The 230,686-nt window shown below is 40.1% G+C and carries 185 protein-coding genes (2 of these 185 running past the window's edge); 132 read left to right on the forward strand and 53 right to left on the reverse strand.

Annotation, left to right across the window (positions count from 1 at the left end):
- Together K2F45_RS00730 and K2F45_RS00735 are read left to right on the forward strand one after the other, a co-directional pair.
- Positions 1-708: the 3' end of a GumC family protein gene (locus tag K2F45_RS00730; protein ID WP_248932796.1), read on the forward strand. Its footprint begins 1,689 nt before the window's first position; only the last 708 of its 2,397 coding nucleotides appear in the window; the start codon falls outside the window, past its left edge; the stop codon is at positions 706-708.
- Between the two features lie 377 nt (positions 709-1,085).
- Positions 1,086-1,481: a hypothetical protein gene (locus tag K2F45_RS00735; RefSeq protein WP_248932797.1), complete on the forward strand. Its 396-nt coding sequence runs from the start codon at positions 1,086-1,088 to the stop codon at positions 1,479-1,481.
- Between the two features lie 10 nt (positions 1,482-1,491).
- On the opposite strand, the gene K2F45_RS00740 is transcribed toward K2F45_RS00735, so the two are convergent.
- From K2F45_RS00740 to K2F45_RS00765, 6 genes are all read right to left on the reverse strand, one after another.
- Positions 1,492-3,120 (reverse strand): ABC transporter ATP-binding protein, encoded by a 1,629-nt coding sequence (locus K2F45_RS00740; protein ID WP_248932798.1) that lies wholly within the window; start codon positions 3,118-3,120, stop codon positions 1,492-1,494.
- 52 nt (positions 3,121-3,172) lie between these two features.
- Positions 3,173-3,442 (reverse strand): PqqD family protein, encoded by a 270-nt coding sequence (locus K2F45_RS00745; protein ID WP_201669881.1) that lies wholly within the window; start codon positions 3,440-3,442, stop codon positions 3,173-3,175.
- Positions 3,443-3,606: 164 nt separating this feature from the next.
- Entirely contained in the window at positions 3,607-4,518 is a 912-nt protein-coding gene (locus tag K2F45_RS00750) for an NAD-dependent epimerase/dehydratase family protein (RefSeq protein ID WP_248932799.1), read from the reverse strand.
- A gap of 512 nt (positions 4,519-5,030) precedes the next feature.
- Entirely contained in the window at positions 5,031-5,504 is a 474-nt protein-coding gene (locus K2F45_RS00755; RefSeq protein WP_248932800.1) for a S24/S26 family peptidase, read from the reverse strand.
- A 3-nt stretch (positions 5,505-5,507) separates the two neighbouring features.
- The gene (locus tag K2F45_RS00760; protein WP_248932801.1) at positions 5,508-6,419 is read right to left on the reverse strand and encodes a DUF5106 domain-containing protein; all 912 of its coding nucleotides are present in this window, start codon (positions 6,417-6,419) and stop codon (positions 5,508-5,510) included.
- 128 nt (positions 6,420-6,547) lie between these two features.
- Entirely contained in the window at positions 6,548-8,026 is a 1,479-nt protein-coding gene (locus tag K2F45_RS00765) for a polysaccharide deacetylase family protein (RefSeq protein ID WP_248932802.1), read from the reverse strand.
- 236 nt (positions 8,027-8,262) lie between these two features.
- On the opposite strand from K2F45_RS00765, the gene K2F45_RS00770 reads away from it, so the two are divergent.
- The 18 genes from K2F45_RS00770 (at position 8,263) to K2F45_RS00855 (ending at position 24,182) form a co-directional block, all read left to right on the forward strand.
- On the forward strand, positions 8,263-10,794 hold the full coding sequence (locus tag K2F45_RS00770; protein ID WP_248932803.1) for an SLBB domain-containing protein: 2,532 nt from the start codon (positions 8,263-8,265) through the stop codon (positions 10,792-10,794).
- 2 nt (positions 10,795-10,796) lie between these two features.
- A complete protein-coding gene (locus tag K2F45_RS00775; protein ID WP_248932804.1) occupies positions 10,797-11,876 on the forward strand; it encodes a GumC domain-containing protein in 1,080 nt (359 codons plus the stop codon).
- Positions 11,869-12,270, forward strand: a complete 402-nt coding sequence (locus tag K2F45_RS00780) for a sugar 3,4-ketoisomerase (RefSeq protein ID WP_248932805.1) — start codon at positions 11,869-11,871, stop codon at positions 12,268-12,270. The genes K2F45_RS00775 and K2F45_RS00780 overlap by 8 nt, the downstream gene beginning before the upstream one ends.
- 1 nt (position 12,271) lies before the next feature.
- On the forward strand, positions 12,272-12,694 hold the full coding sequence (locus K2F45_RS00785) for a sugar 3,4-ketoisomerase (RefSeq protein WP_201669889.1): 423 nt from the start codon (positions 12,272-12,274) through the stop codon (positions 12,692-12,694).
- The gene (locus K2F45_RS00790; RefSeq protein WP_248932806.1) at positions 12,678-13,205 is read left to right on the forward strand and encodes a GNAT family N-acetyltransferase; all 528 of its coding nucleotides are present in this window, start codon (positions 12,678-12,680) and stop codon (positions 13,203-13,205) included. Before K2F45_RS00785 ends, K2F45_RS00790 begins: the two co-directional genes overlap by 17 nt.
- An 8-nt stretch (positions 13,206-13,213) precedes the next feature.
- Positions 13,214-13,444 carry an acyl carrier protein gene (locus K2F45_RS00795; protein WP_248932807.1) on the forward strand — a complete coding sequence of 77 codons (231 nt, stop codon included), beginning with the start codon at positions 13,214-13,216 and terminating at the stop codon, positions 13,442-13,444.
- Positions 13,441-14,406 carry a 3-oxoacyl-ACP synthase III family protein gene (locus tag K2F45_RS00800; protein WP_248932808.1) on the forward strand — a complete coding sequence of 322 codons (966 nt, stop codon included), beginning with the start codon at positions 13,441-13,443 and terminating at the stop codon, positions 14,404-14,406. Before K2F45_RS00795 ends, K2F45_RS00800 begins: the two co-directional genes overlap by 4 nt.
- A gap of 3 nt (positions 14,407-14,409) precedes the next feature.
- Positions 14,410-15,513 (forward strand): DegT/DnrJ/EryC1/StrS family aminotransferase, encoded by a 1,104-nt coding sequence (locus K2F45_RS00805; protein WP_248932809.1) that lies wholly within the window; start codon positions 14,410-14,412, stop codon positions 15,511-15,513.
- A complete protein-coding gene (locus K2F45_RS00810) occupies positions 15,510-16,769 on the forward strand; it encodes an O-antigen translocase (RefSeq protein WP_248932810.1) in 1,260 nt (419 codons plus the stop codon). The genes K2F45_RS00805 and K2F45_RS00810 overlap by 4 nt, the downstream gene beginning before the upstream one ends.
- The gene (locus K2F45_RS00815; protein WP_248932811.1) at positions 16,766-17,734 is read left to right on the forward strand and encodes a glycosyltransferase; all 969 of its coding nucleotides are present in this window, start codon (positions 16,766-16,768) and stop codon (positions 17,732-17,734) included. The genes K2F45_RS00810 and K2F45_RS00815 overlap by 4 nt, the downstream gene beginning before the upstream one ends.
- A complete protein-coding gene (locus K2F45_RS00820; RefSeq protein ID WP_248932812.1) occupies positions 17,731-18,780 on the forward strand; it encodes a glycosyltransferase in 1,050 nt (349 codons plus the stop codon). Before K2F45_RS00815 ends, K2F45_RS00820 begins: the two co-directional genes overlap by 4 nt.
- Positions 18,755-19,828 carry a hypothetical protein gene (locus tag K2F45_RS00825; protein ID WP_248932813.1) on the forward strand — a complete coding sequence of 358 codons (1,074 nt, stop codon included), beginning with the start codon at positions 18,755-18,757 and terminating at the stop codon, positions 19,826-19,828. The genes K2F45_RS00820 and K2F45_RS00825 overlap by 26 nt, the downstream gene beginning before the upstream one ends.
- Positions 19,825-20,862 carry a glycosyltransferase family 4 protein gene (locus K2F45_RS00830; RefSeq protein ID WP_248932814.1) on the forward strand — a complete coding sequence of 346 codons (1,038 nt, stop codon included), beginning with the start codon at positions 19,825-19,827 and terminating at the stop codon, positions 20,860-20,862. The genes K2F45_RS00825 and K2F45_RS00830 overlap by 4 nt, the downstream gene beginning before the upstream one ends.
- Positions 20,863-20,864: 2 nt before the next feature.
- Positions 20,865-21,701, forward strand: a complete 837-nt coding sequence (locus K2F45_RS00835) for a glycosyltransferase family 2 protein (protein ID WP_248932815.1) — start codon at positions 20,865-20,867, stop codon at positions 21,699-21,701.
- A 42-nt stretch (positions 21,702-21,743) separates the two neighbouring features.
- A complete protein-coding gene (locus tag K2F45_RS00840) occupies positions 21,744-22,265 on the forward strand; it encodes a 3'-5' exonuclease (protein ID WP_248932816.1) in 522 nt (173 codons plus the stop codon).
- Positions 22,266-22,381: 116 nt separating this feature from the next.
- On the forward strand, positions 22,382-22,840 hold the full coding sequence (locus K2F45_RS00845; protein ID WP_248932817.1) for an adenylyltransferase/cytidyltransferase family protein: 459 nt from the start codon (positions 22,382-22,384) through the stop codon (positions 22,838-22,840).
- A 129-nt stretch (positions 22,841-22,969) separates the two neighbouring features.
- Positions 22,970-23,383, forward strand: a complete 414-nt coding sequence (locus K2F45_RS00850) for an adenylyltransferase/cytidyltransferase family protein (RefSeq protein WP_075990575.1) — start codon at positions 22,970-22,972, stop codon at positions 23,381-23,383.
- Between the two features lie 310 nt (positions 23,384-23,693).
- Positions 23,694-24,182 (forward strand): hypothetical protein, encoded by a 489-nt coding sequence (locus K2F45_RS00855; protein ID WP_248932818.1) that lies wholly within the window; start codon positions 23,694-23,696, stop codon positions 24,180-24,182.
- A 61-nt stretch (positions 24,183-24,243) separates the two neighbouring features.
- Here the strand turns inward: K2F45_RS00855 and K2F45_RS00860 are convergent, their stop codons facing one another.
- A complete protein-coding gene (locus K2F45_RS00860; RefSeq protein ID WP_248932819.1) occupies positions 24,244-24,855 on the reverse strand; it encodes a response regulator transcription factor in 612 nt (203 codons plus the stop codon).
- Positions 24,852-26,771 carry a 7TM diverse intracellular signaling domain-containing protein gene (locus K2F45_RS00865; protein WP_248932820.1) on the reverse strand — a complete coding sequence of 640 codons (1,920 nt, stop codon included), beginning with the start codon at positions 26,769-26,771 and terminating at the stop codon, positions 24,852-24,854. The genes K2F45_RS00860 and K2F45_RS00865 overlap by 4 nt, the downstream gene beginning before the upstream one ends.
- Positions 26,772-26,951: 180 nt before the next feature.
- Here K2F45_RS00865 and K2F45_RS00870 point away from each other — a divergent pair, with 180 nt between their 5' ends.
- The 29 genes from K2F45_RS00870 to porN all read left to right on the forward strand — a co-directional run bounded on the left by K2F45_RS00870 (position 26,952) and on the right by porN (position 58,190).
- Positions 26,952-27,446, forward strand: coding sequence for a hypothetical protein (locus K2F45_RS00870; protein ID WP_248932821.1), 495 nt, complete (start codon positions 26,952-26,954; stop codon positions 27,444-27,446).
- Between the two features lie 197 nt (positions 27,447-27,643).
- On the forward strand, positions 27,644-28,195 hold the full coding sequence (locus K2F45_RS00875; RefSeq protein WP_248932822.1) for an ArsR family transcriptional regulator: 552 nt from the start codon (positions 27,644-27,646) through the stop codon (positions 28,193-28,195).
- A 17-nt stretch (positions 28,196-28,212) separates the two neighbouring features.
- On the forward strand, positions 28,213-29,595 hold the full coding sequence (locus K2F45_RS00880) for a nucleotide sugar dehydrogenase (protein ID WP_248932823.1): 1,383 nt from the start codon (positions 28,213-28,215) through the stop codon (positions 29,593-29,595).
- Between the two features lie 33 nt (positions 29,596-29,628).
- A complete protein-coding gene (locus K2F45_RS00885) occupies positions 29,629-30,624 on the forward strand; it encodes a mannose-1-phosphate guanylyltransferase (RefSeq protein WP_248932824.1) in 996 nt (331 codons plus the stop codon).
- 17 nt (positions 30,625-30,641) lie between these two features.
- Positions 30,642-31,592, forward strand: a complete 951-nt coding sequence (locus tag K2F45_RS00890; protein ID WP_248932825.1) for a GDP-L-fucose synthase family protein — start codon at positions 30,642-30,644, stop codon at positions 31,590-31,592.
- Positions 31,593-31,637: 45 nt separating this feature from the next.
- Positions 31,638-32,789 carry a GDP-mannose 4,6-dehydratase gene (gene gmd / locus K2F45_RS00895; protein WP_182983058.1) on the forward strand — a complete coding sequence of 384 codons (1,152 nt, stop codon included), beginning with the start codon at positions 31,638-31,640 and terminating at the stop codon, positions 32,787-32,789.
- 15 nt (positions 32,790-32,804) lie between these two features.
- Positions 32,805-34,337, forward strand: coding sequence for an MATE family efflux transporter (locus tag K2F45_RS00900; RefSeq protein WP_248932826.1), 1,533 nt, complete (start codon positions 32,805-32,807; stop codon positions 34,335-34,337).
- On the forward strand, positions 34,330-35,391 hold the full coding sequence (locus K2F45_RS00905) for a polysaccharide pyruvyl transferase family protein (protein WP_248932827.1): 1,062 nt from the start codon (positions 34,330-34,332) through the stop codon (positions 35,389-35,391). The genes K2F45_RS00900 and K2F45_RS00905 overlap by 8 nt, the downstream gene beginning before the upstream one ends.
- Entirely contained in the window at positions 35,384-36,376 is a 993-nt protein-coding gene (locus tag K2F45_RS00910) for a glycosyltransferase family 2 protein (RefSeq protein ID WP_248932828.1), read from the forward strand. Before K2F45_RS00905 ends, K2F45_RS00910 begins: the two co-directional genes overlap by 8 nt.
- Before the next feature lie 9 nt (positions 36,377-36,385).
- The gene (locus K2F45_RS00915) at positions 36,386-37,579 is read left to right on the forward strand and encodes a glycosyltransferase (protein WP_248932829.1); all 1,194 of its coding nucleotides are present in this window, start codon (positions 36,386-36,388) and stop codon (positions 37,577-37,579) included.
- An 11-nt stretch (positions 37,580-37,590) separates the two neighbouring features.
- Positions 37,591-38,460, forward strand: coding sequence for a hypothetical protein (locus tag K2F45_RS00920; RefSeq protein ID WP_248932830.1), 870 nt, complete (start codon positions 37,591-37,593; stop codon positions 38,458-38,460).
- The gene (locus tag K2F45_RS00925; RefSeq protein ID WP_248932831.1) at positions 38,457-39,671 is read left to right on the forward strand and encodes a hypothetical protein; all 1,215 of its coding nucleotides are present in this window, start codon (positions 38,457-38,459) and stop codon (positions 39,669-39,671) included. Before K2F45_RS00920 ends, K2F45_RS00925 begins: the two co-directional genes overlap by 4 nt.
- 26 nt (positions 39,672-39,697) lie before the next feature.
- Positions 39,698-40,630 (forward strand): sugar transferase, encoded by a 933-nt coding sequence (locus K2F45_RS00930; protein WP_248932832.1) that lies wholly within the window; start codon positions 39,698-39,700, stop codon positions 40,628-40,630.
- 356 nt (positions 40,631-40,986) lie between these two features.
- Positions 40,987-41,241 (forward strand): acyltransferase, encoded by a 255-nt coding sequence (locus K2F45_RS27400; protein WP_420833030.1) that lies wholly within the window; start codon positions 40,987-40,989, stop codon positions 41,239-41,241.
- A 236-nt stretch (positions 41,242-41,477) separates the two neighbouring features.
- The gene (locus tag K2F45_RS27405) at positions 41,478-41,864 is read left to right on the forward strand and encodes an acyltransferase (protein ID WP_420833031.1); all 387 of its coding nucleotides are present in this window, start codon (positions 41,478-41,480) and stop codon (positions 41,862-41,864) included.
- A 30-nt stretch (positions 41,865-41,894) separates the two neighbouring features.
- Positions 41,895-42,824, forward strand: a complete 930-nt coding sequence (locus tag K2F45_RS00945; RefSeq protein ID WP_248932834.1) for an NAD-dependent epimerase/dehydratase family protein — start codon at positions 41,895-41,897, stop codon at positions 42,822-42,824.
- Entirely contained in the window at positions 42,814-43,956 is a 1,143-nt protein-coding gene (locus K2F45_RS00950; RefSeq protein ID WP_248932835.1) for a glycosyltransferase family 4 protein, read from the forward strand. Before K2F45_RS00945 ends, K2F45_RS00950 begins: the two co-directional genes overlap by 11 nt.
- A 5-nt stretch (positions 43,957-43,961) precedes the next feature.
- Positions 43,962-44,708, forward strand: coding sequence for a glycosyltransferase family 2 protein (locus K2F45_RS00955; protein ID WP_248932836.1), 747 nt, complete (start codon positions 43,962-43,964; stop codon positions 44,706-44,708).
- A gap of 15 nt (positions 44,709-44,723) precedes the next feature.
- Positions 44,724-45,626, forward strand: coding sequence for an NAD-dependent epimerase/dehydratase family protein (locus K2F45_RS00960; RefSeq protein WP_248932837.1), 903 nt, complete (start codon positions 44,724-44,726; stop codon positions 45,624-45,626).
- Positions 45,627-45,658: 32 nt separating this feature from the next.
- Positions 45,659-47,401 carry a phospho-sugar mutase gene (locus K2F45_RS00965; RefSeq protein ID WP_248933815.1) on the forward strand — a complete coding sequence of 581 codons (1,743 nt, stop codon included), beginning with the start codon at positions 45,659-45,661 and terminating at the stop codon, positions 47,399-47,401.
- Between the two features lie 11 nt (positions 47,402-47,412).
- Positions 47,413-48,264 carry an aldose 1-epimerase family protein gene (locus K2F45_RS00970; protein WP_248932838.1) on the forward strand — a complete coding sequence of 284 codons (852 nt, stop codon included), beginning with the start codon at positions 47,413-47,415 and terminating at the stop codon, positions 48,262-48,264.
- 12 nt (positions 48,265-48,276) lie between these two features.
- Positions 48,277-50,229 carry a polysaccharide biosynthesis protein gene (locus K2F45_RS00975; RefSeq protein WP_248932839.1) on the forward strand — a complete coding sequence of 651 codons (1,953 nt, stop codon included), beginning with the start codon at positions 48,277-48,279 and terminating at the stop codon, positions 50,227-50,229.
- 28 nt (positions 50,230-50,257) lie between these two features.
- The gene (locus K2F45_RS00980; RefSeq protein ID WP_276521438.1) at positions 50,258-51,217 is read left to right on the forward strand and encodes an MraY family glycosyltransferase; all 960 of its coding nucleotides are present in this window, start codon (positions 50,258-50,260) and stop codon (positions 51,215-51,217) included.
- 10 nt (positions 51,218-51,227) lie between these two features.
- Positions 51,228-51,650 carry a cupin domain-containing protein gene (locus K2F45_RS00985; protein ID WP_248932841.1) on the forward strand — a complete coding sequence of 141 codons (423 nt, stop codon included), beginning with the start codon at positions 51,228-51,230 and terminating at the stop codon, positions 51,648-51,650.
- A gap of 145 nt (positions 51,651-51,795) precedes the next feature.
- Entirely contained in the window at positions 51,796-52,581 is a 786-nt protein-coding gene (locus K2F45_RS00990) for a polysaccharide biosynthesis/export family protein (RefSeq protein ID WP_248932842.1), read from the forward strand.
- 8 nt (positions 52,582-52,589) lie between these two features.
- Positions 52,590-54,989: a GumC family protein gene (locus tag K2F45_RS00995; protein WP_248932843.1), complete on the forward strand. Its 2,400-nt coding sequence runs from the start codon at positions 52,590-52,592 to the stop codon at positions 54,987-54,989.
- Positions 54,990-55,182: 193 nt separating this feature from the next.
- A complete protein-coding gene (locus K2F45_RS01000; RefSeq protein ID WP_248932844.1) occupies positions 55,183-55,875 on the forward strand; it encodes an outer membrane beta-barrel protein in 693 nt (230 codons plus the stop codon).
- A gap of 21 nt (positions 55,876-55,896) precedes the next feature.
- On the forward strand, positions 55,897-57,195 hold the full coding sequence (gene porK, locus K2F45_RS01005) for a T9SS ring complex lipoprotein PorK/GldK (protein WP_075990604.1): 1,299 nt from the start codon (positions 55,897-55,899) through the stop codon (positions 57,193-57,195).
- A 29-nt stretch (positions 57,196-57,224) separates the two neighbouring features.
- Complete coding sequence (gene porN / locus K2F45_RS01010) at positions 57,225-58,190, forward strand: type IX secretion system ring subunit PorN/GldN (RefSeq protein WP_075990605.1); 966 nt, start codon at positions 57,225-57,227, stop codon at positions 58,188-58,190.
- A gap of 47 nt (positions 58,191-58,237) precedes the next feature.
- Here the strand turns inward: porN and K2F45_RS01015 are convergent, their stop codons facing one another.
- The 13 genes from K2F45_RS01015 to K2F45_RS01075 all read right to left on the reverse strand — a co-directional run bounded on the left by K2F45_RS01015 (position 58,238) and on the right by K2F45_RS01075 (position 81,910).
- Positions 58,238-59,341 (reverse strand): nucleotidyltransferase family protein, encoded by a 1,104-nt coding sequence (locus K2F45_RS01015; RefSeq protein WP_075990606.1) that lies wholly within the window; start codon positions 59,339-59,341, stop codon positions 58,238-58,240.
- A 261-nt stretch (positions 59,342-59,602) separates the two neighbouring features.
- On the reverse strand, positions 59,603-61,285 hold the full coding sequence (locus tag K2F45_RS01020) for a RagB/SusD family nutrient uptake outer membrane protein (RefSeq protein ID WP_248932845.1): 1,683 nt from the start codon (positions 61,283-61,285) through the stop codon (positions 59,603-59,605).
- Between the two features lie 11 nt (positions 61,286-61,296).
- Positions 61,297-64,275: a SusC/RagA family TonB-linked outer membrane protein gene (locus K2F45_RS01025; RefSeq protein WP_248932846.1), complete on the reverse strand. Its 2,979-nt coding sequence runs from the start codon at positions 64,273-64,275 to the stop codon at positions 61,297-61,299.
- A 345-nt stretch (positions 64,276-64,620) separates the two neighbouring features.
- The gene (locus tag K2F45_RS01030) at positions 64,621-65,163 is read right to left on the reverse strand and encodes a DUF3347 domain-containing protein (protein WP_248932847.1); all 543 of its coding nucleotides are present in this window, start codon (positions 65,161-65,163) and stop codon (positions 64,621-64,623) included.
- Positions 65,164-65,165: 2 nt separating this feature from the next.
- On the reverse strand, positions 65,166-67,616 hold the full coding sequence (locus K2F45_RS01035; RefSeq protein ID WP_248932848.1) for a zinc-dependent metalloprotease: 2,451 nt from the start codon (positions 67,614-67,616) through the stop codon (positions 65,166-65,168).
- A 20-nt stretch (positions 67,617-67,636) separates the two neighbouring features.
- Complete coding sequence (locus K2F45_RS01040) at positions 67,637-69,061, reverse strand: RagB/SusD family nutrient uptake outer membrane protein (protein ID WP_248932849.1); 1,425 nt, start codon at positions 69,059-69,061, stop codon at positions 67,637-67,639.
- Between the two features lie 12 nt (positions 69,062-69,073).
- A complete protein-coding gene (locus tag K2F45_RS01045) occupies positions 69,074-72,679 on the reverse strand; it encodes a SusC/RagA family TonB-linked outer membrane protein (protein ID WP_248932850.1) in 3,606 nt (1,201 codons plus the stop codon).
- Between the two features lie 24 nt (positions 72,680-72,703).
- Positions 72,704-73,858: a FecR family protein gene (locus K2F45_RS01050; protein ID WP_248932851.1), complete on the reverse strand. Its 1,155-nt coding sequence runs from the start codon at positions 73,856-73,858 to the stop codon at positions 72,704-72,706.
- Positions 73,859-73,914: 56 nt separating this feature from the next.
- Positions 73,915-74,499 (reverse strand): RNA polymerase sigma factor, encoded by a 585-nt coding sequence (locus K2F45_RS01055; protein ID WP_248932852.1) that lies wholly within the window; start codon positions 74,497-74,499, stop codon positions 73,915-73,917.
- 259 nt (positions 74,500-74,758) lie between these two features.
- The gene (locus K2F45_RS01060) at positions 74,759-75,682 is read right to left on the reverse strand and encodes a hypothetical protein (RefSeq protein WP_248932853.1); all 924 of its coding nucleotides are present in this window, start codon (positions 75,680-75,682) and stop codon (positions 74,759-74,761) included.
- Between the two features lie 87 nt (positions 75,683-75,769).
- Positions 75,770-77,629, reverse strand: a complete 1,860-nt coding sequence (locus K2F45_RS01065) for a RagB/SusD family nutrient uptake outer membrane protein (RefSeq protein ID WP_248932854.1) — start codon at positions 77,627-77,629, stop codon at positions 75,770-75,772.
- Between the two features lie 11 nt (positions 77,630-77,640).
- Complete coding sequence (locus K2F45_RS01070) at positions 77,641-80,835, reverse strand: SusC/RagA family TonB-linked outer membrane protein (RefSeq protein ID WP_248932855.1); 3,195 nt, start codon at positions 80,833-80,835, stop codon at positions 77,641-77,643.
- A 754-nt stretch (positions 80,836-81,589) separates the two neighbouring features.
- Positions 81,590-81,910 carry a helix-turn-helix domain-containing protein gene (locus K2F45_RS01075; RefSeq protein ID WP_248932856.1) on the reverse strand — a complete coding sequence of 107 codons (321 nt, stop codon included), beginning with the start codon at positions 81,908-81,910 and terminating at the stop codon, positions 81,590-81,592.
- A 140-nt stretch (positions 81,911-82,050) separates the two neighbouring features.
- Here K2F45_RS01075 and K2F45_RS01080 point away from each other — a divergent pair, with 140 nt between their 5' ends.
- Positions 82,051-82,461 carry a hypothetical protein gene (locus K2F45_RS01080; RefSeq protein WP_248932857.1) on the forward strand — a complete coding sequence of 137 codons (411 nt, stop codon included), beginning with the start codon at positions 82,051-82,053 and terminating at the stop codon, positions 82,459-82,461.
- A gap of 193 nt (positions 82,462-82,654) precedes the next feature.
- On the opposite strand, the gene K2F45_RS01085 is transcribed toward K2F45_RS01080, so the two are convergent.
- Together K2F45_RS01085 and K2F45_RS01090 are read right to left on the reverse strand one after the other, a co-directional pair.
- Complete coding sequence (locus K2F45_RS01085; protein ID WP_248932858.1) at positions 82,655-83,386, reverse strand: LytR/AlgR family response regulator transcription factor; 732 nt, start codon at positions 83,384-83,386, stop codon at positions 82,655-82,657.
- A gap of 11 nt (positions 83,387-83,397) precedes the next feature.
- Positions 83,398-86,277, reverse strand: coding sequence for a sensor histidine kinase (locus K2F45_RS01090; protein WP_248932859.1), 2,880 nt, complete (start codon positions 86,275-86,277; stop codon positions 83,398-83,400).
- Between the two features lie 253 nt (positions 86,278-86,530).
- On the opposite strand from K2F45_RS01090, the gene K2F45_RS01095 reads away from it, so the two are divergent.
- Both K2F45_RS01095 and K2F45_RS01100 read left to right on the forward strand, forming a co-directional pair.
- Positions 86,531-86,992 (forward strand): hypothetical protein, encoded by a 462-nt coding sequence (locus K2F45_RS01095; protein ID WP_248932860.1) that lies wholly within the window; start codon positions 86,531-86,533, stop codon positions 86,990-86,992.
- Positions 86,993-87,193: 201 nt separating this feature from the next.
- Positions 87,194-89,527, forward strand: coding sequence for an Ig-like domain-containing protein (locus tag K2F45_RS01100; RefSeq protein WP_248932861.1), 2,334 nt, complete (start codon positions 87,194-87,196; stop codon positions 89,525-89,527).
- A gap of 42 nt (positions 89,528-89,569) precedes the next feature.
- On the opposite strand, the gene K2F45_RS01105 is transcribed toward K2F45_RS01100, so the two are convergent.
- The 3 genes from K2F45_RS01105 to K2F45_RS01115 form a co-directional block, all read right to left on the reverse strand.
- Positions 89,570-90,382, reverse strand: a complete 813-nt coding sequence (locus K2F45_RS01105) for a response regulator transcription factor (protein WP_248932862.1) — start codon at positions 90,380-90,382, stop codon at positions 89,570-89,572.
- Between the two features lie 54 nt (positions 90,383-90,436).
- Positions 90,437-91,204 carry a LuxR C-terminal-related transcriptional regulator gene (locus K2F45_RS01110; protein ID WP_028069327.1) on the reverse strand — a complete coding sequence of 256 codons (768 nt, stop codon included), beginning with the start codon at positions 91,202-91,204 and terminating at the stop codon, positions 90,437-90,439.
- Between the two features lie 224 nt (positions 91,205-91,428).
- Entirely contained in the window at positions 91,429-92,097 is a 669-nt protein-coding gene (locus K2F45_RS01115) for a hypothetical protein (protein WP_248932863.1), read from the reverse strand.
- A gap of 322 nt (positions 92,098-92,419) precedes the next feature.
- On the opposite strand from K2F45_RS01115, the gene K2F45_RS01120 reads away from it, so the two are divergent.
- Entirely contained in the window at positions 92,420-92,737 is a 318-nt protein-coding gene (locus K2F45_RS01120) for a hypothetical protein (protein ID WP_248932864.1), read from the forward strand.
- Between the two features lie 71 nt (positions 92,738-92,808).
- Here K2F45_RS01120 and K2F45_RS01125 read toward each other — a convergent pair whose 3' ends face one another.
- The 4 genes from K2F45_RS01125 to K2F45_RS01140 are packed head-to-tail and all read right to left on the reverse strand — an operon-like array spanning position 92,809 to position 99,296.
- Positions 92,809-93,801 carry a phosphodiester glycosidase family protein gene (locus tag K2F45_RS01125; RefSeq protein WP_248932865.1) on the reverse strand — a complete coding sequence of 331 codons (993 nt, stop codon included), beginning with the start codon at positions 93,799-93,801 and terminating at the stop codon, positions 92,809-92,811.
- Between the two features lie 2 nt (positions 93,802-93,803).
- Positions 93,804-94,616 carry a DUF4397 domain-containing protein gene (locus K2F45_RS01130; RefSeq protein ID WP_051606686.1) on the reverse strand — a complete coding sequence of 271 codons (813 nt, stop codon included), beginning with the start codon at positions 94,614-94,616 and terminating at the stop codon, positions 93,804-93,806.
- An 18-nt stretch (positions 94,617-94,634) separates the two neighbouring features.
- Positions 94,635-96,200: a SusD/RagB family nutrient-binding outer membrane lipoprotein gene (locus tag K2F45_RS01135; protein WP_248932866.1), complete on the reverse strand. Its 1,566-nt coding sequence runs from the start codon at positions 96,198-96,200 to the stop codon at positions 94,635-94,637.
- A gap of 12 nt (positions 96,201-96,212) precedes the next feature.
- Positions 96,213-99,296: a SusC/RagA family TonB-linked outer membrane protein gene (locus K2F45_RS01140; RefSeq protein ID WP_248932867.1), complete on the reverse strand. Its 3,084-nt coding sequence runs from the start codon at positions 99,294-99,296 to the stop codon at positions 96,213-96,215.
- A gap of 347 nt (positions 99,297-99,643) precedes the next feature.
- Here K2F45_RS01140 and K2F45_RS01145 point away from each other — a divergent pair, with 347 nt between their 5' ends.
- On the forward strand, positions 99,644-100,552 hold the full coding sequence (locus K2F45_RS01145) for a DUF4625 domain-containing protein (RefSeq protein ID WP_248932868.1): 909 nt from the start codon (positions 99,644-99,646) through the stop codon (positions 100,550-100,552).
- A 74-nt stretch (positions 100,553-100,626) separates the two neighbouring features.
- Here the strand turns inward: K2F45_RS01145 and K2F45_RS01150 are convergent, their stop codons facing one another.
- The gene (locus tag K2F45_RS01150) at positions 100,627-100,956 is read right to left on the reverse strand and encodes a helix-turn-helix domain-containing protein (protein ID WP_201669939.1); all 330 of its coding nucleotides are present in this window, start codon (positions 100,954-100,956) and stop codon (positions 100,627-100,629) included.
- A gap of 121 nt (positions 100,957-101,077) precedes the next feature.
- Between K2F45_RS01150 and K2F45_RS01155 the strand changes: the two genes are divergently transcribed.
- On the forward strand, positions 101,078-102,166 hold the full coding sequence (locus K2F45_RS01155) for a sensor histidine kinase (protein ID WP_201669940.1): 1,089 nt from the start codon (positions 101,078-101,080) through the stop codon (positions 102,164-102,166).
- Between the two features lie 11 nt (positions 102,167-102,177).
- On the opposite strand, the gene K2F45_RS01160 is transcribed toward K2F45_RS01155, so the two are convergent.
- A complete protein-coding gene (locus K2F45_RS01160) occupies positions 102,178-102,933 on the reverse strand; it encodes a hypothetical protein (protein WP_248932869.1) in 756 nt (251 codons plus the stop codon).
- Positions 102,934-103,202: 269 nt separating this feature from the next.
- On the opposite strand from K2F45_RS01160, the gene K2F45_RS01165 reads away from it, so the two are divergent.
- Entirely contained in the window at positions 103,203-103,901 is a 699-nt protein-coding gene (locus tag K2F45_RS01165) for an RpnC/YadD family protein (RefSeq protein WP_248932870.1), read from the forward strand.
- A 34-nt stretch (positions 103,902-103,935) separates the two neighbouring features.
- A complete protein-coding gene (locus K2F45_RS01170) occupies positions 103,936-104,196 on the forward strand; it encodes an RpnC/YadD family protein (RefSeq protein ID WP_248932871.1) in 261 nt (86 codons plus the stop codon).
- Positions 104,197-104,285: 89 nt separating this feature from the next.
- Here K2F45_RS01170 and K2F45_RS01175 read toward each other — a convergent pair whose 3' ends face one another.
- The 3 genes from K2F45_RS01175 to K2F45_RS01185 all read right to left on the reverse strand — a co-directional run bounded on the left by K2F45_RS01175 (position 104,286) and on the right by K2F45_RS01185 (position 106,691).
- Positions 104,286-104,765: a type II toxin-antitoxin system death-on-curing family toxin gene (locus K2F45_RS01175; RefSeq protein ID WP_248932872.1), complete on the reverse strand. Its 480-nt coding sequence runs from the start codon at positions 104,763-104,765 to the stop codon at positions 104,286-104,288.
- A gap of 2 nt (positions 104,766-104,767) precedes the next feature.
- Positions 104,768-105,793 (reverse strand): hypothetical protein, encoded by a 1,026-nt coding sequence (locus K2F45_RS01180; RefSeq protein ID WP_248932873.1) that lies wholly within the window; start codon positions 105,791-105,793, stop codon positions 104,768-104,770.
- A gap of 412 nt (positions 105,794-106,205) precedes the next feature.
- Positions 106,206-106,691 (reverse strand): hypothetical protein, encoded by a 486-nt coding sequence (locus K2F45_RS01185; RefSeq protein WP_248932874.1) that lies wholly within the window; start codon positions 106,689-106,691, stop codon positions 106,206-106,208.
- An 874-nt stretch (positions 106,692-107,565) separates the two neighbouring features.
- On the opposite strand from K2F45_RS01185, the gene K2F45_RS01190 reads away from it, so the two are divergent.
- Genes K2F45_RS01190 through K2F45_RS01205 form a run of 4 tightly spaced genes read left to right on the forward strand, consistent with a single transcriptional unit; the run spans position 107,566 to position 113,084 of the window.
- The gene (locus K2F45_RS01190; RefSeq protein WP_248932875.1) at positions 107,566-107,943 is read left to right on the forward strand and encodes a hypothetical protein; all 378 of its coding nucleotides are present in this window, start codon (positions 107,566-107,568) and stop codon (positions 107,941-107,943) included.
- A 1-nt stretch (position 107,944) separates the two neighbouring features.
- Complete coding sequence (locus K2F45_RS01195) at positions 107,945-108,550, forward strand: TlpA family protein disulfide reductase (RefSeq protein ID WP_248932876.1); 606 nt, start codon at positions 107,945-107,947, stop codon at positions 108,548-108,550.
- A complete protein-coding gene (locus K2F45_RS01200; protein WP_248932877.1) occupies positions 108,534-111,725 on the forward strand; it encodes a SusC/RagA family TonB-linked outer membrane protein in 3,192 nt (1,063 codons plus the stop codon). Before K2F45_RS01195 ends, K2F45_RS01200 begins: the two co-directional genes overlap by 17 nt.
- A 3-nt stretch (positions 111,726-111,728) precedes the next feature.
- Positions 111,729-113,084: a RagB/SusD family nutrient uptake outer membrane protein gene (locus K2F45_RS01205; protein WP_248932878.1), complete on the forward strand. Its 1,356-nt coding sequence runs from the start codon at positions 111,729-111,731 to the stop codon at positions 113,082-113,084.
- 55 nt (positions 113,085-113,139) lie between these two features.
- Here K2F45_RS01205 and K2F45_RS01210 read toward each other — a convergent pair whose 3' ends face one another.
- Entirely contained in the window at positions 113,140-113,529 is a 390-nt protein-coding gene (locus K2F45_RS01210; protein WP_120335768.1) for a hypothetical protein, read from the reverse strand.
- Between the two features lie 111 nt (positions 113,530-113,640).
- A complete protein-coding gene (locus tag K2F45_RS01215) occupies positions 113,641-114,264 on the reverse strand; it encodes a cyclic nucleotide-binding domain-containing protein (protein ID WP_248932879.1) in 624 nt (207 codons plus the stop codon).
- A 191-nt stretch (positions 114,265-114,455) separates the two neighbouring features.
- Between K2F45_RS01215 and K2F45_RS01220 the strand changes: the two genes are divergently transcribed.
- The 10 genes from K2F45_RS01220 to K2F45_RS01265 all read left to right on the forward strand — a co-directional run bounded on the left by K2F45_RS01220 (position 114,456) and on the right by K2F45_RS01265 (position 121,012).
- Complete coding sequence (locus K2F45_RS01220) at positions 114,456-114,698, forward strand: hypothetical protein (RefSeq protein ID WP_157625858.1); 243 nt, start codon at positions 114,456-114,458, stop codon at positions 114,696-114,698.
- 83 nt (positions 114,699-114,781) lie between these two features.
- On the forward strand, positions 114,782-115,702 hold the full coding sequence (locus tag K2F45_RS01225) for a hypothetical protein (protein WP_075990633.1): 921 nt from the start codon (positions 114,782-114,784) through the stop codon (positions 115,700-115,702).
- Positions 115,703-115,773: 71 nt separating this feature from the next.
- On the forward strand, positions 115,774-116,832 hold the full coding sequence (locus K2F45_RS01230; RefSeq protein ID WP_075990634.1) for a histidine kinase: 1,059 nt from the start codon (positions 115,774-115,776) through the stop codon (positions 116,830-116,832).
- 28 nt (positions 116,833-116,860) lie between these two features.
- Positions 116,861-117,613 (forward strand): LytR/AlgR family response regulator transcription factor, encoded by a 753-nt coding sequence (locus tag K2F45_RS01235; RefSeq protein WP_172840631.1) that lies wholly within the window; start codon positions 116,861-116,863, stop codon positions 117,611-117,613.
- A 30-nt stretch (positions 117,614-117,643) separates the two neighbouring features.
- Entirely contained in the window at positions 117,644-117,949 is a 306-nt protein-coding gene (locus K2F45_RS01240) for a MerR family transcriptional regulator (RefSeq protein ID WP_075990636.1), read from the forward strand.
- A gap of 427 nt (positions 117,950-118,376) precedes the next feature.
- The gene (locus tag K2F45_RS01245; RefSeq protein WP_248932880.1) at positions 118,377-119,021 is read left to right on the forward strand and encodes a DUF6266 family protein; all 645 of its coding nucleotides are present in this window, start codon (positions 118,377-118,379) and stop codon (positions 119,019-119,021) included.
- A gap of 82 nt (positions 119,022-119,103) precedes the next feature.
- Complete coding sequence (locus K2F45_RS01250) at positions 119,104-119,646, forward strand: DUF6266 family protein (protein ID WP_248932881.1); 543 nt, start codon at positions 119,104-119,106, stop codon at positions 119,644-119,646.
- 28 nt (positions 119,647-119,674) lie between these two features.
- The gene (locus K2F45_RS01255; RefSeq protein ID WP_248932882.1) at positions 119,675-120,061 is read left to right on the forward strand and encodes a hypothetical protein; all 387 of its coding nucleotides are present in this window, start codon (positions 119,675-119,677) and stop codon (positions 120,059-120,061) included.
- Positions 119,980-120,540 carry a CHAP domain-containing protein gene (locus tag K2F45_RS01260; RefSeq protein ID WP_248932883.1) on the forward strand — a complete coding sequence of 187 codons (561 nt, stop codon included), beginning with the start codon at positions 119,980-119,982 and terminating at the stop codon, positions 120,538-120,540. The genes K2F45_RS01255 and K2F45_RS01260 overlap by 82 nt, the downstream gene beginning before the upstream one ends.
- The gene (locus K2F45_RS01265) at positions 120,515-121,012 is read left to right on the forward strand and encodes a hypothetical protein (protein WP_248932884.1); all 498 of its coding nucleotides are present in this window, start codon (positions 120,515-120,517) and stop codon (positions 121,010-121,012) included. Before K2F45_RS01260 ends, K2F45_RS01265 begins: the two co-directional genes overlap by 26 nt.
- A 129-nt stretch (positions 121,013-121,141) precedes the next feature.
- On the opposite strand, the gene porM is transcribed toward K2F45_RS01265, so the two are convergent.
- Both porM and porL read right to left on the reverse strand, forming a co-directional pair.
- Positions 121,142-122,677, reverse strand: a complete 1,536-nt coding sequence (gene porM, locus K2F45_RS01270; protein WP_075990641.1) for a type IX secretion system motor protein PorM/GldM — start codon at positions 122,675-122,677, stop codon at positions 121,142-121,144.
- Positions 122,678-122,707: 30 nt separating this feature from the next.
- Complete coding sequence (porL, locus tag K2F45_RS01275) at positions 122,708-123,520, reverse strand: type IX secretion system motor protein PorL/GldL (protein WP_075990642.1); 813 nt, start codon at positions 123,518-123,520, stop codon at positions 122,708-122,710.
- 825 nt (positions 123,521-124,345) lie between these two features.
- On the opposite strand from porL, the gene K2F45_RS01280 reads away from it, so the two are divergent.
- The 4 genes from K2F45_RS01280 to K2F45_RS01295 all read left to right on the forward strand — a co-directional run bounded on the left by K2F45_RS01280 (position 124,346) and on the right by K2F45_RS01295 (position 128,999).
- Positions 124,346-125,431: a mechanosensitive ion channel family protein gene (locus K2F45_RS01280; protein ID WP_237241917.1), complete on the forward strand. Its 1,086-nt coding sequence runs from the start codon at positions 124,346-124,348 to the stop codon at positions 125,429-125,431.
- Positions 125,432-125,516: 85 nt separating this feature from the next.
- Complete coding sequence (locus tag K2F45_RS01285; protein ID WP_248932885.1) at positions 125,517-126,599, forward strand: endonuclease/exonuclease/phosphatase family protein; 1,083 nt, start codon at positions 125,517-125,519, stop codon at positions 126,597-126,599.
- A 106-nt stretch (positions 126,600-126,705) separates the two neighbouring features.
- Positions 126,706-127,836, forward strand: coding sequence for an acyltransferase family protein (locus K2F45_RS01290; protein WP_248932886.1), 1,131 nt, complete (start codon positions 126,706-126,708; stop codon positions 127,834-127,836).
- Entirely contained in the window at positions 127,833-128,999 is a 1,167-nt protein-coding gene (locus tag K2F45_RS01295) for a C1 family peptidase (protein ID WP_075990644.1), read from the forward strand. The genes K2F45_RS01290 and K2F45_RS01295 overlap by 4 nt, the downstream gene beginning before the upstream one ends.
- 3 nt (positions 129,000-129,002) lie before the next feature.
- Here the strand turns inward: K2F45_RS01295 and K2F45_RS01300 are convergent, their stop codons facing one another.
- Positions 129,003-130,256 (reverse strand): tyrosine-type recombinase/integrase, encoded by a 1,254-nt coding sequence (locus K2F45_RS01300; RefSeq protein ID WP_075990645.1) that lies wholly within the window; start codon positions 130,254-130,256, stop codon positions 129,003-129,005.
- Positions 130,257-130,730: 474 nt separating this feature from the next.
- Between K2F45_RS01300 and K2F45_RS01305 the strand changes: the two genes are divergently transcribed.
- Together K2F45_RS01305 and K2F45_RS01310 are read left to right on the forward strand one after the other, a co-directional pair.
- Positions 130,731-131,177 carry a response regulator gene (locus tag K2F45_RS01305; protein ID WP_075990646.1) on the forward strand — a complete coding sequence of 149 codons (447 nt, stop codon included), beginning with the start codon at positions 130,731-130,733 and terminating at the stop codon, positions 131,175-131,177.
- Entirely contained in the window at positions 131,153-131,989 is an 837-nt protein-coding gene (locus K2F45_RS01310; RefSeq protein ID WP_075990647.1) for a helix-turn-helix domain-containing protein, read from the forward strand. Before K2F45_RS01305 ends, K2F45_RS01310 begins: the two co-directional genes overlap by 25 nt.
- 14 nt (positions 131,990-132,003) lie before the next feature.
- On the opposite strand, the gene K2F45_RS01315 is transcribed toward K2F45_RS01310, so the two are convergent.
- Positions 132,004-132,615: a helix-turn-helix domain-containing protein gene (locus K2F45_RS01315; protein ID WP_075990648.1), complete on the reverse strand. Its 612-nt coding sequence runs from the start codon at positions 132,613-132,615 to the stop codon at positions 132,004-132,006.
- A 216-nt stretch (positions 132,616-132,831) separates the two neighbouring features.
- Here K2F45_RS01315 and K2F45_RS01320 point away from each other — a divergent pair, with 216 nt between their 5' ends.
- The 11 genes from K2F45_RS01320 (at position 132,832) to K2F45_RS01370 (ending at position 150,512) form a co-directional block, all read left to right on the forward strand.
- Entirely contained in the window at positions 132,832-133,620 is a 789-nt protein-coding gene (locus K2F45_RS01320; protein WP_083663445.1) for an HAEPLYID family protein, read from the forward strand.
- Between the two features lie 176 nt (positions 133,621-133,796).
- Positions 133,797-136,775, forward strand: coding sequence for a sensor histidine kinase (locus K2F45_RS01325; RefSeq protein ID WP_248932887.1), 2,979 nt, complete (start codon positions 133,797-133,799; stop codon positions 136,773-136,775).
- A gap of 1 nt (position 136,776) precedes the next feature.
- A complete protein-coding gene (locus tag K2F45_RS01330; RefSeq protein ID WP_075990650.1) occupies positions 136,777-137,547 on the forward strand; it encodes a hypothetical protein in 771 nt (256 codons plus the stop codon).
- Positions 137,548-137,569: 22 nt separating this feature from the next.
- Positions 137,570-138,220, forward strand: a complete 651-nt coding sequence (locus K2F45_RS01335) for a response regulator transcription factor (RefSeq protein ID WP_075990651.1) — start codon at positions 137,570-137,572, stop codon at positions 138,218-138,220.
- A 261-nt stretch (positions 138,221-138,481) separates the two neighbouring features.
- Positions 138,482-139,276 (forward strand): response regulator, encoded by a 795-nt coding sequence (locus K2F45_RS01340; protein WP_248932888.1) that lies wholly within the window; start codon positions 138,482-138,484, stop codon positions 139,274-139,276.
- A gap of 26 nt (positions 139,277-139,302) precedes the next feature.
- Complete coding sequence (locus K2F45_RS01345) at positions 139,303-140,319, forward strand: ParM/StbA family protein (protein WP_075990653.1); 1,017 nt, start codon at positions 139,303-139,305, stop codon at positions 140,317-140,319.
- Between the two features lie 3 nt (positions 140,320-140,322).
- Positions 140,323-141,402, forward strand: coding sequence for a HEAT repeat domain-containing protein (locus K2F45_RS01350; protein WP_248932889.1), 1,080 nt, complete (start codon positions 140,323-140,325; stop codon positions 141,400-141,402).
- Positions 141,403-141,412: 10 nt separating this feature from the next.
- Positions 141,413-142,921, forward strand: coding sequence for a glycosyltransferase family 2 protein (locus K2F45_RS01355; RefSeq protein WP_075990655.1), 1,509 nt, complete (start codon positions 141,413-141,415; stop codon positions 142,919-142,921).
- A 6-nt stretch (positions 142,922-142,927) separates the two neighbouring features.
- Complete coding sequence (locus K2F45_RS01360) at positions 142,928-145,798, forward strand: tetratricopeptide repeat protein (protein WP_075990656.1); 2,871 nt, start codon at positions 142,928-142,930, stop codon at positions 145,796-145,798.
- Between the two features lie 20 nt (positions 145,799-145,818).
- Positions 145,819-148,227: an aminotransferase class V-fold PLP-dependent enzyme gene (locus K2F45_RS01365; protein WP_075990657.1), complete on the forward strand. Its 2,409-nt coding sequence runs from the start codon at positions 145,819-145,821 to the stop codon at positions 148,225-148,227.
- 80 nt (positions 148,228-148,307) lie between these two features.
- Positions 148,308-150,512 (forward strand): DUF4838 domain-containing protein, encoded by a 2,205-nt coding sequence (locus tag K2F45_RS01370; protein ID WP_248932890.1) that lies wholly within the window; start codon positions 148,308-148,310, stop codon positions 150,510-150,512.
- 348 nt (positions 150,513-150,860) lie between these two features.
- Here K2F45_RS01370 and K2F45_RS01375 read toward each other — a convergent pair whose 3' ends face one another.
- Both K2F45_RS01375 and K2F45_RS01380 read right to left on the reverse strand, forming a co-directional pair.
- Complete coding sequence (locus tag K2F45_RS01375; RefSeq protein ID WP_075990659.1) at positions 150,861-152,813, reverse strand: fimbrillin family protein; 1,953 nt, start codon at positions 152,811-152,813, stop codon at positions 150,861-150,863.
- Positions 152,814-152,854: 41 nt separating this feature from the next.
- Positions 152,855-153,022: a hypothetical protein gene (locus tag K2F45_RS01380; RefSeq protein ID WP_153848297.1), complete on the reverse strand. Its 168-nt coding sequence runs from the start codon at positions 153,020-153,022 to the stop codon at positions 152,855-152,857.
- A gap of 1,143 nt (positions 153,023-154,165) precedes the next feature.
- Between K2F45_RS01380 and K2F45_RS01385 the strand changes: the two genes are divergently transcribed.
- The 20 genes from K2F45_RS01385 (at position 154,166) to K2F45_RS01485 (ending at position 178,159) form a co-directional block, all read left to right on the forward strand.
- Positions 154,166-154,996 (forward strand): helix-turn-helix domain-containing protein, encoded by an 831-nt coding sequence (locus K2F45_RS01385; RefSeq protein WP_248932891.1) that lies wholly within the window; start codon positions 154,166-154,168, stop codon positions 154,994-154,996.
- A gap of 248 nt (positions 154,997-155,244) precedes the next feature.
- Positions 155,245-157,488 carry an LruC domain-containing protein gene (locus tag K2F45_RS01390; protein WP_075990663.1) on the forward strand — a complete coding sequence of 748 codons (2,244 nt, stop codon included), beginning with the start codon at positions 155,245-155,247 and terminating at the stop codon, positions 157,486-157,488.
- A gap of 19 nt (positions 157,489-157,507) precedes the next feature.
- On the forward strand, positions 157,508-157,972 hold the full coding sequence (locus K2F45_RS01395) for a response regulator (RefSeq protein WP_237241919.1): 465 nt from the start codon (positions 157,508-157,510) through the stop codon (positions 157,970-157,972).
- Positions 157,972-159,168, forward strand: a complete 1,197-nt coding sequence (locus K2F45_RS01400) for a sugar transferase (protein WP_120335800.1) — start codon at positions 157,972-157,974, stop codon at positions 159,166-159,168. The genes K2F45_RS01395 and K2F45_RS01400 overlap by 1 nt, the downstream gene beginning before the upstream one ends.
- Before the next feature lie 20 nt (positions 159,169-159,188).
- Positions 159,189-159,929, forward strand: a complete 741-nt coding sequence (locus K2F45_RS01405) for a TolC family protein (RefSeq protein WP_075990665.1) — start codon at positions 159,189-159,191, stop codon at positions 159,927-159,929.
- Positions 159,930-159,933: 4 nt separating this feature from the next.
- Positions 159,934-162,090 carry a GumC domain-containing protein gene (locus tag K2F45_RS01410; RefSeq protein WP_075990666.1) on the forward strand — a complete coding sequence of 719 codons (2,157 nt, stop codon included), beginning with the start codon at positions 159,934-159,936 and terminating at the stop codon, positions 162,088-162,090.
- A gap of 6 nt (positions 162,091-162,096) precedes the next feature.
- The gene (locus tag K2F45_RS01415) at positions 162,097-163,542 is read left to right on the forward strand and encodes an O-antigen ligase family protein (RefSeq protein ID WP_075990667.1); all 1,446 of its coding nucleotides are present in this window, start codon (positions 162,097-162,099) and stop codon (positions 163,540-163,542) included.
- A complete protein-coding gene (locus tag K2F45_RS01420) occupies positions 163,523-164,437 on the forward strand; it encodes a glycosyltransferase family 2 protein (protein WP_075990668.1) in 915 nt (304 codons plus the stop codon). The genes K2F45_RS01415 and K2F45_RS01420 overlap by 20 nt, the downstream gene beginning before the upstream one ends.
- Positions 164,437-165,618, forward strand: coding sequence for a glycosyltransferase family 2 protein (locus tag K2F45_RS01425; protein WP_075990669.1), 1,182 nt, complete (start codon positions 164,437-164,439; stop codon positions 165,616-165,618). The genes K2F45_RS01420 and K2F45_RS01425 overlap by 1 nt, the downstream gene beginning before the upstream one ends.
- Complete coding sequence (locus K2F45_RS01430) at positions 165,587-166,720, forward strand: glycosyltransferase family 4 protein (protein ID WP_075990670.1); 1,134 nt, start codon at positions 165,587-165,589, stop codon at positions 166,718-166,720. Before K2F45_RS01425 ends, K2F45_RS01430 begins: the two co-directional genes overlap by 32 nt.
- Entirely contained in the window at positions 166,701-167,306 is a 606-nt protein-coding gene (locus K2F45_RS27330) for an acyltransferase (RefSeq protein WP_276521439.1), read from the forward strand. The genes K2F45_RS01430 and K2F45_RS27330 overlap by 20 nt, the downstream gene beginning before the upstream one ends.
- Before the next feature lie 26 nt (positions 167,307-167,332).
- The gene (locus tag K2F45_RS01445; protein WP_276521473.1) at positions 167,333-168,244 is read left to right on the forward strand and encodes a glycosyltransferase; all 912 of its coding nucleotides are present in this window, start codon (positions 167,333-167,335) and stop codon (positions 168,242-168,244) included.
- Positions 168,237-169,682 (forward strand): lipopolysaccharide biosynthesis protein, encoded by a 1,446-nt coding sequence (locus K2F45_RS01450; RefSeq protein WP_075990673.1) that lies wholly within the window; start codon positions 168,237-168,239, stop codon positions 169,680-169,682. Before K2F45_RS01445 ends, K2F45_RS01450 begins: the two co-directional genes overlap by 8 nt.
- A 130-nt stretch (positions 169,683-169,812) precedes the next feature.
- Positions 169,813-170,943 (forward strand): glycosyltransferase family protein, encoded by a 1,131-nt coding sequence (locus K2F45_RS01455; RefSeq protein WP_248932893.1) that lies wholly within the window; start codon positions 169,813-169,815, stop codon positions 170,941-170,943.
- Positions 170,944-170,970: 27 nt separating this feature from the next.
- Positions 170,971-171,822, forward strand: a complete 852-nt coding sequence (locus tag K2F45_RS01460; protein WP_248932894.1) for a glycosyltransferase family 2 protein — start codon at positions 170,971-170,973, stop codon at positions 171,820-171,822.
- A gap of 116 nt (positions 171,823-171,938) precedes the next feature.
- Positions 171,939-173,039: a glycosyltransferase family 2 protein gene (locus K2F45_RS01465; RefSeq protein ID WP_248932895.1), complete on the forward strand. Its 1,101-nt coding sequence runs from the start codon at positions 171,939-171,941 to the stop codon at positions 173,037-173,039.
- Positions 173,040-173,052: 13 nt separating this feature from the next.
- Positions 173,053-174,870, forward strand: a complete 1,818-nt coding sequence (locus K2F45_RS01470) for a PAS domain-containing sensor histidine kinase (protein WP_248932896.1) — start codon at positions 173,053-173,055, stop codon at positions 174,868-174,870.
- Positions 174,871-174,881: 11 nt separating this feature from the next.
- On the forward strand, positions 174,882-175,940 hold the full coding sequence (locus K2F45_RS01475) for an endonuclease/exonuclease/phosphatase family protein (RefSeq protein WP_248932897.1): 1,059 nt from the start codon (positions 174,882-174,884) through the stop codon (positions 175,938-175,940).
- A 118-nt stretch (positions 175,941-176,058) separates the two neighbouring features.
- Entirely contained in the window at positions 176,059-177,189 is a 1,131-nt protein-coding gene (locus tag K2F45_RS01480) for a hybrid sensor histidine kinase/response regulator (protein ID WP_248932898.1), read from the forward strand.
- A 25-nt stretch (positions 177,190-177,214) separates the two neighbouring features.
- A complete protein-coding gene (locus tag K2F45_RS01485; RefSeq protein ID WP_075990680.1) occupies positions 177,215-178,159 on the forward strand; it encodes a UDP-glucuronic acid decarboxylase family protein in 945 nt (314 codons plus the stop codon).
- 25 nt (positions 178,160-178,184) lie between these two features.
- Here the strand turns inward: K2F45_RS01485 and K2F45_RS01490 are convergent, their stop codons facing one another.
- Entirely contained in the window at positions 178,185-178,979 is a 795-nt protein-coding gene (locus K2F45_RS01490; RefSeq protein ID WP_075990681.1) for a tyrosine-protein phosphatase, read from the reverse strand.
- 478 nt (positions 178,980-179,457) lie between these two features.
- Between K2F45_RS01490 and K2F45_RS01495 the strand changes: the two genes are divergently transcribed.
- From K2F45_RS01495 to rfbA, 5 genes are all read left to right on the forward strand, one after another.
- Complete coding sequence (locus K2F45_RS01495) at positions 179,458-181,458, forward strand: polysaccharide biosynthesis protein (protein ID WP_237241925.1); 2,001 nt, start codon at positions 179,458-179,460, stop codon at positions 181,456-181,458.
- Positions 181,459-181,658: 200 nt separating this feature from the next.
- Positions 181,659-182,714, forward strand: a complete 1,056-nt coding sequence (gene rfbB, locus K2F45_RS01500) for a dTDP-glucose 4,6-dehydratase (RefSeq protein WP_075990683.1) — start codon at positions 181,659-181,661, stop codon at positions 182,712-182,714.
- Between the two features lie 2 nt (positions 182,715-182,716).
- Positions 182,717-183,271, forward strand: a complete 555-nt coding sequence (gene rfbC / locus K2F45_RS01505) for a dTDP-4-dehydrorhamnose 3,5-epimerase (RefSeq protein ID WP_248932899.1) — start codon at positions 182,717-182,719, stop codon at positions 183,269-183,271.
- Between the two features lie 6 nt (positions 183,272-183,277).
- On the forward strand, positions 183,278-184,132 hold the full coding sequence (gene rfbD, locus K2F45_RS01510) for a dTDP-4-dehydrorhamnose reductase (protein ID WP_248932900.1): 855 nt from the start codon (positions 183,278-183,280) through the stop codon (positions 184,130-184,132).
- 64 nt (positions 184,133-184,196) lie between these two features.
- On the forward strand, positions 184,197-185,063 hold the full coding sequence (rfbA, locus tag K2F45_RS01515) for a glucose-1-phosphate thymidylyltransferase RfbA (RefSeq protein WP_153848318.1): 867 nt from the start codon (positions 184,197-184,199) through the stop codon (positions 185,061-185,063).
- Between the two features lie 34 nt (positions 185,064-185,097).
- Here the strand turns inward: rfbA and K2F45_RS01520 are convergent, their stop codons facing one another.
- The gene (locus K2F45_RS01520; RefSeq protein WP_248932901.1) at positions 185,098-187,032 is read right to left on the reverse strand and encodes a tetratricopeptide repeat-containing sensor histidine kinase; all 1,935 of its coding nucleotides are present in this window, start codon (positions 187,030-187,032) and stop codon (positions 185,098-185,100) included.
- A gap of 372 nt (positions 187,033-187,404) precedes the next feature.
- Between K2F45_RS01520 and K2F45_RS01525 the strand changes: the two genes are divergently transcribed.
- Positions 187,405-188,016 (forward strand): LuxR C-terminal-related transcriptional regulator, encoded by a 612-nt coding sequence (locus K2F45_RS01525; RefSeq protein WP_248932902.1) that lies wholly within the window; start codon positions 187,405-187,407, stop codon positions 188,014-188,016.
- 85 nt (positions 188,017-188,101) lie between these two features.
- The gene (locus tag K2F45_RS01530; protein ID WP_248932903.1) at positions 188,102-190,936 is read left to right on the forward strand and encodes an MSCRAMM family protein; all 2,835 of its coding nucleotides are present in this window, start codon (positions 188,102-188,104) and stop codon (positions 190,934-190,936) included.
- On the opposite strand, the gene K2F45_RS01535 is transcribed toward K2F45_RS01530, so the two are convergent.
- The 3 genes from K2F45_RS01535 to K2F45_RS01545 are packed head-to-tail and all read right to left on the reverse strand — an operon-like array spanning position 190,933 to position 193,677.
- Positions 190,933-192,354, reverse strand: coding sequence for a hypothetical protein (locus tag K2F45_RS01535; RefSeq protein ID WP_248932904.1), 1,422 nt, complete (start codon positions 192,352-192,354; stop codon positions 190,933-190,935). The two genes, K2F45_RS01530 and K2F45_RS01535, sit on opposite strands and share 4 nt — an antisense overlap.
- Positions 192,329-193,132, reverse strand: coding sequence for a fimbrial biogenesis chaperone (locus tag K2F45_RS01540; RefSeq protein ID WP_248932905.1), 804 nt, complete (start codon positions 193,130-193,132; stop codon positions 192,329-192,331). Before K2F45_RS01540 ends, K2F45_RS01535 begins: the two co-directional genes overlap by 26 nt.
- A gap of 20 nt (positions 193,133-193,152) precedes the next feature.
- Positions 193,153-193,677, reverse strand: a complete 525-nt coding sequence (locus tag K2F45_RS01545; RefSeq protein WP_248932906.1) for a hypothetical protein — start codon at positions 193,675-193,677, stop codon at positions 193,153-193,155.
- Positions 193,678-193,892: 215 nt separating this feature from the next.
- Between K2F45_RS01545 and K2F45_RS01550 the strand changes: the two genes are divergently transcribed.
- A complete protein-coding gene (locus K2F45_RS01550) occupies positions 193,893-194,933 on the forward strand; it encodes an acyltransferase family protein (protein WP_248932907.1) in 1,041 nt (346 codons plus the stop codon).
- 92 nt (positions 194,934-195,025) lie between these two features.
- Here the strand turns inward: K2F45_RS01550 and K2F45_RS01555 are convergent, their stop codons facing one another.
- A complete protein-coding gene (locus K2F45_RS01555; protein WP_248932908.1) occupies positions 195,026-196,375 on the reverse strand; it encodes an amidohydrolase in 1,350 nt (449 codons plus the stop codon).
- Positions 196,376-196,501: 126 nt separating this feature from the next.
- Complete coding sequence (locus K2F45_RS01560) at positions 196,502-197,398, reverse strand: helix-turn-helix domain-containing protein (protein WP_075990694.1); 897 nt, start codon at positions 197,396-197,398, stop codon at positions 196,502-196,504.
- 415 nt (positions 197,399-197,813) lie between these two features.
- Here K2F45_RS01560 and K2F45_RS01565 point away from each other — a divergent pair, with 415 nt between their 5' ends.
- From K2F45_RS01565 to K2F45_RS01580, 4 genes are all read left to right on the forward strand, one after another.
- Entirely contained in the window at positions 197,814-200,870 is a 3,057-nt protein-coding gene (locus K2F45_RS01565) for a beta-L-arabinofuranosidase domain-containing protein (RefSeq protein ID WP_248932909.1), read from the forward strand.
- 137 nt (positions 200,871-201,007) lie between these two features.
- A complete protein-coding gene (locus K2F45_RS01570) occupies positions 201,008-201,685 on the forward strand; it encodes a response regulator transcription factor (protein ID WP_248932910.1) in 678 nt (225 codons plus the stop codon).
- A complete protein-coding gene (locus K2F45_RS01575; RefSeq protein WP_248932911.1) occupies positions 201,682-202,965 on the forward strand; it encodes a sensor histidine kinase in 1,284 nt (427 codons plus the stop codon). The genes K2F45_RS01570 and K2F45_RS01575 overlap by 4 nt, the downstream gene beginning before the upstream one ends.
- 82 nt (positions 202,966-203,047) lie before the next feature.
- Positions 203,048-203,497, forward strand: a complete 450-nt coding sequence (locus K2F45_RS01580) for a PepSY-like domain-containing protein (RefSeq protein WP_075990698.1) — start codon at positions 203,048-203,050, stop codon at positions 203,495-203,497.
- Between the two features lie 104 nt (positions 203,498-203,601).
- On the opposite strand, the gene K2F45_RS01585 is transcribed toward K2F45_RS01580, so the two are convergent.
- The 3 genes from K2F45_RS01585 to K2F45_RS01595 all read right to left on the reverse strand — a co-directional run bounded on the left by K2F45_RS01585 (position 203,602) and on the right by K2F45_RS01595 (position 207,422).
- Positions 203,602-204,621: a DUF4625 domain-containing protein gene (locus tag K2F45_RS01585; RefSeq protein WP_248932912.1), complete on the reverse strand. Its 1,020-nt coding sequence runs from the start codon at positions 204,619-204,621 to the stop codon at positions 203,602-203,604.
- A gap of 44 nt (positions 204,622-204,665) precedes the next feature.
- Entirely contained in the window at positions 204,666-205,142 is a 477-nt protein-coding gene (locus K2F45_RS01590; protein ID WP_075990700.1) for a DUF4625 domain-containing protein, read from the reverse strand.
- Between the two features lie 111 nt (positions 205,143-205,253).
- On the reverse strand, positions 205,254-207,422 hold the full coding sequence (locus K2F45_RS01595) for a TonB-dependent receptor (RefSeq protein WP_248932913.1): 2,169 nt from the start codon (positions 207,420-207,422) through the stop codon (positions 205,254-205,256).
- Positions 207,423-207,650: 228 nt separating this feature from the next.
- Between K2F45_RS01595 and K2F45_RS01600 the strand changes: the two genes are divergently transcribed.
- From K2F45_RS01600 to K2F45_RS01655, 12 genes are all read left to right on the forward strand, one after another.
- On the forward strand, positions 207,651-210,128 hold the full coding sequence (locus K2F45_RS01600; protein WP_248932914.1) for a tetratricopeptide repeat protein: 2,478 nt from the start codon (positions 207,651-207,653) through the stop codon (positions 210,126-210,128).
- 7 nt (positions 210,129-210,135) lie between these two features.
- The gene (locus K2F45_RS01605) at positions 210,136-211,923 is read left to right on the forward strand and encodes an HSP90 family protein (protein ID WP_248932915.1); all 1,788 of its coding nucleotides are present in this window, start codon (positions 210,136-210,138) and stop codon (positions 211,921-211,923) included.
- 97 nt (positions 211,924-212,020) lie between these two features.
- Positions 212,021-213,082, forward strand: a complete 1,062-nt coding sequence (locus K2F45_RS01610; RefSeq protein ID WP_248932916.1) for a hypothetical protein — start codon at positions 212,021-212,023, stop codon at positions 213,080-213,082.
- Positions 213,083-213,195: 113 nt separating this feature from the next.
- On the forward strand, positions 213,196-213,669 hold the full coding sequence (locus tag K2F45_RS01615; protein WP_248932917.1) for an LIC11966 family surface protein: 474 nt from the start codon (positions 213,196-213,198) through the stop codon (positions 213,667-213,669).
- A 333-nt stretch (positions 213,670-214,002) separates the two neighbouring features.
- On the forward strand, positions 214,003-214,734 hold the full coding sequence (locus tag K2F45_RS01620; protein ID WP_075990706.1) for a hypothetical protein: 732 nt from the start codon (positions 214,003-214,005) through the stop codon (positions 214,732-214,734).
- Between the two features lie 9 nt (positions 214,735-214,743).
- Positions 214,744-216,321, forward strand: a complete 1,578-nt coding sequence (gene lepB, locus K2F45_RS01625; RefSeq protein WP_248932918.1) for a signal peptidase I — start codon at positions 214,744-214,746, stop codon at positions 216,319-216,321.
- Between the two features lie 450 nt (positions 216,322-216,771).
- Entirely contained in the window at positions 216,772-219,849 is a 3,078-nt protein-coding gene (locus K2F45_RS01630; RefSeq protein ID WP_248932919.1) for a SusC/RagA family TonB-linked outer membrane protein, read from the forward strand.
- Between the two features lie 14 nt (positions 219,850-219,863).
- The gene (locus K2F45_RS01635) at positions 219,864-221,744 is read left to right on the forward strand and encodes a RagB/SusD family nutrient uptake outer membrane protein (protein ID WP_248932920.1); all 1,881 of its coding nucleotides are present in this window, start codon (positions 219,864-219,866) and stop codon (positions 221,742-221,744) included.
- 162 nt (positions 221,745-221,906) lie between these two features.
- Positions 221,907-223,829: a 7TM diverse intracellular signaling domain-containing protein gene (locus K2F45_RS01640; RefSeq protein WP_248932921.1), complete on the forward strand. Its 1,923-nt coding sequence runs from the start codon at positions 221,907-221,909 to the stop codon at positions 223,827-223,829.
- A 9-nt stretch (positions 223,830-223,838) separates the two neighbouring features.
- The gene (locus K2F45_RS01645; protein WP_248932922.1) at positions 223,839-226,574 is read left to right on the forward strand and encodes a glycoside hydrolase family 2 TIM barrel-domain containing protein; all 2,736 of its coding nucleotides are present in this window, start codon (positions 223,839-223,841) and stop codon (positions 226,572-226,574) included.
- 12 nt (positions 226,575-226,586) lie between these two features.
- The gene (locus K2F45_RS01650; RefSeq protein WP_248932923.1) at positions 226,587-228,803 is read left to right on the forward strand and encodes a coagulation factor 5/8 type domain-containing protein; all 2,217 of its coding nucleotides are present in this window, start codon (positions 226,587-226,589) and stop codon (positions 228,801-228,803) included.
- Positions 228,804-229,051: 248 nt separating this feature from the next.
- A protein-coding gene (locus K2F45_RS01655; protein ID WP_248932924.1) for a SusC/RagA family TonB-linked outer membrane protein crosses the window boundary here: on the forward strand, positions 229,052-230,686 show its 5' portion. 1,539 nt of this gene lie beyond the right edge of the window; 1,635 of the gene's 3,174 nt are visible here — the first part of the coding sequence; its start codon is at positions 229,052-229,054; the stop codon falls past the right edge of the window.

Below are 230,686 nucleotides of genomic sequence, written 5' to 3' on the forward strand. Positions count from 1 at the left end.
TTCCGCATCCTGCGTACCAATATGAGCTTTATGGCGAGGGAGGGTAAACATCCCCAGACTATTACTCTGACCTCTTTTATTCCGGGTGTTGGAAAAACATTCACCTCACTGAATCTATCGAGCACGCTTTCTTTTTTAAATAAAAAAGTTATTGTTGTCGATATGGATCTACGCAAAGGAACATTAAGTGAGCGCATGGGCATTATACACGGTAAGGGATTGAGCCATTATTTATCCGATGTAAACCTCGAACTAGAAGAGATCATTCATTACAACTTGCATGGAAAAAATGTTGACTATATATCCATTGGTATGGAGGCTCCCAATCCGGTCGAGCTACTGCTCAGCAAAAGATTGGACCAGTTGATCAGCGATTTGCGTAACCGATATGATTACATCATTATCGATGGCGTGCCAACAGGTATTGTGGCCGACGCCACTGTGGTAGACCGTGTGTCGGACCTTACTTTATTTGTGATCCGCGCTGGTAAGATGGATAAACGGCAGTTGCCAGAAATCCAAAAAATCTATGCAGAAAAGCGCCTTTCCAATTTGGCAATTATTCTGAATGGGCTCAAATTAGGTCAGTCCGGATATGGTTATGGCTATGGTTACGGCTATGGTTATGGTCGTGAAGAAGGACAAAATAGTTGGAGAAAAATAGCTCGGTCTATTCGAACAATCTTTACCTGTAAAATCAAGCGTTAATGGAAGAGTGCTGTTTTTATGTAGTTTATGAAAATATTTTTTTGATTGGAGAAAACTTTGGGTGTGCCTAGGGGGAATAAATTCCTTGTGCTGAATTTAAAGCGTGTTTTCTTTTTTCGTAATGTTCGGAAACAGAAAGTTTCAGTTAATGGAAATTTGAAATCAGAAAAATTCTGTCAAAATTTGTTCGCTGTCCTTTTGCGTTCTATTCGAATGTCTTACAAGATGATGGACTATTGTAAGCGTTCTTTCAAATATTGACAAAGCAAAGGAATAGGTTTTGATTATTTGATGTCATATTTGGATCATGCAGCCGTGACCGGACCACCCGGTTGGTCGCGGCTTTTTAAAACGTTCTACAGTAAGAATCAATTATAATGAAAGATAGAAAGGCCTTTATGTTACAGGTTGCGCGGGAAGTACTCACCGGGAGGATTTCAGTCCAAGAGGCAATGCGACGCAGTCATGTCAAAGATAAACGTACCATTGTGAGCTGGCTGAAGCGAGCGATAAAAGAAAATAAACCGGATCAATTTGTCGAGTTAACTCTCGATAATTATTGTTATCAGGAAGATTTAAATGTTCATTCGAACGAAGAAAAAATCAGCAAACTGGAATCCGAACTGGAGGGGGCCAAAAAGCGAAATTTAGAGCTATTACATTTTCAAAAGATACTGACCAATAAAATTAACGACCTTGAGGTATTGATACAGTATGCCGAAACAACACATAAGATCGACATTATGAAAGTCAGAAGAAAAAAAACCAGATAGTCAAGCTGTTTTAATCCAGGTAAATACGTTGGTGGCATCTGTCTGCCAAATGAAGGTCGTGTGTTACAAATAAACACAATTTATGTTTGCCATATTCCAGTAGACGTTGTATCAATGTATCAGCTGTGCTGCGGTCCAACGCCGAAGTGACCTCATCGAAGAGCCATATATCCCCATTATGCATTAAGCCTCGGGCTATGGCAATTCGTTGCGCCTGTCCTTCCGATAGGCCAATACCAGACTCACCAATTTGAGTATCTATACCGTCAGGAAGGTCAAATACAAATTCGGCACAGGCGATGCGCAGCGCTTGCTGTATATCCAGAGGGCCATTTTCTTTAACATGTAGCAACATGTTTTCCCGTATTGTGCCGCTGAACAAGGAATTACCCTGCGGTATATAAGCAAAGTTGATGCGATGGCTAGCGGTCAGCGGCCTTACGCCATCTTTGTCGACAAGCGATATCTGTCCCTTTTCAGCTTTCAGCAGCGCCAGCAATAAACGGATCAATGTTGTCTTTCCTTTTCCACTCGGTCCAATGATAGCGGTGGGCTCACCCACCTTTAAGGAAAGGTTTAAATTTTGTAAGACCCATTTGTCTTCATACCTAAAAGAGAGGTCGTTGATGTGTAGCTCCTGCGTTTCATGAAGACGTTGCTGTGTCACTTGAGGTTCGATTTCACCAGCCTGGAGTTCCAATAGGCGGTCTGCAGAGACGCGGAAGCGGACAAAACCGGGGATATAGGCGATCAGCGCAAGGATGGGCGACTGTATCCGGGCAACCAGCTGCAAAAAGGCAGTCATCGTTCCGAAGGAAATTTGTCCGGCCTGCAAGCGATAGATCCCCCAAATAAAAGCGACGAGGTAACCGGCATTCATGGCCACTTTCATAGCACCTTGCGTGTAGGTAGAGAAGTTGAGCTGCCGTATTTTTAGCCTAAAAAGTTGCTCTTGGCTTTCGGTCAATTTTGCTCTTCTTTTAGGAAAAGCACCCATCGCCCGGATGAGCAGGCGAAAGCGCAGGTTCTCTTGCAGCACTTTGGAGAAATTACTTTCTTCCGCTTTCACTTCCTTGCTGAGTTTGCGCATTTTTCGGAAATAGAGTTTCGAAAAAACAAAGAGCGGTGATATCGCCAGAATCATCAGGGCCAGCATGGGGTCCATATACCAGAGGAAGCCGACCGAGGCCAGTAATTGGATTGCGGTCAATATAAATGACAGGAATGTATTGGCGATTGTATTGGCTACTTCCTCGCAGTCCGTCTGAATACGGATCTGAATATCCCCTGTATGCCAGTTTTTGATCAGCTTCCAGATGGACAGCATCTGTGCGTCGAGCATAGTTCGTTGCAACTCGAGTGTAAGCATCAGCTTAATCCGTTCCATCAAACGTCCGGAGTAGCCTTTAATACCGACATTCAGCGCAATAGCGCCAATGATACCTAGTAACAACCATTTTAGCGGAAGTTCACCTGGAGATGTTGCCGTGTCAACGGCTTTTTTGGATAAGTATACAAAAACTAACGAGAGGACAATACAAATCAGTTCCAATATGAAATAAAAGAACAGTTTGCTTCGGTATCCCTTGCTGATCGACCAAGCCCAATACAGGTGTTGTTTCAAACTGTTGCTATTCATGTCATCCAAGTGATTGTCTCATCCATGCGTAGGTTTACTATCCAGGTAGTTTTCATTCTTCCAGCAGTCCCTGTTTTTGGAAATCTTCGAGTAAAATTGCTGCATCGGATTGTGCTTGTTCTTTACTGACCTCATAATTTTCAACGAGTAACTCCACGATGGTATCCGTATCAAAATCTTTGCCCTTGAGTTCTTCCCAGAGCCAGGCTGCCGAGCTGTTGAGCGTATATACTGTTGACAGGTCGACCATATCTTGGCTGGGGTCTACAATCAAATGATCTGAACCGATGGTTCTCAAAATTAAATCCGTTCTTAACTTCATAAGGTTTAAAATATAATAATAAGTGATAGCTTGACACAGGCTATGGTATCAAACATAAATAAATTGTGCCTTAAATACAATATAAAAGGCTCGTATTTAAGGCACAATTTTAAATTTTATTTCAGTGCTTGTCCGTTTTGTTGCTTTGAGGCTCAAATGTGGTTTTACTGCTGCCTTAATGATCTAATGGTGTCACGTAGACCCTCCTTAGCCGTTTTAGGCAAGCGCTCGATTGCCAGAGCAACTTTTATTTTTTTATTTGAAACAACAAGGTTGCTGGTCAATTTTTTCAAGCGCCATGTATTCAGAGGGAAAGCTCTACTATGGTCGCCGATTTTCGATAAAAAGGAAACTATACGCTTTGGCAGTGGAAAACAAGGAATTTTTAAGCCTGTTTCCTGTTTCATGATATTTACGATTTCGTTGGACGATAAAGTTTCATCGTCGGATAAGTGATAGATTCCTGAATTTATCTTTTCATTTTGTAAAAGAATCTGTTCAACGAAGAAACAAAAATTGTCCACGGACAGAAAAGAGCGTTTATTCTTAAATCGAACCAATGGATAAGGAATTCCTTTGCTTACGATGGAATACAACTGTTTTAAATTGCCTTTGTCACCGGCTCCATGCACCATGGGTGGACGCAAGATAACTAGTTTCTTATCTGCAGGTAGTTGTTGCTTCATCAGCCACTCTTCGGCCGCTTGTTTAGATCGGCCATAAGGTGAAACGGAGTTATACGTAGCATTTTCAGAAAGTGATTTTGCAGACTCTACTTCTTCAATGGCCGCGAGGGAGCTTATATGGATCAATAATTTCGCTTGGGAGGAAATAAATAGGTTAAACGCCTTTTTTGCTAACTCAAAGTTGGCAAAAAAGAAATCTTCTTCGGTTGCCTTGCCCGTAAAATCGTGGGCTTTACCTACTAAATTGATGATGAAATCTGTTGGATAATTGTCCTTTGACCAATTCAGATTCCTCATGGAAACAAATTCACATTGAATTGGATCCTTAAGCTTCTTCTTTAAATGACTCCCTAGGAATCCGCTACTTCCCCCTAAAACTAATACTTTCATGCTATTTACCCCTTACATCATTATGCTACTTACAGCTAAATGAAAAAAACACCGTGCTAAAATCGATATGATTTTGTGAAAATTCTTTTCTTACACTTACCAATAAACAATCTGTCAAGATGTTTTTAGATTTTTTTAAATCGGTTTCTATAACGTGTTAAATGTAGATTTAACATGTAACTTCCAAAATTGATAAATAATTTGTGTTAACTAAATTTCCCTCTCATAATTATAGTTAGAATAATTGATGCAAATATACATTTAATTGTTTATAATTATTTACTCAACGTTAAATCTATCCAAATTGCTACACGAATTATTTTTTTTTATAATACGTTGATTATTAATTGTTTTTAATAATTTTCGATAAAAGAGAAAGAACTGTACACCTAAGTTTTTGTGTTTTATATTCTATCCGGAAATATAATTGAATGAGAACGCTCAAAAAGCGTTAAAGTTTGATTAAAATTGTTTTATTCGTGGAATCCGCTTTGGGAGCAATAAATTTAAGCTTAATTCTTTTGTGTAAGTGATTTGAATTTTAATACTATACGACGAAGCAATCGTATATAGTACCAGCCCAAGCCTCGAAGTCTCGCCCAGGGGAGGTGGATTGCTATTGATAACTCTTTGTCCTTCGGATAATGCATATAAGCAATTGCAATAATATCCGTCTCCGCAATGTATTCGCGGAGTACAAGATTACCATCCCCTGCCAAAATGTATTGGCCATTTTTCTTTCCTACGAAGCGGTGGAACACAAATTTATCATTCTCTTTAGCGAGTATATTACTGCCTAAGGGCAGGGGGGGACCGCTGTATGCGCGTAGTAGGACAGTATCCCCATCTTGAATAAATGGACGCATACTATTTCCTTTAACTCTTATGCGTACTTCCTTGCCTTCACGAAGGATGCGTTGTACCTCGGCGAAATAGTCTTCGTTTGAAATAACCCGTATTTCGTTTTCGTGCTTATTTTCAGGCATTGGTTAGGAATTGGTTTTAACAAAATAGGCAATTACCTGCTGTAAGTAGGTATCTTTTAATAGTACCTTTTTATTTTCGTCCAAAAGATAAATCGTTGGCGAAGCTTTGAGGTCATACAAATTGAACGACAAAAGTTTGTTTTCGCTGTCAAAACCATTGATCCATTCATACGATAACTCGGATTGGTAATTTTTCCATTTGCTGCGGTCGCCCCATGGGTCGATGGCCACTACCTGTATCTGCAGCTGATTAAAGAGCTGAACGAGCTGCGGGGTATCACGAAGTTGATGGATGGTTTCTTTACAATGAGAACAGTCTGGATCGTAGAAAATTAAAAGGCTATATTTCGCATTAATTTCGGACAGCTTTTGTTTTTGCCCATTGGCCAGTTCAAAGCTAAAGTCTTCTGCTTTTTGCCCAATTTTATTTTGGCGTACTAATTTATAAATTGGTCTATAAGCTTCTTTTTCAAGATCGGAAAGCAGATTTGTTTTGATCAGATAGCGTAATACGGATTCATAGACAATATCGTTGCGCATGGGCGAATTGCCATCATATAGATAATGCTCATATTGCTTGACGAAATAGTCAAAGCTTGTCCGATTGACTTTTGCCTTGTCCAGCATGAGATCAATCGCTTTATCTCTTGTTACAGAATCTGGATGCTGCGCCAAGAGCTGAAGAAAATCAGCAAGCTGTTGTTCCCCTTTTTCAGGATTTTTTACCTGGGCAGTATCCTGCATATCAAATTTATCCCAGAAATGGAATAATGTGCTATCTGCCGAGCTGATAGGCCTCGTATTTTGGTCCATTGCTTCTTTCTTTTGCTTTTCTTTCGTGGCGCCGGTACAAGACCAAAACAAAAGGGAGAGCGTGCTAATAGGAATGAGTAAAACAAGTGAAATAATTTTCATTTTTAGCATATTTATAAACAATTTAGGGAAATCGTAAAATTAATCCTTTCACTTTATCTTTTTTCAATCCAAACGAGTGAAATACAATATAATCATAAATTTTCAGTACGATACATTTTAAGCTACCTTTACTCTATACCAAGCGTTCTAAGTAGATTTTTTTTCTCTTGTGAATCTTTTAGTGCGTTGACATGATACGTTGCGTCTAACAGGTTTGCGGCGGATTTTTTCGATAGATACCGATTTACATATTGCGTTGCATGATCCTGTATAAATCTACGGCAGTCTATATTGACGCTGATTCCCTTGTCGAAATTGCCGTATGTCAAACCTGTTACAGCTTCATTCGAAGAGATGGATTTAATGCTATTCATGTGCAATTCGTTGATATTGAGCGTGAGTGCAGGGTGGTAGAAATCCGGCTGACTGGGGAATTTGACTTTCACGATTAGTTTATTCCCTTCGATGCGGCTGCTGATTACACTGTTTTGCCTATTATAATTGTATTCATAATATTCTTCTTGTGAAGGAAACCACAGGATGTCCTTTCCGTCCTTTCCGTAGGTATTGTTAAGCCAGAGCAGGAGCTGAGCCCAGTCATGATCTGTTTCGTGTACACCAATATGAACGGCCTCACGGTCAGTGAAATCGTTTGTCATAGCCTCGTCGACCAGTTTTTCTGCCTCAGCGGCATGATTAACAAATACACGAGCTAAGGTCTTTTGGTTGAGGGATGAATTGACCTGGTACGGTATGAGCTTATCCGCGCCATTCTGTGCCGTTATAGTCTGTATAGCTGGAAATCCAAGAGCGGCCTGGAGGTACGATTTATTTCCATTTGGCTCGGCCAAAAACTTGATGTTCCGGCCATTTAATCTTTTATTTGTGATTTGTTGAGCCCGATCAAAATGCTTGATTAGCGAGTCCACATTATTGATAGCGGCGGTATTCAAGTCGTGGAATGCAATCGCATTGCCATCGTTCACCATTTCGACTACATTATTCCAGCGTAGGCCAGATTTCATATAAAAGCGGAAAAAGTTTTCTTTGAAGTTCTTCTTTACTGCTGTCGCGGCGTCCATAAAATCCCATTCGGGTGCTAGGGTAGTTGTAAAGTGAAACCGTACTTCATTCCCAAAACCATCGGTACTACCCAGCGTTTTTCCCAGCAAGTAACTGTTTGGAGGGAGGTCATCTGCTTCGAGGTGTTCAATATCGTAGTAATATTTTCGTTTAATATCAGAGCGATCAACAGGTTTACCATTAATGGCAGCCCAGGTCATGCTGAATGCCGACTGCTTACAATCGTCCTGTGTTAGCATAAACAATAAGCTCTTATTATATTTCAGCGGCGGAATACTCACAGTCGGAGTATTGATTATTCCTTGTCCGGAATGAAATTCGATGATGAGTTCCGCTTCTTGTCCTGTCTTTTCCTCACCAAATGGATAGCTATATCGATTTGTATTTCCGCCGTTATCGGGCGGTGATACTTCTTTTCCATCTTCGTTTTTACTGCCCGAGTAAAGATCTTTTTTTAGGCAAGAAGATAATAGGATACATCCTAACGTAACAAGAATAGCTTTTTTGTAAATAATTTGGCGCATGCGCAAATATAGGCCTTCTTGTTGGATTAACTATTTCGTTAAATAAAAAAATAATTCAATGAATAAACCGCTATCCTGTTGTGTAGCACCATTACTCGTTTTTACGTTCGTTACAATATATTTTGGCAAATGGTCTTTAATAATAAATGAATTATAGTAGAAAAGCCTATTCAAGAAATATTTCAATCATTTAATTAAATAGTTTTACTAATTTTGCGGCAAATACCGCGTTTTCGATGAAAAGAATAATATTATGGTTATGCCTAGCAGGATTTGTTGGTACCGTAGGGGCTCAGACCAATCCCGCCAATATAAAAGTTGATAATCTAAGTGATGCTCAGATTGAGCAATATGTAAAACAGGCTGCTTTAATGGGCTATGATGAAAGCCAACTGGATGGTTTTGCCCGTGCACAGGGAGTGTCTGCCGTGGAGGTCCAAAAGCTTAAGGAACGCTTGGCGAAAATTAAACGCAAAAAACAAGAGCCAAATCAATTACAAGGATCTTCAAATAAATCACGTAATAGTCGTTTAAATGGTCGTCAGGTGGATGGTTACTCCAATGCGGATTCTTTGCAAAATAAGCAGAGGGACACACGTGATTCGATTGATAATGAAGAAGGAAAGCTTAAAATATTTGGCTCCGATCTCTTTAGAAATAATGCGATTACTTTTGAGCCCAATCTGCGTATGGCAACTCCTAGTTCGTATATTATTGGTCCAGACGATGAAATCTTATTAGATATTACAGGCGATAATGAGGCATCTTATCAACTTCCGGTAAGTCCAGATGGAACCATCAAGGTGGAATATGTTGGACAGATCAATGTCGCGGGTTTATCCATAGCTGCAGCGAAAAGCAAAATTGAACAACGTTTGAGTGGCACTTATCCAGCTTTACGTTCGGGAAGAACCCAAGTAAGCGTCAACATTGGTAATATTCGTACTATCCGTGTTACTTTGACAGGGGCGGTTACTAAGCCGGGAACTTACAGCTTGCCTTCCTTGGCGACTGTATTCAATGCATTGTATGCCTCAGGAGGGCCGAATAAAAACGGTACTTATCGTAAAATTCAGGTGATCCGTGGTAATCGTGTGGTGAGCACGATTGATGTATATGACTTTTTGGCGAATGGCATACAGCAAGGTAATATTCGTCTGCAGGATCAGGATATTATTCATATACCCGTTTATGGAGCTAGAGTGCAGTTTGAAGGCGAAGTTAAGCGTCCCGCAATTTTTGAAACGGTGGCAGGCGAGTCACTATCGGATATCTTACGTTATGCCGGAGACTTTACGGAGAACGCCTATAGTGCCAAAATTAAAGTTCTTCAAACAACAGGTCGCGAACGCAGTGTTCAGGATATCTATGCTGATCAGTTTGCAAACTATACACCCAAAGGTGGCGATCAGTATATTGTAGAACCGATATTAGAACGTTTCGCCAATCGTATTAGTGTATTAGGAGCGGTATTCCGTCCCGGTATTTTCGGTCTGGAGCCAGGTATGACGTTAAAACAGGTCTTGGAAATGGCCGATGGCGTGCGTGAAGATGCCTTCTTGGAGCGCGGTATCATTAATCGTCTTAAAGCAGATAATACTTCGGAATTAATCAGTTTTAATGTACGCGATATCCTAGCCAGTACAGCTGGGGATATCCCGCTAAGAAGAGAAGATAAGATTGAGATTTCGTCCATTTTTGATTTAAGGGACGAATATAAATTCACTGTTCAGGGAGAAGTCCGTTTTCCAGGTGATTTTCCGTTTGCGAGCAATGCAACGTTGGGCGATATCATTCAGAAAGCCGGGGGATTGACCGAAGGGGCGAAAAATGCTCGCGTAGAAATCGCTCGCCGTATTAAAAACTTAGATGTTACCGATCATCGCTCCTCGCAAACTGTTTTGGTGGATATTAAAGATGGAGTGCTCATGGATCCTAATATGACCTTGCAACCCTATGATGTTATCTCTATTTTGGGCGATGCTAGTTTCCGTACCCAACGTCAGGTAAAAATCGAAGGGGAGGTGCTATATCCAGGCTATTACACGATATCTCGCGAGGATGAGCGTATTTCGGATATTATCAAGCGCGCAGGCGGTTTGACAACGTATGCCTACACCGAGGGGGCTTCATTAAAACGCACCGGAATGTCTAAACTGAAAGCCGAGGAGAAGAAAGAAAAAGAACGTTTGAAAAGGGAGCTTGAAAAAGACAGCCTTGATGTTGAGGAAAAAGATGGCAAAACGGCAAAATATAAAGATACTGATGAAGAGAATATAGATAATTCGAAAGCAAAAAGTAGCGCTTTAGCAAAAGTATCACAACAAGGAACTTCAGCATCTGATATTGAACCGAGTGATCTTGTGGGTATTGAATTGAATAAAATATTAGAAAAGCCATATGAAAAGGGAGATCTTCTCGTTTTAGATGGCGATATCATAAACGTTCCAAAAGAATTAGAGACAGTGAAAGTTCTAGGTGAGGTTCTGAACCCCAATAACGTAATTTACGTGAAAGGGAAGAACTTAAAATATTACGTTAACCAGGCTGGTGGATTTACTGACAATGCGCTGAAAAAGCGTGTGTTTGTTCAATACGCGAATGGTGCAGTAAAGGGCAAAGATGGTGGGTATCCAGAGGTTAAGCCAGGTGCGGAAATTGTTGTTCCTAAGCGAGCGCCTAGAGAAAAGCTAAGTTCACAGGCTTGGATAGGAATAGGTACCGGGATAGCTTCTACTCTTGCTATTATCATTAGTTTATTTAAATAGATATGGCCGAGACTAAAAATAAACAGGATATTATATTGAAGGATTTTGTAAATAAATTTAGAGAATGGATAAAATTTATCTTATTGAAGTGGTATGTTTTTGCATTAGCTGGATTAATCGGAGGGGTTGGCGGAGCGATATACGCATTTTTAAAGAGACCTGTGTATCTTGCTGAGACTTCCTTTGTTCTTGAAACTGGAGATAAAGGGGGGAGCATGGGACAATATTTAGGAATTGCATCTATGATTGGCATTGATATAGGTGGGGGAGATGGCGGAATTTTTCAAGGTGATAATCTCTTAGAGCTCTATAAATCTCATAAAATGATTGAGGCAACTTTAATGAAATCGTCTAACAGCGCACCAGCAAAACTCCTATTACATCGATATCTAGATGAAAGCAAAGCTAGAGAAAAATGGGTTTCAGAAAATTTATTTTTGAATGATGTAGATTTTAAAAATAGAGTACAGAAAAATCCCAAACTGCAACGAGGAAGGGATAGCGTAGTTAATGAAGCAGTGAAAGATATCAGGGAAAACTACTTAGAGGTAGGGAAACCTGATAAGAAGCTCTCAATTATAAAAGTAATTTTTAAATCGAAAGACGAAAGTTTTTCCAAGGAATTCAATGATGAGCTAGTTTTAAGAGTAAATGAATTTTATATTCAAACGAAAACTAAAAAGTCTTTGGAAAATGTGAAAATTCTTCAACATAAAACAGATTCTGTTAGAGCGGTAATGAATGGTGCGATTTCATCAGTTGCTACTGTAATTGATGTTACTCCAAATCTTAACCCTACTCGGCAGGCTCAGCGACTTGTACCGACTCAGCGGGGGCAGTTTTCTGCTGAAACTAACAAAGCAATTTTAAGCCAATTACTTCAAAATTTGGAATTGGGTAAAATTGCCCTTTTGAAAGAGGCTCCTCTGATTCAAAAAATTGATGAGCCTATTTATCCTCTTAAAGTAGAAAAAGTTGGAAAGGTTAAATCCATAATTTTAGGGGCAATAATCTTCTCATTTTTATCACTCTTTATTATCACGATTTCAAAAATAATAACCTCTATAATTGAAAATGAATAGTCCAAATATTTTATATCTTCCCAAGATCGTTGACTATCGAGGTAACTTGTCTTTCTTTGAAAATTCTTGTCAAATTCCTTTTGATATCAAAAGAGTTTATTGGATCCATGATGTGCCTAGTGGTGAAACAAGGGGCGGACATGCATTTCGGAGTCAGAATGAGTTTATTGTTGCTCTTTCTGGTAGTTTCGATGTCGTCTTAGATAATGGTTCAGAGCCTATTAATTATACATTAAGTAGATCAAACTATGGATTATATATTCCTAAGATGAACTGGAGAGAATTGTCTAACTTTTCAACAAATGCAGTCGTAATGGTAGTTTCAGATAGTGAATTCCTTGAAGAGGATTACATTAGAGATTATGAACTGTACAGAGATTTAATTAAAAAATAAGATGCATAGTGTATTTGACTGTTATATTGTTGATTTACCCTTGATACATAACCAAAAAGGAAATATTACAGTATTAGAAAACGATAAATCAGTACCTTTTGAGATCAAAAGAATTTACTATTTATATGATGTTCCCTATGCTGCAGAAAGGGGGGGGCATGCTCATTATGAACTGCAACAGTTTGTTGTTGCAGCGTGTGGTTCTTTTACATTTATTTTAGATGATGGGGTAAATAAACGAGAAGTATTTTTGAATAGCCCACGTAAGGCCCTGCATATAAAACCTGGTATCTGGAGAGAAATGAAGGACTTTTCCGGAGGTAGTATTTGTTTGGTTTTAGCGTCTTCATTATATAGTGAAAAAGATTATATTAGGGATTATCAGGAGTTTTTAAATTACAGAATGGATGATTTACATAAATAAATATGGGATTTCTTTAAGAACTGCACGTGAAAAAGATGCGGAACTTATCTTATCATTTAGAAATGACGAGAAAAATAAAAGATTTATTTCTAAAACAGATGCTGATGTTGATGAGCAGAGACTTTGGCTGCGAAAATATGAGGAAAAGGAAAACCAGAAAATAGAATTTTATTTTATTGCAACAGATGAGTTCGGTGAAGATTTTGCAACCTACCGTATATATAATATGTCGCCAGATTATGTGGAAATTGGAAGTTGGGTTTCAAAACCAAATTATTTGAATTCACTTAATCCTATAAAACTTGATATTGCGGTAAAAGAATACGTATTTGAAGAGTTGGGGTATAAGGAATTATATTTTGATGTTAGAAGGGAAAATAAGACTGTATTGCGATATCATAGATTGTTTGGTCCAGAAGTTATCAAAGAAAATGAATTGGATATATACTTTAAATTGACAAAGAATATTTTTCAAAAGAATAGAGCTCAAATATTTAAAAGAATTAAATAATTCAAATTATGGAAATGCAAGATTTTATTGAAAAGTTCGCTTTTCAATTAGAGGACCAAAATATCGAAATAAATGCTGAAACAAATTATGTGCAGTCTGAGTTTTGGGATTCTCTGACCGCTATGGTTGTAAAAGTTATGATCGAAGATGAGTATGGATTTGACATTCCTATAGATAAGTTAAATGGATTTATCTCTATCGAGTCTTTGTTCAACTATATTGAAGAGAATAAAAAGTGAAGAGCTACTTAAAACATATTTCAGTTTATTTACCCGATAGAAATGTAACTAACGAGGATATAGCTGAGATGTTCCCTTCGTGGGAAAGTTCAAAAATCTTTGAAAAGGTTGGTATCAAGAATAGGTATGTCGCCGATTCTAAGGAGGGCGTTGCCGATATGGCTGTGGCAGCGATTAGAAACCTACAACTTGAAACTGGTATTGATCTCTCACAAATAGATTATTTTCTGCTCTGCACACAATCTCCAGATTATCAGATCCCAACAACAGCATGTATTGTTCAACATCGAGTTGGTTTAAGTAATAATTGTGGTGCCATTGATATTAATCAAGGATGCTCAGGATACATTTATGGTCTCTCTTTGGCATCAGCATTGGTTTCCTCGGGAATTGCGAATAATGTCCTTTTGGTCACTGCAGATGTATATTCAAAACACATCCACAATTCAGATAAAGGTAATATGAGTCTATTTGGGGATGCAGCAACTGCATCTTTGATATCTTCAGATGGAAAGTATGAAATCGGAAAATTCTCCTTAGGTACAGACGGATCTGGATATGACAAGTTAATAATAAAAAATAGTGGTCTATTTTCTAAATCATTAAATCAAGATGATCCAGAGAATTTTCTTTTCATGGATGGTGCAGGTGTATTCGATTTTACCGCAAAAAGAATTCCTCAATTAATAGAAGAAAATTTAGTTCTTAACGGATTGGCGAAAGATGATATTAATTTATTTGTATTTCATCAAGCAAATACCTTCATGTTAAATTTTTTAAGAAATCGAATAAAAATAGAAAAAAATAGATTTCTGATAAACATGGAAAATTATGGCAATACGGTTTCGTCTTCTATTCCTTTGGCATTTAAAGATTCATTTGATGGTGAAAATAGAAATGTTATGATGGTTGGTTTTGGAGTGGGATTATCATGGGGAGCTGTAGTATTATTAAATAAATAAATCATGGTCAAATTTTTAGATTTACAGGCTCTCAATTTAAAGTATCAGGAGAGTATTGAAAGTAGGATATTGAGCGTATATCGTAAAGGATGGTTTTTATTAGGTGAGGAAGTTGAAGCTTTTGAGGAAAATTTAGCAAACTATATAGGTGTTCCTCACGTAATAGGAGTGGCAAATGGCTTGGATGCTTTAAGACTGATTTTTAGAGCATATATTGAACTTGGTGTGATGGATGAAGGGGATGAAGTAATCGTTCCGGCGCATACTTATATAGCATCAGTTCTTGCTATATCTGAAAATAAATTATTACCTGTGCTATGTGAGCCTAATACAGAGACATTTAACATCGATATATCTCGTATTGAGGAATTGATAACACCGAAGACAAAAGCAATTATGCTAGTGCATTTGTATGGTCGAGCAGTATATTCAGAAGAAATCTTTTCTTTAGCTAAGAAGTATAATTTGAAGATTATTGAAGATAATGCTCAAGCTATCGGTGCAAGATGGGGAGATGCTCGTACTGGATCGCTGGGAGATGCTGCTGGATTCAGCTTCTACCCTGGTAAGAATTTAGGAGCTTTAGGTGATGCAGGTGCTGTCTCTTGCAAGGACTCAGAATTAGCAGAAGTAATTAGGGCCTTAGGAAATTATGGTTCCAGAACGAAATATGTCAACGATTATAAAGGCCTAAATTCGAGGATGGATGAAATTCAGGCGGCGGTTCTCGACGAGAAACTTAAATATCTTGAAGCAGAGAACGAAAGTAGACGAGCTATTTCTTCAAGATATTGTAATGAAATAGCAAACCAAAACATAGTATTACCATCTATTCCCAAGGATCCATTGTCTCACGTTTGGCATTTGTATGTTATTAGAAGTGGTGTTCGCGATGAATTACAGCAATTTTTGACTAAAGAAGGTATTCAGACTCTAATCCATTACCCCACCCCGCCACATAAGCAATTGGCGTATAAGGAATTAAACAATTTGCATTTTCCATTAACGGAATTATTACACAGTGAGGTTCTCAGCCTTCCGATATCTTCTGTTTTAAGTGATAATGAGATAGACAAAGTGATAGAAAAGGTTAATCTATTTAGATGAAATTAGTTCGCACCGCTTTTCTTTCTTCTGTAATCACATTTTTTCGAATCGGCTCGAATTTTATCATTGGCAAGGTAGTGGCTATTCTTACAGGCGCAGCCGGAGTTGCAACTGTGGGTGCATTTATGAATTTTATAACAATAGCTTACACATTGTCCAATGGCGCAATTAGTAATGGTATAGTTAAATATACTGCTGAGTTTAAAGATGATGAAGAGCGGAAGAATGCCCTATTCAGTACTGCGGCCAAAATTTCGTTGTATTGTTCTTTATTTTTAGGTATAGTTATAGTAATACTTGCTAAGTATATTTCGGAATTTCTATTCTATACCGATTCATTTAGTGGTCCCGTAGTAGCTTTTGGGATTACGGTAGGTTTATATTCTTTAAATACACTCTTTCTATCTATTTTAAATGGGCTAGGCAAAATTAATTATTTTACCATTATCAATTCATTAGGTAGTGGATTTATTTTGGTGTTGTCTTGTTTATTAATATATTATTTTAGAATTCAGGGAGCTCTTTTTGCCTTAGCTGTTGGGCAATCGCTTGTATTTTTTGTTACATTATTTTTGATTATTAAACACCGTCTTTTTTATTTTCCTAATTTCTTTGGTACATTTTCAAAAGATTGGGCTATAAAATTTGGCTCGTATAGTTTAATGGCCATTGTTTCTGCCATTACAATGCCAAGCATTCAGATAATTATCCGAAATTATTTGACAAATGCTATAGGGATAGATCAGGCAGGATATTGGCAGGCAATGATGAGAATATCCGATGGTTATTTGCTGGTTATAGTTACTGCTTTGAATACCTATTATCTCCCGAAGCTGTCGGAAATAAAAGAAGACGGCATTATACGTCGAGAAATATTTTACGGATATAAGATCATTTTACCTTTTGTATTGCTTTCTTGTGTCATTATTTATTTTTTGCGCTATTATGTCATTATGTTATTGTTTAGTAGTGAGTTTCTTAAAATCAGCGATATATTGGTCTGGCAACTCATCGGCGACTTTTTTAAAATAGCGGCTTGGGTACTTTCATATGTTTTAATTTCTAAGGCTAAAATTCGGATTTTTATATTTTCAGAGCTATTATTTTCTTTCACTTATTTAAGTTTATGTTACGTATTGGTGAATAGTTATGGTTTAGAAGGTACTTCAATGGCTTTTTGTTTAAATATGATCCTTTATTTTATATTTATGGTGGTTGTTTTAAGAAAATTGTTATTCTATAAAAAGGAAATATGAAGATAGGGTTTGTGTTAATTTGCTATAATCAGAAAAAATTTATTCGGGAATCCCTTGAGGGAATTAGGTTACAGACGGAAGAACCAGATGAAGTTATCATTTCAGATGACTGTTCGAAAGATGGTACACAGCAGGAAATTTTGGATTATATAGATGAGTTTGAACTTGCAGAAAAATGGAAAGTAATTCTCCATAAAGAAAATCAAGGAATAAATAAAAATCTACAAAATGCTATCGATTTGTGTAGTACCGATATTATATTAGGCAACGCGGGTGATGATATATCTCTTCCGAACCGAGTTCAAGTTGCACGAAAACTTGCTGAAAAATATCCGGATTTATATGTCATCACTACTTCTATTGATAAAATTGATGAGAATGGAAATAGGATTGGCGAAATCACTTATAACGATATATTAGATGAGGATATCAAAAAAGTTGTATTATCAGGAATGCCGCATATTTTTCCAGTTGGTCAGTTTTGGCGTAAGTCGTTATTTACAGATTATGGGCCTTTACCAATCAATGTGCCTAATGAAGATGATCAAATAACATTTCGTGCGATTTTGCATGGTGGAATTTTCTGTAGCAAAGAGAAAACGATGTTATATAGAATTCATCAGAATTCGACAAGTTCCTGGCTAAGAAATAGACAGAGCGAGCAGGAGTTTTTTAGGCGATTTATATCCGATATGACAATCCGAATAAATCACATGGAGTTATGGAAAGATTCGGTTTCAAAATCAAATTTTAAGGAGAAAAAGGAGGTATTGGGTATATTGGACAAAAAGATATCTCTATATAACATGTTTAGGGATATTGAAACAGTTCCCATAAATCAGAGGATTGCTTCACTATTTAAGTTTTGGAACTTTACTGTCACTCGAGAAAAAGTTTATTTATTTTTTGGTTCTTTTGGTGTTTTACTATGGAGAAGGATGAAAATTGCCCTTGGTAAAATATGAAAAAAACGTTATTTTTTGTTTCTGGAAACGTTGTTGGAGGACATGAATTCCAATGTAAGGAGCTGATTATATTAGCAGGTAAATATTCTAAAGTTACTGTCGTTTTTAATAATATAGAACAGTATAATGCTTTTCAACTTGATGAGTCCATTTTTTCTGTCAGGATTTCATCGTTTTTTCATGGCTGGAAAGTTCCCTTAGAACTTTTATGGAGCTTAATTAATTTCTTTAAGTATTTTAATCTTATCAGAAAGCACGATCAAGTTGTTGTGAGTGCAGGTACAATTGAGGCTTCGGCAGGTATGTTTCTCATCTCATTGTTTAAAAGGAGCCTTTTATATATTCCCATGTTTGTCGATAGAGTAGTTTTATGGGGTAGTAAATTTGCTGTTATCTATAACTATTTTCTTTATCTTTTTATATTGCCATTTTCCAAAATTATTACAATAACAGATGCTCAGGCACTTTATTTCAAGAAAATAAAGTGCACTGTAGTACTACCAAATAGGATTGTAAAAAAGCTATGTGATGAAACTGCTTACGGAGTAAAAAAAGATCTCAATACACTATATTTTGTTGGTAGATTGGATGATCAACAAAAGCGGTTAGCTGAGTTAATTTCTTGGTTGGACACTACTAAGAATCCATATAAAAGTTTTTACATCGTGGGAGATGGTCCAGATTCAAAATTAATAAGAGCTTCTGCTGAAAAAACAGCTTATATTCAAGTTAATTTTTTAGGTTGGTTAGATAGGAATGAGCAAGATCATTTATTTGGAGAACAAGATGTATTGATTTTAAATAGTTCGTATGAGGGCGACCCTCTTGTCGTTAGAGAGGCAAATGAACGCGGATCTGTGGTTATCGCTCGCGATATCGTTGGGATTCGAGGATGCACGCGCTTAGAGAACCGCTATTCCAACAAAGATGAATTATTAGATCTTTTGAACAAGACTTCTGAAGGTAAGCTAAATCTTTTTAATAATTTATCTCTATTTGAAACGGATAAAATTAGGGACAATGTTGCAAAAAAAATATTCTTTTAATTATTGCATCTTCGCATTAGCGGGGTTCGGCTTTCTCTATTTTATTTTGCCATTAATCTTGCAGAGTTTTGTAGGGCCAGAATTCTATATTTTTTCAAAAGAACAGAACAATGTATATTTCGAGAATATTACATTTTATTTGCTTTTGATTGTTTTCTTGTTTGTGTTGTCTTCTAGTGTGATACATACCCCTTGGGTTGTTAATAGGCCTACTACCACCGTCAATTATTTAATAATTGCTATTACATTTATCTATTTAATATTTGTTTTTGGTAAAGGCTTAATTTTAAGTCGTAATGGTGTTCCTCGAGAAGAATTACTTGAAATTATAAGCTCACAACTAGTTCCGGGATTTGGTTATTTGCTATTGGCCTGCTTTTTTTCCATCATTAGGTTGAGAAAGTCCTACTTATTAGTTGCATTTGGACTGCTAGCATTAAGCTTAGACGTCGTTTATCAAGGGAAAATTTTTGTAACAAATGCGTTGATGTTAACTATGTTTTTTTTAGATAATAATAGAATAAAGCTAACATTTTTTCGGGTCGTAAGTTTTGTTCTAATTGGCTTTGGTTTTTTGGCCTTTATTTTTATACTAAGAAGTTTTAGTGCGGGAGAAAATAATGCTGCAATCGGGGTCTATACTTATTTTTCTGAATTTATGGGCGTCAATGCCACATCTGGTTGGGCTAAAGAATATGCTGCAAATGGCGGAGCACATGGATTTTTTAATTTCGACCCTATTCTTCAAAAATTTTATATCGGGAGTGTGGGGCATGGACTAGCGATCAGCCCTGTGGCCTACTTTATTGGGAATTTTGGAGATTACTTTTATTTAATAATTTTCATTTATTTTTTAGTTCTTTTTTTAATCTTTTATTTTTCCTCTTATATTTTAGGCAGGTTCTGTTTTTTTATATTGGTTTATAATTTTATACATCTTTTAAGGCATGGACCAGATATTTTCTTATATAAATGTTTTCTTCAGTTGATTATTGTGTCTTTGGCTGTTTTATTTATTAATTTTTTTGCTAAAATAAGATTCAAATGATTGTTGGGTTAGATTGTAGACTGGTAAACAAAATTCAGAATACCGGTATTTCCAGATACACAGAGTTTCTCTTAGAGTATTACCAAACTAGAAAGGATATCACTAAAATTGTGCTTATCTTAAACGAAAAGATTTATGACCATGAATATGGTGAAATTTCATTGACAAAATTAAAGCCATATAATATTTTACATTTTGTTTTATTTAAGTCTTACGTCGAGTCATTACAAATTGATGTACTTCATTCTCCATTTTATTCAAGTTTTATTATAAAACCTAAAAATCTGGTGAGCATTTTGACAGTTCATGATTTAATGTACAAAATTGTGCCATCTTTTTTTTCCAAGAATAAATATATTTCTACTTTAAAGAGATGGTATTTCGATTTTATTGTTGAGAATTCTATAAAAAATTCTGATATACTAATATCCGTGTCTGAAACGACAAGGAGGGATATATTGTCTTTTTATAAACGGGATTCACTATGTATTCCGGAAGATTCTGAAATCAATGATGAGATCCCAACGGTTACGTTGGACAGGTTTTTATTGCAAGATAAACCCTACTTTTTTTATTGCGGAAACAATAGGCCACATAAGAATCTGGATTTCGTGCGGGAAGTTTTTGAAAGTTCAGATGATTTACCTCTCCTTGTTTTAGCAGGTAAAGGACATAAATCGGGTAAAAATATTCTTGCAGTTGGTAATGTAACGGATGAGGAATTATCTGTCTTATATAGGGGGGCAGTATCTTTTATTTTTCCATCATTGTATGAGGGTTTTGGTTTACCTATTTTAGAAGCAATTAAACTACGTACAAAGATAGTAGCGTCAAATATTCCGGCCTTTATGGAGTTTAAAAGCAATAATATAATATTTTTTGAGATTAATAATGTTCAGAGTTTTAGAGCTGCTCTAATAGAAGCTCAAGGGCGATCGTTTTTTAATGATGAAGAATTTTTGAATGGATATAGTAAGGAGCATATTTACGAGTTGAATGATAGGATGTTTTCAAAAATTGACAATTTATTATAAGGATGGGAAAAATGATTATTTCTAGCAGTATAGTTTTATATAAAAATAACGAAACAGTATTGAAAGCGGCTATTTCGAGTTTTTTGAAAATAACATTTCCAGATGTGATACTTTATCTCATTGATAACTCACCAACTGATGAACTGAGAGATATCTTTGATGATTCTAGAGTTATCTATATCCACAACCCATCCAATCCCGGTTTTGGGGCTGGGCATAATATTGCATTGAAATCGGCTATTCAACAAGGGTCGAAATATCATCTTATTTTAAATCCTGATGTTTATTACGCTGAAGGTGTGCTGGAAGAATTGACAGATTATCTGGAGAAGAATACTGATATTGGCAATATTATGCCTAAGGTACTCTATCCGAATAATGAGATCCAGCGGCTTTGTAAGCTGCTACCAACGCCCTACGATTGGATAGGAAGAAGGTTTAACCCGTTTAAAAAGATGGTCGAAAAGAGAAATGATCTTTTTGAACTTCGATTCACTGGTTATGATCGTATTATGGATGTGCCCTATTTGTCAGGCTGTTTTATGTATTTGCGAATTTCAGCATTAAATGAGATAGGTCTTTTTGATGAAGGCATATTTATGTATGGTGAAGAGACTGATTTGTGTAGGCGTCTAATAGATGCGGGGTATCGTACGGTTTTCTATCCAAGGGTACATATTTATCATCATTTTGAAAAAGGATCACACAAATCGTGGCGCTTGACCAAAATAGGTATGCAGTCTGCGATCTATTACTTTAATAAATGGGGCTGGTTTTTTGATCGTAAAAGGCGTTTAATCAACAAAGATATTCTCAGGAAAATCAATTCCAAAAAATAAGTAATAAGTTGTTATTTTTGTTAATGTTTAAGAGGAGGGTTAATGCAATCAGAATTAAGTTTTACAGCAATAGATTTTGAAACAGCTACGGCTAATCAAAATTCGGCCTGCGCAGTGGGTTTGGTCGTCGTAGAGCAGGGCGTTATTGTTGAGGAATTCTATTCATTAATACAACCTCCCAACAACCAATATATGTGGCAGACGACACGCGTACATGGTATTCGGCCTAAAGATACTGCGCAGGCCCCCACATTCAAGGAATTGTTTCCGCGAATTTATCCTCTTATTAATAATCGGATTATGGTGGCTCATAATGAATTATTTGACCGTGGTGTGTTACGTAAGACAATGGGGTACTATAATTTGCCTTACGATCATTTGGGACTAATGGAAAAATGGGAGTGCACCTTCAAAATTTATCAAGGTAAAGGTTTTAAACCTGCTCGCTTAAATGCCTGCTGCGAAGTACTGGGTATTGAACTTAACCACCATGAAGCGCTTTCCGACGCACGTGCTTGTGCGCAATTATATTTACGGCACGCCGATATTCCCTCTTTGGCATGATTTTTACGTTAAATCTATTTTAAATCCGGTATATCAAGTACGCTATGTAGGATAATTTTATATCTTTGATTAGCTGTACAGCCGTTTTATTAATAAATTTTACATCCATATTTTTGATGATGATAACAATCCCAGCCAAGGGAATGCGTATAGGTATTACCTTCAGTGCATTCGACCTACTACATGCAGGGCATATTAAAATGCTCGAAGATGCCAAGAGGCAGTGCGATTATTTGATTTGTGGACTTCAGACTGATCCGACCTTGGATCGCCCCGAGAAGAACAAGCCAGTGCAGACTGTTGTAGAACGCTATATTCAGCTCAAAGGTTGCAAGTATGTAGATCAAATAGTTCCCTATGCCACAGAGCAGGACCTCGAAGATATTCTCCGCTCATTTAACATTGATGTACGGATCGTTGGAGATGAATACCGGGAGAAGAATTTCACAGGAAGGGCATATTGTGAGGAAAAAGGAATCGAACTATATTTCAATAGTCGGGATCACCGCTTTTCAAGTTCGGGATTACGCCGGATTGTGGCAGAGGCTAATTCAGAATCCGTAACAGCACCATAAGCTTCTTTTGAGGTGCACATCAGTTGCCTTTTAATGCACTAAATGCCTTAAGAGAAAATGCGCTGATGAATAAAAGATCTACAATGAAACCGAGCTGCTAGCTCTCTTTAACCATTAAAAGATAATTAAATGAAAATTGGAATTACCTTCGGTGTCTTTGATTTATTGCATGCCGGACATATTATGATGCTTGAAGAAGCGAAAAGACATTGTGATTACTTAATTGTCGGTCTCAATACAGATCCTTCAGAGGTATCTCCCGAGAAGGCTAAACCTACGCAGACCATCGTGGAGCGATATATTCAATTAGAGGGTTGTCGCTATGTCGATGAGATTATACCCTACGAAACGGAACAGGATCTGATTGATATGATCAAGGCTTTACCTATCGATATGCGAATTATTGGAGAAGAGTACCGCGATCAGGATTTCACTGGAAGACATTATTGTATCGAAGAAAATGTCGAAATCTATTATAATAAACGTACACACCGCTTTTCCAGTGAAGGGCTCCGTAAAGTTGTTGCTTCGAAGCAAGTTTAAAATAAGATAAAATTCTTACTAGAAGGCAAAGGCCCTTTTTGTCAGCTGTATTCTTAATTTGGGGATACAGCTGATTTAAATATTTATTTTACATCCCCACAAAAATTATTAGCATCTTATTTTGTCGCTTTTATACCCTATTTACTTATTTTAAAATAATGTATAGCGCTGTTTTTCATTGCGATACACAATTGTCCCTTATTTGTCCCCTATAAATTTTAGTTCTGAAAGTTCCATTAAATTAAATTTGATATATAGTTAAATGCAATCCTAAGATTGCATATCACCTAGTCCTATTATCTATTTTATTATGGTACTTATTTTAGCAGTTTCAGTTATCGTTTTATTTATTATTTATTTTATTCTGCAATCAAGGCAACGTGAAAAGCTATTTAACGAAGCTGTTTCGATGCAGGTCAACTACCTGTTTCAGGATAGGCCGGGGCAATACAGTGGCGACTATCGGACAAAAAGTGGTGTCTTCGTTTTTCGTACGGAATCCAGAGACAACGAGCTTAAAAATATGGTGATCAAACTGGTCAAACCAGATCATCCGGCTTTGGTCGTCAATCTGGAACAGATTGTGGTGGTGCCTTTTGAAAGCAAAAAAGGCGATTCAGACGTATCAGTTCGATTTAAATTGCAGCGAAGGAAAGGTGAAATAACAGCATTGGAAGGAAAAGGGATACGCATTGCCGGTGTTTTGAATTATGCCAATCGGAAGCCGAAGACATTTAGCACAGTATTGAAGATAGGAGAGCCCTATCAATCGAATGAAAACTCCAATCAAACGAAATAATTTGCATTAAATCTTGTTTATGAGAAAGGGTTTGTAATGGAACAAACCCTTATTTTTTTACTTAGAATTTCAGTAAATGTTGATGTTCGATAGCCCAGGATAAGAGCGCATTGTTTTCTTCCTGGAGGTCAAGCTTCCGGCAGATGCGGTGCCTGGTGTTTTTAATGGTATAGGGACTGAGGAACAGGCTATCCGCAATATATTTTGTCGTATGGCGGAGGGCTATCAGCTTAAGGATATTTAACTCAGCCGGAGTCAAGGTTTTTAGTTTTTCCACCGTTTGGTTTTTATCCCTTTGTTGTTGTAGGCGCTGGATAACCAAGTGCGTGCCAGCATAGAGCCGATTTTCTCCCAACGGTTTAATAATGTAATTTTCAGGATTTAGTGCTGCTGCGCGGTCAATGCTGCTTTTTGACTGATACGAAGTAATAAAAATAAGACTAAAAAGCTTGGTTGCTGCATATTTCTCCATTAACTCAATGCCATCCAATCGATCATTGAGCTGGATATCACAGAGTACCAAATCTGGTGAGTTTTGCGCCATGTATTGATCTGCCTCGTCAATGGTGAGCGCAATATGCAATTCCAATCCTGTATAAAGGGAATGAAGCTGATATTCAATAAATCGGGCAATAATCATTTCATCTTCTACAATTAAAACTTTTAGGCTCATATCATGTTGTTAAATTCAAATATATACTGAAATCCACGCTCATGCTGGATCGCTACGATCCCTTTGATCTGCCTAGTCAGATCTTTAACCAGGCCAATTCCAAAAGACGTTGATAAAATGGCTTCGGCTGCCCCCACGCCATTATCTTCAAAACGCATGGTTGTCGCAAATTTTTCCTTAATTATACTGAGACTGATGACTGGGGAGCCCGTGCTTCCTTTTGGAAAAGCATATTTATAACTATTTGTCAATAGCTCTGTGATGATCAATGCTAATGGGATCGACGTGTTTGTGGATATCAACCAGTCTTGTTCAATATCTACGTTGACCCAGACCTTTTTTTCTGGATCATGCATCTGTCTGAGGTAATTGACCGTTTCAATAACCAACGTTTTTAACTTCAGCTGGCTGTTCTGATTATATACCAGCAGCTGGTTGACCAGCATCATGGCATGGATCCGGTCTTGCATCGATTGGATGGCCTGATTATATTGAACGCCATGGTTTTCTCCTGTTTTGTGTAGGCTACCTAGGCTATATAAAAGCTGCAGGTTGTTTTTGACCCGATGGTTAACTTCATCAATCAAGGTTTCGATATAGCGATTTTTTTGAAGTAGCTGAATCTGCTGTTCATAAAGTGCATTATTTGCTTTTTTGAGTTCGTTTGTCCTTTCCTGCACAATTGACTCGGTCGATTGATGATAGTCCAATTCATTTTTACGCAATTTTAGGCGTATCCCTATCAATAGCAACATGGTAATGCACAGGGCAAAAAACTGCGTCAACATAGATACATATTGTATGGCCTGCTCTTGTAAAGTGAGGGCACAATAGACCATTGCCGTAATGCCAGTGACAAAAAATACACTTCCATACGCTAAGAAGCGCTGCATCAGGTCGATCTTTTTCCAGAGCGAAATAAAAAGGTTGGAAAAATAGAGCATATGAATAATGCCGAGCGTAATATTTACCCAGTTACTTTGTTTATAATTGACAAAATAGAAATTATTGACAAATGTAAATAGTGCCGTTAGACCGATGGCGGCAATAATATAACAAGCTACTTTATAATAACGGGTGTGTAGCTTCCTTAGTTGAAGAAAATCTATGGTCAGCAGATAGAAACTAATGGCGGCAAATCTACTAAAAAGCGACACCATGCTCCAACCCAGTTGGGGACTATCATAAAAGATAAAATCGACAAAGAAGTTTTGGAGTGCAACGCTATACATACCAATAGATAGCAAGAACAGAAAGATCCAGATATAGGGTCGGTAGCGTGACACCATCCATGCCAATGCCATATACAGCAATAGTACGATAATGGCACCTTCCATAAAAGCGTGGACAATCCGGCTACGCTGTTTCTTTTTAACATAATCCAGTTCTGTCTGCAAATGAAAATTATACAGCGGTGTGTAGCCTTTGCTATGTTTGACGCGGAGTAATATGGTATAAGGTTTTTCAGCTTGCAGGTTTAAAACAAAATGATCACGGCCATCTCGCGGATACAGTTCCTTGCGTTTACGGAACAAGCCTGATTTCTTTTTATATACAATTTCACCTTTTGCATCGATTACGGTGAGATTGACATACGTTAAATTGTCGAAGGATAAGACATAATTACCTGTTGATAAGCTGTCTGATAGATTTATTTCCTTTTTGAGCCAGAAAATCCCTTTTTCTTGATCAACATCTTTTTTAATTTGGCTGAGGGGAACAAATAGGTCAGGGCGATGATAGTAATATATCGGATTGGTATACTCAGTGTATTCCTTTGTAATTCGTATAGGCGAATTTTTGGCGAAGCAAGTCTTTATTGCAACCTGATTATTGGCCATCATAGCGTCTCCTCCGAAGCGGATGGTTGCTATACAGAGCAACATTAAGATGGTGACAATAATATTTGGCTTCATAAGGCAAACAAAAATGCATTATTTTCATTAAATCTAATAAGCTTTTATTTTCCTAATTGTAAATAAGACCCTAGGGTCTCTGTTTCCGTCTACAATTACTTATTACTTTTGTTATACGCATTTAGAGGAATATCTACGAACGCAAGGATATTGACATTCAGATAGAATGATGAGTTGATTATGACGTATTTATATATATTTCTGTTTATTGCAATAGCGTATGCTTTATTTCGGTTTTTTTCTTCTAGAAAGAAAAAACCTACTGATGTCTCAATGTATGTTTACTACCGTTTTCAGGACCATCCTGGACAGTATAGCGGCAGTTTCCGAGCAACCCACGGGGCGCTGGTATTTCGGGGCGAGCGATTTCGGGAGGATGTCAATAATATTGTGGTGAAAGACGTCCGATCAACAGACTCCAAAGTAGAAATAAAGCTGCAGCAGATATTGGTTCTGCCTTTTAAAGAAAATGAAAATACTTCTTTTGAAGTGTCTGTACGCTTTCGGATTGGATCAGATAAGGCCAAAGAAGTCGACCTGACTAATTATAAAGTCAGGATACAAGCTGTAATTAACTACCAAAATGGAAATAAGAGAGTAATTAGTACTGTTCTTCCCATGATGGGGGTATATCATAATCATCCCGAAAAGCCGGGAGATTTTATAAATAAGTAATTTACGTGTTTTTTATTCCATATTACATACCTATTTAACTCGAAGGAACCCTGCTTGCCGGGGTTTCTTTATTTTCTTGTCATGTTCCACGTGGAGTTATGTGTATATTGTTAAGTTATCAGGTAGTTAATAATTATTTAATTTGGAACGAAAATTTGAAATGAGTACTTTTGTTACTCAACTTAAATGCTATTCCAATGTTGGATACCTTAATTACATCCAAGACACGTTTAAAGTTATTGATCAAATTTTTTGTCTCGGCAGGCAACCGTGGCTACCTGCGGGGTTTGGCGGACGAATTCAAAGAATCTACCAATTCGATTCGCAAGGAATTGAATCAGTTGACCGAAGCCGGATATTTACTGCGCGAGGAAAGTGAGCATAAAGTTTTTTACAAGGCCAATATTCAGCATTCTTTATTTTCATCACTTCAGGGGCTTATCCATAGTTTTCTAGGCATTGAAACCTTCGTCGATCAGATATTGGAAAGGGCTGGTGATGTATATGAAGTTGCATTGTTGGGAGAATATGCTAAAGGAATCGATTCCGGCCATATTGAGGTACTTGTTGTTGGTGAACAACTCAATTTAACCTATTTAATGCAAGCTGCTGTCAAAGCTGGCACAATACTTGGTAAGAAGGTGACCGTGTATACAGAGGTACCTAAAAATGTGCAAGGGATTATTGTTCTCTATCAAAAAGTGGACAGTCCTGCTGCATCGACGAAAGACAATGATATCAAAAAATAAGAATTAACTGCAATAAAATGAAAGAAATTAAAAAAATAGCCTGTATTGGTGCAGGTTATGTAGGGGGGCCTACCATGTCGGTAATTGCACAGAAAAATCCGAATGTGCAGGTTACAGTAGTTGATCTCAATCAGGCACGTATCGATGCCTGGAATGATGCCGATCTGGATAATCTTCCCGTTTATGAGCCTGGTCTTGATGCTGTGGTGGCAGAAGCACGAGGACGTAATCTTTTCTTTTCGACCGATGTCAACAAAGCCATCGACGAAGCAGACATGATCTTTATTTCTGTCAATACACCGACCAAAACTTACGGTAAGGGAAAAGGGCAGGCTGCCGATTTAAAATATATCGAATTGTGCGCACGTCAGATTGCTTCTGTGGCGAAAAATGATAAAATAGTTGTCGAAAAGTCGACTTTGCCTGTGCGTACTGCGGCCGCATTAAAAAGTATTTTGGACAATACCGGTAATGGTGTCAATTTTCAGATTCTTTCCAATCCGGAATTTTTAGCGGAAGGTACGGCAGTTACTGATCTGCACAATCCGGATCGTGTTCTTATCGGTGGCGAAGACGCAGAAGCTATACAAGCTTTGGTGGACATATATGCTACTTGGGTTCCACGCGAACGGATCTTGACAACCAACCTATGGTCTTCCGAACTTTCAAAACTCGTTGCCAATGCATTTTTAGCGCAACGTGTTTCCTCGATCAATGCCATTTCGGAATTGTGTGAGGTTACTGGAGCCAATGTGGATGAAGTATCCCGTGCTATTGGTCATGATAGCCGTATAGGGCCTAAATTTCTAAAAGCCTCAGTCGGTTTTGGTGGTTCTTGCTTCCAAAAAGATATTTTAAATCTCGTCTATATTGCACGTACCTATAATTTAACAGCAGTGGCAGATTATTGGGAACAGGTCATTACATTAAATGATCATCAGAAAGCACGTTTTGCACAGCATATCATTAAGACCATGTACAACACCGTCAATGGGAAAAAGATCGCTTTTTTAGGCTGGGCTTTTAAGAAGGATACCAATGACACCAGAGAATCTGCTGCAATTTATGTTGCTGATCATTTGTTGGAAGAAGAGGCCCATATAGTGGTTTATGATCCTAAAGTTTCCGCTGAGCAGATTTATAAAGATCTTGATTATTTGGGCACGCGTTCAGCCGAAGATAACCGTCGCTTGTTAACTGTTGTTAACGATCCTTATGAAGCCGTTTTGGACGCGCATGCCACAGCTATTTTAACCGAATGGGATGAGTTCAAGTCGTATGATTGGGCCAAAATAAAGCAACAGATGAAGAAGCCAGCTTTTGTGTTTGACGGTAGAAAATTGTTAGATCGCAAACAATTAGACGCTTTGGGTTTTGACTATTATGCAATCGGTGAATAATTTATTGAATAACTATTAAAGAAGATTATCCTAATGAACATCGTACACGTTCTTTTGTCAGGGGGGATCGGTAGCCGTTTGTGGCCACTCTCCCGCAAGCATAGCCCAAAGCAATACTTAGGCTTATTTGATGGCAAATCACTATTTGAAATGACCGTGCAACGCAACCAACAGGTTGCTGAACGTGTTATTGTGGTTGGAAACAAAGATAATACGCACTTAAGCCATAAGGCGATGGTGTCCTGTGGACTGCCCTATAAAAATATTGTGGAGGCTACTCCGCGTAATACAGCGGCAGCAATTGCCTTTGCAGCCTTTAGTGTCGATCCGGAAGATATCCTTATTGTAACACCTTCCGATCATATGATTGATGGAGACGAAGCTTACAGAAAGGCTATGGAAGATGGTATAGAAAAGGCCAAGGAGGGTTTTATTGTAACTTTTGGTATACGCCCTACGCGCCCGGAGACTGGCTACGGCTATATTGAATTTGACGGCGATGAGGTAAAGTCTTTCCGGGAGAAACCAAATCAGGATACTGCCGAAGATTTTATTGAAAAAGGTAATTTTCTTTGGAATTCAGGGATGTTTTGTTTCCAAGCCTCTGTTTTTCTGGAAGAATTGAAAAAATATGAGCCGGTGGTTTATGAGCGTGCATTGGCTGTGTGGGAAGCATCTAAAGAAGGATTTTTAGATGAGGATTTGTCATTAGCTATTCCTTCTATATCAGTAGATTATGCCGTAATGGAACGATCGAAAAAAATTCGGGTTGTGCCGACAAGTTTCGACTGGTCCGATTTGGGATCTTTTGAATCGCTGTACGATTATCTTATCGATAGTGGTTACCCGAAAGATGATCAAGGAAATATAGTAATCGGAACGGATATTTTTACTGGATTTGTAGGTCTTAAAAGGGCCATTTTCGTCCATACCAAAGATGCATTTTTAATTATACAAAAAGAAAAATCTCAAGACGTCAAGAAAATTTATAATATGCTTGAAAAGCATCAGTCAAAATTATTGGATTAGCCGAAAAAACATTTTTGATGGAAAAAAATACAAAGATTTACATTGCTGGTCACCGTGGAATGGTGGGTGCAGCTATTTGGAGAATATTAGAATCAAAAGGCTATACAAACCTTATTGGAAAAAGTAGTGCTGAGCTGGATCTACGTGACCAGGTGGCCGTCCAAGCATTTTTTGAGGAGGAGTCGCCGGAAGTTGTTATTGATGCCGCTGCACGTGTGGGGGGTATTTTGGCCAACAATGATTTTCCGTATCAGTTTTTAATGGAAAATATGCAGATCCAAAATAATTTGATTGATACCGCTTTGAAAAGTGACGTTGACAAGTTTATTTTCTTGGGCTCTTCCTGTATCTATCCCAAGTTTGCGCCGCAGCCGTTAAAAGAAGACTACCTTTTAACAGATAGCTTGGAGCCTACCAATGAATGGTATGCGATCGCAAAAATCACCGGAGTGAAAGCTTGTCAAGCCATTCGCAAGCAATTTGGAAAAGACTATGTGAGTTTGATGCCGACCAATTTATACGGTACACATGATAATTTTGATTTAAAATCATCCCATGTGTTACCGGCGATGATCCGTAAATTTCATGAGGCAAAACTTAATGATCATCACCCCGTCACTTTGTGGGGATCAGGTAAGCCTATGCGTGAGTTTTTATTTGTGGATGATATGGCTGCCTCGGTAATTTTTGCCCTTGAAAATAAGTTGCCCGAGCATTTGTATAATGTTGGAACGGGGGAAGACCTCACTATAAAAGATCTTGCTGAGTTGATTCAGAAAGTCGTAGGACATACCGGCGAGATTGTCTGGGATAGCTCTAAGCCAGATGGTACGCCTCGTAAATTGATGGATATTTCCAAAATGCATGAGCTTGGGTGGAAACATCAGGTGGAGCTTAAGGAAGGAATTGAGCGCACATACGCTTGGTTTTTAGCAAACGAAGGACAGTATAAAGAAGTAAAGTTATAACATTATTGATTTAACATATATAAATCAAAACTCACTATTAATAATATGAAAACAGCATTAATTACTGGTATCACTGGTCAAGATGGTTCTTATTTGGCCGAATTACTATTGGAAAAAGGTTATATGGTTCATGGTATCAAGAGAAGATCGTCTTCTTTTAATACGCAGCGGATTGATCACTTATACATTGATCAGCATGAGGCACATGTTAATTTCAAGTTGCATTACGGAGATTTAACAGATTCTACCAATATTATTCGTATTATCCAAGAGGTCCAACCTGATGAAATCTATAATTTAGGTGCCATGTCTCATGTGAAGGTATCGTTTGATTCGCCTGAGTACGTTGCTAACGTTGATGGAATTGGTACATTACGCATCTTAGAAGCTGTAAGGATTTTAGGATTGGAAAAGAAAACAAGAATCTATCAGGCATCGACTTCTGAGCTTTATGGTGGTTTGGAAGAAAACAAAAATGAAAAAGGTTTTTATGATGAAAACTCTCCTTTCTATCCACGCTCACCTTACGGGGTTGCCAAAATCTATGGTTTTTGGATCACCAAAAATTACAGGGAAGCGTATAATATGTATGCATGTAACGGTGTATTGTTTAATCATGAATCACCTCGTCGTGGTGAAACCTTTGTAACACGTAAGATTACGATGGCTACTGCCGCTATTGCTTTAGGTAAACAAGATCGATTATTTTTGGGTAATCTTAATGCTTTACGCGACTGGGGGCATGCGAAAGATTACGTTGAGGCAATGTGGCGCATTTTGCAACAAGAAGTTGCTGAAGATTACGTGATTGCTACGGGAGTAACGACTTCAGTCCGTGACTTTGTACGTCTTGCTTTCGCAGAAGTTGGTATTACTCTTCGTTTTGAGGGAGAAGCTGAGAATGAACAGGCGATAGTTGAGAATGTGGACAAAGAAATTTTTGTTCAGAAAGTGGGAGACAATTCTGAACAACGTATTAATGAATTGATAGGTAAAACGGTTGTATGCATAGATCCTAAATACTATCGTCCGACAGAGGTTGACCTTCTTATCGGTGATCCCACAAAATCTAAAACAAAGCTTGGTTGGGTACCAGAGTATGATTTAGCTGGACTGGTAAAAGATATGGTAAATTCGGATCTTAACGTCGTTAAAAAGGAATCATTTAATGCTCAATGGGAGCACCTTGTAGGTTAATAACATTATAATACTGTGTCATCAAATAGAACAATAGCTAAAAATACACTTTTTTTGTATTTCCGAATGTTTTTCAATATGGGGGTAACACTTTTTACCTCCCGTATTATATTGAAAACACTGGGTGTGCAAGATTTCGGTATTTATAACTTGGTAGGCGGGGTAGTTGTATTGTTTTCATTTTTGAATGGTGCTATGTCTTCAGCTACTCAGCGGTTCTTAAATATAGAGATTGCAAAAGGAATAAAAGATCGTATTAATCATGTTTTTTGCACTAGTATGAATATACACATAGGCATTAGTTTAGTGGTTTTAATATTAGCAGAAACTCTTGGTTTATGGTTTTTGAATTATAAACTAAATATTCCGTCCGATCGCATGTTTGCGGCTAATTTGGTTTTTCAAATGTCAATTTTGACTACTATTATAGATATTACGAGGATACCTTATAGCGCGATTATACTAGCGTATGAAAAGATGTCTTTCTACGCATATTTCGGAATTTTTGAGACCATCATGAAATTATTGATAGTCTACATGCTCTCTCTTTTTACGAATTACGACTATCTGGTTGTTTATGGAGTTCTTTTAATGTTTGTAAATCTGTTGGGAAATGTAATTTATCGTGTGTTTTGTATCAAAAATTTTAAGACAGAAACTCACTTTAGAAAGTATTATGATAAAGTTCTCACCCTTGAAATGACATCATTTTCGGGGTGGAACTTGTTTGGGCAAGTTGCAACAGTTGGCGCAAACCAAGGACTTAGTATGGTGTTAAATATTTTTATAGGTGTGACTGTAAACGCGGCGATGGGAATAGCAAATCAGGTAAATGCGGCTATTTATAACTTTATATCTAATTTTCAAATTGCTTTCAATCCACAAATCATCCAGACGTATGCACTTAATGATTATGAGAAGCATAGAGGATTAGTTATCAATACTTCAAAATATTCATTTTATTTGATGAGCATACTAGCAGCGCCATTTTTGCTTCATACAGAATTTATACTACATTTATGGCTGGGTGATGTTATCCCTCAGTTTGTTATTCCATTTACAAGAGTTATAATATTGTCATCTCTGTTTGATGCATTATGTGGTCCGTTGTGGATGTCAGCTCATGCTACTGGGAAAATTCGTAATTATCAACTAAGCATATCGTTTATTCTATTGTTGAATTTACCGCTGTCATATCTCTTATTAAAATTGGGATATAGTCCAGTTTATGTGTTAATCGGTAAACTAGGTCTGAGTTTCATCGCATTCATCTATCGGTTTTACTTTATCAAAAAAATCATCCATCTAAGTCTTAAAAACATATTGGTTTATGCCTCTAATATAATTCCAATATTTATCTTATTTGGAGGGGTATTTTATCTTATTAAAGAAGGGGTTATGCGTGAAACTACATGGGCATCTTTCTTTCTATATACCTTGATTTTCGAAACTATTATATTTTTTTCAATTTTTATCCTGGGAATAGGTAGATCTGAAAGAAATCTTATTTATTCATTTATCAAATCAAAATTTGGCAAAAATGCTTAAAAGAAGTTTAATTAAAATCATGTCTGCTTACATTAAAATGTTAGATAAGAGAAAAGCAGACAAAATAGCTAGTCTAATAAAGTCTGAAAATAAGCATAAACGTTTCTTCTTATTTCAAACACCTACGCATTCAAATATAGGTGATCATGCAATTGCAGAAGCACAATTAGATTTTTTAAATGCGAATTTTCCAGGCCATACCGTATATGAGCTGAATCAAGATTTGATGGTTTATTTTATCGAAAAATATAGTTCTTTGATCAATAAAAACGATATTATACTTTTACATGGAGGAGGGAATTTTGGTAATGAATATATGAGAGAGGAAAAATTGAGAACTTTTGTTATCCAGAATTTCCCAAATAATAAGATTGTAGTATTTCCACAAACAATTCATTACTCCAATGATATTTCAGGAAAGAAACAATTACAGGCTATTCAGAAGCTTTTTGCAGGCCATCCCAATTTGACTTTAACAGCAAGGGAAAATGTTTCATTTGATTTAATGAAAGAATATTTTCCTTCCAATAAGGTTATTCTCACACCCGATATAGTTTTATCACAATCTCAACTTAAGAATCAACCGCGAAGCTACGGTCTTGAAGTCATCAGAGCTGATCAAGAATCTATTTTGTCGAATTCCGATAAAGAACAGGTACATCAGCTTCTTGTTTCATACTTTGAACAAGTAATTAATTCTGATATGCATGTCGAGGATTCACGTACTGTAAAAACATTAGAAAAGCGAAAGGCGGTGCTAGAATTTAAGTTATCGCAATTTCGATCTGCAAAAATTGTTATAACAGATAGACTTCATGGAATGGTTTTGGCAGCTATAACTGGAACACCATGCATTGTATTTAGTAATTATAACCAAAAAGTTTTGGGAACATATGATTGGATTAAAGATCTAAATTATATTCGATTCGTAAGAGATATAGAGGAAGCACAAAAGGCCTTCGGAGAATTAAATAGTTTGGAAAGTTACAATCCATATGATAGTAAAGTGCTTGAAAGTATGTATAACCCTTTAATTGAATCGTTACATGAATAGTCATGTTCTAGTTTCAGTTGTAGTTCCGATTTATAATGTAGAGGAGTATTTACCTGGCTGCATTGACTCTATACTGTCACAAACATATAGTTCTTTAGAAGTTATATTAGTCGACGACGGATCTCCAGATAGTTGTGGTAAAATATGTGAAGAGTACGCTGTGAAAGACGCGCGTATCAAAGTATTACACAAAGAAAATGGGGGACTATCAGATGCGCGTAATGCTGGGCTTGAAATTGCTAAAGGAGAGTATGTTTGGTTTGTAGATAGCGACGATTCAGTCTCAACAACTGCTTTAAAAGATATTGTTAGTACAGTATCTGAACAAGACCTTGTCGTATTTGATGCAGATTTTATTTATAATACCCACAATAGAAGGACCGTATATAAAGGAATAGAAGAAGGAAAAATTTATAGTGGTTTTGATTTTATGTCAAAAGTTACATTTTACGGTGCTTGGAATATATTGTACAAAAGGAGCTTTCTGAATAAGTATAATTTTAGATTTTATAAGGGGCTTCTTCATGAGGATATGGAATTTTTACCTAGAGTTTTTGCATATGCTGAAAAGGTAACATATAAACCTGTAATTGGCTTAAATTATATAGCAGAACGCCCTGGATCTATCATGCAGTCAATTAGTCTGAAAAGACTTTCGGCTGCTATAGAAATTTTAAATAGTCATATCAAATTTGTAAAAGCAAACCACTATTCTGATGATCAGGTTAAGATTATTATGAAAAAAAGATGGGAGACATTTTTACCATTTTTTGTTAAAGCACAAACTCTTTCAAAAGATGATCGTAGAGCGTATTACAGGCTTCTCAGAGTAAATAGGGAGGCGTTACTATATTGTTTTAATCATACTGATAAATCGGCAAAAAAAATACAAGCTGCATTTCTTAAATTTTCCCCTGTTGGTTTCTTTAAGTTTAGATATTGGGGATACAATATTTTAAGAAAGATTAAGCTATTACCTTTTTAATAATTTGATATGAATATATTGTTTCTATATGGTTCAGCTATCGATCCTGAAAAGGGGGGCATTCAGCGTGTTACAGATGTCCTGACGAATTGTTTTATTGATAGAGGAATTTCTGTTTTCTACCTATCTCTCATTAGAAATTCCAATAGTTTTAATAAGGAAAGACAATTTTTTTTACCCAATCAGGATGAATGCCTTAACATTGATAATATCGATTTTCTGCTGAGAATAATTGATAACTATAAAATTGATGTTGTTATTAATCAGGCAGGTATGCATAGTCAGCTATCTCAATTAGCTTATTATGCAAAGGAGGCAGGTGTTAAGTTGATATCCTGTATACATAATTCATTTTTATCGCCAATTAAACATTTTGATATAACATATTATAATGACGCAAGGAAAAAAGGTTTACATTTTTTGTTGCCGTTGACTAAAATTAAAATAGTTAAGGATACGCTTCTATGGTTTTACAAGAGAAAATATCAAGACCATTATAAATCATTATATAAGAATTCTGACAGAGTAGTGCTTTTATCAAATAGCTTTAAAGGAGAGCTGGAATTTTTCTTGGGTAAAAAAGTAAATGAAAATAAAGTAGTCGCAATTAGTAACCCTACTTCTTTCGCTGTAAGTGATGAGAATAAAAAATATTTAGGCAATAAAAAGAAACAAATTTTACATGTAGGCAGGATCGATATAAGACAAAAGAGAGTGGATCTTTTAATAGAGATTTGGAGCAAAATTTTACCTCATTTTCCAGATTGGATTTTAAAAATTGTTGGTGATGGACCAGATTTAGTCTTTATAAAAAATATAGTACAACAAAAAGGGTTAAATAATGTTGAATTTGAGGGTTTTAAAAACCCTGTGGAATTTTATAAAGATTCACCAATATTTTGTATGACATCTGCATATGAGGGGTTTGGCATTGTTTTGGTTGAGGCTATGACCTTTGGATCGATTCCTCTGGCATTTGATAGTTATGCTTCTGCATCGGATATAATTGATTCTGGAAAGAATGGTTTTTTAATAAAGCCTTTCGATGTCGACGCTTATGCTACGAAGGTTATCGAACTTATTCAAGAAGAGAATAAACGGATAGAAATTGGTCAGAAATGCTTATTAAAAGCTATAGATTTTACAATAGATGAAATTGGCCAAAGGTGGCAAAATTTGTTTATAGACTTATTTAAAAATTAATACATACCGATATGAGAAGCAAATGGTTTTTATTGCTATGGATCTTATTTATAAGCTCTATCGTTTATGGGCAAAAGGGGTTTACTGTATATTACGCAAAAGCACTTCACAACAAAGGATCAAATGATCTAATAGCAGTAGGCGGGAATTTTCAGAATTATCGTTTAATAACACAACATTTTATTGACCCGAAAAATGTCGGGACTGTTGATCTCGATTTGCTAGAGAAAAACATTTTACGTATTTTCCCAAATAAGAGCGCTAACGAGCTTATTTGTTTAGATTTGGAGAACAGCCTTTTTTATGATCTTTCAAAATATAAAAAAACTGATTCTAGGTATAAAAATGCTGAGCAGAAGTTTATCTCAATGATTCGGTTAGTTAGAAAATTGCGGCCGAATCTTAAAATTGGAATTTATGCTCTTCCACAGCGCTATTATTACGATCAATCAAAGGAGACCGATTTAACTAAATACGATAGCATTTTGCAAAACTGTGATGTTATTATGCCTAGTCTCTATTTATTCTATCCCGATAAGCAGGTCGGAAAAAATGCGAATATATCCTATTTGGAGAAGAACCTCCGTCAGGCATTATCTTATGGAAGTAGATTGAATAAACCTGTAGTTCCATTCGTTTGGAGTATGATCCATCCATCGAATAAAAGATATGCATATCAATTGGTTTCCAAGAGCGAGATGAAGAATTATATTCAAACAATACGAAATTTTACTTATAAAAACTCGTCGGTAAGTGGTATTGTATGGTGGGAAGCCGAAGATTCTATATTTGCTAATTGGTATAAAGGGGCCTATAAATCACAACCTGGCAAAGGAATGCAGGATAATATTATTTTGGACTATTTTGATTTAAAAAAGTGAAGAAAAAGATAAATATATCAAATACTTTATATTTAGGTTTTTTCCTGGTATTATGGTCTGTAAATGGTTATTTTGTAGGAGGAAATGCCCTGAAATATCTTATTCTTGCAGTTGGTTTGTTGATGATTTTCTCGTACAATATTAATGGTCATTTAAAGAAGCATAAGGGGTGGGTAGAAATATCGATTTTTGCATCTTTATATTTTCTTCTGATTATTGTTAAAGCATTTTTACAGGAGCAGTATACCACATCTCCGACAATTATCATTTTTGGTGTTATAAACGTATTGCTAATAATAACGGGTGCGCTTATTGCGAAAAATGAATCTCTGATAAAGTTTCCAAATAAAAAGACTATAATTATAATCTTCATATTAACATTTGTTGGTGCAATATTCTTTTTTATTTTTCAAAATAGTTTAGTCGTAACTGTTGGTACGTCGGGTCGTGCCGTAGGTGGTGAAGATGATGGTGTCAATGTTATCGGGATTGCTTACACGAATGCGTTAATATTTATTATCCTTTTTATAATTCATAGATTTTTGGGTAAAAGAAGCAAGTTAATGTCTTATACAGCATTGGCATTAATGTTATTGTCAGTGCTGGTGATAATTCAAACACAGTCTCGTGGTGCAATTATATATCTAGCCATTATTATCATTCTTTTCTCCTTTTCTGGACTGAAATTGCAGAAGGCTATTCCAATGTTAATGCGTACACTTCTTTATCTTTTTTTAGGAGCACTATTAGTTTTTGCCTTTATAAAAATCAATCCCGGAGCGCAACGATCATTTGACGGGTTTATGAATAGAATGGACGACTTGGTTGGATCGGTTCAGGGTACTTCTGTTGACCGATCAAGTGAGGAGAGGGAAGACAAGTATAACGATTTTTTCAATAACTATGATCAATATCTTTTTGTTGGTCAGAGGCATTACACCCCTTATCCACATAATATATTTATTGAAATAATACAAAGGTTTGGGCTGATTTTTGGGATACCTCTTATTTTGGTAATTCTAACCTGTGTAATTCGAGCAACAAAATATATTTATAATAAAGAGCCAGATATGGTGCTTTTATTATTTTCTATGGTTTTTCTATTTTCTTTTTTTCAATCGCTGAGTTCAATGTCGCTTGAAATGAATCGGACATTATGGCTAAGTATGGGTGTTTTATTTGGTAAGAGGAATTTAGTGACTAATTATTAATTTAAAAAAATAAGCAAAATATACACATGGATTTAAATACAGCATTGGCACCAATCGTTTTATTTGTTTATAACCGTCCAGAACACACTAGAAAGACCTTGGAAGCTCTTTCCAATAATACTTTGGCTGCCGAGTCTTCTCTTTTTATATTTTGTGATGGTGTAGCTGACTCAGCGTCAGATGAAAATAGAAAAAATAATGAATTGGTTAAGGAAGTAATCGCTTCTAAAGCATGGTGTGGTAGAGTCGAAATTATTACTTCGACATTAAATAAAGGCTTGGCAAATTCTGTTATCTCTGGTGTAAGCCAAATCATTAAAGAATTTGGAAAGGTGATCGTACTTGAAGATGATTTGATCACTAGTACTACATTTCTTCAGTATATGAATACTGCGCTTACTCTTTACGAAAATGAAAATAAAGTTTTTCAAATTGCTGGTTTTAGTTATAACGTGCCAAGTATAGAGCTTAATCACAAAAGTTTTTTTCTTCCTCTGACCTCTACCTGGGGCTGGGCTACATGGAACAGAGTTTGGGAGAATGTAGATTTTGAATGTAAGGATTATGATATCCTTAAGATGGATAAGGAGTTGGCGGATAAATTTAATTTTGAAGGGAGTTATGATTATAAAAAAATGTTTATTCAGCAAATGGAACAGCAAAAGGTCAGTTCTTGGGGAATTCGATTTTATTGGAATGCATTTAAAAATGATAGTCTAATATTATACCCAGATGTCACTCTGGTAAGAAATATTGGTTGGGACGGGTCAGGAAGACATCAAGATAGCTATGACGTTTTTCCTCTAAAATTTTGGGATAGGGACTATCAGATTACTTCATTTCCAGAAGCAATTGAAATGGATGACTACATCGTAAATGAAACAAGAAGTTACATAAAGAAGAGGACCAGTTTTTCTACAAAATTATTGGCTAGGATGATTCAATATTTAAAAAAATAGCGATGAAGCAAATTATAGGATTAATAGCTTTTTACATTTTGACTTTGAAAAGAAAGATGTCAGATAAGTTAAATGATCTTTCTTGTAAAAGTTTTGTTGCCCATGGTCGTGATTGCAATTTTAGAAGGAAGGCAAGTGTAGAAAATAAAACCGATGATATTAATAATATTACTATTGGAAATAGTGTAATTATCGATGGCAGTTTATTGATTTTTAAACATGGAGGTAAGATTATCCTTGGTGATTATGTATACATAGGAGAGGGTTCAAATATTAGATCAGGAGAATTGATCAGTATTGGTAACAATGTTCTAATTTCTCACAATGTAAATATAATAGATTCGAATTCCCACGAAATGAATTATTTAGAAAGGGCCGAATCTTATAAAAACTTATTAAAATTTGGTCATCCATCAGAGCAGGGGGCTGTTGAAACTGCTAAAATAATTATAGAGGATCATGTTTGGATAAGTTATGGCGTGTCGGTTTTAAAAGGTGTTACAATTGGAAAGGGCGCAATAATAGCTGCGGGGAGCGTAGTAACTAAAGATGTTGCTCCATTTACACTCGTTGCTGGAAATCCAGCTACATTTATCAAACAATTGAATTAGAAGTAATGAATAAAATTATAAACTACATATTAAGTAAGCTGATAGGAGTTAAAAGAAGGTATAAGAGTGTTCTGGATGCTGGAGAAAGTAAATTTTTACCAAATTTTAGTATAATCAAAAACCGAGTTAATGGAATGCAGAAGGAGCGAGTTCAGATAGGCAATCAATGTCTATTAGGCACAACAATAATTCTCGAGAGAGATACTTCAAAGGTCAAAATAGGTGATAGAGTATATATGGGAAATAGTAGCATTATTTGCAAATCATCAGTTTCATTTGGAAATGACATTCTAGTAGCTTGGGGTGTTGTGTTTTATGATCACGATTCTCATTCTTTGGATTATAGATTTAGAGATCAAGATGTTAAGCAGACATATATTGATTATGTGAATGAAAAAGGCAACTATCTGAAAAATAAGAATTGGAATGTTGTTAATTCGTTGCCTATAGTTATTGAAGACCATGCTTGGATAGGCGCCGAATCTATGATATTGAAAGGGGTTACGATTGGAAAAGGAGCGATCGTAGGAGCTAGAAGCGTGGTTACGAAAGATGTTCCTCCCTTTACCGTGGTTGCCGGTAATCCGGCAAAAGTCGTAAAAGTTCTAGATATTCAACAATAAAATCTCAAGAGATTTTGATAAAAATATATTATGAATACAGAAAAATTGAAGATTGTTATAATAGGATCGAAAGGATTTATCGGTTCGAATGCATTAAGCTATTTTGAAAATTTGGGACATGATGTTTATGGATGCGGTGTGTCGGAGTATCCATTGGATGAGAAGTATTTTCAGGTTGATAGATTTGCTCCAGATTATAACAATATTTTCAAGTTAGAAAAATTTGATGTTTGTATAAACGCTTCGGGATCGCCTGGAGTGGGTTTCTCACTAGAATATCCTCAAGAAGACTTTAGGATGAATGTAAGTAACGTTTATTCCTTACTTAATGCAATAAGGGTATATAATAAGGATTGTAAATTTATTAATCTTTCAAGTGCAGCAGTGTATGGTAACCCCAAAAAGCTTCCCATCAAAGAAGACTCCAAGTTAGATCCGCTTTCTCCATATGGTTTCCATAAAATGATTACCGAGCAACTTATTTCTGAGTTTTTTCAGGTATTTGGAATATCAACCGTATCGTTTAGAATTTTTTCTGCATACGGCCCCGGTATAAAAAAGCAATTGTTATGGGATATTTATCAAAAATCTATTTCTGCCAACAACAAAGGTGAGGTGGCTTTATTCGGTAAAGGTAATGAGACAAGAGATTTTATTTATGTAGAAGATCTTATGGAGGCATTGAACATTGCTATTCAAAACAATCTTTTCAAGGGTAAAACTTATAATCTGGGTTCGGGCGTAGAAACCTCTATTGAAGATATTGCTTCAACATTTTTAAATATCATTAATCCTTCATTGCAACTTAATTTTAACGGAATTCAAAAACCTGGAGATCCACTGTTTTGGTGTTCGGATATGAGTGAACTGGAGAAATACGGGTTTAAGGTTAAAATAACCATTCAGGAAGGATTGAAAAATTACCATAATTGGCTTATAAATGAAACAAATGAAAAGTAAAAGAATAGGTATTTTATTTATTTTTAAAAGTAGGTGGTTAGGAGGGCTTTATTATCTCATTAATGTAATAAAAGCCTGCAATTATCTTCCTTCGGATGAACAACCTGAAATAGTAGTGTTTTATAATCAGAGAACGCAAAAATATCTAAAGGAAATAGACTATTCTAAAGTGAAATTTGTTGAAGTGGATCTCGACTTCGATTATAAGCGATATTTTAAGTCTTTTTTTCTGAGAAGGAATTTTTATTTTACAAATGATTTTACCCACCACAATTTGGATGTGTTATTTCCTTTCAATGACTTTATTGGTAAAACTTATTCTGAGAATATTGATTTGGTCTCTTGGATTCCAGATTTTCAACACAAATTTTACCCACAATATTTTAACAAATTGAACCTATTTTTAAGAGAATTAAAGTTCAAAAGTATTGTTAAAAATAGTAATGGGCTGATTCTGTCTAGTCAATCTGCAGTAGATCATTTTAAGCAATTTTATCCGATGAAAGCAGCTTTTGCTCCTAAAATAGTGAGATTTACTTCTATTTTCGATGTCGAAGCTTTACCTAGCAAAGAATACGTCACTCAAAAATACAACACTACGAGAGAATACTTTATTGTTAGCAATCAATTTTATGTTCATAAGAACCATTTAATTGTACTAAAGGCTTTAAAAGAATTAAAAAATCGCGGGATTTTTGCAAATATATTAATGACAGGCCGCCCGAATAAAAGCGATGATGTAACCCTAATAAATGAAATTGAAGATTATATTAAGGCGAACGATCTTTCCGACCAAGTCCAATTAGTTGGGTTATTACCAAGAGAAGATCAACTAGCTTTGATGAAATATGCTATTTGTGTTATTCAACCAAGTAAATTTGAAGGCTGGAGTACGGTTATTGAAGATGCAAAGACATTGAAGAGAAGGGTTATTGCGTCTAACCTTGATGTTCATATAGAGCAATTGGGAGATCAAGGTTATTTTTTCGATCCAGAAAATGCTGTCGAACTCGCAAGTTCTATGGACATATTGATAAATGGACCAGAAAGGTTTGTCAACTGGGGGGAATTACCCGAAAGAACCGAAAGATTTGCTCGTAGCTTTTTGCAAGGGCTTTATTCCAAAATTTGATTAGTATGAAAATCTCAATAATTACTGTTTGCTGGAATTCAGCAGCAACAATAGAAAAGACCATTAGATCGCTGCAAGAGCAGAACTATAATGATATTGAATATATCATTGTAGATGGGAATTCTAAAGACGAGACGCTCAATATCATAAAAAAATATCCACAGGTCATTTCAAAGTGGATTTCGGAGCCGGATAAGGGCTTATATGATGCAATGAATAAAGGGATTAAAATGGCTACAGGAGATTATGTGGGTATAGTCAATGCAGACGATACGCTGGCTAGCCCTAATGTAATTAGTGAGACTGTTGACTTCCTAAAGAACCATGATGTCGGTGCGAGTTTAGGCAATATTGTCCAACATAATAATGATGGAAAAATTTTACGACATTACTCTGCAGCAAAATGGTCACCTGAAAAACTTAAAATTGGTTTTATGCCTGCGCATCCAGGTATATTTTTTAAGAGAGAATTATTTGATAAGCTTGGTTACTATGCACTTGACTTCAAAATAGCGGCAGATTATGAGCTGATTACAAGATTCTTCCTTAAAAATAAAATTTCTTGGGCTTACTCTAATATTGTGACTCATCGTATGCTTGTCGGCGGGGTGAGTTCTTCTGGCTGGGAAAGTTATAAAAAAGTTTCCGAGGAAATTATGAAAGCCCTTAAAATGAATCAAATTTCATATAGTACTTTCAAAATTAAATCTCGTGCCGTATGGAAGATATTCGGCTTTTTAAAACGTAAATAATTCTTTTTTCTACCTATGAATGTTATTATTACTGGAGCTTCGGGGTTTGTTGGTCAAAATCTCACAAAGTATCTTATCGAAAATGAGCACATAGTTCAGAGCCTTTCTTTAAGGAATGATAATTGGATCAACCAGTTTGATAATAAGGCGGATGCAATCATACATCTAGCAGGTAAAGCACACGATACAGCGAATACATCACATGATCAGGAATACTTCGATGTTAATTATTATTTGACTGTAAATCTATTTGAAGAGTTTATAAAATCTGATATTAAGGATTTCTTCTATTTTTCTTCGGTGAAGGCTGTAGCAGATTCTGTTGATACTATCGTCCGAGAAGATATAACCGGCAACCCTCTAACGGCTTATGGTAAATCCAAATACCAAGCCGAGCAATATCTTTTAGGGAATAAATTAGCCGAAGGTAAACGTTTGTTTATTATCAGGCCTTGCATGATTCATGGGCCCGGTAATAAAGGTAATCTAAATCTATTATTCAATGTGGTAAAAAAAGGTATCCCTTGGCCGTTAGCTTCTTTTCATAATGAACGCTCTTTTCTAAGTGTTGATAACTTGTCGTTTTTGATTAAGGCGATGCTCGAGACAAAAGATCTTGATTCTGGTATCTATAATTTCGCTGATGACGAATCTCTATCTACGAATGACCTGGTTACATTGATTTCTGAGACCCTCGGAAAAAAACCAAGATTATCTGCAATTCCTTCTGCTTTTATTAAAGCGCTCGTAAAAGCTGGCGATTTTTTGCCTCTTCCGCTGAATTCGGAGCGTTTGAAAAAGCTAACAGAATCATATGTCGTATCCAATGAAAAAATAAAGCAAGCGCTGTATTTAAGGCAACTGCCAATAAGTGCGAAAGAAGGTTTAAAACATACAATACAATCATTCATAAAATAGTGTTTTACACTACTCAATTAACCTTAGTAATGATGGAACTTTTAGATTTAGATAAAAACTTACAAAAAAAAATCGCAGGTTGGTTAACACCAAGTTATGATGAAGAAACCCGTAATGCGGTTCAGCATTTAATCGATAATAATGAGAACACGGAGCTTACAGACTCTTTTTACAGGGATCTTGTGTTTGGAACCGGAGGCTTAAGGGGCATTATGGGGGTGGGCTCCAATCGGATGAATAAGTATACAATCGGTAAGGCAACCCAAGGTCTGTCTAACTACCTTAAAAAACAGTTCCCTGATCAAGAGATTAAAGTGGCGGTATCCTATGACAGCCGCAACAATTCGCAGGATTTTGGTCATCTAGTTGCCAATGTGTTTGCTGCCAACGGCATCAAGGTACATCTGTTCACCGAATTACGCCCGACCCCAATGCTGTCGTTTGCCATCCGCCATTTCGGCTGTCAGAGCGGTGTTATGCTAACGGCTTCACACAACCCAAAGGAATACAATGGTTATAAGGCTTACTGGAACGATGGTTGCCAGCTAACTGCTCCACATGATAGAAATGTCATTGATGAAGTGAACGCAATCACATCGGTTAGTGACATTAAATTTGAGGGAAATACACACAATATCCTTCCTGTGGGGAATGAAATCGATCAGATTTACATTGATGCCAATAAAACATTGAGTATTCACCCAGAAGCTGTATTGGCACAAAAAGATTTAAAGATCGTTTTTTCTCCGATACATGGTACGGGAATTACAATCGTTCCTAAAATGCTGGCTGCCTGGGGATTTGAAAATGTGTCCGTTGTTGCCGAACAAGCTACTCCCGATGGCAACTTTCCAACGGTAGTCTATCCAAACCCCGAAGAGGAAGATGCAATGGCTTTAGCAAAGAAAAAAGGGGAAGAAATTGATGCCGATCTTGTATTGGCGACAGACCCTGATGCCGATCGCGTTGGTATTGTCGTAAAAGACAATCAAGGACAGTTTCAACTGCTTAATGGCAATCAGATCGGTAGCCTGTTGATATACTATGTTCTTAGCGCAAAAAGTCACCTAAAACAATTGGGAGCCAATCCGTATATCGTAAAAACTATCGTAACAACAAATCTGGAGTCAGAAATAGCAAACCATTTCGGTGTGCCTTGTTATGAAACGCTTACAGGCTTCAAATATATTGGTGAACTGATTACCCGTTTAGACGATTCAGCGCAATATCTCGCCGGTGGAGAAGAAAGTTATGGCTATCTTGTTGGCGATCTTGTTAGAGATAAAGATGCATTAAATGCTTGTGCTTTTATTGCCGAAATGACTGCTTATTTCAAAACAGAAGGCAAAACAGTTTATGAAGTTCTCATGGAGATCTACAAAGAGTTTGGTTGCTATCAGGAAAAACTGATCTCTTTGACAAAAAAAGGGAAAGCTGGTGCCGAGGAAATTCAGGCTATAATGTCGGGACTACGCGATAATTTACCGAAGAGTCTTGGAGGTGTTCAAGTCAAGGAAATTCGTGATTATCAACTTTCCCAAACAACAGATATGTTTACTGGCGAAAAAACTGCGATCTTTTTGCCCAAGTCGGATGTGTTACAATTCATAACAGTAGATGGTGACGTAATTTCCGCACGACCATCTGGGACAGAGCCTAAAATCAAGTTTTACTGTTCAGTGAAAGAAAACTTAAAGGATTCAGCTGATTATCCTGGCTTACAACTTGTTCTTCAGGAGAAAGTGGACAGAATGATGAAAGATATCATAGGTTAATAGTTTGATTGATGCATACAATTGAGAATGAATTTCTTAGGGTTGGGATAAAAGAGAAAGGTGCAGAATTACAGTCTGCCGTGGACAAAGGTGATAATTATGAATGGATATGGCAGGCCGATGAGCGATACTGGGCAAAATCTAGTCCAATCCTTTTTCCTATAGTAGGCGCATTGAAGGAAGGTCGGTTTATATATGGCGGACAATCCTACAGTCTACCTAGGCACGGCTTTGCGCGCGATAACAGTTTCGAGCTTGTGGAAAAGACAGAAACAAGCATTGTTTTTTCTTTTCAAGCCAATGAAGCTACACGATATTGTTTTCCTTTTGAATTTTCTTTGCGAATAAAGTATGAATTGAAGGGAAACAGGCTGGAAGTCAGTTATGCTGTTTTCAACCAAGGGACAGAGGAAATCTATTTTTCGCTAGGCGCCCACCCTGCATTTAATTGTTCATACGATCAGGTTGATACGAGATGTTATATAGAATTCCCAGCAGATGATAGGGTGGAACGGTATTTTCTTCATGATAATTTGCTGTCTAAAACTTATAATAAGATCAAATTAGAAAATCACTGTCTATTTTTCAATAAGGAAACTTTTAAAGAGGATGCATGGATACTTAAAAATTTAAATTCCACTTCGGTCCGCTTAAAATCCGACAATAAACAGCTGATATTTTCCTTTGAAGGGTTCCCATATTTTGGATTATGGTCTGTGCCGGGTAGTTCTTTTATTTGTTTGGAGCCATGGCAGGGTTTACCAGACCATATTAATCACAATTTGCTGTTTTCCGAGAAAGAGGGAATTGTAAAGCTTGACGGAACGAAGTCATGGGAAGCAAAATGGAGTATTGCAATTTAACACAACATAAAGATGGAAATTAGGGATAAGCAAAATGATAGTGGAGATCGTCTTAAGGGATTTCTCCGGAAAGATGGACCGCGCTGGTTGGTGTTTCTAATCGACCTTTTTATTGTTTGGTTCAATTTTGTTTTGAGCTATATTCTGGTTATGAAGCATCGCGGTGAAATTTCGTGGCCTATTATGTTATTGGAGTCTGCGATCATGTCTTCAATTTATGTTCTTGTCTTCATTTGGTTTAAGCCTTATCAAAGTATTGTAAGACGTACGGGGTTGCGCGATCTCAAATTAATTGGAAATTGTATCGCCGTTGCGTTTATTATCGGAGTTTCTTTGTCTTACCTATGGGAAGCTATTGTTTCGAACCCAATTGAGAGCCGTTACTATGTTTCCCAAACCCAGCTGCTGTTTCATGCCCTTTTAACTGGGATTTCCATGGCATCCGTTCGTTTGCTCTATAAAACAGCATATCATAGCTTTTTTTGGAACAGCAGACAGAATGCGATCCCGGTTATTTTATTCGGTGCAGGAAATATGGGTCACAATACGTATAATTTATTGCAATTAGGTTCTCGAAATCGCTATAAAGTAGTCGCTATCATTGACGATAATCCCAATAGAATAGGCCGTTATATTCAAGGGATTCGCGTCAGACCGCTTGAAGAACTGAATGAGAAATTGCTGGAGCGCATTGGAGGGGCGCAGGAATTGGTTATTGCAATTGATAATTCATCGCCAGAACGACTAAAGAATATTTCATCGAAAGCTGAGTTGCTCCCAATTAAAATAAAGATCATTCCTAACTCTGCGGCTTTATTGGAAGGAAATGTTGCTGCCCAGCAAATCAGGGCTTTAAAAGTTTCAGATCTTCTCGGCCGCAAAGCGATACAGCTTGACAATCCTATTATTAAGGAGGCGTTGGCTGATAAAGTAGTTCTTGTTACAGGAGGTGCAGGATCTATCGGTTCAGAATTAGTGCGTCAAATTGCATTAGTTACGAGACATTTAATTGTCCTGGATCAGGCTGAATCTGCATTGTATGATATACAACAAGAACTGCGTTCTAATCCTTTTTTTGAACATTTCAATTTTATAGTTGGGGATGTTCGCGATAAGGATTTCATGGAAAGTGTATTTCAGCACTATCGACCTGAATTGATTTTCCATGCTGCTGCATATAAACATGTGCCGTTGATGGAGGCTAATCCTTATGAAGCTATATGGACTAATATTTTTGGATCCTATAATCTTGCTTTATTAGCAGATAAATATGAAGTCGAAAAATTTGTAATGGTTTCGACGGATAAAGCTGTAAATCCGACCAATGTTATGGGGGCGACAAAGCGTGTTGCGGAAATCGCTGTCAGTGTCGTTAATGAGCATTCAAAAACTAACTTTATTGTAACGCGGTTTGGGAATGTGCTCGGTTCAAATGGATCAGTTATTCCATTGTTCGAAAAGCAGATCGAGAAAGGCGGGCCAATTACGATAACTCATCCAGACATTACACGATATTTTATGACTATTCCAGAAGCCTGTCAGCTTGTGCAGGAAGCGGGCGTAATGGGAAATGGGGGCGAGATATTCGTATTTGATATGGGTGAATCGGTTAAGATAATGGACCTAGCAAAACAGATGATCCGCTTAAAAGGGTTATCTTATCCTGAAGATATCGATATCAAAGTCGTTGGATTGCGACCGGGAGAAAAGATCTACGAGGAATTGTTGGCTAACGGAGAAAATACCGAAAAAACTTATCATGAAAAAATCATGATTGCAAAAGTAAATACCCTAAATTTGGCGGAAAAAAAGGTTATAATTGATAATCTCTGTGATTTAGTTAAGCGGGCTAATCCGATGGATGATAAAATGCAGATGGTTTCTTTGATTAAATCCATTGTGCCGGAGTTTAAATCTCAAAATTCTATTTTTGAAAATCTGGATAATAATTTATTAACAAATTAGTACAGGTTAAACTACAATATTTGAAGTAATGATATATATATTTATTTTAATTGGACTGTTCATTTTGGAGCTTGTATATTTCAAAGTCGCAGACAAATTTAACATAATTGACAAACCGAATGAAAGATCGTCCCACAGTACGATAACATTACGCGGAGGGGGCATAATTTTTTATTTCGCGGCTTTGATCTACTTCGTTCAATCTGGTTTTCAGTATCCTTGGTTTTTTCTTGGATTGTCGTTAATGACAATAATATCATTCCTTGATGATATATTCACGCTTTCAAATAAAATACGGCTGTTGATTCATTTTGCATCGGTGTTGTTAATGACTTACCAGTTAGAGGTATTTTCTATGCCTTGGTATTATCTCCTCCTTACATTTATCATTATTGTAGGTGTTATTAATGCGTATAATTTTATGGATGGGATCAATGGCATTACAGCATGTTATAGCTTATCGGTTGGCATTTTACTCTCGATTGTCAATAATCAGCTGATGTTTATAGACCAAAATTTGTTAACTTATTCCCTATTAGGAGTGATCGTTTTTTCTTTTTTCAACTTTAGGATGAAGGCTAAATGTTTCGCCGGTGACGTTGGGTCCGTAGCTATTGCTTACATTTTACTTTTTGCATTAGGCGCTCTTATAATAAAAACCGGTAATTTGATTTATATCTTATTTTTAGCTGTTTACGGATTAGACGCGGTTTGGACTATTATTAGAAGATTATTACGCAGAGAAAATATTTTTGAAGCACATCGTTCTCATTTATATCAATTCTTGGCTAATGAAGCAAAGGTGAATAAACTTTTAGTCTCTTTTGTCTATGGACTATTACAATTTATTGTTGGATATTTGGTTATCCAATACGCTGATGCTTCAGTCTATTTGCAACTTATATTTGCTATTGTTTTACTCACTGTCTTAAGCGCAGTCTATTTGATATTAAAAGCATATATTGTAAAAAAATACGCAATTTATTAATATGATAAGCATGGAACCAAATATAATCCAAGGTGGGATAGCGCAGGATGAACGAGGGTCAATTCGTTTTGTAAATGAATTTGATATGAGTCTAGTCAAACGGTTTTATATTATAAGGAATGCAGATACAGAGTTGACTCGAGGTTGGCGAGGACATAAAATTGAGCAAAGATGGTTTTATGTACTTTCAGGAGAATTTTCATTAGATTTGGTGAAAATCGACAATTGGGCAAAGCCTGATCAATCATTACCAATTCATAATATCGTATTAAGAGCGGGGGAAATGAAGGTGTTGAATGTGCCAAATGGCTATGCAACAGCCTTTAGGGCGTTGGAACAGGATAGTGAATTGTTGGTTTATGCAGATTATCCTTTATCGCATGCTGTAGAAGATGATTTTACCTGGCCTGTTGAATATTTTAAATCAATTTAGATTATTTGCAGGTGAAATTTTTTCAGGCACAAATTTTGCTTATTGGCTTGCGTTTTGTAAACGTCAACGAATTTCAAGTATTTGCAAAAAAAATATAATTTTGTCAATTAGATAATAGCAATCAATTCAAATTAGAAATAAAAACATGCAATCAATTTTAAAGTATGGCCTATCAATGGGGCTCTTTTGCGCCTTGATAATTATATTATTTAGTTCATGTGGATCAAGGAAAAAAATGGTTTATCTGCAAAATGATTCGACGCAGGTAAATACTTTATATGATCAGTATGTGCCCAAAATTCAGGTGAATGATATCCTGACTGTTGTAGTAACAGCTGCTGATCCTAAAGTGACAGCGCCATTTAACCCTATAAGTTCAATAGCAAACGGAAATATGTCCCAAAATACTGATATGGCTTTGCGGCCAACTTATACTGTTGATAATGATGGGAATATAACTTTGCCGATGTTAGGTAAAACCAAAGTTGTTGGTTTGACACGTATTGAAGCAATCGAGAAGATTCGATCAGAGCTTGAGAAATATATCAAAGATCCTGGAGTTAATATAAATTTTAATAACTTCCGGGTTTCAGTATTAGGCGAAGTCGCTAGGCCGGGATCATTTGTGTTACCATCTGAAAGGGTGACGGTATTGGAAGCTCTTGGTATGGCTGGAGATCTGACTATTCGAGGAGTACGTGAAAATGTCATGGTCATTCGCGAAGTTAACGGTCAGAAGACGATGAATCGCTTAGATCTTACAAAGCAAAGCACGCTAAACTCGCCTTATTATTATTTAGCCCAGAACGATGTTATATATGTTGAGCCTAATCAAGCTCAGATCAATAGTTCGAAATTAGGCGCAAATACAAATATTATAATTTCGATATCAAGTCTTTTAATTACCGTCATATCAATATTGACCAGATAATATTATCTATGGAACAGAAATCTATACATCTTAAAGAAGATAAGGAAGAAGAAGTTAATTTAAGGCAGTTATTTGAGCAATATGCCTTCTATTGGAAATGGTTTGTAATTTCCGTTATTCTTTCTTTGGCAGTCGCAGTAGTTTATTTGCGTTATGCGCAGAAGACTTATAGCACAACTGCAAAGATCTTGCTGAGAGATGAACGAAGCGCATCTGCTGGAGAATTGGCCGGGATTGCAGAGTTAAGCAGTAGCATGGGGTTTGGAGGTTCTAGATCTGCTTTCGTGACTGATCAGATTGAAGTACTGACTTCTAGAAGACTGATGCGAAAAGTAGTGGATCAGCATCACCTCAATATAATTTATGAGAAAAAAGGTAATATAAGGTCTTCTGAACTGTTGGAAAGAGATATGCCTTTTTACATACAACCACAAGGGAATTTGGATAGTGTAAGGTTATCAATTAAGGTAAGTTTGGACGAGAAGTTGAATTTAAAGATTACTAATACGACTACTGACGAGAAAATAACTGCAGGTTTCGATAAGATAGTTAAGATAGGTAAAAATTCAATTATTTTTCGGCGTAACGGCTCTTTTCCATTAAATAGGAATGATGATTTTGAGATTAAAGTTATTCCTAGAGACTGGGCCGTAGATCTTAACTTAAGCTCGATTTTGATTTCTCCAAGTAAAGAAATGCAATCTTACATTGTAAACTTTGCTATGGTTTCCACATTAGGGAAAAAGGCAGAATTAGTGTTGAATAGTCTTATAGAAACATATAATGCCGACCTGACAAATGATAAACTTCGAATGACGCGCGCAACTTCTGATTTTATCAATAAGAGACTGGTATTGATTTCAAAAGATCTTTCAGGTGCTGATGAAGAAGCCGCGGAGTTTAAAACTTCCAATTCGATGGTGGATATGGCAACTGAAGCAGGAGTATTTCTCAATAATGCCTCGGAAAATGATAAGAAAGTTTTGGAATACCGCACGCAATTGCAGCTCGTTGATCATATGAATGATTTTTTGAGAAATCAAAAGCCAGGCAAATTGTTGCCATCAAATATAGGCCTTCAAGATGCATCTATTGTTTCAACAATAGCAGAGTATAATAAACTTGTATTGGAAAGAGATGATTTATTAAAATCTGCATCAGAATTAAATCCCACAGTGGTAGCTTTGAATGAGAATATTGAAGAAAGTGATAAAAATATAAGACAATCTCTCGATAACTATCAGAAAGTAACGAAGCTAGCATTAAATAGTATTGAAAGGAAATCTAATGAAATTAAGGGACGCATAAGTTCTATTCCAAATCAGGAACAAGGGTTTAAAAAAATCTCTAGACAGCAGCAGATTGTAGAGTCTTTGTATTTATTATTATTGCAAAAACGAGAAGAAAGTGAAGTCAAAGCTGCAGCGACTCCAGATAACTTAAAAATCATTGATGCTGCGTACAATAATGGCGTACCTGTCTCTCCGCGTGGAGTCATTATCCTCTTTTCAGCCCTGATTATTGGTTTTCTAATTCCATTCGCACTTATCTACATTAAATTCTTATTGGATAATAAGGTTCATTCTAGAAAAGATATAGAGGATATCGTGAAGGCTCCTGTATTGGGTGAGATTCCGAGTGCAGAGGATACAGTCATTCATTTAAATGACCGCTCTTCTTTGGCTGAAGCATTCCGAATTTTGAGAACCAATATGAACTTTATGTTTGGTGCTGATCAAAAGGAAAGCTCAAAAGTTGTATTTGTTACCTCTACAATTTCGGGGGAGGGAAAATCCTTTGTAACGACAAACCTCGCCCAAATCTTATCGATGTCGGGCAAAAATGTACTATTGATAGGTGCGGATATTCGTAGCCCGAAAGTGTTAGACTATTTGGGTTTATCACACTTACAACATACAAATGTGGGTATTACACAGTTTTTGATCAATCCGGATATGGATGTCGATAACATCATCATTAAAAAACCGGGGAATTATGATTTCGATGTAATTTACTCTGGATATATAGCACCAAATCCTGCTGAACTTTTAATGAACGGACACTTTGATGATGTAATTAAGTATGCACGCGAGCATTATGATTATGTTCTTGTTGATACCGCTCCAGTAAGTTTGGTTACCGATACCTTACTAATTGCTCATAATGCTGACCTTACATTATATGTTTCTAGAGCAAATTATCTGGACAAACGCTTATTACAGGTACCTCGAGAGTTATATGTTGATGGCAAGTTGAAAAACTTGGCTGCAATAGTTAATGATGTTGATTTTGCAAAAGGCTATGGTTACGGCTATGGCTATGGCTACGGTTATGGCGATAAAGGGAAGAAGAAAACAGGGATCGCTAAAATTTGGCAGGATCTTAAAGATCGACTAAATATAAAATAAATTTTAGATCATCGAATTTTTGGCCTTATTGTTGTTTAACCCCAAGTCGATACTTCGACTTGGGGTTTGTTTTTTACAATAAAGGCTGAGCACCGTCGTTTTTAATTATATCGTTTTGATTGCTTAGATTTATATGCGATCTATTTGACCTAACCTTAAGAGTTCTTTTATCAGTGAAAAATAAATTATACAAATGAAAAAACAGTTACTATGCGCTTTTGTAGCCTTACTGTCTTTGATGGCTAAGACTACTTTCGGACAGTTTTCTCGACCTATCAGTGTGGGAGCGGGGGCAGGTGTTGCTTTAAATTTTACAGATTTAGCGAATGTCGAACCTAAATTTGCCTTCTATGGAGAGGCTGATTATTTAATTACGCCCTATCTTTCTGTTGGATTGCGAGGTGAAAAAGGAACTTTAGCCGGTAATGGATATGACAGTGAATTTAAAAACAGATATTTTGCTGGCAATATAAATGGTAAAATCCGTATAGGTCAATTTATGGGCCATCCTGATAACTATAGTTATTATACCTTAGAAGCCAATACTTTGTCGAGAGTGCTATCTAATATCTATGTCGGAGCTGGGGCCGGGTTGGTGAAAAATAGAATAAATAGAACAACGTCAAGTTTCTATAAGGATTATCTTGAGAATAATGGAGGTGAACTTTCTAATGATCTGGGCGAAATCCATTTTGTCATTCCTTTAAATATTGGGCTTGATATTCCATTTGGCCGCACGTTGTATGGACCCCAATGGGCAATCAACGTTAATTACCAACATACTTTGACAACAAATGATAATCTTGACGGCGTCAAAAATAAGAGCAATGACCAATATGGCTTTGTTTCCGTGGGTGTAAAATATGCGCTATTCAATCGTAAGTAAGCTAATTGAAAAAATAAACGTATGAAAAATATATTTAAAGCGAATAATAAGCGTCAGCTGTTTGGGCTATTGGCTTTTGCTATATTAATCGGCTTCGCTGCCTGCAAGTCTAATTCCGCTATGTATAAGGCGCCAAAGGTAAATGCTTTTAAGGGCGGTAAGTTGCCCCCGCCACCGGGAATGGTGTATATCCCTTCCGGAACAATACTTTTTAAAGGCTCATTGGATAGTGGAAATGTGGGTAAGAACGTTAGTGTAAGTGCTTTCTTTATAGACGAAACGGAAGTAACCAATAAACAGTACCGTGAATTTGTCAATTGGGTAGCAGATTCTGTAGCCGTAACGGATTACCTGCAGGATGATAGTTATTTTTTGGATATTGCTGGAGAGGAAGTTGGTCAGAAACGTATTAATTGGGCCAAAGTCAAGAAAATTTCTCCGCTTTGGAAGAGTAACGATCCGACTGTTCAGGAGCGTTTGGCTCCTATGTTGGAGATGCGAGGGAATAGACGGGCACTCAATCCAGAAGTGATCAGGTACAGGTTCTCCTATTTACAGTCGAAAGGAAATATGAAAAAGAAATACGTAACAGATACGGTTTCGGTTATGCCCATAGAGGATATATGGACCAAAGATTTTCCAAATGCGCAGCTTGCATCGCTAGATGCGAATTATTTTACGCATCCTTCGTTTGACTATTATCCCGTTGTAGGGGTCACATGGAGACAAGCTCGTGCTTTCACAGATTGGCGCGCTAATGAAATGGCTGCAACAGTATTAAAAAACTCGTATTTAAATGGTTATCAGCTAAGTCTTAGTCTTCCTACGGAAGCCCAGTGGCAATATGCGGCTTCTGGTAAATTGGACCCTCAGGATACAATAGCAGGTTCCCGTATGACGATTGATGGAACGGAAGGTAAAAAGAAATTAGCAGTAAATTTCAAGCAGGGCGAGGGGACATATTCCCGTGACGGTGCAACCTTTACATTGCCTGTTAAATCCTATATGCCAAATGCCTTTGGTGTATATAATATGGCTGGGAATGTATCGGAATGGACATTGGATGCGTATAGTCCCTCTGCAGTCGTGTTTGTAAATGATTTGAACCCCGCTTTATTATATGATGCGGATGCGAAGGATGGTGATGCGCTCAAACGTAAGGTGGTACGTGGCGGTTCCTGGAAAGATAATGGTGAGCAGCTGAATAGTGAAACCAGAAACTATTCCGTAGATTATGAACCACATTCCTATATCGGTTTCCGTTGTGTGATGTCGGCGTTCGAAATGCCTACCGTACAAAGTAAAACACGGAAGTATTAATTCATTGATCACCATATAAATTAAACGTGATGAACATAAAAATATTGACGACAGTTTTGATGGGGTTAGGCATTGGAACTGCTACAGCACAAGAAAATATAATTCCCGATACACTTAATGTAAACGTTTCTCAGGAGGTCATCCAGGATACTATTCCGACAACAGATGGATTCTATCAGGCAAATAATATGGAAGATGCTGTGCCCTTTGCTTATCCGGAGGTTAATAAAAAGAATATTCGTTTTTATAAACGCGTCTGGCGAGATATTGACCTGAAAGATGAGAAGAACGCTATATTGGCTGTGCCGGGAAATTCTTTAATAGAGGTGATTATGAAAGCCATTGAAAAGGGAAAGCTATCGCTATATAGCCCAGACGATGATTCTTTTAAAGGAAGATTAAGTGCACAGGAGGGTATGGCAAGATTTGCAGACAGCGTGCTTGTGCCCATTTTTGATGGTGAAGGAAACCAGATTGATTCCAAAATGGCGCTGAACGAATTTGATCCAGCTCGTGTGACTAAATTCCGCGTAAAAGAGGATATCTTTTTTGATAAACAGCGTAGTAGGCTTGAAACGCGTATTATTGGCGTGGCTCCCTTGATGAATATAACAACTTCGGCTGAACTGGCAGAATCGGTCGGTGCTACACCAGCGTTTTGGCTTTACTTTCCGCAGTTACGTTATGCTTTGGTTCAGGTCGATATCTCCGATCCGGACAAAGGGCTGTATGAGATGAGCATGGATGATTTTTTCGTACAGAACAAGTTTGCAAGCACAATTGTACGTGAATCCTCTCCAGGAATGTTACAGAATCTAAAAGATACCGAAAATGGTGGGCAGCAGCTTGATGGAAAGAAAGTCGAGGAAAAGCTGGATGCTTATAAGAAAAAATTATGGAGCAATCCAAAAGGTGTAAAGGCCGAAGAGCTTGAAGGTAATCAAATTCAGCTCCAAAAGAAAGAGAGCAGTACTCCTACTGAACAGAAATTATAACTCTAATATAAAAAGACTTCCCGAACAGGGAAGTCTTTTTATATTTTTTAATCACTGTCTTTGCCAATAAATCTGGAATACGAGTGGACAAGTGTGAAGAAAAAAACTTCTTGCGGCGCATATCGCACGTATCTATTAAAGTTTTTCCATAATCTTTTAGGTCCTTCCGGCAGTGAGGATATGGCATTGATGACCTTTCCATCTTCGAACCGCTCATCATGAAAGCCAAAATTGCCCGAATACCAAATTTCAGTCATCATCCAATCTGCATCTAAATTTTCAGGGTAAGGAAAAGGAATTTCATCGATTGATAATCCCAGATACTCAACTAAAATCTTATGTAATAAATGTATCCAATCTATAATGCCGCTTTTGGTATACATTTCCAATAAATCTTCTTTATTTATCGTAGTATGGGATGCATGATATAAACGAGCTGAATCGCATAATTGACGTAAACCGATACCAAAAGAAATCATATGTTTTAATATATGTCCATTCACTTGGAGAAGCTGCAATTCTGGAGCAAGTAAGCGAATAGAAGTATCTTCGATTGTTAGTGTTTGCTTCAGGTCTCTATAACGTTCTTTTAATCTACGTAGATAGTTGAGCTTAAATGGGCTTCTGATATCAAACAATTTCTTATGATGTTCAATGCAGATATTCCTCCATGCATAGTCAAGACTAAATCCTGCAGTGTCACGAAATTTTATTGAATTCTTTTTTAGATAATCTCTAGCTTCAGCATATCCATTGTTATCAAAATACCAGTCTATATCTCCGCATGTCCGGTGATTGGGGATGCGATAGCAGGAAGCTATGCCCTGTCCCTTTAACAAAATAGGTCTGAGGCCCATTGCGTTAAAAAGGGTGAATTGCTCCGCAATTACAGTATTCATCTTTTCATTCTGTCTTTCAATATTATCCATGCGAACAACCCATTTCATTCTAAGGGACTGGGGGGGAAGCTGCTGTTCCTCTAAAAAAGAAAAACTATCGTAAATAATGCCTTCAACTGTATGATTTATTGCATATTTTCGGATTGTATTCCAATCTTCCGAGGTCATGGGCTGTATCATTGATAGTCGACCTTTCCCCCAAAGCCCTATACGCAATAATTGAAAAAAAATATCCTTAAGCTGATTGTTCATTTAGATGTGTAATATCAATTTGTTATGCTAATATAATAAATTTACTATCTAAGAAGCGTTTATGTTCTAAATACAAAGTAGCGAGGTGATTAAGGTGGGCTTAGGTTACAAATTGTCGATGACTGAGAAATTGTAAAATTAAAGGTTGGGAACGAAGTTCCCAACCTTTTTGCACTTACAAAATATACCTAAATATTTTTTAAAGATACATTAAAAATTGTAAAAGGAGCATGTAACTAATTGAAATGCGCCATGTAAACTTTAATATCCCGGATTTTGTTCCAGATTGCTGTTGCCGGCAATAGCTTGGTTGGGTACTGGGAAACGATTTAGATGTGTGGAAGTACTTGGACTATGATCCCACCACTTTTCCGTAGTAAAAGCTTTCCAGCGGATCAGATCTGTACGTCGCCGACCTTCCCCTAAAAACTCAATACTCCATTCATCCAGAATACGGTACTTGTCAATATTGGCGCTGGTCACAGGATTAGGATCGGTTGCATTGGAAAAGTTTCGCTTTCGGACAGCATTGAATAGTTCTGCCGCCTTTTCCTTGTTCCCTAATCTGAAATCACATTCGGCCAGCATATAGTAAACTTCTGCCAGTCGGATAATCGGCATATCGGCTCCCCAGCGTAAGGTATTGTTGGCCAGATTTGGGATCGGTACCTTCACCAGCCGTATGCCGGTGTTTTCCTCTCCTTCAGACATTTTAGAGGGCAACTGATCGATGGAACTGTATTTTTTTCCGGGGCCAACTTCTGAAAAACGACCCACTTGGTCTACAAAGTTCAAAGGCTTGTCCTTGTATTCTTCACCACCAAGAATAGCTTCGCCAGTAGGTGTTTTATGCGGACCTACAATAAACATACCCTCATATTGGTCCGAGCCGTGATAGACGTAAGGTGCTTTGCGTAGGTCGCCTTGGTCGAAGGTTTCAAAGGGTGAACCTAATTTGAAGTCCACACCGTAGCTTGAGCCATTGGGTTTCTTGGAGGGTGTCAGGTGAGCGCCATTATTCCCGCCCATGTCCTGTGCAAAGAACTGCTTCGTGTTGTAGTGATAGAAGTCTGCATAAAACCAATTGTACTCCAGCATCTTGAATTCGGAAGGCATAGACCAGATAATCTCGGGTGATTCATTGTTTTTAAATCCGTGCACTCCGTTCCATTTGGTATCTAAGGCATAATCACCATAGACCTTATTGACAATGTCCTGTGCCAATTTTTGGCTCTCAGCATACATCGCTTTACCAATATAAGCCTCTGCATTGAAGTAGAGTTGTGCCAGCATGGCTGCAGCCGCAGCTTTTCGAATAGCCCCTTCTTCCCTGTCGCCGGCCTTCTTTGAAGGAAGATTTTCAATCGCAGCCTTAAGCAGCTTTTCGATATGTGCAAAAAGTTCCTGATCGCTATTGCGCGGTAAGGACTCTTGGTCTAATGATTCGAAAATTGGCATCCCGCCAAAATAATCTAATCCACGCAGATAAAAATAGGCTATCAATGCATCGAGTTGTGCGAGATCTGCAGCTTTTCGTTCGTCGCTCAGGGCAAATTTGCCGTAATCCAATTTGCTCAGATCACTCTTTGTATCCAGTGCGAGAGCAACCCCCATCAGGGTGCCGCGCCAGCTTCCCCAAATCCAATTGTCATCCGCTGTCCAACGGTGGTAATGATAGCGCTCATTCTCGCCACCGTTATACCAATGCCGACCCTTGGTGGTTATGGCAAAATTGTCTGCCGTATATTCCTGAAGGCGCCAGCGGTCTTCGCCCATATACCATTTAGCATGGGTAAATGGCCTAAATAGGGCGGCCTTGATATCTTTCTCACTTTTGAAAAAGGTGTCCGGCGTGACCGAACTATAAAACTCCTGATCCAATTTGGTACATCCTGATAGCAATAATGCTACGGATAATGTTGCTATGGAAATGTATTTTTTCATGTTTGTTCGCTTTAAAAATTTACTTGTAAACCCATCATAAAAGTCCTGGTCTTTGGATAGACATTGCGCTCTTCAAAGCCCGGTTCAAGGCCATTGATATTGACCTCGGGATCCAGGCCACTGTAATTGGTAAACAAAAAGAGATCACGTGCAGTAGCATAGATGCGCATCGACTTCAATGGTTTGATCCAATTTTGGTTAAAACGATAACCGATATTCAGCGCGTCAACCTTCAAAAAAGTGCCTTTTTCCAACCAGTAATCGCTTAGCTCTTTTTCTCCTTTGATATTTTTATGTTTGTCGTATGCCTCTTCCAGCACATTCTGTCCTTTTACATTGGGTAGGCTGTAGTACATATTGATCATATTGAACACATCGTGGCCGATCCAGCTACGCATATAGATACTAGCATCCCAGTTTTTATAGGTAAATTGGTTGTTCCAGGAGAGTTGTAAAGTTGGAATCGCATTGCCGACAAAAGACTTGTCGCCCACAGTCTTGTTGCGATCTCGCACATCAAAGGCATTTCCATCCTTGTCATAAAGCTTCCAATAGCCATCATCTGTAAAGCCTGCAAATTTCCAGAGGAAAAACTGTCCAATATCCTCGCCTGGGTACAACCTGACCGCAGAGCCTGGTGAACCGGGTGCCGGGAAGTCTTTTCGGTCGGTAAATGTTTGGCTGCCCCATAAGGTATTGAGCCTACTTTTATTATGTGAAGCGACAATGCTGGTGGTATAACTGAAATGATCATTGTCTACGGCTTTAAAGTTCAGCTCAAATTCATATCCGGTATTTTGCATGCTTCCCACATTCATGGTGGTTTTATCGTGGATCGCCGGCGGTTGGGATACGCTGATGTCATAAATCAGATCGTCGATCTTCCGTTTGTAGATATCAAAACGGCCATTTAAACGATTGTTCAGTACCGTGAAATCTAAACCAAGGTTGTATTCTTTTTTGACCTCCCATTTGATATCCGGATTTTGGTTATGCATCACACCATAGGTTCTGAACCATTTTCCATCCTGCAAAAACCAGGTGTCGGCGCTATACATCCGCGTGGCAACTTTGGCATCAAAACCTTCATTGCCCGTTTCGCCGTAGCCCGCACGTAATTTTAGGTCATTGATAAATGTGACATCGCGTAGGAAAGGTTCCTGAGAAACACGCCATCCTGCGGATAGTCCGGGAAAGAATCCCCATCTGTTTTTAGGCGCAAATTTGCTGGATCCTTCGTAACGTGCCGTTGCGGTCAGGATATAGCGGTCTAAATAGGAGTAGTTGACACGGCCGAAAAAGGCGGCTAGTTTGACCCAAGGATTTTTCCAGGATCCAATACCTGCACGTCCGTCAGGTAAATAGGTTCCTGTACCCATATCGTTTTCCCCAATACCATCAACGGGGAAATTAGAGTTTTCGGCCGAAAACCCTTGTCCGTTAAAATCCTGGTAGCTATAGCCCGCCACAGCATTCAAGGAATGTGCCGCCCAGCGGTTCGTATAGTTGGCGGTCCATTCAAAGACGCGGTCATTGAACCGGCTATAATATTGCTTGGCAAATCCGTCCACATTGTTCTCTCGTGAAATGCGATGTTGTGCCGATCGGTAATAATTGCCATGTTCGCTGTTGTTCTTTATCCCGATGGTGGCACTGGTGGTCAGATGCTCTGTGAGGTTTAACTTTAAGGTCGCATTTGCCAACAGGTATTTGAATTGTTTTTCATCACTGCGCAGACGTGCTTCGGCCACGGGATTCCAGGTATCGTAACCACCTTCCAGTACGTTGTAGCCACTGACATCATTGGCATCGTATGGTGTTTCGGTAGGATTCATTACCAAGGCCATATTAAAAATGTCATTGTTGTTGAAGATGTCGCCATTGGAGCCAAATGCTTTCACCTGGTTGTAGCTTACATTGGTATTCAACTCCGCAAAACCATCGAAAAATTTAAAGGCACTATTGATCCGTCCGCCGATTTCATCCCTTTTGGAGGTGATCGCCATTCCTTTGGCATCGCGTTTAGTAAAGGTGTTGTAGACATTGGCATTTTCGGAGCCACCACTGATGTTTGCGACTTGCCGATGGCTAAATGGATTATTGTTGGTGACCTCATCATACCAGTCTGTGCGGTGCCCCAAGTCTTCACCCAGACCATATTCGACAAATTGCTCTGCCGACAGGACCTTTGGACGTTTTCGGATGGTTTCGACGAAATATTCAGACGTAAAATTCACCTGCGCCTTCCCAACCTGTGGTTTTTTTGTGGTGATCAGGATCACACCGCCCGAGGCACGGGTTCCGTAGATCGCGGCAGCAGAGGCATCCCGCAGCACGTTGATGGATTCAATATCTTCTTTCGCCACGGAGTTGATATCACCACCAGGAACACCGTCAATGACCACGAGGGGACCCTGAGAGGCGTTTACCGAATTGACACCGCGCAATTGCAGGGAGATACCCGCATTGGGATCGGTTCCATTGGTGGAGATAACGCTGAGCCCCGGTACTTTACCCTGGATCGCCAGCAGGGGAGAGACAGCCCCGGCGACCATGTCTTTCTGTTTGATGCTCGAAACGGCACTGGTCAATTCTTTTTTATCAAGTGAGCCATAACCGACGACGACAGCTTCTTCGAGCTGCTGCGTGTCAGATACCAGTTGTACGTTTACGTTGGTGCCCCCAGCATAAGTAATTTCCTTGGCGCTAAAGCCAATCATTCGAATGACTAAAACAGCATTTTCCGCCACATTGGCTAGTGTAAACCCACCATTGGCGTCGGTAGAGGTCCGCAAATTGCTGCCTTTCACAGAGACAGTGGCACCAACTAGGGGATTGCCTTGCTCGTCTTTCACACTGCCCTTGACTGTGGTCTGAACCTCCTGCACATAGGGTGCATAAGGTAGTGCATAAGCGGCTCCAGCAAAAAAACTGCTGCTGAATAGCAATAATTTAGTAGCCACTTTAAAACTGTTGATTTTAAAATTCATGTGCTAATGTTTATTAAAGAATATTGGTTGTTTAAAATAAAAGAGCTTGACAGGCCCTTTGTGAGATGGTCGATGTCAGCGGTCGGCCCCAGATAAGATGGATATATTCAAATTCAAGATACTGCATATAATTGGTGTGATATGAACACTAAATGTACAGCATTAACAGTATAGGCTCTATCACTTGAGACAATATGAGGATACTTTGAGACGATTTGTCGGGGAAGCTCTTTACTTTGACCTGTAATTATTGCCGGTCCAAGAAGATTGTATTTAAACTAAAAAGGGCTGCCCATTTTTTTGGACAGCCCTTCGCTGAATGAAGTTACTGCGTTCGCACGCGAATTAATGGCATGCCACGGGCTCCGGATAATCTGCAGTAGCCATTCCCTTGACCAATTGCCCACAATTGCGCATCGATGCTGCGTAAGGATTTTCAATCGCCTTGTCGTAACTTAGCCAATACCCTTTTTCCATCGGGCAATACTGTAGATAGACGGCTTCATCTGTGCATTTCATCGTTTCCATAATAGTAAATAGGGATTGTGTGACGGCAGAGAATGACACCTTCATTGCCTTCATATCGGGGGCAGATTTTAAGCTTGTAGCATCAGTCTTCATCGTTTTGCTTACCTTCTTCAGGCGCATCATATCATCGAGCTGCAAACCTTTTAATCGAAAGTTCTGAACTTCTTTTTCTAATTGAATGGCATGCGCTTTACCACCTTCAAAGTTTTCATCCTTGATATCCATTTTCACTTCCATGTAGGCTTTAAATAAGCGGTCACGTTGTGCCTGTGCAACATCCTGTCCCTGGCTTGATTGACACGAGATCAGCATGAGACAGATCAAACAAGTTGCATAAATTCCTTTTAAGCTATTTTTCATTTTTAGTCTTTGTTTATTTGATTTTGAATACGTTTAATTTCCGACAACATCTGCTCGAGATGTTGTTTGTTTAAGCTGCTAATCTGTTTTTCAGAAAGTTGCCTAATTTGTTGAACTAATGCGGGCAGATAATTCCGAAGATAAAGCTGTACATCGCTACGCTGCGCCTGTGTAATGATATCTGATCCCTGGGCAATTTTTGGGTTGATGATCTGATTTACTTTTTCGAGGAAATAACGTTGCTGTCCACGTTTGAATGCATCTATACGCAAGTCACCACCAGGTAAGGTCCAAATACCAAGGCCAATGTCGTTTAGGTATTCATCGAGTCTATATGCTTTTTCATTGTTCAGGGACTTCATATAGACATTATAAAGTAGCCCCGGGCTCAGCAGCATATTTAACATTTGCTCCTGTTGATCGGTAATCTCCTTGTTGGCATCTTTTCCGATCAGATCCTGGATATCTTTTGGGTATAACCACAAAGGTGGCGCAAATACATTGTCGTTCACATATTGAATGGCATTTTTTACCTTTTCCCGTGGCACCGAAGCATAAACAGCGCCTACTTGACCACGCACCTTATTGGTAATCTCCTGACTGCCGATGTTTTTCAGCACATGATAGAGGTAACGATTAAATTGTCCTCGTACAGCTTTATGCATGTCCTTGAGGTTACTGTAATCATCCCCAGGCTCATCAGTCCATTCAACTAAATGGGAAACAACCCGTTTCAGATTTTTAATACCATAGGTACTTGCCAACATCGAGTCATCACCAAGATCTTCTTTTTGACTACGTGGATCCTCATCGTTTCCTTCACCTCCAAACCATAACTTCGGATTAGCGGTTAGGCTATCAGTCACCTGTTTCGTCAAATAGATTTGTTCGTCTTCGCCATTCGAAAATTGTGGAAGATACTGATAACCCCATTGAATGGCCCATTTGTCGTACATGCCTACACGTGGATATATACCTGCCAAACCAACCTGATCTTCGGGCTGTGCGACATAATTAAATCGTGCATAATCCATGATGGATACGGTATGTCCATTTTTTTCAACCCACTTCTTGTCCCGCAATTTCGCTACTGGAGTTTGACTGCTTGCCCCCATATTATGACGAAGGCCTAAACTATGTCCCAGTTCGTGCGACGAAACAAACCGAATTAACTGCCCCATCACCTCGTCATCCAATTTCATTTTTTGAGCAGCCGGGTTTAATGGCCCCACTTGCACCATAAACCATTGCTGGACGAGTTTCATCACATTATGATACCATCCAACATGCGCTTCGATAATCTCGCCACTTCTTGGGTCTGAAATACGAGGACCATAGGCATTCGCTTTCTCGGAGGCAAAATAACGGATTACAGAGAATCGGGCATCCTCCAAGCTCATCGTTGTATCCTGTTCAGGCCATTCTTTGCCCACAATTGCATTTTTAAATCCAGCTTGTTCAAAAGCTTTATTCCAGTCATTGATTCCCGCAATCAAATAGGGACGCCATTTTTTTGGTGTTGCTGGATCAATATAATAGACAATCTGCTTTTGTGGTTCTACCAGCTCACCCCTTAGGTAGCGTTTTATATCTTTCGCTTTGGGCTCAAGACGATAGCGCTGAATAAAATTTAAGGCTTTGGAACGTTGGTCTTTATCCGTGAATAGAATATACTTATTTGCAAAATAGCCCACTCGCTCATCGAAAATCCGTTTTTTCATCGGCACCTTTGGGAGAAGGACCATGGAGGTGTTGGTGGTGAACGTCATCGCTCCGGTCAAACTTGCTGCTGGTGTACCCGCTGTGGAGGAGTATGTCTTTGTTGTCTTTACTTCCAGATTGATCGGAAATACCTTCATATCTGTAATAAAAGAACGATCGTCTGCCAACGAGGATAGCTTATTTTCGCTTTTTATCTTACTATCAAATGAAATTGCGGCATTGTCCTTCCGAAAAAGATCGGTGACCTCAACCAGATAACTGTTGCTTCCGGTATGCAGTCCTTTGATATCCAGAATAGCGATAATCGGATCTTCTTGCGACTGCATTAATGCCGTACGAATCGCATCGGTCTCCGGCGCATCTTGCCTATAAATTGCTGCCCGCAACTGTATACGGTCCCCTTGGCCTTTTTCAAAATAAAGTGTCTGCTCATTCAACTTTTCCCCTCCATACATCGGAAATCCTTGCGGAGCTGAGACTAAACGTGTAACCGTCAAAAAATAACGGTTCAACAAACTGTCGGGGATCTCCAGGTACCATTTTTTGTCAGACTCCAATACGTTAAATACACCAGAACGTACAACTTTTCGCTTACTAAAGATCTTATTGTAAGCTTCATTTAGATCGTTCTTTGATTTTACGGTATCTGTCTTGCTTGTGCTTTGTTGGGCTTGAACCATACTGCCTGACAAAAGTAAGGCAAGGGTACTATAGATAATTTTATTTTTCATGTGTAATGTTAGAGCATATATTAAAACGGTAGCGTTTCATCTGTATTTAACCGCAGATTTGAATTTAACTTCATGACATCCAATGGAAATGGAATAATGTACATTCTTGAATTCGGAGCCAAAGTATAGGTCTTTTGTTCCACTGTTTTATTGACAATTGGAAATACACGCACAAGCGTTTTGGCGTAGTCGGGCTCGATGTTTAAGCGTTTCAAATCGAAAAACCGATGGAATCCAATAGGCAATTCCCGACGACGTTCGTTAATGACCAGATCCATGACTTCCTTTCGTGTTGTTGGAACAGCTAGGGTCGCTTTTTCTCCTTCGATCCGGGTTTTACGTAAGGTATTCAGCATGTTAATGGCATTTGCATATTGATCCTGACGTGCATAACATTCGGCCAACATGAGATAAATCTCCGGTGTTTTAAGCCCTACTGTAGGAAAGAAAAAGGCGGTATACTTGACGTTGTAGTAGCTTGCTCCGGCGCCAATATCTAGAAAACTCGTATTTGAGGTTGTATAGAATAGACTAAAACGCTTATCTTCTTTGTCAAACATGCTCGTCAATTCGGGGCTCAAAATATAGCTATACCCGTAGTTCATCTCATTATATCCTGTTACATACATAAAACTCAGTACTTCAGGGTTATTTTCGGCAATCATGGGTATCTTGCTTGGTCCGCCTAATTTTTCGTACTGAACCAGATCAATCAATTGCCCATTCAGCTGCAATGCTTTTTCGGCGGCAGCTTGTGCTTCGGCAATTTCTCTTTTGAAAAGATGCACTTTTGCCTTTAATGCATAAGCAAAAGCTAAGGACGGATGGTAAGGATTCGTCGGTTTTTCCTGTAAATAAGGCAAAGCATCTTCAATATCCTTTTGGATAAAATCGTATACCTGCTGTACCGTTGATTTTACGGGCTTAGCTTCCAGATCATATTTGTCCATAATACAGATACCTCCATCCTGAGCTGCTGTACTGGCATCATAAGCTTTTGCATAGACGTTGATCAAATGGAAATAATCAAATGCACGAAACATCTTAGCTTCTGCCTTCGCTAGGGACTTTAACCCATTATCTCCTGTACTTTCGTCAACCAAAGAGATAATCATGTTCCATTGGGCGATGTATTTATAACATTGGCTATAAAAATTGGACGAATTAAGACGGCTCACGCGATCCTCCTGTTCCTGGAACAAAAAATTGATGGTATTTATATTAGGCGTTAATCCGATTACGTTGGATTCTTTCATATATTGGTCATCGACCAGATACTGAAAGTTATTGATAGGATATCCGCGATTGGGATAAGCAACCAAGTCGTAGTAATCTTGTGCAGTACTCACTAACTGTGAGCCTTTAGGTGTTATATCAAGGTATTTATCGCAGGCAGAAAAGACAATTACAGTCGCAAATGCCGCCGCTAAAGTTTTAAAATTCATCTTAAATTCGGATTAAAAAGTGAGTGAAAGCCCCATGAGGAATGATTTAGCCAATGGAAAAGTACGTGTTCCGCTATTGAGCGCATACGCTTCCGGATCGATATCATCACCAGCGGCACTCCAGGTCCACAAATTATTCACCTGCAAGGTTAATTTTACGTTTTGCATACCGGCTTTACCTGCCCATTGTTTTGGCAATTGATAGCCTACTGCGACATTTCTCAGCTTAACGTAATCTGCCGAAACAATCTGCTTATCGCTATACCGCCATAAGGTAGATACGCTACTTGCATAGGTAACTAATTGTTCTGGGTAATCAACCACCAGTCTTGGGTAATCGTTATCGGCACCTGCTGTCCATCGATTGACCAAACCCGCATTTGTCAGCTCATTACTGCCCAAGTCGATGGCATCTTTGCGTAATTTATGCCCGCCAGAGAATACAAACATCGCCGAGAGATCGAATGATTTGTAGCGTAAACGCTGATTGATGGAGCCTGTATACTTAGGAAACAAGGTCCCCATATTGACCAATGCATCCGGCGAGTTAATGTCTTTGATACTCGTTGGCGTACCATTTTCATCAAAGACAACATTTGATTCACCGTTTTGATCGAGAAAATAAGGGTAACCATTCACCATTCCTCCATAACGATAGGCCATAATCGAGTTATAGCTGCTTCCCTCAAAAAAGTAATCACTTGGAGAACCTATGTAAGACTGTGCTGTAGAGGTCAAGCCATTCACTTTCTCGACTTTATTCTTATTGAATGAAAATACCAGCTGGGTGCTCGCTGCAAAATCTTTCTTTTTCAACCAGACACCATTGATATTAAATTCAATACCTTTATTGCGCAAAGCACCATTGTTAATTACCCGCGAACTAGCCCCCACGGTAGGATCCAATACAGAATTGATCAATAAGTCCGAACTATAGCGATTATACGCATCAATACTTCCGGACAAGCGGTTATCCAAAATCGAAAAATCTACCCCGAAGTTTGTCGTACTTGTTTTTTCCCAGCGCAACATCGGGTTGGGCAGTGAACTTTGCTCCAGATACTGGAGGGAAGGGAAAAGCTTATCTGATTTCCAGGTGGCAGTACCATAACTGGAACTTGCTTGATCCACATTACCGGTAATACCGTATGTCGCCCGTAGTTTGAGGGAATTCAACCAGTCTTCTGTTTTCATAAAGTCTTCGTTGCTGACGTTCCAGCCTGCTCCGACCGACCAAAGTGGACGATACTTAAATTTGGCATCCACACCAAATAAATCTGCCTGATCTATCCGGATACTCCCAGTCAGGTTATATCTATTGTTATAGGTATAACCTGCATTGGCATACAAAGAAGTGTACCGATGTAAGGTCTCCTTTTGCGCTCCACTATTCAAGTCAGATAGACGATTATTGCCGCCATAGATATAGCTCGTTATGCCAGACTTGCTTAAGGTTGCCCAATCAATAGTGGTCGAGGTCAGCGTTACAGGATTGTAGCCAACCAGCAATTGTTCAATAGGTCGGGGTACGCGTGACTGGCGCATCTCAAATCCGGCCAATGCCGTCAACTGATGTTCACCGTATTGGCCAAAGGTATTATCGTAGTTAAACTGATTACGGAAGGTGTAACTATAACGTTTGCTCTCGTATTGATAATAACGACCGCCTGCTGGCAAATTTTTTGTATACACGCCTGTTGTGGCATTGTAGCTGACCATTGCATTGGAAGCCATCCGCATCATGTAACTGTCTTCGTCGTAAAAACTCTCACGTGATGTTTGACCTAATTCGTATGAAAACTGTGTTTGAAATGAAAGTCCTTTGTATATATTGGCCCGCAAAGAGGTAAATGCGCGAAGACCTAAACTTTTATTGCTCTCAATACCCTCTCCTAGAGCCTCAATCACATTAAATGAAGTACTTTTTAAATTTCCGTTTGCAGCAATCTGTTCTGCTGTTTCGCCATTAACGGCCGATCCTGGCCCCACTGAACTGGGTAATTTTACATATGGGCTGTAAACCAAATTCCCGTTTTCATCTTTGATCTGCGCATACCGTGGCTGTAAAAACAAATTGTTATAATCACCATCCGTATTTTTGTTTACACCATATGTACCATTCAATCCCACTGTTGCCGACAACCATTTGGTGAGATTGAAAGCCGACTTCAAATAAAGGTTAAATTTCTCATTTTTGTTATTGATCACCTGTCCTTTACCTTTATCATAATTAAAGGAAACAAAGGTATTGCTCCTACTGGAGTTCTGCGAGATACTCGCATTATAACGTTGACGTGTTTCATTCTGCCATACATTGTCGACAAACTCCTTGATGTAATCGTTGCTCCGCCATGAATTGACCGTTTGTTCTAGCTCCTGCGTGCTAATTTCACCGATAGATTCTTTCCGAAATAAATCGTACAGCGGTGAGTAATATTTTAAATTGCCACTTCCCAAATTTCCGTAGTAATTAAATAGCGCCTCACTGTTCGCATAACGTGACAATTCTCGCTTATACACGTCTGTTTCGTAATCGATCAGATCAGATGTGCTTGCATAGTGCATCTTAGCGATATCTGGCTTCTGCGTAATGAACTGATCCACATTAAAGTTTACAGAAACACCTTGCCCCTTACCTTTCTTCGTCGTCACTACGATTACGCCATTGGCCGCACGGGCACCGTAGATCGACGCTGCTGTTGCGTCTTTTAAGACCGTGACTGACTCTACATCGTAGGGATTAATATCATTCAAGGTAAATTCAGTCGGCAAATCATCCACGACAATAAGTGGATTGGTGGTTACCGCACTGGAATAGGTTCCAATACCCCGGAGTACGGGTTTGTCGGCGTCTGAACGTGTTGCACTTTTGATATAGGTCAACCCAGATACCTGGCCCTCTAATGCAGAGGTTAGGTCGACATTAATTTGTTTGTTCAATTGATCGTTGTTAATCATAGCATAGGCCCCAGGACTACGCTCTTTACTGATACGCTGGTATCCCGTTACCATGATCTCATTGAGCATAGACTCTTTGGGACTTAACATGACACGAATAGGCTTCTCGACTTGTCCAGCGTTAAAACGAACGATTTTTTCATTAAAGGACACGTGTCTAAAAGACAATTGGATGTCCGGGCTCGAAACATTCAGCTCAAAATCACCATCACCCGAACTCGTGGTCGGACTATTGTCCTCTAGACTATGAATAGAAACACCAGGAATGGCATTACCCAAACTGTCGATTACTTTTCCGCGTACAAGCTGATGAGCAGTTGATGCGGCTTTACGGTAGAGAATGATCCGTTTATTCTCTAAACGATAACCGAAGGGCTGATCCTTAAACAAAATAGATAAGGCATCTTCAACGCTTAACAGTTTTAGATTAACGCTGATCGGACGTGCCGATTTTAACAAGTTACCGTCAAAGACAAATTCATAGCCGTAGCGATCCGATAAGCTCGTAATCACCTCTTTGACATCGGCATTTTTAAAGTTCAATTGTACCTGTTGCGCATGCAATTCATAGGGGTCGATCATGCTCATCAAGGCAATTCCAGCGACCAAACTCAGGTATTTTCGCAAAAATACCGGTCGCTTTTGGGTTAGGTGTGACATGGTAGATTAAGGTAAATGTAGTATTTAGTTGTTTTTATTTTTTGATCGTTGTATTAATGTGATTTTTTTATTGTCCAACTGAAAATTTAGACCACTCGCTTCATTTAAGAGGTTTAACATCTCCTGTAGTGGAATATTTTTGCGGACTTTCATATAGATCGATTGATCAGAAGGTAGCGTTGTGGTATCAATATCGACGCCGTACCATCTGGACAGATCAGCCAGGATAACACGAAGCGACTGATCTTGGTAATCAAAGTAGCCAGCTTTCCAGGCGACAGCCTGCTTTGGCGTTAAACGTTCGATATGTATGCCTTTTTGGTCGGTTACTGCTGTTTCCCCGGGGCGAAGTACAATTCTTTCTGCTGTTCCCGATTTGCTTAAAGCAATGCGCCCAGACAGGAGGGAAGTCGTAACATGGCCATCGCTTGCATAATTTCTTACGTTAAACACGGTGCCCAACACTTCGACTCTTGCGGCTCCTGCAGTCACAGTGAAAGGTCTTTGCGCATCATGAGCAACCTCAAAGTAGCCTTCTCCTTCCAAGGAAACTTCTCTTTTCGATGGATCAAAAGGAATCTGGAACCTCAAGGTAGATGCAGCATTCATTGTAATCTTGGTACCATCTTCCAGCACAAGCCTGAAATCAGAATTAGGGGTATATATTGTTTGCAAGCTTGGATTTTTCCCTAGTGCGATTACTTTTACAGTTTGGCTGTCGACACGTGAAAATGAAATGTCGCCCATTTCCCATAGCGAATCAGTCTGTGGTAAAATGGCGATTTCTTTGCCATACTTATCCTTTACATATAAAGTGGCTGCTGATGGCGCAGCAACATCGGAACGATGTGCGCGCTGGCCCAAATAAAACCAAGTCGCCAAACCCGCTACAAGTAGAATGGAGGCGGCAGCCCACCATTTCTGATGCAGTCTAAAACGAATAGGTTGCTTCTTAGACTCGTTTAAACTATCGATCAATCGTTCCTTAATTATTTCGATATGCGAAGCAAAGGGTTGTTCGATTTGATCTTCCTCAAAATCATTCGATACTAGAGAAGTAAGAGCTTCCAGCTCCTCGTCGCTTGCTTGATCGAAATAGTGTAGCAACTTATCGAGATCCACCCGGTTGATGCTTCCATCTAAATAGCTCTTGTAAATATTTTCTATTTTTTTTGCCATATCTATAAGTTAATACGCAACTTATTAGCAAAAACACTATCGTAATCTTGATTTTTTTAAAAAAAATAGAATGTAACAAGAATTACCAAAATCTCATCATAATGGTCCTGTACAAATTGGCGAATATGTTGATTGGATTTGACCATCGCATTGCTTACCGTAGATACAGAAATATTCAATTTTTGGGCAACTTCTTCGTAGCTTTTCTGCTCTAATTTACATAAGACAAATATTTCTTTTCTACGCTCGCTTAAGGTATTGAGTGCTCTTTCTAATAATTCGGCTTGTTTTTCATGCATATCGCTTTCTGTTTCCATGATGTAGAGCTGCTCGAAATGTTGGTATAAATTTTCCTGCATTGCGGTTTCTTTTGCTAATTTTCTGTACCAAGAAATAACATCATTTTTAGCTATGGTAAAAATCCAAGACTTAAAGCTTCGGTTTGGATCTATGGTGGATCTTTTTTGCCAGACTTTTAGGAATACATCTTGCACGATCTCTTCGCTGACCTGTCTATCTTTAACCATTCGAAAGATAATGGAAAATAAGGTGTGGCTATACTGGTCATATAAAGCAAAAAAAGCGTGTTCGTCTCCATGGGAAAGCGCAATCAATAGCTTGTTTTTTGCAGTGATGTCCATCGTAAACTTTTCAAAAGGGCAGATAGTATGCTGTTTAAGCACCTAACAAGTGGACAAATTTACAAATTTTCAACTTAATATTGACGCCAATAATTTCAGGCGAACATATTCTATTCATTTTAATGTTTTAGGTACCAAAGGCTTTGCATCCAGTCGGATTGATCGTTGGGGGTGACAGGCGAAGCAGATAGAACATATAAAAAAGGGGTACTAACAGAGCTGTAGTACCCCAAATTATAAAGGGATAAAAGGGACAAATTTAGTTTTGATGTTTGATGCTAATGTTTAAATAGCGGTTATTGTCAAACCCGCTCAGGGCGTTGACGATCACGACGCCATACTTTTCGTCTGCTGTCTTAAAGTAGAACATGCTGCCTGCTTTAAGGTCATTTAAAGAAAGATTGGTCGTTTTGCGCGAAATAGCATTGGTCTGGATCACTGCTCCTGAAGTTAACGTGTTCAGAAATGTTGTGGCCTGATTGGTCTGTATGCCTGAAAAATAAGTGGCCCGGCCTTTTCCGGTTAGATCCGTAAAGTCAAAAGCATTAAAAGGAATCGGACTGGCTTGCAGCGAATAGATATTATAGGAATAGGTAATTGCACCATTGGCCTCTACCTTATAGGTTCGGTACATCCCCAAATCGATTTTTTCAGGATTGGCTTTGGCTTCAGCATAGGTATAGGTTTTCCCTTCCATCAGGTCAATGAAGCAAGCGCTGCTTTGCGCAACACTATCCGGCATATAGAGCACGCGATTGTTCAGATGCACGTAATCCGATACGGTATTGTAGGTGACAGAAGTATACCCATCGCCCATAAATACACCTTCGCTGTCAACGGCCATAATCCGAAAAGTGGAAAGTCCTACCTTATCGGCCTTTATTTTATAGACATAGCGAAAGCTCCTTTTTTCCCCTTCTACCAATGGAATTTTGAGTGCTGCCGCCCCGGCGCCATTGTAGAAGATCCATACTTGATGCATATCTTTGGATGCTGAACTGATTGTAAAATCCACATAGATGGAGTCGCCGACTGCAACATCCTTATAAGTTCCAATATTAAATTCATTTTCCTGGTGTAGTGTTACTTTTACATCCTCAAAAAGGTTGAAAATATTGTCGCCTTCCCGTTTACAGGAAAGTAATAGGCCGAAGAGGAGAAGAAGCAAAAAATATTTTTTCATCTGTATATAATTTGTTTTCAATGGTGATGAAGCTACCAGATTTATGCATCCCACTGTGTGGTTTGAAAAATCGTGGTGGTTTCATAATTAGTCGTTTAATGGATCAAATGTACCCCCTTCATAGCCGATCGTTTGTTCCAGCAATGGCGAAGAGTTCATAAAGGTGTTGGGTAGTGGATAGAAATAGTAGTAATCGCGGAAGGCAAAAGCACCATTAGCACTTTCTGCGCGTAGATTATAGGGATACTTGAAATAATTCAATACCGTATCTCTATTGTTCATGTCTAAGCTCTCCCGGTGCATAATGCCGGCAGCATTCTTTGATTCCAATATTTTCTTTAAGGCATCGGATTTTGTTTCGAATAGATACGTTTGGATCGTTCCCTCCAGGGTATGCATGCGACGCGTCCGGCGGAGATCATGATAGCGCTTCCCCTCAAAGGCAAATTCGATCTGTCTTTCGTTGAGGATCAGGTCGCGCATTTGCTCCTTGTTGGATGCCAGTGTTAATCCGTAGTCATAGGCTCCCTGTTCAATACCGGCGCGCTTGCGGATACTGCGAACAAGCTCCTTGGCTAAAGACAAGTTGCCGGTTTCATTTGCCGATTCGGCATAGTCCATCATGACTTCGGCAAAACGGATTTCAATCCAGTCCATACCATTACCGCCCAAATCGTTCGCCACTGCTACAGCAGATTTCGAGAGGGCGGGGTTGACAAATTTTTTGCAATAGAATGATTTAATGGATGTTTCGTTGATGGCATTGGTATAATTCCATTGTTTACGTCCTTCGATTCCACTTAAAGGCCATACAGCTCCATTGTATACAATAGTATTTGCGAAACGGGGATCTCTATTTTTCCAGAATAAAGCGGCATCATAGTCGGTATTGTTACCATCTGCGAGGGTCCCATCTTTCATCCGGTAGGCATCCAGCAATTTGGTGGTGGCAACATAATAATCCTGCGGGGAACCACCTTCTGAGGCGGGTCTGGAATATTGCTCGACGCGAGTATAGCGTTTTTCTGAAATAGAAGAATAGGATCGCAGCACGACAGCTTCGGTGTTGGCTGTGCCCTCTTTTAGAAAGATTTCGCTATAGTTGGGGATTAATGCACGGCCTGCAGCTTGACAGATATCGTAGGCTTCTTTGCTAGCTTGAAATGCTGTCTGCCAGCGTTGGGCTTCATAAGGATGTGCCGCATTGTCCGTTGGATTAAACTGTGGGCTGGCCCAATACAGCAGAGCTTTGGCTTTTAAGGAGGCCGCGGCGGCTTTGTTGATTTTGCCCCGTCCTGTCGCATCGTCCCAGCTTACACCATCTAAATTAATCATTGCAGAATCAAGGTCGCTAACGATTTGTGTAAAGCAGGCTTTGGCAGATGCCCGTCCGCTTAATTCTAGCTTATCAGGATTTTGAGGTTCAAGCACAAGGGGGACGCCTCCATAGAGTCTGGTGAGCTCAAAATATACCATCGCACGTAGGGCATAAAATTGACCTAAAAATTTCTTTTTTGATTCAGTAGATAGGGTTCCCGATGGAATATAAGCAATGGCATTGTTGCAACGGGCAATGTCGAAATAACGGTTGTCACCGACATTGGTTCCCTGGTATTTGGTGGCGATGTATTTGACGTCGTTGAGGCCGATTTCGCCACTTAAGCCCAATACTTTTTTACTGGGGCTGTTGGTGCCCGAAAAGTAATTTTCGTCACTGGCATAGTGCATTTGCATATCGTTGGTTGTGATCTCATGGGGATGCCCGGGCATAATCATGCTATAGGTGCCGGCCAGATAGTATTCAATGGCACCTTCGTTGTCCCATATACGGGCATCCAGGCCACCATGGTCTACCAGTTCAAAAAAATCGTCTTTACAGCTCTGGGTCATCAGGGCTGTGCTCGATGCCATTAATAAGGCTAGGATATAGGGGAAATGTCTTTTCATGTTCTATGCGATTAGATTCCAAAGTTTAAACCAAAGGAAATGGTACGGATTGTTGGATAATTGTACAAAGAGGACGAATAAGGATCACGGTGTTTAAATGGAGCGACAATTGTCCATAAATTATTGCCAGCTAGCATGAGCTTGAGCGATCGTACATTGATTCGATCGGTAAAGGTTTTGGGCACGCTCCAGTTGAAGACCATATTGTTGATGCGTATGGTGGTACCGTCTTTGGCCCAAAAGGTAGAGTTCCATTTTCTCATCATTGCAGCATCATCATATCGAGGGAATTTCCCGTTCGGATTTTCCAATGACCAATGGTCTTCCCAGAAATCGGGCACGTTGACGGTCTCTGTAGGCGCTGTCATGGCCTGCGACTCGTAGAAAGCTTTGCCGCCGAATACAGCTCTAAAATTGGTGTTTAATGAGAACGATTTATAAGCCAATCCGATCGTGATTCCTGTTGAAAAAACCGGCGAGGTGTTATCAAACATGGTTGTTAGATCCTTTTCGGTGACTTTGCCGTCCCCGTTGGTGTCTTCATAGACGGTCCAGCCGACCTGTGGCACCTTGCCATCGATGGTATAGTTGGGATTCTTGGCGAGGAAATTATCGACATCTTGTTGCGTACGCAACATATCGACATAGATCAGGCCATAATTGCTACTATTGTATTTACGGGAATCCGTTCCCATTTCCACTTTCCAGTCGGGATAGGAGAAGTCATAGAGTTGGAATTTGTTAAAGTACATTTGGGTCGTATAGCTTGCCGAATAGCCAAAGTTCATGTTGGTAGAAAGTTTTAGCCCATTGGAAAAGGTATTTTGGTAACCCAGGGAAAATTCGGTACCCCAGCCTTTTCGCTTCTGATAATTGACCACCGGGGCCTTAAATCCGGCATACATCGGAAAATTTTCGTCGTTGCCTTTGTCAAATACATCGTACGAATCGCGGAAATAATATTCAAATCCAAAGCTGAGCTTATTGTCAAACCAGCGCGATTCTACCCCAAAGTTAAAGGTACGGTGTTTCTCCCAGGAGATGTCCGGGTTGGCAATAATGGTGGGGTTGAGTGAAGCAACAGGAGTCTCGCCGTACAGGTAGCCCGTATTGACCAGGTCGACACTAAAGCGATCTTGCCAAAGACGCGCTGAAACGCGGTCTTCCCCGACAAGACCATAGTTGGCCCGGAGTTTTAGGTAGCTGATATAATTGAGGTCTTTGAAGAAATTTTCATCACTGACGACCCAGCCTGTTGCCACTGTTGGGAATACACCCCAAATATTGCCTTTCGCAAAATTGGAAGAAGCATCGACGCGGGTAATAACTTCCAGGAGATACTTTTTCTTATAATCATAGTTTAAGCGGCTGAAGAAGGAACGTTTTACCGATTCCATGATGCTGCGGCCACCATTGGTAAACGAAGACTGATCAAATGCCCAGTATTCATCGAGGTTCAGCAACTGTTGGTTGGTCCAATAGACAGCTAAGTTCTCAGAATTAGAAGCTGACTGCTCGGCTCCGGCCATCACGTCAAGATTATGCTGACCAAAGGTATTACTGTATTGTAAAACGATGTTCCCCTGATAGCTACTTCCTTTACCTAATGAAGGAGATATCTTGGTATTACTTGCTGACATGCTGGTAAAACTGGCAACTTCATTCGTATAGAGCTTATTATTGTTGCCCCAACGTACAAAGTCATAGACATTGTATGCCGGTTTGTACTCCTGTGCGCTGGAGGAGGTGCCCGAATGCGAGATTTGTAGTCGGGCATTAAATCCTTTTAACGCTTTTGGTGCATAGTTGAGGGAAGCATTGATGCTATAGTTTGCGTTATTTTGTTTTTGATAATAACCCGAATTAATAATCGCCAGGGGATTGGTGCCGCTATTGGCGCTGATATTTGAAAAGTTGACCGGCATACCATCGATTTGAATAGGTATCCACTGCGGTGTTGTGATCAGGGTCTGGTAGAAATTTTGATCACGATCGTCCGATAGGCTATTTTGGCTGTTGGTCTTTGTATTGTTGACATTAAAAGCAACGTCAGCTTTCAGACCTTCTATGATTTCGGTGTTGAAGCCAGATCGAAAAGAATACTTCTGTTGGTTCATGCCAGCATAGTTTCCATCTTCTTTTTGGTAGCTTCCTCCGGCAAAGAAGGTGATTTTTTCACTTCCGCCTGAGATGGAAAGGTTATGACGTTCCATCTTGGAAGATTTCCAGAGTTCATCATACCAGCTTTTATAGGGATTGGTTTTCAGGTAAGCGAGGTCTTCATCAGAAAAGAAAAGATTGGGTTGTGCATTATTGAGGGCAAAGGTTTCGTTCAACAATTTGGCATGTTGATAAGCCGAAAGCATTTTAGGCTTTACGGTGGCGTCCGAGATACCGAGGTAGCCGTTATAACTCAGCTGTGTCTTTCCGATCTGTCCTCTTTTGGTGGTCACCAAGATAACCCCTTTTGCACCTGACGCACCATAGATAGCTGCGGAGGCATCTTTTAGGATCGAAATATTTTCTACCATGGAAGCGTCAAGGTTCTCAAAGACATCAGATGACGAAATAATACCGTCAATGACATAAAGAGGTTCGTTGGTGACCCCCTGCAACTTGGCCTGGTCAGAGGCAAAAGCATTACGGACATTGAGGGTAACCGCAGCGCCGGGCCTGCCCGAAGATTCACTTACACCCAATCCGGCTACGCGGTCACGTAAGGCCGCAGCAATGTTGGCCGCAGGGATATCTTGGATTTCTTTAGGGTCAACAGAGGCTACGGCGCCCAGGACTTCACGTCGTTTTTTTGTGCCGTATCCGACCACAACAACCTCATCGATGCTCGTGTTGGATTCGAGGCGGATGGTGATACTTGTCTTGCCCGTCATGTCGATTTCTTGTACTTTGTAGCCTACATAGCTCACAATAATAACGGGATTGTCGGCTGGGAGATTGATATGGAACACGCCATCTTCTCCCGTCTTAACACCAGCTTTGCTGCCTTTGATCAGGATGGTGGCACCGTGGACAGGCTTGCCATCTTGATCAAGTACGCGGCCCGTGACACCGGCAAATTTGGTGGACAGTAAAAGAGGAGCATTCGTTGCGGGCAAAGCAAAAACAGGCACAGGCGATAGCACAAGCAGCGGGTAAAGAAGCCTGATACTCCGCTTTCGCAAAGATTTTGTAAAAAATTGATAATTCATAAGTTAACTTGTTTATAACAGGTTTTAAAAAGCCGTATTAAGGCAGATTAATTGGTTATTGTATAAACCCAAACATAAAAGCATTATCCTCTTTTTTTGAGCGGATGATATGATTGCAAGAATTGTTATGTAACAGGTTTGTTAGGTAATAATAGGGATAAGCTTTTAATCAACTGTCCTGAACTGTTGGCTGGAGGGGTTAAATTTGGCGCCAACCTTTTTGATGTCTAAGTAACCTAATTTTTTTTCCAGTGTATTCATTTAAAAATTTCTTAAGCCTTAATCTATAAAAGATAAACGAACCTAGCAGTTTTAGGGACGCAGATAGAAGTGAATGATAGGGCGTTTGCTGAAATAAATGATCGCTGTATCTGTTGAAGTCGTATAAGTAGGTTCATTCCCTTTGACAGTCTATTCAAAGCGTGTTCCTGCGGCACGAATATAAAGCCGACTTTTCTTGTCGTGGTAAATATAATTCAGTTGTCGACGGAAAGGAAAATCAAGCAACTGTTCACCGCTATTAGTAATCCTATTATATGCGTGGGTATTTTTTCTAATTCTCATCAGCAAGGCATAAAAAGAAGCTAGACTGAAGGTGAGCAGATATAGCAAAAGGTATAGGACTTTGTATTGAGGAGACAGAAACACTGTAACCAAGTATTTTGGAAGTTTATAGGCAATTAATTTGTTAAAAACATTTCCGCAAAAGGTGACTTTTAGACTTTTTGGTCAGTAAACTTAAACTTTCTGGTTTCTACAATTGATCATATAACTGAATAAGCTTCTTCTGGAGCTGTAAAATTTCGACATCACGTTGCTGTAACTTTTGCTGAATTGCTTTTAACTCATCAATATTCTCTTTAAATCCTTCAACGTCAGGATAAGATAATAGCTGTACGACCTTCAAATCAAATAACGCTGATATTTGCTTCAATCGAGAGAGATTTATATCCGTAATTCCTGTTTCAATTTTAGAAAATGCAGGAACAGATATTGCTAATTGATTTGCGGTATGCTGTTGTGTCCAGCCTTTTTGATGTCTAAGTAATTTTATGGCTTTTCCTACGGTATTCATTTGAAAAATAAATAAGGGTTAAGGTACAAAATTAAAATTAATGGACAAAAATCTTCAGGTAAAAGTGTTTAATTGATTAAAATATTTGCTAATGAGATTAATTAATTGTAATTTATTGGTTCGTTACTAATTCATATTTTATGGACAAGCACGTTGCCGAAAAAACAGCTCGTATTTTAAATGTCTTGCCCTTTCCTTTGTTGATAATCGATCAGTATGCGCAATGTGATTTTGTAAATAAATCATTTAAGCAACTTGTGGAGGAGGACGATGTTTGTGTTATTACAAATAGCTGGTTGGATGCCATTGGTCCGATAAGACAGGATATCATAAAGGGATTATGTTGTGATGAGCCATTAAAGTTGGAATTTCTGTGTGGATCGAATGCATACAGTCTAAAACTGAATCCAGCATCTATCGGTGATGGCTACTATTGCTGCACTGTAGAGCTTTTGAGTCAGGAAAACAAGTGTTGGATGAGGAGATCCGAAAGCCGCAGCGCTTTTTTTCCTAATATAAGGGTTGAATCAGGTTTGCTTGACCAGTATTGAAATGCAGCCTCATTGATCCGATTTATGGTCGATGTATCTTGGGTATAGGCGCTGCTTTTTTGTCTGTTATCAGCATGATTGCAAGATTGAATCAAATAGATAACCATTAGGGAAAACAACAACTTGATTTTTTTCATGATTTGTGCGGATGACCGTAGAAAAATTCGCCACAAAAGTACATTTTTAAAGCATATCATGACCTGAAGTGATCCAAAATAAAGGCAATTTTATCTGCGGAAACGCTGATAGTATGCTGGTCTATTTTTAAATAGCCTCCATCTGATTTGATATAGGCGCTGAGGTAGTTGATATTGATGAGGTAGGATTTGTGGCACCGATAGAAATGCATGTCCTGTGACAGAATCTCCTCGTAATATTTTAAGTTTTTACTTGTTAAAATGCTGTTTTTGCTATTTAAGAAAACATGTGTATAGGATCCTTCGGCTTTAAAAAATAGGATCTCCTCCAGGGGGACAAATAGCATGGAGTGCGCCGTGCTCAGCGCTATTTTGCGAAGCGAACCATGGAGATTATCCTTCAATAGGCTGTAATTGATGCGTCTACGCTGATTTTCGAAGCTGCGGACGGCTTGTATGAGATCGTCGCCATCAATAGGTTTGAGCAAATAATCTATTGCGGATAGTTTAAACGCCTGAATCGCATACTGATCGTAGGCCGTGACAAAAATAATGTCGAAATTAATCTCATTGTCATCGAAAAAATCCAATAGTTCCAAGCCGCTGTGTCTGGGCATTTCAATGTCCAAAAAAATTAGGTCAGGACGTTGTTTCCGAATGGATTTTATGCCGCTGGGCAGGTCACTGCATAGGTCAACAACTTTTATTTCGGGGCAATACTCTTCGATCATGCCCTGCAAAAGCGTTCTCGCCATTTCTTCATCGTCAATTATGATTGCTTTATACATTGTTTTTTGCTTTATATAGGTATAACTAATTCGACTTTTGTGCCACAGTTGTACTCCGCCGCTGTGTCGTAATTGTCTGTAATAGTAACGGTAATTTTGCGCGCGCGCTCCTTATTCAAAATCTCGAGGCGCTTCATGTTGGCTTCGGTTGCAAATGATTTATGACTTTTGTTTTTCAGGGCATTGAGCGCCTTGGACCGTTGTCTGCCTATTCCATTGTCCGCGATAGAGACATACATGAGATCATCCTTTTTTCGGAAAGAAATCAGCAGAGTTTTGTCTCCTTTCTTATGTAATAAACCATGTTTTAGGGCATTTTCAATATAGGGCTGCAACAGCATGGGTGGAAATTCAATTGCGGGCGTATCCATATCATTTTCAAGCAGTATCTCATAGCTGAAATTAGTGGAGAAGCGCATTTTTTCCAGTTCTAAATACAGCTGAATGGCTACTATTTCTTCCTGGAGAGATACCGTTTCCTTTTCGGACATTTCTAGGATAATCCGCGTCAGTTTTGAAAACTTGGACAGATAGTTGTTCGCGCGTTGTTTGTCGTTGGTAAATATATAAGCTTGAATTGTATTTAGCGCATTATAGAAAAAATGGGGATTCATTTGGGATTTGATAGAGGCAAGCATTGATTTCCCGAGCTTTTTTTCGAGGGTTACCTTTTCATTGAGCAGCTTGATTTGCTGTTTCATTAAATTGGATTGCCGTCTGAAATAAAGGAAAACGATTCCCGCAGCCAGAAGGCAGACGGATAAGTAAAACCACCATTTTTTCCAGAAGGGGAGTTTCACCTCAAAGCGTATTTGTTGTTCAGCTAGCTGATCGTGGATTTTAAATTCCAGGAGGTAACTTCCTGCCGCCAGTGATGGAAATGCAAGTGACCGCGCTTGTGTATTGATCAGTATCCATTCTTTACGATTGATACGGTAATATACCTCGACATTTTTGTTGATGAATTCTAAAATGGAGAATGTGATGGTAACCGTATTCTCCTGATGCCGCAGTGTCAGGGGAGTTTTCCAGTCTTTTGGAATGCCATTTGCGAAGAACCTTTCGATGCGAAAAATAGCCTGTTTTTTAGGGGGCTTAGGCTGATTTGAAATCTTGAGCAGATGGCTGTCGGTGAGTAAGGTGAGGGTCTGGTCTCCGATCCAGAAGTCGCGGATATGACTGCTGTTTAGCGGTAGTTTGAACTGTTCAACATCCAGTCCGTTGAAGGCAAAGATGCAGGTGCTGCCGAGTATGAGCAGTTCCTTGCCTGTAGACTTTATCTTGCTTATCGTGCCGGCTGGAATCTTCAGCCTTCCATTCAGATTTTCAATTTTATGATCTGATTTTAGCTGGTGCAGATTGCCTTTACTGTCGAGTAGCAGGATAAGGTTGTCAAGTTTGACGATACTTTTGGCGTAAAAAGGTTCGCCCATGTGCATGATCTCTTTTTCGTCTTGCGGTTGGACCGCGAAGGTTCCGATATTTGTGGCGAAGAATACCCGTTGCTGTTCCGCTTGATAGCAGACAGACTTGGCGCGAATCCCTTTTTTAAGTGCGGCAATCGATGGTGATCTGGGATCCCTATGCAGGTAGAATAGCCTATCCCATATCGAGGGCATATCGTCATGTGCATTTGGATTTAGCAAAAGCCCAAAAAAGCCACTGGCGGCTATGGCATAATATTTTTTGTCGAGGGGAACCAGTTCTTTGACTGCGATGTCAAAATGCTTGGTGGTTCTGTTATGCCGATTAATGATCGAAAAACCATTGTCTGAAATGATGATATTTGGATCCTTCTGATCATGATAAAGGTAATAGATTGGCAGTTGTTCCTTGTTGGAATAGATCAGTTTTCTGTGGTTAAATTGCTGGTCGGCTTCAATCAATTCTCCTTTTTCTGTGCCCATCAGGAAGCCCTTTGATGTCAGGCTAAATGTGCTTGGTAGAAAAGGTTGTACATGGTACATATGGTCGACGAGGTTGGGGACAATCTGAACCCCATTATTGAGCGATGCAAACCAATAGTTGTCCTGATAATCTTTGATGACTTTTGAGCTGCTGTTTTCCGGAAACAAAACAACTTCGGTTTTCTTTTCGTCGTTTGTATCCACCACAAATACACCTTGCGGCGTGTGCAGCCATATTTTATTGTCGACAACATCAGATCCCTGAATATGTACTGGGCCGGGAATAGGGACACTTTTGATGTAGTTGAGCCGATTATCAAAAAAGTAGAGCTGTTTGGTTTCATTGCGTTTTGATGCGACATACAGCGTATTTTTGTACGGATAAATGTATTTGACGTGGAGCTTTTTGTCGGCAAAGAAATGGCTTGATGACAGTTGGAGCTGCTCATCTATCCGAAACATCGTATTGTCAGATATCAGGTAAAATTCTTGATTTAATACCGTTGCGTGTTCTGCTCTTTCGATAGGAATGGCGATCGTCTTGGTGAGGTGTAGCGACCGTAGATCATAGCTGTCAACCCCTTTTTTCTGGACCACAAAAAGATGAGTATCCGTTAGTCCAAAGGTAATAAAGTCGGGAGGTGGGTTTTGGGGTAAAAAACGCAGTTTGTCACCATCAACATAATAGAGAAAGCCGTCAAAATTTTGGTACCAGATGCGTCCATATTTATCCTCCTGAATATTGCTGCCCACGACGGTGGTTTGAATTTCTGCTTTATAGTTTGTGTAAGTAAAGCCATCATAGCTAAACAAGCCTTCTTCAGTGGCCAGCCAGATAAAGCCTTTATGGTCTTGGTAAATACAGTAGACATGCTTGGTCGGAAGATCGGTGAGCTGCTGGAGGTTGAGGGCATAAGGCTGTTGACCAGCTGCCCGGCACAGTAATAATGTCGTAAAAAAAATAAGTAGTCCAATACCTCTCATCAACAGTTAAAAATAGATGGTTTGTGAATAAATGTACATATTCCGGTCTTCTCTTCTCAAGTGGAGTTTAGGAAGATCATTTTTGATTGCACCAAACCTCATTATGGCTTTATAAAAATAGTCATTTTTGGTCCAATCTCGTACGTATTTATCAATTGAAAGGGCTGGTTCATGGCGTGAAAAGCAGGTTTTATCAATTCATAAAAATAAAGAGCAGGCCTGTTGTTCATATTTGTGCCCTTAATCTGTTGTTATGATACCTTTTGATCCGATCACTGTATTGGTTTTATTGAGTACGCCTTGTATTTTAATGGTCGCCCTCGCTTTTGGGCTCGGGGTTTACTGGTTTGGTCTTTGCGCTCCCAATTCGTTGCGGCCCATTCAAATGGCCGAAAGGCTACTGATTTGCTATGTACTCGCTTTTTCATCCATTGCGATGCTGATGGCCAATTTGAATATCTCAACCATAGATCGGGTTATAGCGATGTCAGAAGATCTATTCCTATTGTCTACATTGATCGGGATCTTTGGTTTTATGCTGGCCACCCTTATCGTATTTATCCTCTGTATGATCTTTTGGTCGCAAGCATATTTGCGTGGTAGGAGCCATTGCCATTTGTTTTTGGCTTTTCTTGTTTTTTGGTTTGTTTGTTGTGCATCGCAGACTATTGTGTGTACAATACTGCTTGATAAAAGTAACTTTTTTAAAACCTGAGCTATTTTGTGTACGCTACATTACTTTGTGTTCTATTACGATCTTGACAAGTTTGAATATTTTGTGGTTTAATCATTCTGCTGCGTATTTCTGCGAAGTGTTTCTACGGTAATCACGGTAATTTATATAAAATACCTCAAATGCGGTATTTCCTATTTGCGGATGCGGCTTTAATTTTACGTTTAAACAAGGGGGTGAATTATGAAAAGAATAAGCCTATATTTTCTAATGCTATGCATAGGGTATTTGTTTAGTATTAGTTGTGCAAAGAAAGAACAGGAGCTGGAACAAAAGGACACCGAACAGGTAGAAAAAAGGGAACGGGCGACCTACAATAATAAGCAAATGCCAGGCGTGGGAAATGTGTATGTATCGGTGGGTGCGCAAGCGGGCCGTAAGCAGGAATTATATGCTAAAGCTGATTACGAGAATGGCCATCTGGCCTACTATTTATCGGCGGCGACAACTGATTTAGGAACTGACCACCGTCTCGTTTTTGGTGCAAAAATAGGTGAGCAATGTATTGTTGAAGTGGATGAAGCAAAGCAGACTTTACAGATGTATACGGAGCGGGAAGGAAAACGTTTGCCTGTGATCTTGAAAATTAGGCAACATAGTCTTAAACAGTATGAGTTTCAGCTCTACAGAATAGATTGGGACAAAAAAGTCGAAGAGCTGGTGAGCAGCGTCTTTCTACGGGATGGTAAGCCTGTTGGAACTTACAAAATGGCCGCTCGTGTAGCAAATACGGTAGCGGATTCTGTTGCTAAGGACACCGTCGGGTTTACGGGCTTTAAAAGACCCGTTAAGCAGTCATCTGTAGCTGCCACAACAGCGGCAATGTTGGCTTATGTCAATCGTATATTGGAGCCCTTGGTCGATCTTTCCAACGATGGAATGGGTACACTCTCCAGTAGTTTGGAGCAATCTTCAGCAACTGGCGATGCTTTTGGAGCTTTGTGGTATGATCTAGGAGCAATGAATACTGTACTTGCTCAGGCAGGTAAGGTTTTTGGTTCTTTTCGTACAGATGTCCTTACAAAAGAGGATCCTTTGTCGAATTTCAATTGGTACACTGGACAGGGGGTAGCAGCTGTAAACTTCCGGAATATGCAATTGATACCTATACAAAAAAACTCCGTATTAGTTTACGATGAGACAGCGCTGGCTACTGTGATAAAATTACAGTTGCAGGTAGCAGATAAAAGCAAAAAAGCTTTGATTGGAAATCCCGTGTTTGTCGACTTTAGCGTTGAACTGGAGCAGGATGGCAAGACTCAAGTATTGTCGGAGCAGACATTAAGTTCTGATAAGGAAAATGGGCAGGTTGAGTTTTCGTATAACCCGCATCAGGCTATTGTTAAGCCCAAAGTTGGAAGCAAACTAACTATACTATATAGGTTTAGCGCATATGAGGGGGGGAGTTTTGCCAAGCAGGAGATCAGTATTGCCGATCGTGTGCCTGCTCTAATAAGTATCATTAGTGGTCTTGGGCAGGAAGCAGATTGGGAAGAGACGTTGAAAGCACCCCTCGTTGTGAAAGTGACCAATAAATCTGGGCAGGCTCTGAAAAATGTGCGGGTAAGCTGGACCGTACAATCTGTATCCTGGGGGATTATAGTGGGGACATTGAGCGATACACAGGTTGTGACAGATGATCAGGGATTGGCAAAGACCTTTTATAAAGTAGGAAAACAGCAAGAGAAGCCGGAGACCGTAAAGGTGCAGGTAATTGGAAGTAATGGCGAGCCTGTGGCTAAGGTTGAAGCACTATTTACGTATAAGCAAAAGCGCCGGAATTTTACGCTTGTGGAGATGAAACATGAGACAGATTATACCGATATGAATAAAGTAAGTGTTGTCAAAGAATGGAAAAGCGGGAATGCGGTTACTATTATGGAAAATGAACTGATCACATTTAATATTAAGGAGGATGGGAGATTATTGAAATTTTCGGATGGAACAATAGCACATTTTATTCAATCAACGAAGGGATTAGTGCTGGAATCTAAATACGCCGATCGGACCTTTCAGTCAAAAGACATTGTTTTGAATAATTGGGCGGTGAAATTTTCTGATCCCGTTACTGGGCGTACGGACAGTATAGTTATCGATTTAACCATCAGCAATCAACTCTATCGTACTTTTGTCGGAAAAACGCTTCGAATTGATGGGGGAGGTAGTGCTGTGGATGGAAACAGGGATGAAATACTGAATTTTACATATCGAAGTGATGGTAAAGTGGAGATGAAAAGTGCTAAATATCCCAATAATGGAGTTATAACCACTTTTTCAACATATAGCATGCCTAGTTATGCTCCGGTGTATGGCTGTCCGGATAAAAATAGCATTATTCCATATACGATGAAACGCGTGATTGGACTGATTACTTCACCTGCGCAGCCGCCTATGGTCTATGGGATGAGTTCATCCTTTATATTGTTTGAAGATGGAACGATTAGACCGAATACAATGGGTACGGGTTTTGATGCCTGTACATTCAATCGGTTTTGGAGCAGCGTAAAATTGCAGTAATGGGATGATAGCTGTCAGCATTTCGCTTCGATTAGGCGTAGCCTAAAGAACGGTAATCAGTCCGATATCGATAATTTGGGTATAGAATAGTAGTCCAAGCTCTATACATCGTTTGATTAATGAGCTGCTGTTGCATGTATTGGTTTTGCGTAGTATATTTTTTCGATGCACCCGAACAGTTAATTGGGATAGCTTAAGTTCTTTGGCAATCTCGATACTGGATTTTCCCTGAGCAATATAGGGAAGAAGTTCGATTTCTCGTTTGGTCAAGATGCATTTGCTGTCACTCTTTCCAAGTTTCTCTGCTAGATCAACTTGATAGAAATCATGACGTCCATTGATGCCCATAACCGTGGCGATATAGTTATTCTTCACTGACAAATGGGAGATATCTGTATGAATAATGAGACTGCTCACCATTTTGTTCTCGCTATCCGAAATAAGGGTAATGGCCTGATGATGAAATAGTCTGTAAGATCCATCGGAAACAAGCATGCGGAAACAATAACAAGATTTTAAGGATTTAAGATGCTCTACTCCGATTTCATTGATTTTAGCACAACAGATTTCTTCGGCACTGAGGACAAAAGGAATATCATCGGGATGGATCAGATTGATAATTTCCTGAAGCCCTGTAGGTACGATTTCGAGGCCGTGTATATGGATTATATTGGGATGTTGGTGACTTAGGCTCTGTGTGCAGATATTGATAAGATAGTAATAGTAATCGCCCGTAAGGAATATTTCTGAAATGAGATCGAGTATTGCCGCTGCGTCCATATCAGAATCATCGGAGGAGAAAATATCGGGATATTTTCCCCAAATGGGTGTCAGTTTATTTTCTTGGTTACTCATCAGTACAATAATAATAAAGCAATATTGTGGATCAAATACCCCATTTAGGGTATTTTATAATAGGCCAAACTCAATACTTTTTTTGATCAGGCATCCACTGCTGGAGGTTTTCGTTTTCTTGAGTAGATTTTTTCGATGCACTTGTACGGTGAAAGGGGAAATAAATAATTTCTCGGCTATCTGTATACTTGTAAGTCCCTGAGCGAGTAAATTGAGGACTTCCATTTCACGTTTTGAAAATTTTGGGAGCTTAGCTTCGTTATGCGCTGTTGAGAGCGCCAACTGATGGTAATTCCTCTCGCCTAATGCTTTTACAAGAACAATTTTATTGTTAACGGCTGTTATGTGGTTTATATCTGTATGAATATTAAGGGCCGTGGTAATACGGCCTTCTTGATCTTGACTCAGATGAATACCTTGATGATGGAAAAGGTGGTAGTGGCCAGATGCAATTTTCATGCGGAAGCAGTATGATGTACGGTACAATTTGCCGATGATTCCCAAGCCCATCTCTTCCATTTTTGATAAGGTGGCTTTTTCTGCTTCATAAACAAAATCCTTATCATCGGGATGAATATAATCGATAATCTCCTTTACAGTGGTTGGGTAGCATTGGCTTCCATGTAACTTAAGTAGATTGTCGTGGATATCATGAATAGTATAATCGGAAATATTGATGACATAGTAATAAAACGGGCCTATCGCCAGCGTCTCAGCTAGGTATTTGCCAAAGGGTACGTTTTTAGAAACCAATTGCTGACTGGCAATAGCATTGGGATAGCTTTCCCAGAGCTCGGCAAGGAGATGTTGCTGTTTTTTCATCTTTTCATTTGGTTATATATTTTATTTCCTATATGGGAAATACATTTTTTGGATACTGGCTGGGTATCCCTGATTTTTGGTACGGCTAAGATGACTTAAAAATAAGTAAATTAGTGTAAAAAATCAAGGCAGCCTCAACTGGAGGCTGCCTTGATAAATACGCTGCGTCAATATTGCTTTTTGCGGGAGTAGATGCCAATCTATTTTGATTGTCTGTCGAAGGATTAAAATCGAAATGCTAAAAACACCCGGCTTCCACTAAGTTTTATTTTCTCTTTAACCTGTACCTCCTGTTCTTCAAACTCCTCAATGTCGACATTAAAACTGTGTTTAGAAGAACCCCAGCGCGTTTCAAAACCTAGACCAAAAGCGCCGTAATTAGCACTTAAACCAGCTGTGAAAAAATTACCAAAACCACCTGAGAATTCTTCATCGACATATAACATGGAGTATGAGGGGGCATAGCGCATATGACCTGACAGGGTGAATCCGTCTGTAAGCCCAACATGAACGGAAGGGCCGACTTGCATACCAATTTCACCTTTGTGGGAATTATAATCTTCGGTTTCTATAATCTCTATACCATTTTGATCCTCATAAGAGTACGTTTCAGTTTCTTTATATTGAGCATAATTGAGGTCAAGGTAGGTCCAGTCGATGCCAAAATAAAGCAGTTTGGCAATGGGCTCCTTATTGAGAAAAAACGTGCGACCACTACTGAGCGATGCACCAAAATTGCTTTTAATTTTTGCTTCGCCACCAAGTTCGTCTGCAACTTTAAGATGCTGTGAAACGTAGCCAATATTAAGGTACTTTTTGCCTGGCTTGGATTGCGCATGGGCAGAAGAATACGTGAGGATGAAACAGGTTGCCAGTAAGATTACTTTTTTCATAGTTTTAAGATAATTATGTTGCGTTAAGATATTGTTTCAAAATTAGTGGGATAGACTCCGTGGTAAAATACCGCGTTTGGGGTATTTTGTGAAATTTTGATTTTGAATAATTTTATCCTAAATAATTTAAACTCCAACTTGATAGCTTTTGGAGCTTTTCAGATTAACCTATGAAAAGGAGGAAATGATGGTCTTCGCAACAAGTTTAACTTTGTTTTTAGTGTTTATGCCTAGTTTGGTCAATATATTGCTAAGCTTGAGTGTAAGTTTTTATTGGTTTGGTCGAATGTTTACTAGCGGGTATTCCTTTAGACCATGGTTGATGATGGATAGACTATTGATTTGTTATGTGATGATTTCCACTTCTATCGCAGCATTTGCCATCACCGGTTATGCATGGAATGACGATTTTCAACAATACATTTCCAATGATATGTTTTTGATTTGTACGGGGATTGCAATTTTAGGGTATCTATTTACAACGGTTTTTGTTGCTGTCAATAGTGTATTATTTTGGTCTGAGGCACATGGATCGGGGAAAAGAAAATGTTTCTGGTATTTGACTTTTTTACCTTTGTGGTTGTGTTGTTTCTTGGGTGAAATCATCGTGTTTTGCTTAGCTGCAAGCAAGATGGAATAACAGCGTAAATAAATTTAAAATAAAAAAAATCAGCTACTCAAAATTCGTTGTTGAGTAGCTGATATTCTAATTTATCGCTTCACAAATGCAATGCCGCTGATGCTTGCAGATCCGCCTGCCGTTAATGGCTTGGATACGGTGTTCCAGACCACGGGATTAAATTGGTTTCCTGTATTGGTCTTTTGGACCATCACGCTGGTGGAACCGCCGTTCAATACAAATGCATCGTAACTGCCTAAGGCTCCCATCAAGACAGCAACATCATTTAAACTGATGCCTACTGAAAAATTGGTGTCGCCTCCGTCGACAACCAAGGCATACATCGTTTTTTTATCTGTCGATAGGCCGATGGCTGTAACTGCTTGAACAACCTCCGAGGTTGTTAAAACGCTATATCCTCGATATCGGACCCAATTGGTGCCGGATACCAGCCCGCTAAATTGATTCAGATCATAAGACTCAAAGGTAAACTTTGTGGTATCGACACAATTGCCTATGTAAGGCGTGCCATCCTTGTGTATCGCAAAAAAAGGTCTGGTCTTCTCTTTGGTCTTTATATTGCTCGTGGATACATTGATCTGCCGCCCGTTTTTAATGTAGGAATAAGTGGACGATAAGGCCGCATTTGTTGCTGCGAGGATCTCGCCGCCTGCGCGTGGTTCGTTATACTTGGCCATATCACCTATCGGCTGGCTCACATATAGGTAATCATCAAATGCACTCATGATTGAAGGGAAAACCGCTTTTGATGAAAGATCTACAGTGAGCAGTTGAAGGCTCACGCGTTGATCGAGCTTGTTCTGGTAGCGAATATGGGTTCGTACAAGTCCATTGGTTAGGGTAACGGATGAATCGACCAGAAATGTTTTGATGAGGTCGGTCTGCGCCATGAGCTTCTTGGTGATGGGCTCTATTTCCTTGTCTTCTGGAATAATATCGGTGGGCGGAGTTACTATCTCTTTATCGTCAAAGCTGGGATAATCATCCCTTTGCTTGCAAGAATATAGCATGCTGATGCACGTGATGTACAAAAGGAAAGTTCTTAAAATTGTTTTTCTTTTCATATCTATCGAACTAAGAAAAATGAAACATAAGGCTTCATGATGGTGCTGGTAAATCCATCATAGCCCAAAGCATAAATGACATATGACCTGCGGTCCAAAATGGCTCCGGCATTGCTGTAGGAGGCGATTACAGTGCCATTTGTTACCGGAGATCCCGCCTTTCGGATCTTCCAGGTACGGGTGGCAATGCGGTTGAGCTGGAAATATGGACTTGTTTCCAGGTATTTAATGTCTTTGGCGACAAGTGAGTCTTGCACGGCGATGGCATCTGCGCTCCCAGTGGCCGCAGCACCATAGTACAGGTCTATTGATGGTACATTGGGCATCAGATTGGTAAAGTGATACCTTGCTTGTGTACTGTCGGGCCGTGTGAGGTCTTCTTCATTGAGGATCATTTTTGTGTTCTGCGCCGTATCGGTAATATGAATGGTATAGCGCTTGCCTGCGCTCAGATTGACGGATGATTCGGCCAAGATAATGGAATCGCGTCCATCGTCGGTTTTATGTGGAAGGGCAACTTGTACCTTTACGTTGCCGGCTTTCCATTTTAAAAAATCGGGCCGTGAATCTCCGCGGGTATTATACCCGCCGCCGGGAAAGGGCTCGCGTCCCCGAATGAGTGAAGTAACGCGCTGATCGTCAAATTTGACATACATATAGCGGTCATCGGGATATATCGATGCCATATTGATTTTCACGATGACATCATCGGCACCAAGGAAATCTACTTTTCCAAAGTCCTGAATGGATTTCTCGCATGAATATAGGCCAAAGACACCTAAAGCTAGAAATGCTAAGTTTTTGAATATCTTCATAATGTTTCCTTTAATACGTTAATAAGTTGTTGTAACAAACCAGGTTGGCTTAATCACGTACTCCGGCTCTAATCCGCCCCATCGTTCTAGCTCTGTGGCATTCCATACATACTCCGAATTGTAGCGAGGTCTAACGCGATAGCAATAATCATTATAGGTAAGCTGACTGCCGGCCAATGGAATAAACTGTTTAAATATTTCGGTGTTATAATGATATTTCCTTAAATCACACCATTGTTCAAGACCTCCCCAACCCCATTGCACAATATACTTTTGTCCCATAATGTCAGCTAGGGTTAGATCAGCAGCGGACAGCGGTATTTCTCCTCCCTTGATATAATTATCTATTTCAGTAGAAGTAATGGATTTTTCATTGGTTGTATTGATGTACTTATTGACGAAGTTCATGTGGGCATAGATACCTTTGATATAGGCCTCATAGGCCTTTGCTGCGTCGCCTTTGATAAAGAGGGCCTCAGCTTTGACCAGTTGCAGCTGCGCATAGGTCATCAATGGAAAATCTGCGGCGTCTCTAAAGATGAATTTGCCTACACCGCTACTGACGTCGCCTAGGATATTTGGAACGGTGGTATTGGATACATTGGGCTCACCACCGACGTAAATACTGTCAACAGGATTATTGATCATCAACATACGTGATAGACGAGGGTCTGTCGATATTTTTGGATTTTCAATAGGTTCGCCCCGCAATCCCCCGGTTAGGTAGCGCACAATGGGCTTACCGGCTCTGTTGTAATAGGATGTGGTATAAAGGCCGAATTTTGAGCTTACCACATTGGCTGTTTCGGATTTGTCGCCGTCAAATTTAACGCCTGCATCATCGGATGGTGAATCAAAGGAGCGGTCCACAAAATAGGCAATCGAGTCGGCATACTTTTCCTTAAAATCGGGTTTATTAACCAAGTGAATGTACTGAAGTGCTTTTAAACCGTAGACAAATTTGCGCCACCGGTCCATATTGCCCCGAAAGAGATTATCGCCCTTTTTTGAATTGAGGTTGGCGCTATAATCGACGGGGCTTTTTTGATCTAGATAATATAATGCAGAATCACACCATACGCGTACTTTAGCATACACTTCTGGTTGGTCATTATACTTGAAGGATAACTGTTGCGTACGCAAGGCCTCATCGAGAATAATGGGGCCGTGATAGTCGGTCAGCATCTGATAGCCCCAGGCTTTTACGGCATAGCCGATTGCGGCATATTCATATTTCTGATTGGCTATGGCGTCATTGATCATCAACTGCAGGTTTAGTCCGTGATCAAAATAGACCATACGCCACATCACACCGCCAACATCACTTTGCTGCGGAAATCCATGCCGCTCCCAGATTCGGGAGGACTCATCGGTGCTGGCGCCAAGGATGGTCTGATTGAACTTGTTCATCTGACGTTGGTCATTGGCATAACCATTGGCCATTTGATAGATAATGGGTGCTAAAAGCAATTCGGCTTTTACAAGCTGTGGGTTGGACGGGTTTTCATTGATGTCCAGGTATTTTTTACAACTGCTTAATCCGGTCAGGACTAAGAAAATAAGTATATAAAGCGTTGTTCTCATGGTGTATTCCTCCTAAAATCTCATGTTTAAACCAAAATTGAAACCTCTGGGTTTAGCCATATTCCCGTAATCGATTCCGTATCCGCCGATACCGCCTAGTCCTGCTGTATTGCTATTACTTTCGGGATCTAGCCCTGTGTAATTGGTGAACAGGAAGAGATCGGTGGCCGTAAAAAATACGCTAAGTGCGGCTTGTGACGAGATGCGTTGTGTCAGATGTTTGGGTAGGGCATAGCGAAGAGTTACATCCCGAAGCCTAAATGCATAAATGTTTTTCTCGATAAACATCTGCGGTTCGATATTGGTCATATAGTAGGCGGATGCGGAATATGGTGTTACTGCAATGTGGTTTACTGTTGGATTGGCCGTGTTTTCAAGCCCGTCTTCCAATACGCCCTGAATTACCCGCGGGTCTTCCCGATTTAATGTTTTCACAGACTGCCCATAGGTATAGAGTCTATAATCTAGCCCGTTGAGCACATCACCACCTTTGCGGAGATCCCATAAAAACGTTAGGTAAAAGTTTTTGTAATTGAACTTGTTGACAATTCCAAGTGTATAGTCGGGAATGCGGTCGCCTATCGGATAATACTTATCGGTGCCGGCAATGGGTAAGCCTGTTTGGGGATTGATCAAAATGTCTCCACGCTCGTTTCTTTTAAATTGCGTACCTGTTAGGGTACCGATACTATAGCCGGGCATCACGGAAGACCGTACGCCACTAAGTACCCAGGTGTCTGAATCATAGAGTTCGGGCAATTCTTCAGCAAGCGATAGTACTTTTCCTTTGTATTGGGTAAAATTGAAGGTCATATCCCAGCTGAAATCGTTTTTTTTGATCGGGTTGACATTCACTTGCAATTCGGTACCATAGGTTTTGACTTCGCCGCCGTTCATCATCCGTAGTACAAAGCCTGAGCCATAGCTCAATCTTGGCAGAATGATCTGCCCGGTGCTTAAACGGTTAAAATAGCTGAAATCAAATGTGAGGCGACGCTTAAAAAAGCCAAATTCGAGTCCTGTTTCAAAATCGCGGGTTTTTTCGGCTTTCAGGTCGGGGTTACCGCCGTTTACGCCGTAAGCAAATCCGCCTCCTGTTGAGAGCTTGGGCTCTAGATTGGATAGGGTATAGTAGCTTTTGAAGGGTGCTTTCCCGGTCGTGCCGACAGAGATGCGGTATTTTCCGTCGCTGAGCCATTGTACTTTATTTTTGAAGAAAGACAGGTCTGAAAAATTAAAGGCCAAGGATGCCGATGGGTAGCCAAAATAGGGATTGTTGGGCATCATGCGGGAGGCTGCATCCAATCGACCTGTTAAATTGAGGTACAGGAGGTTGTCAAGATAACCAAATCCGGCCTGTGCCAAAAATCCGACTGTACGAAAGTTATTGGCAACAGATCGCGCCAGGCGCGTGCTCGGAAAGGTGTTGTTGATGCTGTAAAAGTTGGGATCGTAAAAGTCCTCGCCATATTGAGAGTTAGTAAGGGTATTGTAGTCTTTAAATTCTGTTCCCAAGTTTGCCCTAAAACTAATGTCGCGCCCGATTTTTGTATTGGCTGTCGCCATAAATGATCCCGAGAGCACGCGTGCATTGACTTGATACTCATTCATGGAGCCATTGCGTACATTGGTCGAAGACCCTGATCCGGAGTAGGATTGAGGATGGTAAACGCTTTGTCCCCGTGTGTTGGCAAAGTCGATGCCGATGATCCCGTTGAGGCTTAGCCAGTTCGTAGCACGATAGGAAATGTTGGAAGTGGCAAGGAGGCGGTTTACATCATCATTGGCGGTGTTGCGGTATACATCCCAAAAGGGATTATCCAGCTCATTGTAAATATCGGTGCTGTGGAGTACACGATTCCCTTTTTCATCGATCCAGTCCCTCACATCAAACAGCGGGTTGAAGCGCATCAGGGTAATCAGGTAGCCTGTATTGCCTTTACGGACTTTATCGTTTTGTGAATTGATATAGTTGAAAGAGGTGTTAAATTCGAGTTTGTCGTTAAATTTTGCTGTTCCATTGAGGCGGGTCGAAAAGCGCTTATAGCTGGTATTGGGGACGATACCAGTATTGTTGCTGTATTCATTGGACCAGCGGTAAGTCACTTTTTCTGATCCGCCTTCGAAAGAAAGATTATGCTTTTGATTATATCCGGTGCGGAAGAAGTTGTTGACATTGTCTTTGTAGAGCGTGACTCCTTCTGCATATTTTGGTCCCATTGAATAGACCGAATTAGCGGCGTATACACCATTGGTTCCCTGTGCATAAACATATTGCCGCTCGGGATATTTATTGACCGTTTCAACGCGTCCTGAAAGCGAATAGTTGACGGTAAATTTACCGGCTTTTCCTTTCTTGGTTGTTATGAGAATGGCTCCGCCTGCACCTTGGCTGCCGAATTGGGCTGTCGCCTCGGGGCCTTTCAGGATGGTATAGGTTTCGATATCGTCTGGATTGATATCCATGGCACGATTGGAGTAATCTAGATCCCTATTTGCACCATTGCTGGCCAGATCATTTTCGTTTAATGTAGAGTTATTGATGGGTACGCCATCTACTACAATCAATGCATTATTGTCGCCAGAGATAGAGGCAAAGCCACGCAGTACGATTTGTGCCGATGCACCCGGCATACCACTTGTGCTATTGATTGAAAGGCCCGGTACGCGCCCTTGTAGCCCCTGAAAAAACGATTCGCGCTGTGTTTCGGATACATCGGATCCGGCGACAATTGGGGTCGAATATCCCAGCGTTTTTCGATCACGTTTGACTCCGAAAGCGGTGACCACCACTTCATCCAGTGAAGAACTGTTTTCGGATAGGCTGATGTTTAGTACCGACTGGCTCGCGAGTGCTTTTTCGATTTGTTTATAACCGACATGTCTAAAAATTAAGGTGGCGTTTTCTTGTACGGTGATCTTGTACATTCCACTGTTGTTGGTGATGGACTGGGTGTTTTTGCCTTTTTCGAGAACTGTAACACCGCCTAATGCCGACCCATCTGTCGTAGTGACTTTACCGGTAACGATTTTTTGGGCCAGGGCGACACCATACGTACTCAGTAAACTCACTAGTATGAGCATACTTCTTTTCATAATAAAATTGTGTTTGATTAGTTTCGTTTAACTTAGGTTTTGCCGATACACCTGGTGCTTGGGCAACATAAAAATTGTGCTATTTCATAAAAATTTATAGCGGTTAGAAATCGGTTTGTATATGTTTTATATCAAATATAGCATAAAAGTGCAATTTTTAAAATTTTTTTATGGTTTTTTACTTCAAAAGACGAAAATTATTGAACAAAAATGCATGAATATGCTTTCTGTACTTTTTCGGTAGTTACTGCTCAAGGCTTCGTTAAAACATTTCAATGCAACTGTATTGCTTTTAAGGTGCTTTTGTTATATTTGCAACTATATTGCAATAATGAATACTACACCAAATGATCAAACCAATAAAAATTATCCTGGCATTTATGCTCATAGCTGAGCTTTTTGTATCCTGTAAAAAGGAAGGTAAGACAGCGGAGGTTGTTTCACCAAAGGCAGAAAACGTAGAAATTGGCTATGCCAATAATAAGCAAGCAATCCGAGGGCGGGATTTTCATTTTAATGCCGATATTCTGGCCGGCGATAAAATCGAGTCCATTCAAGTCAAAATTTTACCGAAGGCTGGGCTGACGAATTCATCCCCATGGAAAATGGAAATTGCTTGGGAAGAGTTTACAGGATTAAAAAATGCCAATGTGCACAAGCATTTTACCATTCCAGTGGAAGCCCCTGAGGGTAAATTTGATTTTTTCTTTATCGTAAACGATGTTAATGGATCAAAGCTTGAGTTAAAGGAAGACTTTCAGATCATCGATGCGGCTAATATGCCTGTTGACCCGATTGTGGACCGTGATATCTTCTCGCGAAACGATGATATGGTATACTATATGAATACCTATGTAGAGAATCCATTGGTTTTCAAAAAAGGGGATAAGTTTACGGCACGTGCGCAGATCAAGCAAATACAGGGGGATGGTATTTTATATACAGCATTGATAAAGCGAACGCTGAATCATTTTCCTGAAACGGTTGATAAACTTGACTTGACGAAGGCTATCATTATCTCTAAAGTGGAGCATAAAGATCTGGGGCCAGCATCAAAAGTCAATACCTATAAGTTAGTCAATGGTGCGATAAGCGGTGATGATATTCTAATCGGTGCCGAGAAAGATGGTTTGGGCAGTCAGATTTCTGGCGAGAGACAATGGCAATCTGGTCAGTACAATCTCGTTATATTATATAAAAATACCACGTTTAATATGAGTACCTTTAAGTCGATTCCCATTACTATTTCGTATTAAAAATGCGTCATACACCTCTTAACCCCCAAGCTTCCGATCAAGAACTAAGGGAGTTTGGGACTAAGGGAGAAGTTTCAACCTGTGTGCAGCTGGCCATAGAGTTCGATGACTTTTTTCTGAAGTTGGATTATTTCTTCTTCCCGTTCTTTCAGCTTTTGCTGAATTAAAGTTATTCCATCAACATAATCATTTACGTGATCTGTTTCAGAAAAAGATAAAAGCTGTACCGCTGTAAAATTAAATAACTTGGCGATCTGGATTAATCTGGAGAGATTAAGATCGGTAATGCCTGTTTCTATTTTTGAAAATGCGGGAATGGAAATCCCCAATTTTTTGGCCACATCCTGTTGGCTCCAACCTTTTTGGTGCCTAAGTAACCTGATTTTTTTTCCTACTTTATTCATATAAAACTTTCTTAAAGGTTAAGATACAAAAAAGGTTACACAGAATGGCATCATTTCTGTTGCATTAATTTGTTAGAATTCCCTATATCTATACTTTCACGATTGCTAAATTTCTTTCTGTATGCCTTTTGATGAGCACTTTTTGTTGTCTGTTCTGGAGCGGTCTCCTTTAGCCACGGCTATCTATGATAGTGCGGACCTCAATATTGCCTTTGCCAATCAGGCGATGCTGGATACATGGCATGCAAGCAGCTCAATTTTAGGACATACTTTATGTGCCTGTTTTCCCAGCTTTGAAAAAGAGGGGTTTTCATCTATTTTGAAAAATGTGTGGAAGACAGGGATTACCTATCGTGCCAAGGATACTCCGGCAGATATCTTATCTGGTAGAATTATTATTAAAAGGTACTTTGATTTCGAGTATAAAGCATTATTGGACGAAAAGGGAAATATTTATGCTATTTTACATTCCTCATGGGATGTGACGGAAAGAAAACTTGCCTATGATAAAGCTGAAAGCCAAAAAGAGCAAATATCTTTTAATAGAAAGCTGGATCTATTATCCAATACCCTTTCACATGATTTAAAAAACCCATTATCCATTCTAAAGATGGGAAATGATATGCTGCGTAAAAATATAAGTCTACCTGAACATGTTCAACAAAAATGGTTCGACAATATGCAAGCTGCCATAGAAAATATTCAGTCTATTATCAACCAAACCCTGCAGCTAAATAAAATACGTGCTGTCAATCCGGTTAGGGAATGTTTAGATATGGATAAAAAAATTGCAGAATGGATAGATGAGGTAAAGCTTCTTTATCCAGCATCACAGTTGGAGTTTAGATTGGGAAATCTTTACAAGCTTGAGGTAGCCTGTAGTGTCGCTTATCAGATTTTTTTTAATCTGATTTCCAATGCGGTGAAATATGCTAAAGATACCGAGCAGGATTATCTTGCGATCTATAGTGAAAAGACAAGCAAAGGGATTGTATACTATTTGGAAGATAATGGGATCGGTATTCCAGATGAAGACCTGGATGTTGTATTTAAAGCCCATGAGCGCGCAAAAAATGCGCTTGCAGCACAGGGCTCGGGTATAGGGCTATCCTTAGTCAAAGAGTTGGTGGAACGTCTGGACGGGAATGTTAATCTATCCAGCAAGCTGGGTAAGGGAACGATCATTCGCTTGTTTTTTCCGAATAATTAGGTGCTGTCTCGTTATTGTCGGTTAACAGCCAGTTTGCTGATGTAAATGATTGCGGTATCGGTGGACGTCGGATAAGTACGCTCATTCCCTTTGACAGACCACTCAAAACGTGTTCCTTCGGCGCCAATATAAAGCCGGTTTTTCTTGTCGTGGTAAATATAGTTCAGTTGTCGGCGGAAAGGAAAATCAAGCAGCTGTTCGCCTTTATCAGTAACCCTTACTAGTTTGTCGGGCTGCATTAACGGGCGTCCATATTCTTTGTCGATGATTTCTTTCGGTTGCGGGACTATTTTGTAAGATTCCTTTTCACTGATCTTTGTTTCTTTTCGATTGACCCGTACTTTATCATAGATTTCATAGCCGTATTTGCCCTTTGTGCTCCAGCTTTTTCCATGATCCCACGAGAATAAAAATGGACTTGTCGAATGATCCTGGAAGTTGCTTAAAGCCATCAGTTCTCCCTGATATATACTGAAGCTTGGTATGCCAAGTCCGGCATCGCGGACCATCTGCCACGAAGCTCCTTTATCTGTAGTCATATAAATCTTGTACATGGTGGCCACAACCAAGGTGTCGTCAATATTGCCATAAATAGCCGATGTGCCTCTAAGCTGTCCCGGGATACTCAATTTCGTCCATGCAGCATCTCTCGTTTCAATATCGATAAGATCCTTCGGCTCAATAGGGTCGTCCTTTTGGCAAGAACTAAAAAACAGGATTTGGGCACAGACAAAAAGTAGGGGGCGTAGAGTAATTTTAAATAGCATGTTTTTTGCGATTTGAGTAAACAAGCTGTGTGATTATTAAGCTTTATGTAATTTTAAAGATAGTTATAATAACTGAAAGTTATTATATGTATGGGTGTTTATTTTTGTTGTCCACTGCTTATAACCAATATAAGTGCAATTTGAGAAAAAAGGATACTAAAGATGCGACCATCATGGAGAACTCACTCTTTTCTGCAAAATGCTAATTATATTAGCATTTTGTGTTGATAATTCCTATCTTTGTACTGTTAACCAGTTGATAAATAATTATGAGTCCAAGAAGAAGGCGTGTAGATGATCCCTTGTGGAAATCTATTTTGGAGCAAACATTTTCGCATTTTCTAAGATTTATCTTTCCGGATGCAGATGCTATTTTTGATTTGAGCAGACCCTTTGATTATCTCGATAAAGAGTTTGAGACTTTGTTTCCTCCGGAAAACACCGGCAGGGGAGTGCGTTATGTAGACAAGCTTGTGAAGGTATTTTTAAATGATGGCCGTGAACAGTTTGTCCTCTGCCATGTAGAGATCCAGAGCAATAAAGGCAGGGGTGATTTGGCCGAGCGCATGTTTCGCTATTTTTATAGAATATGGGATCGTTACAAAGTTCCAATTACTGCTATTGCAATTTTGGCTGATGAAAGCAAAGGTTATAGACCAGTGGTATATAGCCAGGAGTTTATGGGAACTTCATTGCGTTACGATTTTAACATTTACAAGATCCTCGATCAGGAAGAATCGGAATTACGATCAAATAGAAACCCATTTTCTGTGATTGTCCTTACGGCACTTTTGGCGATAGTAAACAAGAAAGTGACCGATGAGGGACTGAAAGAAATAAAACATGATCTCTATGATGAGATGATGAAAAGAGAAATGGATAAGGGTACACGTCAAGGGCTCTATGATTTTTTAACTTATTACGTAAGTTTTGATAATGAGGAAGTTTTGAGTATATTTCCTCAATAGATTAGCCCTTAATGGCAGAGGAGAGATCGATAAATTGCTTTTTGTAGGCAATTTATCTAAGTTTGAAGAAGAAATTAAAACAAAAATAGGAAGGAGCGATACTATGGGCACTCAAGAATATTTATTAGATAAAGCTGAAAAAAAAGGAATTCAGAAAGGTAAGATTGAAGGTAAAATTGAAGGGAAGCGGGAAGAAGCTATTGCCATTGCACTAGAGTTTAAGAAAATGGGGCTACCTATTGCTGATATCGCTAAAGGCACCGGGCTTTCTATCGAAGAAATCGAAAAATTGTAATCAAATACTTTTAAAGTTTATACATATTTATTGTGAGCCATTTCCGGAAGGGAGTGGCTTTTTCAATGCTCTGATTTATATTGGGGTTTTTAAAATTCATTCCCTTCTAATGAAGATTCATTATCTTCTTGATTAGCAATTGTTTGTAAAGCACTTAAAATTTTAAGTTTCAGGGATTCATTATAATCGTCTTCAAATAAAATTGATTGAATTATTTCTTCCAAAAAATCACGGTCGATTATGTTGTCTGCAACGCAAACCGCTATATTTTCCATTTCCCTTATAAATTTCGTGACTATATGGTCGAAGCCATTTAGTTCTAAAAAACTAGCCCCAACTCCTATAGAAGTTCTTTTATTTCCATCATGGAAAGCATGTAACTTATTGATTGAAAACACCAAGTGGGTAAGTTTGTTCTCAAATTCTGGGTAATATAGATCGTCTTTCACCTTTTCTATTACGCTAGCAATATAGCCTATATTTTTTACTCCAGGTAATCCGCCAGAAATTGATATAATTGTATCATGAATGCCGATGACTTGTTCGATAGTCTCAATGTAAATATACATAGTTAGCGATCTTTTAGTCTCTTAAATACGTCCTGATTTTCTTCTAGTCTTTTTGTCAAAGAAGCACTCTGCTCTCCAAGAAATTTATCGAAATCTTCCTCCGAAACTTCCTTGACGTATTCGATCAACCTTTCGTGTAATGCATCACGAAAGGCAAGATCCCTACTCGCCATTTTGCTCCGGGCTTCACCTATTGAAGCTTCCATCATATCTTCTGCTCTTTCAGCAAAATCATTGAAGAGTTCGTGGGCTTCCGTTAAACTTAATTTTTCGCCTTTTTTATTAAATGCTCTTTCCAATTCTTTTGCAAAGGCATTTTCATAATCTGAAACAATTCTTAAGACTTCTGAATAAAACGTTGATCGGACGCTTTCTTTTGATCTTAAGCGTAAAATTTTTTTATATTCACTGGCATTCTCCTTAAATATGCTCTTATATACTTTATCTGTTAATTGAGAATATTTGAAATTGTTTGGGTGAATATAATGATCTATTGCATCGGTGAATTTTTGCCTGTAGTTAAATTCATCCATTGCAGTTATAATGTATTGTTGCTCTCTTTGATTAATGTATTTTGTATGACCATTAGTTTTTTGATATAGGACATCGATTACAATATCTAGAATCATAGATCTAATTTGACGGGCTTTATCAGAGTCATTTAGCAACATGCCTATATTTAAAAATGCTTTAAAATTAAAGATACCTAATGACGGGGATTTGTTAATTTCGTCTTTATTTTTAACATTTTGGGTACCTAAGTATTGAGCCTTGAATATGCGTAACCGCTCGTTAGTTAATACCTCATAGCCATTTTCTGTGATTTCCCCCTCATTATTTTCCAAGATTCTTTCAATTGTTCGTATATCAACTTCATAAAAATCAGAAACTTGTTGTTTTGTGAATCTATACTTTTTTTCAAACATAATTCCTGGATAATCTATTTGTTGATAGATCTCTTTTATGGCGACGTTGTTATTAAGTATATTTCTTCTTTGAATCAGAGATGTTGTTAAGTCGGATATCATGTGAAATCAATATTAGGATATAAAAATACGGTTAAAATATTGGAAAACAATTTATTGTATCATTTGGTTGGGGGATGTCTCCGACATCTGTGTCGGGGACATCTGTGTTTTTTAGTGTAAGGTGCTTATTGTCAAGTGATTAATTGAAGCGTCGCCACACTTCTATTCTTTTCCTAATATCTCTTCAATTGAGCGTTCTTTAGGAATGCTAAAATACCCATGTCAGGGTGAAAGATAAAAAGCCTATTTCATTGAGATAATGTTGAGCAATTGTTCGACATATGTTTAATTATAAAGCGCTCTAATTGATTAAGGTGCTTCGTTGCATTTTGTAAATTTCAGCCAGCTAAAATGATATAGGAACAGTTTGCTGAAATTGAAAAATTAAAAATATCTTTTGTGAAGAGCTTTCTTAGCCTAACCCAATTATTGGTCGATCACCATCGCCATAGAAGTAGTCGAAGAGTTGACTTGGTTTACAAGCTAGAGCTTTAGAAAGGCCATATATTTCATCTGCATATAGTTCATTGAGTTCTCCTGAGAAAAGTCTATTAAATCTCTTCGCAATAATTTTAGAGCTATCACTAATTTGATTCTGGCTATTTATATAAGGATTGATCAAATCGTGAAATAAGTTTTCATTCTTTTTTAGACTCGCTAAAATATGGCCCTCATGTTTACTAAAATAATTGTTACAGAAAGTATCAATATCTTCTCCTAAAAAAATCAAGGTCTTATGAAAAATTCTGCCATCTAGTTTGGGAGAGCTCTCACTAAGAAGATTTGATATTTCTTTAGACTTATTTTTTAATTCAGATTTATTTTTAATCTTTTTCTTAAGTATGGATAAAATATATTTGGAAAATTCTTCTAGCTTATTTAATTGATATTCAGTCATTTTTATTTGTTTTTTAAAATAAAAAGTCTCAAATGGGACTAATGTTAATTTTTATCTTTATATTTGTTTTATAATCAGTTAATCTGATTTAGTCTCGAATACGGAAACGACGAAATTTCAATGACGCGAGACGTAGGGTTTGCGAACCCCCTGTGCTTTTTGTATTTTCGCAAAAGGAAGGGGCAAGCTCCCCTATTGGAAACTGTGTCATGGGTATTCGTCGTACCTCGTATTCAGTGGAAGATAGTGGGGCTTGCCTCTTTTATATTTAGTCATGCCTTTAATATCTTCTCCCCTTGAGACTCTTTTTGTTAACCAAATTGTAAGATTATGAGATCAAAAGAGCTAAGAACATTTAAAGAACGACGGCAGATCAAGGATCAGCTTAACGAGATTGCAGTAACACTGCTCACCAAGAACAAATACTGCCCACCTGAATAGCTTCTTAAAAGCTTAAAATCAACAGTGGCCGATAGCCCCTGGGTATCGAATGGATATAAAAAAGCCTTAATAGCCTATTTATAGCATACCAATTGTTGATTTTGCCGGCCTATTCTTTATATCTACGCTCTAGATTGAACAGCGCCCATCTCTTTTATCTTCGCACTTTAAAAGTAAGGGTTTCCGATTTCAAAAGCAAAGATTTGAGAAAAATACTATTATAGAAATTCTATAAAAAAGGTCGGTTTTTTATTTTACCAACGGACGCGGTATCGTCTCTATCAAATTACGTGTAACTGTCCTGCACCGCGCCCGATAACCTATTTCTTATTTTTTCACCGCTGTGACCTGAGTTCATTCAGGCTCCTACAAAAACTGATTTCGGTCGGATAGGGAGAGCTATGCGCTATGGTCACAGCTAAAAACGAAACACATGAAAGCCATTTATGAAGATTTACTGCATTTCGACAGGCCATTCTATGAGATCCATGAAGACAGTTACGATCCATTGAAATGTATCGAAAGCTTTTGGGATAATTATCCGCTAGTCACGATACGCGAGTACCTCTATGCATTCGACCTCAAATGCAAAACCCTCGGTGAAGCTACCGAAAGCAAATTAGAGGCTGTACAGCAAACGCTGTTTTTGGCCGATATTCTGCGTGCTCTGATGGCATATTTCCTGACGCATAGCCGTCATTTAGATACAACCCAATTAAAACTGTCAACTCTGGAAGCCAATATGAAGGAACTCCAGCTGACCAAAAAAATCAACGATTTTTTTCAATCCATTAACCAACCAAAACCTTAAGATGATGAAAACAATACTATATAATTTACACAAGGCTTTTAAGAGCAAACGAGCACGAGCGATACTGCTGTGTTTGGTTTCTATGTTTAGTTTATCTGCTCAGACGCCCCGCAAGGACAGCGGGGCCAATGGGCTTCTTGCTATAACTCCAATTGGGGTAGACTATTTTGTCCCCGAAGATTTCTGGAATCAGCAGTTGAAAGTTTATAGTAACGGTAAGACCGCCGTAGTATCCATGGCGCAGTTCAAGGGCAAGCCATTGATACTCGACTTTTGGAGTGTCTCCTGTGCCTCCTGCATCACCAAATTCCCAAAACTCCATGTTTTACAATTGAAGTTTCAGCGCGATTTTAATGTGTTACTGGTCAACAGCGAAGAGAATGATCAGATTCATCGTATGCGAAATGATTTTCTCCGTGATAATATACTCCCGACAGTATATGGCGATCGGTATTTGAATGCCTTATTTCCGCATAGAGGCGTGCCCTATTATGTCTGGATTACACCAATCGGCCGGATATCAGCTATCACAAGCGCGGAGTTTGTAGACGAACAAAAAGTTAAGGCTTTTATTGATTATAGTCTGAAATATGAGATGCCTAATTAGTCTGCTGGTTATACTTTGCTATAGCCTAACAGTATCTGCCCAGGGTAGATATAGTGGTAAGGTGATGGATCAACATGGTAAACCCATTGCCAATGTTAATATTAGGTTGGAGAAAACAAGGCAGAGTTTTAAGACTGATCAAAATGGAGCATTTGTGATACCCAATGTACCTAGGCCTTTGGACGTTGCGGTGTCGATGCTGGGCTTTGAAACGCAGCGCTTATTATGGAACGATTATGCCGATAAGCTTGAGGTAGTCCTGGAAAAAAAAGAACAGCTATTGGATGTTGTAGAAGTTAACACGGGGTATCAGTCATTCGCTAAGGAGCGGTCTACAGCAAGCTTTTCACAGATCGATAGTATAAAACTAACAACACGGATATCTAACAATATTCTGCAGAAACTGGAATATTTGGCTCCTGGGCTGCAGTTTGACAATCGTACGGGTAAATCGGTCATTAATATTCGTGGTATTAATACGTTCTCCGACAACCTGATGCAACCACTGATTATTGTTGATAATTTTCCTTATTCGGGAGATATTGCCAATATCAATCCCAATGATGTGGAGTCTGTAACCCTACTAAAAGATGCCTCAGCTGCGTCTATCTGGGGTGCGCGTGCAGGAAATGGCGTAATTGTGATTAATCTGAAAAAGAATAGCAAAGGGTACAATAAAATGGAGTTTACCCACAATCTGACTTTCGGCGAAAAACAGGATCTGTTTTACTTGCGGAATATTTCTTCAACGGATTTTATCGATGTCGAACGTATGTTGTTTGACAAAGGCTTTTACAAGGCATCATTGAATAGTGTCAATAGCAGACTTCTTGTATTCTCGCCGGTGGTGCAGCTGCTCTATCAACAATCCAAAGGGTTGATCTCCATGGAAGAGGCAGACCGGCAGATCAACTCGTTCAGAAACCACGATTACAGGACGGAGCTAATGGACAACCTATACCGCAATCCGATACGGCAGCAGTACCATCTATCTAATGATCTAGCAAGGGATAAATTTACGAATCGTTTTGCCCTTGGATATGATCGCAATAGCGAACAGCAGCAGGCAAGTAATAACCAGCATCTGACATTGCAGACTTCTAATAGATACGATTTTTCGGATCAGCTACAGTTGCAGATGGGCATGGCTTGGTCCAACCAAAAGTCGACTTCAAGCCCTACTTTTCCTTCTTTTCCGATCAATCCGTTAGGAGGTAAGGCTGCGCTGTATCCTTATGCACAACTGAAAAGTGATGATGCAAGCTCGCTGGCAATCCCGTACAATTATAACCTCTCTTTTGTGCAGAATATCCCTGACCCGCAGTTGGTCGACTGGACGTATAAGCCTCTGGAAGACTATAAGGAAAGTCAGTCAAATAGTAATACAAAGGATATTGTACTAAATGCAACATTGACCTACAAACCGTTTTCGTTTTTGAGTCTTAGTGGTCTGTATAATTATGAGAACCAGTCTGTCGATACAGAAAAGCGAAATGGCGTGAACTCTTTTTACACGCGTGATCTAATTAATCGGTTCAGTCAGGTGGAAAACGGGGTCATTAAACGGATTGTACCATTGGGGGATATTATGCAGAATAATACCAGCCGGATGCTTTCACATAAGGCCCGTTTTCAGGCGAGCTCGGATTTCAGCTTGAAGGAGGATTGGAAGTTTAACCTATTTGCCGGTGCAGAAATTAGTCACTCAAGTACGGATACCAGATTGAATACAGCCTATGGCTACGATGAAAATACAATGACCAGTATCAACGTTGACCCCATTAATACTTATCCCATCTATAGTAATCTTTCTGGAAATTCACGCATTCCATTTTATAATGGATTTGGACGGACGAGTAATCGCTTTGTATCCTTATTTGGAAATGCTGCGGTGACTTATAAAAATAGGTATATCGCCAATTTTTCTGTTCGCCGTGATGCATCAAACTTATTTGGCGTTAAAACCAATGATAGATGGAACCCGCTCTGGTCTGCGGGTCTCGCCTGGGTCATCACAAATGAGAAGTTTATGGATAAACTAAACTGGATAGATCTGTTGAAATTTAGAACCACGGTCGGGCATTCGGGTAACTTAGGCGGGGTATCAACCACATTGCCGATTATCTATTATGACAATCCGAGAAATGACCTGGAGACGGAGCGAAAGGCCAGCGTTGGAGAGCTTCCAAATCCCAACCTGAAATGGGAAGATGTACAGATGAATAACTTTGCCCTAGATTTTGCTTTTCTAAATGGTAGACTGTCGGGAAGTTTTGACTATTACCTTAAAAAGTCAACCGATCTATTGGCGACAGAGAAAATTGACCCGACATTGGGGCTCTATAATATGAGACGTAATGTTGGAGAATTAAAGGGAAGGGGATTCGATCTCAATATCGGCTATCGACAGGCATTGAATAAATCGCTGAAGATAGGGGTAGAGGCGTTGTTTGCTTTCAGTACGGATAAGGTGACAAAATATAAGGGTACGGTATCCAACGCATTGTTTTATGCTTCTGCTGGTGGAAGGGCATTAATGCCTTATGAGGGAAGAGGACTCTACCCTGTCTTTTCATTTCCATTTAAAGGGCTTGATCCCAATACGGGAGATCCCCTTGGCTGGTATCGTGGTGAAGTCAGTAAGGATTATTCGGGCATGCTGTATGACTCTGTCCAGAACCTGAACTATCATGGTAGAGGGCTGCCAACCTATCAGGGAAGCCTGAGGCCAAGTGTCCAATGGAAGGGATTCCAGGCTTCACTCAATTTGGTGTACAAATTTGGTTACTTCTTCCAAAAGGAGACGATCAATTACGCTGCGCTCTTCAAATCATGGAAAGGAAATGCAGACTTTGCAGATAGATGGCAGCAGACTGGCGACGAGGCCAGGACTTCTGTGCCCTCAATGGTTTATCCTGCTAATGCCAGTAGGGATGATTTTTATGCCAATTCGTCGATGAATGTGCTAAAAGGTGACCATATAAGGATCTCGGATATTCGCCTGGGTTATTCGTTTGCTGCCAAGACAGCACATAAACCGATAGCAATAGCTGTGAATGGCTATGTAAACAATGTGGGGATTGTCTGGAGGAAGAACAAATATGGGCTTGATCCGGATAGTTATGGTATTCCCGCTATACGTACTTATGGTTTAAATATCAACGTAAAATATTAAATAATGAAAAACTGTATTGTATTAATTTTAGGCTGCACCTTCTTCACGTTAGTGTCCTGTAAAAAGTATCTTGATCTAAAACCGGACGCATCGATTGCAGTACCCGAAACAATGGAGGATATCAGGGGCTTGCTAAATGATGTCTCTAATCTGAATGTGTTCGCATCTTCGTTATTGGAAAATGGCACCGACGACTATTACCTCGATGATAATACGCTTAGAAATATGAATGAAACCGATCAGGGAATGTACCTATGGAAGAAGAACTATCCTGCTATTGATCTATCAGGAGATTGGTACAATGGCTATCGGGCAGTGATGACGGTAAATGTAGCCTTAGAGGCGATCGATCGAATAAAAACGGGTGCAGAATCAGAGAAGAAGACAATGCGGGGCGAAGCGCTGTTTACTAGGGCGCTTGTTCATTACTGTGAAGCACAGGTATATACGGAAATCGGTCAGGTGGGGGCAGATGCAAAGCCGGGAATACCAATTCGTCTCACCTCAGATTACAGTGTAGTCTCACAACGTGGTACGGTTGCTGAAAATGTTTCCGCCATATTCAAGGATCTCAACGAAGCGCTAGATCTTCTCCCTGAGACCGCTGTATCAAAGGTAAAACCGACAAAAGCTGCAGCTTATGCACTTTTGTCCCGCATTTATCTGTCGTTCAATCAATATGAGCTGGCTGAAAAATACGCTGATGAAGCGCTAAAACTTTATCGTAAAGTAACAGATCTGAATACCCTTAATCTGGTAAGCATGAGTCCCTTTCCGATCAACCATAGTGAGATTATCTATGCCGTTTATGGTGTAACAGGAAATCTGCTTTTACAGAACAGTGCTAATGTAAGTCGCGAACTGTATGAACAATATGCCGATAATGATCTTCGTAAAAGTGCTTATTTCTATGACAAAGGAAATGGACACATTGGCTTGAAAGGGAACTATCCCGGTACATTTTCAACTTTATTCTTTGGGCTTACAACGGACGAAGTGTTGCTGATCTCAGCAGAATGTGCTGCACGAAAAGGAAATCTGAATAAAGCAGCGGAGCAACTAAATAACTTGTTAACCTATAAATGGAGGACTGGAAGCTATAGTCCAATTGCGTTTTCTGATAAAGAGGCGGCTATTGGACAAATCTTAAACGAACGGCGTAAGGAATTGATTTTTCGTGGGCTGAGATGGAGCGATATAAAACGTTTGAATCGTGAGCAGGGGCGGGAAATTGTTCTGCAAAGGAAGGACGATGCTGGAAATGTCATCGCGGAACTACCACCAAATGATAGCCGTTATTACTACCTAGTACCTGATGAAGTGATCAGGCAGACTGGTATGCAGCAAAATATACGTTAGTAGACAAGGGGAACTCAACTGGAGTAACCCCTTGTTAATCTTAGCAGGAAGCAACCTAAAATGAACGTAGACTTTTCACGGTATTGTTAATAGTAGGTGTAGGATTCGATACTGAGTTCTGAATATCTGCTCCTACTGTTGACGATCCCACGGCTGCACTCATATCGGGGTGACCGGGATTTGAGAGGTCTTCTGGCGCTGAAATACGACAGATTGTCTGTGGGGTACCCCCACAAGAAGTCGATCCGGCTGGAGAATAATTGTCGGCATCAAGAGCCTGAGATAGGTTGTTGGACGTCCCTTCGTACTTCCATTCAACAAAATCTGCTTTCCGCTCTACTTTCACTTCTTCCTTTTCCGTAAAACTTTGGGTGCCGTAGGCAAGGCCCAATCCTAATACTGCTAATGCGCCGGCACGTAGCCAGCTGTTTCTTTTTGTAAGCATAAGCTTTAAAATTTAGTTTATAAATATGTTTATTCAAGCCAGCACCTTTCGCTGGCTCTTAATACAAAGTTGCACGCCAAGAGGATCTGATATTTGCTTGGTCTATAGGTGTTATTTTTGAGCATATTTGCCCGTGAGCAGAAAATACTGGGCCTGCTGCACCGTATGGCGCGATATACCCAGCAAATCTGCCTGTTCTACCTGTGTAGTGGCAGTCTTGATTTCGGGCAGCAACCGGGCAAAGTTGAGGTAGCGCTCAAAAGGCGAGTAGCCCAAGGTGGCCTGTCTAAGTAAAATCAGCTGCCTTTTCTTTTTATTTCCCAACACATCGACTAAGGTGTCGATGGATTTCTCCTGTTCCTGAAACTGCCGAAGTACCGGGTGTGGGATCGCAATAATAATCCCCGAACGGAGCGCCACAATATGCCCGCTGTGTAGATTATGTGTATATAGGTGATTGGTCGTCATTAAAGCCATGTTCGGAATAGCCAGGCTCATAATCTTGCGCTTGCCGGTTTCATTGTTTTCTTCGACCCGAGCCAGGAGGCCTTTTGCGACAAAATAGGTCATCTCCGAATGACGGTCAGCTGGACTGAGTTGCTCGCCTCGTTTGACGATCTTGACTTTGAGGTTGTCCTTTGCCCACTGATAGTGAAAATGATCTATTGTGTGATATTTCCCCCAAAAATCAAATAATAGGTTGAATCCCGCCTTGGTGTTATGCTTAATTGACATAATAATTTTTTTTGGTTTATTTGGCTAACTAACAGTGATATATGTTGCTTTAACAAAACTACGACGATTGAAAATCATTGACGAAACTACCCCTATAAAGCCTTTTGCCTCTAGAAAAACCTCTTTTGCCTCCCAAATTATCGACAAAATGGAAAGTTTAGGAACCAAATGGTAGATGAAGGCGATGTCCTTTGGCTCTCCAATTATTAGTTGAATTTTTACTTCCGATCGATCCACAGTCTTCAGTGCCTGAAGCCGTAAAGCTGTTGCGAGAACAGCCTATGGTTTTATTTTTTACGAGAAACAACGTGGAAATAAAAACACTATTGGCCCAATTTGGTCTATACAATCCGCAACCTCTGAGCATCACCGACCTGATGTTAGGTATTGATGAAGAGGACGATGGAGGAAAATGCAATATCGTTTTCCCTTAAGAACATGTTAATAATTGAGTATGCTGTGCCTTATTCCTTAAGGTATGGCATATTCCCAATTTTAAACCTAACGTATTTTTTATATGCAATTTACTTGGAAAGCCGCCATGAACGGGTACAACGAAAAGGACTGGCGGGACTTCGTTTTTTTCTCGGCCAATGTGCAGCATCTTTTGGGTATCCATCAGCTCGATATCCAGCAAAATCTACACCGTGCGGCGATCAATTTCTCAAGGCTACAGGCAGAAACGGACGCCACTAAATTTCAGTTCGAGGGCAAAACCTATTGGATTTCTCCAGAACGCGCTCAATTTATCTTAAGTTTTCATTTTGGCTACTATCGGGCTGTTCCTGCCTTTCTGGTTCAGCGCGGCTATAAACTTTGTATTCCTGTGGCTAAAGAGGTTATGTTGCAGCAGTCACAGCATTACGCAGCTTTGCTCGGTGATCGTTGGCAAAAACAAGTTGTATTTCTAGATGCTGAGGATCCTTATCTTTTCTTTAAGTTACGGCAGCAGATGGATCTTGGCTATCACATATTCTGTTACCTAGATGGTGGCGTGAGTGCTGCAAAAGATTTCCATGCGCAAAAATTAAGCGAAATCCCTTTTCTAAATGGCAGCATTAAGATAAAGCATGGGATTCTAAGTATGGCTTTTTTACTTCAAAAAAATATAACAGTTTTAATTGCCAAAATAGCGGCAGAAAATGAGCCCATTGTTATTTGTGAATTGAGTCATTGGTTTGAAAACTGGTTTCCGAGCGCCAGGCAGTTTACGGACTATTTTAGCCGCATTATTTATGAGGATTTTGAGGAAATTTTATTAGAATATCCGGAGGCCTGGGAGGCCTGGCTTTACCTACACAAAATCATGTCACCAAGCTCGGATGTAGCAACCTGGCCGGCAACTAATCGTATAATTTCATTTAGCATGAAAGAGAAACAGCTGCTGCTTGATAAATTTACTTACCTGAGTTATCTCTTGCCTGGAACTATTTTTTGAAAAACTGATCTAGATACTTGTTTAAACATGATGTTGTAATTATCTTTAGGTTATCAATATAAACCAATAATATGAATAGGTTCTTTAAAGGAAAGTGGTTGTTGCACTGCTACTTCTGGATAGGATATAGTTTTTATTTTTTTGCGGTAAATGCACTGGGCAATTCCAGACTGAATTTGGGAGCTTCCTTCATCACCGTATTTTATTGTGCCGTCATCTTCTATGCGGTATATCTGATCTTGAAGTATGTTTACGATCGGGGGCACATACTGGGAACTATAGTGTTGATGATAGGCTTTTATTTACTCTCCGCCCTGATTGTGTACTATGAATTGTATGGTAGATTTGGACTGGAGATAATAAATAATAGGTATGTCATCACTAAACACGCTTTTAGTTGGGCGAAGTATATCCAGACCTTTCTCGTCATGCATAGTAATTATACGGTGATGGCGGTGGGCTATTATTACTATAAGAGTAAGCTTCGTGAATCAAATGATAAGCTTGAAGCTGTAAACGCACGTCTCGCCGCAGAATCAACGATGAAATCTTTTCAATATACGACCTTATCTGCACAGGTGCATCCGCATATGATGGCGAATATTTTTAGCAATTTAAAAAATAAGGTAGACCCCTATGATGTTGAGTTGGGTATGCAGCTTTCGGAAATTTATCGCTTAATGAAATTCTATATGGAGGCTCATCACGTGGAGGGGGCAACCCATATTTTATTAGCGGATGAAGTGACAGCACTAGAGCAGTACCTGTCCATACAGGAGAAAGTCGAACCAAACCCTTTTTACATAAAACTTTCCTGCTCGGGTAACCTGATGCGATTTAGTATTGCACCTACACTATTGCAGACGCTCGCTGGTAACTTATTCAAGCATGCGGACTTGTGGGATAAAGATCACCCGGCCAAAATCGACATTCTTGTCGGTAATACCGGTTATCGGATTACGGTTCAAAATAAAAAACGAAGTGGCCCTCAGATGATGCCAAGTCACGATGTTGGACTTCGGAATGTACGAACACGCATGGAATACCTCTTTGGAACGGACTTTTCGATGGAAGAAAATCAGGACGATGAGCATTATGAACTCACGTTATGTGTGCAGCGCTACAAATAATTAAGGGAACAAAAAAATGACGGAAAATATGAATAGAATATGGATAGGAATCATCATCGATGACCAAAAGCTGCATATAGACCATCTGCTTGAGATGGTCGAAGAGATTGGCTATGTACAGATTGCCAAAACATTTAATGATCCGCAGGATGCCAAAATTTTTCTGCGTGCCAACAAAGTGGATTTTATGATCCTTGATGTCGAATTAGGGAAGACCAACGCTTTTGATTTTTTAAGAACCTTGCCGAGCTCAAATCTAAAAACAATTCTCTATACAGTACATCGCCAGTACGAGGATCCGGGATATGATTTCGGTGTCGTTGATGTGCTGCTCAAAGACGTGTCTAAGAGTCGTTTCTATGCCGCATTGCGCCGGGTGGATGAAGCGCTCGCTAAATTGATCCCACTCTCTGATCACGATTCACTGGAAAATTATACCTATTATTTTATGATCAAAGGGCCGGTGCGTTATCAGCGTACGGAGGTTCGTATGAAAGAACTCGTGTATGTCGAAAGTACCAATGGCCAGGTTAAATTTCACATGATCGGGGGTAAAACACTCAGCTGCAGCAGTACCATGCGGGAAGTATTGGGGCGATTGCCGGTCAGATGGTTTAAGCAATGCCATCAGAGCATTGTAATTAATATCAATTTTTTTTACAGCTATGGGGTCGGCGGTGTCTTGATGACTGAAGGGACGAAAAAAACACTTCCTGTAGGTGATAAGAAACTGTATGTAGACTTCTTTAGCTTCATTAACTCCAATACGCTTGGTGGATAAGCGTATTTGTCATTATAAACAATTAAAAATATGAGAAAAGATTCGTTTAACAATATAGGCCGTAAGACAGATGCTCATCTCTTGCAGGCTTTATATATACTCTTTACAGAAATACAAGTATTAAAAAGAGCAATACAGGATAGCTTTCAGACAGCGGATACCACTGTCGAACTTCGTGATGCAGCATTTGTCAAAGACACCGTAGGCGTATCGGACCGTACGTTGCTGCGGTATCAAAACTTAGGCCTTATTCAGGTGTACCAGCGCGATAAAGGGGGCAAAAAGTATTTTAAGCTTGACGACGTGCTCCGGCTCAAACGTTATTTAAATAGCTGATGTTAAATTACAGCGAAGTTCTTAGTCATCTGGCCGGGCTTCGCTTCTGCTCATGCGCTCGTTCACCTTTGCCATAGGCTTTGTTCATCCCTGTGATGCCCTTTTTTCGCCAATATTCCTAGCTAACTCCTAGTCGAGACCTTGTGTTTACCTATCGAACTAGGTCTTAACTAGGTTAATCATAGGTATGCAATAGGTTAGTCTCAAAGGCAGGTCATAAGCAGTCCTATAGAAGATTATTATAGAGGTTGAATCATGTTTATTGGCGGTCGTCGGACAATCGATAGGAAACCTTCGGACAAGCGTCGGACAATCTGTTTTTGTTTGCATTTTTCTGTTTATGAATGCCTTATGTTTGTTCTGTCAAGCAAAAATACCGGTATAAAAATCTTGACGATTTATTTTTTAATCTTTAAAATTTTTAAAAATGGGAACAATTGTAAACGGAGCCAATGGTGGCTTCAGTGGCAAGGCCGGTTCAGTGATCGGAGCCAGTTGGAAGAGTATCAACTACATCAGAGGGCTCGCTAAAAAGAGCAACAAGCCCTATACAGAAGCTCAGCTGATCGTGCAGGCACGATTTAAGACGCTGATGCGTTTTCTGCTGCCAGTCAATAACTTTCTAAAAATCGGTTTTGGCCAGAAAAAAGCAGACCGTCTCACACCGCTCAATTATGCTTTTCAGCTAAATCAGGAGCTGGCCATTCAGGGTGTCTATCCTGATCTGAGCTTGGACTATAGCAAGATCAGAATTGCCGATGGGATTTACGGTGGTGGCGGAACGGTAGAAGCTGGTTTTGATGCGGATGCCATTACAGTGGTTTGGTCGACGGGCAATAACGATGTCTACGAAACAAAAGGAGACGATCTCTTTTATGTAATCTGTTACCATCCGGCAAAGGATGAATTCATGACTTCGCCAACTTTGCCGAAAAGGCAAGATGGAGTGGTCACATTTGGAGTGCCCGAGCATTTACTGGGTGACGCTGTGCATATCTGGTATTTTATGTCCGACCGGACAAAGACCAAAATCAGCAGAAGTAGTTATCTCGGTGAAATAATGCTTGCCTAGGTTGGAATAATTGCCAGGGGTAACTGTGCCCCTGGCAGATTTTGGAAAGGAAAAATGTAGGTTATAATAAGTTCAGTTTCAGATGAAAAAAAGAAAAAAAAACAAGACAATAGGCATGCTGCTGACGCAGCAGAAGTTTTATCTGGCGAGCCAGTACCTAAAGCCACTTGCATCGGTCATTAAGGACGGCTTTGCACAATGTGTGCGTCGGGAAAAAGGGAAGTATTTGTCTGCTCGCAACCTGGCAATGGCGCATGCGATCAAATATGCGGTCAAAGGCGAATACCCGGAGCTATATGTTGATCCTGCTTTCATTTTGCTCTCGGATGGCTCCGTACAGGGGATTAGCGTAACAGACGTTATGCAGGAAAATGATGCATTGTGGCTGCATTTTGATGGTGGTGAGATTACGCCCTTGAACCACGATGACGAGCTGCTGTTGGTGGCTTATGATCCGATTGCCGGGGTTGCTATCCGCAATGAGGCCCTGGTTACGCGCTCGAGTTCAGGCTTAAGACTCGAACTGCCTGATTACATGCAAAATGTCCGGCTTGATGTCTTTATCTTGGTGCGCGACCGGAATCGAAACCGTTATTCGCGCAGTCAATATGCGGGAAACGTATAACAATTTTCTATCATTAAATTATATCACTATGAACAGTGTAGAAATGAAAGGACCATGGTATGGTCTAACACAAAAACTGCCAATCGAGCCCATGTACCTGCTCGGTATGGCAAGCATATTATTGGTCATTATTTTCCTTTTTGTTGGAAGTATCTTGCAATTTTTCGACCCGGCATCAGCTGCGCTTGATCTGGGGGTACTGTCCCTGTTGTATTTTGGGCTAATGGCCGGAATGGTCTTTATCTGTTGCTGCACCTGGTTGCTGGAATACCTCTGGAGACCCTTCAAGTATTATAGACAGGATATTTATTATCACTTCAATCAATTAAACTCATGGCAACAATCCATTCTTTATTTCTCGGTTTTCTTTCTATTGCTCTTTGCATTTCTCCTGCTACTGGAAATGCTGTTTTAGATGGAAGGTGTAACAATGTTTATGCTCGTGTGCGTAACACTGATCTGCTGAGGCGGCAGATCGATGAAATTGCAGTGAATGAAATTGGTGTAAGGGAGACAGGGGGTGAAAATAAGGGACCGGAGATTTCCAAATACCTTGCCTATGTAGGCCTAGGTGAGGGTTATGAATGGTGTGCAGCATTTGCCAGCTGGTGTTATGGTCAGGCTGGTCGTTCAATGCCGCGCAGTGCATGGAGCCCCGCGCTCTTTCCCAAAGCGCGTCGTTATAGCAAAGCGCAGCTATTGGAAGGAGATGTGCGGCAAGCCGATTTGTTCGCGATCTATAGCAGCCAATTGAAACGTATCCATCATGTAGGGCTAGTCAAAGCAATTGATGGCCCGATGTTGATCTCGGTAGAAGGAAATAGCTACGACCGGGTGGAATCACGGCGGCGGCCCCTTACAACCATTTATGCCATTGCTAACTGGATCGATTGAGGAGGGCACGGTCATGAATAAATATCTAATTTCGGTCGGTGGAAACCTCCTGTTTTTCCTCTTCATCATCAGTACTGCTGTAGTCATCAGTTGTAGCGTTTTCCGGGGAAAGCAGCAGCTGGAAGAGAAATCCACGTGGCGTTATAGTCAATATGAGCATCGCGATCTGGCCTATCATCAGAAACAGCAGGATAGTTTATTTTCCTATTGGTATTTTAGTACGGATAGTCCATTATGGTTTCATCCAGATAGCGGATTATGGGCTAAGGAGGGGAAACTTGTCGCCCACCAGTCTAATATAAAGCATGCCGAAGAGAATTTGCAGCTTCAGCAGGCCAATAGAAAGGAGGCAAGCGCTTCGGATTTGATTGTGAAGCGAGAAAATAAAGTCGTGTCAACTGAGATCTTTGCTATAGGGGTCGTTATGTTAGCTGGTTTAGGCTATTGGATCTGGTGGCGGCGGAGAAAGTAGGTTATGATTTAAGGTTCAAAACTGAGTTCACCTTAAAAAATGTATGTTATTAAGGTGTGTCGTAGCTAAAAAAAGCCCTGCTCTATCTGGGAGCAGGGCTTTGTATGTAGCAGATATAGGGCGGTTATATTAATTTGCCGTTAAAGCAACTGCATTGAGCTGTCTGGAAGTCCCATCAGGGCCCACGGCAACGATATTGTCGAAGATCACACGCGTGCCTGGTACAATGCCATTAAGGGCTGAAGACATGCTTGAACTCAACTGCCCGCCCGAAGTCGATAACACGATTGCATCCGCACGAGGCTTGGCAATGATCATCGTAAATTTGGTGACCCTAAAAGTAGCATCAAAATCGAAGTTATCCAGTTTCGCAAATAATGCATTTTGTGCTTTAAGTGCCACAGTAGCCATCGAACCGCCTGTTTTACCAGCAAACTTGGCAATCGGATCCGGAATGCGTTTCACACGGAATTCTGTCGAACTCAATGTTTGTGTTTTTCCTGGTGCTACTTCAGCCGAAACCGAAATATGTGCTGTACCCGGAGAACTTACTTTCACATTATACTTACCACCGCCGGCACTAGAAATACTGCCGCCACTCATGCTCACCCGCACTTTATCTGTCGGAGTACCCGGAGCTGATACCGATATCGGATTGTTCACACCGATATAAAGTACATTCATTTTGTCTGGCGATACGACCGCTGAAGGACGCGCAACCTGGTAGGTCTGTACAGGGGTACGATATTCTTTATAAGACCCATCGGTCTGTTTGACTTTAATCACACCGGTCCAGGTATAGATACCTTCGCGACTGGTGTTGATCGAATAAACACCTTTCCCATCCACCACCTGAAGCGATGATCCATTAACTGAAATGGCCGGTTCAGATTTAGAATCGGATGCCGTCAGAAATACTTCGGCTTTATAAGGTTGCCCTTGGACCAAATAGGAGGTAGGAGCAACAGCAACCGCTGCAAATTTGTCTAAGTTCACAACGGCCTGATCCATTTTGCCCAAGATAAGCTTGACCACATCGGACTCTGCATTCTGCGCATCGGTCTGAATTTTGGTTAAAATGGTCATTGCTGCGGTCAAAGGTGTACCACTACCGAAATTAATTTCTTCCCAGGATTTTTTACCGTTTACAGATTTCTCGGGATCTTTCGCCTCTAGAGAGAACGAAACCATCTTTTGTTCTTCAGGTGTGAGTAGGGCTAACAGTTTAGTACGTGTTGTATTGATTTTATCTTTTAAAACAGTTCCTTTTTTCTCGTTGATCATCAGATTCGGTGAAATGTCTTCGTTTTCACGTTGTGCCAGATCGCCCTTTTCTTCATCGTATCCACCACCTTGTTTAACGAACTCTTCTTTTAAGGAACCAATATACTGATTGAGTTCTCCAATGATAGCCTGTGCTTTTTTTGCCTTATCGTAGATTGGTTTGGCACGTGCCGGTTCTTCTTTTAATTTGGTGTTTTCGAATGCGGTGAACAGTTGTTGAACGGCTGTGCTGACATTCGATTTGGATGTTTCGAGACTGTTGTTGATATTTTTGAATGCATCCAAGATGGAATCCGGTACATTGAGCGCCAATAAGGCGAGCAGGACCAGATAGAGGATGCCAATCATCCTTTGTCTTGGAGTTTCTCTTCCTAATGCCATTGTTTTTAATTTAAGTGATACAAGAATTAATTACACACGCGGTTGATTCATCGCGCTCAGCATATTGCCATAAATGGCATTTAAGGCATTGAGGTTTTTCGCTAGCTTGCCCACTTCATCTTTAAATGCTTTGGAATCATCCAGCGATTCGTTGAAATTTTGCATGGTAAAGCTTAGGTTCTCATAAAACTTGTTCATCGATTGTAAATGTGATGCCGAATCGCGTAACTCACGTTCATACATCGCATTTAATTGGCTTAGGTTGGTTGTCAAACTTTTTACCTGTTCGTGGTAATTGGACGTATCGCCAGAGGTATTCGACATGGCGACTAGGTTTTGCGAAGCTTTTTCAAACGCTAGGCTCAAGTTATCAAACTTAGAAGTTGCTGTTCTGAGTTTATTCGTAAACTCTTCTGTTGCTAATGAAACATCCGATAACTTATTGATTGCTGATACTTTTTCACTGAAATCACGTAGGCCACGACCGAGATTTTCAATGCTTGCGGGTTCAATATTGGCATCGGCAAACATTTTATCTAAAGCAGCTGTGGCCGATGGACCTGCAGGTTGGGCAACAACAGTTTTTCCTCTTTGTGGAAGATCACCATTAAAATTGTCGTCCAATTCAGGATAAACCCGGGTCCAGTCTGGTTCCGGTGCTGGCGGATTGAAACCCATTAAAAAGAAAAGGAAGGCTTCTACACCTAAACCGATTCCGATCATATAATTGGCTGTGGTGCCGCCGATATGTAGAATCTTAAATAGTACCCCGATGATGACGATACTCGCTCCCCAGGATATGGCCACATTCAGCCATCTAGAATTGTCTTTTTTCTTGCTCATTGTTATCTCTATGTTTTGGTTTAATTTTTCTTGGAAAGCTTGAAATTCCTACGCTTTAAACTTTATTATAAACGTTAAATACCTTTTTTATAGTATGCTTAAGTAAAGCACGCCATGTAAAGCTAGTTATCTGTTTGTAATTGGCTCTGTAGGCTCAAAAAACATACCAAAAGGCTATTCATCACTTCCAAAATATTAGATACTGAGAATTTAAGTTAAGAGCATGAAGTTGTTGGATATATTTTTGCTAATCTGCTATAGCTTGATTGGATTTCGTTGTAGAAAATTATAAAGAGCACATTTATTGAGGATTAAATATAAAATAAAAAAAGGTTTTCACTCGGGGAGAATGAAAACCTTCAAATAACCAATTATAAACCTATCAAGGTGATGTAAATATATGGTTTTTTTTTGTTTTGTTTGTAATTTTAATCTGTTTTTTATCTAATTTTTTAAATGAAAGGTGGTTTTTGTCGATATTTTAATTATTTATGTGTTTTATTTTGCCTTTTTTTTATTAATATTTTGGTTTTTTTGTGCAATTGTCTGCTTATTTGTGATAAATAGGTGTTTTATTTGGTTTTTTTTACTTCTTCTTTGTTGAATAAGGGTGTTTTTGTGTGGTTTTAATCTTATGGAAGGTGTAAAATTTTGTTTTAAATCCCATTTTTTGGATCGGTAAATGCTCGTCTATGTTTATCAATATGCGTAAAATTATTCTTAGCTATCCTTTCAACTGATTTTTTCAAAATAAAACAAACGTTAGACCTTCATGGCAGTTATACTTTAATGAGATATAAGTTGTAAACATAAAGAAATAACACTATGATGAACGAAACATTAATTCAACTTTCACAGAAGTGGCCCGCCTGGCTCTGGAATATTGCATTAATCCTTTTTTCATTTTTGATCGGTATCCTGATTAAACTCATATTTATTCCTCTACTACGGCGTCAGGCCATCCAACAGGAATCCTACTCCCTTTTCCGTTCCTTTATTAAGCGCTTTAACCGTGTCTTGAGTGTATTTATCCCCTTAATTGTCTTTAACAGTTTGTTGCCTTTCGCACAGTTTAACGAAAGAACCCTTCGCGTGGTGAGCAAAACGAATGAACTTTTATTGGTCAGTTTCTTTGCGGTTGTGCTGATACAGGGCATTAAAGTTTTTGAAGATTATCTCTACCATCGTTTTGATATAAATAAGGAGAATAATCTGCGCGAACGAAAGATTAGGACGCAAATCGTCTTTATCCGAAAAGTGGTGGTCACGCTGATTATTGTGATTTCATTGGCGATTATCCTTTTAAGCTTTGATAGTATGCAAAAGATCGGCGCCGGTTTGCTCACGGGAGTGGGCGTTGGCGGAATTATCATCGGTTTTGCTGCACAGAAGTCCTTGGGGAATCTCCTCGCTGGCTTTCAGATTGCTTTTACACAACCCATTCGTATGGATGACGTATTGGTAGTCGAAGGGGAATGGGGGCGTGTGGAGGAAATCAATCTGACCTACGTGGTCGTCAATATCTGGGACAAACGCCGCTTGGTATTGCCCATCACGTATTTTATTGAAAAACCCTTCCAAAATTGGACGCGCACGACTTCTGAAATATTGGGTACTGTATTTATCTATACAGATTTTACCGTACCTGTCCAGCTACTGCGTGAGAAATTGACAGCCTTACTTACCGGACACCCCCTTTGGGACGGTCAAGTCAATGTGCTTCAGGTAACAGATTTTAAAGAGCGTACCATGGAGGTCCGCTGCCTGATGAGCTGCCGGAATTCGGGGCAAGCTTTTGACCTGCGTTGTTTTATCCGCGAGGAGATGATAGCGTATATCCACACAAACTTCCCGAATGCATTGGCCAGAACACGCGTGGATTATATGGAGAGCGAGCAAAAGGGTATGTAATAGCTGAGGAGCGCTTGATAAATGATGGTCTGTTGAAAATAACCGTAATTTGTTTAAGTTTGTTTAAAATGTTTGCGCGAACGATATGCTGATTTTCTATACTGTTTTCTCAGGGTTATTAATTTTACTGAGTGTATTGCCCTTTGCCCAAAGCCAGCATTGGATTTTTCGGGTAGCTGAATTTGTGAAGCTGCAGCTGCTGGTATTTCAGCTGCCAGCATTGGCAATGGGATTTTATCTCGTGGGGAAAGATTCTTGGATCTGGTGCTTGCAAGGTGTACAGCTGGCGCTGATTGTATACCATGCCTATATATTGATCCGCTATACCAAATTTTGGCGTCGCGAAAAATATGAAAAGGGCAAGGATGCATCGGATAGTATCAAAGTGATCTCTTGTAATGTGCTGCAATTCAATACGGCTTATGACCGCTTTATTGACCTGATTCAAAAAGAACAGCCAAATATCTTTTTGACAATGGAAAGTGACGCCGCATGGGAAAAAGCCTTGCGTGTACTGGAAAAGGATTATCCCAATTTTGAGAAGGTAACGCTGGACAACACTTATGGCATGCACTTTTATACCAATCTGAAGATCAACAAATGTCAGGTGCATTATTTTGTGGCGGATGATATTCCGAGTATTGAAGCTGAAATGGAAACCGCCGATGGACACCGTTTTATTTTTTTTGCTGTTCATCCACCACCACCGAGCCCTACGGAAGAAGAAAATTCCAAGGAAAGGGACGGTGATCTGCTCAGTGTGGCCAAACGGGTGCGCGATTATAAAATGCCCGTAGTTGTCACAGGAGATTTTAATAATGTAGCCTGGGCAAAATCTTCCCTTTTGTTCAAGAAAACCAGCAGATTGATCGATGCACGCATCGGACGTGGCGTTCTTTCTACCTTTCATGCCAACTATTGGTTTTTCAGAGTGCCTCTGGATCTGTTGTTTCATAGTCCAACCGTATTTATCGACAAATTGTTTATTTATCCATCTGTGGGATCTGATCATTTTCCGATGGGCTGTACATTCTTTATCGATCGCTATTCCGAAGAGCAGGCGGAAGATATCGAACATTTGGAAGCTGGCGATATGGCGGATGTCAATGAGATGATTGCTGAGGGTAAAGAGGAAGAAAGTGACAATCGAATTCCGGAAGGGGAATAAGGAAATTAAATTCCGGATTTCCTTTCTTTTTAATGAAAAAAAGGAAGGAAATTTGTTTAAAATGCTTAATTTAACGACACTAAGCAAGATAAACCGAATCCAATCCATGGAAAGAGATCATTCTTCTTCGTTAACTTCGGCAACACTCTTGTCGAAAACCATCGATTTTCTCCGCTTCCCTCTGATCGTAGGGGTCGTATTTATTCATACAGATTTTTCAAATATCATCATTCAGGGTTCAAAACAGGTTAATATGTTCCATTTCCCTGTTTTCGCACAGGTCTTTTTCTTATTTTCGAAGCTCGTCTTCGAAGTCTGTGTGCCGCTTTTCTTTTTTATCTCAGGCTTTCTTTTTTTTTATCGTACGGAGTACTTCACGTTTGAGGTCTATTTCAAAAAATTAAAGAGCAGGCTGCACAGTCTGTTTATTCCTTATATTTTTTGGAACTTCGCAGTACTACTTTTTTTCTTTCTGGCACAGACTTTTTTCGGTGGACTTTTATCAGGTGTCAATAAGCCAATTGTTCAGTATAGTATATCTGATTGGCTTTGGTCTTTTTGGGATACTTCGCATATCCATGTCCAGGCGACAAAAAACTTACCCATCAATTCACCTTTTTGGTTTATTCGTGATCTCATGGTGCTTGTGGTCCTGTCGCCCATCGTTTATATTTTAATTAAAAAGTTACACCTATTCGCAGTGCTGGTACTAGGATTCATCTGGGTCTGTAATCCCTATTTTTACTTGCCCGGATGGAGTACAGTTTCTTTCTTTTTCTTTTCGGCAGGGGCTTACTTTAGTTTGCATAAAAAGAATTTTGTGCTCATCATGAAGTCTTTCTTGCCCTGGCCAACTCCATGTTATATCTTGCTGCTCGTAGGGGCATTTTATAGTTTGGGCGCAGGTTGGTGGAGCTATAGCTATTGTGCCAGTGTATTGGTAGGCTTGATAACCGTGGTTGCAGTGACAGCTTCCTTTATTGAAAAGGGACACTGGCGTCCCAATTACTTTTTGGCCAGCGCCAGTTTTTTTATATTTGCTTATCACCGTTTACCATTGGTTTTTATTATCAAATTCTTATTTAACCAGATTAGACCGCAAACGGATGCAACACTGCTGTTTTTGTATTTTCTTTGCCCAGCTATTATTATACTGTTGGGACTATTGTTTTATTGGGCTATTAAGAAACTGTTGCCCAGCTTTACGGCAGTTATTTGCGGGGGTAGATTATCATGAAAAAAAAGAATTGGATCATTTTAGGAATCATAGTTGCTATGTTGGCAGCCGTAGCCATACTTTATAGGTTTTATTATCCGAAACATATAAAGTTGCTCAAGTCGGAGTTTGTTTTTACGGAGTTGATCCGATTGAAAAGTACAACAGTGAAGAATCAGGGAGCTTCCAATACCTGTTGGTCGTATACCGGGAATTCCTTTCTTGAATCAGAAATGATCCGAATGGGTAAAACTCCTGTGGCGATTTCGCCGCTATATACCGTCAGGATGGCTTATCTTGAACGGGCGAGAAACTACCTACGCCTGCATGGTGGCCTAAAATTAAATGAGGGGGGGCAGCTTCACGATGTCATGCAAATACTGCGTCTTCATGGGGCGATGCCTAGAGCTGCCTACACGGGAATTAAAGCGGGTAAAAGCTCGAGCAACTTCAAGGGCCTGCGCGCTGTATTGAACAGTACACTATCCATTATGGTAAAAAGCAGGGAACTGAAAAGCAGCTGGGAGCAAGATGTAGAGCTGCTAATGGACGACTATCTGGGCAAAGTTCCCGTTAATTTTGACTATCAGGGCAAATCGTATACAGCACGTAGTTTTGCCGATCAGGTGATAGGCATCGATCCAGATCAGTATATTCATATCGCTTCTGTCACCACCGTACCTTATTACAAAGCATTTGTTTTTTTGATTCCCGACAATTGGTCGTTCAGTCAGTTTTTTAACCTGCCGATGGAAGACCTTACAGCTGTTATTGATCAGGCTTTAAAAAAAGGCTTTACGGTAGCATGTACAATCGACATTTCGGAACCTGGTTTTTCCTGGCCTTATGGAATTGCGTATGTTCCCCAAAAGTCGGCGTCAGACATGACAGCGGAAGAAAAAAAGACGCAGTTCGTCAGGCCACAACCCGAAGGCAAAATCGATGCCTTGAAGCGGCAGAGAGCATTCGATGCATGGCAAACAACAGATGATCATGCGTTACATATTATAGGCCTAGTAAAAGATCAAAACGGAAAAGAATACTATGTTGCCAAGAATTCTTGGGGCAGGGGCAATGCCTTCCAGGGCTTTGTCTACCTCACGAAAGAATATTTACGTTATAAAAGTACTGCCTTAATGCTTCACAAAGATGCACTTGAATCATCTTTGAAAAGGAAATTGTAAAAACTAGCTGCTCAGTTGTTGTTGTGGTCTACTTCGATTTTGATATATGTTTTCCAGGTAAGTACCTAGTGATCGTGTGCGTTCAGTGTCCACATTGCTGATATACCGTTGAAACATTTGTTCTGTACTATGTCCTGTCGCGTCCATCAACAATGCCGTAGGAATTTTACCGTAAAAATTTGTGGCAAAACTTCTTCGGCCAATATGGCTGGTAATCGCCTCACATTTTGGAATAAGCTGATCTGAGGAACGGAATCCGTTCCGCTTCCTGACTTTCACCAGTGTGGTAATACCTGCAAGACGCGCCACTTCCTTGATCTGCTCATTATATTTTTGAGCAGTCATTTTATGGGGGAAGCGATGCCCGTTATTTGACATAATAATTAATGCCGTAGGATGAAGTGGAAGTAAAATGCTTTTCTGTGTTTTCTGCTGGGTGAACGACAAACAGGGCTTGCCATCGAGAATCTCCATCATATCCAAATTAAAATTCATAAAATCCGATACGCGTTGACCCGTGTAACAACTGATTACCAGCCAATCTTTGGCGGCTTTCAGATGAACCGGCACGTCTATATTTTTTATCGTGCTAATTTCATCTTCACTGAGGCTGATTGCACGGTTTATTTTTTTGACCTTGGGCAGTTCTAATTCATAGACAAAAGTTCGTACTCCTCTTTTCTCCAAAAAATTAAGCACTGTACGCACAAAATGTACCGTGCGGTATATGGTACTTATACTGTAGTTTTCGGATTCACCATAGGCAATAAATTGCTGTACAAAAAGGCTGTTTACCTGATCTAACATCAGATATTTTTGCTGATACCCCTCAAAGCGTTTTAATAAACGGAAGAAGACGAGGTAGCGTTTGTGTGTGGTTGAAGTAATGAGGTGAATTCGGCTTTTGATAAAATTGTCGACACTTTGTAGCAGTCCGCCTGCTGGAAGTGAAGGCGTCGCCTCCGAGCAGCATTTTTTGACTAAGCGGTTGACTGCTCGAAGTGAAAACTCCTTTTTATTCGACTTTAAGTCAGAAAGATAAGTCGCTATTGCAATCTTCAGTGCATCCAACTTTGTATTTAGCTTTTTAAAATTTTTTAGATAAATATTATTGGGTCGCTGTTTTTCCTCGTCCCATTGAGCCGGAACAATTTTTAAAGGAGTTTTAATAAGAAATTGCTGTTGTTGATCATCAACAAATGCAAGGTAGATGAATGATATTGAAGTAGGATTCAATAAGGTAAAATTAAAAATCATGAGGTAAACTTTTTGCTATTGTCTGAGCATAAAGATACTAGATTATACAGATTAGTCTAATTCAGACTACAATCCTACCTATTCAAATATAACTATTTTTTTTTAATTACTTACAAGATATGCCTTTAAAATAATCATTCGGTTAGTAAATGTTTTTAATTGTACAAAAGACAAGTTAGAAATCAAAAACTTTTCTACTTAACTTATTTGTAATCAGATTGTAATGTTTTTTTTCTAGTCTGAATTAGACTAATAATTTACAATTAAAATAGCTAGTACAAGCTTGTTGAAAAAATATAATAGACCGAAATATGAACAGTAAACAGAGATATGTCGCGCCGAAAATTGAAATGCTTTTAATTGTATTGGAGAATTGCTTTGATAACTTCATCAACATGTACTCCTGCAATAAATCCAAATACAGCCAAACTGAAAAATCCAAGGTTTCAAATTTATAATTTAACAATTACCTTAATGGACAAGAAATTAAAACTTGCATTTGCAGATGATAACGTATTGCACCTGAAAGTAATTGAGCATCTAGCCAGGGAAATGGGGAACTATGAGATGCTGTATTCCTGTCATAGTGGAAAGGAACTTGTGCATCTGCTTGAGACAAATATGGAGCAGCCAGATGTGTGCATTCTGGATTTGCATATGCCGGAGATGGACGGCATGGAAACTGCCCGTGTACTGAAAAGCCGCTACCCCATGATTCGCCTATTTGGGTATTCGGCCAGCGAAAGTGCAGATGAAAAAAAAAGGTTTCTTGATAGTGGTGTTAAGCTTGTTTTCTCAAAACAGTCTCCCCGAAAGATGTTGACGTCTATCTATCATTATACCATGCTCTGTGAAAATCTAGATATCATTGATTTTGAAAAGAATTTATTTAGGAAATGGAATTTTGTAAATCAGCTATAGGAAAAGAAACGATGCAATTTGGTGCACTAAAACTGGCTGAGTATGGTAGCCAGCTAGGTAAAAGGCTACACGATAAATCGGTTTTTTCTATCATTCGAACCTGTTCTCCTGTCAGCATAAAAATTGGCCCAACGTTATACGATTTTGGGACTAGCGAACTCATATTTATTGGGCCACATTTTGAAGTCGAGATCGCCCAACCTATCGTTGCTGAGGGATATTTACTTTGGTTTACGGCAGATTTTTACGAAAGATCAATAGCGGATACCGAAATACTCAATTCGGGATTGTTTTTTGGAAATCATACTTTTCTGTCTATGCGGGATTGCAGAGCTGATCTGGTTTTCAAGAAACTATTCATGGAGCGTTTGACATGCTGCACTGAATACCGTACGATCGATATGATGGTTGCCCACCACTGCTTTGAATCCTTGTTACTCGAAGGGTATCAAACAATGCTATCGCTAGAAACAACACGTGGATCTGCTGACACCGCTGCCGTTCAGTTATTTAACAGATTTTCGGTCTTATTGCATAAGCACTACCGCGAACATACCAGTGTGCAGTATTATGCGGACCGTCTGCACCTTTCTCCACGGAAGTTGACCGAGCTGTGTTCTGCCGTTGCTGGTAAATCGGCTAAATGTGTGATATCCACTGTTGTGGCCCAACAGGCTTTGCGCTATATAAAGCATACAGATCTTTCAATATCTCAGATCTCCTATGAGATGGGCTTCTCGGATGAATCTAATTTTCGCAATTTTTTTAAAAGGCAGACAGGTAGTAATCCGCTTTTCTATCGCCAGATTTAAATTTGGGAACTCGTTTATGCTTTTGTAGATTCTTTTTTAAAGTATAAATAAGGACGCTTACTGGCCGGCATCCGGCTAACCGTCCTCGGCAAAGCTTTTTTGTCGAGTATTCCACTGCCTAAGTATTTCAACAGTAAGGCATATAATCTTTCCGATGTGAAAGCCGCCTGGTAATCCTTCCTAAAGTCGGCTACCATCGCTTCGAGTGTTTTTGGACTGTTGAAATAGTCGGATCGGTGGATAATATAGGCGATGAGCTCGCGCTGTTGGCGATGGTACTCGCTCTGGCTGCTACTTTCATCAAATGGAGATACCCGACTCTTTAATTCTTGATCCGCAAAGTAGCTCTTTTTAAAGTCCTTTAAATCAGGAAGGTGCTCTTCGTCGATCTTTAAATATAAGGCCGCATCAAAAAAATCGGCTAGTCGAATGGCAAATGGCCGACAGATTTTTGAAAGGCTATCCACAGATAATGAACTTGTTTTACGGTAAGCGCTCCGGATAGTGGATGTGGAGACACCCACGAAACTGGCTAGGCTTTCGATCGTCAATCCCGTTAAATCAATGATTTCCAGTATTCTTCTTGAAATTAGTTCTGCTAATTGCTGATCTGATATTTTTCCCATACTTAATCTTTTCTTGTCTGCAATTTTACCATGTGAGCATATTACAACACTATTTAATCCATAAGTTCCAATAGGTACACGAGGGTCTAATGTGGCTTGTTTTCAGAAACTGATCGTCAAAGCTAGTCTAATAAAATGAATAATGACGTGTAAGAAATGTGTATTATCGTGTGTAAATTCCCATTTCTTTCCATATTTCAGCTACAGGTTTGTGTTATGAAATATAATAAGCAAACAATGATACCCTGGCGATTTCTTTGCCTGTGCTGCAGTCTGTTCTTTTCCTGTATTATTCTCGCCCAGGAGAATAGAAACTTACTGGATAAGGTACACCATGCCGAACCTCTCTATAATGACCTTGTACGCGACCTTGGCGCGAGGAAAGGGGAAAAAGAATTTAATCTAGGAGCCGATATCACACGTACGAGTCTAAAGGATGATTTTGGATATCTCATGGAATATGAATTTGCACCAATTGATCGCTTAGGACTCGAGGTCGAAACGGATTTTACCTATGTTAAAAGCCGTATTGCCAATGTACCTTCAACAAATCAATTGGAAAGACTACGTTTGTCCTCGCAATATTCATTCTATGTCTCAAAAAAGAACGCGGCAACCTTGGCTGTTGGATATACACAGATCTTTAACTTTGTCAACGGTGGTACCGCCTTTAATCCTTTTTTTATAGCCGCCAAAAACTGGCACCGTCATTGGCATACGTTAATTTACACCGGGCCTGAGATTGCTTATCAATATGGTACATCCAAAACGGCTATGGATTGGCAGGTCAATACGTCGTTTCATTATACTGTGCCGAATACCGATCATTTTGTCGGTGTTGAGATCAACCAGGAAATTTCGTCCGAAGGCATACATACAGTTTTGCATCCCCAGATCAAACTCGGCCTCAGCAAAAAATTGGCCGTTGGTGTGGCAATTGGCCTACCGATAGGCGGGGCGGAAAATAGGCTAAGTTCCTTTTTGCGCATTATTTATCAGCTTTAGCGGAACCGGTTTTCTGATCGCTAAATGTCGCCTGCTGCGACCGGTATTTAACTTAAAGCAGTTATTTCTCAAGGTTTTAAAATCTCGTTGGAGGAAAATTTTATATCGATTATTAATATATAATTATTTTCAAATAACTATATTTGATCTGTCCATATTATTGAACTTAGTCGATTGTGTTTGAAAAAGCGCTAAAATTTCTATTGCTATTGAGCACTTGTTTTGCTATGCCTGTTTTTAACAGGGTAATGGCTTTAGGCTATTTTGAAATCGAGATTCTTTCGGGAATAGATCCCTTTCACCGTAATATAGAATCTGCGGCCCGCGATAAACAAGGGTTTATCTGGTTTGTTGCTGGAAGCCTTCTTTACCGATATGATGGCGTTGCAATCAAACCTTTTAATGAGCTTTATACAGGGCCGTTAGGTTTTACAGAAGTGAATAAACTCACCACCGATGATACGGGACGGCTATGGTTAGAGACAAGAAATGGGCTGTTCATCTTTGATACACAGCTATGGCGATTTATTGAAAAAGATACGTTTTCAAAAGGGCTCGTGGGCGAGGATGTCATTGCGCTATCTAATCAAGGGAAAAATCTTTTTGTGGCAACCCGATCGGGTATTCTCTGGCAGATCAGCGGTTTTCGGAAGAAAAAGCTGATGCAGTTTCAGCCAGCTTTATCCGAATTGCGGCGGCCGGTAGGTAAAAGTCTTATTGCGGATGAAAGTAGGCTTTGGTTTGCTTACAACAGCTTACTCTTTTTTGTAGATTTAAAATCGGGAAAAACGCAGCAGGTTCAGATGCCAAAAAGGGTTTATCGGGAGCTAGATGATCTATTTTTATTGGAAAATGGTCTGCTACTGCGAAATTATGGTTTAGGCTATATGACCTTTGACGGAAGGGAATTTCACCAATTACATCTGAGGGGCCTCAATACAGGTGATATGCGCGATTGGGCCCATTGGTCCTTTGCTGAAACGGAAAAGATCATTTTCCTTTTCGGTGATGGCCGCTATTTTGAATTTAGAAATAACCTTGAAATGACGCTCTTACGTCAGGATAAACACGATATCCGCAGCAGTCTGTTCAAATCAAGGCTCAACCAGCTCGATTTTAATGGGCACGAAGGACTCTGTGCAACAGAGAATGGCTTGTATAGCCTTGTAAGAAGAACCTTTGAGCTGGATTATTGGAATACGGGTACGGCCAGGGCAATCGTAAAACAGCAGGATAAATACTACGTGGGCGGCTATGCCCCGTTAAAATATTTTATGTCAAATAACCTAGCCATAAAAGAATCGGCCCCGCTCAATAATTATTATGCTTTTCTGCCAATCGACAAAGATACTGCGCTTGTCGGGTTGGAGGGTAACTTTCTGGGGTTACTGGCCAATGGAAAATTTAGATCCTTATCTTATAAAAAGGCAAAGGGAACCCTAGAAGATGTGTCCACCATGGTGTACAGCCTCTGTCACTATCGGGAAAACAGCTATCTGTTAGGGACATCATGTGGGCTATGGATCTATAATCGCGATACGGGATCAGTAAGTCCATTAAGGGATAATATGGGAAAGCTTGTTGGGATGGGTGAACGAGTCAATTCCATTCAAGTGCGACAACAGGTCATCTCATTCACTACCGAAAATGGATATTTTGAATACTTGGCGGGCCAGCTGCGGAAAATTTATCCGCAAAAAAGTGAGAAACTCCAGGTGTACAGCCATTCATTTCGACATAATAAGGTTTTCCTGGCAACAAAAGGAAAGGGGCTGATAGCCATAGACGCCAGTACAGGACATGTTGACACCTATAACACGAATGGTGGGTTAGCACATAATGTGGTTTTTAATATGGCGTGGATAGATGATCTGTTGTTTTTGGGGACATTCCGGGGCCTGTCGGTCTGGGACGGTAAAAATTTTTATAATGCTTATGCGATGCATGGGCTTCCATTTGAAGAATTTAATCAGGCTTCTATACTCGAAGATAAGCCTCAAGGGCAATTGTTTATTGGTGGTGTACTCGGCTGTATTGCCATCCAGCCGCAGCAGTTTTTGTATAATCTGAAGCAGGAAACAGTGCCGCCGCCGGTATTGTCAACAATTTCTATGGGTACCAGCTCCGGGAATATCGTAACTTCCTTTACACCAAAGGATGGTCAGGACACGCTAATTTTCGACAAAAAAATTGAATTTGCAAATCTTAGAATAGCAAAAATAGATGCTTATAAGCAAAATTACAAAATCTACTTTCGCCTCCGGCCCCTCATTAAATCTTTTCAGGAAGTGCCGGCATCGGGAGAAATTAACCTTTCCGATCTGAAAACAGGCGAGTACGAACTTGAATTGAAGACGATAAGCGACAATGGTCTAAGTGTGAAAACCAAGCGGTGGCTGTTTTATAAAAAGCCGAAATTTTATGAGACACAGCTTTTTTATGTGCTGGTTACCCTAGGGCTGGGCGTTGTTCTTTATGTCATTGCTATTCTGCGATCTTCGCAGCTCAAGCGGGATAAAAAGCTCCGGCTGGAACTCGCGCGCGATCTGCATGACGAGGTTGGCGGCCTGCTCACGGGAATTGCGATGCAGACTGATCTTATGGCTATAGGTCAGCAGTCCGCAGGGCGGCATCAGTCGCTGGAAAAAATTGCAGCCTATAGTCGGGAGGCGGTACAAACGATGGATGACGTCATCTGGGCAATAGACTCGCGCAATAATAGCCAGGGAAGCTTAGAAGACCGGATGAGGTTTTTGGTTTCGCAGATCCTGCCGATGCAGGATGTCGATGTCAAATTTGATATAAATCTGCAAAGTGCCGGCCAGCTGCCTCAATATGTACGTCAGAATGTATATCTCATCTTTAAAGAAGCATTGCATAATATCTGCAAGCACAGTCCCAATGCGAAAGTTGATATATTTTTAAAAATAGATCGTCATCAGCTGATTTTAAGGTTGTGTAATACCATACAATTGACGGAAGGAACAATCTCACATACGAAGTATCCGAGACATGGTCAGGGTACGGCCAACATGAAACGTCGGGCAGAGGCGATAGGGGCTAAATTCGAAGCCGAAAGGTCCGCAACACGTTATCAAATTCAATTAGCTGCGAAACTCAACGTGAATAAACTTTTTCTTGACTTTTTTAATTGATATGATGCAGCATAATCCCCAATTTTGGATAAGTTTAAGCTTCGCTATATTGGGGGGAGCTTTTTGCATATCAGGTCTTTTATTCCGCTTTTATCGTTTTTTTAAATACAAAGATATAGGACAGCTACTGATCAGTGTGGGGGTGATGGCCTTAATTTGGCATGTCATGATCTATTGCATGATCTATACGGGGGAAATTCAATATTATCCGCGTATTTATAACAAAGGAATTCCATTTTATTATCTGGTGGGCCCCTGCTTTTATTTTTATGTTTGGCTCAAATTTAATCCCAATTCGACACTGCCTAAATATTGGCTACTACATTTATTGCCCTTTTGTTTTGGATTGATTGATGTCATTCCGTATGCAATAGCCCCGCTAGAAGAACAAAAAAAACTGCTCAGGATGCTGGTGGAAGACATCCCCCTAGGATTTAAGCACCATTATGGTTTTGTGGATCAACAATTACATTATATGCTGCGATTTGGACTCGCTATTGCTTATATTATTGGACAATGGCGGTTATATTATAATGCAGATGTAGATGCGAAAGCCACAAAAAGAGAAGTGCTGATTTTTAACAGCGTTTACAGCATTTATCTTCTGCTGCAATGTAGTATAGTCTTAGCCATTATCCTTAACAGCAGTCAGGAGGCCTATATTCTTAAAAGTCTGGATAAGCTGGTCTGGGTAAGTTTTTGCTTTCTTTTGTTTAGCCTGTGGTTTATGCTGGATGGAAATAAAAAATCAACATTATACTACTTAAAATAAAACATACTTATCTTTATTTTTTATGCCAAACACAAAATTTAGACTTGCAATCATAGAAGACCGTATGCCTGTTCTCGAATCATTAAAATCTTACTTCGAGGATAACACTCAGTTTGATCTGGTGGTTGCTGCACGTGAACTTGATGAGCTGCTAGAAGCGAAGTGGAGTCCTGAATGTTTAGATTTGCTGCTCTGCGATATTGGACTACCGAATAAAAATGGCATTGAAATAACTTGGTATATAAAGCGCAAATTTCCGCATATACAGGTCGTTATGTTTACGGTGTTTGATGATAAAGAACATATATTTCAGGCACTTTGCGCGGGTGCCGCCGGCTACCTGCTTAAAAGTACGCCGTTACCCGAGATGGAGCAGTTGCTCGTGGAAGTCATGAAGGGAGGTTCGGTGATGAGTCCGCAGGTGGCTCGTCTGGTCATATCTCACTTTAACCCAGCACTCGAGCATAAAGTCGATTACCGGCATCGCGAACAGCTTACCCCTCGCGAGATCGAAATTGTTTCCCTTTTGCAACAGGGGTATACCTATAAAAAGGTTGCTGAAACTGCATTTATTAGTGTAGATACCGTGAAATTCCATATTAGGAATATCTATGGAAAATTACAGGTTAACAGCCGTTCGGAGCTTATGCTGAAATATAATAAACCGATTTGACAGAACTTCTTTTCGTGAAAAACAATACCTAAAGAAAACATGCTGCTCGTTTCAATCGATGGATTAACTATGCGGTGTGTACACTATCTGTTTTTGAGATCTTCTTAAGAGCATCTTAAGAAAATTCTATCTTACCGATAAATACCTATTTTAAGTTAAATTTTTTTGTAAAAACCACCCTTATGGGTAGGTAATCACTTTGCTTGTATTTTTAAATTTGTGATGCCATTTTAAAGCAACTTAATCTATTTAATTAAAAGTATGCAAAGTTATGATCTCCCACCTAAGCAATGTAGGGTGTTTTCGGTATTGCATGCAGACAGCGATCTGCTCATGCGAAAAATAATTTCGAATGTTTTCTCCAATGAGGCATTTCAGCTGGATTCTGCTGCCAATGGAAAAGAAGCCTTTGCCCTTTTGGAAGCGAAGGACTATCAGTATGATATCGTCATTACCGAAATGCATATGCAATATGCAAACGGGTATGAAATTATCAATAAGGTGCTGAAAGAATCTCCAAGTACCCGGACAATTATAACATCCAACATGAGTTACCTCCATATTCGTGAGGGACTGGAAATTGTCCGTGAAGACTGTTTTAAAAAGCCGCTGGTCGTGGGAAAACTATTGGAAAGAGTCAAGCTAATCATGGAAGGAGATACGCATGTTGCCGAACAATTACTTCCAGAAGTCGGGTCTAAGGTCGTAAATATCTCCGAGAGCCAGAACAACGAAGCTGAGCCGCATCAAATGCAGTTAGATTCTTTTCTGCAAAATGCTAAAATAGCTCATTCCGAACAACCGCAGGGAATAGTTCCTGTACAGGAACTAATAGCTGTGGAGGAGCTGGTAGATGTGCATGAGATAGAAGAGATAGAGGAAAAGATAGATATGCAGGCGGTGGTACGTGCGCAAGAAGATGCGATGAATGAGCTTTTTGTCGCTGAATATGTGGCCAGGGAAGAAATCTTGGCAATAGATATTGTACCTGAACAACCTGTTTTACTAGCGGCTACACAGAAGTTGCCAGTCATGTCAGGTAAACGATGGTGGTAAATAATTAGTACACACGAAAAATTTTTATGTATACAATACAGTCATTCTCAAGCCTAATGCAGGCAACAAATTCACCCTTGGTAAACACCGCCAACTCACTATTGACCGGCTTGAAAATACAAATGGGACAGCAGTGGTATATCTGTGGTAAATTGGCACTAAATGAAGGGAATAGCCCTAGAAGACCGCTGAATGCATCTCCGGAATCATTGGAATGCCAACTGTTGTTTAAGGCAGCAATTTTAAGCAGTGGTGTTAGCGCCGACACTCCGCTTATGGTAACCATCGGCTTGCCCAATAGTACCTATCGCTTGTATCGGGAAACTGCCGAACAAACGCTTCGTGGTAAACATATCATCCAGTCGGATCCCGCTGTTTATGGTGAGGACGGATCCGGTATATTACCAATTGAGGTCGCGCATATTGACGTTTTGCCGGAGGTGGTGAGTTGTATGGTGGCGTTGCGCAGGGGAGAAAGTTGCGAAAGGGGAGCTTTCTTCGTTTTTAGTTTTGGGTTTGGTACATTGGAAACTGGGCTAAGTACCGATGAAGGCGTAGTAGAAAATGCGATGGGGAGTGCTCCGGGTATGCATTATGCTGTCAATATCCTCCGCGAACAGCTCCAGCAGACGTATGACCTCTCTTTTCAGAGCATTCAGCAGCTCGATGAGGCTTTTCGAAACGGCTACCTCTATATCAACCGTAAAAAAATTGACCTCCAGGGACTGCGCAAAAAGGCGATACAGAACTATTATGCCGAAATTGTGTCACCAGCATTGGGTGATGTGGTCAATGATAGAAATCTGGCTAAATCAAATCGAATCTTTCTATGTGGTGGTGGGGCGCATTATGGCGATCTCATCGATTGTATTCTCGAAGAGTTTGGGGATATTGCCGGTGTTAAAATTGTCGACCAGCCTGAATCCCTCGCTGTAAAAGGCTATTTACTCAATTCCATGCGTTACATTCAGGATCAGTCCAAATTACCGGTCGGAATCGATCTTGGGAATATACAAACGCGTGTTGCCCTTGCTGAAAACTAAGGTATGACGGTAGATCAAACTTTTATTGCGGTGATTCAAGGGATTGTGGCAACATCCTTTATTGGAACTTTTGTCGCTTATGCTGTGATCATGGTACTCCGTTTTCGAACGGCAAAAGCACAGCGTCGGCAAAATAAGCTTGACCAACTGATAGAAGATCGTATACTGCCGCAGTTTATTCAGGAAATGGGTAATGAAAGCGCGCATGTATCCATTGATCAGGCTGTGCTGGATGAGTTGGCGCTGATGGACAAAAGAAACCGCCAGACCCTAATTGATACTTTGATCCGTCTCCGATGGCATGTGGCCGGAACAAATGCACTGATTCTTCATCGTATCTATGTGCTTCTTGGGCTAAATCTGGATTCGTTGCAAAAGATGAAATCGCGCAAATGGTATCGTAATGTTCAGGGATTGCACGAGCTGACGCTAATGGACTACGCGATCTCCGATATTGATATTCTCCGATTCAATCTCAGTGAAGAATCTGAACTGCGCTCTGCCGCCCGAAGCGCTTTCATGCGTTTCAGCAAGAATGAGCCTTTCCGCTTTTTTGATGAAGTGCGCGATCCCTTGAGTATTTGGGAATTGATCGGTTTTTTTCGGATTCTCGAGCAATCCCGCGATACCGTAAAATCCAATTTTGCCAATTGGATCCGTTATTCGCGCAACAAAACAGTTGTTATTTGCTGCATGAAGCTTGCTGCGCACGAGCAGAGCCTGGAGGCTATCGACAGTATTGAAGGATTGCTCAATGTGAACGACCATAGCCTTCGTTCGCATGCCATCAATGCGCTGGGGCATTTGAGGGCTGTACATACACAGGAAACACTGATTAAAATGTACCCGAACCAGCCGGTAGACTGCCAATGCGAAATCCTGTTTTCGCTCGGCATGTTTCGAACGCCGAGAGCCATGGAATTTCTGACGGAACAATTTCAATCGGCCTTTGATTTTGAAATTGAAAATCATGTTGCCGCGATACTCGCCCGTTTAGTACGCAACAAACAATTGGCCTGGAATCCTTTACATCTGCCTTCACGAAAAGAGCGCATTCTAAACTATTATCTGCACGAACAATAACGCATACACTATGATCCAAGATATAATTGACGTTTTCCAACTTTTTATATTTTCCTACAGTAGCCTGACCATGGTGATCTATGTCATCATGGCGGTGCTATCGTATAAGGGAATTATGTTATATAGACGGAAAAATAGAGAGCACTATACCCAAAATGTAATTTCGAGCCCACTTTCACCGGGCATCTCGGTCATTGCCCCGGCTTACAACGAGGGCCTGACAATCATTGATAATGTATATGCATTAATGCATCTGAATTATCCATTGTATGAAGTTATTATTGTCAATGACGGTAGTACGGATGATACATTGGAAAAATTGGTGCAGCATTTCGAACTTAAGGAAGTAGATCTCCCTTACAATGAAAAGATCAAAACGAAGACTGTGAAGCGCTTTTTTCGATCTACTAATCGTGCCTACGAAAAGTTGCTAGTCATTGATAAAGAGAACGGAAAAGGTAAAGCAGACGCTTCGAATGCCGGTATCAATGCCTCAAAATTTGATTATTTTCTCTGTACAGATGTAGATTGCATCCTGCATGAAGACACACTTTCCAGACTAATGCGTCCCATTTTAGACGAAAAGAGCCGGAGCCGCCTAAAAGACATCCAGGTGATACCCGATACCGGATACATCCACGTGGAGAACAATCAACGGCGGGTCATAGCGGTGGGGGCGCCCCTGCGGATGATCAATTCGTCTGAAGTGGATAATGGCGTAATAACACGCTTTAAACCGCCACATAAAGTACTCCCACGTTTTCAGGAACTGGAGTATATTCGTGCATACCTGCTTTCAAAAATGGCGTGGAGCTCAATCAATTGTGTTCCAAATGTGTCGGGAGGACTTGGTCTTTTTGACAAGCATATTGCCGTTAAGGTTGGGGGCTATGATCCACGCTCATTTGCCGAAGATATTGATATGGTGACACGCATGAGTGTTTACATGATCCAGAATAATCACAAATATGCGATTCGGTATATTCCTGTTTCATTGTGCTGGACGGAAGGACCACAGACCTTGCCGGTATTCAGTAGACAACGTGTACGCTGGGCTAGGGGATTGATCCAGATCATGCTGCTCCACCGTCATGTTTTATTTAATTTTAAGTTTAAAAGGCTCGGGCTTATAGTCTTTCCTTATAACTTTCTATTTGAGTTTTTGGCGCCTATTTTCGAGGTATTGGGGCTGTTGTTTTACATCTATCTTATTGTAATAGGCGCCATCAATTGGGAAAATACATTTACGTTACTCGCTTTTCTTTATATGTTTTCCGTCTTGGTAAGCTCTATAGCCGTACTTTGGGATCAATTGATTGAAAGGCATTACCGCAAAACGAGTGAGGTGATAGGCCTTTGCCTAACGGCCTTTGCTGAGCCGTTTATTTATCATCCGCTCATTGTTTTTTTTAGTATTAAAGGCTACATACAGTCCATGTTCAGGCAAAAACTGGTGTGGGGAAATATGCAGCGTAAAGGTTTTGCAAGCCAAAAATCTTCCGACAAAAATCAAGCTTAAGCTATTATGAATTTCCGTTATACTATTTTTATTCTCTTCCTGTTGTCTACACCTGTCCTGCAAGCGCAGACCTGGAATTCCGTGCGTGCCGAAAAATTGTACCAGCAGGCTTTGGTAGACATTAAATCTGCTCAACAGCAGAAAGCTTTAAAGTCATTGGAGGAGACCATAAAGCTCAATCCAGCCCATATCGATGCGCAGGTGCAACTTGCCCGAATTTATATGGCGCAGAAACAATATGATCAGTCGATCCGCACTGCACAACTGGTCCTGCGTGCTTCGCCCCAATATGAAGATGTTTATTATTATATTATAGGTTCTTATTTATCAAAAAATCGACCTGCTGAAGCTTTGCGTTACGTCGAAATGGGATTGGCGCGTTTTGCTACCAATAAAGATTTCGGGATCAAAAAGCTTAATATATTGGATATGCTCAAACGCTATCAGGATGGAGATTCCTGGGCACAGGTTCTTATACGGCGTTTTCCGACCGATGGGAGCGTAAGACTTGCTATGGCCGGTCATTATGAGGCAAAAGCGGATTGGTATAAAGGAAATAAAATGGATAATCTCGCCAATTCATATTATGAAAGGGCGCTCGAACTCGCGCCGAAAAATACAGATCTCATCGAAAAAATGAACAATATTGTGTCCCAAGGCGGTGATTATGATGCCCGAATTGCCAAGGTAAATGCGCTATTGAACAGCGATAGTAAATCTTACAAAGCGTTATTCCAAAAGCTCAGTCTGCTACAGGAATCACATCGTTATGCAGAGGCACTAGAAGTTTTACGGCTGATCTTACGCTATTATCCGAAAGATAAAAAAGCCCTTGACCTAAACAATAGTTTACGGAAAGAAGCAGCCGGATATTATCAGAACACAGATACTTATGCTCTTTATCAGTCGATTTTGGATCAGAATCCAGGCGACCGGGAAGCCTTGGAAAAGGTGGTGGGCATAGCTGCGTCTCGGGGGGAGACGACACAGGCACTGTATTGGGTAGACCGTGCCTTACAGCGAAATGCAGCCGATCGTGTACTACTGCGCCGAAAAATGGATTTTGAATATCAGCTACATCGCTATCAGACAGCGGCAGATATTGCTGTTAAGCTCTATGGGAGCAACGGTGATAAAGCTTTCCGATCAGAAGTATTGCAAATGATCAATGCCTGTGGGAGTTATTATTTGCAACAGCAACAAGCCGACAGCGCCATCGTTTACTACGATCGTACGCTTCACTTAGATCCGAGCAATATGCCAGCCCTGCAAGGGCGTATTTCCGCCCTTATCCTGCAAAACAATTTATCCTCGGCCCTTCGGGAATTGGAGCAGGCGATCAGTTATTATCCAAATGATATCGATTTACAGTTAAAAAAGGCGGGTTTCCTGGCACAATCGGGCAAAATACAGCAGGCTGTAGCTTTAAGCGAAAAACTTTACGCCAGTTATCCGGGAAATCCGAAAATTAAATCGCTTTATTTGGAGCAAAAGCTGGCCGCAGCAAATGCCTGCATACTGGTGGAAGAGTACGGAGAAGCGGAAACGCATCTTCGTCAATTACTCATTGAAGATAACGATAATAAAGAAGCCCTACACTACCTTTCTAATATTCTTGACCTCAGAAGACGCTATCCGGAAGCTTTGCTCGTTGTTCAGCAGGCCCTGCAAAGTTATCCGGGTGACCGCGAATTTCTTCAGAAGAAAGCTTCAATCCTTCATAATAGTGCGCAGTATATGGCAGCTGCTCAGGTCGCCACTATGCTGCGGACAGAATATCCGTACAATCAAAAGTACCGTACAATGGTACAGGATGCATGGATGTCGGCGGGATTGGCTTTTCAAAAAAAAGGATTAGCCGATAGCGCAATCTTTTGTTTTGATCGCGTGCTCAAGGACAATCGAACAGATTCGCTAGCCTATAGTAATAAATTAAACCTTCTGATGGCAAAAGGAGACTTTGAATATGCCTTGCAGAGTGTGGATACGGCATTGCAGCATTTTGAGTATGCAGAACCTTTTCTCCTAAAGAAAGTAATCGTACTTGACAGTTTGGGGCGGTTTGTTGAAGCGGCACATTATGCCGATACACTCTCCAAGCGCTTCGATCTACGGAAGCACAGGGAATATGCAGCTCTTTTGCGAAGTAAAACCATGCAGAACGCTTTTGGAATTTCTTTGCTGAATAGCTCCTTTTCAGGTGTTGATGATAATCCAGCGCCACCTGCATACCGTATTGCGACACTGTATTACACCCGTCGATTGTCGCCAAAAATAAGCTATGGTGCACAGCTGTTATTCACGGGAAGGCAATCAGGTACGGGCATTATGGGAGAAGGCGACCTGACGTATACGGCGAATAAATTACTTTATTGGAATGCTTCGATAGGTATATCCAATAATGTGCTGCTTCCCAAATATAGATTGGCCTATTCGCTTTATCGGCAGCTCGGAAAAGGTTTCGAAGGGGAGATTGGGGCGCGTTTTCTGGAAGTTGTAGCGATCAAAGCAGCATCACTGGTTGTTGGTGCGAGTAAAAGTTTTGACCCTTTTCTGCTGAATGCACGAATCTTTGCCATCAAGGAGGAAAAGGATTTCTACTTTGCTTTTCAGGCAGGCGCAAAATATGAGCTTACTGAAGCTGATTTATTGCAGGCAAATTTTGGACTTGGAACTTCACCAGACGATAGAAGCAGGCTTATTTTGTTGCCTGAATTGGGGGGTGTTATGAGTCGAAGTGTGGGTGCGGGATACAGGCGTACAATAAATTATCGTACATCGTTAGGTCTAAATGGTACCTACACGAGTCAAAAAATTGGTACGGCAACATTTCGTAATCAATACGATCTACTGCTCGCTTTACAGGTGAAATTTTAACTCTAGCCAATAACTGAACAATGAATGGTACAATTTTAATTTTAGGCGCCGAAGGGTATTTGGGCTGGCCGCTGGCCATGAAGTTAGCGCTGCACCATCCAGACCAAAAAATTATATTGCTGGATAATGGCTGGCGCAAAAGCACGGTTGCCAATCTCGGATTTGGGCCCTGGCTACAGATTCCGGATCTCTCAAGTCGTATCGAAGTATTTGGCCAAAAATATGGTTTAGCTAATATGTGCGCTGTGCACGCTGAGGTTTGCTCGGACGAATTGGCAGAACTGATTCGCCGGGAACGGCCGCATACGATTTATCATCTCGCACAGCAGTGTTCGGCGAGTTATTCGATGTTGGGATTACAACAGGCTCTTTACACCATCCGTAACAATGAAGAAGGAAATATGCGTTTGCTCTGGGCAGTACGCGAATATGTTCCGCAAGCCCATATTATTAAGCTTGGATCTTTTGGTGAATATGCCAAGGGTGGATTGCCGATCGCAGAAGGCTATTTTAAGCCTGGTTATCAAGGACAGTTGGCGTCGACGCCTTTACCTTACCCTAGGGCGGCAAACGATATTTATCATGTTTCCAAAATAAATGATTCGAATTACGTAGCGATGGCGGCGCGTACCTGGGGGCTTCGCATCACGGAAGTGATGCAAGCAACGGTCTTTGGTCTGCTAACATCCGAAATGGATGCCTCGCATGATCTTTTTACCCGTTTTGATTACGATCCGATATTTGGAACGGTAGCCAACCGTTTTATAGCGCAGGTAGTTTCTGGTTCTCCGATGACAGTATATGGTAGCGGAAATCAGCGTACTGGACTCATGGCGTTGAACGATGCGGTCAATTCGCTGGCCCGATTTGCTGTAGATATACCACCGATGGGTGAACATCGTGTGGTGAACCATGTGACAGAAACACACTATTCCATCAATGAATTAGCGGCGGATATTGCTGACATCGCCAGAGGTGTTGGATTGGATCCCAAGATTTCTTTTACCTCCGATCTTAGAGGGGAAAGTGCTGCCAAGAAAGCTATATACAGCATTGAGACAAGTTTGCAGGGAAGTCATTTGTATCATACCGATTTCCATACCGTGATAAGAGAATCCATTAGTCTTTTACAGAAACAATATAGTAGACTTCTACCGCATCATTTTTCACCCCATAGCGCCTGGAACGAATGTTCTGATGGGATAAATCTTGATCCTAAAAGAGTAGATGCCGTCCGAAAAATAGAAAATGAAGCGTATTGGGATCAGATCAGGATCAATACATTTCCTTCGACCAGGGTAAATCTGAATCCGGGCTGCCTGGCTACGTTGCCACAGGATCGGCTCGAAACCATCAAAAATCAGGTAAACGGCAATCCACTTTCTTTATATGCTTTAGGGAGGGAAGCTTTCAATGCCATACAGGAGGAATGTGCTAAATTGTGGCCGGCTGCCGGTTATCGCTGTAATGTGACTACCAGCACATCTCAGGCCATGAATTTATTGGCATTGGCGCTTTTACGTAGGTTGGAGGAGGATGGGAAGAGGTGTTTTCAGGTCCTGACAAGTGAGCATGAACATCCGGGCGGTATTGGCCCCTTTGAACATTTGCCAGAATATAAGCTCACTTATCTCCCTGATGTTGTCCTCAATGACGCGGAGGAATTTAACAGATGCTTGCGCGAAATGCAACCAGACATCGTCTTCTTATCCCATGTCTATTATCCCACAGGAAAACTGATGCAAGACAAGTGGCGCCTGAGCAATATAAAAAAGGCTGTTCCGAATGCAATTCTGATTCTTGACGTAGCCCAGTCATTAGGGATTCAGCAACTTCCTTTTGGGGATGCCGATGTATTGATCGGGAGCACGCATAAATGGTTGCATGGACCATTGGGTGGTGGTTTAGCTTGGTTCAAAGAAGATTTTGCAAGTTGGATCGGCGCCTTATATTGGAATAAGCAGCATCTTTTTGAAGATCCGCAAACCCATGGGTTCAGCATTCCTGGGGGGCAGGATTTCTTATTGTATGAAAGGTTGAGGCAAAGCTTAAAGCACTATCGAGAAATTGGGCCGAAAGCGATTCTGGAGCGCAGTACCTATCTGGCATCTTATCTGAAAAGAGAGCTTAATGGGATCTTGAGCCATGCAGGCATTACGCACTGTTTTATGGGAGATGATGTGTCTCCGGTCGTAAGTCTACTGGTGTCAGATTATGATCCTTATCCGCTGTACGAGTTTTTGAGAAAGAAAGACATCCATATTAAATGCATTAAGCACTGTAGAGTAGAAGCGAAGGTTGGACATGTACTGCGTTTTGGTATACCTTATTATGAAAATATGGGCCGCTTGCGCATGGTACTTGATACGATAGCTTCTTTTGTGGATTGTGCCATCATGGATAAGCAAGAAGTGGAGTTGGTGATCTAGTTTAATGCGGGATGATGATGAATGCAAATTATAAACTGAACCTGTTCGTTCTTGTTGGATTACTGTTCATTAGCAGCTGTATGGCACAGCAAGTGGACATCGTTCGCGATAAGAAAGCCGAAACTGAAATCGTTATTTCCTCGCGTCCATCAAATTTGGAACGAAAGGCGGCTCTGGTATTACAGGAGTATATTAAACGTATTACTGGTGTGCCATTAGCGATATTGTCGAGCCCTTCTGGGACGAAAAAACATGTAGTATATATCGGGAATAATTTTTATCAACAGCGGATTGGAAAGAAGGTTGGGCTTGGAAACGAAGGTTTTGAAATTAGTGTTCGGGACGGACAAGTATATCTAACTGGAGGTTCAGGAAAAGGACTACTGTATGGCGTATATGAACTTATCGAGAAGCAATTTGGCGCTCGGAAATATGATCAAGGGCCTGCATGGGTTCCGAAGCGTGCGAATCTGACGCTTCCTCAGGATTTCAATTTGCGTTTTGAACCAGCATTACGTTATAGAGAGTCTTACTACCCCGCTTCTGCGGATGCTGAATACCTGGATTGGCATCATTTGCATCGATTTGAGGATCTGTGGGGCTTATGGGGGCATTCATTTTTTAAAATTATACCACCGGAAGACTATTTTCAGCAGCATCCTGAATATTTCGCTTTAACAAACGGAAAGCGCAGTGCAACACAACTCTGTCTGACAAATCCTGACGTCCAGAAAATTGCAATCAATTATTTTCGACGGGCCATTGCCGATAATCCTGATGCGGTCTATTGGTCTATAGCGCCAATGGATGGAAAAGGTTACTGTACCTGTGATCGCTGTACGAAGGTTGATCAGGAGGAGGGGGGGCCTCAGGGCACGCTCATCCGATTTGTGAATCGTATTGCGGCTCAATTTCCAGAACAGAATTTTACGACCTTAGCCTATGGTTACACCGCAGAAGCTCCCAAAGTAACTCGGCCATTGGACAATGTATATGTGTTGCTAAGTACGATAGATGCAACGCGGGAGCGGGGGCTGGCGGTTAATCCAACAGCTGCTCCTTTTCGACGCCAGCTCAATGACTGGTCGAAGATCTCATCGCATATTTTTGTGTGGGATTATACCACGCAATTTACAGCTTATATAAATCCTTTTCCGATGTATGATCATTACCAGGGCAATATCGCCTATATGTATCAAAATGGTGTAAAAGGTATCTTTGAACATGGACCTGGCCATACGCAGGCTGATATGTCCGCCTATGCCAGTTATTTGCAGGCCAAAAGCCTATGGAACCCTGAGCTAGATCAAGCTGAGGTGGAAGAGGATTTTTTGGACGGTTATTATGGTGCCGCATCAAAGGATATTAAAAAGTATCTAAAACAACTTATTGATGCTCGAAAAACAAGTCGCTCGACGCTTGATATATATGGTAATCCGATCCTTTCGCGACATGGATATCTAAGTTTAGAAAAGATGAGATTTTTAAAGGAACTTGTGAATAACGCGCAAAAAGCTGTAGCTGGGGATCCGAAATTTTTAAGTCGCGTGAATTTGATTGCTTTAGGTCTCGAGTATGCAGCTTTGGAGCAGTCAAAGGCTTATGGTGATCATCCATTTGGCTTTTTAAACAGGAAAGCTAGTGGTAAGTGGATGGTCAATCCCAATTGGATGACGCGGATTGATGAATTTTTGGACCATGCACTTCGAGGCGGAGCTATCGAATTGGCTGAAACTGGTGGTAGTCTTGAGCAATATCGGCAGCAATGGCTAACACTATTAAATAAACCCTATTTGCCTTCAGTGCTCCAAGGAATAAATCCTCAGTTTAAACCTTCTTTCTTGGAAGATTTTCCCGCAAATGGAAAAACAACACTGAATGATGGCTTATCGGGAACGACAGATTACAGTTACAATTGGCTATTATTTGATAGTGAGGATGTCGAGATTACTTTTCCTTTTCCGAATGAAAGAATGGCTTCGCAAATTCAGCTTAATTTTCTATTTGATCCGGCGCATTATCTTTTCCTTCCGGATGGAATAGCGGTAGAAGCCTCAGAAGATAATATTTCGTATGTGAACATCGGGAAATATAAGATTGACACTGGTCTTATGGCCGAAGGTCCAATATGTTTTCCAGTTTCATTTGGCTTAAAACAACAAGAAGGACGTTTTTTAAAAGTGAAAATTTCTTTTTCGCAAGAATTTCCGCATTGGTTTGAAGGGTCGAAGCATCGCAAACCGCTTTTTGCCATTGATGAAATTCATGCTGATCAAGCAGATTAGCTAAATCGGGTAGGTCAATCCGCTTCGTGCATAATAATTTAAGGTTGGAATTTGAGATCAGATCAAATCAGGAAATTGGTGCTTTAATGAGGTTTATAAGGGGTTAAAAATAAATGGGGCGAACGCCTTCGCCCCATTATATCCATTAATATTATCAAGTCGAACGCAAAAAAAATGACTTGATGGCCCAAATGTAAAAAAATATTATTGAAATTCTCCTGTAAAAATTTACGATAATCGTGTAAAAACCTACGCCGTAGTTGAAGGGCTACGTCATTCATAAAAAAAGACGGCTAGAATTTCTAGCCGTCTTCGTTTGGTTGCCGAAGCTAAAATTATTACAATTTTTTAGTTTGAACGCACGCAACGAACGTTTTTAAATGATGTACTTAATACGTTTGCACCTAATGCGCTAACTCCATTCAAAAGTTGACCGGTATTGTTTGCCATATGGAACCTAGTACCTAACGATAGAGGAATTAAAGTTAGACCACGACCAGCGTTACCATAATAACCCCATGTACCTGCGCCAACTAAGCCAACAATATTAGCTCCTTGTTCATTTGTCCAAAGCGTTGTTGCTCTGCCGTAACTATCCAACAACGGAATATTTAAATTTACAACTTGGAAGTTTGCAATATCTACGCTGAGATCATTCAAGCCAATATTTGCTAAACCACCATTTCCAAGTAGTGGCAAGATATTTACGTTTGAAATTTCACCATTATAGTAAAAGCGAAGTCTGTTTGATGCACTGTTTACATCACCAAAAGCATTCGAACCTGAAGTAGGAGCACCGTTTGCACCAGAAGCTAATGTATATTGACCATAATTAAATGGACTGGAAGGAGCTAATGATGAATTAGGAGCTGCTGTATTTACTAGCAAAGATGTTGCATTGCCCAAGAGATTAGTTATTATGTTTAAAAGCCCTGTAGTACCCGTTGCATCAACTACTTGGCCCAAGCCACCTAACGCTCCAGTAAGTTGATTTACTTCGATATCTCCTCGAACCATGTTAGCAAAGTCTGCCTTAGCAGGTTGTTTCCAAAGGCCTGCTGGATATACCAAAGCACATGGATCGCCATTATTCGTTGTTGTAGTCGCAAATTGTCCAGGAACAATACTTCCGAAAGCAAAATAGCCATTTGCTCTAGCGGTCAGCTGATTGTTTGCATAGAATGCGTAATTGCGGCCATTTCCAATGTTGCCTCTGTAAAACAGATTCGAGCGTCCCCATTTGACTGTACGGCCACCATAGTTGGTAATTAATGGCGATTCCACAACGTTTAGCAACAAGTGATGGCTATTGCCCAATTGTGGTGTTACAGAAAATCCAAAGTTAGATGCGGTTGTAAAATAGGTACGCGCTAGGCTACCGTCTACGTGGCTAATATTTAAGTTTTGAACTTGAACATTAATGGCGCTCTGAGCTGCAGTAGATGCGGTATAAACATAGGCAATTTTTGCATCATTGAAGGCAGGATCAATATTTGTAAAGTTGGCATACGTTAAAGTTGGTGTAAAACTAGCTCCTGCAGTAACAGTTCCACCCAGCAATGCGATACTACCTGTTGCTAAATTTAAACCCGTTACGTTCACTGTAGGATTGCCTGTGATATTACCAAAAACGCCTTTGGTATTCAATTCAATTCCTATGCGTGAAAACTTGTGGCTGAATTGGATACTGATGTTTGAATTGGTTGCCAGGTTGACAGTTCCACTAGCATAAAGGACATCTTTATTTTGCGCAAGAGCAATTGATCCATTTGTTGGTGTAAGTGCAGGTTGATTAGCATCTGAAGTATTGTAAGATAGTGCTACCCATGTATAGGTAGTCGCTGGATTAAGCCCTTCAATGGTACCTGCTGTTCCTGCTACCAACTCCTTGGAGGTAACTAATGTTGTTCCTGAGTAGATATAAACGACGTACTTTGTGCCTGCTACCATATTTTCAGTGACCCCAGGAACGGCATCAGCAGCTAAGCCACCGCCGCGTTTTACGCCTATCGCATCACTAGTAATAGTTGGTAAATTATTGTCAGTAGAAACAACCATGTCTACGTCCGAGAATGAATGTACTTTGCTGGTTGTTGCACTCGATTTTGTCGAGCCGACTTTCACTGCGTCACCAGTATCGCTCGTCTTAATGCCGCCTACGGCGAAAGTAAGTACATTGCTTTTGTTTTCGACATTTTCAGTCTTGTTGTCCTTGGAACAACTTGTGATTAATGTCCCGGGGATTGCTAGCATTGCCATCGCAACAACCCAGTTTGCTCTTTTAGTCAGATTAAATCTCATTTTAGTGCTTTTTCGTGTTGTTAGTAATTTGATGATAATGCTTAAGCGCCTTCGCCGGTAGTAGTACCGTCTGGACCTGCTCCCCAACCGTCGGTTTGTGGTGTTACACCTGGTTGTGCCTGAGAACCTGCAGCAATTCCTTGCTCAAGCTCTACAACGTGCTCCTTGATGGACGGAGCTACGTACATTTTTTTTGCGTTCTTATTCATGATAATATTATTTGGATAATCCATGCTGTTAACAACATGGGGTTTAAATTTAATGGACAATTTAACCCTCGTTTATTTGATAGGAATACTTAAGCATATAACGGCATGCCTTTGCGTATAGGCAATATATTGCTGTTATCACTTAGGTGCTCCTAAATTTTTTGTCTGTTTGTTGATTCCTAATTTAATTGTTAATACTTATTTTGCTATCGGCTAGTTATACTTTTCCCGAATTGAATTGTAATATTACGACTTAATATCAACTTGTGCAAAAATAAATTGTAAACTTTTTTCTTTGTGTTATTAAATTCGAGATAAAACAACTTTCTTCATTGTTATAATCATATATGGATTTCCGGTAAATCGCCGTTTTAGGGCATTTTTTATCTAAAAAAACCGGATACAGTTAGCTTTCTTCTTGCCAACTTTCGAATAAACAAATCATAATTTATTTTGTTTAGCGTTTTTTAAAAATATTTTTTTGGCTATTTATTATTCTATAATTAATATGTTTAAACAGATTGTTTTTTATGGTCTATAATTGTAATTATACAAATTTATTTGGAAATATATTTCTTAAAGAGATACGTTTAGTGTTAAATAATTATTTCCTTATAGTCATTAAGTGTCCTCTTTTTATATTTTTTGATTTGTAAAATTTATTGAAATTCAATATTAATATTGCTTTATTATTTCTAAATGATATATAATATCTCTATTTATAAATTAAACATTCTGTTTGTTGATTAGTTGTATTGTTTCATTTTAAGAAAATTGTGGATGCAACTAATCTCTTTTATAATTTTATTTTTTTGTTAATAAGTGTTAAAAAACACGCTTCATAGCTTTTAAGTATAGTTCGCCAAATTGTATTTGTTTAAACTAAATTATGTTTTGGTTGTGAAATTTGCTGTCTATTTGTATAGGTTGAGTAGCTATTTCTCTAATATTTGTTTTGCCAACCTATTTGTATGCTATTTCATTTAGTGTCTCCAGGTTTTCCTGATGCGCTCTGAAAAAGCATATTGCAAACGCATGGTTTCTTTGGAAATGAATTTTTTGTGTTTGGCTTTTATTTCCTAAATTGCCCGTATTTCAGTAATATGAAATGCTTGTCGAGCCTTATATGCATTAGATAAAAATATGGAATTTGGAGTTCATCGGGTCATTGGTGTAGCGCAGGAGCCTTCCGAAATTACGGATGCAACAGCAAAAGAAAATTATGTTGTTCTTTTTGTTTCAAAGGGTGGCTGTAGCGTGGAGATCAATAATCAGATTACAGAAATTGAAGAATTCTGTTTGGTGTTAATTCCAAGAGGTATTAAAATTGAAGCCAACCCAGATGAACAGCGATCGTTTCTTATTATTTATTTTTCGGAAAGTTTTTTTGCGCGTACGGAGATAGATACCGCTTTTCTGCATAACTTTAAGTCATTCAATAAAAACGAATATACCTACCGTGTATTGCGTGTTCCTGAAGAATACGCAAGCTATTACGAATTTGTAAGCATGCAACTTAAGCTTTCTAAGCAGAATTATAATCTGGCGATTTATCGCGATTTAGCGCATAATATCGTTAAACAGATTGTACTCCTTGCTGCAATTTCTGCTGAGGATAGGCCGTCAAATGGATTAGTGTGCCATGGTGCTGATGCAAAGCTGATAACACTTTTTCAGGAACTGATCAAAAAACATGTAAGAGAAGAAAAACAGGTTGCCTTCTATGCCGAACAACTCCATATCGGAAATAAAAAATTAACCAACTTAACGAAAGAAATTTTGGGAGCAACGCCAAAAGAACTTATCATTAAAGAATTGCTACGTGTTAGTAAGAAACTTATCGTTGAATCGTCGATGAGCATCAAACAGATTGCATGGGAACTTGGTTATGCAGATGTCAATAACTTCAGTACTTTTTTCTTGAAAGAAACCACCTTGACGCCGACCGAGTACCGAAAGAGGTGGCAGAAATAACCCTTATAGTTAAATATCTTTTTGTTAGTTATAAACTCTCAATTGTAGTTTGCGATGCTCCGTTGTAGTTGAAGCGCTACAAGATTTGTGATTTATACTGTAGTTGTGTATTTTATCCAATTGTCAGCTGAATTAGTTATATCTTTGCTTTAAACAGTTCGGCCTTAATATTATTCGCAAAGCCAAGTATTAAAGTCTTGTGACATCTATGATGGGGCTGTTTGGTATTGATCTATTATTATTTAATTATGTATAACAGAAAAAGCTTAAATCTCTTCTTGGTGGGTCTCGCAGGGATTACGCTCTTCGGGGCAAGTTGTTCAAAAGTAAAAGATTTGTACAACGAAACCGAAAAAGGATCTGATTCGTCCACCCTACTTCCTGGGGGAGGCAATATTTCAGCCGATTTTATGTGGAATTCAACGCGCTCTGTAGATGTGCGTGTTGCTGTAGACGATCAATTTAGCAGTAAATACTTTTATCGGATTGAGATTTTTGATAATGATCCGACTTTAGCTAGTGGAGCAAATCTGCTGGCTGCAGGGCAGGCGAAATCGGGTCAGGATTTTGTTGGTAAGCTGATGATTCCGACAATTGCAAAATATATCTACTTAAGAGAGACTTCTCCGCTAGGTGTTGCAGCAGTCAGCATGATCGAAGTTGGACAACAGAATACAATCTCTGTCGACGGTACAAAAGTGGGATCAAGCAGCAAAGCGAGCGTTTTGCGTGCTGCAACCACAACAAGTGCATTGGCTAGTAGCGGTTTAAAAGCGGCTACGGTTGAAGCGACACCAGTAGTCGTTCCTTCGGATGCAATCGCGCTATCGGGAAACTCGATAATTTCGGTCGAGTCCAATAAATCCTATGTCGTCAAGTCTGGAGTTACCTTTACAGGTAAGATCGATGCCAACAACGGTACAAGTAATGTGAAGATTTACATTCAGGGATCTTGGAAAAATACAAGCTTTGAGCTAAACCTTGGAAGCAATAATGGATTGTATATTACACAGGCGGGTTCCATTGACCTCGTGAATGTAACGCAGAATACAGTTGGAGGTTTTGTTAATTATGGATCGGCTTCGCTTTCCAAAATGGAAACGAAAAATAATACATTGTACGTCAACTATGGTACACTTACAGCTGATAAAGCAGATATCACCAATGGTAACTTTACTAACTATGGTGTGGCGACAATCCAAAATCTGAGCAGTACAACAAATGGTACAGTCGTACGCAATGAGGGCACACTTACTGTGCAAAATGCGACTTTGACAAATGCAACTTTGGAAGCTGTTTGTCATACGGTAATCAATTCATTGACCACCAATGGAGCAACAATTTCGGTGGCGCAAGGAGCTTTATTAAGCTTAGATAAGTTAGATGCTGGTGGTACAAAAATTAATTTGGCAGCGTCATCAATTCTAGATGTCAAGACCCTGGCCAAATTTAACAGCCAGTCGAGCACCATGACTGGCCCAACTTCAGGTCAGGCATTGGCTCGTCTCAAAAAAGTTGATGTAAACAACCAGTGGATGGCAATCACGTACGGTGGTAACCTAGAGGTAGCCTGCTCAGATCATACAGCGAATGCCCAATGGAGCACCTATTATGTGATTAATAGTCCAGCGAAATTGGTTCCTTACGATAAATCAACTGTGGTGATTGCTGGGACATCCTGTAATGCTGGTGGTAACAATGCGTCCGGTGGCAATCCAACAGACCAAACCATAACCGAAGTTAATTTGGGTACATATTCTTACATCTTCGAAGATAAGTGGCCGGCTAAAGGTGACTATGACATGAATGACTGTGTGCTGGATATGAACATCACCAAATTCCAAAATACAGCGAATAAAGTGACTAAAGTGGCCTTGAAAGCAAAATTAAGGTCAATAGGTGCTTCGATCCGTTTTTCTACAGCAGTACAGCTTGATGGTATCGCAACAGGGAATGTCAAAAATGTAACGTATTCACGCAAAGATTTGGTAGGTACAGCCTTGCCTCTTGGCGCAAATGGTACGGAATCTGGACAAACGTATGCAGTGCTTCCATTATGGGATGATGCTCATAAAGCTTTTGGCGTGTCGGATACACGTTTTATATCGACTCAAACTGGCCAATATGCACCAGTGGAGGTACTTGTAACTGTTGAGTTCAATACACCGATAGATAACTTTACTTATGGCACATTAAATGCCTTTATTGTCAACTTCAACCAAAACCTTGCTGGCCGAAATGAAGTGCACTTGGTTGGTTATAAAGCGACCGATAAAATCAATAAAAGTTTGGTGTTGAAGGAAACAGGCAACCTGCTGTCAACTACGGATCCATTTAAGACAAAAGCGAATGAGCCCTTTGGTTTATTAGTTCCAGTTTCTTTTGTATATCCATCCGAAGGACAGGCGATTACCACTGCTTACCCGCTCTTTGAATCTTGGGCGACAAGCGGAGGTAGCCAAAATACAGATTGGTATTTACATAAGAAATAATTGAGATAGCAACATCTCCATGTACCAAAGGAGTCCAACAGAAAGGAGTGCTTTGGTACATGGAGATCGCTTAAATAACGCAATCCATACGCCTAAACCATTATATTCTAAAGACGTGATGAAAAAAAAGATTCTAATAATTGATGACAAACCAGCAATTGGCCAGTTGATTACACTTTATTTAAGTGCAGATTATGACTTTCGTTTCTTTAGCAATGCGATGGACGCCTATAATTGGCTGAAGGAAGGTAATAGCGTTGATTTAATTTTATCGGATTACACCATGCCAGAGATGAATGGATACGATTTGCTCATTATGATTAAGCAAAACGAGTTTCTAAAGAATATTCCGGTTATCTTTTTGTCTGGTGAGGATAATTCCAATACACGTATAAGTTTACTCGAAGCTGGCGCAGATGATTTTATCTTAAAACCATTTAATCCCCTTGAATTAAAACTACGGATTAAAAAAGCATTAAAATAATGCCTCAATATAGCGATTATATATACTTTGGTGATAATCTCGAAACTTTTGATTATTTTCATCAACAAGTCCAAGACATCTTGGGTGTTGACTTGAAGTTTTTTGATTCTTTCGAAGCCATGGATATGTATTTCCAAGAACAAGAAGGACAGTTTTTTTCTGTGGTATTCTACGAGAAAAGCAAAAGCCTAAGTAAAGATTTATCACAGTTGAAAAAGCTTGTCCAACATGGAAAAGATACATTACTGATCTTGATTGGGAATGATCTTTCGCGTTTTGAGAAACAATCTTATTTTGAGGCTGGTATCACAAATACCATTAGTCCGCGTGCGCATGCGGATGTTTTTGAATCGATTAGAAAATACATCAGGCTATATTTTGAGGCGACAACGCAGACTGAAAAATTTGAAACAGCAAACACATCTTTTCCTCAAATAGGAATTCCGCTGGGAAAAAGATTGTTTGATATTGCAGTTTCTTCGATTTTAATCCTCTTACTTTCCCCCATACTGGCAATTGTTTATATTGCCATCAAATTGGAAAGTAAAGGTTCGGCAGTGTATAAGTCGAAACGGATAGGATCTGGCTATTATATGTTTGATTTTTATAAATTCAGATCGATGTACCCGGATGCTGACAAGCGTTTAAAAGAGTATATGGCGCTTAACCAGTATGCAGATGCAGCATTAAGTGTTAATCATCGTGCTATGACCGCTATGATAAGCGATACCGATGCACAACTTTTTACAACAGATGAGCTACGTGATGTGCTTATTGATGATGAAAGTGTTGTAAAAAGTTCTGAAAGCGGCGGAAGGCAAAAAAAAGCAGCTTTCTTTAAACTTGAGAAAGATCCACGTGTGACCAAGGTGGGGCGTATTCTCCGAAAATATAGCATTGACGAACTGCCCCAGTTGTTTAATGTGCTCAAAGGCGATATGTCTATTGTAGGAAATAGACCGTTACCACTTTATGAGGCCGAGATGCTGACGACAGACGACAGCGTCGAGCGGTTTATGGCACCGGCAGGTATAACCGGCCTTTGGCAGGTAGAAAAACGGGGCGATAATGGAAGTATGTCCGATCAGGAAAGAATAAAACTGGATATTGACTATGCACAGCATTATTCGGTCTGGATGGATTTGAAGATATTATATAAAACGTTTTCCGCATTCATCCAAAAGGCGGATGTTTAATAACATAAATATTTATTTCGATGAACTTATTGCTTAAAAGGGCTTTTTTGCTTTTATATTTAGTAACAGTAGGTCTATTGCTAAAAGCACAATCTGTAATGGATCCAACGGATATGGTTGATTTTACAAAGCTGAAATTGCCGCCCTTGGAAACCCTCTATCAAAATGCCAAACAAAGTCCCGGAGTGGAAATGTATGAGGCAAAAATGGAGGCTCAGGCTAATCAGTTGATAACCGAAAAGAGAAGCTGGTTAAAATATTTCAGGGTTGGTGGATCTTGGCAGTATGGCAATATCGCGATCAATTCTGCGTTCACGAATGAATATACTCCTCTTTTCTATCAATCTTCCGGCGTAACCCAAAGTTCCTACTATGGAACTGCCGGAGTGAATATTCCTTTGGATGATCTTTTCGATCGAGGCAATAAAATCAAACGTCAGAAGATGGAACAACGGTTTACACAGCTGGAATTGGACAAGTGGCTCGATGAGCAACGGATCCGTATCGTCAACTCCTATACGAAAGTAAAAACAGCTCTTTCTACACTCAAGAAAAAAATAGAAGATTACAATATCGCCTTAGCGAATTACAAAATGACTGAAAATGAGTTTAAGTCGGGCAATGCAAATATTAGCGATCTTAATACAGCAAAGAAGTTGGAGACAGAGGCTTATGAAATTCTGAAAACCAACGAATCTATTATTACCAATGAAATCCTTACCTTAGAGATCCTGAGTAAGACAAAAATTATAAGCCAATAGCATCATGAATATTTTCCATTATATCTTTCGGGCCATTTTCAGAATTAAGTGGTGGCTATTGATTTTGCCGCTAGGTTTTGCTTTGTTGGCGATCTATCTGACACGTCAAATGGACCGGCAATATAAAACCGATATTACGATCTATACAGGTGTTATTTCAAGTTATGGAAGTGATCCGGGCGAATCCAATGCTTCGCAAGACTGGAACGTATTAAACAATTCGATTCAGAATATTATCAATACCATCAACTCGAAAGAAACGATCAAAAGGCTTTCCATGCAGCTTTATGCACGTCTTATGATTCACGGTGATCCCACGAAAGATAATGTATATATTACCGCAAAACATTACAAGGAGCTTGTGGCAATTACACCGAAAGATGTACAAAAGTTGATTGATAAGCATTCGGAAGAGAATACGGTAAAAAATCTGGAAAAATATGAGAAAGCGGATCGTAATAATTTTGTCTACGGTCTTTTTAACTGGAACCACCCTTATTTCAGCTATAATGCTCTCCGCGAAAACATTAAAATCAATAGGGTAGACAATAGCGATATTTTACAGATCAACTATCAGGCAAACGATCCAGGTGTTGCTTTTCAGACATTGGATATTTTGAGTAAAGTTTTCGCGATCGAATATACCAATTTGCAATTTGGTAGTACCAACAACGTCATCCGGTATTTTGAGGCTGAGCTTGAACGTATAGGTCGAGAACTTCGCGGACAGGAAGATTCCCTGACTATGTATAACGTTGAAAACCGGGTGATTAATTATGACAAACAGACAGAGGCGATTGCGTTATTGGATAAAGAGTATGAACTAAGGCACCAGGATGTGCTATTTGTGTATAACAGTGCGCAAGCAGCTATAAAACAACTGGAGTCGGGAATGGATGCCAATATGCGTGCGATTAAAAATAATACAGAGTTTTTGGCACGCATGAACCAAATTGCAGATATCAACTATAATATTTCAAAAATCAAAACGTTGAGCGTGGATTCCCTAAAGCAAAAGCAGGGCGGAGCAGATCTCGACGTACTGTCGCATGAGCTGGATCAAAAGGAAAAGGGATTCCGTTCATTTATGGATCAATATACAGCGGAAAAATATACCAAAAATGGCTATCCAAATGCAAATTATGTAAAGCAATGGGTAGAAGAACTGTTACGTTTTAAGCGTTCGGAGGCAGAACTTAATGTCGCCCGTGATTTTAAACAGGAACTGGATCACAAATACACACAATATTCACCTATCGGCTCGGTGTTAAAGCGTAAGGAACGCGGCATATCTTTTACAGAACAATCTTATCTGTCTATCTTGTCTAGTCTAAATGCGGCCCGCTTACGATTGAAGAGTCTGGAGATGAATTCAGCTACGCTAAAAGTGATCAACCCGGCAAGCTTTCCGCTAAACGCTCTTCCGCATAGTAGAAAACTGATCGTATTTGCTGTCTTCTTTGGAACAATTGCATTTATACTCGGAATATTGCTTATTATTGAACTTTTTGACCGTACGCTAAGGGATAAAACGCGAACCGAACGGATTACAAAGGGAAAAGTAATTGCGGCATTGCCCAAACTTGGTAAAACCGGTGCCAAACAGACTAAAATCGAAGAAAGAGCAATACATGTTTTGGCCAATAGATTATATGGTTTTTACAATAACTCGAATCCTATAAATTTTATCAATATCGTCAAGTTTTCTTCTACACTAGATTTAGGCTCACTGACAGACATATTAACAGCCTACTGGCAGGGATTGGGTATTAATGTACTGGCCTATAAAGAAGGAACTGATTTTAGTGCAGAATCGAGGGAATATTTAGTGGATGGTGCCTGGGCTGAAAAACTCGGTAATTATGATATTTCATTAGTCAAGCATGGCTCTATGGCATTACGCCCTATTCCTTCTCTATTTTTAGAGCGGGGGATGGCAACGTTATTGGTATTAAGGGCTGACTCGGTATGGAAAACAGAAGATGAGTTGATGTTTGCAGATCTATTGCAACGTTCGGCCGGTAAACCAATTGTTATCTGTTTAATGAATGCTGAAAAATATGTTGTGGAAGAGTTTACAGGAATGTTGCCTCCGTTTACCTTTTTGAGACGCCTGGAATATCAATTGGGTAATTTTGGTCTGACATCGCTGGGAAAATAGTGGGCTATGATGCAGTATGATCATACAAAATCGATGATAACCAGTCGGCATTTGCTCCTGCTTTTCCTCATACTCGGGGGATTGGCAGGAACTTGCATTTTTATTTTTGCAGGTGTGTCATCGGCTTTGGTGTTCTATATGTTGCCCGTATTTCTATTGGTTATTATTGTCCTGCTGTCTTCGCCAATAAGTTGTTTCTTTTTATTGTATAGTGTATCCTACCTGGTGATGGGTTTTGGACGCTATATCACATTTCCGCTCCCGGTAGGCGTCATACTCGATCTTTTGATCTTATTTAATTTTCTCTCGCTAGCTTTACATTTTATTCGGGGAAATCCTTTAGGCAAGGTTTACTTTAATTCTTTTCTCCTGATCTCCATCCTTTGGATGCTTTATTGCATGCTGGAGATTATAAATCCAATGTCCAGTTTTGCGAACTGGATCACGACAGTCCGTAGCATTGGAATGCATATTGTCTTATTTCAATTATTGGTTTTTATTAGTCTGGATAACATTCCCAAATTGCGCTTATTTTTTAAAGTTTGGGGTATACTTGTTCTGTTGGGAGCTTTAAAGGCGATAGGCCAAAAGTATATCGGTTTAGACCGATTCGAGACTGCTTGGCTATATACATTCGGCGCTCATACGCATGTTATTTATAGTGGGATCCGTTACTTTTCATTTTTCAGTGATGCAGCAAACTTTGGCTGCCATATGGGTTTGGCTGTGGTTGTTTTTACGATCTTAGCTATTTATGAGAAGCAGGCAAAAAGACGTTTTCTTTATATTGTTGTTGTCGCTTTTGCGGCTTACGGGCTAATGATATCCGGGACAAGGGCCGCCATTGCCGTTCCTTTTGCAGGCTTTGCTTTCTTCATTATCCTTGTAAAGGAGTGGAAGTGGGTAATCTTTGGTCTTTCTTTATTAATAATGGCTTTTGCTTTCTTTAATTTAACGACCATTGGCAATAGCAGTTCCGATATTCGTCGTATGCGGACGGCTTTCTCTTTTTCAAAGGATGCTTCTTTTAATGTTCGCTTGGAGAATCAGAAAAAAATGCGAACCTTTATGGGCGACCATCCTTTTGGTATAGGATTGGGCGGGTCTAAACATGCGAATGAAGGAGATGCAATACATGGTATCGCAACAGATTCTTCCTTCGTTTTTATATGGGTAGAAACGGGAATTTTCGGTCTTATATGCTATATTATTTTATGCCTCACGATATTGGGATATGGCACATACTACGTGCTATTTCGACTAAAAGATAGGCGGGTCAAATCTATTGCAATGGCTTCTACAGCCGGACTTGCAGGAATTATGGTCGCGGGGTATGCGAATGAAGTACTCCATCAAATGCCTACCGGGCAGACCGTATACATTCTAATGGGGGTTATCATGCTTTCGCCTTATTTGGACAAAAAACTGAGCGATGGAAGCGAAACCCTATAAAATATCGTTCATAACGGTCAATTATAACGGATTGGCTGATACCATTTCCTTATTGGAAAGTATTCGGAATGCGAGACTATCTTTTGCATATGAGGTTATTGTCATCGATAATGGTTCGTTAAAAGATGAATATAGTCTGATGAAACATCTATTTCCTGATATCAAAGGCTATTATAATAGAATGAACCTTGGATTTGCAGGTGGAAATAACTTGGGGCTGGAAATAGCTACTGGCGAATTTATTTATTTCTTAAATAATGATACGCTTCTTCCAAACGACGCCGATAACGAGATTTTGGCTATGTTGGAAGTGTTTGCGCTCGATTCACGAGTAGGTGGAATTTCACCTAAAATAATGTATTATCACCCAAACGGAATGATCCAATTTGCGGGCTGCACACCGCTTACATCAATTACCCTTCGAAATAAGCAGATCGGTTATCGGGAACAGGACAGAGGACAATATAATAACTGTGCTGAGATTCCATATTTACATGGTGCAGCTATGGTGGTACCCAACAGAATTATCAGAGAAATTGGTGTAATGTCGGAGCTATTCTTTCTGTATTACGAGGAGCTGGATTGGAGCTGTCGGATTAATAAAAAATATAAGTTAGTATATTTTGCAGGTGCTCATATCTTTCATAAAGAAAGTGCTTCGACAGGTCAGGATTCTCCATTAAAAACATTTTATCTCACACGTAACCGCTTGTTGTTTGCTTATCGAAATAGGTCTGGAATAAACCGGATTTTGGCTGTTTTTTATCTTATTTGGATAGCGAATAGCATAAGATTAATTAAATTTGTTTTTTGGGGTAAGTGGAGGCATGTTGGTGCAGTATGTTCAGGTACATGGTCTGGGATTAAATTATTTTCTAAAAAGAATTTGAGCTGATGGGAACGGTTTTGTTTATTATTGAAACATTAATTTTTATTCCTTTCCTGGTCTGGATCATGTATTTCTTTGTATTTGCAGTCGGCTTTCGCATTCCCAAGAAATTAGTCTTTGAACGATCGGATATTCAACATCGATTTCTTATCCTATTTCCAGCATATAAGGAGGATGCAGTAATTGTTGATAGCATACGCTCTTTTTTAGAACAAGACTATCCAAAAGAGCTTTTTGAAATTGTCGTTGTTTCTGATAGTATGACGAGAGAGACAAACCGGGAACTTGAAAATTTAGGCGTTCGAATACTTATTCCTACGTATGAAAAAAGATCCAAAGCCGCGGCTCTAAATCTGGCAATGAACGTTATCAAAGAAGGAGATTTTGATGGCGTGGTTATATTGGATGCTGATAATTTAGTTTCTCCAAATTATCTAGCACTTGTCAACGATTGCTTTGCATCTGGCGCGGTTGCCATCCAAACACATCGCATTGCAAAAAACAGCAATACCGATACTGCATACCTCGATGGGATCAGTGAGGAAATAAATAATTCAATTTTTAGGCAGGGGCATGTGAACTTGGGATTACCTGCCGCATTGACGGGCTCGGGCATGTTGTTTGAAATTAAGTGGTTTAAAAATACGATGGCTAAAATAAGCTCCATGGGAGAGGATAAAGAGCTGGAGTATTATTTGCTCTTGGATAAGATTTTCACGGTTTATCTGGAGGATGTGTATGTACTAGATGAGAAAGTACAGAACCGTCGCGATCTGTCCAATCAGCGAAAAAGATGGATTGCTGCTCAAATTGACACTTTTTTGAATACTTTAAAGCGATTTCAAACAATAATTCGTACCCGCAACTGGCCTATGCTCGACAAACTGATCCAATGGTCGATTCCACCCCGGATAATTTTGCTCGGAATGGTTCCTATTTTGGGCTGTATCGTCTATTTGGTGGCGCCAGCATTGGCCTATAAATGGCTTATACTCTATGGCTTGTTTATCATGTCACTTGCTTTGGCTATACCAAATAAATTTTATACGCGCAGGACTCTGCTCTGCTTTTTAAAATTACCATTTATTTTTATGGCAATCTTACGTAGCTTTATGGGAATCAAATCGGGACGTAATACTTTTGTGCATACACCGCATGGCGAAAAAAAAGAAGACTATAATCATTGAGGCACAACGAATCTTTCGCCTTAATAAACACGGAATGGATTTTGTGGCTTTGGAAGTAATCCGTGCGCTTCAAAAGTTGGATACCTTTAACCGGTATATTATTGCTGTCGGACCGGGAGAGGACCGCTGTTTGGAAGGTTCAGCAAATTTTGAGATTAAAGTTTTGGAAAGCTCCAATTATTTTATTTGGGAGCAACTTCTCTTACCTAAACTTATTAAAACCAGTAATGCGGATATCCTGCACTGTACCTCCAATACTGCCCCATTGGGGTTATCGATTCCACTGGTACTTACGTTGCACGATATCATCTTTATGGAGAAAAAGATTGGTAGCAATTCGTCCATGTACCAAAATTTGGGACGTATCTATAGGCGTTGGGTCGTGCCGCGTGTATTGAAAAAGGTTCATACCGTGATCACTGTCTCTAACTTTGAAAAAAGAAATATTGAAGTGGCCTTTCCACATTTACATAAAAAAATTATCACGGTCTATAATGGTGTAAGTTCAAGATTTAAATCGATGGATATACCTTCAGAAAGCACATTTTTAAAGCTCGAGAAGGGGGCTTTTTGGCTTCTTTTAGGTAATACCGATCCCAAAAAAAACCTGAGGAATACCTTGATGGCTTATGCTTTTTATTTGGAGAGAAGTACCCACAAGAAAAGGTTGCTCCTTGCCGATTTAGATCATGCATATTTGGAAAAACTATTAAAAGAACTCGATCTGTTGGCGATAAAAGATTTTATTGCAGTCGAAGAATATATAGCTCATGACAAATTGGTTGAGGTTTACAATGATGCTTTTGCTTTTTTGTATCCTTCTGTCCGGGAAAGTTTTGGACTTCCCTTGCTTGAAGCTATGGCTTGTGGCACACCTGTAGTTACTTCCAATACATCTGCTATTCCTGAGGTAGCAGAGGATAATGTGGTATATACAGACCCGATGGATATAGAATCCATTGCAGCAGGCATGTTGAAATTGGAAGATGAACCACAGTTATATAGCTCGCTTGTTAGTAAAGGTTTGGCGCGAAGCGAAGCTTTCAGTTGGGAACATACAGGAAAACATACATTAGCAATATATGAAAGCGTACATTCATAATCATCCTAAATTTAAGCGCTTACTGCACTGGTTTATCATGAGTCCTGTGCGTACACGGCCGCGCTGGTATGTTCGTATGCTGCAGTTTTTTTATGTTAAACGGGGGGCTGGCTCAGTAATTTATCGTAGTGTACGCCGTGATCTGGTTCCTTTCCGTAAGTGTGCTATAGGACCCCGATCCGTCGTCGAGTCATTTGCTGTATTGAATAACGCTGTCGGCGATTTATTTATCGGTAACAATAGCCGAATAGGAATTTCGAATACGATCATTGGGCCAGTGACGATTGGGAATAAAGTGAATATCGGTCAGAATGTACTTATTTCAGGATTAAACCACGGGTATGAAGATGTGACCAAAGCTATTGCAGACCAAGGAGTCAGCACCGCTCCAGTGACGATTGCTGACGATGTCTGGATCGGTGGAAATGTGGTTATTCTAGCAGGTATTAGCATAGGTGAACATGCTGTAATAGGTGCGGGCTCCGTGGTTACAAAAGATGTTCCGCCATATAGTGTTGTCGTTGGAAATCCAGCCAAAATTGTGAAGAAGTACGATTTTAATCTTAATGCCTGGATCAGACCATGAATGAAAGACCGTTGATTAGCATTATAATGCCTGTTTATAATACAGTTATGTATGTTGAACAGGCTATACAGAGCATTATTCATCAGGAATATGCTGATGTTGAACTTATACTAATCAACGACGGTTCGACCGATCAAAGTCTCTCCATACTGGAAAAATGGGGTTCATGGGATAACCGTGTCAAATTATTTTCCCAGGAAAATCAAGGCCTATCTGCAGCCAGAAATAGAGGCCTTTCTCTAGCGAACGGCCAGTATATTTATTTTATGGATAGCGATGACCTGCTGCGTGCAGATGCACTATCCATGTGTTTGGATTATTGTGAAAAGAACGACCTCGATTTTGTTTATTTTGATGCTATGGTTTTTGCGGATAATTCGGATAGCTCAATACTAAAGGATTTTAATTATTCCCGACAAAAAATGCCGGCTTATACTGTCTTTAATGGACCGGACGCATTACAACAGCAACTGAAGGCAGACGACTTTTTCTCTTCAGCTTGTATGTATTTAATTCGTAAAGACATACTTGATCGTAACGGATTTGGATTTGAACCCGGTATAGTGCATGAGGATGAGTTATTTACAGTCTTATTGTATCTAGCGGCAGCTCGCGTTGCTTATATACCAGAGCAATTTTTTCAGCGGCGTGTCAGGCCAGATTCCATTATGACAAGCCGATTAAAACTTTTTAATATAACATGTTACTTCACAGTTGCCCTGCGTTTGAGGGAGTATGGACGAAAGCATTCGGATAGCAGACAAATTATTGAGTTGTATCTGCATCGTATGTTGGACGCAGTGGTATGGAAAGCACATGCGTTATCGATCGCTGACCGTTGGAAAGTATTTTTCTTGGTTTTGAAGCATTGGCGAAGATATGTTTCATTTAAAACTATGGGAGTTCTACTGTTTAAGAAAGGCTTTTTGAATGGATAACATAAAAAAGGAAATCGTTTCTGGGGTATTTTTTACGGCATTGGCCAAATATGCGAATTTGGTGATTTCGCTGGTCGTTACCGCGGTTTTAGCACGATTGCTCGCACCAGATCAGTTTGGCGTAGTAGCCATAGCTACGGTGGCGATTGCTTTCCTAAATTTAATAGCTGATTTCGGACTGTCTCCAGCAGTTATACAGCACAAAGAGCTGGATATAAAGGCATTAGGTTATTTATTTTCGCTGTCTGTATATATTGCTATCACTTTGTCAGTACTATTCTTTTTGTCTGCTGAAATTATCGAAACATGGTATGCCCAGCCTCAATTGAAACCAATCTGCCAATTACTGGCGCTAAGTCTATTTTTCTCGGGAATTACCGTAGTTCCTAATGCCTTATTTTTTCGCGATAGGTTATTTAAATCGATCGCTTTACGAAGTTTGAGTGTTCAAATTATCGGCGGCGGTCTATCTATAATTGCTGCCTTTAAAGGAATGGGGGTTTACGCGCTTATTTTAAATCCGATATTCTCATCACTATTTATTTTTATTATTTCATATTTAAAGTATCCATTAAAATTTAGCCTACGTTTTCCATTTCAACCTCTTCGGCCTTTATTTTCTTATTCTATTTTTCAGTTTTTATTTAATATTATCAACTATTTCAGCAGAAATTCGGATACCCTATTAATTGGTAAATACCTGGGCATGGTACCGCTGGGGTTCTATGATAAATCTTATCGATTAATGTCCCTGCCACTTCAGAATATTACGCAGGTAATTACACCGGTAATCCATCCGATATTAAGTCAGAAGGGAAAGGATAATGGCTATCTTTATGAAGCAAATCTAAAATTAACCAGCCTATTGTCGCTGATCGGATTCCCATTATCCGTTTTCTTGTTTTATTCAGCTGAAGAACTTATTTTATTATTTTTTGGACCGCAGTGGGGATTAGCTATCCCTTCTTTTAAAATATTGAGTCTAACAGTGGGGATCCAATTGGTCCTCTCGTCATCTGGCTCCATTTTCCAAACAGCGGGAGATACCAAAAGTCTTTTTATTTGCGGTTTGTTTTCGGCCGTATTGAATGTTGCGGGAATACTATTTGGTGTATTTTATGCTAAAAGTATTGACGCAGTAGCCATGTGTTTATTGGTTACATTTAGTGTCAATTTTGTACAGGCCTACTGGCTAATGTATCGCGTGGTATTCAGACGGAGTATGGTTGGCTTTTTCAATAGCCTATGGCGACCCATCTTTTTTGCACTCGTACTTGGGCTCATTTTTCATTTAGTTGTAGGGTACCATTTGTCCGATAATTTAGTTTTTCGATTAATGCTCAAAACCGCTATTTATCTTTTTTCTGTGATCTTAATGATTTGGTTCGGAGGGTATCGCAATCTGTTGTTGGCATTTTTACGCAAGTCACCACTTTAGCAGGATTAAAACAGCTTATTAAGCATTTTATTCAACGCATTTTGATCATTTTTTCTTGTATTCATATTCTTTTCGTATTTTCCAGTCCAGCAGCAAAAGTATTTAACAACAATCAAACGTGAAGGCCTCAGTGAAAGATAAATCGTATAAGGTACTTTTTTTAGTATTCCATGGTTTTAGCGAACATAATGGTATAAGTAAAAAAATATGGGGTCAAATTAATGGCTTGAAATCTATCGGTGTGGATGTTATACTATGTTATTACAGTGTAGAGGCTGACGGTTCGCGCGTATGGAAGGTTGGAAACGAGATTCTTGTGGATTTCGGTAGAGGTCCAATAGCCAAAATACGTAAACGGATAGACTATCGGGCGATTTCAGAATACGTACAGAAAAATAAGTTCCAACTGATTTATATCCGGTCTGACCATAATGCGAATCCTTTTACATTAAACATGGTGAAGATGATGCGGCTTTCGGGCGCAAAAGTGTTAATGGAGATTCCGACTTATCCCTATGATCAGGAGTATGTCACCTTGCGCATGCGCCTCGAATTGGCGATCGATCGTCTTTATCGTAAAAAGCTAGCAAAACAATTGGATGCTTTTGTCACTTTTTCTGATGCCCGAACAATTTTTGGGCAGCGAGCGATATCTATCTCCAATGGGATAGACTTCAGTGCCATTCCAGTTCGTAAACCGCAGGAAGGAGCAGAAAAACGAACGATCCATTTGCTGGGCGTTGCTGAAATACATTATTGGCACGGATTTGATCGACTGGTTCGCGGACTTGGTATTTATAAACAAAGTCACGCTGATTGTCAAATTATCTTTCACTTGGTGGGGCAATTCAGCGGCGAACGTGAACGATCGTCTATTTTGGAACCGATAGCACAATTCAATCTTCAGAAAAATGTCGTCTTACACGGTCCGCTTTGGGGAGAAGAATTGGATGCCATATTTAATCGTGCAGACTTTGCAATCGGTAGTTTAGGCCGTCATCGCAGTGGTATACAGGTCATAAAAACCTTAAAAAATAGAGAATATGCCGCGCGTGGAATTCCCTTTATCTATTCGGAATCTGACGCTGATTTTGACGGTCAACCTTATGTACTTAAAGCGAGTCCTGATGAATCTGCTATTGATATCACTAAAATATTGGAATTTTTAAAGAAGGAAAAATTTGACCCAGCCTGTATTCGCAATAGTATTTTGGACTTATCATGGGCCGAACAGATGAATAAAGTGCTGCAAACAATTTAATGCTTTAACAAAATAATTGACACTAGGATGGCTAAATGGTATACACAATATGCGAAGGTTTATGACCAAGAAGTGGGTTCTGTAGATAATGATGTTATCGAGAAGGTTCGGGCACAGGTCCAGCTTTCTTCAAGTTCTGATCCGATCATAAGTGTTGTGGTCATCGCCTATAATGAAGAAAAGAAGCTTTTGGCATGTCTCTGGTCTTTAGCAGAACAGCGTTGTCATTTGCCCATGGAATTAATTGTCGTTAACAATAATTCGACGGATCAAACAGAATCACTTTTAAAGCGACTTGGTGCGACTTATCACAATGAACTAAAGCAGGGCCCTGGATTTGCTAGGCAATGTGGTCTTGATCAAGCACGTGGTAAATTCATGCTTTGTATAGATGGAGACAGCATGTATCCCCCAAGCTATGTTGAAACGCACGTGAAATTATTAGATAGGCCAGGTATATCCGCCACATGCAGTTTGTGGAGTTTCTTACCCCAGGCTGGGCAGTCGAGAACTTTCCTTTGGTTTTATGAAGGACTTCGGGATATTTACCTGAACCTACAATTTATAAAAAGGCCTGAATTGTGCGTGCGAGGGATGGTTTTTTCCTTTAAGACCGAGCTGGGGCGAAAGGTTAATTTTCGGACAGATATAAAACGTGGCGAAGACGGGTCAATGGCTTTGGGACTTAAGGCCTATGGAAAGATTCATTTTATTCGAAGTCAAAAGGCGCGGGCGATGACGGGACAGAATACAATCGCTGCCGACGGATCTCTTGCAAATAGCTTTTTTGTCAGGTTGCGTAAAGCGATAAAATCAATGAGTGGGCTCTTTTCGGGGAAAAAGCATTACCAGGATGAAGAATCGAATAGGATTCCGTAAAAATAATTGTCTAATTTTGTCTAAATTCTATCTGGCCTATGCTTCAATTTGTCTTCTGGACTTGTATATCCTTTGTGCTATATACCTATATCGGGTATGCTATCTTAATTTATATATTGGCAAGATTATTTCCATACCCTATAAAGGAGAGGGCTCAAAATAGCGACAGGCATGAGCTTCCCCCGTTGACACTATTTATTACAGCCTACAATGAGTCAGAAATAATTCCAGATAAAATGCTGAACTGCCTTGAGCTTGATTATCCTAAACATAAATTAAACATTCTATGGGTTATAGATGGAAGTACTGATGATAGTCGTGAGCTGTTAGCAAAGTATCCGATGGTTAAGATTATCGGTTCAGCTCATAGGAAAGGTAAAACAGCTGCCGTTAATCACGGTATGGAATATGTAAAAACTCCAATTGTTGTCTTTAGCGATGCAAATTGTTTACTGAATGCCGGGGCGTTAAAGATTATTGCTCGCCAATTTGAAGATCCGACAATTGGATGTGTCTCGGGTGAAAAAAGAGTGGCTTTTGATAATGACGATACTGTTTCTTCAAAAGGGGAGGGAGCCTATTGGAAGTATGAATCCCTCTTGAAAAGATTAGACTTCGAATTTTATTCAGCAGTCGGAGCCGCTGGGGAACTCTTTGCTGTGCGGACAGAATTATATGCTGCGATGGAAGAAGATACCTTATTGGATGATTTTATGCTTTCAATGCGCATTGCATTAAAAGGCTACCGTATTGCATACACAGTTGACGCTTATGCTGTTGAATATGGTTCGCTGAATATGGAAGAGGAAGGAAAAAGGAAAAGACGTATTGCTGCTGGGGGATGGCAGTCTATAGGAAGATTACTGCCATTACTAAATGGCTTTAAATTTGGGAAGTTGAGCTTCCAATATATTTCACATCGTGTGTTGCGTTGGTCTGTTACACCTTTTGCGCTTTTTGCACTCTTCCCCTTGGCGGCAATTCTTGGATATCGGTGTTTGTCACCTTTCAATGTGTTTTCTGTCATTTTTGTGCTTCAGTGTGTCTTTTATCTTTGTGCGGTTTTAGGGTATTTGATGCGAAATAATCCCAATAGTACAAAGTTGTTTTATATTCCATATTACTTTCTGTTTATGAACATCAATGTAATACGCGGGATTTATTATTTGTTTAGTAGAAGCTTTATTGGCGGGTGGGAGAAATCTCAAAGAAAATAATCTAATGAATGTTATGGATAAAAAAATATTACATGATTTAAAGTTCTTGGAGAAGGTCTTGAATATGACTTGTGATACATTGTTGCTGGTGAATAAAGATAATATATGTGTAGATGCGATAATGAAGACAAACAATCCGGTTTTAAATTCCGATATTGATATAGTTGGGAAAAATTTGTTGTCTATTTTACCTCAGCCAACTTCGGCGCTTATCGAACATGAATTTAACTTTTGCCGCCAAACAGGAGAGACTTCCAATCTAAATTACGACCTGCCTACTGAAGAGCAGATGTATTATTTTAAGTTCGTCATTCACAAATTTGACGAGGAACATCTGATTTGCCAATATCGGGATATCACGCAGCGTAGTAACATGAAGTACCGCCTTAAATCTGCACTGACCGCCCAACTTGAGGTGGGGAAGGTCGCTATGATTGGGCATTGGACTTATGATCTGCAGCAGCAGGAGTTTACGCATAATGGCTATTCGAACCTTCGAAAGAAAAATCTTGAAGAGCCTGAGAAAATAGCTTTGCAGGATCTGCTCGCACAGGTTCACCCGGATGATAGAAAGAAGATGGAGGCTTTTCTGCATAATGACGCTATTGAGTATAGCACATTTGAGTACCGGATAAAACAGCCCGATACACCCATCACGTATGTACGGGCGACAAAATATGCCAAACGCCTTGAAAACAATATTCGTATCATAGATGGCTTTTCACAGAATGTAAGCGATTTTATTAAGAATCGAAATGAACTTGAAATGGTGCTTGCTGTTGTTGATAATGCACCATACAGTATTTTCGCATGCCATAAAAATGGGACGATGGCTTTTGCGAATAAGGCATGCCGACAGCAAAATGGCCTGAAAGAAGAAGAGATCATTGCTGACTTAAAAGTTTTTGAATGCCTGCGGGAGTTCACAACAGAAGAAGCCTGGGCCTTATCTGTGCAAAAAATCATTTCTGCTTCGGGTTATTATCAATATCGTTGTGATACGGTGTATCCAGAACTGGATATTATTGGCTCAGAATGCAGTTCGTTGATGATCAAAAATGGGAACGGTGAAGATATCATCTGGACCATTAAGCGGGATATTTCGGATCAGCTTCGTTACGAGGAGCAGCTGTTGCGTTCAAAAGAAGCTGCTGAGGAATCTGAGCGGTTGAAATCTGCATTTATCTCGAATATGAATCATGAAATCCGGACGCCGCTTAGCGCCATTATGGGCTTTGGAAGTATTATTGCCGATACGCCAGATCCTGAGCTGCGAAAGGAGTATGGTGAGCTCCTCAATGCAAATAGCAGCCAGCTGCTACGGCTGATAACAGATGTACTGGAAATGTCGCAGATGGATGCAGGTAAAGTAAGGTTAAAGAATTCGGACGTGTCCCTTAAAGGGATATTGAATGAATTATCAATGAGTTTCTTGTCAAATGAGGAACAGCCAGCCATAATTTTTGACATTCCTGAAAAGGAATTGGTGGCAAGGCTGGATCGTGGAAGAGTGATTCAGGTACTCGTCAATTTAATTAATAACAGCTTGAAATTTACGCCACCTGAGGGTGCTATACACGTTGGTTACGGGCTAAGTAATGATCATGTAGAATTTTATGTTAAAGATAATGGTATTGGGATAGCCAAGGAAAATCAAGAGATGATTTTCAATAGATTTTATAAGATTAATTCAATGGATAAGGGTACCGGATTGGGGCTGGCAATTTGTAAAGGTATTGTTGAGCAGATGAACGGGCAGCTGGGTGTCGAATCAGAGCTTGGACAAGGCGCTACTTTTAGCATAAGATTGCCTTTAAGCGAACAAAATTAAAATAGCATACCATGACTAAAGATATTGAATTTAGGCCGGTGAGTATCTCCGGAGTACTGATCCGGATTGTCATCATATTGGTGGCTACACTTGCCTCCTTATCGTTTTTGGCTTTGCTTATTTCGCCACAGACCACTGTTATTTTCCAATGGATTGGTGTGTTGTTACCTGCACTTATATGTGGTAATTTTCTTTTTTTTATTATCGGATTATATAAACGTAGTTGGTACAGTATTTGCCCGTTAATAGCACTATTGGCCAACTTTCATTATTTCATAAAAGTAATTCAGATAAACCGAATAGCGCAAACAGAAACGTCAGACATACGTTTCGCGTCTTATAATGTTCGTGAATTCAAAATGATTTATAATCTATCTTCGATGCAACAGATTGCTTCCTATATTGATTCGCAGCGAGTAAATACCTTATGTTTACAGGAAGTTCCGGCCGACTGTTCCGTGTCGGAACTCAAGCAGTCATTTGGCCAGTTTCAATATTTCATAATAACAGGGAGTAAATCAGGGCAGAATCAACTTGCTATCTTAAGTAAATTTCCACTGGACTCGGTACAGGTTGTTTCGTTTAAAGAGCGGCCCAACTGTGCACTTTTTGCCGATCTTTCCCTCAGAGGCAAAAAGATCAGGATCGGAACCTGTCATTTGCAGACAACAAATTGGAACCAGGTAAAAGGGGATTTACTGCCTGCTGAAAATACGGCCTTTAAATGGTGGAGTGCAATTAAAACAATGTCTGAAAATTTTAGGTTGAGAGGTGGACAGGCTGATTATTTAAGAAATTTAATCGATCAATCTTCTTTTCCTACGCTTATTTGCGGTGACTTTAATAATAGCCCTAATTCCTATAGTTATCATAAAATTAAAGGAAATTTGAAGGATGCATTTCGCGAAGCAGGTAATGGATATGGATATACTTACAGTAATTTAATGAAGCTCTTTCGCATTGACTTTGTATTCTTTTCTGGAGCTACATTTCAGGCTGTAAATTACAGAACGGGACAGGTTGACTATAGTGATCATCTTCCTGTATTGGTTGATTTTAAAGTAAATTGATATATAACATTTTTGCTACACAAATTATTACAGTAATTAATAGCGTAATATTGATTTATAAATTTTAAAAGAGGGATGGCACCCTTTTGGATAATGCTACATAAGCTATAATTAATCTATGGAAATCGATTTTTCAACCTATAATATTCTCATTGTAGAGGATTCTGAGCTTAATCTTTTTGTATTAAAAGAGATCTTAGAACGTGAGCATTTTAACGTATTCTCTGCTTCTGGTGCTAAAGGAGCTTTTGAAAACTTGCGACTGCAAAGAATAGATCTTATTTTAATGGACGTCATGATGGGGGAAACGAACGGTTTTGATCTAACCAAGGAACTGAAATCCATGGAGCTGTATAAGCATATTCCAGTGTTATTTATTACGAACTTAAAATCTCCGGATGATGTTGTGCGTGGATTTGATAGTGGCGGTGTAGATTATATTCCGAAGCCTTTCAATAAAAAGGAATTACTTCAGCGCATCAAACATCAAATCAGGCTTATTGAATCGGGCCATACCATTGCGATGCAGACAGCACAGCTTCAGGAAGCGATATTAAACCGCGATAGAATGTATGCTATTCTTGCTCACGATCTACGAAGTCCGATTTCTTCACTCAAAATGATCTTAAATATTTTGACCATGAGTCCTGAGGGAAGTAATACTGGTTATGGAGATATGATCAATACAGGCAATGATATTGCGGAACAACTTTTCAGTGTTTTGGACAATCTACTTAAATGGACCAAAAACAGTCTGGGGGTGTTAAGCTATATGCCGCAGGAAATTGAGTTCGATGAAATGATCAAAGGTGTAGTGGAGACGCTCCAACCCACAGCTAAATTGAAAAATACCGAAATACAATTAAAGTTACAGCCCGGTCTGCAGATCTTTTTTGATGCGGACATTATGAAAAGTATCTTAAGAAATCTTTTAATTAATGCGGTGAAGTTTAGTCACGAAGATTCCCTGATCAAGCTCAATCTATATCGCAATGAAGATGATGCTGTCGTCGAATTTATTGATACTGGGGTGGGAATGAGTTTGGATGCACAGCGCCAATTAAAAGACCAGATAATGGAAGAGGGAAAGATTACCCCTATGCGGGAGAAAGGTAAAGGTTTAGGCTTATGGGTAGTTTATCATTTTATTCAGCGCAATGGAGGTACATTCTTTTTTGAGTCGGAAGAGCATGTAGGCTCCCGTTTCGGCTTTCGTGTTCCGTTGCTGCAAATAACATCTAATCAGTAATCTCGATATTATAAATTGATAATTTATGTATAACCTAAAAAAAAGAATATTAGTCTCTGGCGGAGCTGGATTTATAGGTTCCCATCTGTGTGAACGATTACTTAAAGATGGGCATGAAGTCATTTGTATGGATAATTTTTTTACAGGCGATAAATCGAATATTGTTCACCTGTTACAGAATCCATATTTTGAGCTTGTAAGGCATGACGTAACAGAACCTTTTTTAGCGGAGGTGGACGAAATATATAATCTGGCCTGTCCAGCAAGTCCGGTTCATTATCAATACAATCCGATTAAAACCATCAAAACATCGGTTATGGGGGCTATCAATATGCTTGGGCTTGCGAAGCGGGTAAATGCTCGTATTTTACAAGCTTCTACCAGTGAAGTATATGGCGACCCAAAGGTTCATCCGCAACAAGAAAGCTATTGGGGAAATGTTAACCCTGTCGGTATTCGATCCTGCTATGACGAAGGAAAGCGATGTGCAGAAACTCTTTTTATGGATTATCATCGCCAACATCATATTGCTATAAAAATCGTACGGATATTTAATACCTATGGCCCACGCATGCACCCTCAGGATGGACGTGTAGTTTCTAATTTTATTATGCAAGCTCTGCAAAATAAAGACATTACCATTTATGGTGAAGGAAATCAGACACGTAGTTTTCAATATGTAGATGATCTTGTCGAAGGAATGATACGGATGATGGATACCGAGAAGTCTTTTATTGGCCCAATAAATATCGGTAACCCCCATGAATTTACGATACTACAATTGGCTGAGCAGGTGATTCTACAGACTGGATCAAAATCAAAGATTAAGTTTTTGCCCTTGCCAAAAGACGATCCACAGCAACGAAAGCCAGATATCGAACTTGCGAAGAAAAGCTTAGACTGGAGTCCTACAGTTCAGCTGGAAGAGGGGTTGTCCAAGACAATAGCATATTTTAAAACATGCTTATAAAGATAATGAGGCCGCGGAAATCGAATTATCCAGCAATAACTTGGGCTTTGTGTTGATTGATATGATCAAGAAGTGTCTCATTCAAAATGGGTGAAGTTCTCAACATCTCACGGATCGGATATTTCTCGACAATATTTTTTAAAGCGTCCAGATGGCGTTGGTGGTGCAGGTCGGTTCCTACAAAATCGTACATGCCTGACTTTAAAAGAGTCATTGCTATCGCTTTTACATCTACACCATAGTATCGGCTCAAAGAAAGTAGGTTTAACTGGAGCAAACAACCAGCATCTTTAATTTGCTTATAAATATTAAAATTGCTATGATAATAATTATACCTTTCGGGATGGGCAAGAATGGGTTTATAGCCTAATTTTTGAATATCTCTAATTGTGTGAAATAAAGCTTTCGATTCCGAAAGGTAGGACATTTCGATTAACACATAGTCACCGGGCATTACACACAACTCATTTTCACGGATCAGTAAAGGAAGATTTTCGTCAATCATATGTTCGGCAGCCCCGAATATATCGACATCATTGCCAGATTTTTTTAGTCCATCGACAAGCGAATCTTTCGCATGTTCAATACTAAATTTGGTGTTTTGATGCACGCCAGCCATAATATGTGGTGTACAGATAAACTTTTTAAGTCCTAGGCGTTGAAGTTGCTGGATATAATGTAAGGATTGTTGTACCGAATCACTTCCATCATCAATACCTGGTAGCAGGTGATTGTGCATGTCCACTTGTAAAAATTCCAACTGCGCTAAAGAGTGGATTGATGAAGTCTTTTTCCCAAACAGGTTGCTAAAAAATCCCATGATGCAAATCTTATTATTGTTGTGCAAATAGTGCAGTGAAGGAGTGGCGTTTCAGTCTAATATTAAGCGAAGGTGTATATCTTAAATTCCTTTCCATGACTATGAGTGAATTGATACAAACAATATGCCAATAATTGTGTTAGTACCTAAAGTGTTGCATGGACTACCGGATTGTATCGAAGGATGACGGCAAAAATTGTTCTTTTATGAGCCTAAATTATTAATTGTAACGGGATTCATATTATTATTTTGTCAATGTAACAGTTTCGGTATAATAGTTGCTTAATCCACGTTGATAAATTGATCGAAGGGATAGGGTTCTTTTTTAATGATATTTTATCAAAGAGGTATTTTAGGTGTGAAAATTTGACTATCTTGCATCTCCTTTGTAAAATATTATAATAAAAAGCCATATCAGATCGTGTTCGTTTGTCGCATACATGGTCAGTAACATTTTAATTAAATAAGAGATAAGCTTATGATGGGTTCTCTAGGAGATTTAAGAAGACGCCTGAGAAAGGACAATCCACGATGGGTCATTTTAATGATCGATATGTGGTTTGTATTTGCAAGCTATGTGTTTTCTAATTATGTAGTTAACAACTTCAGGGGTGTATTTGATATTGAATTGATGCTGAAGAAAGTTGTCGTCATATTGCCGATATATTTCTTAATGTTTTTATGCTATGATACTTTTCGGGGTATTGTTCGGCAGACGGGCATTAGGGATACCATTAAAATCTTTAAGACGGTTGGTTCTGCCTATGTGATTTTAATGGTGCTAACCTTAATTATCAAAGCTGTTTTTGAAAAAGGTAGCGTGGCAGGAGATTATCTTCGCCTATCTTATGGTGTGTTGACCATGCAAGCCACAATTTTGCTGGTTATTATGGTGGGCGCACGTGTAATCTATCGGACGATTTACGAATATCTCTTCTTGCCTAGCCGGAAAGGTGAAAATGTGTTGATATTTGGAGCTTCGAGACCAGGCCTAGTATCATTCTCCTTATTGAAGGAAGATCCGAGAACGAAATATCAAGTGGTTGCTTTTGTGGAAGATAAAATATCACGGATAGGTAAGCGGTTGGCAGGAATAAAAATTAAAGATATTACCGAAATCACAAGGGAATATGTTGAAAAATGTCAGATTACTCAGGTCATCATCGCGGTTGAAAATAACGATCCGGAGCGTTTGGAATATGTCTCAGATTGGTTTCAAAATATTGGACTTGAACTGAAGATCATGCCTCCGGCACGAATTTTACTTAATTCAGGTGCGAAGCGTGAAATCAGGCCATTAAAGATTGAGGATTTATTGGGACGCAAGCCAATTAAATTAGATCATCCGGAAATTGAACAAGAGATGCAGGGTAAAGTCATCTTGGTGACCGGTGCCGCCGGATCTATCGGTTCGGAATTAGCCCGCCAGATCGCTAGACGTCATTATAAGACCTTAATTCTATTGGATCAAGCCGAGTCTGCGCTATATGATATCCAACAATCGATTAAGGCTACGCAACCCGAGCAGATGCACTGCGTGGTAGGTGATGTGCGTAACTATGCCTTTATGCAGAAGATATTTGCGCAATACAAACCCGATTTGGTCTTTCATGCGGCGGCCTATAAACACGTGCCTTTAATGGAAGCGAACCCCTACGAGTCCATTCAGACCAATGTATTGGGAAGTAAAAATGTGGCCGATCTGTGTATGCAATATCGGACTAAAAAAATGGTCATGGTGTCCACGGATAAGGCTGTCAATCCGACCAATGTTATGGGGGCGACTAAACGCATGGCTGAGATCTATGTAAGCAGCTGCAGCGGTAAATCCAATACGAGTTTTATCATTACCCGATTTGGAAATGTACTTGGTTCAAACGGTTCGGTTATTCCACTTTTTGAGAAGCAAATGGCAGAAGGAGGGCCGCTTACATTGACCCATCCTGAAATCACTCGTTTCTTTATGACGATACCTGAAGCGTGTCAATTGGTGCAAGAGGCAGGTGTGATGGGGAAAGGGGGTGAGATCTTTGTGTTCGATATGGGCAAGTCTGTCAAAATCATCGATCTTGCAAAACGCATGATCAAATTGAAAGGGTATCGTTACCCGGAAGATATCGATATAAAAATTGTTGGATTACGTCCAGGGGAGAAGATTTATGAGGAATTGTTAGCGAATAATGAGAATACGGTAAAGACACACCATCCAAAGATTATGATTGCTAACGTAAATCACGATAGTTTATCGCTTAAAGCAGAGCGTATTAATGCAATCTGCCAACGGATTTTGGATGCGGATAAGCAGTTGCCAGATTTTATGGAGCTTGTGGCCGGCATGAAACAGATTGTTCCAGAATTTAAATCTCAAAATTCAGAATATGAAATGCTGGATACAGTGACGGAGGAAAAAGAAATTGAATTGATTCATGAATCCACAGCGGAAGTACCAGTATATTCGTTGGTAAAGAACGTATTGTAAAGCTGTTATAAGACAGGTAAGTTTTAGATAATAACACGATAAAGAAGTGAAAAGCCCTCTGAATAGAAGGCTTTTTTTGTTTATTCCATTTACTCATGGATTAAAACTTGTCAATTAACAAAAATCATCCTAATTTTAGCGAACTATTTGGTGAACTCATCATTCGCAGACCAATGGTCTAAATATTCGAAAATCATTATATGAATAAAACAATTTTAATTACTGGGGGAGCAGGCTTTATAGGATCACACGTTGTCCGTGAGTTTGTGTTGAAATATCCTGAATATCAAATTATAAATTTAGATGCTTTGACCTATGCTGGTAATCTGGAGAATTTAAAGGATATAGAGCATTTGCCCAATTACAGTTTTGTTAAGGCGGATATTACGGATCAGCATGCTGTCGCGGCTATTTTTCAGGAATATCAGCCCGACGGTATTATCCACTTGGCTGCGGAGTCGCATGTCGATCGTTCAATTGTCGATCCCATGGCTTTCGTTATGACTAACGTGATTGGTACGGTCAATTTATTGAATGCGGCGAAGACAATTTGGAAGGATAATTTTGAAGGAAAGCGATTTCATCATGTGTCAACAGATGAGGTGTTTGGTGCGCTCGGTGATACCGGATTTTTTACGGAAGAAACAAACTATGATCCCCATTCGCCGTATTCGGCATCTAAAGCAAGTTCAGATCATTTTGTGCGGGCTTACCATGATACCTACGGCCTGCCTATTGTGTTGACAAATTGTTCCAACAATTATGGCCCGAATCATTTCCCAGAGAAATTGATTCCTTTGTGCATTCATAATATTTTAAATCATAAATCACTCCCTGTTTATGGTGATGGAAAATATACCCGCGACTGGTTATATGTGATCGACCATGCAAAAGCCATTGATCTGGTTTTTCATGAAGGGAAAAATGGGGATTCCTATAACGTGGGCGGATTCAATGAATGGCAAAATATAGATCTGATCAAGGAGCTGTGCAAACAAATGGATGAGAAATTGGGGCGTGAAAAGGGCAATTCGGCACAGTTGATCACCTTTGTTAAAGACAGACCGGGGCATGATTTGCGCTACGCCATCGATGCCACAAAGATCAATAAGGAGTTGGGTTGGAAACCTTCGGTAACTTTTGAAGAGGGTTTGTCGCGAACCATAGACTGGTTTTTGGCTAATCAAGAATGGTTGGACCATGTAACATCTGGAGATTATCAAAAATATTATGACAATCAATACAAAGACGCATAAGGATGAGGTATACGGAAACTAAACTAAAAGGCTGTTTTATACTTGAACCGGCTGTGTTTGAAGATGAAAGGGGTTATTTTTTTGAATCATTTAATGAAACGAAATTAACGGCGATACTCGGTTATACACCACACTTTGTGCAGGATAATCAATCTAAATCACAGTTTGGCGTCGTCCGCGGACTACATTTGCAGGCTGGTGAACATGCACAAGCTAAATTGGTCCGTGTTGTTGAGGGAAAAGTGCTGGATGTTGCCGTCGATGTTCGTCCAGGATCCCCCACCTTTGGACAATATGTTGCGGTGGAACTTTCTGCCGAAAATAAACAACAAATGTATATTCCTCGAGGCTTCTTACATGGCTTTTCTGTATTGTCAACGCATGCTGTTTTTTTCTATAAATGTGATAATAACTATCATAAAGAATCAGAAGATGGTATAAATCCCTTAGATCTGGAATTGGCGATAGATTGGCAAATTCCCGCAGAACAAATGATTCTCTCACAAAAAGATCAGGAGGCACAATCCTTTGAAGAGTTGCGTTCGAAACTAATTTAAAACGGGATGCGGATTGTTATAACAGGAGCCTCAGGACAACTTGGCTCAGAGCTAAAGGATCTTTTGCTGGATAATACAGAAAAAGAGTGTTATTTCTTAGATCGGAAGCAATTGCCGTTGGATCAAATACAGATTATACAGGAGATCTTGGGAATGTATCAACCTGATCTCATTATACATGCAGGAGCATATACAGCCGTAGATAAAGCGGAGGAAGATCAGGTGACTCCGAATCTGGTCAATCATTTAGCCTCAGAAGAAATTGCACAGTATTGCCGTCTGCACGATACAAAACTTATTGCTATTTCGACAGATTATGTTTTTGATGGATCTTCTGCTTCTGCTTTAACAGAAACTGCAGAAACCGCCCCCATCAATGTATATGGTCAAACGAAACTAGCCGGAGAACAGGCGATTCAGAAATGGTGCCCCGACGCAATCATTATACGCACCTCTTGGGTATATTCCACCTACGGCAAAAATTTTGTTAAAACCATGTGTCGTTTAATGGATGAGCGTGATGAAGTGGGGGTAATTAACGATCAAATTGGAAGCCCTACTTATGCAGGAGATCTTGCTAGAGCGATATTAAAAATTATAGATTCGCCCGTCTGGGAGCCCGGTATTTATCATTATAGCAATGAAGGTGAAATTTCCTGGTACGACTTTGCTGTAGCGATACGTGATTTCCGATCGTTCGATTGTCAGGTAAAACCGATTCCCACAAGTGCGTACCCCACACCTGCTCGCAGGCCAAAGTATTCGCTACTTGATAAATCAAAAATTAAGAGAATATTTGGCGTGGAAGTGCCGGATTGGAAAATAAGTTTGGGTAATATGCTCGCTGAAGAATTTAAATAATTAGAAAAAATAAGGAGACTTTGTCAATATCGTTGTAAAGTCTTTTTCGTTAAATAACAGTAAAATGAAAGGAATTATATTAGCTGGGGGCTCAGGGACTCGATTACACCCACTTACATTGGCCGTAAGCAAGCAATTGATGCCTGTATATGATAAACCTATGATATACTACCCCTTGTCGACATTGATGCTGGCTGGTATACGGGAGATTTTGATTATATCGACACCGCAAGATTTGCCAAATTTTGAAAAGTTATTGGGGGACGGTTCGCAATTAGGCTGTCGCTTCGAATATAAAGAGCAGCCAAGTCCAGATGGACTGGCGCAAGCATTTTTGCTTGGAGAAGAATTTATCGGTGACGATAAAGTAGCCTTGATTTTAGGCGATAATATCTTTTATGGCTCGGGGCTTTCAAAACTATTGCAGTCATCGGCAGATCCTGATGGCGGGGTAGTTTTTGCCTATCCAGTGCAGGACCCGGAACGATATGGTGTGGTTGAATTTGATGAAGGAAATAACGTTATTTCTATTGAAGAAAAACCACAATTTCCAAAGTCGAATTATGCTGTTCCTGGTGTTTATTTTTATGACAACGAGGTGGTTAAGATTGCTAAAAATATAAAACCTTCTCCTCGCGGTGAGCTCGAGATCACCGATATCAATAAAGAGTATCTTCGCCGGGGCAAATTAAAGGTTGGTATTTTTGATCGTGGCACAGCATGGTTGGATACCGGGACTATACAGTCGCTCATGCAGGCAGGTCAATTTGTGCAAGTAATCGAGGAGCGACAAGGAATGAAAATAGGGGCAATTGAAGAAGTTGCTTACAGAATGGGCTACATTGATGGACAGCAGTTGCTAAAACTTTCTCTACCGCTCTGCAAGTCGGGATATGGAGAGTATTTAAAGCGTATTGTAAAAAGCTTTTAATCATTTATTAGCATTCTGTTTTCTGGGCAGAATGCTATTTTGGTATATGAACGATAAATGTACTTCCAAAACCTTCACTACTTTCAACCGTAATTGAATAACCCATACGGTTTGCGAATTCATGGCAAAGCATTAAGCCGATACCTGATCCCTTTTCTTCAAAAGTGCCTTCTAGACTGTGTTGCTGTTTCTGCATATTTTTAAGTGCGGCGATTTTTCGCTCGTCCATTCCAATTCCCTGATCTGTAATTGAAATAAGTACTCCCCTTTCGCTTTCCCGCTGGTCGAAAATAATAGTCTTACCACTAAAGGAAAACTTAATAGCGTTGTTAAAGATATTGCGAATGATAAATTCAAATCGTTTAACATCACTTTGGATGGTCAATTGAGGGGAAATACGGACGTCTATCGATAAATCTTTTAGATTAATCCGATCGATAAATAATGCCTCACATTCTCTAACAATTTCATAAGGTGAAATTTCCTGTATTTCAAGCTTTTCATTTGCCATTTGTTGTGAAGACCATACGAGCAGGCTGTCGAGCATTTTGGAGGCTGTTGTAACTTGATTGCCTATATTGATTAGCATACTTTTAATTTCGTCTGCTGGGAGTTCGACAATTTTGGATACAGCAAGCAGCGCTTGGAAAGTTGACAAAGGACTTCGAAGGTCATGTGACACAACGGAAAATATACTGGATCGAAATCGATCTGCCTGGATGAGCTCTTCGTGTTGATGCCTGATCTCGGCGGCCTGCTGATCGACTTTCCGTTTCTCTTCACGTAATAATCTATTCTTTTTGATCAGTAACAGTACCATAACGGAGATAATTAGAAGGACAAAAAAGGTGGCTAGCCAAATCAGTTTTATCCAATGGGCTTCTCGTTCTACATTCGCATTTTTCAGTAATAAATTTTTATTTTCAAGCTCTTTCTTGTCGCTTTCATACTTCTCTCGGAGTTCTTCCCGGATACGGACGCGTAAAACCTCAGCGTCTTCGTGAAACTTACGGTCCAAACTATCTTGATCACTTAGAATTAAATGTTCATCCTGCTTTTTGATCGCTTTTGCTATTTTATCGAAATCGCCTTGAAGATCTTCCGTCAGATTTGTGAAGCCGCTTTTTGCGATCACACCTTTGATAAGAGCTACTTCTTTTGCTGCCAGATCAAAACGCTTTTCTTTGACGTAAATATTGGCTCGATTAATACGTGCATAACTTTCACCAACAGGGTCTTTTTTTGTCGTGGTGATGTCAATGGCAAGGTCGGTATAGTACGTACTCCACTCGAGCTTATCTGCCTTGAGATAGAGATAGCTTAGTAAAATATAAGTATTAAAAAGATCAACGTCCGGCGCATTGGCTTTACAGAATTCAACCGTCTTTACTAAGTATTTAATAGCATGGTCTACATCCTTCTTGCTCTCTCCATTCAATGCTTTTTGCGCATATATATTCCCAATATTGGTCGATATATTGGCTCGATTCCTAGTGTCATGAAGTTCCTTTGAAAGGTCTAGCGCGCGTTCGTAGTATTTTAAAGCCTGATCGGGATCATAACTCTTATTAAACACATTTCCTATGTTAAGGTAAGAAAGCATCACCCCCTTCTTATCGTTACGTTCTTCCCGCTTTTTGAGTACGTTGAAATGGGTTTTTACACTTTCATCGAACTTATTTAGCTTCAGATAAATAACACCTTGTAGATTAAGCAGGTCAATTTCCAACGCTGCAAACTTCTTTTCTGAAGCCATATTAAGGCCTTTCGAAACAATTTCCTGGGCTTCTTGGGGATTGCTGCGGTAAATTTCTGAGGCGGTTTTGTAATAAGCCAATACTCGGGTAGAATCGCTGTTTGCCTCTGCAAGTTGTTTGTCTAACTTGTCCCAGCCACTATTTTGGGCGTATGCACAAAAGCTACACAATATTGTTGAAATAACAGTAAATAGGATAGATAGGCGGCTCATTAGAATTTTTTTTCCAAATATAATTAAGTTTTTAGTAAAGTTTAGATCGCTGCCGGTAGCGCTATCAATCGCAGATAATACGATTGTCTTTAATTTTCCAACAAGGAAATTTGAATTTCTAAATAATAAAAATTATATTTATATAAATTGTTTTCAATCTATTTAGTGGCCTTAAGTAAATTATTGTGAAATTCATTTTTAATGTTGTTAATTTCGCTTAGTTGTAAATTTTATTTCGGCTGTTTTTTTTCTTTAGAAACAATTTTAAGAACAGGTTTGTCTATACTACAATAGGTTCATAAGAGTGGGACGAATATAGCGTGAAAGATCAGTTAAGCATATAGTTTTCAATTTAATAAAATGTGAAATATTATGATTACAGTTGGGATAATAGACATGGATGAGCAAGAACGGGTGGAAACAAAAAAAATCATCTCGGAAAAAAATATGGCTGAATCAACAATCCCGATTCATGTACTCTTTGATCTGGATACACTTGCGTCTTCAGGGCGCAATCAAATCCCTGATGTGATGATTGTCGACATTGATCATCAGGATATCTTAATTGTCGAAAGGGTGAAAAGCGTGTTCCCAAGGGCTGAAATACTGGTTCTGACCAATAATTGTGATGTAAGGATGGTACGTAGCTGTTTTAGGCAAGGTGCGGTGGGGTATATGTTGAAGAAAACATGTCTCCAATCTTTAAAAAATGCGATAACAATGACATTGGGAAATGGTTCTTTTATTAGCCCTTTTGTTAATCGCGCTTTGATTGAACAGGCCTTCAGTGCCAAACAATCCGAAAATTTGCTGACTGCGCGCGAGTTGCAGATCGCTAATGGTATTATTGAAGGCCTTAGCTATAAAATGATTGCCCAAAAATATGCAATCTCGTTGGACACGGTACGTATTTATATCAAGCGAATATATAGAAAGTTTCAGATCAATAGTAAAGGTGAACTGATCGCGCAATTGACGGCTTAATAATTCATTACATGAATATGTGACCTCCTAAATTTCGATCTATTTAAATTTAGCCTGATTTTTATAGCTACTTGAATGATATGCTATGCCAATAAGAAGCCTTTTAATTTTTGTGTTTCTTTTCTGCTATACTGCTCTTTTCTCATCCATAGCGAAAAGTCAGCAACGATACGATATTGCCTATCATTTCGAATTCGATACCGTTCGGATCACGCCATCCCAGACATTTTCAAACAAACTAACGATTGTTAACTACACGGATAGAACAATTGAACTAAACCCTGAGTCCAATGATACGAAGGCATTGCAGGGATTGATCAAATTGCCTCCATTAATACAACTGAAGGCATATGAAACGAAAAGCTTTCCCTTGAAATACATGACCGATCGACGGACGATCTCGGATGCGATACAAAAATTTAGCATAGGGTTGAATTCGAAAGACGCTGCTGTAACTATACAGCCCCCTCAAATTTTCTGCACAAAACTGGATGTTCAGACAGCGCTATTGATTCAGTCTGAACAACCCGAGTATTTTATTGATCAGTCAACTGGACAAACGCAATTTTTGGTACGCGTCGTCAATATGGGTTTAATACCGTTTACCTTTCAACTGCAGTTTGTCAACCTTCCTTCGGAACTGGAGGTCGTAGGTGAAACATTGCCAACAACATTGGCAGCAGGAGGGCAGTCATTATTGAGATTTACTGTTCGTATGCGCACAAAGAAAATAGCCACGGATGTAGAACTGACGATGATAGCTATTGAAGCAGGCGGTAAACAACTTGCGACGAGCCGAGTGCGCATCATGACAGTAGGCAGCGTAAAACGGTTCGGTTCGGCCATGAACTTACAGAATCAGCCCTACAGCAATATGGCTGCCTTACGTTATCTCAATATGGGACAGGATATATCGGTGTATCAGCTTCAGGGATATGGTAATCTTGCGCTGAATAAAGAGAGCTCGTTGAGCTATCGCATGAATATGGACTATTTTAGAAACCAACGTGCATTTAATATGTATGATAGTTATTTGAATTATCAAACGGAAAAATGGGGCCTGAAAGCAGGTAATATTTATGAAAATTTGGATCAATATGTTAACGGCCGTGGACTGAGAGCAAACTATAAATTTGATAAGTCGCGTTCGATCAACGTATATGCCGTCCAAAACAATTATTTTCTTTGGAATCAGCTGAATACTTTTTCGCCTGGAGGTGGGGTACTGGGACTTAAGTATGCTATTACATCGGAAAAAAACCAAGAAATTAGCCTGGCTTATTTGCACAGCAAAGACAATTACCGGAATGTCCGGAGTCATCTGCTCAGTGGAAAAGGATACAAAGACTGGTCGGCGAATCAAAATCTCACCTGGGAAGCCGGGACAAGTGTTGAACAGTTGGATGCTGGAGGCCATAAATTCGGATTGGCAGGTGGTGTGAGTTATAACGGAGTCTTCAATGATTTTCAGATTTCAAGTATCAATTATTATAGTTCTCCTTATTATGTAGGGCTTAGACGAGGGCTTCTGCAATCGGATTCACGTATTGTCATTCCATTGGATGAAATCAAAAGTCTCTCGGCTAGAATTAGTTTTATGGATAATCAACCGAAGTATCAGGTTGGGGATAAGAATTACTTTTTTAGTAACAGCAATCGGATTGAAATTTATGAACTTGGATATCGTACAGCTTTTGGGCGATTAAATGTTGATTTGCGGCCCTATTGGATGAAGCAGCGTGCAGATTATCATAGCTGGTTAGGAGTGGGTAGTAATGCTGTCAACTGGAAGTCTAGTTCCGTAAGAACGGTTGCCGATCTTAACTTTTTTACGAAGAAACATCGCTTCTCGCTGCAGACGGACTATGGTTATACGTACAAAAATACAGCTGAAAAGCCCATTGCACCTTTTCATTCATTGCGTGTATCGGGTAACTATGACAATGCACTTGTCGGCTTTAATGCATTTGTTCAGATCAATCCTTATTATTTGAGTGATCTTTTGGCTACCTATACCAATTCTAACTATAGTATGTATTCGCTAGGACCTAATACACACTTTGAGGCATTCGGCCATAATTTACAGGTACAGCTTGCGACCATGTACAGTTATTATGGTTTTTCCCGTAGCAATAATTTGTCCATCAATGGAAATGCGCGCTGGCGAATGAAGGACAACTGGAGTCTCACTGCAGATATTTTTTATACGTTTATCAAAGGGAAATTGCTGTTTATAACAGATCCAATAAATCCACCGCAACCGCAACCCCTGGATCGCTATTCGTTTAACAATACGCAAATTAGAGTGGGAATAGAGAAGAATTTTGGACGTACTGGCAGTTATAAAGGCTATAGCTTACAGCTGACCTGTTTTGACGATAAGAACAACAATGGAATTCGGGATGATGATGAGGTATTTGTAGAATCTGTGTTGATTCGGATCGGAAAAGAAGCTGCCATAACAGATGTAAAGGGGCGGGTCAAGTTTGTTGACATGGAAGCTGGCTCTTTTTCCATTCAAACAGAAAACCATCAAGGTTGGGTTTCTCAGGGACCATCGACGGTTGTACTGACCAGGAACCGGTCTATGGATATTCCACTGATCAAAACCAAAACTGCAAAAGGCAAAATACAATTAATTGCAACTAAATACCTGGAGTCTAAGCCTGATCTGAGTGGTATACGCATTACTGCTATTGACCGTCAGGGAAAGAAATACAATACATTGACCAATGAGGAAGGCGCATATATTTTCTATTTGCCAGTAGGCTTTTATAAGTTGGTCGTTGAATCGGAAGGGATGCCTTTTGTTATTGAAAATTCGAATTGTGAGGTTGAGGTGAAAGCCGAAGGAATCACTGATCTACCGGCCCTGAGATATCAAGATCAAAGGCGCAAAGTTGGCATTAAAAGATTTTAGGGTGCGACAAAGCTATAGATGATATCTGCGGTATAGGTGCCGGCTGGTTTACCCAGAAGATTGCTGGTCTGCGAAGCGGGGATGCTGTACTGCATATCGAGTGTTCGATCGATGACAGGATCGGCATTTTGGATGAGTTGCTGGGCCGTTGTAGACAGGGTAACTGTATTCACTCCGGTCTGACCGGCCATTGGGCCGATACGCAAAACACTTAATGGAATACTGTTGACGCCGGAGGTAAAACTAGAAGATGTGGCCCGTACATACAAGTTGTAAGGCGTGGTTTTACTCAGTTTTATATGGGTGGGCATATTCGTACTAACTCCGTTAACATAATTACTGGTGGTCGTAAAAGGAAGATTAACGGACTGCTGATTTGCGATGATTTCTCCCAGGTCGCTGACCACAACATTCAAACTTCCACTAGCCTGCGCCTGCACCGGAGTTGTAGGGTAGGCTGAAGACAATTTGTTCCAGGTGTAGGTGAGGGGAACAGTGTAGGTTCCGGCTTGTATAAAGTTGCTTTTTAGGAGTGCGGTGCTAATGGCGTACGTATGTGTGATCGAACTGCTGTTATTGGTAGGGACAGCTATTCCGGCAGCGCTTGTAAGTGTTTGATCACTGGTCGACAAAATGGCCGAGGTTGCTGTTGCGACACCACTGAGTGAAGCGCTCACTGTGGAGACAGATGAAGCAGGCGAAGCGTTGTTGGGAAAGGTTGTACTAAAACTAAACTGAGCGCTGCTTGATCGGATACTTGGGACGTAAGGTACGGTGCTTGATACTGGTATAATCTGATTGGTGCTGATCCCATTGGCAGAACGGTAAAAACTAAGATCATTTACAGCTATGCTCGTTGTGCCTATGCTGCTTGGTGGGCTGATAAACCCAGGGATGATAATGGATAGGGTGTAGCTTGTTGGAGAGATTGATCCAGCCAATATACCTTGCGTGTAAAAGCTGACACCATCGGTAAATACCCCCGCGGTCCAGGTTTGGCTTGCCGTAGCAATGCGTGCATTGGCGGTTATCGCGCCCGACGCAACGCTTGCCAATGCCGTATAGAGTAAACCTCCTCCAGTTGATAGGGCAACTTCATTGTTTCCGGTCAGCGCAAGTAATACCAGGCTGCCAATACTCGAAAGTTTCATATGCACTACACTGGCCGGAAAACTTCCACTTGTCGTGCTGGTAAAAGTCGCTGCAGTGGATTTTACAGAAAAAGAAGGAAGTAGGGTGATTACACTGGTATAAGTCCCCACATTGATAGTTGTATTATAGTCGCTTCTAGTTTGTATATTGGATTGCGGTAAGGTGATGGAAGTCGTCTGTGCATAAGTACGATGCCCATAGAAGCTAAATAAGCCTAGGAAGTAAACCGCAAAATTTCGCTTAATATGTAATTTCTTTCTCTGCAATTTTCAAATCATATTGGCTGCCTGCATCTAATATTGCAACGGCAAGATAATGTCCTGCAGCAAGTTTCTCTGGAAGGTCGATTTGCACCCATTGATCCGAGCTAGGGAGCATCGCGATAGCGACGGACTTAATAGGAATTTCCTCTCCCGTTTCTGTATTGGTTAGCTCAAAACGTACATACGCATCCTTGTTAATCTGTCCGGTGTTTTTAACGTGCACATCCATGCGGCGCACGGACTGACCCGTCTGACTCGGAATCAAATGTCTGTCCTCAAAAGCAAGGAATTCCAGGTCTCCAGGATTTAATCCGGAGGGAGTATGGTAAATTTGAATACCGACTTCAATAAGCACGTTCATATTAAGGCCATTTTGCAGTGCGGCTTTTTGTTCTTTCACTTGTGTGAAAAAAAGCATGGTGTTGCTTAGCTGCTGCGGAGCTGGGTTTTTTGGGATCGTCATGGAAAGATTCACCGATTTAGTCTCTCCCGGAGCCAGGCGTACAGTATTTTCTGATAGCGTAAGCCAGGCCGCATTTGATTGCCGTTTTTGACCCGGAGAATAATATTTTTTTACCCCAATAGAATCGCGGTCCCAATCTTTCAGGTTGGCGACAAAATTGAGCTCAGCGTTCGAGGTGTTGCTAAAAGTAATCACCTGAGAAACCGTCTGTCCCGGCTCGCCAGTAAAAAAAATGCGGGATGGAGAAATTGAAATACCCTGTCCATAGATCAGGGTATTACAGATATAAAGGACTAATAGTGTTAAATAATATCTCACGGATAAAATTATCTTTCTAGTTAGCGTTGTGTCGCTGTATAAGTGACTGTTGTACTATAGGCCGATGCGGCTAGATTCAGCAAAGATGCCGGGTTCGAAATCGTATAATCTACGGTGTAAGTTGCTCCTGTAGTGGCGGTCGAATTATTGACCAAAGGTGCTGCTGTTGTGCTGAGTGGTACGTTGTTAACCGGAGTTCCCCCATTGGCTGTAGCTGCTGGAACAGTAACAGTGACAACATTCAATGCTGGTCCGCCTGCCGGTGCAAACGCCGCTGTTGCAGCAACAGTCAAATCATAGGGTTTGTTGCTGACTACGGTGAAGTGTGCTGCCTTCTCTACAGTCTTAGCTCCAGCATAATCCGCTGCTGTTGTATAGTTAAAATTGACAGTTGGAGCGGCTCCCAAGGTGATCGAAATGGCATCTGTCAAGTTGATATTGACGGTGACAGGTTGAGAGGTCGCTGATGGATTTTGTGCTTTCGCCAGCTGGCCGAAACATACAGCGACGGCGATAAAAAGGGCTATTAATAAGGTCTTTTTCATAATTTCCTCGATTTTACGGTATTAAACTCTAGTAAAGTTACTCAGCAACTGCGCTAAATGCAATGCAAACAAGTCACATAATGATGTTATAAAGTTGAGTGATAGCGGCCGCTTTTTATCAGTGTCTTTTAATAATAGCTGTTATAGGACATCTGTTATATAGCAAGTGTATTGCTCCTTAAAATTTTCCGGAAACAGCGTATATTTGCAGCCAAATGTCTGAGTCCAAAAGAATCTATCAAATCGATCTGTTTCGCTTTATCGCAGCATCCGCGGTTGTATTATATCATTATTTATATCGGGGGTATGCAGCCGGAAATATGTCGCTATTGGGTTTCGATGGCGTCGGAGAATATTTTAAATACGGCTACCTGGGCGTAGACTTATTTTTTATCATTAGTGGTTTTGTAATTGCTTTTTCCATCAAACATCTTTCGCTGCGGAAGTTCTGTTATTCCCGCTTCAAGCGCTTGTATCCGATGTATTGGATTTGTTTGCTGTTGACTTTTATCGTTTCTTATTTTTGGGGCGCACCGCGTTATCATGTCACATTTACACAACTATTGGCCAATCTGACTATGGTTCAAAAACTATGGGGACAGGGGGATGTCGATGGCGCTTATTGGTCACTCTATGTGGAGTTGAAATTTTACCTGATCATCGCTTTATTCCTAATTCTAAATCAATTTAAAAAAATAGGTTTAGATTATCTGGTTTATTTTTGGCTGCTATTGTCCAGCCTACGCTTTTTTGTTGGGCCTTCTGAAATTTATGACGCAATCCACGAGTTTTTTTTACTCGACTGGAGTGCGTATTTTATTGCGGGAATTATATTCTGCCAGATTTTTCTGCATGGACCAAAAGTCCAGCATTTTGTCGCTTTACCTTGGTGCTTGTATATTTCCATTGATGGTGCTATAGGTCGGATCCATTGGTTGGAACGTACTTTTCACAGTGATTTTTCCCCTTATATTATTGGTGCGACCATCGTTGCGTTTTACCTGCTCATGTTACTGGTTTCCTGTAAAAAGCTCCAGGCGATCAATTCGTCCAGATTTGTTAAAATCGGCATGTTGACCTATCCGCTGTATTTAATCCATCAACACATCGGCTTTATTATTTTTAATCACCTGTATCTGTATCTGTATCTGAATAAATACCTGCTCCTTTCAGGTGTTATAATTCTTATGCTTGCCCTGGCTTATCTGCTGAGCGATCGGATTGAACCGCGGATCATGAAGCATTTTAAATCATAAACAAAAGGTCCGAAGGTAATGATTACCCCGAACCTTTCTGGTTTTCATAGGAGATGTTTTCTGCCTGAGTCGTTTATTGGCTTGTCTTACGGTTAAAAAACAAGATTTCCTTGATAGATAAGTGATTTTACGGGCGATATCCTTGAAATAGCTTCTGCTGAGCAACTCGCGTCAAGGAATGCAATATCTGCACTGTCTCCGACTTTTGGCCATTGCATATTGCCTTTGTCATCCAATGGAGTAGGGCCTGCGGTAGCAAGTTTCAGCATACGGGATAGTGCATATTCAGTAGCCTGGCCGTATACCTGAGCTGCAAGATTGGCTTTTTGTAGCACGCTGCCTGTTCCGAAAGTATTCCAATGATCTACAATACTGTCATTCCCCGTCATGACTTTAACATTATTTTCCATGAGCGTCGGAATAGGCATAATCAACCCTCCAAATGGGATCGTAGAAACGATACCGATTTGTGCGGCACCCAGTTTCTCGGCCATTTCTTGTTGTTTGGCTTTTTCCAGCCGACCAAGCACAAAACAATGACTGAGATAGGTCTTGCCTTTGAGAACAGGGTTCTCGTTTACCTTATTAATTAAGTATTCTACAGTTTTCAAACCGGATTCTCCAGACTCGTGTAAGTGAATGTCAATTCCTTTGTTGTTATCCAATGCCAGTTGAACCGTAAAATCCATTGTCTTTTCAATAGCGCCATCGATGGAAAAAGGATCGACCCCACCGATAAAATCAATATTGGTTTTAGCCGCTTCCTTGAGATAAGGCGCCGAATCGGTATAGAAGACACCGTGTTGTGGAAAAGCAACCAATTCAGCTCCAAATCCATTTTTCTTGTTTTCAAGTGCCAGTTGCAGATGATGTAAAGAATCTAGTTTGGATGTCGGTTCAATATTGACATGACTACGTGCAAAGGCAGTTCCCTTGGATTGTAACAGTTCAATTAGTTTTTCTGCTTTATGGGTAGAGTTTTTGAGCAGTTCGGGCAAGATTTTCTGTTCAAGAGCAATCATACCCTTTACACCTCCGGGGCCACGTCTTACTGCCTGCCATTTGTCGCCATAATAGGTCTTATCCAGATGGATATGCATATCTTTAAAAGAAGGTAGCATCAAAAGTCCTTTTGCATCGATCGCATCAGCACTGTTGCTGTTGGCACTGATATTTTTGATTTTCCCGTTTGCGATCTGAATGGAAAAAAGACCGGTCTTTGTTGCGGTGACATTACCATCACCATCGTACTCAAATCCGGTTTCCAACAACACGTTTTTCAACGTATAGCTTTTTTTACCTTGGTAGCCGCTCAAAAGTCCTTGATGAACCGCATTATGTTGATTTTCTGCAAATAGCATTCCCGGGATAAATGTTGCACCCGCAAGAGCCAGAGCGGAGTTTCTGATAAATTCCTTGCGTGTAAGGGCCGTTGATTTCATTTGATTTCCTATTATGTTATTTTGTGACCGGAATAAAAAGCCTACCAGTCTTTTACAAAGTTACATAGCTGGCATCCTATTATTGCTGGGAGATTTCTGCCATTCTTTGTGTGATTTATCTTTTTTTCAAGTTGTTTTCAAAGGACTTGGAGTTTCCCCCACATGAATATTTTCTCTAAAGTCACTTGGACTTGCCCCCGTTTGCTGTTTAAAAAAATTCGAAAAATAAGCTTGATCTGCAAAACCCAATTCAAAGGCAATTTCTTTGATGGACCGCTCGGTGCTTTGCAAAAGACGTTTGGCTTCAATGCTGATCCGTTGGTGAATAAGTTGTGTAGCTGATATTTTCAGATGTTTTTTGCACAGTATATTCAGGTAATTGGGCGAAATATGAAGCTTTTCGGCATAAAAAGCGACGAGCTTTTGCTCCCTAAAAAATTCATCAATGAGCATATTGAACTTGGCAAGTCGTGGAACAGACTGATAGACTTTGAATTCAGTGAAGGTAGACTCCGCCTCTCGACTTACAATTGCTGCGATGACTCCCGCTCGGGCAGTTATCAATGGAATAAGTGAATTTTCTCTTTTTAACTCCTGCTTCACAGATTCAAATTCATAATGCAATTGTGCAAAAGCATCTGCGGTAAGATCAATGACGGGATGGTTTTGGTAATTGGTGAATGAAAAGCGAAAGAAAGGGGCGAAGTGCTCAAAAAAAGAGCGTTCAATCATGAGTTGATAGCCTATAGTACCCGCATAGACATGCCATTTGTGCATTTGCCCCGGAAAGAGCACATGAACCTGATGGTCTTTGATGATATGGTCAATCGAATCGATCGTATGGACGCCTGATGCTTTATCGAACAGATTTATGATAAAGAAGTCATGTTTATGCGGTTTGTCGATGAGCCGCTCGCCATGCAGTTCATTAAATAGGAGTTCGTCGCGCCCTGCAGTCTGTTCCTTACGGAAACCATCCAGACTGATCACTGGTGCCCAAATTTTTGAATTTCGTTTATCCATAGTAGATCATATCGAATCTAAAATACAAAATACCGAGGAGTAATCGATCATGGCGAGCTGAGTTTGCGCATGTTTCTATCTTCGTAGCATATTGGCATTTTTACCTCTCCTGGCAGACGGTAGCAGTTGTGGGGCTATGGACGACAGTATACTCGATACACCTTAGTTAAAATCTGGAGAATATCGGCTAAAATAAACCTATGTATAATGATGTAGAGTAATTAATTTTATAAATGTCAAATAGACAGCAATACAGAAAATATTCTTCGACTTTGGAAGCTTATTAATAGGCATTGCTTTTCTTCTTGTTCGTCATCTGTTGAAGACAATCAAGGAAAAGGATACGGTAATAGCTTTCACCTGGCTAGAGGGTGATCTTTAAACAATAAATCATTAGCGAATAAAAGATAGCGATATGAAAAGATATACGATATATTTTGCAGCAATTCTCACAATTTTTATCAAAATGACAGCTGTAGCTGTGGCACAGGGTGGGGATCAGATCCTGGATGGTATTGGAGAGACAGGCATGGTGGCCCGTTACGTCTTTGATGGTGATTTTAAGGATTGGTCGCGCAATGGACTACATGGTAAATTCCAGGGGACAAAAGCGTCATTTGTGTCAGATAAGCAATTTACAAAGGTGCTTTCTCTCGCTGGAGGAAAGGACGATTTTGTCGTACTTCCAGCGCAGGTACTCGCTGATCTCGAGTCGATCAGCATTACAGGTTGGATATATTTGCGTGCAGCGCAGTCTGGCCAGTATTTATTCGATTTTGGACAAGATATCGCCAGGCATTTTGCTGGAACACCAACAGGTACAGCGCTACAAAATGGCTATATAGGGATAATCGCGCAAAAGAAGGCCGAAGTAAAAAATGCGGTCTCTTCGGCAGTGCCTTTAAACAAATGGGTGCACTTGGCCATTGTAGTTGATATTGCTACAGGGGCTATGCAAACATATTTAGATGGTATGCCCGCTGGAGAAGTTAAAGATATCCCACAGGAGTTGACCGAGGTTTTTGGACAGACAGGTAGTAAGAGGACACTATACATTGGAAAATCCCTGTTGGGTGGAAATGTAAGTTTAAATGCACTGTTGCATGATTTTCGCATTTATCGGGTGCCACTGAATCAAAACCAGATCGGCATGGTGTACAGAAATGCGCTGAAAGGTGTGCGTGAAGATGTTGCTTCTAAAGGTAAGGCTGAGGATGACCTACCGCGATTTCCAATGAATAAAGCTGAGCTTTATAATGCCTTCTTAACCGGAGTTGCAGATGTCACGGTAGAAACAGCGGTAGGCGAGCTGCCACGATTGCCGAGTTTTGTCGTCGGTACATATAAAGACGGTATTGTGGGACCAAAAGTGCGTGTGTTGTGGCCTGCACCAACCGACAATAGTGCCGTCGCGCAGCAAACAGCTTACACCGTCACGGGACGTATTCCCGGGACTGATCTGAAACCCAAAGCCATCATTACAGTTAAAGGGAAGGTAAAGTCAAATATGCCTAGCTTAAAATTGGACGCATTTCACTTGGATCAGGTTTCCCTTAATACGGATGTAAAGCAGCATCAAACGAAGTTTATTGAAAATCGCAATAAATTCATTGATACATTGGCAAAATCGGATCCTAATTCATTCCTCTATATGTTTCGACACGCGTTTGGGCAAAAACAACCGATCGGTGCGCAACCTTTGGAGGTATGGGACAGTCAGGATATCAAGCTGCGCGGTCATGCTACAGGACATTACCTGACGGCAATTGCACAAGCTTATGCGAGTACAGGGTACGATAAGGTACTCCAGTCAAAATTTTTGGGGAAGATGGATACCATGGTCAACGTGCTTTATTCCTTGTCAAAGTTGTCGGGTACGCCGAGACAAGCGGGACAGGCTTCTATTGCGGATCCTGCTGCGGTGCCATATGGTCCCGGTAAATCAGCTTATGATTCTGACCTGAGTGACGAAGGAATCCGTACAGATTATTGGAACTGGGGACTTGGCTTTATCAGTGCCTATCCCCCGGATCAGTTTATTATGCTTGAACATGGCGCAAAATATGGCGGGCAGAAGAACCAGGTTTGGGCACCTTATTATACGCTGCATAAAATCCTGGCCGGCCTGATGGATGTTTATGAGGTAAGTGGAAATAAAAAAGCATTGGAGATCGCACAGGGAATGGGCAATTGGGTGTATACACGTTTAAATAAAGTCCCAACAGAGACATTAATCAAAATGTGGAATACGTATATCGCAGGTGAATTTGGTGGAATGAATGAAGTGATGGCGAGGTTATATCGTATAACGGGTGAAGAGAACTATTTAAAAACCGCCCGCTTATTTGACAATATTGATATGTTCTACGGCAATGCCGCGCACACACATGGACTTGCCAAAAATGTAGATACTTTTAGGGGCTTACATGCCAATCAGCATATTCCTCAAATTGTGGGCAGTATGGAGTTATACCGGGTGTCCAATGAGCCCCAATATTATAAAATTGCCGACAACTTTTGGTATAAGGCCACCAACGATTATATGTATAGTATCGGTGGTGTGGCTGGGGCCAGAAATCCGGCCAATGCGGAATGTTTTATTAGCCAGCCGGCAACATTATATGAAAATGGATTTTCTGCAGGCGGGCAGAACGAAACCTGTGCAACCTACAACATCCTGAAATTGACAAGTGACTTGTTTATGTTCGATCAGCGCGCAGAGTTGATGGATTATTATGAACGTGGATTATACAATCATATCTTAGCTTCTGTTGCAGAAAATAGTCCAGCAAACACGTATCATGTGCCTTTACGCGCAGGATCTATTAAGCAGTTTGGAAATGCTGATATGAAAGGCTTTACCTGCTGTAATGGTACGGCTATTGAGAGCAGTACTAAATTGCAGAATACAATCTATTTTAAAAGCAAAGATGACCAGTCGCTGTATGTCAATCTGTATATTCCTTCTACCTTACATTGGACGGAACGCGGAATCAGCGTCGAGCAACAAACCAGTTTTCCGAAAGCGGATCAAACAGCGCTGACCATACGGGGGAATGGCAAATTTGAACTTCATGTGCGCGTGCCAAGCTGGGCAACAAAGGGATTTTTTGTTGCAATAAATGGAGTCGATCAAAAAATTAAAGCTGAGCCGGGTACTTACCTAACCTTAAACCGTACCTGGAAAGATGGGGATGTGATCAACCTCAAAATGCCATTTCAGTTTCATCTGGACCCGGTTATGGATCAGCCCAATATTGCAAGTCTGTTTTATGGGCCAATCTTATTGGCAGCCCAGGAACCTGCAGCAAGAAAAGACTGGCGTAAAGTAACTTTAGATGCAAAGGATATTGCTAAATCTATTAAAGGGAATCCCGAAACATTGGAGTTTTACATTGATGATGTACTTTATAAACCTTTTTATGATACTTACGGACGTCATTCGGTTTACCTGGATGTCAGCTTAAAATAGGAAGCTAGCAGTGTATTCCTAAATCTTTCCCAAATTCAAGGTACCTTTGTCATAAACAATTGTGTATGTAAATTGTCATTTAGCATGGACAGATTACTATTGTTTACACAAGTTTTCCTCTAAATAGAATTAAGAAGATGAAAATATTGGTTATTGAAGACGAAGCGGATTTAAGGGAAATTGTGAAGGCATCTTTACTTAAGGAAGAATATACGGTAGAAACTGCCGGTGATTATGGATCAGCCCTTGAGAAAGTCGCTGTTTATGATTACGATTGTATCCTGCTTGACATCATGCTGCCTGGAGGTAATGGTTTGCAGATTCTCAATCAGCTCAAAAATGAGGGTAAGTCCGATAATGTGATCATTATCTCCGCAAAGGATTCTTTGGACGATAAGCTAAAGGGACTCGAACTTGGAGCCGATGACTATTTGACAAAACCCTTTCATATTGCTGAGCTGAATGCACGGATTAAAGCCGTGTTACGAAGGAAACAATGGGAAGGTAAGCATACATTGGAAATGGGAAACATCGTGTTGGACCTCAATGAACGCTGCTTATTTATTGGACAGGAGCCTGTGCCGTTAAATCGGAAAGAGTTCGATATGCTCAACTACTTCTTATTGAACAAAAATAGACTGGTCAGCAAAAGTGCGCTGGCAGAACATGTATGGGGTGATAATACGGACCAGGCGGATAATCTTGATTTCATCTATTCACAGATAAAAAACTTGCGCAAAAAATTCTTGGCTAGTCATGCTGATGTGGATTTTGAAGCGGTATATGGAATCGGTTATAAACTTGTCGAAAAATGAGATTAGCCAACCAAACACTAAAGTATCTTTCTATCTCCGTGTTGGTGGTCATCGCCCTCTGGTCAACAGTGTTCTATCTATTTATGCTGGAGGTGATCCACGATAATATCGACGAAGAACTCGAAAACCAAAAACGGCTCATTATCCAGGAACTTTCCAGCAATCCTACCGTAGCCCCAGATTTAGAGTTTGGGATAAATAACTATAAGGTACGCCAGATCTCCGAAGAACAAGCTCTTAAGATGCAAAACGTTTATAAGGACACCATGTTGTATATGCAGGACGATGATGATCCCGAACCGGAGCTGGAACCAGTCCGAATGTTGACGACAGCATTTGAACATCAAGGACATTATTATGAACTTTCGATCATCAATTCTATGATCGAAGAAAGCGATCTAATTAAGAATCTCTTTTATTCTGTTGTTATTTTATTTGTTTTGTTGGTCATCAGTATCGTATCCATCAATAAAGTCGTAATAGAACGTTTATGGGGACCATTATATACGTTCTTGGATCAGTTGACACGGTTTCGTTTAGGCAAAACCAAGGAGAAGCCTACTATGGATACGCAGATCCAGGAATTTAAAGATCTACAGCTTGCTGTGGCTACCTTAATTCGCCATAACGAGGAAAGCTATGAACAGCAAAAACAGTTTATTGGCAATGCTTCGCATGAATTACAGACACCGTTGGCCATTATGATCAACAAATTGGAAATCATGGCGGAAACAGAGGGGATGAACCAGGAACAGTCAGAGACTGTCGCAGCAGTATTAGCAACTGCCGAGCGGCTTGTGCGCCTCAATAAATCCTTGTTGCTGTTGAGTAAAATTGAGAATAAACAATTTTTGCACAATGAGGATCTTTCGTTCAATACGCTTGTACTAAATATTGTGGCGGAGTTTGAGGCTATTGCTGAATTTAAACAGGTAAAAATCAATGTTGTACAAGAAGATCAGCTGACTGTACAAATGGATGGTGCTTTGGCAAATATAGTGGTATCAAATCTCCTACGAAATGCTTTGTTCCACAATAGATTAGGTGGCGAGGTGAATATCCATATAACGAACAAAAGGCTTACCGTGTCCAATACGAGTACACATGCAGCGTTGGATGCTAACCTGGTATTCTCCCGTTTTTATAAATCAGATGCAGCATCCAAAGGTACTGGCTTGGGTCTGGCCATTGTGCAGGCCATCTGTCACCTCTATGGTTTTGCAATCGTCTACCATTATGAAAACAATCAGCATAGCTTTCAGCTCAATATGTTCCCTTAGAAAATATAGCAGGAGAAGGTAAGTGTTCCCAAATCTTTACAGATTCGCTTTTTTACTTTGTAGTACACTTAAAAATAGAATCATGAATTGTAAATTAATCTGGAGTGCTTTCGTACTTGCACTGACAACAACAGGAGCTATTGCTCAGGATATACCACAAAGTCAAGTTCCCGCTGTCGTGGTGAATAGTTTCCAACAGAAATTTCCAAAAGCCAAAAAAGTAGATTGGGAATTGAAGGGGAATGTTTATGAAGCGGAGTTTGAAACGGGCTTATTTGGCATTGACCAGGAAGCTTGGTTTCAGCATAACGGAAAACTTTTGCGCTACAAGACTGAAATAAACAAAAGAGAACTACCGAAGAGTGTGCTGGACCGGGTGAAAAGAGATTTTCCGGGATATCGCATTGAAGACGCAAAAAAGATTACCGCCGAGCAGAAAGTGAGCTATGCGTTTGAAGTGAAAAGTCGAAAAGAGGAGTGGAAGTTGGTACTCGATCCACAGGGAAATGTTCTTACGAAAGTAAGGGACTAAGCAGATATTTCTGTATAAATAAAACCTTCATGATTTTACACGCACTCATAGCGGCGAAATCATGAAGGTTCTTTTGGGCAAGTAAACTGAGTTTATTGCGCTAACTAATCTTCTCCTTCCTCTGCGTGGATTTCAAAAGATAGCTTTATGAGATCTTGACCAGCAAACTTAGTGGCATAATCCGATAAGTTCCAGTCAGTACGGGTAACTTTTGCCTTTGTGCTGGCATCATTAAACTTGCGAAGTATAAAGAATACATTTTTCTCGCCTTCATTATCTTTTCCTGCCGTAAAATAAGTGATAATCCCTGTCGTCTCCGTTGCTCCGTTGACTGCAGAGCCATCACCATAGGTCGTTTCTTTCGTTTGAAAGATCGCACCATTTCCTGTACTGCTATTCGGATTTAAAACAAAAGAACCACCCGTAAGGAATGCTTTGTAGTAATCTGCAGTTGCTTTATTGCTGATGTATTGGCCCTGAATTTCTTTTGAAGAAGCATCAAATTGTTTTAATTCAATTTTATAGATGCCTGCAGGATTGAGGTGAGCATGTCCTCCAGCCAATGCTGTCCCCTTCTCATCAAAGCTGATAGCAATTGGTTCTACCTTTTCTTTCTCGGCAAGATCATGGAAATGGTCTCCATGTGCTTCGCCGGCTACTTCCGTAAATACAAGCTTATAAGCAACTTTGGCATCTGAACCTTGTATAGTCAACGGTGATTCAGCTGTAGTCGCATTTCCGGCTTTGTCGGTTACCGTAAAATGAAAATGATATGCCCCAGCTGGAGCATCAGCAGGGACATCGATGTGTTCATGAAATGTTGCATTTTTCACGCCAATGTATTTTCCATCCGTATAGGCTTTTGTAAACTTATACTGACCGCCACCTTCTTGATGAACCTCAATTTCGATTTTAGCAATCAGTGCTTCGGCAACAATATCGCCTTCAAGATGTAGATCTGATCCCGCTTGGACAGTTTTGTTATTGCCACTGCCGATTTCAAGTGTGCCTATCTGGGGCTTTGCAAGTGCTGGAATTTCTTCGTTATCTTTCTTACAGGACGATAGGAAGCCTAAAAGAATTGTACTTAACAGGAAGAAGAAGCGAATGTTTCTAGTTTTCATGTAAAATGGATTTAATTAAATTGAGTTGATAAATATGTATGGTATTACTCGAGTATACGGATGCTGATTCCCTTCTGGCTGCTCCATCCCGCCAGGTCAGTCACCTGAATCATAAAGTGATAATTACCCGGATCGATATCTGCTGGCACATCGATTTTTAATTCGGCATCATATTGCTGTGGCTGCCCCGGAATATTGACTGTCTTGACCAAGGTGAAGGGCTTGATGGGAGTTTTGATCGCTTCAACCGTGCATTCGCCGATTTCTGTACTATGCGAATGATGGTCAAAATTATGGTGTACGTCGATGCTATAGCTCCCGAGTGCTACATTATCAGATAGCTTACTGTGGAAAGTAAAACTTGTGCCTCGTTTAATTGTGCTACATTGTTTTGGGAAAGCCGTTTCCGAATCGATGGCGATGGTAGGTTTTTCGGTATCAATGCTTTCCTTATCTTTCTTACAGGCAACAGTCATGGCAAGTAACACTGTAATAAGTGTGTATTTTTGAAGTGTTTTCATATATAAATTTTATTCATTCGTGTATGTGTTAAGCGATATTCATAAGCTTGCGATGCTCGTATATTGCTCAACGGTTGTTTATCGGGAGCAAAGGGTTTCGTTTTAATAATCTTATGATCGGGACTGTTTCCCAAAGGGAACTCCAATGGATAGGATAAAATTCCTTCCCTGTTCAGGCAAAGAGATCAGCCGATAAAAGCTGGTATGATCCATATATTTCTTGTCAAATAGATTTTGAACCTGTAAGCGTAATTGGAGGACAGATCCCGAAAATCGGAGTTGTGTTCCTGCTCGAAAGTTGAATACCTGATAAGCTGCTGTGGACTCTTCTGGTGGAACAACTTGATGTTGCGCTGCTGTCCATTTGCAATCGACGGAAAGGTAGGTCTCTTTAAAATGTTTGCTATTTTTTGCTGTCCAGCTGATGTCCATCAAAGCTGAAGGTGCCGGAGAGAAAGGAAGTGTATATCCTTTCTTTGCACCCGATAGTTGTTCCGATCGAACATATTCACCCAATAATTCTACTTTCCATTGTTTCAAAGGCTGATAGCTGAGCTTCAATTCTGCTCCATAACGGCGAACACGGCTTTCCATATATTCAAAGATTTGATTGCCGGCACCATAATATTGATCGTAGCTTGACGTGGGATTGAGATAGATATAATTGGAAAAATAATTAAAGAATGGTGTAAAGGCGACAAAGACTTTTCTGGGACTCCAGGTCAAGGATAAATCCAGCTGGTAGGACTGTTCGGGAGACAATGATTGATTGCCTCTTTCATAACTGAAGTAGTGATAGTTGACACCATTAGCGCCGAGCTCCTGTGCAATGGGGGCCCTGAAACTTTTTCCTGCATTGATTTTTGTTTCCAGATCTCCGAATTGATGTGCCGCTCCTATAGACCAAACCAGACTATTGAAACGGCGACTGAGCGCCGAAGCCCGGACTATTCTGCCCGACTGATTATCTTCCAGCTGTGATTCGAACCAATCCTGATACGGTGAGGTCTGAATATGGCTGTAATCGTAACGCAATGCCCCATATAGCATGGTTTCGTCCGCGAGCTTGTATTGATCGTAAACGAATAGGCCCATTGCCTTTTGGCTAAAAGTGGGGATGAGAAAGCTCCAACCATCAATCCGGTTATCCTGGTACTCTCCATTTGCACCAATGGTAAGTCGATGTGTGGCCAACTCAAATTGGTCTTTTACAGTGATACTATAGACCTGTTTGTCATATAACCTTTCCAAATTGATTGGGATAGTCATATCTTTTGGATAAACAGGTGGCATATAACCATGCGCGGTGTAATTGTTATATTCTTGCCGGTAATTTTTCTGATAGCCCAGGTCTATCCAAAGCTTATGCTTATCCAGATCGATAAAGTTGCGGTTAATAAGTTTCAGGTGATTGACCGTCTGGCTTGGGAAACCAATGTCACGACTGGATTTGTCATAAAGTGCTGTATCTACCCCCCTTGGTTCCAAGCCGTGCGCATTGGCAAAGAAGCCAAACTTTGTATGATAATTAATCAGGTAGAAAATCGAAGAAAAACGATCCGATAGATATCCACCGCGTAGTTGAAAATGTGTCTCTCGTCCCGCAGTGTTGCGAACATGCCGATCTTTCAGGCGTACCGCATAATTGTAAACATAGACTGTATCTGTGGGGACACGGTAATCGCCATATTCTAGATGCGTGAATCCTCCTCCAAATACCCAATTCCCTTTTCGGCCCTGTGCTTGTAGCGATCCGCCAAAAGTAGCGTTGTTTGACTTTGTCAATAGGTTAAACTGCCCTTTAAAACCTGTCTCCTGTAGTTCCGCTGGCGGTGATAGCCGAATGACACCGCCAATGGCATCTGAACCATACATAAATGAGCTGGACCCCTTTAGTACCTCGGCACTTCCCACACTGAATTGATCGATTTCCAATCCATGATCCAGTCCCCACTGCTGGCCTTCATGTTTAATGCCATTTTCTACCGTGGCCACACGATTAAATCCGAGCCCTCTAATCTGCGGTTTAGACTGATTGGCTCCTATGCCTATGGCACTGACACCGGGAAGTCTGCTTAATGTCTGCATTAAACTACCTGCCTGGTATTTTTGTATAGAGTCGGCAGTCAATAGTTGGATCGATAATGCTCCTTCTGCTGCCCGGCGATAACGTCGCCCTCCAACTTTTACTTCTTCAAGCTCGATACTCTTCTCCTGTCCATAACATGGGAAAAATAGCTGTTGTGCTGCGATAAGTGAAAAAATGATATACCTATTCATCTATGTGGATTCGATTCGTAAAGCGTAATCAGTACAATCAATTTGTATTACAATTAATATGTATTGCAATTAAGTTGCAACAAATATAAGGAAAAAGATTTTAAAAGCAATATAGTTGCATTATAATAAACAGAATTGACTTTACGATACAGTGGCAAAGTTTTTGTTGCTTTTTGGCGCCTAAAGAGTATAAAAAGCATGTTTTACAAGTAGTACATACGATGATATATGAAGTTAAGTGAAGAATATTCTATTAAAGTTGCCGCATTGCAATCGGCTGAACATCAATTGACAGTTGACCTTTCGAAGCGCATTACGCCCGATACATGGCTTGATGTCCTGATTTACTTTGAGCACAACTTGGAGCAGTCCAGTGCGGCTGAACTTTATGATGCATTATTTGAAAAAGGAACTGATTTTGCCGCAAACGTATATCTGAACGAAGAGGATTATACCTTTTTTATTGATAAAATACGAACAATATTAGCGCGCTATGCTGCGCTCAATTCTCATGCATGGGTGGAGCTTGGCTTACAGCATATTTTATGTCGCCGACATGTGGTAGAGAAAGAAAAGGCTTCTCTTTATTTGAAGAGAGGCATCGATGCTGGGGTTGAATGGGCAAGACCCCTTTATTTATACTACAATTATTTAGGTTTGCTGGCCGATATCGACCGCGATAACGCCAAGGCCGAACTGGATGCACTCGCTTTGGGCGGAGATCTTTGGGGAATCGCATATGCTGCCCATATCGATGTCTGGACCGATAAATATGAAGAAGTCTTTGACCGTATTCAGCTGCTCAAGCAATCTCCGGAAAGGAAAATACTGCGCCATTATTATGAGGCACTGCAATTTTACTATGCGCGTAAAGAGGACAAGGGCAAACGCCTGCAAACCCTGGAAGAGGGTATTGCGATGACTGAATCTCGTTACTGCAGATTTGTGCTGAATGAAATAAAACGTGCGGAGGCGGCTTCCATAGGTGAACAGGAGCTTCTTGTACCGGAATATCGAGAACTGTTTGAATACGGAATGATGGACGCCGCGGTGCAAATTGCACTTATCAAACTTCAGACACTGGGCAACAACAATCAGGAAAAACAGGATTTCGAAGAACCGCTGTGGTATCTTCAGAAAGCATACGACTATAATAATAATTATGCGGGTTATCGTCTAGCCTGTCTGTATCTCTATCAGGAGGCTGTGCAGGACATCGAAAAGGGACTATCTTTATTGCGTCTGCTCGACGAGAAAGAAGGGTATGTGGAAGCTCAGGTTGAACTCGCTGAAATTCTCCTCGAAGGTAGGTTCCTCCCAAGGGATGAAAAATTAGCCTTTCGGCGCTTCAGCGCAATGGCGGAAAAAAACATTGCTTACGCCAAGTTGCGCATGGGTAATATGGTCGAATCTGGCTATGATGGAGTTGCTCCGGATTACAAAACCGCCTTTGCTTACTATCAGGATGCCGCAACAGATAAATTGCCTCAAGCTTTATATCAGGTTGGTAGGTACCTAAAATATGGTATCCATGGAGAGGAACCAGATTTGGCAGCTGCATTGCCTTACTTCGAGGAAGCGGCAGTATATAATAACGCTACTGCGCTAACGGAAATGGGTTTAGCTGCTGAATTAAAATCCGAACCGGATTATAAATTGGCCTTTGATTATTTCTCGCGTGCGGCAGATCTTGGCTATCCCTATGCCTATTATTTAAAAGGTATTTATTTGGAAAATGATTATCACCAGTCCGGAGCTCCCCAACCGAAAGCAGCTTTTACCGCCTTTGAAACCGGAGCTGGGATGCAGGAGCTAAATAGTATATATGAACTGGCGCGATGTTACCGGGGGGGCATAGGTACGGAGATAAATCTAGACAGGATGATTGCTTTATATCAACAGGCTGCTGAACGAAATCATGTACAGGCTTTGACTGATCTGGGGCTCTGTTATGAGTATGGTTATGGATTGAACCAAGATACATTTAAAGCACAGGAAAACATTAAGAAAGCTGCCGATCTGGGGTTCCCTTATGCAATTTACGTATTGGGACGATACTATTTGACCGGTTTGGTGCAACAGGATGCAGCTCATGGTCTTCAGCTTTTGGAAGAGGCAGCACAAAAAAATGTAGCTGAGGCACTCGTGCTGCTTGGCGACTACTTTTTCTTCGACTATGATCAGCGGGAAGAATACGACAAAGGTTTTGATTACTACATGCGTGCCGAAAAACTTGGCTATCTGACGGAGGGAATTGGCATGTGCTATGAGTTTGGTATCGGCGTGGAAGCACAGCCAGCAAAAGCATTTGGATATTATACACAAGCTGCGGAGCGAGGAAATCAGCAAGCGAGCTACCGATTGGCCCGTTGTTATTATTTTGGAATAGGTACCGAGATCGATAAAGCAGCCGCCTATGGGTATTTTATGGAAGTAGCGCAGCAAGGGAATGTGTATGCCGCTTACTTTGTTGCGGTGCAATTGCTGGAAGGAGATGGCGTACAGATGGACCTTCAAGACGGTGTCGAATGGCTTATGAAGGCCGCCGAAGCCGATCATGCTGACGCACAATATAAACTGGCCAACTGTTATCTCATGGGGGATGGGATAGAAGAAAATGAAGATCTTGCCCTGGAGTGGTTTGAACGGGCGGCAGCCAATGGACATGAAGATGCTATTCGATTGACAAAGAAAACGAGAAAGTAAGAAAAACATGCAAGAAGAAAAATCCTATTCCTTTCAGGTCAATCTGAAAGGAATGATCGCACTGCTCTCAGAACACCTGTATAGCGATCCCAATACATTTATTCGGGAACTGCTTCAAAATGGTGTGGATGCAATTACAGCATTGAAACACTTGGATGAACAGCATCAAGGAAAAATAATGATTGAGCTGCCAAGCACTGGACAACCGAAGTTTCTGTTCAGCGATAATGGTATAGGCCTTAAGGAGACCGATATTCATCAATTTTTGTCGGTTATAGGTGAGAGTTCAAAGAGTAAAGACATTAAGGACGCTCAGGATTTCATTGGTAAGTTTGGTATTGGACTGCTTTCTTGTTTTGTGGTCAGCGATGAGATAATTGTGGAAACAAAATCGGCCCTTGAACAACTGCCTCTACGTTGGACTGCGAGAGCTGAAGGGGACTATAAAATCGAGCGGCTTACTGAAGATATTCCTGTCGGAACACGTGTTATCCTAAGCCCTAAAAAACAATTCAACTATATTTTTGAAGCGGATTATCTTGAGAAAAAAATCAAGTTTTATGGAGATGCGCTGCGAGAAAACATTTCGATTGTAGTTGGAGCTACCGAAAAGATTATTCATAAAGAAGAACCCCAATGGCTTGCTTCATCAGTTTCGAAAGCAGAATTGCTGGCTGTTGGAAAAGAACTCTTTCATGTCAACTTTTTAGATGCAATTCCATTTGAAACGACGGCGGGAAAGGCAAAGGGGGTGTTGTATATTTTACCTTTCCGTACGCAGTTTAGCAGCAAGCAGCGTCACCGTATCTACTTGAAGCGCATGTTTCTCGCTGAAGAAGATCAGTCTATTTTGCCAAATTGGGCTTTTTTTGTCCGGATGCTTATCAACACAGAGGAACTTAGTGCCACCGCCTCACGGGAGTCTTTGATGAAAAATGATCTACTACGGCAGGCGCGAAAAGAAATAGCTGCTGTGCTGAAAACGTACCTGCAACAGGTGAAGAAGATCGATTTCGATATATATATTCGCATTATCCAAACTCACTATCTCCACTTGAAAGCTTTTGCGCTTGAAGATCCGGACTTTCTAGCGATATTTTTGGCAGATATTCCGTTTGAAACCAATCGCGGACAACGAAGCTTTCAAAATATCATTGATCATCAGCAACAGCTCTATTACTGTGCTGATTTTGAAGATTTCAAACAGATTGACCGTATGGCCGATACACAGGGGATGATTCTTGTGAATGCGTCCTACACATTTGATACCGAGTTGCTCCGCAGGATCAAACAAAAATATAGCGATTATAAGATAACAGAGATGTCGCCCAATCAGCTCCTGGAAACGTTTCAGCCGATTCATGAAGATGAGCACAATCACTATGTTTCTTTTCAGAAAGAAGTGCAGCGCATTTTAGACGATTATAGCTGCGTTCTTGAAATTAGACGGTTTAAACCGATTGATACGCCGGCTATTTTTACAAAAATGGAGCAAAATAATGTAGAAAATACGATTAGCCAATTAAAGGAAAATGCAAATCCTTTTGCGCAAGTACTCAAGACATCGAGGCCGAATAAGATCCAGAATACGTTATGTTTAAATGCTGACAATGCGTTGATCAAAACGCTAATGGATATAAAAGATGTCTACATGCTTCGTTCAGTTATGGAAGTGCTTTACGTGCAGGCGCTAATTTTGGGCAAGTACCCTGTCCAGGAGCGGGAAATGAAGGTTATGAACGAGGCCCTGAAAAGCCTCATCGTCATGGGGTTGGATAATTTTGTGAATCTTTAAAGCGGTTGAGTATACTTCTCCGCGTAAGGATTTCCTTGTATTGCATAGAAAATATATTAAAAAGTAAATATACTCAAAAAAAAGAGGGAGTAATTAGATGTACACACTTAAAATTCAGAAACTTCGCAATCAGGTTGCACGAGTAGACAATACCTTGGAAAAGGTTAATCTGTTGACACAGGCTATTCGGATTGCAGATGAAAATCAAGATATTGAATGGGGATATGACCTTCGCTTAGATTTAATCAGCGAAGAGATAGACCTTGCTTTTTCAACCGAGTCATTACCTGCGTTTGCGTGGATATTACAGGCTTACGATGAAAATCCTGAACTCTTTAATGAAGAAGACTTCTTGTGGCAATACAAATGGATGATGTCCGAATTATACGATAATCCTGCTGTCAGCCGTGAGCAGATTGAAGCGGCTTTGCGCGACTTTGAACAACGATTGATCCGCAACGGTTATGGTAAGCGTGCCATATACAATGAGGAGCTGAGTGATGCGCTGGCGCAAAAAGATATTGTCGCCATCGAGCGCGCATTGAAAAACGTAAATGCTATGCAAAGAGATGACATGAGCGATTGTGAAGCCTGTGAAATGGATGCAGAAGTATCAGCAACACTATTACAGGATGGCTATAGCCCAGCAGTCGATAAAGCCTTACCTTTAATTGAAGGCCAGTTTACCTGTTCGCATGTGCCTTTGCGTACAGCAGTGAACCTGGCTTATGAAGGTCTTAAGCAAGGTGATACTGAACAGGCCGATAAAATGGCGCTGCTGGCAGAAAAGGAGGTGTTTAAGAAAGAAAAGGACTCCGCAATTTTGATTTCGGCAATTAAACTAGCAACCTATTTTTCCTATACCAATATTGGTAAAGCGAAGGAATGGATCGAACGATTTTTGCCTTGGGCTGATGGTCCCGACAATCGATCCATGTTTCAGTTGGCCTGCTATATCTGTGAAGCCATGAGGAATTTTGGTCCTGATGAATCTTTTATGCTTGAGCTCGGCAATCAGCATAATTTTTTTCAAGGGAAAAATACCTACACCGCAAGCGAATTGGCTGATCATTATGGGAAACTGGCGGATCAACTCGCAGACCGCTTTGACCAACGTAATGGCAATCACAACTTTCGCAATCAGTTAATGTCCCTTTAGCTTGGAATGGCTGCAGAAATCCCTGATTTCCGTGATGAAATTCAGTTGTTTTGAAGGCTATCTTTGTGTAAATGAGCATTAAATACTGAAATACATCAACAAAATAGATCAATATGATTAAACAATTTATTACGGGCATGATGACCGCAGCGGTTCTGAGCCTGTCAAGTTGTGGTTCGGGAGAAAAAGATCCTGCAGCATACAACAATTCAATTATTACCGTTATAAATAGTAGTGAAAAACATGTGACAGACATGAATGCCGCCATGAATGGCTCCGATTATACGAAAGCCGAACAGGTCCGCGCAGATTGGGAAAAATCTTTGAATGATGATATCAAGAAAGTCGAAGGTCTGGGAGATTTCAAAGGCGATGCGACATTCCAAAAAGCCGTTCTTGATGGCTTAAATGGGTATAAAAAAATCGTTACGGAGGATTATCCGAAATTGATTGAACTCCGAAAAAATAAGACACCTGATGCTGCTAAAGAGTCTGCATTGCTTGAAAATATCAATAAAGCGTTTGAAAATATGAGCAATGGTGTCAATCAAGCATCCACAGCATTTGAAAGTAAATATAAAAGTTAACCTTATTGCATGAGCTATTGGATAAGCCACATCACCGAAAATGATGTGGCTTTGTTTTTTTGAAGTACAGCTGTTGTTTGCTTGAGAAATACGGCTGTATCGACTTGTATTGATAGAGGTCGTTTTTAGGGATCTTAAAATCTTTGCGCAATATTGTAGGAATGCGCCTAGCAGAACAAAATGCTAACAAACGTTAAAACTCCGAAGGCCGAACTTGAATTTCATATTTTTATGTAGTTTTACATGAAGCTTGGACGGAGAGTGCCAAGCATATCATTAATACAATCAAAATAGGTTAGTAGGTTCATAAGCTATTGACAAATACAGACTCCAATGAAAGCCATATCAATTTTAACCGCCGTGATTTTGTCTTCCTGTGTAGGCATCTCGATCACAGCTCACGCACAGGAAGTCGCCAAAAATTTAGACTACTTAGTGCTTATGAATGCAGATACCCTTTATGGGAAAATCTCCTCTGTAAAAGATCAAAAACTCAAATTTGAGAATCAGCAAAAAGAAAAGTTAACGTTTGAGCCAGGCGATATCTATCGTGTATATTGGCAATCCAAAAAGAAAGTTTATGCGCCCTCTTATGTAGAAGATGGACTAGAAGTGGTGCCTGGAACATCTCCAAAGATGTATCGAATTCAGAAGGGGCTCAATCAAAATCCCACTTTCGCAGAAGTACTGGCTGATGGAGAAATTATTGCATATTATGTTTCGGAAACGAAGGTCAGTGGTGGAGCCGGGATAGCTATTGGTGGTGGTGCAGGTACGATGGGAAATATCATGGTCAATAAATATAAACATGCTTATGCATTGAAAAAATCAACTGGCGAGGTCATTGAAATCAATAGCAACCATAATGGGTGGTTTAGTGATGTGAAAAAGAAAAGACCCATTACTTTTGGTAAATTGATCAATGACGAACCGGAGTTGTTTGCTGAGTTTGAAAATGAAAAAAAGTATGATTATGATCTTTTTATTAAATACATCATGCGATATAACGAATTACAAAAATCGAAGAGCTCTCCGGAATCAACAGAGCGATTGTTTATTTATTAAAACGAATTTATGATACTTACCATCTTTATTATATTGACTATAGTCGCAGCCTATGGCTTTTGGTTGCTATTTGAAAAGGCAGGGCGCAAAGGCTGGGAGGGAATTGTGCCAGTCTATAGTCAGTGGATCCAATCGCGTATACTCGGTAAGAAGACCTGGCAGCTTATCCTTTTGCTTGTTCCGATCGTCAATGTTTTTGTTTTTTATAATCTCTACCTTGATTTTATTCATTGTTTTGGAAAAAGAAGATTTTGGGAAAACTGCGCCGCGGTGTTGGTTCCGTTTATCGTACTGCCACTTTGGGGAAGAGATAAAAACGTGCAATTTCTGAATGGGCTATATGCCAAAAATCTGAAAGCAGCGCATGCCGAAGGTCGCGTGGCGACAAAGGAATCTGAACTGGAAATTTCTCATGAATCGTATATAGACTATAAGAAGAAATATCCCTATAAAAAATCGATGGTACGAGAATGGGCGGATGCGATTGTTTTTGCGACTGTCGCTGCAACTTTGATTCGTGGTTTTTTATTGGAGGCATTTATGATTCCTTCGGGGTCTATGCAACAGTCTCTCCTCATTGGAGATTATCTTTTTGTCAGTAAACTAAATTACGGCCCCCGTATTCCAAATACACCTATAGCCTTTCCTTTTGCACATCATACGATGCCATTAGTAGGAGGAAAAGCATTCTCCGAACTCATTAAAATTCCTTACAAACGATTGCCCGGATTTCAAGAAATAAAACGGAATGATGTGATCGTTTTTAATGCACCTGCTGGTGATACCGTTGCTGTTGAAAATCAAGACCTGCCCTATTATGACTTGGTGCGTAGCATGGGACGTGAAGCAGTACATCAACAATTTACAATTCAGACCCGCCCAGTCGATAAACGCGAACATTTAATTAAACGCTGCGTGGGAATGCCTGGGGATAAAATTAGCATGACAGAAGGAGTATTGTTTGTGAACGACAAACCAGGTTTTGTAGCCCCGGAAAGCCAGATGGATTATACCGTGATCACAGATGAGGCAGGTCTGGACGAACAGCGCCTAAGAGATATGGGAATAGAAGTCTCTGCTATTCAGCCCGGCGTTTATGTAATCTTTTTAACGAAAGATCAGGCAGCCATGGTGAAATCCTGGTCTAATGTCAAATCCATGCAAATGAACTTGCGTAAACCTGGGGAAGCCGAAGCAAATACCTTTCCGAACGACCCACAATACAAATGGAATTATGATAATTTCGGCCCCTTTGTTATTCCTCGAAAGGGCATGACTATTACACTGAATGCACAGACATTGCCGCTCTATGAGCGAGCCATACGGGTGTATGAAAATAACCTGTTGGAAAAGAAAACGGATGGGCTTTATATCAATGGAAATCGAACAGATTCCTACACCTTTAAAATGGATTATTATTGGATGATGGGAGATAATAGGCACAACTCGCTCGATGCGAGGGATTGGGGATTTGTTCCTGAGGATCATATTGTCGGAAAAGCATTATTTACCTGGATGAGCTGGAACGCAAATGGCAATGGGCTTTCCAAAATACGGTGGAATAGAATTTTTAAAGGTATCCATTAAAAAAGAAAGGATATTAAAAAGAAAAAGGGGAAATGATTAGAATCATTTCTCCTTTTATTTTTTAGTCATTCTAGAAATGCAGTGAAAAGCCTATCCTTGCGCTGAAAGCATTGATGCCATCGGCATTGTCGTTTAAGCCATGATCATAATGTACTGCCGGCTCGCGAGCGCTAAAAATAATAAGACCAAATGGCGAACAAGAAAAATCAAAAAATATTGCTTGTTGATATACCGTATTAATAATCGCTATTTCCTTTCGATATAACCTGTGTAGATCAATCAGTTAAGGATGTAATTACTTGGGATTTAAGTGTATTATTATTTTTTATAACTACCTAATTTGCAGCGTTTTACACTTTATTTTAGTTGTTTTTTTGATTTGATCGAATTAATTTAGCTTCCATAAATAACCCAATTAACAATTATTTGAACGCTAAATTTCCATAAATTATGGCCAAACAATTAACGCTCCTGATTACAAGTGTACTTGCATGTACCTATATGGCAAATGCACAAAATCGGACAGTCAGTGGTACTGTAGTGGATAGCCAAGGGAAGCCAATTCCACAAGTATCTATCAAACTGAAAAATCGTTCTGGGGGAACGACAACGGATGACCAGGGGAGGTTCTCTATTGCGGTCTTTCCTAAGTCTACGCTTGTATTGTCAAGTGTGGGCTTTCTGAATAAGGAGCAGGACGTCGATGGACAGACAACGTTGAATATAACCATGGACTCGGGCAATACCGAATTGACCGAAGTTGTTGTCATCGGTTATGGAACCGCTTCCCGGAAGGATGTCACGGGCTCCATTGCAAGTGTAAAAGCTGAACAGCTTGAAAACGAGAACCCGCAGAGTGTTGCGGATCTGCTAAAAGGGAATATCGCAGGTCTTAGCGTCTCACAAAATACTTCTGCGAAGGGAGGCGGAGATCTATTGGTGCGTGGTAAAACCACGCTCAGTGCCTCGACTTCACCACTGATCGTATTGGATGGGATCATCTACAATGGTCAGCTTTCTGATATTAACCCCAATGACATACAAACCATAGATGTTCTGAAGGATGCGAGCTCATTGGCTGTTTATGGTGCTAAAGCTGCTACAGGGGTAGTTGCCATTACCACCAAAAAAGGAACAAGCGATAAACCCGTGTTGACGGCGAATACCAACTGGGGATTAGCGACACTAGCGCGTAATCAACGTGTTTACGATGGCCCTGGTTTTCTGAAATGGCGGGCAGATGTGGGAAGAGCTGGTGGTACAAGGCCATCCTATTTCTATGACGATCCGCGTAACCTCCCTTCCGACGTGACATTTGATCAATGGCTTTCTGGGGGAAATAAAGATTTGGATCCAGTAGATATTTGGTTAGATAGGCTTGGTCTAGTGGCGAATGAAAAAGCCAATTATATGGCGGGTAAGACCATAGATTGGTACGATGAGATCTTTAGAACAGGAATTCGTAAGGATCATACGGTAAGTATGAGCGGAAGAAAGGAAGATGTCAATTACTACATGTCGGTTGGGTATAACAAAAATCAAAATCTGATCGAAGGTGGTGAATTCAGTACATTTCGGGCACGATTGAATCTCGAGGGTAAGGTGACGAACTTTCTGCGTATGGGGGCCAATGTGCAATATGCTGATCGCGACGAGGGAGCAATTGAGGCCGACTGGGCACAGTTAACAAATCTATCGCCTTATGGTGATAAATACAATGCGGATGGTACATTAAGAAGGATTCCGACCGATGATAGCGGATTGAATGCCCGTAATCCTTTTCTAAATATGACCTACAATGACCGGATGAACAAGCAGAATACCCTTTTTGCAAGTCTCTTTGCAAAAGTGAACTTGCCTTTTGGTATTACTTATCAGTTCAACTTTAGTCCCGGGATTGATATGTATCGTACCTTCAACCATAACTCCTCAGCAAATCCCAATGTGACTATTGCTGGAGGCTCGGCAAGTCGTGATCAGGAAACGCGTTATAATTGGCAGATCGATAATCTCCTGAAATGGAACCGGAAATTTGCTGAAATCCACAATGTGGATGTAACCCTTTTGGCAAATTCTGAAAAATATCAGACTTGGTGGACGCAGGCGGCCAATCAAGGTTTTGTCCCCGGGGACTATCTTGGCTATCATAATCTGGCCAGTGGTAATCTGCCTACCGTCAATAGCGAGGATAAAGTATATACCGGGGACGCCCTAATGGCTCGGGTTAATTATAGTCTTATGGATCGCTATAATTTGACTTTATCGGTGCGTAGGGACGGGTACTCGGTGTTCGGAGTCAATAGTAAGAGAGCGACTTTTCCGGCTGTAGCTGGAGCCTGGACCTTCTCGGAGGAATCGTTTATGAAAAATCTTTCCTGGCTAAACTTCGGTAAACTTCGACTTTCATATGGTATCAACGGTAACAGGGATCTTCGTAATCCAGATAATGGAACTGTCGATCCTTATGCCGCTTTATCGCAACTGACGGTCAATAAATACCAGACCGTCGACGCCAACGGTACACCGGCTGAGGTCAATACAGTAGTGGTCGGTTCGCGAATGGGAAATGAAAATCTCAAATGGGAGCAAACCACCTCACTCAATGCAGGATTGGATTTTTCAATTTTCAAGGATCGAATCAGCGGCTCAGTAGATGTGTATAGTAAAAGGACAAATGATCTATTGGTTAAACAAACGCTTTCCAGTGTATCAGGCTACCAATTTGTTTATTCCAATTTGGCAGAGGTGAAAAATAAAGGACTCGAAGTCAGTTTGACAAGTCGCAATATTGTCGACGGAAATGTCAAATGGAATTCCAATTTTATTCTCTCCTTGAACCGAAATAAGATTTCACGTCTTGCAACACCAAATAATGACCCTGGCAACGGTTGGTTTATAGGACAGGATATCGATGTCATATGGGATTATAAAGTATTGGGCGTATGGCAGGAAAATGAGATCGAGGAGGCTAAAAAGTATACAAAAGCAAGTATTCGTCCCGGGGATTTTAAATTAGAGGATGTAAACGGTGATTATGTCTATAATGATGAAGACAAGCAATTTATAGGTTACACTTCCCCACGTTTTACTTGGTCCTTACGGAATGAGTTTAACTTATTTAAGAACTTCGACTTTTCATTTCAGTTGATTTCTAATTGGGGTCAGAAAAAACAATTTAATCAGGCGAAGAACAATCCCGGAAGTGTGGGCTTTATGCGTTCAACGTCTTACGTTCAACCGTATTGGACGCCCGAAAATCCGAGCAACGACTATGCGCGCTTAGGAAGCGGCGCGAACGGAACAAGTTTCAATGTGTATTGGAAAAATAGTTTTATACGTCTGAACAATATATCGCTGGCCTACTCTCTGCCGAAAACGGTGTCAGAACGACTTAAAGTAAGAAACCTGAAAGTATATATGAACGTCAACAATGCTGCGGTATATGCACCGGTTTGGAACTATTGGGATCCACAGAACGACGGTCCTACGCCACGATATTATACACTAGGTTTGAATGTATCTCTTTAATTAAAACGAAGAAAATGAAGAAAATAAATATAAAAGTAGCTGCCGTTTTTGCGTCAATCACCTTGTTGGCTGTCCATGGATGCAAAAAGAGCTTTTTGGACTCCGATCAGCTATCGCAGTACTCTCCGGATAATCTAAACAATGTCGATGCTCTTAAAGGTGTATTGAACGCTTTGGGTAAAGCTGCCCGGGGCGAATTTTTTGGTGATGCTGCTCCCATGTTGACCGAATCTATCTTCTCGGATGTTGCTGTGGAAGGAACAACAGACAAGGCAACACCGGCTCAGAACCTTGTTTCGTTGATCACACCAGATGCCAACCTCAATAGTGACGACTTCAATAAAATTGGTTGGTATTGGACCAATTTTTTCGCTGCAGTCCGGTCTGCTAATACGGTGATTAGTAATATCGATCGCCCAACATATAGTTCAGAGGCGCAGAAAAATGAGATTTTGGGTGCTGCTTATTTCTACCGCGCTTATTTTTATTATCGATTGGTGCACGAATTTGGCGATGTACCGCTACAGTTGAAAGATCTTTCGGCTCCGAAATATGATTTTTACTCAACCAAAAGAGAGGTTATCCTGAAAAAGATGAAAGAAGACCTGGAGTTTGCACAGCTTTGGGTTAAAGATGGTGTTAATAAAGGGGAAGTGACAAATGGGGCCGTCAATCACCTATTGACAAAAATAGATCTCGCATTGGGAGACTTTGACGGAGCTATTGCTGCTGCCAGTAGAGTTATTGACGGTGGTAAATACACCCTGATGAAAAACCGCTTTGGTAGTACCGCGGCAGACCAATCTAAAAATGTCGTATGGGATTTACACCGCATGGACAACAAAGCAATCCCTGCAAATAAAGAGGCTTTATTCCTGGTGATTGACAGACAAACGCTGCAAGGCCGTACGGATCTTGGTTCACAGCTGATGCGGAATACCGTCCCAGCTTGGCATTTTGCCAACTTAAAGATCCCACAAGGCGGATTGCAAGCCATTGTGGATGCTGTGAGTGCAGAGATCCCGCTGACACGTATGTATGGTCGTGGCATTGGTCGTTATCGCGGTACTTATTACAGTACCAAAGAAATATGGACAGATCAGACAGATTACCGCCATGCAAAGGGAATGTGGATGGATATGACGGATCTTGTTTACAATAATCCGGCAATCAAAGCTTCAAAAGACCCCGAGATCAGTAAACTTTATGGTCAGCCGATCCAACAGTTTACAAAAGAAAATATCAACAAAGTGTTTACCAATGGTTCTTTGGATACCATTCGTCACTGGTTTGGATGGCCTCATTATAAGGTTTTCATCAATTCAACCAATCAATTCGCCGAGGATCCAAATTGGAATCCACCGCGCGGAACAAACACGGACTGGTATGTCTTCCGTTTGGCCGAAACATACTTGTTGCGTGCAGAAGCCTATGTATGGAAGGGCCAGCAGGCACAGGCTATGGCAGATATCAATGCCGTTCGGGGAAGAGCAAATGCTGTGCTACTGCAAAATGCGGCAAAAGTTACTATCGGTACCGTATTGGATGAAAGGGCAAGAGAACTCTTTTGGGAAGAAGCACGCAAGTCAGAGTTGACTCGTATTGCTTATATTTTTGCACAGACCGGCATTCCAGCTTATAATGGCAAAACATATAGCATGGCTAACTTCTCGCAAAGCAATTTCTTCTACGACCGCATTATTGAAAAAAATTCCTTCTATCGCGATAAGGTTCCTACTGTACAGGGGGTACATTATGAGATTGCTCCATACCATGTGCTGTGGCCTGTACCTGCATCGGCGCAACGGTTTAATACCAACGGGATGATCAATCAGAACCAGGGTTATGCCGGTGCAGAAAACAATGTGCCGCCGCTTGATAAGATTGTTGAGTAGTGGCGATGGTTAGGTCTTAAATGAGCACTATAAGCTTTCTGATAATTTTGTTATTTTGACCTTCTAAAAACCGGATAGGATCCGTATCCAAATACGAATGCCTATCCGGTCATAAATAACCAAAAGAAAGAGGTGAGACGAGCTATGTATACTGTAAAAAGGATGAGAATACGCGTATTTGCGCTATTACTATTGTTATTTCAAATGGGTTTGCTATTTGGTCAAAAGCCTATTGCGCTATTGCCCGGTACAGCCGAACATATTTTTAAGACCACAGAAGTATACTATATCGAAGATAGTACCAATGCCCTTTCATTTGCAGAAATAAGATCACCGGAATACGCAGAACTATTTAAACCCAATGAGCGATACTATCCCAAAAATTTCAACCGATCCTCAACGTATTGGTTTAGGGTGCGAATGTCTTTTGATCAACACATATCCCGTGACCGGATTATCGAACTTTTCGATCAGACTGCCGACATGGTGGAAGCATTTATTCCAAATGGAACGGGCGGTTTTGTCCATTATCAGGCCGGCGCTTCGATCGATTTCGAGAATAGGCAATTTATGCACAAGAATTTTGAATTTCTAATTCCTGCATTGCAGAAAGGTACTTACGAGGCTTATTTTAAGGTACGATCAAGACAGATGGTCAATGTAATTTTGGTCTATCGTACCTTAGATCGTTTTGTTCAATATACGCTGACTGAATATTTTACGTTCGGCCTGTTCTATGGGATGATTATTCTGTTTAGTTTCAATAATTTACTCATGTATTTTGCTGTCAGAGGGCGCCAATACCTGTATTATGTTCTCTATATCTTGTGTGTAGGACTATACGAGATGTCTTCGGATGGTATTGCTTTTCAGTACCTATGGCCCGAAAATCCCTGGTTCAATCAATACGCAACAGCAGTTTTTGTCTGCTGTGTCAGCGTTTTTGCCTTGTTATTTACGAAATCCTTACTGCATGTAAAGCAAAAAGAGCCTAAATTGAATCGTTTGTTGGATTTGGTCATTATTTTGAGAATAGTATTCTTTCTGTACTGCTTAGGTTTTAACCAGAACTGGTTTATCTACAAATTTGTTGAGATCGTTCCATTGTCAGTTGCCTTTTTTTCGGGGATATGGCTTTGGAAGAAAAACTATCGTCCAGCCCGGTATTTCGTGCTTGCTTATACGTTTCTTTTCCTCGGCTTTGTGTTGAAGGTAATCTATGTATTGGGCTATGCGCGTTTCCTGCCCAGTTCGATCGGGCATTATAGCATCACATTTGGCTTTGTCCTGGAGATGACTTTTCTCTCATTCGCAATTCATGATAAAGTTCGGCTCTTGAAAAGCAAGAAAGAGCGGGCGCAAAAGAGAGTTATTGAACAGATGCAGATCAACGAGAAACTCCAGGAGAAGCACAACAGAGATCTTGAACGGAAAGTGCAGGAGCGCACGCTGGAAGTGATACAGAAATCAAAAGAACTACTTGAAAAATCCGAAATTATTAACGATCAGAATCGCGAACTGAAAGAAATGAATAGCCTATTATGGGCTCAGTCGGAAGAAATTGGCCGCATGAACCAGTTGTTGACAAAGGATAATAAAAACCTACAGACCAATATTGAACGGATTACCGATGATCGGGTGCTTTCCAAGGAAATGAATTTTGAAGAATTTGGGGTAAAATATCCAGATAAGGAGACCTGTTATAAGGTCTTGTCCGAGCTGAAATGGAAAAAAGAATACCGTTGTATAAAATGTGGGTACGATAACTATTGTGTCGGTAAAACACCCTATAGCCGAAGGTGCACCAAGTGTACCTATGAAGAATCTGTGTTGAACAATACGATTTTTGAAAATGTACGGATTCCAATTAATAAAGCCTTTTATCTGGTTTATCTCGTCCATTTCCATCAGGGCGACATCTCTTCCTATAAGCTTTCGCAGAAATTGGGCATTCGGCAGAGTACCTGCTGGAATTATGCAAGCAAGGTAAAAGACATCCTGACAACAAGCGGTAAAAAACATAAAAAAAATGAAAAATCAGGTTGGACAAGACTGGTGCTGCAGGCACTGGATCGACCAACATAAATGCTATACATGAATATTATATTTAAACAACTCATCAGCCTAGGCTATATAGCCTGTCTATTTTTCTCTTCGAGCGTACATGCGCAAACCGTACTAGATGGAAGAGTTTCAGTTGATTTCTCGTCAAACTGGAAATTCAGGAAGGAGGAATCTTCCACAGACCGTATAGTTAAACAAAAACAAAGGGAAGAGATTGTTGATCTACCGCATACCTGGAATATAGCCGATGTCATGGACGATACGCCGGGCTATTATCGTGGTGCCACCCAATATCAAAACACCCTCTATTGGAAAACCGTCTGGCAAACTAAACGAATAGTACTTCATGTAGGGGCCGCCAATCAGGAAGCAACCGTGTTTGTCAACGGTAAACAGGTGAAAGCGCATATTGGCGGTTATACGGCTTTCAATGTCGACATTACAGACTATCTCAATCGAAGAGTAAATGGAAAAAATACGATAGTCATTCAGGTCACCAATCGCTTCAACCAGGATATCGCGCCATTAAGTGGCGATTTTACTTTTTTTGGCGGTATTTACAGAAAAGTGTCTTTGCTGCTGTTGGATCAGATCCATTTTGCAGATCCAGTTTACGGAAGTAGTGGTTTGCGCGTAAATACAAAGATTGATTCCTCAGAAAATGCGACGATTAATCTTGACGGAGTTATTCAGAATGCTTCAGCATCACAACAAGCTATTGTGATTGAAACTACGCTTGTGGATGCCGATGGAGTGGCGGTAAAAAAAGTACAGCAGAAAGAAAATCTAAAACCTCATTCACAGCACAATTTCCAATTGAACATAGCTGAAATTGAGCATCCAAAATTGTGGTCGCCAGACTTGCCGTACTTGTATCGTTTGATAACGCGGATTTATAATTCCAAGGGCCGACAGCTGGACCAGCTGGATAATTCCGTTGGTTTCCGCTGGTTTTCATTCAATCCCGAAAAAGGCTTTTTCTTAAACGGGAAACCACTAAAATTAGTAGGAGCCAGCCGGCACCAGGATTTTAAAGGTATGGGCAATGCTGTTCCCGATAGCCTACAAGTACAGGATCTTGTGAAATTAAAAGCGATGGGCGGTAACTTCCTGCGCGTGGCACATTATCCACAGGATCCTGCCGTATTGAAAGCCTGTGACAGCTTGGGCTTGTTGGCATCGGTGGAAATTCCGCTTGTAAATGAGATTACCGAAAGTCCAACTTTTGCAGCTAATAGCTTTCAGATGCAGAAGGAGATGATTAGACAATATTTTAACCATCCGAGTATCATTATCTGGGGTTATATGAACGAAATCTTTCTCCGGCCCCATTTTCCAAAAGATAAGGAACGTCAGGAAAAATATTTTAAATCAGTGGTATCATTGGCGGAAAAACTGGAAGCGCTCACACGAGCCGAAGATACTACACGCTATACGATGATCGCCAATCATGGAAACTTTGATCTCTATCATCGGACGGGGCTGACCAAGGTTCCTATGCTTGTGGGCTGGAATTTGTATCCGGGCTGGTATGGTGGCAAAATTGCAGATTTTGGCAAGCAGTTGGAACATATTCATCAACAGCTGCCCGAGAAACCTTTATTGGTAACTGAATATGGAGCAGATGCCGACTATCGAATACATTCGGATGAACCAGTTCGTTTCGACAAAAGTATTGAATATGCCATTAGGTACCATCAGGGCTATCTCAATGACATCCTACAGAAAGCATTTGTCGCTGGCGGGGTGGCATGGAATTTATCCGATTTTAATTCGGAGACCAGGGAGGAAAGCATGCCACATATCAATACCAAAGGATTGCTGACCTGGGACCGGAAAGCAAAGGATAGCTATTTTCTATACCAAGCTTATCTCAAGAAAGCCCCTTTTGTAAAAATAGGAGGTACTTTTGGAAAAAAATGGGCTTTAAGGGCCGAGCCGGACCGAGCATTGATAGGATCCGGATGGCTAAAGCTGCCCATATTCAGTAATGCTGATTCGGTGGAACTCCTGCTGGATGGTATGTCGTTGGGCGTAAGCAAGCCTGTGGATCGGATGATATTATGGCCTGTAAACCTAAGCCGTGGATCACACGCTGTGAAAGCCCAGGCTTTCCATAACGGAAAATTAAGTTCAGTCGATGAAACTGTAATGGATTGTGAGGTATTGCCCTATGATCTGAAGAAGGATAGTGACTGGCAAGAACTCCGCATCAATGTTGGCGACAATCGAGAATACATAGATTCCTTGGGAAATCGGTGGTTCCCAGACCAGCCTTATGAAAGGGGAAGCTGGGGTTATTTAAAGGGCGAAAAATATCGTCTGAAAAATACAGGGCGTGAAAACCTGGGGACCGATGTAAATATTAGAGGTACAGGAGATGACCCGCTCTTCCAAACACAATTACAGGGACTGGAATCCTACCGATTTGATCTGCCTAATGGCAATTACGAGGTCGAGTTATTTTTAGCCGAATTGGATGGCTCGAATGACAAGGAAAATCTCTTATATGATCTTGAACAGCGAGAGAAGAAACAGGAGCAAAAGGGGATGGATCGCATTTTTGATATTCGCATTGGAGGCCATGCTCTTGCTACGGATTTAAATGTGTTGCGTGAAGTCGGGGCTTTTAGCGTGCTTCGTCGAAAATTTCCAGTGAAAGTGCACAGCGACGGTAACTTGGTGATTTCCTTTATTCCTAAGAAAGGTGAACCGATGCTGAATGCGATCCGACTTAAAAAGATAAACCAGTCAGTCAACCCATAAAAAATGAAATTTATGCAGCCATTTAGAAACTATATCAAGCCTATTATCGCATTGTTGATGATACAACACGCATTTGCAAAAACTAGCTATAAGCTAAGTAAACCAGTCTATGCTGGGGTGCAAGGAACTTCATTAACCGCCGTCGTGACACATCAACCTGATCCAAGCGAGCTCGCGAAAAGTCCAAATGGCCTAAGGAAAACGACCGCGGCAAAAGCCAGGGCGCAAACTGCTGTTGTGAAAGATAAATCCAAGGTAGGTAGTCCCGAAGTCTTCATCCAAAAGGGGCGAATATGCCTTAACTTTAGTAAACGGCTGACCGATAAAGAGATAAAAGGGCCCTTTCTTATCCGACGGAGCCAGGGCAGGTTGGGCGATTATCAAACTATTGCCAAAGTCACACAGCCCAAATTTGTGGATCAAGTGCTCGTAGGTAGTCCATACGACTATTATTATGAGATCCAGACCGTAAAAGGAGAGTTTGTTGCACGTTTGAGTTTAGAACTTCAGCTGTTTGGTGAAAATACATTTGTTTATAGTCCAACAGATAATAAGGCACGTGTCGGCAATGAAATCAATCAGCTCCATGAAAAGATGTTCGGAAAAGAATTTAGTCCCAATCGTTATGCATTGCTTTTCAAATCGGGCGACTACAAGGATGCTGGATTATTGAAGATTCCTTTTTATGTGCAGATTGCTGGATTGGGCAAAGTGCCTTATGATGTTGCGATTTCAAATATACACACGCCGCCCCATCTTGCCGATGGGAACGGGACCTGTACATTCTGGCGTGCTGCTGAGAATCTGTCTGTCATTGGTCCAGAGAGCTATGAGGAAGAGCAAACATTTAAATGGGCGGTTTCCCAAGCGGCCCCGCTGCGTCGTATTTATTCCACACGGGTGGTACGCAATCAATGGGCAAATGGATGGGTTAGTGGTGGTTATACCGCAGACTGCTATTTTGAAGCAGCAGCAGGTTCCAAAAATCAACAGCAGTGGTATACACGAAACTCATTTCTAAACAAAGGAAGAGGGAAGTTTGAAGAAATTAAATACAATTATTGTTTTCAGGGGGTCGATTTTGGACCTTCTGTTGATAAGAATAGCTATCAAAATAATTGGGCAACAGGGGGTAACGTGACAGTCATTCCAACAACACCCGTGATTCGTGAAAAGCCCTTTGTGTTTTTTGATAAAGATGGACGTTATAAGGTGTTTCGGCCAGCGCTAAAGCATAATCATACAGGCGTATCCTATACACGGGACAACATGGGGGCGGGAGATATTATTGATGTGGAGAAGGATTTTTATGTTGTCAAACCCGGCGATACAGCGGCGGAGATGAACCGACAGTTAGGGAATGGCAAGCATTTGCTGATTACACCTGGGATGTATGAGTTATCCGAACCCCTTCATGTCAGCAAGGCCAATACCATCATACTTGGACTTGGGTTAGCCACATTGATACCCGGCTCAGCAAATCCGCATACGGCAATAGACGTTGATGACGTTGCGGGTGTCACTGTTGCCTCATTGATGTTTGATGCACATTATAGTTCGCATAGTTTGATTCAGGTCGGTCAGGAGAAGAGCGGAATAAGACATGACAGTAACCCAACCCTGCTGGCAGATCTATTTCTGCGTATTGGCGGATTTCGGGCCGACAAAGTTCATGTGGACCAATCGGTTATTATCAATAGCAATGATGTGATCGGTGATCACTTTTGGATATGGCGAGCCGATCATGGGGTGAAGGGTAGTGTTGGCTGGGATATTAATACGACACGCAATGGCTTGGTGGTCAATGGAGATTATATGACTATGTATGCCTTGTTCAATGAACATTTTCAGGAGTATCAAACCTATTGGACCGGTAATTATGGCCGCACCTATTTCTTTCAATGTGAAAGCCCTTACGATGCGCCGAATCAAGCGGCCTATCGAAGTGAGCATGGAACGCGTGACGGATATGCGGCCTATAAAGTTGCCGATGCGGTACAGCAACATGAGGCCTATGCTTTTGGGATATATGATGTGCTGGTCAATCCGATTCGCATTGAAAGTTCGGTGGAAGTGCCGGTAAAACCTGGTGTAAGACTCAAACATATCTGTAACAACAGCTTATCCAGTGGTCCCAATCGCGGCTATGGCTATGTGATCAATCAAGTGGGGAAAAGTACCTATAATACCTGGCGTGATAACCGGACGTATGTAGTGGAGTTTCCTTAATGAGAATTTTATTTAGGAATTACACTGCATAGATGGACGAAATGCAATACTTTTTATGGAAAAAGTTTTTGACGTTACAAAAAAATTAAGATTTTTTAACATTTTGAAAATAGCGAAATCGATTGCGTAACAAAACGCAATCGATTGTGTTTTCAAAAGCACTATTTTTAGCAAAATCGAGGTTTTGATATATTGATAAATTGGAAGATTTTAGTGTTGAAAAGAACACTATAAACCAAACCCAATTTATGGAAATGGACATCTACACCAAAAGGAAGTGGACGAGAATAATCCCGCTTCTGTTTAGCCTAATGCTCTTTCAGTTATTTTCTTTTGCACAATCGAAGATAACGGGAAAAGTTTTAAACAATAACCGACCTCTCCCTGGAGCAACGGTTTTTATTAAAAATAATGCAAAATATGTCACCTCAACCAATGGTACAGGAACATTTGAAATCCAGGCTAAATCAGATGATATTCTGGTTGTTAAAAGCGTAGGGTTTGAGACGCAGGAGATAGCCCTAGGAGGGAGGCAAAATGTCTCGGTGAACCTAGTTGAATCAAGTAACGAACTCGGAGAGGCGATTGTGACAGGATATACAACAATCAATCGTAAAAAAAGTACCGGTTCGATTGCCAGCGTCACCAGTAAAGATATTGAGAATCTTCCTGCTGCTAGTATCGACGTGTTGCTTCAAGGAAAGTTACCTGGAGTAAACGTGCAGAACTTTACCGGACAACCTGGAATGAAGACCTCTTTGGTCATTCGCGGGAATACTAATATTCCTCGCTCCAATAATGATTTTGACGCCGACAATTTGACGAGTAACCCATTGTATGTCATTGATGGAATTCCCACATCAGAAGATGAAATCAAAAGTTTTAATGTTACTGGAACCAACTTTCTTGCAAGTCTAAACCCCAATGACATCGAGTCTGTTGACGTTTTGAAGGATGCATCGGCAGCAGCGCTATATGGTTCGCGAGCGAACAACGGTGTTATCTTGATCAAGACAAAGCGTGGTCAGCTGGGGCGCCCCAAATTTAGCCTAAATACCTATCAAGGATATGTGACTAAACCTGCAACAGTTGCTACACTAATCGGTGCGGCCGAAAGAAGGAAGAAACTGGAGTTGATTTATAAGTTTGCGGATGATGCTCAACTTCAAACAATACCCCAGCTATTGACTGATAGTTTGAATCCAGCATTTAATAATAACAATGATTATCAGGATTTATTTTATCAATCTGGGTATGTACAGAACTATGACCTTTCCGTTTCGGGGGCTACTGAGAATTTAAACTATAGGGTCAGTGGCGGGATGTATAATGAAAAAGGGATTGTAAAAAGTACTGGTCTAAAGCGCTACTCTTTTACAAGTAATTTGATTTTTAATATCACCAAACAATTGGAATTTCTGACCAACTTCAAGGCTTCGACCAACAGACGGATGGATGGTAAAGGCAGTACGGAGTTCTTAAAAACCAACAGATACCGCAGTGTTTTTGCTATTAATCCAGTGGATATGCCAACATCATTGCTGGGTATGAGTCAAGACGATATCAACAGTATTGTGAATCCTTATGACTATCAGCGCAACGATAATATCAATGTAGACCTAAGTGGAGTTGGTGAGTTAAGATATACCTTCTTAAAAGATTTTCGTTTAAGCACGCGTAGTATTATCAACTATTCTACAGCAAAAAATGATTTTGCTTCGCCGTCTATATTGAACTCTGATGGTTTAGCCTATGCGAAATCCACCTATACCCAGTACAGAAAATATTTGTTGACAAACTCTTTATTATGGACAAAATCCTTAAATGACGTACATAACTTCACGGCTACGGCAGTTCAGGAATATGAGACGCGTAAAAATGAG

The sequence above is a fragment of the Sphingobacterium siyangense genome (assembly GCF_023277505.1).
GTDB classification, from domain to species: domain Bacteria; phylum Bacteroidota; class Bacteroidia; order Sphingobacteriales; family Sphingobacteriaceae; genus Sphingobacterium; species Sphingobacterium siyangense.

Excerpts from the sequence above, each read along its gene's own strand:
- K2F45_RS00735 (WP_248932797.1), top strand. The coding sequence starts at position 1,086 with ATGAAAGATAGAAAGGCCTTTATGTTACAGGTTGCGCGGGAAGTACTC.
- K2F45_RS00740 (WP_248932798.1), bottom strand. The coding sequence starts at position 3,120 with ATGAATAGCAACAGTTTGAAACAACACCTGTATTGGGCTTGGTCGATC.
- K2F45_RS00745 (WP_201669881.1), bottom strand. The coding sequence starts at position 3,442 with ATGAAGTTAAGAACGGATTTAATTTTGAGAACCATCGGTTCAGATCAT.
- K2F45_RS00750 (WP_248932799.1), bottom strand. The coding sequence starts at position 4,518 with ATGAAAGTATTAGTTTTAGGGGGAAGTAGCGGATTCCTAGGGAGTCAT.
- K2F45_RS00755 (WP_248932800.1), bottom strand. The coding sequence starts at position 5,504 with ATGCCTGAAAATAAGCACGAAAACGAAATACGGGTTATTTCAAACGAA.
- K2F45_RS00760 (WP_248932801.1), bottom strand. The coding sequence starts at position 6,419 with ATGAAAATTATTTCACTTGTTTTACTCATTCCTATTAGCACGCTCTCC.
- K2F45_RS00765 (WP_248932802.1), bottom strand. The coding sequence starts at position 8,026 with ATGCGCCAAATTATTTACAAAAAAGCTATTCTTGTTACGTTAGGATGT.
- K2F45_RS00770 (WP_248932803.1), top strand. The coding sequence starts at position 8,263 with ATGAAAAGAATAATATTATGGTTATGCCTAGCAGGATTTGTTGGTACC.
- K2F45_RS00775 (WP_248932804.1), top strand. The coding sequence starts at position 10,797 with ATGGCCGAGACTAAAAATAAACAGGATATTATATTGAAGGATTTTGTA.
- K2F45_RS00780 (WP_248932805.1), top strand. The coding sequence starts at position 11,869 with ATGAATAGTCCAAATATTTTATATCTTCCCAAGATCGTTGACTATCGA.
- K2F45_RS00785 (WP_201669889.1), top strand. The coding sequence starts at position 12,272 with ATGCATAGTGTATTTGACTGTTATATTGTTGATTTACCCTTGATACAT.
- K2F45_RS00790 (WP_248932806.1), top strand. The coding sequence starts at position 12,678 with ATGATTTACATAAATAAATATGGGATTTCTTTAAGAACTGCACGTGAA.
- K2F45_RS00795 (WP_248932807.1), top strand. The coding sequence starts at position 13,214 with ATGGAAATGCAAGATTTTATTGAAAAGTTCGCTTTTCAATTAGAGGAC.
- K2F45_RS00805 (WP_248932809.1), top strand. The coding sequence starts at position 14,410 with ATGGTCAAATTTTTAGATTTACAGGCTCTCAATTTAAAGTATCAGGAG.
- K2F45_RS00810 (WP_248932810.1), top strand. The coding sequence starts at position 15,510 with ATGAAATTAGTTCGCACCGCTTTTCTTTCTTCTGTAATCACATTTTTT.
- K2F45_RS00815 (WP_248932811.1), top strand. The coding sequence starts at position 16,766 with ATGAAGATAGGGTTTGTGTTAATTTGCTATAATCAGAAAAAATTTATT.
- K2F45_RS00820 (WP_248932812.1), top strand. The coding sequence starts at position 17,731 with ATGAAAAAAACGTTATTTTTTGTTTCTGGAAACGTTGTTGGAGGACAT.
- K2F45_RS00825 (WP_248932813.1), top strand. The coding sequence starts at position 18,755 with ATGTTGCAAAAAAAATATTCTTTTAATTATTGCATCTTCGCATTAGCG.
- K2F45_RS00830 (WP_248932814.1), top strand. The coding sequence starts at position 19,825 with ATGATTGTTGGGTTAGATTGTAGACTGGTAAACAAAATTCAGAATACC.
- K2F45_RS00835 (WP_248932815.1), top strand. The coding sequence starts at position 20,865 with ATGGGAAAAATGATTATTTCTAGCAGTATAGTTTTATATAAAAATAAC.
- K2F45_RS00840 (WP_248932816.1), top strand. The coding sequence starts at position 21,744 with ATGCAATCAGAATTAAGTTTTACAGCAATAGATTTTGAAACAGCTACG.
- K2F45_RS00845 (WP_248932817.1), top strand. The coding sequence starts at position 22,382 with ATGATGATAACAATCCCAGCCAAGGGAATGCGTATAGGTATTACCTTC.
- K2F45_RS00850 (WP_075990575.1), top strand. The coding sequence starts at position 22,970 with ATGAAAATTGGAATTACCTTCGGTGTCTTTGATTTATTGCATGCCGGA.
- K2F45_RS00855 (WP_248932818.1), top strand. The coding sequence starts at position 23,694 with ATGGTACTTATTTTAGCAGTTTCAGTTATCGTTTTATTTATTATTTAT.
- K2F45_RS00860 (WP_248932819.1), bottom strand. The coding sequence starts at position 24,855 with ATGAGCCTAAAAGTTTTAATTGTAGAAGATGAAATGATTATTGCCCGA.
- K2F45_RS00865 (WP_248932820.1), bottom strand. The coding sequence starts at position 26,771 with ATGAAGCCAAATATTATTGTCACCATCTTAATGTTGCTCTGTATAGCA.
- K2F45_RS00870 (WP_248932821.1), top strand. The coding sequence starts at position 26,952 with ATGACGTATTTATATATATTTCTGTTTATTGCAATAGCGTATGCTTTA.
- K2F45_RS00875 (WP_248932822.1), top strand. The coding sequence starts at position 27,644 with ATGTTGGATACCTTAATTACATCCAAGACACGTTTAAAGTTATTGATC.
- K2F45_RS00880 (WP_248932823.1), top strand. The coding sequence starts at position 28,213 with ATGAAAGAAATTAAAAAAATAGCCTGTATTGGTGCAGGTTATGTAGGG.
- K2F45_RS00885 (WP_248932824.1), top strand. The coding sequence starts at position 29,629 with ATGAACATCGTACACGTTCTTTTGTCAGGGGGGATCGGTAGCCGTTTG.
- K2F45_RS00890 (WP_248932825.1), top strand. The coding sequence starts at position 30,642 with ATGGAAAAAAATACAAAGATTTACATTGCTGGTCACCGTGGAATGGTG.
- gmd (WP_182983058.1), top strand. The coding sequence starts at position 31,638 with ATGAAAACAGCATTAATTACTGGTATCACTGGTCAAGATGGTTCTTAT.
- K2F45_RS00905 (WP_248932827.1), top strand. The coding sequence starts at position 34,330 with ATGCTTAAAAGAAGTTTAATTAAAATCATGTCTGCTTACATTAAAATG.
- K2F45_RS00910 (WP_248932828.1), top strand. The coding sequence starts at position 35,384 with ATGAATAGTCATGTTCTAGTTTCAGTTGTAGTTCCGATTTATAATGTA.
- K2F45_RS00915 (WP_248932829.1), top strand. The coding sequence starts at position 36,386 with ATGAATATATTGTTTCTATATGGTTCAGCTATCGATCCTGAAAAGGGG.
- K2F45_RS00920 (WP_248932830.1), top strand. The coding sequence starts at position 37,591 with ATGAGAAGCAAATGGTTTTTATTGCTATGGATCTTATTTATAAGCTCT.
- K2F45_RS00930 (WP_248932832.1), top strand. The coding sequence starts at position 39,698 with ATGGATTTAAATACAGCATTGGCACCAATCGTTTTATTTGTTTATAAC.
- K2F45_RS27400 (WP_420833030.1), top strand. The coding sequence starts at position 40,987 with ATGAATTATTTAGAAAGGGCCGAATCTTATAAAAACTTATTAAAATTT.
- K2F45_RS27405 (WP_420833031.1), top strand. The coding sequence starts at position 41,478 with ATGGGAAATAGTAGCATTATTTGCAAATCATCAGTTTCATTTGGAAAT.
- K2F45_RS00945 (WP_248932834.1), top strand. The coding sequence starts at position 41,895 with ATGAATACAGAAAAATTGAAGATTGTTATAATAGGATCGAAAGGATTT.
- K2F45_RS00950 (WP_248932835.1), top strand. The coding sequence starts at position 42,814 with ATGAAAAGTAAAAGAATAGGTATTTTATTTATTTTTAAAAGTAGGTGG.
- K2F45_RS00955 (WP_248932836.1), top strand. The coding sequence starts at position 43,962 with ATGAAAATCTCAATAATTACTGTTTGCTGGAATTCAGCAGCAACAATA.
- K2F45_RS00960 (WP_248932837.1), top strand. The coding sequence starts at position 44,724 with ATGAATGTTATTATTACTGGAGCTTCGGGGTTTGTTGGTCAAAATCTC.
- K2F45_RS00965 (WP_248933815.1), top strand. The coding sequence starts at position 45,659 with ATGGAACTTTTAGATTTAGATAAAAACTTACAAAAAAAAATCGCAGGT.
- K2F45_RS00970 (WP_248932838.1), top strand. The coding sequence starts at position 47,413 with ATGCATACAATTGAGAATGAATTTCTTAGGGTTGGGATAAAAGAGAAA.
- K2F45_RS00975 (WP_248932839.1), top strand. The coding sequence starts at position 48,277 with ATGGAAATTAGGGATAAGCAAAATGATAGTGGAGATCGTCTTAAGGGA.
- K2F45_RS00980 (WP_276521438.1), top strand. The coding sequence starts at position 50,258 with ATGATATATATATTTATTTTAATTGGACTGTTCATTTTGGAGCTTGTA.
- K2F45_RS00985 (WP_248932841.1), top strand. The coding sequence starts at position 51,228 with ATGGAACCAAATATAATCCAAGGTGGGATAGCGCAGGATGAACGAGGG.
- K2F45_RS00990 (WP_248932842.1), top strand. The coding sequence starts at position 51,796 with ATGCAATCAATTTTAAAGTATGGCCTATCAATGGGGCTCTTTTGCGCC.
- K2F45_RS00995 (WP_248932843.1), top strand. The coding sequence starts at position 52,590 with ATGGAACAGAAATCTATACATCTTAAAGAAGATAAGGAAGAAGAAGTT.
- K2F45_RS01000 (WP_248932844.1), top strand. The coding sequence starts at position 55,183 with ATGAAAAAACAGTTACTATGCGCTTTTGTAGCCTTACTGTCTTTGATG.
- porK (WP_075990604.1), top strand. The coding sequence starts at position 55,897 with ATGAAAAATATATTTAAAGCGAATAATAAGCGTCAGCTGTTTGGGCTA.
- porN (WP_075990605.1), top strand. The coding sequence starts at position 57,225 with ATGAACATAAAAATATTGACGACAGTTTTGATGGGGTTAGGCATTGGA.
- K2F45_RS01015 (WP_075990606.1), bottom strand. The coding sequence starts at position 59,341 with ATGAACAATCAGCTTAAGGATATTTTTTTTCAATTATTGCGTATAGGG.
- K2F45_RS01020 (WP_248932845.1), bottom strand. The coding sequence starts at position 61,285 with ATGAAAAAATACATTTCCATAGCAACATTATCCGTAGCATTATTGCTA.
- K2F45_RS01025 (WP_248932846.1), bottom strand. The coding sequence starts at position 64,275 with ATGAATTTTAAAATCAACAGTTTTAAAGTGGCTACTAAATTATTGCTA.
- K2F45_RS01030 (WP_248932847.1), bottom strand. The coding sequence starts at position 65,163 with ATGAAAAATAGCTTAAAAGGAATTTATGCAACTTGTTTGATCTGTCTC.
- K2F45_RS01035 (WP_248932848.1), bottom strand. The coding sequence starts at position 67,616 with ATGAAAAATAAAATTATCTATAGTACCCTTGCCTTACTTTTGTCAGGC.
- K2F45_RS01040 (WP_248932849.1), bottom strand. The coding sequence starts at position 69,061 with ATGAATTTTAAAACTTTAGCGGCGGCATTTGCGACTGTAATTGTCTTT.
- K2F45_RS01045 (WP_248932850.1), bottom strand. The coding sequence starts at position 72,679 with ATGTCACACCTAACCCAAAAGCGACCGGTATTTTTGCGAAAATACCTG.
- K2F45_RS01050 (WP_248932851.1), bottom strand. The coding sequence starts at position 73,858 with ATGGCAAAAAAAATAGAAAATATTTACAAGAGCTATTTAGATGGAAGC.
- K2F45_RS01055 (WP_248932852.1), bottom strand. The coding sequence starts at position 74,499 with ATGGACATCACTGCAAAAAACAAGCTATTGATTGCGCTTTCCCATGGA.
- K2F45_RS01060 (WP_248932853.1), bottom strand. The coding sequence starts at position 75,682 with ATGAAAAAATATTTTTTGCTTCTTCTCCTCTTCGGCCTATTACTTTCC.
- K2F45_RS01065 (WP_248932854.1), bottom strand. The coding sequence starts at position 77,629 with ATGAAAAGACATTTCCCCTATATCCTAGCCTTATTAATGGCATCGAGC.
- K2F45_RS01070 (WP_248932855.1), bottom strand. The coding sequence starts at position 80,835 with ATGAATTATCAATTTTTTACAAAATCTTTGCGAAAGCGGAGTATCAGG.
- K2F45_RS01075 (WP_248932856.1), bottom strand. The coding sequence starts at position 81,910 with ATGAATACCGTAGGAAAAGCCATAAAATTACTTAGACATCAAAAAGGC.
- K2F45_RS01080 (WP_248932857.1), top strand. The coding sequence starts at position 82,051 with ATGGACAAGCACGTTGCCGAAAAAACAGCTCGTATTTTAAATGTCTTG.
- K2F45_RS01085 (WP_248932858.1), bottom strand. The coding sequence starts at position 83,386 with ATGTATAAAGCAATCATAATTGACGATGAAGAAATGGCGAGAACGCTT.
- K2F45_RS01090 (WP_248932859.1), bottom strand. The coding sequence starts at position 86,277 with ATGAGAGGTATTGGACTACTTATTTTTTTTACGACATTATTACTGTGC.
- K2F45_RS01095 (WP_248932860.1), top strand. The coding sequence starts at position 86,531 with ATGATACCTTTTGATCCGATCACTGTATTGGTTTTATTGAGTACGCCT.
- K2F45_RS01100 (WP_248932861.1), top strand. The coding sequence starts at position 87,194 with ATGAAAAGAATAAGCCTATATTTTCTAATGCTATGCATAGGGTATTTG.
- K2F45_RS01105 (WP_248932862.1), bottom strand. The coding sequence starts at position 90,382 with ATGAGTAACCAAGAAAATAAACTGACACCCATTTGGGGAAAATATCCC.
- K2F45_RS01110 (WP_028069327.1), bottom strand. The coding sequence starts at position 91,204 with ATGAAAAAACAGCAACATCTCCTTGCCGAGCTCTGGGAAAGCTATCCC.
- K2F45_RS01115 (WP_248932863.1), bottom strand. The coding sequence starts at position 92,097 with ATGAAAAAAGTAATCTTACTGGCAACCTGTTTCATCCTCACGTATTCT.
- K2F45_RS01120 (WP_248932864.1), top strand. The coding sequence starts at position 92,420 with ATGATGGATAGACTATTGATTTGTTATGTGATGATTTCCACTTCTATC.
- K2F45_RS01125 (WP_248932865.1), bottom strand. The coding sequence starts at position 93,801 with ATGAAAAGAAAAACAATTTTAAGAACTTTCCTTTTGTACATCACGTGC.
- K2F45_RS01130 (WP_051606686.1), bottom strand. The coding sequence starts at position 94,616 with ATGAAGATATTCAAAAACTTAGCATTTCTAGCTTTAGGTGTCTTTGGC.
- K2F45_RS01135 (WP_248932866.1), bottom strand. The coding sequence starts at position 96,200 with ATGAGAACAACGCTTTATATACTTATTTTCTTAGTCCTGACCGGATTA.
- K2F45_RS01140 (WP_248932867.1), bottom strand. The coding sequence starts at position 99,296 with ATGAAAAGAAGTATGCTCATACTAGTGAGTTTACTGAGTACGTATGGT.
- K2F45_RS01145 (WP_248932868.1), top strand. The coding sequence starts at position 99,644 with ATGATCAAACCAATAAAAATTATCCTGGCATTTATGCTCATAGCTGAG.
- K2F45_RS01150 (WP_201669939.1), bottom strand. The coding sequence starts at position 100,956 with ATGAATAAAGTAGGAAAAAAAATCAGGTTACTTAGGCACCAAAAAGGT.
- K2F45_RS01155 (WP_201669940.1), top strand. The coding sequence starts at position 101,078 with ATGCCTTTTGATGAGCACTTTTTGTTGTCTGTTCTGGAGCGGTCTCCT.
- K2F45_RS01160 (WP_248932869.1), bottom strand. The coding sequence starts at position 102,933 with ATGCTATTTAAAATTACTCTACGCCCCCTACTTTTTGTCTGTGCCCAA.
- K2F45_RS01165 (WP_248932870.1), top strand. The coding sequence starts at position 103,203 with ATGAGTCCAAGAAGAAGGCGTGTAGATGATCCCTTGTGGAAATCTATT.
- K2F45_RS01175 (WP_248932872.1), bottom strand. The coding sequence starts at position 104,765 with ATGTATATTTACATTGAGACTATCGAACAAGTCATCGGCATTCATGAT.
- K2F45_RS01180 (WP_248932873.1), bottom strand. The coding sequence starts at position 105,793 with ATGATATCCGACTTAACAACATCTCTGATTCAAAGAAGAAATATACTT.
- K2F45_RS01185 (WP_248932874.1), bottom strand. The coding sequence starts at position 106,691 with ATGACTGAATATCAATTAAATAAGCTAGAAGAATTTTCCAAATATATT.
- K2F45_RS01190 (WP_248932875.1), top strand. The coding sequence starts at position 107,566 with ATGAAAGCCATTTATGAAGATTTACTGCATTTCGACAGGCCATTCTAT.
- K2F45_RS01195 (WP_248932876.1), top strand. The coding sequence starts at position 107,945 with ATGATGAAAACAATACTATATAATTTACACAAGGCTTTTAAGAGCAAA.
- K2F45_RS01200 (WP_248932877.1), top strand. The coding sequence starts at position 108,534 with ATGAGATGCCTAATTAGTCTGCTGGTTATACTTTGCTATAGCCTAACA.
- K2F45_RS01205 (WP_248932878.1), top strand. The coding sequence starts at position 111,729 with ATGAAAAACTGTATTGTATTAATTTTAGGCTGCACCTTCTTCACGTTA.
- K2F45_RS01210 (WP_120335768.1), bottom strand. The coding sequence starts at position 113,529 with ATGCTTACAAAAAGAAACAGCTGGCTACGTGCCGGCGCATTAGCAGTA.
- K2F45_RS01215 (WP_248932879.1), bottom strand. The coding sequence starts at position 114,264 with ATGTCAATTAAGCATAACACCAAGGCGGGATTCAACCTATTATTTGAT.
- K2F45_RS01225 (WP_075990633.1), top strand. The coding sequence starts at position 114,782 with ATGCAATTTACTTGGAAAGCCGCCATGAACGGGTACAACGAAAAGGAC.
- K2F45_RS01230 (WP_075990634.1), top strand. The coding sequence starts at position 115,774 with ATGAATAGGTTCTTTAAAGGAAAGTGGTTGTTGCACTGCTACTTCTGG.
- K2F45_RS01235 (WP_172840631.1), top strand. The coding sequence starts at position 116,861 with ATGAATAGAATATGGATAGGAATCATCATCGATGACCAAAAGCTGCAT.
- K2F45_RS01240 (WP_075990636.1), top strand. The coding sequence starts at position 117,644 with ATGAGAAAAGATTCGTTTAACAATATAGGCCGTAAGACAGATGCTCAT.
- K2F45_RS01245 (WP_248932880.1), top strand. The coding sequence starts at position 118,377 with ATGGGAACAATTGTAAACGGAGCCAATGGTGGCTTCAGTGGCAAGGCC.
- K2F45_RS01250 (WP_248932881.1), top strand. The coding sequence starts at position 119,104 with ATGAAAAAAAGAAAAAAAAACAAGACAATAGGCATGCTGCTGACGCAG.
- K2F45_RS01255 (WP_248932882.1), top strand. The coding sequence starts at position 119,675 with ATGAACAGTGTAGAAATGAAAGGACCATGGTATGGTCTAACACAAAAA.
- K2F45_RS01260 (WP_248932883.1), top strand. The coding sequence starts at position 119,980 with ATGGCAACAATCCATTCTTTATTTCTCGGTTTTCTTTCTATTGCTCTT.
- K2F45_RS01265 (WP_248932884.1), top strand. The coding sequence starts at position 120,515 with ATGCCATTGCTAACTGGATCGATTGAGGAGGGCACGGTCATGAATAAA.
- porM (WP_075990641.1), bottom strand. The coding sequence starts at position 122,677 with ATGGCATTAGGAAGAGAAACTCCAAGACAAAGGATGATTGGCATCCTC.
- porL (WP_075990642.1), bottom strand. The coding sequence starts at position 123,520 with ATGAGCAAGAAAAAAGACAATTCTAGATGGCTGAATGTGGCCATATCC.
- K2F45_RS01280 (WP_237241917.1), top strand. The coding sequence starts at position 124,346 with ATGATGAACGAAACATTAATTCAACTTTCACAGAAGTGGCCCGCCTGG.
- K2F45_RS01285 (WP_248932885.1), top strand. The coding sequence starts at position 125,517 with ATGCTGATTTTCTATACTGTTTTCTCAGGGTTATTAATTTTACTGAGT.
- K2F45_RS01290 (WP_248932886.1), top strand. The coding sequence starts at position 126,706 with ATGGAAAGAGATCATTCTTCTTCGTTAACTTCGGCAACACTCTTGTCG.
- K2F45_RS01295 (WP_075990644.1), top strand. The coding sequence starts at position 127,833 with ATGAAAAAAAAGAATTGGATCATTTTAGGAATCATAGTTGCTATGTTG.
- K2F45_RS01300 (WP_075990645.1), bottom strand. The coding sequence starts at position 130,256 with ATGATTTTTAATTTTACCTTATTGAATCCTACTTCAATATCATTCATC.
- K2F45_RS01305 (WP_075990646.1), top strand. The coding sequence starts at position 130,731 with ATGGACAAGAAATTAAAACTTGCATTTGCAGATGATAACGTATTGCAC.
- K2F45_RS01310 (WP_075990647.1), top strand. The coding sequence starts at position 131,153 with ATGGAATTTTGTAAATCAGCTATAGGAAAAGAAACGATGCAATTTGGT.
- K2F45_RS01315 (WP_075990648.1), bottom strand. The coding sequence starts at position 132,615 with ATGGGAAAAATATCAGATCAGCAATTAGCAGAACTAATTTCAAGAAGA.
- K2F45_RS01320 (WP_083663445.1), top strand. The coding sequence starts at position 132,832 with ATGAAATATAATAAGCAAACAATGATACCCTGGCGATTTCTTTGCCTG.
- K2F45_RS01330 (WP_075990650.1), top strand. The coding sequence starts at position 136,777 with ATGATGCAGCATAATCCCCAATTTTGGATAAGTTTAAGCTTCGCTATA.
- K2F45_RS01335 (WP_075990651.1), top strand. The coding sequence starts at position 137,570 with ATGCCAAACACAAAATTTAGACTTGCAATCATAGAAGACCGTATGCCT.
- K2F45_RS01340 (WP_248932888.1), top strand. The coding sequence starts at position 138,482 with ATGCAAAGTTATGATCTCCCACCTAAGCAATGTAGGGTGTTTTCGGTA.
- K2F45_RS01345 (WP_075990653.1), top strand. The coding sequence starts at position 139,303 with ATGTATACAATACAGTCATTCTCAAGCCTAATGCAGGCAACAAATTCA.
- K2F45_RS01350 (WP_248932889.1), top strand. The coding sequence starts at position 140,323 with ATGACGGTAGATCAAACTTTTATTGCGGTGATTCAAGGGATTGTGGCA.
- K2F45_RS01355 (WP_075990655.1), top strand. The coding sequence starts at position 141,413 with ATGATCCAAGATATAATTGACGTTTTCCAACTTTTTATATTTTCCTAC.
- K2F45_RS01360 (WP_075990656.1), top strand. The coding sequence starts at position 142,928 with ATGAATTTCCGTTATACTATTTTTATTCTCTTCCTGTTGTCTACACCT.
- K2F45_RS01365 (WP_075990657.1), top strand. The coding sequence starts at position 145,819 with ATGAATGGTACAATTTTAATTTTAGGCGCCGAAGGGTATTTGGGCTGG.
- K2F45_RS01370 (WP_248932890.1), top strand. The coding sequence starts at position 148,308 with ATGGCACAGCAAGTGGACATCGTTCGCGATAAGAAAGCCGAAACTGAA.
- K2F45_RS01375 (WP_075990659.1), bottom strand. The coding sequence starts at position 152,813 with ATGAGATTTAATCTGACTAAAAGAGCAAACTGGGTTGTTGCGATGGCA.
- K2F45_RS01380 (WP_153848297.1), bottom strand. The coding sequence starts at position 153,022 with ATGAATAAGAACGCAAAAAAAATGTACGTAGCTCCGTCCATCAAGGAG.
- K2F45_RS01385 (WP_248932891.1), top strand. The coding sequence starts at position 154,166 with ATGGAATTTGGAGTTCATCGGGTCATTGGTGTAGCGCAGGAGCCTTCC.
- K2F45_RS01390 (WP_075990663.1), top strand. The coding sequence starts at position 155,245 with ATGTATAACAGAAAAAGCTTAAATCTCTTCTTGGTGGGTCTCGCAGGG.
- K2F45_RS01395 (WP_237241919.1), top strand. The coding sequence starts at position 157,508 with ATGTACCAAAGGAGTCCAACAGAAAGGAGTGCTTTGGTACATGGAGAT.
- K2F45_RS01400 (WP_120335800.1), top strand. The coding sequence starts at position 157,972 with ATGCCTCAATATAGCGATTATATATACTTTGGTGATAATCTCGAAACT.
- K2F45_RS01405 (WP_075990665.1), top strand. The coding sequence starts at position 159,189 with ATGAACTTATTGCTTAAAAGGGCTTTTTTGCTTTTATATTTAGTAACA.
- K2F45_RS01410 (WP_075990666.1), top strand. The coding sequence starts at position 159,934 with ATGAATATTTTCCATTATATCTTTCGGGCCATTTTCAGAATTAAGTGG.
- K2F45_RS01415 (WP_075990667.1), top strand. The coding sequence starts at position 162,097 with ATGATGCAGTATGATCATACAAAATCGATGATAACCAGTCGGCATTTG.
- K2F45_RS01420 (WP_075990668.1), top strand. The coding sequence starts at position 163,523 with ATGGAAGCGAAACCCTATAAAATATCGTTCATAACGGTCAATTATAAC.
- K2F45_RS01425 (WP_075990669.1), top strand. The coding sequence starts at position 164,437 with ATGGGAACGGTTTTGTTTATTATTGAAACATTAATTTTTATTCCTTTC.
- K2F45_RS01430 (WP_075990670.1), top strand. The coding sequence starts at position 165,587 with ATGGCGAAAAAAAAGAAGACTATAATCATTGAGGCACAACGAATCTTT.
- K2F45_RS27330 (WP_276521439.1), top strand. The coding sequence starts at position 166,701 with ATGAAAGCGTACATTCATAATCATCCTAAATTTAAGCGCTTACTGCAC.
- K2F45_RS01445 (WP_276521473.1), top strand. The coding sequence starts at position 167,333 with ATGCCTGTTTATAATACAGTTATGTATGTTGAACAGGCTATACAGAGC.
- K2F45_RS01450 (WP_075990673.1), top strand. The coding sequence starts at position 168,237 with ATGGATAACATAAAAAAGGAAATCGTTTCTGGGGTATTTTTTACGGCA.
- K2F45_RS01460 (WP_248932894.1), top strand. The coding sequence starts at position 170,971 with ATGGCTAAATGGTATACACAATATGCGAAGGTTTATGACCAAGAAGTG.
- K2F45_RS01470 (WP_248932896.1), top strand. The coding sequence starts at position 173,053 with ATGGATAAAAAAATATTACATGATTTAAAGTTCTTGGAGAAGGTCTTG.
- K2F45_RS01475 (WP_248932897.1), top strand. The coding sequence starts at position 174,882 with ATGACTAAAGATATTGAATTTAGGCCGGTGAGTATCTCCGGAGTACTG.
- K2F45_RS01480 (WP_248932898.1), top strand. The coding sequence starts at position 176,059 with ATGGAAATCGATTTTTCAACCTATAATATTCTCATTGTAGAGGATTCT.
- K2F45_RS01485 (WP_075990680.1), top strand. The coding sequence starts at position 177,215 with ATGTATAACCTAAAAAAAAGAATATTAGTCTCTGGCGGAGCTGGATTT.
- K2F45_RS01490 (WP_075990681.1), bottom strand. The coding sequence starts at position 178,979 with ATGGGATTTTTTAGCAACCTGTTTGGGAAAAAGACTTCATCAATCCAC.
- K2F45_RS01495 (WP_237241925.1), top strand. The coding sequence starts at position 179,458 with ATGATGGGTTCTCTAGGAGATTTAAGAAGACGCCTGAGAAAGGACAAT.
- rfbB (WP_075990683.1), top strand. The coding sequence starts at position 181,659 with ATGAATAAAACAATTTTAATTACTGGGGGAGCAGGCTTTATAGGATCA.
- rfbC (WP_248932899.1), top strand. The coding sequence starts at position 182,717 with ATGAGGTATACGGAAACTAAACTAAAAGGCTGTTTTATACTTGAACCG.
- rfbD (WP_248932900.1), top strand. The coding sequence starts at position 183,278 with ATGCGGATTGTTATAACAGGAGCCTCAGGACAACTTGGCTCAGAGCTA.
- rfbA (WP_153848318.1), top strand. The coding sequence starts at position 184,197 with ATGAAAGGAATTATATTAGCTGGGGGCTCAGGGACTCGATTACACCCA.
- K2F45_RS01520 (WP_248932901.1), bottom strand. The coding sequence starts at position 187,032 with ATGAGCCGCCTATCTATCCTATTTACTGTTATTTCAACAATATTGTGT.
- K2F45_RS01525 (WP_248932902.1), top strand. The coding sequence starts at position 187,405 with ATGATTACAGTTGGGATAATAGACATGGATGAGCAAGAACGGGTGGAA.
- K2F45_RS01530 (WP_248932903.1), top strand. The coding sequence starts at position 188,102 with ATGCCAATAAGAAGCCTTTTAATTTTTGTGTTTCTTTTCTGCTATACT.
- K2F45_RS01545 (WP_248932906.1), bottom strand. The coding sequence starts at position 193,677 with ATGAAAAAGACCTTATTAATAGCCCTTTTTATCGCCGTCGCTGTATGT.
- K2F45_RS01550 (WP_248932907.1), top strand. The coding sequence starts at position 193,893 with ATGTCTGAGTCCAAAAGAATCTATCAAATCGATCTGTTTCGCTTTATC.
- K2F45_RS01555 (WP_248932908.1), bottom strand. The coding sequence starts at position 196,375 with ATGAAATCAACGGCCCTTACACGCAAGGAATTTATCAGAAACTCCGCT.
- K2F45_RS01560 (WP_075990694.1), bottom strand. The coding sequence starts at position 197,398 with ATGGATAAACGAAATTCAAAAATTTGGGCACCAGTGATCAGTCTGGAT.
- K2F45_RS01565 (WP_248932909.1), top strand. The coding sequence starts at position 197,814 with ATGAAAAGATATACGATATATTTTGCAGCAATTCTCACAATTTTTATC.
- K2F45_RS01570 (WP_248932910.1), top strand. The coding sequence starts at position 201,008 with ATGAAAATATTGGTTATTGAAGACGAAGCGGATTTAAGGGAAATTGTG.
- K2F45_RS01575 (WP_248932911.1), top strand. The coding sequence starts at position 201,682 with ATGAGATTAGCCAACCAAACACTAAAGTATCTTTCTATCTCCGTGTTG.
- K2F45_RS01580 (WP_075990698.1), top strand. The coding sequence starts at position 203,048 with ATGAATTGTAAATTAATCTGGAGTGCTTTCGTACTTGCACTGACAACA.
- K2F45_RS01585 (WP_248932912.1), bottom strand. The coding sequence starts at position 204,621 with ATGAAAACTAGAAACATTCGCTTCTTCTTCCTGTTAAGTACAATTCTT.
- K2F45_RS01590 (WP_075990700.1), bottom strand. The coding sequence starts at position 205,142 with ATGAAAACACTTCAAAAATACACACTTATTACAGTGTTACTTGCCATG.
- K2F45_RS01595 (WP_248932913.1), bottom strand. The coding sequence starts at position 207,422 with ATGAATAGGTATATCATTTTTTCACTTATCGCAGCACAACAGCTATTT.
- K2F45_RS01600 (WP_248932914.1), top strand. The coding sequence starts at position 207,651 with ATGAAGTTAAGTGAAGAATATTCTATTAAAGTTGCCGCATTGCAATCG.
- K2F45_RS01605 (WP_248932915.1), top strand. The coding sequence starts at position 210,136 with ATGCAAGAAGAAAAATCCTATTCCTTTCAGGTCAATCTGAAAGGAATG.
- K2F45_RS01610 (WP_248932916.1), top strand. The coding sequence starts at position 212,021 with ATGTACACACTTAAAATTCAGAAACTTCGCAATCAGGTTGCACGAGTA.
- K2F45_RS01615 (WP_248932917.1), top strand. The coding sequence starts at position 213,196 with ATGATTAAACAATTTATTACGGGCATGATGACCGCAGCGGTTCTGAGC.
- K2F45_RS01620 (WP_075990706.1), top strand. The coding sequence starts at position 214,003 with ATGAAAGCCATATCAATTTTAACCGCCGTGATTTTGTCTTCCTGTGTA.
- lepB (WP_248932918.1), top strand. The coding sequence starts at position 214,744 with ATGATACTTACCATCTTTATTATATTGACTATAGTCGCAGCCTATGGC.
- K2F45_RS01630 (WP_248932919.1), top strand. The coding sequence starts at position 216,772 with ATGGCCAAACAATTAACGCTCCTGATTACAAGTGTACTTGCATGTACC.
- K2F45_RS01635 (WP_248932920.1), top strand. The coding sequence starts at position 219,864 with ATGAAGAAAATAAATATAAAAGTAGCTGCCGTTTTTGCGTCAATCACC.
- K2F45_RS01640 (WP_248932921.1), top strand. The coding sequence starts at position 221,907 with ATGAGAATACGCGTATTTGCGCTATTACTATTGTTATTTCAAATGGGT.
- K2F45_RS01645 (WP_248932922.1), top strand. The coding sequence starts at position 223,839 with ATGAATATTATATTTAAACAACTCATCAGCCTAGGCTATATAGCCTGT.
- K2F45_RS01650 (WP_248932923.1), top strand. The coding sequence starts at position 226,587 with ATGCAGCCATTTAGAAACTATATCAAGCCTATTATCGCATTGTTGATG.